This window comes from Paenibacillus sp. FSL R5-0517, from assembly GCF_037974355.1.
Taxonomy (GTDB): domain Bacteria; phylum Bacillota; class Bacilli; order Paenibacillales; family Paenibacillaceae; genus Paenibacillus.
Map to the genome: position 1 here is coordinate 6,113,036 of NZ_CP150235.1, position 230,686 is coordinate 6,343,721.

A 230,686-nucleotide genomic window follows, 5' to 3' on the forward strand; every position below is an offset into this window, starting at 1 on the left:
ACTATAGATGACGTCGCCCGCTTTGATTTTGGCTTTCTTTGCTCCAGGTGACAGTACACCCGTTATCGTCAAGGGATCATCTGTAGGCAGGCCCACAATCGCAGACCAGCTTTCTTCCAGCTGTAGACCCAGACTTGCACGTTTTATTTTGCCATATTTAAAAAACTGATCGATGATATATTGAACGGTATCCACCGGAATCGAAAATCCCAAACTTTCTACGCCGACCGCAGAAAATTTCATGGAATTGATACCAACGACTTCACCCTTCAGGTTGACCAGCGGTCCTCCGCTATTTCCCGGATTAATCGCCGTGTCGGTCTGAATCAAACGATAGGTTTCCTCAACACCACGATTCAAGCCGCTAATGACCCCTACCGTTGCCGAGTTGCGCAAGGAAAAGGAAATCGGCGTACCCAAGGCGATCACCGTTTCACCAACAGAGGTTTGTGAAGCTTTGGCGAAGCTCGCCGGTTGGAGTGATTTAGCATTGATTTTGATTAGCGCCAGATCACTGAGTGCATCACTGTATGTTTTCGTAATTTTGTATGTATTGCCATCCGTCGTTACGACCACAGGGTTTGTTAATCCATCCACCACATGGGCATTCGTTACGATCCATCCGTTGGATCGGATAATGACACCTGTACCATGCGCAAGATTATAGCGGTTGTCTGATGATGCACCTTCCTGCACTTCGGTAGATTTCCCAATAATGCCTACAACCGAAGGGGATACCTTTTCGATCACTTTGGGGATGGCTTCACTTCCCTTGTACGTGTACGTTCCTGATTTGGCATCATATTGTCCACTTCCACCAACTGCCTTAAGCAGATCCTTGGTGTTCACATAGACTTGACCGTCCACCACTTTCGCTTGCATTGCCGCTTTGGATTCAGCCGCACCGGCCGTTGCCGCTACACTAATCGAGAGTACAGCAGCCATCAGTATGGCTATTCCCTTTTTACCCAACACGCTCATATTCTCACCTGACCCTCTCTATACATCCTTCTTGCGCGACTCGACATCGGATTCATCGCTGAATCTATTTTCTCTTTCTCTCATCTGCAATTCCGGTATCCTTCAATGTATCATACAGAATCTGGATATACAATTGTTTTAAGTCCTATTTTAGTAGAGAAGATAGAATCTTGATCAATCGCTCGATATAAACGAAAAAAACACCCTCCATGTCTCCCGTGGAAAGTGTTCCTTCATACCTCTTTTAGAGGTTGTTCAATAAGTTCGCTTTTGATTACGAAGGAGGATGCCTAGTGGCATCATCAGCATCGAAGTTGAAATTCAGCCGAAATGTCCGTTGCTCACGTAGTTTGCCTACGCTCCGCTACTCCATTTCTAGCTTCATTCCATCTTCTCGGCACTGAAAACCGATCTTTTTGAACATGCACTAATCGCTTATATATCCTTCACTTCAGTGGCCTTTCTACTGAGCAAACCAACCGGTTATCATCGCATAATCCGTCATCAAAAATACAAGCAGACTGACTACTGCAAATCCGATCGCAAACAGATTCTTCTTCGGTGCCCGAAGAAGCCGAACGACTCCGATGAAAATCAGGATCGTAAATAAGATGACAAAAATATCAAATGCATTAAAATTCGATGTACTCGCCGTGGCAGCTTCTGCAAACAGCATGGATAGACAGACCTCCTTACCATAGTTGAACAGCTAACGCATACCCTAATATCTTCCTCTATGTTATCTGTACCCTGCTTGTAATGCAAGCCCTATCATCCATAAAAATGAAAAAAATCCAAATTGGCCGAATATTCCTGTAATGCTCGTCATAATGCATATGTAAACACTTTCACGCAATAACCTTAGAGCGAAGAAAAACTGTGCATCATTCCAATTTAAAAAGCCCTTCTTCCCGGAAGCAGAGCAAGTTAGATCGTAATCCAACGTCTCAACCATTTCGAAAAGAAGGGCCAATACTGTCATTCATATGGTTCTAACTACTGGTTAGAGAATCTTAGTCCACCAATTGCAGTGCTTTGCTCCGCTCGGTATCCCGTTCCAGAACTGGCTTCAAGTACTTGCCCGTATACGAAGCCTCCACTTTGATGATGTCCTCAGGGGTTCCCGTTGCAACAATGGTTCCTCCACCGCTACCGCCTTCCGGCCCCAGATCAACAACATAGTCTGCTGTTTTGATTACATCCAGGTTATGCTCAATCACCAAGACGGATTCACCTGAATCAACGAGACGGTGCAATACGTTGAGCAAACGGTCGATATCATCGACATGCAAACCGGTCGTCGGTTCATCGAGGATGTAGATGGTTTTCCCTGTACTGCGGCGATACAGCTCAGAAGCGAGCTTCACCCGCTGGGCTTCACCACCAGACAAGGTCGTTGCAGGTTGTCCCAGGTTGATATAACCGAGGCCAACATCCATCAGAGTCTGCATTTTACGATGGATCTTCGGAATGTTCTCGAAGAATTGGGTTGCATCTTCCACCGTCATTTCCAGCACATCGGAAATATTTCTGTTTTTGTATTTCACTTCAAGCGTTTCCCGATTGTATCGTTTGCCTTTGCAGACTTCACAAGGCACATAAACGTCCGGCAAGAAGTGCATCTCGATTTTGATAATACCGTCTCCACGGCAGGCTTCACAACGTCCACCTTTAATATTAAAGCTGAATCGGCCTTTCTTGTATCCACGTACCTTGGCTTCGTTCGTCTGGGCAAACAGATCCCGGATATCATCAAAGACGCCTGTATACGTAGCCGGGTTGGAACGTGGTGTCCGCCCGATTGGCGACTGGTCAATATCGATAACTTTATCAATATGTTCGAGACCACGAATTTCTTTATGCTGACCCGGACGTACCCGGGCACGGTTCAGATCACGGGCCAACGTTTTGTACAAAATCTCATTAATTAATGTGGATTTACCTGAGCCAGACACACCTGTTACCGCCGTAAATACACCTACCGGAATCTTCACGTTCAGATTCTTGAGGTTATTTTCTTTGGCTCCGCGCACTTCCAACCAACGGTCTCCTACACTACGGCGCTCTGTACGCACAGGAATGAACTTGCGACCACTCAGATATTGACCGGTTAAGGAGTTCTCATCGTTCATGATCTCCTCCGGTGTACCCTGTGACATAATGGTGCCTCCGTGGATACCTGCACCTGGCCCAATATCAATAATATAGTCCGCAGCCATCATCGTATCCTCATCATGTTCAACCACGATCAACGTGTTACCAATATCCCGCATATGCGCAAGCGTTGAGATCAGACGGTCATTATCCCGTTGATGCAAACCGATACTCGGCTCATCCAGAATATACAGTACACCCATCAGGCTGGAGCCAATCTGTGTAGCCAGTCTGATCCGCTGGGCTTCTCCACCAGACAAGGTTCCGGCAGCACGACTCAGTGTAAGGTAATCCAGACCAACATTCACCAGGAAGCCGAGACGGCTGTTGATTTCTTTTAAAATAAGCTTGGCAATCGTCCGCTCCTTCTCCGTCAAATCCAATGTTTCGAAGAATCGGCCAGCTTCACCAATGGACAAACTAGTCACATAGGCCATGTTGTGATCATTGATTGTAACTGCAAGGCTCTCGCGTTTAAGACGCTGACCTTTACACGTACCACAAGGCTTCGCACTCATGTAATTCTCAATAAATTCACGGATACCTTCCGATGCTGTATCACGGTAACGACGCTCCAGATTGTTCACGATACCTTCAAAGGTAACCAGTGCTTCCTTACGTTGTCCAAAATCGTTCTCATACCGGAAACGGATTTTCTCCGAACCCGTACCCTGCAGCAACTTGTTCATCTGCTCAGCGGGTAGATCTTCGACAGGTACATTTTGCGGAATGTTAAAGTGCTCACATACCGACTTCAGGAACTGCGGATAATAAGTGGATGTGCCACCTGTCCAGGCATCAAAAGCACCGTCTTCAATCGTCTTGCTGCGATCCGGTACGAGCAGATCAGGGTCAACGATCATTTTGACACCCAAACCATCACAATCCGGGCAAGCCCCGAAAGGACTGTTGAATGAGAACATCCGCGGCGCAAGTTCTTCAATACTGAACCCGCACACCGGGCAGGCAAAGTTGGAGCTAAAACGCAGCTCTTCTTCACCCATAATGTCCACCAGGAGTTGTCCACCGGACAAATTAAGTGCTGTTTCAATAGAGTCGGCCAGACGCGCCTGTACATCATCCTTAACAACGATCCGGTCAACAACAACTTCAATCGTATGCTTTTTATTTTTCTCCAATTGAATATCCTCTGACAGGTCACGCAATTCCCCGTTCACCCGCACACGGACAAAGCCCTGCTTGGACACATCGGCAAATACACTTTTGTGCTCACCCTTACGTCCCGAGATAATGGGTGCCAGTATTTGTAGCCGGGTACGCTCCGGGTATTGCATGATACGGTCAACCATTTGTTCTACGGTCTGGGAGCTGATTTCCACGCCATGGTCCGGACAGTGTGGATGGCCCACACGTGCAAATAACAGACGCAGGTAATCATAGATTTCCGTCACCGTTCCCACCGTGGAACGCGGGTTACGGCTTGTTGTTTTTTGATCTATTGAAATCGCAGGAGACAATCCTTCGATGGAATCCACATCCGGTTTCTCCATCTGTCCCAGAAACTGCCGTGCGTAAGCTGACAATGATTCGACATACCGTCGCTGTCCTTCTGCGTATATGGTGTCAAAAGCCAGCGAGGACTTGCCTGAGCCACTCAGGCCTGTCAATACAACAAAGCGGTCACGCGGGATGGTAATGTCGATATTTTTCAGGTTATGCGCTCGTGCGCCTTTAATGACAATGTTATCGCTCGCCAATAGTATTCATCCTCTCAAATTTACTATCCAAACCTTTTAAAAGGCTTTTCGATCCCTCCCAAACCCTCCCTTCCAAGGGAGGGCCCCAGAGGGCGCAGCCCTCTGGACACCCGAAACAAGCGGTGCAACGGTGAGGGGTCGGGTCTTGCTATGTGAAGGGTTGCCGTGTGCCCGCGGTTTCTGATAAGTTCCGGCCTATTGCCGGAACTTATCAGACCGCTCTACTGCGAGGGGACGCTCTCCGCTTCGCCTTGGTCGCGACAGGTCGCCATTGCCCTCGGCTCGGCTCCAAGGTCAAGACCGGGGCGCTCTCGGCTTCGCCACGTTCGCGGCAAGTCGCCATTGCCTTCGGCTCGGCTCCAAGGTCAAGAGCGGGACGCTCTCGGCTTCGCCTTGGTCGCGTCAGGTCGCCGTTGCCTTTGGCTCGGCTCCAAGGTCAAGAGCGAGACGCTCTCGGTTTCGCCTTGATCGCGTCAGGTCGCCGTTGCCTTTGGCTCGGCTCCAAGGTCAAGAGCGGGACCCTCTCGGCTTCGCCTTGGTCGCGGCATGGTCGCCATTGCCTCTGGCTCGGCTCCAAGGTCAATAACATGGTGCCTCTTGGCTATCAGGGGGACACGACTCCCAATTGCTTTCCTATAAACCTTTTAACCAATTTCAACATTTCTATCAGTATAGACCCGAATTCATGATTTCAACATCTCTTATTATCGGTAGATATCAACGATTTCCTTACTCAAGAAGAGAACGGCCAATTGGCCGTTCTCTTGTTACAGATCCATCTTTACTGGAGCATATGAATGAGCTATATCTTATTCAGCGCGAAGTTCCAGCAACGCATCACGAAGCTCGGCAGCACGCTCAAACTGCAGGTTTTTGGCTGCATCTTTCATCTCTACCTCTAGGCGCTGAATAAGCGCCTGGCGATCTTTCTTCGACATCTTCTCGGCAGCGCCTGTGAGATAGTCTTTCTTGGATTCGGCAACTTTGGTTGCCTCAATCACATCACGCACTTTTTTGCGAATCGTCTGTGGTGTAATTCCATGCTTCTCGTTGTACTCGATCTGGATTGCACGACGACGCTCGGTTTCCTTTATCGCCTTATCCATCGAATCGGTTACTTTATCACCGTATAGAATAACGCGACCCTCGCTGTTCCGCGCCGCACGACCAATCGTTTGAATCAGTGAGCGTTCGGAACGCAGGAATCCTTCCTTATCCGCATCCAAAATGGCTACCAGGGATACTTCGGGCAGATCGAGACCTTCCCGCAACAAGTTGATCCCGATCAGGACATGGAAAACGCCCAACCTTAAATCACGTAAAATGGCCATCCGTTCCAATGTTTTAATCTCAGAGTGCAGATAACGAACCTTGATTCCAACTTCCTTCAGATAATCTGTCAGGTCCTCGGACATCTTCTTCGTTAATGTTGTAATCAACACCCGTTCATCTTTGGCAATCCGGTCATTAATCTCACCAATCAAATCATCAATCTGTCCCTTGGTTGGACGCAGTTCAATAATTGGATCAAGCAATCCGGTTGGACGGATAATCTGTTGCACCATCGTATCGGTATGCTCAATCTCATACGGGCCCGGTGTTGCTGATACATAGATAATCTGATCCATTTTACCTTCAAACTCTTCGAATTTGAGCGGACGATTATCCAGCGCTGACGGCAGGCGGAAACCATGTTCAACCAATACTGTCTTCCGCGCTTGGTCACCATTATACATTGCACGGATCTGTGGCAGAGTCACGTGAGACTCATCGACCACGATCAACATGTCATCCGGGAAATAGTCCATCAATGTATATGGAGTATCGCCGCGTTCGCGGAAAGTCAGGGGACCGGAATAGTTCTCAATCCCCGAACAGAATCCGACTTCCTTCATCATCTCGATATCATACCGTGTGCGCTGCTCCAGTCGCTGAGCCTCCAGCAGTTTCCCCTGTTCACGCAACACTTCAAGCCGTTCCTCCAGTTCACGCTCAATGTTCACCAGCGCAACCTTCATCGTCTCTTCTTGCGTTACGAAGTGAGACGCCGGGAAGATGGCAATATGTTCACGTTCGCCAATCAGCTCTCCGGTCAACACATCAATCTCCGTAATTTTCTCGATCTCATCACCAAACAATTCAACACGAATTGCATGTTCACCCTTGGAAGCAGGGAAAATCTCAACAACATCCCCGCGAACACGGAACGTACCCCGTACAAAGTTAATATCGTTCCGCTGATACTGAATCTCTACCAGACGGGACAAAATCTGATTGCGCGGTTTCTCCATGCCTACCCGAAGTGACAGCAACATGCTTGAATACGAGTGCGGTGAACCCAAACCATAGATGCAAGAAACACTCGCTACAATGATGACGTCCCTACGCTCAAACAACGAACTTGTCGCTGCGTGCCGCAGTTTGTCGATCTCTTCATTAATACTTGAATCCTTCTCGATATAAGTATCGGAGGACGGGATATATGCTTCTGGCTGAAAATAATCGTAATAACTGACGAAATACTCAACCATATTATTCGGAAAGAAATCTTTAAACTCACTTGCAAGCTGCGCTGCCAACGTCTTGTTGTGTGCAATAATCAGCGTCGGACGTTGCAGTTGGGCTATCGTCTGGGCGATCGTAAACGTCTTACCTGTACCCGTTGCACCCAGCAGTGTCTGGTACCTCTTCCCCTCCTGAACCCCCTTCACCAATTCTTTAATGGCTGCAGGCTGATCACCTTGGGGAGAAAACTCTGACTCGATTTCGAACGTTTTGTCGCTCATTATAATATCGCTCATTGCCGTATCTCACCCTATCGTCTAAAATAATAGTCACTATATATTGTCGAAGTTCCCCGAATTTTCATATGGGAAAACTTATAGTAATAGGAATATTTGTTCCCTTTTAATTATACCTCGTTCGTTTTAGTGATGCAAACGTGAAATGAAGATAGGAGTGGGTTAATTTATGGATATTGCGACACTTATCGGTATTATTGCCGGAATTGCCGCAGTCATTAGCGGTTTTTTGTGGGAAGGTGGCCAGTTGTCCGGTCTTCTGCAAAAAACGGCTGCTTTAATTGTATTCGGTGGAACGATTGCTGCTGTGGTTGCCAGTTTCCCAGCGCATCGTCTTCGTACGATTCCAGCTGCCCTGCGTATGGCTTTTGGACGTCACAATAATGATTCAGGCTTGTGGGTTGAAGAATTGGTCGAGATGTCTTCGATCGCACGCCGCTCAGGTGTGCTTGCATTGGAACGCAAGGTTATGGATCATCCGCATCCATTTTTGCAAGACGGTATTCAGATGGTTGTCGATGGTACGGATCAGGATGTGGTTCGCCAGATCCTTGAGATGGAGATTGACTCTATTGAACAAAAACATGAGGGCTACGCCAAAATTTTCGAATCTGCTGGCGGTTATGCCCCAACCATGGGAATCATCGGAACCGTGATGGGACTTATTCAGGTCCTTGGCAGTTTGACCGATCCCACCGGACTCGGACCTGCTATTGCTGTTGCCTTTACCGCAACCCTGTATGGGGTCGCCAGTGCCAATCTTATCTTTTTGCCCATTGCCTCCAAAATCAAATCCAGAGGTGCTGACGAAGTGCAGACCATGGAAATGCTTCTTGAGGGTGTACTTGCCATTCAGAACGGTGAGAATCCCCAGCTTGTACGCAAAAGACTGGAGTCTTTCACCCTTACGCATCGTCAGCCTATACGCCCCCTAGCAAAGGAGGGATTGGATGAGTCGGCGCAGTAAACGGCGCGGAAAACGTGAAACAGTTGATCATCGGGATCGCTGGATGATAACTTATGCCGATCTCATAACCTTGCTTCTGATCTTTTTTGTCATCATGTACGCCATGAGCAATCTGGATTCCGGTAAATATGACGTCGTTACTCAGTCGTTACAAAATACATTCAATGCGTCCGACTCGATCCTTGAACTCGGTGAAGGACTCGGCGAGAAACCCGGAAAGACGATTACAGAGACTCCACCATCCGGAATTCAAGGGGAAGATTCTTCAAAAGGTGAAGGAAACCCTTCCGATTCCGGAACGGCAACTCCAGATGATGATGACAAGCCCCTCACAGAACGGGAAGAACAATTCAGATCACAGGAGCAGGAACTGCAAAATCTGTTCAATGTGATTACCCAATATATCGAGGATAATAAACTGGAAAATCAGATTTTTGTTGCGGACAAGCCACAGGGCCTATCCATTACACTTAGTGACCGCTTCCTGTTTGATCAGGGACAAGCCGCTCTGAAGGACGGTGCAGCACCAACGCTCAGTAAGCTTGCCAGCCTGTTCCGGGATCTAAATACCGTTGTCAGCATTGAAGGTCATACCGATAACGTTCCTGTCGGAGCAAACTCCGCTTATACCGATAACTGGCAGCTTTCCGGGGAACGCGCACTGTCTGTATTACGCTTTTTTCTGGATACAGAGAAACTTAACCCGGACGGATTCCAGTATGCCGGATATGCGGATACTCGCCCAACGGGTGACAACACCACAGCGGCCGGAAGACAAAAGAACCGTCGGGTCGAAATCACTGTCTTGCGTCAACTCCAACCCTAATCAGCAATATCTCACATAATGCATCACTTAACATTCTTATTTAAAACAAAAAGCACGTTCTTCTGAATCAAGTTCAGGCAGAACGTGCTTTTTTTATATCTTTTCCGGTTGACATTAGCTCTCCAAAACTCGTCTTGATCTTGATCTACACCTTATGCCTATGCCTCTACTCCTGGCTGGCTAGGGCGCAGAATCGCAGAGCCTACGGTCAGCAAAATAGCAGCCATGCCAAACAAAATTAATAGTGGCAGTGTGATATCCGACAGTGTACCACCAGCGGAGATCGTCTCCACTGCCTGAATCGCCCATTTCTGCGGAACAAAGTTGGCGAGCCTTTGCATATAGTCAGGCATGAACGAGATCGGCCAGAAACAACCGCCTATCATGCAGGTTGGCATAATGACAAGTGAATTCAGCATATTCGCATTTTTGGGATTACGGATTAATCCTGCCACGGTACTTGCGAGCCCCATCGAGACCAGCATGAATGCTGCCAAGATCAGGAAATGAATGCCAAAAGGAATACCGGCATCATAATGAATCAGCCACCTGCTGACTCCCAGTACGATCACAATCTGAATCATACCAATGACAAAGCTACCCAGGAAATTGCCAAGCGCAATCTCATATGCACGGACGGGTGCCGTATATACTCTGGCCATCGTACGTTTCCTGCGATCTTCCATGATCACAGCCACTGCACTGGTCAGCAGCCCCATCATAAACATGATTGTAAATCCAGTCACATTGTTCAGGCCTGGCTTGGGATAGATCTGCAGAGCGGTGACTTCACCAGCAACCTGATGCTTTCCTATTTCCTGTAAAAGTTGTTCAAATCGCTTCTGTACACTCGATAGTTTATCAGTCTCACTTGAGACAGGACCTGCCGCCACGATAACAGCTGAAGCAGACTGTTGCAATCCACTCGCCAAACCTTCAACTGCTGCTCGTAGCGTATAGGAACTTTCACTTATTCGCAGTTCCACCAGTTGAATTTCGGTTGCCTTGCCTTGTAACAGATCTTCCGTATACTGTGCCGGAATAATGATGCCAGAACTTCCATTTTGCTGAGCGATGGCTTCCTTCACTTCTGCTTCGTTAGTCATCGGCTTGAGCAGGTACTCCTCTTTGCCAGCAAGTTCTTGAATCATCCACGCACCTGCTGCCCCTCCATCCTCATTGACATAGGGAATAACAGCACGTGCACTCTGCTCGCTTCCAAAAAGAGCAACTGCTCCTGTTACCACCAGGCAAGGCAGAAGCAGAAACGTAATGAAGCCCATTTTACGGCCAAGTGTACGTCTAATCATCAACCAGGCGATGTGTAGACTATTCATACCGGTATCCTGCCCTTCTATAGATTAATCCTGAGATCAACAGTAATACAGCGCATACCACGCCTAACATCAGAATGCTATATACAATCTCGCCTACAGGTGCATCCAGCATCATTCTCAGAAAACTTTGGAGCGCCCAGTGGTTAACCGTAAGTTGGCTAAGCCGTTGTACAAAATCAATCGGAATGGGCATGAACCCACCGCTGATGAATGTCATGGCAACGATGATACCTTGGAGGGTTGCGCTGGCCGATGCCGTGGTTTTGCATATCAATGCCACGATCACGCCAAGGGTCATGGACGCCAATGTGATTCCTACACAAGTCAGCACAATATACCAAGGATGCGATCCCCAATCTACACCGTAGAACCAATACGTCATAAGGATAATCGTTGTTGCTTGCAAGAAAGCAAGCAGACTATTGCCTGCAATCTTGCCAGCGAAAATAACTCCATTACCTATCGGTGCAGCCTGAAGGCGGATCAATGTTCGGTTATCCCGCTCTCCAAATAGGCTACTACTGGTTGTCATACCCGAGTACAACATGAACATAGCCAGCATGGATGCGGCATAGTATTGAGAAGCGCTGTAGGCCGTGCCTGTTTTTCCGGGATTGATGACAGTTATGGAAGTGGAACTCTCCGCACCAGACTTCGAAGAAGAGGACATGGCAAGAATTACTTCCGGACCGAGCACCTTGGTCATCGCCATCTGTCGGTTCCATTCATCCGTAAAGCGTGTGAACAAGGTTTCACCCAATGTGTTAAGCGTGTTGTCCTTTCCTCGTATCCACTGTAACCTGGCCTCTTTCCCCATCATCACGTTTTCCTCAAAATCCGAAGGAATCATTACAGCAAAGTCGAGCTTATCGGTACGCAGCAAATGGACAGCCTCTTCTTCTGTCTTAAAGTTCTGCACCTTGATCATCCCTGCTACCGCCGGGGAATGAACGAATGTATCCAGCGCTTGATCAAGCGCATCTGATCCTCTGCCTGATTCCGAATTCAAATGGATGATTCCCACACGTACAGTATCTGGTATAACATCATCCGCTGTCCCCATTGTACTGGAAAGGGCCGTGCCCAATATAAAGATCAGTAACAATGGCAGTATGAAGAGGTTCAACACCACAGATCGAATCTTAAGAATACGTCTTAATTCAAAGATGCAAATATGCCATATATTCATCGCTTGTTCCCCCTAGTCTCGCAGCGTACGCCCGGTTAGATTGAGGAACAATGTTTCCAGATCAGGCTCTTCGACCTTGAGTGACTGAATGGTTATTTCATGTTTGCTGCAAATGAAGAGCATATCCTGAAGATCCTGCTGTGCCGAAGGCAGCGTAATGGTCAGTGTATTCTCTGAAACTTCTACCGATCGCACGCGAGGGTGAAGTTTCAATTCTTCCACGACATCGGTACCAATACCGGAAGTGGAGAGCACTACTTTTTCCTCCGATGCTACCCGTTCTCTCAGCTCTGCTTCCGTGCCACAGGCAATGATTCGCCCCTGATCCATAATCGCAACCCGGTGACTAATCGCCGCCACTTCCTCCATGTAATGACTTGTATATATAATCGTTGAACCCATCTTGTTGAGTGTGCGCACCGATTCAAGGATATGATTCCGAGATTGCGGATCAATGCCAACTGTCGGTTCATCCATGATAATTAGATCCGGGCGATGTGTGATCGCACATGCGATGTTTAACCTGCGTTTCATACCGCCAGAGAAGGTCGAGGGGGCATCCTTTGCTTTATCCTGCAACCCTACAAATTCAAGAGACTCCTGCACCCTTTCCTTAAGCAATTTTCCACGCAGTCCATACAGTCTGGCAAAAAAGGTCACATTCTCCGCAGCAGACATGGTTTCGTATAAAGCCAGATCCTGCGGAACCAGTCCGATCTTGCGCTTTACTTCAAGCGGTCGCTCCTTGACCGATATCCCATCTAATCTGATTTCACCCTGATCCATATTCAGGAGCCCGGCTATCATGCTGATGGTGGTACTTTTTCCTGCTCCATTGGGACCGAGCAATCCAAAAATTTCGCCTTTGCCAACACTAAGGTTCAAATGATCCACGGACAACCTGCTGCCGTATCGTTTCACAACATGATGCACTTCAAGTATCCCCATCAATTTTACGCTCCTCTTCCGTTTCGGCCTCTGCCGCTGGATTTCATATTTGTATTGTAACGGATCGCACTCTGTAGCGAAGGTACGAAAAGTCATGAATCGAAGGTGACTTAAGTCATCTCCTGCTTCGAATGCTGCTTATGGTATAATCAAGGGCGCATTACCGAGAGATTTTCTACTCCACTTTTTATATAAAGGATGTCACAACCCTATGCCGATGCGGTTTCTGCAATACGGATTAATTATCGTTCCAGCCGTACTGTACATGTTGATGTTCCCCTTGGACAACGAAGCTGTCTACACCCTGTATATCATCATCGCGCTTGGACTCTCCGTGTGGAAAGATTTCAACCGTTCAAGTACACAGCAGTGGCTGTTGCTTTTGGCCGAAATACTCTGGAGCTGTTGGCTGATTGCATCGTATGGACCCATCCTGCTATTCCTCTCTCTATCCGTGCTCTACGTGTATATATACAGACTCGAGGGAAACCGGAGATGGTTGATGTTTGCCATTCAGCTTGTCGCAAGCAATGTCGCTTTGGGATGGTATTATTCTGTGCCACAGGCACCGCAACCAGGGTTAACGACACTAAATACAATCACCACCACATTATTCTCCGCAGAGGCAACAACGATGGTCCTTGGCAACCTGCTTCTGCTCATCACAGCGGCTCTCTCCTGGCAGGGATCAAGAACAGCGAGCAGCCGCGGACAACTGGAACAAGTCTATGACGAGCTCCGCAGTAAACATTACGAGCTTCAAGAAGCACGTGCACAGCTCCTGTTATTTACAAAGCAACTTGAAGGAGTAGCTCAGGCAGAGGAACGCACACGTATCTCCAGACAGCTTCATGATGATATCGGACATCGACTGATTCGCACCAAAATGATGTCGGAAGCCGCTCTGATGACTCTCCCCCGAGATCGGGAAAAAGGAACGGAAATGGTGAGACAGATTCGTGATCAATTGGCCACCAGTATGGATGATATGCGAAGTACACTTCACAAACTGCGACCGGATTCCTATGGTTCCAATGCCTATGCACTGGATCGTCTTCTGGAGGAAGTGGGCAGAGATACCGGGGTGAAGACACATTTTGAAGTTCAAGGCGCATCCCATGTGCTGTACCCCAGCATACAAATCGTTTTATACAAAAATGCCAAAGAAGCCGTAACGAATGCACTACGACACGGAAATGCCTCTTCTATCACATTGGAGTTGGTATTCGCGGATCAGGAAATCTGTATGAGCGTAAGTAATGATGGCAAAATTAATCCGCACTCGTCTAAGACAAGTGGCATAGGACAGGAAAGCATGTGTCTACGTACACAAATGGTGGGAGGAACCTTGGAGATTCAATCTGCTTTTCCGTATACCGTGATTACACGCATTCCAATAACGAACCAGATGGATCTACTCTGAAAAAAGGAAGTGAATGTGCTCATGTCCGAACGGAATGATGTGAACAACAAAAAGGATTCAGCCCAGCACCCACTTATTCGGCTGCTTCTCGCCGATGATGACTACTTCATCCGCGAAAGCCTTAAAGTGTTGCTTGGACTCGACTCTGGCATTCGCGTTACAGGTACGGCCTCAAATGGCCAGGAAGCGTTAGAATTGCTTGAAGCAGGCACACCTGCGGATGTGGTGTTGATGGATATTCGGATGCCGGAATGTGACGGAGTTGAAGGTACTGGGCTGATCAAGGCACGCTTTCCTGAAATTCAGGTGCTCATGCTGACTACGTTTGACGACGATGAGTATATCATTCAGGCATTACAGAATGGAGCAAGCGGTTATTTGCTTAAAAATGTGCCGCCTGAACGGATTATTCAAGGCATCAAGACCGTACATAACGGCGATATGTTAATCCATCCGGATATTGCCCGCAAGCTAACAGGCCTTCTTCGTCCTTCTCCAACTTCCCAGACACATCACCCAATCGAAGCCTATGGACTGACCCGTATGGAGCTGGCGGTTGCCGAGGCCATATCGGAGGGGTTGTCCAATAAGGAAATTGCCGCCAAACTGTTCCTCAGTGAAGGCACGGTCAAGAACTACGTCACCGATATTCTGGGCAAGCTGAACTTGCGTGATCGGACCCAAATCGCTATCTTCATGTTAAAAAAATAACAAAAAGGTATTTCCCTTGCCTGCGACGGCGCTCGGAAATACCTTTTTCATTGCTTGATGTATGCAACATACTTCATCACATATGTTAGTTACATCTCCACGGACCCTTTATCACTGGCCACAGGAGCTGGCGGTAATGCCAAGGGAGCTTCGTCCCTGTGTGGTTTTTTCAGACGGGCAAGCAACTTGAGGTTGATGATATGGAACAGCGTCAATGGACGCAACCGAATCGCCCAGACCTCGTGATTGTCAGGTGCCATAATGACCCCAAGCTGATGATGTTCCCCTTCATAGATTGCTCGCTGCATGAACTTGCTTTCTCCCTGGTGATTTCGTACCTCCAGCTTGCAAAAAGCCGGATTCATCCGCAGGGCGCGATGCAACTCTTCCGGTGAATGAACCAACTTGCCATTCACCTTGTACAATGTCTCTCCAGCTTCAATCCCCAGATCCGCAGCAGGACTCTCCGGAATAACAGCCAATACCTTCAACCCATGCTGCGGATGGACAAATACCGGGCTGCGGTTTTGCTCTTCAAATGCGCTATACCATACCAGAAATTCATGTCCAATAAATGCAATCAGCGCAGCAACCACCATAAGTGGAGACCACCATGCAGCAAGCAAACTGAACACGAGCAAGGTTGTCCCATATAACATCAACCGTTGGGACGAGATCTGCACCTTCCGTCCAGGAAGCATACTTTGCGTTATTTCACCAAATCCGAGCATGATGGGCAACGCAAACAGCATATAGCTCTGGCCGGCATTCATGAGTGGATTCCAAGCCAGTTCCGCGCCATTACCTGTGACTGGTACAAGAATCAGTAGGGGAATAGCCCAGAACTGTTGCAGTTGATATCCACCAACCAGTTTCCCGCGTTTTCCCTCGAAGAGAAGCGGTGATGCCATGGATACTCCCTGCATGCGTACCAACAGGGCTTCACCCATATGTAGAAGGGCCGTCAGGACAAGCAGTGCAGGCATATCCAAGGTACGTAACGTTTCCGTTATACTCCCTACCCAACCTGAAGGTTGCCAGCCTGAAGCCAGATTCAAACCAAATTGTAGCACACCCAGTAACCCGGCCGCGTAGGCAAAACACAGATACCGGATACGAAACAAGGATAGAATTAACGTTGCAGCCCATATGCATATCAGGCTTCCCAGTGTGAGATGTGCACCGAGGAATAGGGATACAATCGAGACGATGGTACCAATGAGTATGCCTCCCAGTACGGCACGAATCGTCTGTGTAATTGAGCTTTGCAAACGAACATGAAACAATTTACGCTCCTGCAGTAATTGACGATGATAGATGAGCGCAATCAGGATCACCGCAATATAATAAAACGGCTGAATAAACAACTGCAACACTGCTTCGCCTAATGTAGTTAACCACGGCCATACCCATTCCATCGTGGTTCTTCACCCCTCTCTTTCAGCCGGTTCAGAAAAAAAGAAGGCTGAAAATCAGCCTTCTTTATGGCTTCGACACAGCGGACGAAATATCCTTTGAGACATTTTCGATCGCGCGTTTCAGCTGTGCATCATATTGAGGATTGGCAATACGTTCAATCAGAGCCGCTTCCAGTGATTCAGCGGTTTTCTCGTCAATCTGGCCTGTGGCCTGAATGCCTTTTTGCTTCTGGAATGCCTTGACCGCTTCTTCAGTCTTCTGGTCGTAGTATCCATCCACACGATCCGGTTTGAAATCGAGTCCTCTCAGCATCGTCTGCGCACTTTTCACATCCGTGCTATTGCTGTCATATTTCAGTGGTAACTTCTCTTTATTAATCGGTGCCACCGAGAAATAATCCGGCTGGTCTACCGCAATATCCGGTTTGATTCCTTTTTCATGAATCCAGTCCCCGTTCGGCGTGAGCCATTTGGCAATGGTAATCTTCAGCAAGCTGCCGTCCCCCATTTGCTTGTCATAACTCGTCTGCACGGTTCCTTTACCAAAGGAATTTTCACCAATCAACTTCGCACCTGCTGACTGTTGTAATGCACCGGCCAAAATCTCCGACGCACTGGCACTGCCTTTGTTCATCAGGACTGTGACTGGATAAGCTTTGGCTGATCCATTGGATTTGCTTTGTTCCTTTTTGCCGTTCTTGTCTTCGACTTGCACAATAACCTTGCCTTTAGGAACAAACTGTTCAGCAATATCAATCACGACTTGCAATACACCGCCTGGGTCATTCCGTACGTCGATGACCAGACCTTTCATGTTCTGCTTCTCAAGCTTCGCCAACTCTTCCTTGAAGCGATCGCCTGTATTCAAAGAGAATTGAGTAATGGCAATGACGCCAATTCCGCCATCCTCCATGTGAGCATATACGGTCTCCAGATCTATGTCATCCCGCACAATAACAAACTCAATCAGTTCGGTAGATCCGGCACGTTTGACCTGTACCTTCGCTTCACTACCCTTAGGACCTCTGATTTTGTTGACAGCCTTGTTCAGTTCCAACCCTTGCAGGGATTCGCCGTTGACTGACATAATCATGTCTTTCGCACGAATACCCGCTTTTTCGGCAGGTGATCCTTTGATTGGGGAAACAACAACGACATTTCCATCCTGTGAGGATACCTCTGCGCCAATACCGGTAAATGAACCTTCGATCGACTCTTCAAACTGAGCAGCCGTTTCCTGCCCCATATAGTTGGAGTACGGATCACCAAGGGATTCCATCATGCCGTTGATCGCACCGTCAATCAATTTGGTCTGATCCACGTCTTTATAATAGTTGCTTGAGATCAAATCCATCGCGGTTTCAATCTTCTTCAAATCGTTCTTCTGCTGCGTACTGCCGGTTACACTGGCTAGCAAACCCTCGCCAGCTGTGGTCTGGTTCGCTATTCCCGGGTAAGTCATTAGTACCAAGGTTAGCAAACTACCACCCAGAAGACCCAAAATGACAAGCAGTAGCGCCGATCTTTTTTTCATCATCCGTTTGTCACCGCCTTTCGTTTTAAAGCGTGTCCGATTCCAATGTTGCTTGAACCCATTCCCTGAACATGCCAGCTTAGTATATGTCTAGCTTGTACGGAATATGTTTTTTCCATTCGGTCAATGGAGCAATAATTACAAATAGTTCATCGGATTTACCGCGGTACCGTTATCTCTTACTTCAAAGTGCAAGTGAGGTCCCGTGGAGTTTCCTGTATTACCTGACTCAGCAATGGTATCACCTTTGCTTACAGTGTCTCCCTTGCTGACTTTAAATCCACCTTCGCGCAAGTGACCATATAACGTCCAAAGACCACCGCCATGGTCCACAATAACGGTATAACCATAACCGCTATACCATTCAGCCATGATCACGATTCCGCCAGAGGCCGCGTGAACTGAAGTTCCCTGAGGAACAGCAAAATCGACACCGGCATGCATTTTACCCACTACACCCGTAATTGGATGGGTACGGGGACCGAATCCAGAAGAAATACGTCCTCCAGATACCGGTTTTGAGAAGATACCATTACCGGATGAATAGGTAACCTCACTGCTGCTATCCGCGCTGACTCTGGTTGGTGCCTTGGCAGCAGCTTTCGCCCGGGCAGCAGCTGCTGCTTTGGCTTTGGCCGCTGCGGCTGCTTGCTGTTCACGCAATTTATTTTTCTCTTGAAGAAGGGCCGAACGTTTGCTGGCAATCTGCATCAATACGTCTTCCTGCTCTTGTGTCAACTCTTCTGACTCTTCGATTTTAGCATCATATGAAGCGAGAAGCACTTGCTTTTCCGCTTCTTTTTCATTCAATTGGGACTTGCGCTGTTTCTTCTGTGCATACAGGCTCTTGGCTTCCGCATATTGCACATCCAATTCTGCCTTTTTGTCCACGACAAGTTGCTTGTCCGCTTTGTGCTCATCCAGCAGGTGCTGATCCTGATCCACGATCGTTTTGAGTGAATCCGCACGGGTCAGAAAGTCAGTGAAGCTGGTGGAGGACAACAATACATCCAGATAGGATACAGCACCGTCTGTATACATCAGGCGTACACGTGACTCCAACAATTTCTCCCTTGCAACGATGCGTTCTTCTGCCGCTTGCAGATCTTTCTTCGTTGTACGGAGATCTTCCTCCGTGTTCTCGATTTGCAAGGATACACTAGCCAGTTCATCACTAACGACATTAATCTGTTCCATGACAACCTTCAGATAAGCGTTGGTTTTGTTTTTGTAATGCTGCGCTTCCTTTTTGTTGGAAGCCGCTTTTTTTTGCTCCTGCTTGGCAGAAGCTGCCTTGCTCTCCAGTTGCTGAATCTGTTGGTCAATATCGCTGATGCTGCTCTTGGCATATCCGTCAGAAGGTTGAAGCGTCAAACTGGCCAATAACGTAAAGGCCAGCAGCGAAGCAGTTTTTTTCAAAATGATGATCCCCCATCCTATGATTTCACAAGAAAGCAACCTGCACAGGTGGCGAACAGCATGTTCTTTGCTTTCTTCCATCTTAAAGACTCCGTCTTTCCTACATATCGTCAAACAGCGCCCATTAATGAACCTGCTTTACCATTCTTTTCGACATATTCTGCAATTTGATCGTTTCAAAACAAAATTTAAACGTTAAGTGATTTTCGAATGGACAGTGTACTTCCCAAAATACCTACCAGCACACCGAGTCCGATCAACAGGGTTCCAAACAGCAGCCAGATATCGCTGAGCGGAATCAAGTTAAGCATCTGCATGAAGACATCCTGACCAATCGTGGACATCAACTGGCTGTATCCGACGAACAGTACCGCAACCGTAATCACAGAGCCAATAAATCCAATGAGTGCACCTTCAATAAAGAAAGGCCAACGGATAAAGGTGTTGGTTGCACCAACCAGCTTCATAATACCAATCTCCCGGCGACGGGCCAGAATCGTTACGCGAATCGTATTCGAGATCAGGAACATGGACATGAGACCCAGTCCCCCAACAAAAATAAATCCGATGTTACGAACAAGCTTCGTAAATTTGAACAACACTTCCACCGTTTCCTTGCCGTAATTCACTTTCATGATTGGCTTCTCCGGGTGTTTTTCGTTCAAAGCTTCGATTTTTTGCGCCACAAAAGTGACGGTTTCCGGTTCAATGACCTCAACTTCAATGGTCTCCGGCAGTGGGTTGTTGTCCACATCGAAACCGCTAAGCACGTTATCTGCACTCTCTCCAAGACGATCACGGAACTCCTTGAGTCCTTCTTCCTTGGAAACAAAACGAATCTCACTTACTTCAGGCATCGCGCTGATTTCTTGTTCCAATGTGTTACGCAGGTTCTCGTCCACATTCAGTTCGAGAAACGTGCTGATCTCCACCTGACTATCCACTTGATTCGCCATGGAGTTCACATTAAGCACCAGCAGCATAAACACACCAAGAATCAATAGCGACACAATGATGGACATGATGGAGGCCACAGACATCCAGCCGTTGCGGAATACGTTTTTGAATCCCTCCCGCAGATGGCGCAAGAGAGTACTAAAATTCATAACCGTATTCCCCTCTCATCTGATCCCGTACAATCTGTCCACGTTCAATGGCGATAACCCGTTTACGCATCGTATTCACGATATCTTTGTTGTGGGTTGCCATAACAATGGTTGTTCCCCGGAAATTAATTTCATCCAGCAGCTGCATAATGCCCCATGACGTCTCCGGATCGAGGTTACCTGTAGGCTCATCCGCGATAATAACCGATGGGTTATTGACGATAGCCCGCGCAATGGCAATACGTTGCTGTTCCCCGCCTGAGAGCTGAGAAGGTTCACGATTCGCTTTGCTGCGCAGTCCCACCAAGTCGAGTACTTCCATGACCCGTTTCTTGATGTGCCGCTTGGGCGCCTCAATGACTTCCATGGCAAATGCCACATTCTCAAAAGCCGTCATTCTCGGCAATAGACGGAAGTCTTGGAACACAACGCCGATGTTACGGCGCACATAAGGAATCTTTCTTGGCTTCAACTTACCAATATTAAATCCGTTAATGGATATTTGTCCTTTTGTCGGAATTTCTTCTCTGTACATCAATTTCATAAATGTCGATTTGCCTGCGCCGGACGGACCGACGATATAGACAAATTCATTGCGGTCGATCTTCACCGACACCCCTTGTAATGCGTGGGTCCCATTGGCGTAGGTCTTCCACACGTCCTGCATTTCTATCACATCATCACTTCCTGCTCGCATAGTTAGCCATTATCATTTCGACACAATCCCGGCATTTCCTTTAAAAAGACCTGAATTTCATCAGGAAAAAATCCACTTCGTTCCTGTTTCGATGGTGAAGCATGGATTCATATGAAGTTTATTGTAACAAATTTGTTACCTATTGAGTACCCGAAAGTTTTCCTGCATTGGATCATATATATAGAAAGTGTTACAAAATCGGGAACAACAGAAGTATAAAGGAGCGTACGGTTATGAAAAAAATACATTTAACGGTCATTGTTCTATTCTCCATCCTCTTGATCGGCTCCGCGTCATATGGACTGCTGTATATGTATGTAAACCAGCCTGCGCTGCCCAAGAATGTGCATGTTGGCGGCATGCTGGTGGAAGGCAATCGTAAGAACGTATTGCATGAATTGAACGAACAGATTCAAAAGCTGGAGGACTGGCCTGTCACTTTTGAAGTGGCCGAACCCGATCCCCAGACGATGACGTATACCGCAGATCAGGTGGGGGTGAGCTACAACGTTAAAAGCGTGGAATCCGCCATACAGCAGCTGGAGGAAGGTAACCTGTGGGAACGCGCATATGCACGTTATCATTTCCCGAAAGAGTTCTCCCTTCATATGAGTTACAACTTAGAACCACTTAAAGAACATCTAAGCCCTGCTTGGGAAAAAGAAACCTTCGGCACACCCGCGAACGCTGTTCGGCGCATTACCGCAAGTGACAAAGTGCAGTATATCCCGGAAAAGGGTGTCCGCCGGATTGATTGGGAAACACTCGCAAGTCTCATTCAGACGAAGCTGCACAGGGATTTCAGTGTACTGAGCCCGGATGAGAAACCCACCCCATTGCTGATCCAGGTACCACTGTATACGCTGAAACCTGAAGTAACCCTTGATTCGCTACGTCAGGAAGGCATTGACCGAAAGATCATCCAGTTCTCCACAGGTCTGGGCAATAGTAGTGAAGGCCGGATACATAATGTCAGCGCAGCAGCGGAAGCGATTAACGGCATGATTCTGCCACCGAATGCCACATTCGATTATGAGAAGGTCATCCGTAAAGCGGAGAAGGATTATGGGTTTCGTGAGGCCCCGGTCATTGTCAATGGAAGACTGACCCCCGGGATTGGCGGGGGAATCTGCCAGGTATCAAGTACGGTGTATAACGCAGCGCTATTGACGGGTCTTGATATTATTGAGCGTCGCAACCACTCCCTGCCGGTCAAATATTTGCCGAAAGGACTGGATGCCACCTTTGCCTCCGGAGCCATTAACTTTCGCTTCAAGAACAATACTGGAAAATCCCTACTCATTCATGCAGAAGTGAAGAACCACCAATTGATAGTGAAATTTTTCGGCACATTCCCGGAGAATGTCAGCTATGCACTTGAATCTCGCACCATTGAAACATTAAGTGTTCCGGTGAAATATGTGTCCAGTGCGGTACTGCCTGATGGCGCTCAGCAGGTGCTGCAAGACGGACAGCCTGGTTATATTGTCGAGACGGTAAGAACCAAGAGGCTGGACGGCAAAGTGGTCGAATCCAAAACGATTACACGAGATACGTACAAAGCTCAGAATCGTCTGATTGCCCGCTCAGGTCATAGCAGCCTGCCCGATCCACAAGAACCTTCTGTGGTTGAAGATGGAATCAGCGATACGAAACGGCCATAACAGGATGTGTTTGAAACAAACCCAAACGAAAAGACACACTTCCCGTCCCTTTTTAGGATACGCCAGAAGTGTGTCTTTTCATTTGTTTAGGATATTGGAGTCTTAATAAACTAGGGTTACTTCTTTAATCAGAGGTTTACTGCATTACGGTTTAGTGACCGCCTGTGTATTCGCCTTGCTCTTCGCCTACGACCATCTTCTCTTTTCCCATGAAGAAAGAAGCAACCAACGCGAGTGCAGCTGGAATCACGGCCCAAGCAAACAACTGCACGATGGAAGAAGATAGAGCATGTGTGATGCTATCCAGCACCTGAGGCGGAATCGCCTGTCTGAGTTCTGGTGAGAGCAACGCATGTGGATCGGTCAGATCCATTCCCTGAGGCATACCACCCGCGGAAGCACCACCTGTCTCCGCAGCTGCTCCTGCGAGAGCATCATTCATTTTACGCGTAAATACCTGGCTCTGCACGATACCAAAGATCGTAATACCCATCGTCATGCCGAGGGACCGCAAAAAGTTAAGCGTGGAGCTTGCTGCTCCGCGTCTTCGCGGTTCAAATGCGTTCATGGCTGCATTGCTGAGTACCGAGAACGAGGCCCCGACACCCAGACCAACCATCACCATGTAAATACGTATCGTCCAGAGGGAAGAACTCTCATCCAATGTAGTCAGCAATCCAAGTCCAATGACAAGTAAGGCCAACGTAGGAATCATGATATTGCGATATTTGATTTTGGTCATGAGCACCCCGCCCAGGGATGCCGTCACAACGGACCCTAGCATCATCGGTAAAAGTACGAGACCGGAGTTGGTCGCTTTGCCACCGAGTACCCCCTGTATGAAGATCGGAATGTACACGGATGCTGTAATGAACGCCGCACCACTGAACATCCCAATAACATTACTGGACCAGTAGACCCGGTTGCGGAACATGCCGAAAGAGATGATCGGTTCCTTCGCTTTTGTTTCTGCAAACAGGAACAGCAGCGCTAGTGCTACAAATCCGGCAAACAGGCCAAGAATCTGCCATGAACCCCAGGCAAACGTCTTGCCGCCCAATTCCAGACCAAAGATCAGGCACACGACAGCGCCAATCAGTGTTACAGCACCCAGCCAGTCGATCTGTTGGGATTGATGCTGATGAGACTCCTTGTAGAAGAAGGCAATAAACACAAATGCAATCAAGCCGAGCGGCAGGTTGATATAGAATACCCATTCCCATGTCGCATACTGAGTAATGTAAGCACCCAGCAGTGGTCCAAAGACGCTGGACAGACCGAAGACCGCTCCAAACAATCCACCCAATTTACCACGAGATTCTGGTGCTACGACATCAAACATGATCGTAAAGGCAATCGGTACCAAAGCACCTGCACCAATACCTTGAATTGCTCTGTACATCGTCAATTCCACAATAGACGTTGCCGTTCCGCACAGTGCTGAGCCAAGCATAAATACAATAATACCAAAGACAAAAAACTTCTTCCGTCCATACATATCGGATAACTTACCGAAGATTGGCATCCCCGCCATCTCAGCCACCATGTACGCGGAGGTAACCCAGACGAACTTGTCGAGCCCACCCAGCTTCCCGACAATATCCCCCATAGCTGTTGCCACGATGGTATTATCCATCGAAGCCATTAGTATGCTGAGCAGTAACCCTGCCAGCACCAATCCAATACTGTTTTTACGTGCAACCATTGTACTCAATCTCTCCATTCACGCTCTATTCATATGACTGCATTAGTATATCCGAAAAGAAGTTTTCGTTAATCAGTCCAAGGACCGATTGCTTTGCAGTAAAACTTCCGATTGCGGATGAATTTGCAGAGATGAACGGTATTCCACTTTACCGATCCGGCAGCCAGGACCGATTTTTATTTTATCGCCACGCACAATCTCGGCCTCGGTATTTTCTAATTCAATATCGTCACCTTCGATAATCTGTGCCTTGAGAATTGACTTATTCCCCGTGAACAAGTCATTCAACCGGCCACTCTTCACCGAGATGATGGAACCGCCCATTTCCTTGACCTCGGATGGACCCATGATCTTGAGTGTCATGTGTTCAGCGCTGAGCATCCCCGCTATCGTCAACCGTCCGTTCAGCTTGATATTTTCTGCCTGACAATCCCCTGACAAATGAAGCTCACCAACCACTTTGATATGCTCAGCTTTGGCATGCAGGCCAGATGCCTGAATTCCATCCTCACCATCGTTGCTGACAGCTCGATCTGTCAAAGTAAGGGTTCCCGTAATTTTAATCTCTGTGGCTTCAAGCGATCCGTATATGACCGATGTACCCGTACATTTGAAAAGATCACAAGATAGATTGTCGTTAAAGGACGCATCCCCTATGACCTTAACCTTGCCATACACGCCCCCAGCAGAACTGCCATCACCAACGATGCTGATATCCATTTTGTTGTCCAATGAACGCCCAGGATTGTTATTCATGTCGATCTCATCCCTTTCTCTCCATATCCAAAATTTAAATTCGCTGACTGCTGCCCACCTTGGCATCCTGATCTACCTCAAGTTCACCTGAATATTCGACCAGCCGGATGTTACAGCCGCGACCGATGAAAATGTTACTCCCCCGAACAATATCAGCTTCGGTATCTTCCAGCACAATCTCATCGCCCTCAATCAAGGATGTCTTAAATGATGGAGTTCCGCCCAGGCCAATACTTTTCCAGAACCCGTTCTGTTGTTCCTTGCGACGAATATCAATACGCTCTCCGCCAATCTCTTTAGCCGAAGAAGAGGTGTGAAGCCTGATCTCCACTGTTCCCGCATTCAGGAAGCCGCTGATCTTGATATTTCCCTGTACGTTCAAGGACTCACATTGCACATCACCTTCAACATCGATCACGCCGCCAATATCAATTCGTTCCCCATCTACTCTTCCACGTACGGTACACTTCCCGTTCACTTCAATCTCAGGGCTATGAAGATCTCCGTTAATTGTCGTCATGCCATCCACACGAACACGCGAACTGGTCAAGGGGCCATTCAACGTACACATGCCGTTAATCGTTGCACTCTCGGAGCTTAAAGCGCCGTGCATCTTCAATGTTCCATTCACTTCCATAGAGGTACAGTCCAGATTACCATTCACCTTAGCCATACCATCAATCGATACACGGTGAAACTCCCCACCTGCCGTTTGACTCATACCCGATACATTCAGATCATTCCGCTTATTTCGTTCTTCCATAGATGATCCTCTCCTTATCCCAATTTGAGTTTTAATTCTTCCATAAATGTTCCCATCGGCTGCCTAACAACCACCTTCACACCATTGTCAAAATAAAACTCCATTCCTGCTGTTACCAGCATGAATGAAGGAACACCCATCTTACGAATAAGCACCAGTTCGCTGGGTTTGCCTGTAAAACGATAATAATGTTCGGACATCACATCGATTAGCAACACACCCTCTTGCCGAGTAATATCTCCGCTCATTAACAGCTTATCAAGGACGTAGAGCATCATGATCTGCTCCAAAGCATATAACGATTGTTCCCGACCTGCTTCTTTCATCAAATCCAGCGATATTTGCGAAACAATGTTTCGCTCTAACAACTGTTGTGCGGACATTTCCACTTCACCCAACGTAGGTGAGAACACGTCCGCCAGCTCATCCAGCGATAATCCGTCTTTCATATTGAGAATCTTGTCAATGCGCAGTAAAATCTGTTGTTTGGGAAAAAAGGTCTCTTGTCCGGTGTAGGACGACTTCCGAATAAACCATTCTTCCGGAATGAGATTTTTCCGCTTCCAGCGGTATAACTGGCCGTAGGAGATTCCTGTCAGGTCCAGCAGTTCTTTTTTGGAGATCAAATCATCCGTCATATATGGTCCCCCTTTATCGTGAAATCAGTGTAACATAACATTGTTACGTTGTAAATAACGTCGTAATAATGTTGATCTTCCCTCCACGCCACTCATCTGGCTTAGCCTGTTGAAACCTTACAATTTAGAGATACTTCTGCATAATTTTTTAATGTGCATCTTTGTTATTGCATTGCACCAGCAATGCGTATAACCTGTTAAATATGGACACTTAAAAGCTAATAGGGAGCAATCCCGGCTCATCCTCTCAAGTCAAAAACACGTGGTTAACGAACTTATGAAAGGGGTTTCTTATACTCATGGCACTTATTAAATGTGATTTTTACTCCGATACACTTGGGCTGAGTACCAGTATGCATGTCATTCTGCCGCAACAAACCCACAATCAGATCGGTATGGAGAACGTGACAGGCAAAGGACTTCATCCAACCCTGTACCTGTTACACGGTCTATCGGATGATGATTCCATCTGGCTGCGCCGCACATCGATTGAACGTTATGTAGCCAACCTAGGAATCGCCGTTGTTATGCCGCAAGTACATCGCAGTTTCTATACAGATATGGTCGAAGGCGGAAAATACTGGACGTTTATCAGCGAAGAACTGCCTAAACTTGCTCGTTCTTTCTTCCCTCTGTCACCAAAGCGTGAGGATAACTTCGTTGCTGGATTATCCATGGGTGGTTATGGCGCGTTCAAGCTGGCCCTTCGTAAACCAGAACAGTATGCGGCAGCTGCCAGTTTGTCTGGTGCTCTCGATATGTCTGCACATATGGATAGAAACGCATCCTCAGCCTTACAACAAACGGAGTTACAGCGGATTTTCGGACCCGATGTGACAGGTACAGAGAACGATCTGATCCATCTGTTAAAAGAAAATCAATCTGGCGAAAGCCCACGACCTTTGCTCTACCAATGTTGCGGAACGGAAGATTTCCTGTATGAGGATAATCAAACTTTCCGTCAAGCCTGCGAACAAACCAACTTCGAATTGACGTACGAGGAAGGGCCTGGTGAACATGAATGGGGCTACTGGGATGCCAAGATCCAGGATGTATTGAAATGGTTGCCTTTGCCCAAGCGCGATTAGTAGAGCATTAATAACCGCTGCAGACAATGAAGACTGGCATTCAGATGGCAACAACCTTCTATTGCTATGGAGCTGGAATGATCCACATCATATCGCTGTAAAACACAAAAAAGCAGGCCATGGAGAACAAAGTTCTCTGGCCTGCTTCTTTATTGTCCTGTCCTATCTGTACAAATACCTATAGTAACCGTGATATTAACCGCGGTTCGTAATCCATTGCTCGGTAATCTCCAGTACCTTCTCACTGCGTGTGATGGCTTCGGCAACTTGACCCGAAGCTGTTCCACCGTAAACGTTACGAGCGTTCACTACCGCTTCCGGTTGAAGTACATCATAGATCCGGTCATCGAACAGTGGTGAGAACTGCTTGAATTCATCGATCGTCAGATCCAGCAAATACTTGCTGTTCTGGATGCAGTACAGCACCGTTTTACCAATCACTTCATGCGCCTGACGGAAAGGCAAGCCTTCGCCTACGAGGAAATCGGCAATATCCGTGGCGTTCGAGAAATCCTGGTTGACCGCTTGACGCATCCGATCCTTGTTCACGGTCATTGTTGCGATCATTGGAGCAAACAGTTGAAGTGCACCTTCCAGCGTTGCTACCGTGTCGAACATGCCTTCTTTGTCTTCCTGCATATCTTTGTTGTATGCCAGTGGAAGAGATTTCAGTACGGTCAGCAAACCAATCAGGTTGCCGTACACACGTCCTGTTTTACCACGAACGAGTTCAGGAACGTCCGGGTTTTTCTTCTGAGGCATAATGCTGCTGCCTGTGCAGAACGCATCGTCCAGTTCAACGAATCCAAACTCTGTGCTGCTCCACAGCACCAGCTCTTCACTCAGACGGGACAAGTGAGTCATGATGAGGGAAGCTGCTGCCAGGAACTCAACGATGAAGTCGCGGTCGCTTACTGCGTCCAGACTGTTCTCGTACACACCATCAAAGCCCAGTTGTTCCGCCACAAAATGACGGTCAATCGGGAATGTTGTGCCAGCGAGCGCACCTGCACCCAGTGGCAGGATGTTAATGCGTTTGTAACTGTCCATCAGACGCTCCGCATCACGTTGGAACATGGAGACATACGCCATCAGGTGATGGGCGAACAGAATCGGCTGTGCCCGTTGAAGATGTGTATAACCCGGTACGATGGTATCGAGGTTATCTTTCGCTTGTCCAATCAGTGCTTCCTGCAAGGAATGCAGCATGCCTACAAAGCCAACCACGCGCTCACGCAAGTATAGGTGCATATCCGTTGCAACCTGGTCGTTCCGACTACGGCCTGTATGTAGTTTGCCGCCTACAGGGCCAATCGTATCAATCAGGTTTTTCTCAATATTCATGTGGATATCTTCATCCGAAACGGAGAATTCCACTTCGCCCGCACGGATTTTGTGCAGAACGGTGATTAGACCTTCTTTGATCGTTTCCACATCTTCCGCTGGAAGAATACCACATTTGCCCAGCATCGTTACATGGGCCAGACTGCCCTGTATATCTTCCTCAGCCAAAGCTTTGTCAAAATTGATTGATGCCGTATATTCCTCAACCAAATGATTGGTTTGTTTTGTAAAACGTCCTCCCCACAGCTTGCTCACAGTGAGTACTCCCCTTTCGCTCATGGACAAAGCCGCTCCTGCCAGATGTGCAAGAACGGCCTGCCTTGTTTGTCATTTATATTGATATAGCTCTATTGTGCAGGTTGAAATTAGTTTTTGTTCTGCTCCACGCCGGAGTTTACTTTCAGACGAAGTGCGTTCAGGCGGATAAAGCCTGTTGCATCCCCTTGATCGTAAGCTTGCGTTGGATCAGCTTCCATCGTTGCGATGTCCGGATTGTAGAGACTGACAGGACTTTTCACACCTGCGCCGATGATATTGCCTTTGTACAGCTTCACACGTACGGTACCTGTTACATTTTTTTGGCTTTCAGTCACCAGCGCTTGCAATGCAAGACGCTCTGGTGCGAACCAGAAACCGTTGTATACCAGGGTGCTATAACGTGTGATCAGGCTATCACGCAGGTTCATCACTTCACGGTCCATCGTGATGGATTCCATTTTGCGATGTGCGGTGAACAAGATCGTTCCACCTGGGGTTTCGTACACGCCACGGCTCTTCATACCCACAAAACGGTTCTCAACCATATCTACACGGCCAATACCATGTTTGCCACCCAGCTCGTTCAATTGCTCCATCACTTGCAGTGGGCTCAAGCGCTCACCGTTCAGTGCAACACAGTCACCTTGTTCGAATTCAAGCTCAACATATTCCGCTTGGTCTGGTGCATCTTCAGGTGCACTGCTCAGCAGGAACATGTCTTTGTTCTCGTCCGCGCTTGGATCGAACCAAGGATCTTCAAGCACACCGCTCTCATAGCTGATATGCAGCAAGTTACGGTCTGTAGAGTATGGTTTAGCCGCAGATGCGGTTACCGGAATGCCATGTTTCTCAGCGTAAGCAATCATCTCTGCACGTCCCGGGAACTGGTTGCGGAATTCTTCCAGACGCCAAGGTGCAATGACGTTAATGTCTGGTGTCAGCGCAGCCGCGTTCAACTCAAAGCGAACTTGGTCATTTCCTTTACCCGTAGCGCCGTGAGCGATGGCTGTAGCACCTTCTGCACGAGCGATATCCACCATGCGTTTAGCGATCAGTGGACGAGCGATACTTGTGCCGAGCAGGTATTGTCCTTCATAAAGGGCACCTGCCTGGAACATCGGATAGATGAAATCTTTCGCGAATTCATCGCGCAGATCGTCGATGTATACTTTGGAAGCGCCAGTAGCGAGTGCTTTTTCCTCCAAGCCATCCAGTTCGTCCTTTTGTCCGATATCCGCTGTGAAAGCGATAATCTCAGCATCATATGTTTCTTTCAACCATTTCAAAATTACAGATGTGTCCAACCCGCCCGAATACGCGAGTACAATTTTTTCCTTAGCCATGTTCAGTGGTCCTCCCCAAGATCAGTTAAGTTAAAACAGAGCCTTCATACACTGAATCCTACAAGCTTCTTTTTAATTAACTTTTTAAAGTACATTATAGATGAATCTATCATCGCGAAATCTGCGCCTAAAATCAACCCATAAAGGCAAACAACATCTATTCGCTCATTAACGCAGCCATTAATGCTTTCTGTGCATGCAAGCGATTCTCCGCCTGATCAAAGATCAGGGAGTTCGGTCCGTCAATTACACCGGCACTCACTTCTTCGCCGCGGTGTGCTGGCAGACAGTGCAAGAACATGTAGTCCGGCTTCGCGCTTTTCATCAGTTCCTCATCCACTTGGTATGCCGCAAACGCTTGCTCACGAATCTTCTGCTCTTCTTCAAAGCCCATGCTTGCCCACACATCCGTGTACACGATATCTGCATCTTTGGCGGCTTCTTGTGCACTGTACGTTACAGTCACTTCAGAACCGCTCTCCTGTGCGATAATACGTGCCTGCTCCACTACTGCGCTATCCGGCTCATAACCTTCTGGCGTTGCTACAGCAACATGCATCCCCATCTTCGCTGCACCGAGCATCAGGGAGTGTGCCATGTTGTTGCCATCTCCGATGTAAGCCATTTTCAGACCTGCGAGCTTGCCTTTGTGCTCCAGCACCGTTTGGAAGTCTGCCAGTACCTGGCAAGGATGCGCTGCATCGCTCAGGCCGTTAATGACTGGAACATCCGCATGCTCTGCCAGTTCAGTTACATTATGGTGTCCAAAGGTACGAATCATGATGCCGTCCAGGTAGCGGGACAATACTTTGGCTGTATCATGTGTTGTTTCCCCACGACCCAGCTGGATATCATTTTTGCTCAGGAAGAGCGCGTGTCCACCCAATTGGAACATGCCTACTTCAAAGGATACACGCGTACGTGTAGATGATTTTTCAAAAATAAGTCCGATCGTTTTGCCTTTCAACGGTTGAAACGGTACACCGCTTTTTTGCTTGCCTTTAATCTCGATCGCGAGATCAAGCAGATAACGAATCTCCTCTGCCGTGTAGTCCGTGAATTCGATAAAATCCCGGCCTCTCAGATCAATCTTCTGAATCTTTTCCGTCTGTTGTGCTGTCATCTATAATGTCCTCCTTATTTCCGGTTCCCTGCACCCGCATGGGCAGAAGAGAGAGCAACGTTGACAAGTTGTCTGGGTGCGCTCAAGTTGTGTAATCATTGCCGCCTTCCGCAAGTTCACCACGCGGCTACAGGGATTCATCATCTCATTCTGCTTCGAGGCCGGTAATGGCCCCGAGACAGAAAGGTTCTCATTTTTATATTAGGCTTTCGCCGCTACGTGCTCTTCGATCAATGTGCCTACCAGCGATACGGCCTCGTCGATCTCTTCTTTGCTCACATACAGGTTCGGAAGCAAACGAATCACATTTGGTCCTGCAGAGACAAACAAAATACCGCGTTTTTGCCCAGCAAGCACAATATCACCTACCGGCTCAGCACATTCAATACCAACGAGCAATCCCATGCCACGTACTTCCTTCACAAAGGAATTACCTGCCAAGCGATTCCGCAGGGAGCTCATCAGGTATTCACCCATCTCCGCTGCACGCTCTGGCAAACGATCTTCCAACATCGTTTCGATGGTCGCAATCACAACGGATGAAGCAAGTGGTGTTCCACCAAAGGTGGTCGCATGACTACCTGGCGTGAACGCATCCCGCAGGAAGCCTTTACCCAGCATCGCGCCTACAGGGAAACCACTGCCGATACCTTTGGCAACGGTGAACACGTCTGGCTCAATGCCATAATGTTCGTGTGCAAACAATTTACCAGTACGTCCCATTCCAGTCTGCACTTCATCCACAATGAGTAACAATCCGTGCTCGTCACACAGTTTCCGTACATGCTTGACGAATTCCGGCTCAACTGGATATACACCGCCCTCGGCCTGAACCATTTCCAGCATAATTGCTGCCGTCTTAGGTCCAATTGCCGCTTCAAGTGCAGGAATATCATGCAAAGGTACAGTTACAAATCCGGCTGGCAATGGCAAAAATCCTTCTTTCACCTTATCCTGTCCAGTTGCCGTCAATGTTGCAAGTGTCCGTCCGTGGAAGGACTGGGCAAAGGTGATCACTTCATAGCGATCTGTTCCTTTCACTTTCTGGTGATAACGACGTGCTACTTTGATTGCCGCTTCGTTCGCTTCGGCACCACTGTTACAGAAGAACACGGCATCAGCACATGTATTGGCTGTCAGCAGTGCTGCTGCTTTCTCCTGGCCCGGAATCTGGAACAGGTTGGACACATGCCACAGCTCATCAATCTGAGCTTTCAGCTTGGCACCGACTTTCTCTGGTGCATGGCCCAGGCTGGTTACAGCGAGTCCGCACATGAAATCTAGATAACGGTTGCCTTGGTCATCCCACAACCAACTTCCTTTACCTTTGACCAGACTGATTGGATAACGCGCATATGTTTGAAAAAGCGAGCTTTCCGTCTGTGCCGCTGCACCTGTTGCTGCTGCGCCCGCTACCGCTGTGCCAGAACCTGGCTGTTCGTTGCCTTTTGCCATCACCATATCACTCCTATTGGTTGGTGCAACGGCACTAATTATGAGAACACCTTAACTTTACACTTTTCACTTCGATGCCAGAACAACCTTCCGATCGCTGTTATCCCCGGATTTTTTGATTACCCCTTAAAGGGGAAAATCCGGGGATAGTGTATGCTTCCGAAGTAGCTTTCTTTCAGAAAGCTTTTAGGCGCACGCTTCGCTTCTTCAGGTTATTTCTGTCCTCTACGTTATTGTGTGATGTTCAATCTTCACATAAAAATGCCGTGCACATATTTTTTATTTAATATAAGACCATGAAGACCCTAGCGCACTGAGAATAATTATTGCATACGGATAATTTTTGTTCCGATAATTTCTCCGCCGAGCACTCGGCTCAGGATCTGGGGTTCGCTTCCGTCTACGATGATAACCTCACGTACTTGACCATGAATACATGCGATAGCTGCACGCACTTTGGGAATCATGCCACCATAGATTTCTCCGGTTTGGATCATATCCTCGATCTCCTGTACAGAGACGGATGGCAGTACTTTTTTCTCGCCGCCTACGTTCTTCATGATGCCAGGAACGTCGGTTACGACAATCATCCGGCTTACGCCAAGATGAGACGCCACAGCACCCGCAGCTGTATCTGCGTTGATGTTGTAGCGTTGTCCAGTGGCATCCACACCAACTGGCGCGATAACCGGCATGTAACCCATGTTCACGATGCCTTGGATAATCTCTGCATTCACACCCGTGACATCGCCTACCCAGCCGATCTCTGCGTGATTTGTAACAGGTTTAGCCTGGATCAAACCACCGTCCACGCCGGATAAACCTAGTGCACGACCGCCCACACGTTGGATCAGGCGCACGATCTGTTTGTTGATACTGCCCGCAAGCACCATCTCCACTACGTCCAGCACAGGTTCAGTTGTTTTGCGCAGGCCATTAACGAATTCGGTTTCGATACCAAGCTTCGCCAGGTTATCCGAAATTGCAGGGCCTCCACCATGCACGATTACCGGCTGTGTGCCCTGAGACTGCAAATCACGCAGATCCGCAAAGAAGGACTCTGGCAATGCCGCCAGTGTGCTGCCTCCACATTTCATGACAAACATCTGTTTCTCTGTGCTCGCTTCCGTTGCGGTACTTTTGTTTGGCATTGTTGAATTCATGAGGGCAAGCTCCTTTCGTTCAAATATTCTTAAAGGCTTAACACTTAATTGATGCGATATTCGTTGGCTGACCGTTCCGAATCCGGATCGTTCTTTTGATCGCTGTTGTCTCCAGGTTTTTTGATTCCCTTTATAAAGGGGAAACCCGGAGACAAAGGCGAACGCTTCGCTTCTACAGAATCGATTCCGTCTTCTCCACTGCCTTCGCCTCAAAGACCAAATAAAGTTCAATCCTTATAGATTTTCTATATATTTACGAAACAGCTTCTTTTAGGGAAGCTGTTAGCTTCAATAGAATAAATGCTAAGACGTATTACGTACGGTATGCTGCGTTAATTCGGACGTAGTCATACGTCAGGTCGCAGCCCCAGGCTGTTGCCATTCCTTCGCCGTGGTGCAGATCCACCACAATGCGTACTGTATCGGTCTGCAAATAGGCCAATGCTGCTTCTTCGTCGAAAACGACTGGACGAGATTGTTCAAGTACCGAGATCTCTCCCAAACGAATATTCACCGTATCCGGGTTCACTGGTTGCCCTGCACGTCCTACGGCTGCAATAATTCGTCCCCAGTTGGCGTCAGCGCCGAACATGGCGGATTTCACCAGACTGGACCCGATAACCGTTTTGGCAATCGCTTGTGCAGATTCATCACTTACCGCACCCGTAACTTCTACCTCAACCAGTTTGGTTGCTCCTTCACCATCGCGAGCAATGGCTTTGGCCAGTACTTGGCATACATAGGTGAAGCCAGCTGCAAAAGCGTCCCAATCCGGGTGCTTTGTTGTCAGCTCTTCATTGCCTGCATATCCACTGGACATGGCTACCAGCATGTCGTTTGTACTTGTATCCCCATCGACGGTAATCATGTTAAATGTGTGATTGGTTGCCTGGCGCAGCAGGCGCTGCAACGCTTCTGCACCAATGACCGCGTCAGAGGTCATAAAAGCGAGCATCGTCGCCATATTCGGATGAATCATTCCCGAGCCTTTGGCGGCACCCGCAATCGTAACCGTCTTGCCGTTAACCAGAACGGAGACGCAGGCTTCCTTTTTCACCAAATCCGTTGTCAGAATCGCTTGTGAAAATTGTTCCGCCTCATTCGACTCCTTGCCCATATGCGCCGGAAGGCCGGTGATGCCTGAATGTACAGCATCCATTTTGAGCAATTCCCCAATGACACCTGTGGAGGCCACAGCAACGTCCTCTTCAGCCACACCCAACTCACGCGCAGCAGCCGAGCGCATCGCATATGCATCTTCTTCCCCTTGTTGCCCTGTGCATGCATTAGCGTTACCGCTGTTAACGATAACAGCCTGAAGTCGTCCGTTGTTCAAGCTTTCGCGCGTTACTTTGAGTGGCGCGGCCTGAAACACATTCGTTGTATATACAGCAGCAGCTGTAGCCGGTACATCACATCGGATCGCTCCGATGTCATTACGAGAAGTTTTTTTCAATCCGCAGTGAAGTCCACCAGCAGTGAATCCCCCAGGAGTTACAATTGTTCCGTTCTCAATCACGGTAAAACTCTGTTGCTCCACATTCGTTCCCATATCATATCCCCCGTATGCGTTCAGCTAAATGCCGATGATCCGCCTGCTTAACCTGATCCGATCTCCCTAAGTTCACTCCAAGAATGCACTCTTACTTTAACTTTGAATATTCCAGTGCCTTCTGAATTCCAATCCTTATGGATATACAGGTGTCATGTTCAGCCCGAGGTTCTCCTCCCATCCCATCATCAGGTTCATATTTTGAATCGCTTGCCCGGATGCACCCTTCACCAGGTTGTCGATGACCGAAATAATCGTCAAACGCCCTGTGCGAGGATCTACCGCAAATCCGATATCACAATAGTTGGATCCGTACACTTCTTTGGTAGAAGGCCAGATGCCCGGTTCACGTACACGTACGAAAGGTCTGTTTTCATAATATTTGCGATACAAATCCACGATCTCCCGGTCGCTGTGTTCCCCAATGAGTTTTGCATACATCGTACTCATGATTCCACGTGTCATTGGCACCAGATGTGTGGTGAAGGTAACCGTAACAGGCGTTCCCGTTATGTTGCCAAGCACTTGCTCGATCTCGGGAATATGTTGGTGTTTGTTCAGTTTATAGGCTTTGAAATTCTCATTCATCTCTGCATAATGGTTCGTCAGACTTGTTCCGCGTCCTGCTCCGGATACGCCTGATTTGGCATCTATAATAATAGTGGAAGGATCAATCCAGCCTGCCTCTACTGCAGGAATCAGTCCAAGAAGTGTAGCCGTTGGATAACAGCCTGGGTTAGATATGAAATCCTGTCCCTTCACCTTATCACCGTACACCTCAGCCATGCCGTACACCGCTTGTTCTAGCAAATCAGATGAAGGCGCCGGATGTTTGTACCACTCTTCATACACCGTTCCATCCTTGAGTCTGAAATCACCAGACAGATCAATGACCTTAAGCCCTGCTGCCAGCAAACTTGGTACGAGCTTCGCACTTACGCCGGACGGGGTCGCTGTGAATACCAGATCCGCACGACTCGCAATCTCAGCCGGATCTACGCCGTCAAGTGGCCTGTGAATCACGTCCGTCAAATGCGGAAACCCATCTGCGATGGATTCACCACTGCTCGATGATGAGATCACCGATGTGATTTCAACCTGCGGATGGTTCTGGAAAAAACGAATCAGCTCCACCCCGCCGTAGCCGGTGGAACCGACGATTGCTACTTTTAATTTGTTATTCACTCTCGCTCCCCCAATCTCGATGTATGCGCTACTTGTGCTATGTCCTTGCATGAATGAAGCTCGAACACAGCAATTCCGTCGCTTATATGCATATTTGTGTATTATTATACGACTCTGGTTATATAAATACAACACTCTATCATCAATTTCACATGGATTTCCACCCAATCCGAACATATCTTTTTTAACATCCGGGACGAACAGGTATACTTCTGTTAAAATACGTATTAGTAGGAAACATTACAATCAGGGTCTCATTCATAACTAACCTGCTAATCAAGGATATATGAATAGATTCATGATGGTCATTATGAGACGTGGGGGACTATAGTGCATATCGAATCCATTTTACTTATTGTACTCCTGGGCCTGAATATTATTTTTGCGGCAGCCGTTGTTTTCTTCGAACGGAAGGATGCTAGTGCTTCATGGGCTTGGCTGCTTGTCTTGAACTTTATTCCGGTGTTTGGGTTTGTACTTTATCTTTTAACCGGTCAGAATCTGACCCGATACCGGCTTTTCCAATGGAAGGAACGCAAAAAACTCGGGCTGGAGGAACGTATCGAAGCTCAGCTCGCACAGTTGCATGATAACCGTACCCCTTTCCGCAACCAGGCAACCGAGAGTAGCCAAGACATGATCTATATGAACCTGAAGCAGAACGGTGCCCTGCTGACCGAGGATAATGCGGTTGAGATCATTACGGACGGAACAGACAAATTCCAGCGGCTCTTGGATGACATCGAAGCGGCCAAGGATCACGTGCACGTGCAATACTACATTTATAGAGGCGACCGTCTGGGCAAAAGAATTCGGGATGCACTCATCCGCAAAGCGCGGGAAGGCATCAAAGTTCGTTTGCTGTATGATGCGCTCGGCTCGCGGCGGGTATCCAAACGCTTTTTCAAAGAATTGCGCGAAGCAGGCGGATTGGTTGAAGTCTTTTTCCCGTCCAAATTCAGTCTGATCAACTTGCGTATGAACTATCGTAATCACCGTAAGATTGTCATCATTGATGGTAACCTGGGGTACACGGGCGGATTTAATGTTGGAGATGAGTATCTTGGCTTGAACTCAAAATTCGGTTACTGGCGTGACACTCATCTGCGTATTCAGGGGAATGCCGTTCATGCATTGCAGACCCGTTTCCTCCTGGATTGGAATGAAGCGTCCAAACAACACGACACACCATATGTTCCGGCACATTTCCCTCATATTGAGGGTACGGGCAACACGGCCATGCAGATTGTCTCCAGTGGACCGGATGCAGAGACTGAGCATATCAAGAACAGTTATCTCAAGATGATTAATGGTGCCAAACATTCGATTCTGATTCAAACGCCTTATTTTATCCCAGATGCCAGTGTATTCGAAGCGATTCGTCTCGCGTGTCTGTCCGGTATTGATGTTCGCATTATGATCCCGAATAAACCAGACCATGCCTTCGTCTATTGGGCTACGCTATCTTATATTGGCGAGTTGTTGAAGGTTGGCGCCAAGGTATTTATATATGACAATGGCTTCATTCATGCCAAAACACTTATCATTGACAGTTTGGTTGCATCCGTGGGAACCGCCAATATTGACTACCGCAGTTTCCGGTTGAACTTTGAGGTGAATGCCTTTATGTACGATGAAACGATTGCGACAGCACTTGTACAAACCTTTGAGCACGACCTGCATGTATCGCGCGAGATGACACTCGAGGAGTACCAGAAACGCAGTCTGATTATTCGTTTCAAAGAAGCGATTTCCCGTCTGTTATCTCCGATTCTGTAGTGGTGGCAGTCCGATGACAGGATATCCTTCTGAAGTAGCTTTCTTTAGAAAGCTTTCAGGCGAACGTTCCACTTCTTCAGGACATTTCTGTCCTCTCCGTTATGTGAAATGTTAAGTTGAACTTTTAATAGTAGAAAAGCAGGTACTCCCTCTCTGCCATTGCAGAGAAGGATGTACCTGCTTTTTTTGAATTTTTATTCCCAAACGTATGAGCACTACAACGGCTCACTCACCTAATGCTCACACCGTTCACACATGCTCTCCCCGCTTAAAACCTTCGCCGAGCACTTCGTGCGCGTTACTAATAATGACAAAAGCCCCCGGGTCTACGGACCGGATCAACGTTTTGAGCCTTGGCACCTCATTTTGCCCAACCACCACCATCAGTACGGTTCGCTGATCATCGGTGTAACCACCTTTAGCTTCAAGCTTCGTCAAACCGCGATCCAGATCATCCAAAATCACTTTGCTAATCGCTTCAGTCTGGTTGGAGATAATATAAGCCACCTTGGAGAAACCCAGCCCCATCTCAACGGCATCGATCACTTTCCCCGTAACATACAATCCAATCAGTGCATAGAGTGATTGCTCCAATGACAATACAAAAGCAGCCATAATAATAACGGTAGCATCCATAATCACCACACAGATCGAGTAACTCAGTCCACTGTATTTCTGAACGATTCTGGCCAGAATGCTCATGCCCCCCGTTGATCCTCGACCCCGATATACAATGCCGATCCCCAAACCAACGCCAATACCGCCATACAGTGAACCAAGCAACGGATTTGTTGTTGGAATGGCCCAATCCTTCGTCAGATAAACTAACAGCGGCAGGACGATACTGCCGAGGACTGAGCGAATTCCATACTGCTTACCAATGAGCAGAAATCCTGCAATCAGAAGTGGAATGTTAATCGCCCACTGGGTATATGCCGGTTCCCAATTAAGCCATTCCTTGCCCAGAATTGATAACCCGGACACCCCGCCTGAAGCGATCTGATTCGGTAATAAAAATAAATTAAAAGCCACTGCAATTAAAAACGAACCTACAATAATGGATAACGTATCCACGACGTTTCTCCATGGTCCGTTTAGGGGGATGAGGCTGGTTAACCTCTTTTTGCGATTATTATGAAATTGTGATCGTTGTTGCATGTTCTCGTGCTCTCCTTTGTTGTGACTGATCAGTTGTTCGTTCATGTTCTCTATATCTTATAAAATGATTCAAAAAAAAGCCCCTGTATACACCAGCATACGCCTAGACGTATGGGTCCATACAGGAACTTCTATTAATCGGTTTCTACTTTAATCTGGCTACGCAAATAACCATCGATGAATGCATCGAGGTCGCCGTCCATTACTGCTCCTGTGTTTCCTGTCTCTACACTTGTACGGTGATCCTTTACCATACTATAGGGATGGAACACATAGGAGCGAATCTGGCTACCCCATGAAATATCCGACTGATCTCCTCGGATTTCATCCAGTTGTTGTTTTTGCTCTTCAATTTTACGCTCATACAATTTCGAACGGAGCATCGTCATCGCTCGCTCACGGTTCTTGATCTGTGAACGTTCATTCTGACACGTTACAACTACACCTGTTGGAAGGTGAGTAATCCGTACGGCAGAGTCGGTGGTATTGATATGCTGTCCACCCGCGCCACTTGCCCGGTACGTATCGATCTTGAGATCCTCTGTACGGATATCGACTTCAATCGTGTCATCAATCTCCGGTACCACATCACAGGATACGAAGGACGTATGTCTACGGCCAGATGAGTCAAAAGGAGAGATCCGCACCAGTCGGTGTACACCTTTCTCGGCTTTTAGATAACCATAAGCGTTATGTCCTTTGATCGACAACGTAACACTCTTGATCCCAGCCTCATCACCTGGCAGATAATCCAGTACCTCCACCTTGAAACCTCGCTTCTCAGACCAGCGTGTGTACATGCGAAGAAGCATCTGGCCCCAATCCTGAGACTCGGTACCACCCGCACCCGGGTGAAGCTCCAGAATCGCATTCATCTTGTCATATGGCTGGTTCAGGAGAAGCTGAAGCTCGAACTCTGCAACCTTATTCACGATCGCTGTAATACTGTTACCAATCTCGGTAGCGAGATCTTCGTCGCCTTCTTCATCCGCCAGCTCTATCATCATCACTGCATCATCATAATCCTGCTGAAGTTTGGTGTATTGATCTACAGATCCCTTTACCGCATTCAGCTCAGCGATTACAGATTGCGCCTTGTCACTGTCGTCCCAAAAATCCGGGGCAGACATCTTCACTTCGAAGTTGCCAATCATCTCTTGCTTCAGATCTAAGTCAAAGAGACCCCCTAAGGTTTGTTAGTTTCTTGCCTATTTCACGCAGGTCATGCTTCACATTTGGATCGATCATGTGCAATTCCTCTTTTCATTAAGATAAGCTCCCCGCTTCCAGGGCATTCCTCCAGATCAGGTATCAGATGCACCACCCTGGTGTTGAGACTACTGTTGTATCAGTATATCTCTCCTCCGTGATCATGGTCATATTATTATAACTATGCACCATTCATCGGTTTTGCATCCTTCACTTCATCCTATGGAATACCCGGCTGCGAGGAGCCGTTCATGTCATCGTGTATATAAAAATCGTTGTACTACTCTTGACCGTGGCAGTGTTTGAACTTCTTGCCACTACCGCATGGGCATGGATCGTTACGTCCGATTTGGTCAGAAACCTTCACTGGACGTTTCTCAGCAGGTTCACCGCTTGTCGAGATCTGACTTTCCTCAACAACCGCTTGACGCTCCTGATTGCTCTCGATCTGTGCTCTCATCACATAAGTCGCTACTTCTTCTTGAATTGAAGCGATCATCTGATGGAACATCTCGAAGCCTTCGAACTGGTACTCACGCAGTGGATCTGTACCGCCGTAGGCGCGAAGGTGGATACCTTGACGCAATTGATCCATTGCATCAATATGATCCATCCACTTGCTGTCTACTGCACGCAGCACAACCACTTTCTCGAACTCACGAACCATCTCTTCGCCAATTCGCTCTTCACGTGCATTGTACTTGTTCTGAACTTTCGTAAACAGGTACTCGATGATCTCTTCTGCTTCCTTGCCCCACAGATCATCTTTCGTTACCGAACCATCATCCAGCAATTTGCTGTTCATGTAATCGGCAACTTCCTGCAACTCCCAGTTTTCCGGAATATCGTCACTACAATGTGCTTCAACGATACGTTCAATGGAAGGTTTGATCATATCCATGACGATCTGTTTGATATTTTCGGACTCCAGTACCTCGCGGCGCTGTTTATAGATAATTTCACGTTGTTGGTTCATGACATCATCATATTGGAGAACGACTTTACGCACGTCAAAGTTGTTACCTTCAACACGCTTCTGCGCCGATTCTACTGCACGGGTAATCATCCGGCTCTCGATCGGTTGGTCTTCTTCAAAACCAAGGCGCTCCATCATGTTCAATACATTGTCTGCACCGAAACGTCTCATCAATTCATCACCCAGTGACAGGTAGAATTGTGTTGAACCCGGGTCACCCTGACGTCCCGCACGACCACGCAGCTGATTATCAATCCGGCGTGATTCGTGACGCTCTGTACCGATGATATGAAGGCCGCCTACTTCAGCTACACCTTCACCCAAGATAATATCTGTACCCCGTCCTGCCATGTTGGTAGCAATCGTTACTGCACCCGCTTGGCCAGCACCTGAGATAATCTCTGCTTCTTCCGCGTGGTACTTGGCGTTCAGTACCTGGTGTTTTACACCACGGCGCTTAAGCATATCAGACAAGCGTTCAGAGTTCTCGATGGATACTGTACCTACCAGAACCGGTTGATTCTTGCTGTGGCGCTCCACAATTTCTTCTACAACCGCCTTGAACTTGCCATCGATGCTCTTGTACACGACATCTGCCATGTCATCCCGTTTGTTCGGACGGTTGGTTGGAATCTGCAGTACTTCGAGGCCGTAGATTTTTTTAAACTCTTCTTCCTCGGTTTTCGCTGTACCCGTCATACCCGCAAGTTTACGGTACATCCGGAAATAGTTCTGGAAGGTAATCGTAGCAAGCGTCATACTCTCGTTTTGTACTTCAATGCCTTCCTTGGCTTCAATCGCCTGGTGCAATCCATCACTGTAACGACGTCCAGACATCAGACGACCTGTGAATTCATCGACGATCATAACTTCTTCGTCACTGACTACATAATCCACGTCACGACGCATGATTACGTTCGCTTTCAAGCCCTGTACGATGTGATGGTTGAGCGTAACGTTGGCATGATCATACAAGTTCTCGATCCCAAATGCTTTCTCTGCTTTGGCCACACCCGCCTCAGTCAACGCTACGGATTTCACCTTGATGTCTACCGTAAAGTCTTCCTCCGGTACCAAACGCTTCACAAAACGGTCAGCTGCATAATACAGATCTGTCGATTTCTGAGCTTGTCCAGAGATAATGAGTGGCGTACGCGCCTCATCGACCAGGATGGAGTCCACCTCATCAATGATACAGAAGAACAATGGACGTTGTACCATTTGCTCTTTGTATAGCACCATGTTGTCACGCAGATAGTCAAAACCAAACTCATTGTTCGTTCCGTACGTAATATCACATGCATATGCATGCTGTTTCAACGCATGGTCCATACCGCTCAGGTTAACCCCTACCGTCATGCCCATGAATTCGTAGATTTGTCCCATTTCCTGGCTATCTCGCTGGGCCAAATAATCATTGACCGTGACCACGTGAACACCTTTGGACATCAACGCGTTCAGATATACCGGAAGTGTTCCTACCAGCGTTTTACCTTCACCCGTTTTCATCTCGGAAATACGGCCTTCATGCAGCGCGATACCGCCTAGCATCTGTACATCGTAGTGGCGCTTGCCCAGTACACGGCGTGATGCCTCACGTACAGTTGCAAATGCCTCTGGAAGAAGCTCATCTGTTGTTTCTCCCTTTTCGATACGAGCACGGTATTCCTCCGTTTTACCTTTCAGCTGTTCATCAGACAACGCCTGAAATTGTGGTTCCAGTTTATTGATCACATCGACCGTCTTCATCAGACGTTTAACATCACGTTCATTCATGTCGCCGAAGATCTTTTTGACAAGTCCTAGCATGGTATACCCCTTTCGTGCAAAACAGAATAGACCCCCTGTTGCCGCCACGCGACACCATCGGATGGATGTTGCATCCATTTCCCCTTGGGGGTGACAAACAATATAAAAAGTAATATGGATGAATCAACTCCAGGCTTGCCAAGGGTTCCTCATGAAGCTGATTCGGTGTTCAGACGGATTCGATTATTAAAAACTAGCCGAAGCCCCCGCCTTGCGAATCATGTTCATGGTGCTGTGCCTGTCATTGATTATGATTAGCGATCATTCGTTGACAATTCCTCATCAGGACAATGATTCTCTTTGCATAAATTGTAACAGTTTGTAAGGGTCGCCGCAACACGCCACGGCACACTTCTTTGAACTTCTGAGACATATCAGATGGAGTTTAAGTGCAAAAAATCATAGTCGTTAGCGGAAGCGTTCGATTGTCTTGTTTCATTTTACAAGGCAGACTGCCCTGTCAACGAATTTTGATGGTAAATTTGGATGATAATCTCAAAATTAAGTTCTCGATATTAGGTGTACGAATATTTTCGTAACCATCGGAATCTGGTGGTTAAATTGTAACGATTATTGTTTCTTCATACTATCTATTAGACGCAGCAGCATAGGGAATAGTTTCACCATTTTATTTCCAAAGGTCGTTTCCCCGTCCCTCTACGCACAAAAGAGCCCCACCCCCTAAGGGATGGAAGCTCTTGTTAACTCTAATCCAGGACTACAGTTCCTGAGTTCATTATTAAAAATTAGATATTCTTATTCAGTTCCGATGATCCTGTACGTTAAAATTAACCTTGTTCGATCAAACCGTACTTACCATCGTTCCGTTTATAAACCACGCTAACTTCTTCACTGTCAATGTTGGAGAATACGAAGAAATTGTGACCAACCATGTTCATTTGGAGGATGGCCTCTTCCACGTCCATTGGTTTCAACATAAAGCGTTTCGTACGTACAACTTCCAAATCATCTTCATCCGTGTCCGCATCCAGTTCAGCTGTAGCTACAGTACCTGTTGGATCTTCAACGAAGAGTGTTTTCAGGCTGCCTTCCTGGCGGAACTTACGGTTAATTTTAGTTTTGTGTTTGCGGATCTGACGTTCCAGCTTGTCCACCACGGAGTCAATGGATGCGTACATATCGTCGCTCTCATCCTCAGCGCGGAGCACAATGCCTTTCAAAGGGATCGTCACCTCTACCGTATGCAAACCTCTCGTCGTGCTCAATGTAACAGCACCGTCAGAGTTAAGGGGTGCATCGAAATACTTCTCGAGTCTACTCAACTTTTTGTCGACATAATCCTTCAAAGCATCAGTAACCTCGATTTGTTGACCTCGAATACTTAAATTCATAGGGCACTCCTCCTTTTTCCTTTGCCACTTCATTATAACACGAATGTAAGCGCCATGTAAAAACTCCCGGTGACCGAATAATGACATCTGTTGAAGCCACATCTGCCAACATAGGCATAACGCCATATTTCGCGATATTTCATCATATTCAGCCATAATCAAGAAATCACATTGGTTGTCTTCTCAGGCGCTTGAATGATGTAATTAACCATTTCTGAGCGGGTTCAATCTATGATGTGAAATTTAAAATAAATTCCCGAATCTTCCTTCACTATTAATAATCACTACTTATTTTAACTTGGACCTGACATACTGCAGGTACACCTGAGAACTTGAAAACTTCCCTACTTACTCATTCACATTAGAATCAAGTTTATAATTCAAAAACCCATAAAAGAGGATCTTCCCTATTCCTCTTTCATGGGTTTGAAGTTACTATTTTAACCGTCTTCTATAATTAAACTATATTCATTCAGTCACGTAAGCTACCACTGTTACTTCCTCCACGCTTCCTGCATTGTAACCTGTTTTAGCCGCATAACGCACTTCATACGTTCCTGACGCCAAACCTGTGATAGTCGTACTCTCTGCTGTTACCTTTGTCCAGTCACTCGCACCTTGCAAGCGGTATTCCATTTCATCGGTTACTCCTGTGATTGTACCGTCATTTCCTGTTGCTGTTACCGCTGTGGAATTCAATCCTTCTGGAGCTTTTTGATCTTGATTCGGTGCCTGCACTTCTACTGTATACTTCAAGGCTTCTCCCTGGGACTTAAATTCAGTGCCTTGTTGAGCCGTAAAGATTGTAATTGTATACGTCCCTACCACTGCGCTTTCTTTAGCCTTTACCGTCAAGTTGATTGTACGTTTTGCTCCTGCTTCAAATCCTACCGTATGAGCCACACCATTGGATTGTCTCAAGCCATAGAACAAACTATTTCCGCCTATCGGTTGAGCCAGTACAGTTTTATATTGCTCAAATCCTTCGATCCCGAAGTCAGCCTTTTCGCGGTTGCTATCCGGAATCGTATCCACAGTGCCATTGTTCGTTTGTAATGTAATCTCGCTTAATACATCATTGAACGGGAGTACATTCCCTTCAGCATCTGTCAGTTGCAACGCTATATACGCACCATCTGAATAGTAATTGTAGCTACTTCCATTCGTGTTTTCTAGCTTGTCTTTACTACCTATGCCGTTAATAGAACTCCAGTTGAAGCTTACCGCTCCAGTATTCAGATCACTGTTCTCCTGCATCTTAGTTACTGTAGTATCAGGTGCCACATAAGCCGCCACTGTTACTTCCTCCACGCTTCCTGCATTGTGACCTGTTTTAGCCGCATAACGTACTTCATAGGTTCCTGCAACCAATTCCGTGATTTCAGTTCCTGTCACTGCTGTCCAGGCATTATTAGAGTCTTTCAAGCGATATTCCATCGCGTCTGTAACGCCTGTAATTGTACCGTCATTTCCTGCTGCAGTTACCGCTGTGGAATCCAGGCCTGTTGGAGCGTCCTGATTTTCAAGTTCAGGTGCCACATATGCTTCTACTACTACTTCTACCGCCGCTCCAGCGTTGTATCCTGCTTTTGCCGCATAGCGCACTTCATATGTTCCTGCTGCCAGACCTGTGACTTCTGTTCCAGCCACGGTTGTCCAGTTAGCCGATCCTTTCAGGCGGTATTCCATCGCTGATGTAACCCCTGTAATTTTTCCATCATGCCCAACTTCAGTAACCTCTTTAGAGGACAGACCAGTCGGCTTTCCTTGATTAATCAAGCCACCAGTCGAGCCACCACTTGATCCTCCACTCGAAGATCCACCTGAAGAAGATTCTCCGCTTGAAGCAGTCGTCGTAGATGATGGCGTGTTAACAACAATGCTACCTTTTTGGTCACCTTGAACATTGCTTGGTCTTACATCGAATGCGGAATTCTGGGAACCGGAATTCAGTGTTACCGTTGTAATATTAGATGCACCTAATATTTTTGAAATTGCGTTTAATACAAGATTCACAACTTGCGCACCAGCACTAATTTGGATTGTGTTATTGGCAGCCGTAGCATCCACTTTCACGTCCTGAATTGATCCGCGCTGCAATTGTACAGTCACGGATGCGCTGAATACATCAACATCATCAAATTTACCATTTAACTGAATTCTCGCATTAGCTGGCAGTTCTTTTGCCAATTCAATATCAGTAAATCCTTCACCTTTTAGTTCATTCTCTTCCAATTTGGCAGAAGATTGTACAATCACTTTTTGAGCTGTTGTTGTGCCTTCTGCGACCAAACGAACGGTACCATACTTTTTATTTACCAGAACGTTGACGAGCACTGAATCTACAAAATGAATAGAGTTCTCACCGCCACCCTCTACATTGGTAGTACCGTGGACTTTTACATTTTTAATGGTTACGTCTCCGCTGCCAATACCTGAAGCAAGCAGTAAATCACCTTTAATTTCATAGTTTTCAAGAGTCACGCCAGCCACATTAATAATTACATCACCGTTCACAACTTTGGTTTCTTGTGCGCTTCCATATGTTCCTGGTGTATCAATGCTTAAAGTTTCTTTTGCTACCGTCCGGTTGTTTAGAGCAGAATCAATCAGGACAATCGCTTCAGCGCGAGTCAGCTGCTTTTGAGCCTGGAACGTGCCATCTGGGTATCCTTTCATGATCCCCTTCTCAATTACTGCTGCAATACTCCCCTGACTCCAAGCAGGAATTTTACCTGCATCTTTGAATTGTTTGATTCCTTCAGAGTTACTTGGGTCTAAACCAAGAACACTAGATATCATACTCGCTGCTTCCTGACGGCTAACATTGGAAGAAGGTTGGAAAGTATTGTCGGAATACCCTTTAACATAACCAGCTTTGAGCGCTTTAGCTACGTCATTATATGCCCAGTTGGATGGTGACAAATCTTTAAAATCAGCAGATGCTGTTTCAGAAAATTCAAACAACCGATTCACCAATACGATGAACTCGGCACGTGTAATTGCGCTATTCGGTTTAACCGAACCATCCTGGTAGCCGTTCAGACTTCCATTTGCAATCCAGCTATCAATTTGTTGTTCCGCCCAGTGTCCTTTAACATCATTTACAGACTGTGCAGATACAGCACCCATTGATGACAGTGCCATACTTAAGCTCAATGCGCTAACAAATGCTCCACGAAGTTTTTTCTTTTTGCTCATGTTGTCCTCCTAAAGTCTTATGTATTACTCTCAGATAATCGTTAATGCTTTGTTAGACGATTGTAATAAATCTAACAACTTAGATTTATAGGTCTAATTATCTAGCAAGGTAGTAATAATATACCATATACTGGACGAAGTATTCTACTATTTATTTACTCTTCAATGATAGTTCAGGAAGAAAATTGGAATCTCCCTACAGAAAACCTCGTTTTTTACACTATTAATATGTTGAATCAATCTCTTATCATCGTCGTTTATCCACATACTTTCGCTCTTGTGCATCATTAAAAATTTTACCGCTTAAATTATCAAACAGCTCTAAACTCGTATTGTTTAGAACATTCATTAATAAGAACGATGATAGCTTTATGTAAAATTGAAGCTAGACTTAATTAAAAAAATATAAGTAAACAAAAAAAGACCCCGGATCACCGGAGTCTGATGCTAGCGATAATTCAATTTGGTAACCATCTAACCATATATGTAGGTCGGATTGTCCGGATGATTATAATTTGATTACGTTAGCTGCTTGCGGTCCACGCGCGCCTTCGACGATGTCGAATTCTACGGATTGACCTTCTTCCAAAGTTTTGAATCCTTCGGATTGAATTGCGGAGAAATGTACGAATACGTCGCCGCCATCTTCAGTCTCAATGAAACCGTAACCTTTTTCTGCGTTGAACCATTTTACTTTACCTTGCATGCACTAACATTCCCTTCGTCATCAAATGAAGTGAAGCTTTCGGCCTTAACCTCTGCCCACAATTCAGATAATACCATCCAAAGTTATCCATTGTCAATTGGTAAAGTAAATGTTTTCTTGGAATTTTTTGTAGATTAATTGGGGATTGTGTTGAATGCTGGGATATCTTAAATATATCAGGTGTTAAAGAACAGATGTGACCAAATATACAAGTAAGATTAACAAACGCAACGCTAATAGGATAACATAAAAATAGTTATTAGATCGCGCAAAATAATCTACTGTAGCTATACAATAGTAATTGTAATTAAACTCATGTAGCAATTTATAGGAGTACCCTCTGAGCAGAGCATCTTTTTAGGATACTTTTTCTGTTACATAGCGAGCATCTCAACAATGGAAGTTGCGAGACTCATCGATGCAAAGAGTAGCTAAAGCGGTTATAAGCGCTGATTGAAATACAATGTAGTCGCCTCTCTACATTCGGAGAATCCGGAACACAACTGACGGCATGAATAGAGAAAAGGATGCATCTAAAGACAATCATAACGCGAAGGAGACCAGCAATATTCACATAATGTATCGCTATTAAATAGTCGTCTGATAGCTTATGAATACATATGATAACAGATACGATTTGTAACAATTTGTATTTATATCAATTATTTAATAAACTAATATTTATTTGTGATATATTTAGATAGAAGTAAATATATTCCAAGGAGATGTTCAAATTGTTTAATTCTAAAAAAGTACTACTTACTGCATCGGCTCTTCTGTTGCTCTCACTAAGCACTGGCATTGCATCCGCATCAGATTCAACAATTAAACCCGTAGCAAAAGCAGATGTCACGATTCAAATGCTTACTTATCAAGTAAAACTTAAAGTTGGTGAAACCTATCAACTGCCATACGGTCGTAATTACAAATACTATCCTAGCCAATATAGCGAAGGCGGGCCCTATTTCAGCGTTACAAATTCAGGTCTAGTAAGAGCTTTAAAATTACCACCCACAATCCCTGGTGAGGCTGTTGGTTCAGTTGGAGTCGTACAAGAAGGCGTAAGGGATATTGCTGAAGTTTTCATTGAAATAACATATTAATCTTTTTAAAAAAGTAGAGGCTTTAACTTATTTAGAATCCATTTCTAAGACGTTTGAAAAAGTGTAATGCTCATTTAATAAGCGGACAATAGATGATTCCTGTATTAAACAACTCTATTGAAAACTAACGCTTTGTGAAACATCAAAACTTTAGGATATCATACGATTTCCAGGACTCAAAACGAGCCTTAGAAGCGATTCTAAAGGCTCGTTTTTTGATGTTTCTATAAGAGATACTTTTTCAGTGACTGAGGAAGTGATTCTTGATGGCCTCCCCTTTAACATTTGTTCATGTCTTCTTCCGTAAATTACTCCTTTATTCTCCAGTGCTTACCCAGCACACAAAATAGTACCCAAAGACCGCACACCTTTTATCAAGTGTCCAGACTAATGGGTACCAGTGTAATGATGCAGTCATTCTCTAACATGAAGGTTTCTTATTAAGTTCCTATTTCTTTTTGTCCATTAAAAAACTATCTGGTGTATAACCTGACTCATAAGCATTTCGCTGTGTTTTGGCTTGTCCTCGTTTATGCAACCAGTCCCGAGCTTCTAATCGCAGAACATTCATACGTGCTACTATTTCGTTGTCGTTGCCCAAAAGCTGTTCGATTTCTATCTTCTCAGTTACACTTGCGGGCTGGAGAGAAAACTGCTCCACAAGTCCATTAATAATCACTTGGCGCTCTTCAACAAAAGCTTCGAGTTGCTCATACTCGGTTTCATATAACACGTCCATGATATTACTCGTCAGCTGCTGTAACTGAGTCAGATATGACGATTTATCCATGAGCACTTTCAGTAGTAACAGGTGGCGCTTCCTGACCTGAAGCAATCTTAGAAGCTTGTAGCCACGTTTCACGAAGATCCGTTAAATATCCTACTGCTTCTTCGGCTTTGGTTACATCTTTGCGAATGTTTGCCTCCACAAGCAGATAATTTGTATATTCATATAATGAATGCAGACTCTTGGAAATATCATAAGACCGATCCAAGGTACTCATCAATTCACTAATAATGGTCTGGGCTTTCCCCAAATTCAGACTTGTCTTCTCATTATCCTTCTGGGTCAACCCATCAATAGCTGTCTTAACAAAACGAATTGCTCCATCATACAACATAATGACCAATTGTGCCGGATTTGAAGTCTGGACTGAGGATTGACGGTATTTATCATAAGGAGATGTAATCAAGAGTCTCACCCTTTATATTAAGATTGTCCTAAACTGGAAAAGAGACTGGACGACTGTGTTTGCATCTTGTTCATTGCTGCTTCCATTGCAGCGAATTGCTTGTAATATCTGTCTTCTGTACGTTGCAAGTTCGTTTGCATCATCAGAATTCTACTGTTATAGTCTTTCATTTTACGACCCATAATGTTTTCATCTCTGAATGCACTAGTTACATCCGTTGTATATCTATTCGTTCCTGCACGCTGATAAATTTTTTCGATTGCATTTCCTACTTTATCAGCCAACTTATCAAACAAACCTTCATTGGGAGCGTTGGAGGGACCTTGAAACAGATCCAATGCCAGTTGTGGATTGGAACTGATCATATTTTTAAGTTTTGTCTCGTTCTCTATCACCAACTTACCATTCTCAGAATAGCTGCCGGTTGTAATCCCAAGAGCACTTAAAGGACCAAGTTTATCTGTAATGACTTGACGCATTTCTGACAACACGGATTTGATGATATCATCATTTTTTAGCAAGCCACTTTTTGCTTTCTCAGTCCAAGTATCAATTTCGGATTCTTTTAGTTCTTTTTTTTGCTCGTCTGTTAACGGTTTAAAATCACGATATTTTGTTTCTTCCACCTTAGAGTTAAGAGCTTTAATCAAGCTATTGTAATCTTCAATAAAACCTTTAATGGATTCCAGTGCTTTATCTGGATCACTTTGGTTCTTAATAATGGTCGGAGTATCCACTCCATTCTTTGTGGTAACATCCATCAAAGTTATTTGGACACCATTCAGAGAAAACGTATTACTCTTGATATCATTCAAAGGCTCATCATTCACGGTTACTTTTGCATCTTGACCTGCAGTAGTCGTGAGCTGACCTGCCACATCTTCATAAGGTTTAATTCCCTTAAACAAATTCAAAAATTCATGCGATCCACCGCTCATTTTCAATTCCTCACCGGACTGAGCAGTAATCGTTAATTTCCCATCTGCAAAATTCGCTGTTGCCTTGGCATCACCAGATTTTATCTTGTCTACTACATCTGATATTTTATCCGTCTCATTGAAACTAAACGTCTTTCCATTCAATACAAAACTGTACGTCTTCGCAGGGGAACCTGGTTCTGGATCCTTACCACCACTCAGTTTATATAGATCAGCCAGTGTCTTATCATCGGTCACTCCCGTACCTGCGCCATTCGTTTCAATCACCGTTTTTTTAGAAAAGAGGGCTAACAAGGAATTGCCACCAGTAGGGGTTTCTACTGTCACTTTACTATCCAGACCTCCTGTTTTGGAGGCTATTGATAACTTACCTGTAATCTCATCATAACTTGCAATTGCATTTGCCTGAGTATTGGAGTTAATGGTAGATACCAATGTAGAGATGGAGGTCATACCGTTGAATAAGGACTTACCATCTTTATCGGTAAAGCTTACACCATTAATCTTGATATCAAAACCTTTTTGAAGATACTTAGCCATGTCCGCAGAACCCATTTTGGACAAGTCTACACCTTCCAATGAAGCTAGCGATGTAGATCCACTTATTCCTTGTCCCAAACCTGAAGTAGCTACTGTTGCGCTCTTAGCTAACTGAGTAACACTTACCTTCATTTCAACTCCGTTAGCGGATGCGGATGCTTCAGCTTTAACAGCATCAGTATTACCTGTAACAGTTGCTTTATTTGCATTCAGTGCTGTAGAATTACCGTATTTTGTTATTAACTTATTGGATCTAAAGTCATATAATTTACTGCTTAATTCACGATAACTTTCCCGCTGCCACTGCAACAGCTGCTTTTCCTGATTTAGTTTGTCCAAAGGTACGCGCTTCGTTGCCATCATGCTTTTGACCATGCTCTCAATGTCCATACCAGAGAATCCATTAACACGTGTTACCATTTAGCCACCCCCGTAATCTATATTTTCTCGTCAATTAAGATACCCGCAATTTCCATCATCTTGGCTACTAAATCTAATGTTTTCTCCGGTGGAATCTCACGGAGCAATTCCCCAGTTTCCTTATTTAAAACTTTGACCATAATATCATGTGTCTTCTCATGAATACTGATATCTAATGTCGTTTCCGGACCTTGCAATGCTTTCACCGCTCGATCAATATTACGAATTAGCTGTTCTTCACCAATTGATAAGTGTACACCTTGTTTTTCTTTGGCATAAGCTTCCTTCGCTGTCCTGATGTTTGCTGTGTCGGTTACCGCTTGAGAAGCGCCTCCGGGGTGATTCACCTCTGTAGCAGTGTTTGTTACGGATGAGGCAGATAAAGAAAATTGAATATTCACCCTTCAACGACCTCCAACTTGTTCGCATTTATAATATATATCGGTCAAGCAAGTCCCCAGCTTTAGGAAATATGTAAAATCTAATAAAAAAACCTTGGATCAAAGATCCAAGGTTTAGTGTAGAGCCTGTTAAAATTAACGAAGCAATTGCAGAACGCCTTGTGGCTGTTGGTTTGCTTGAGCCAACATAGCTTGAGCTGCTTGAGCCAAGATGTTGTTTTTCGTTTGGCTCATCATTTCTTTAGCCATGTCAACGTCACGGATACGGGATTCAGCAGCTGTCAGGTTCTCAGAAGCTGTTCCCAAGTTGTTGATTGTGTGCTCCAGACGGTTTTGAACAGCACCCAGTTTAGAACGCTCGCTGGATACAGTTGCAGTTGCTTTATCCAGAACCGCGATTGCAGCAGCCGCGCCCTCTTTAGTGGAGATGTTCAGGGCAGCCTCGCCTTTAACATCGTTAGTTCCATCAGTTACTGTGTTTTCTTTAGTGAAACCAGCATCGCCAGCTTTACCAGTGATACCCAGAGCAGAAGAACGCATGTCGCCAATTGCTAAGCTCATGGATTGTCCAGTGTTAGCACCAATTTGGAATGAAGTCTCGAAATCTTTTTGAACTCCACCGTTTGATACTTTAATTCCGTTACCCGCTTCACCTTTAGCATCAGTTGCAGTAACTGTCAATGTACCTGCTGTCGCATTAGTGAGCTTAACGCCATCCAGTTTATCACCAACAGTGTCTACAATTGCTTGAACAACACTAGCCGCATCAGTTGCGTTACCGATATTAACACCAATTGCTTTACCAGTATATGAACCTTTAGTTGCATCGTAGAATTCAATTTGCTGATCGTTAATTGTCATACCTGTACCAACCAATTTATCTACTGCTGCTTTATTTGCTGCTGTAAATGCAATATCTTGTGTAGCTTGCGTATAAGATGTCACACCCACACTTTGGTTACCAGCTGCAACTGCACCACCCAGGGAACCTTTTGATGCAGCAATATTACCAGCGGAACCGTAAAGACTTCCACCATTCGCTTTTGATACAGCAGTTACAGTTACTGCAGCACCTGCACCTGTAACAATATAATTACCTTTTAAATTTTCATTTTCATCAATCATTTTTGTAAGAGCGCTTCTTACATCAGCTGCGGCACTCGCTGCAGTGTTATTAGCAGGTGTAGTACCATCTAAAGTAACACTTGCAGAGTTAGATGTAACGTCATAAATAGCACGGTCTCCATCAGCACCTGTTTTCCCATTTGCTCCAGCAGCAGCAAAGCTCACTTTAAGTTCTTGTCCATTTAAAGTAAAGGTAACATCGTTACCTGCAGTTGCCGCAGCACCTACTGTTACAGTTTGAGTAGCTTGTGTATAACCAGTCGCACCTGAAGCCAACAAATTATCAGTGAACGCACCGTTAGTTCCAGCCAATGTTGCTTTGCCGTCACCTTTAAGCAATTTTTGAGTATTGAACTCAGTAGTGTTACCGATACGGTTGATTTCGGAAGTCAATTGGTTCATTTCGTCTTGCAGAGCTTGACGATCTGAATCCGTGTTGGTTCCGTTAGCGGATTGGTTAGCAATCTCGCGTTGACGTTGCAGGATGGAGTGAGTTTCGTTCAAAGCACCCTCAGCTGTTTGGATCAAAGAGATACCATCTTGAGCGTTACGGGAAGCTTGGTCCAAACCACGGATTTGACCGCGCATTTTTTCGGAAATTGCCAGACCAGCAGCATCGTCACCAGCACGGTTGATACGAAGACCGGAAGACAATTTTTCGATATTTTTGTTAGTGTTAGCAGTGTTTGCAGACAATTGACGGTGTGTGTTCAATGCCGCGATATTATGGTTGATAATCATTAGAGTATTTCCTCCCTGAAAATAAATTAGTTCCACATCCATGTGGTAAACGCCGCGACATTAAGGTCGGCCGCCCTGCCGAAGCAGCGTCTAAATTATATATCGACGGAAGGTGAGCAACTGTTTATAGCAAATTGGAATATTTTTAATCTTTTTTATTTTCTGTTTTTCTTAAACGTTCCATGAACGCTTCAATATTGGCTGCGAGAGGTGTAGCAGACTCCCGATTCGCTTCCTGAATGGACGCGTAGATCTCCTGCCGAAAGATATCAATATGCTTAGGAGCAGAAATACCAATTCGTACAGTATCCCCTTCTACAGCAAGTACAGTGACTTCAATATGATCTTGAATCACAATCGATTCGCCTTTTTTTCGCGAGAGTACCAGCATGCTAGACTCCACCCTTCACTGAGTTTACTTCATCTTCTGCCCAAATGAGATGACGTGTCTCATAACTGGAATGATGGAGTACCACTTGTTTTCCCAGATGTTGCTCTGGATTAAGTACAACGGGAGCCAGTAAATTCATGGTAGATCTATTTATGTTGGAATGAATAGTTACCAGAGAGAAAACCGACACCTGCTCTTCAATCCCTAACTCTTCCTTATCCACCTCACCCAATTCAAAACTATAATCAGGTACAAACATAAATGGACTAACCAACAAGAATGATAAGCCAGGTTCTTTTACTGATTGTAAATAACTGAATGGCGTATCTTCCCATGGAATTAATGCGTACTCCGTCTCTTCCTCAAATCCTGGTAACCCTTTGGGAAATTGATACAGATCTTCCTCTTTGACCTCTAGTTCTCCCCACATGCTTGTCTGTATATGAATGGTAAACGCCTCCTTGGCAAAGAATTTATACAAAAAGAGCCATAGATGGCTGCATATCGAGACCGTCTATAGCTCTACATTATAACTCACAACCCGATATCTATGTCAGGTGGAGTATATTGAACTGACGCATATTGTTTCACATAAATATCTAGCTTACCCCGTTGATATTCAATCTCGGGTTTGTTAACAATAACGTTCATTTCAGAAACGGCGGGTTGAAAGTTAATATCCGGTGGCCTTGTATCAACACGTGTGTCAACATTATCAAATGAAGCCGGAGTGCGCGTTTCAGGGAATGGCTGTGGTTTCCAGTCCATGCCCACTATATTGGCAATCGTATTACCTGACTTATGGATGGCTGCCAATTGATTCCCCTGTTGAACGCGTTCAGCCATGTTTTGCAGAAATTGTTGCTGTATTCCAGAATATATTCGTGCGTTCATATCGATCATATTCCCGCCATTGTAAGCAGAGAAAGCCTTACTTTGATCTACACGAAGAGTGATAGGATGACTCTCTACCGTTAGCTTGGCAGGTCTGGTGTTTAGCTGTACTTCTGCCTTAGGCTGACGAATAGAGTACTGACCAGGATCAGCATCCATATTGAGAATGGACGGAGTTGTTCGAATCTGGACAACCGGAAGAGTCTTCACAGATTAAGCCCTCCTTCTTATCTCAGGAAGTCTACCAGAGAGGGCGAAATAATCTTAGCACCCGCAGATAAGGAAGCATTGTAGATGTTTTCCTGTATTTTGGATTGCATCGCCAATTCTGCATAATCTGCATCCTCAACTTTGGCTTGCAGATCTGTCAAATTGATATTAAGGTCATCGAGACGTCCCATCATCAGATCAACACGGTTGGTTTTTGCTCCAAGCTCAGAACGAATGGCCAGCATCTTGTTCATTCGGGTATCTATATTATCCAGTTGCTTGGATAACGCCTCTGTATCCCCTTCTGTTAGAGCCTTCATAATGTTATTAACCGTTACGAATAGATTATCCTCTTCCGTTCCAGTACCAAATACCTCATTGCCATTCACATTGATGGGTAACTGAACACTCTCACCAACAATAAAGTTAATTTTACCCTTGTCCGTTACAATAGATGCAGCATTCGAGGTATCAAAGGACCCATCTGGATTGGTAGGAAACTCGTAAGGTTTTACATCATAGGTTTCACCGTTGAAGATATACTTGCCGTTCAGCTTACTATTAGATACATCAATTAGTTGTTCATTCAACTGTTTTACTTCCTCATTAATGCTGTCTAGTGCAGATTGAGGATTAGTGCCTGTCGATCCCTGAACTACCAGTTCACGTAAGCGTTGAACAACGTTCCCAGCTTGATTCATAACGGTATCATTGAATTCCAACCAAGAAATAGCACTGTCTACGTTTTTCTGATACTGTTCATTGGAGGATAGCTCTGCACGATAACGAAGGGAGTACGTTATCCCTACCGGATCATCTGAAGGTTTGTTAATCTTCCGACCTGTAGCTAATTGGGTCTGCGTATTATTCATCTGTTGTGCGTTCCGGTTCAGGTTTAACAGTAGCTGTGAACTGAGCATATTATTTGTTATTCTCATGGTCTGTTATGTCACTCCCTTCTATTATCTGCCTACTGTCCCAGTAGAGTTAATTAATTTATCAAGTAATTCATCATAAGTGGTCATAAATCGAGCGGATGCGTTATATGCATGTTGAAACTTAATCATATTGGACATCTCTTCATCCAAAGATACTCCGCTAACCGATTGGCGACGTGTCTCCACCTGCTCCACCAAAAATTCCGAGTTGGATGTCTGACGTGCGGCTTCCTGAGACTGCACACCCAGCTGTCCAACAATAGCGCTAAACTGTGCGCCAATAGCTGCATTACGCATGCCGTCGGCAGACTTCATTGGTGTATCTTTCAGATTGGCGAGCAAAATGGCAAGTGTATTATTACCTTTGATTACAGTCTCTGTGCCGGACGCATCTGTAGTACGCAAAGAAGTAGCAATTTTATTCGGATCAGCCAAAATTTCTGCGTTCAATGAGATATTGCCAGCTGTAATGGCTGTTCCCCCACCTGCTGCTGTGAAGAAAGGTAATCCTGGTGCATTGGTCCCGTCCATACTATATCCAAGCTGATGCAGACCGTTCAGTCCTTTGACTGTAACCTTCAAGTCTGTAGCAAGTGTACGCGCTGCACCCGTGTATGTAACCCCATCCAGTACAGTATTGTCTGGTAATACCGAACCTGCTGGAAGAGTAATCTCAATATCTCCGTTAGCAAGGGTATTAGCCAAGTCGTCCATTTGTTTCCGGTAATCACTTACCAAGGTATCTCTGGACTTAATCATGCCATGAACTTCACCATTGGTGAGTGTACCAGCAGTATATGCATCATTCAGAAAAGCAGGATCTACCGCGACTTGTACTGCCCCGCCTGTAACGAGTGCCTGTCCATTCATCTGAATCTGATATCCTTGCGGGGAATCCGTAACGGTAACATTCATGATTTTGGACAGCTTGTCCGTCATTAGATCGCGTTGGTCACGCAAATCGTTGGCATTGTCGCCAAGTGACTCAATTTTCACAATGGCACTATTGAGGTTCGCAATATTACCCAGGTAACCCTGGATCTCATTACTTTTCACAGCGATGTTACTATCCAAATCCTGACTAAGCGCATCCAATTGACGGCTAATCTGATTCATCGCATCCGTAAGAGCAAGTGTGGTTTCCTTGACAATTCGACGTGCCGTAACGTCCTCAGGGTTTTTACTCAGATCTGACCATGATTTGTAGAAGTTATCCATAACCGTCCGGAATCCAGTGTCCGATGGCTCGTTCACAATCGCTTCCAGTTTCTCAAGTGTATCTCGTTGAATGGACCAACTCCCGAAGTTGGTGTTTTCATTACGATATTGGTCATCTAGGAATTTCTCGCGTACACGTGTGATAGAGTCAAACTCTACCCCAGTACCGAGCTGTCCTGGTGTTGTGCTATGCAGAAATGCAAATGGCTCCATTGGAATGGAGGCCTGCATATTTACCTTTTGGCGTGAGTACCCTTCCGTGTTGGCATTGGCTACGTTATGGCCTGTTGTGCTAAGAGCTGTCGTCTGTGTGAACAAACTGCGTTTAGCCGTTTCGATTGAATGAAATGTAGATGTCACCTGGTTTCCCCCTAATTAATCAGGCACGCGTGTCAAACAGACCGATTCGCCCTGGATTGCCGTTCTTATCAGCAGGATGCTGATATGTGGCATCCTGTTCTGGCCGAGAAGCAAAGATGTCCATTGAAAGATCAATAAACATCAACGATTGCTCGATCAGCTTTTGATTCAGTTGATTGATTTCCTTTAACTCCTGCAGTGTTCCCGCCAGCTTCTTCTGGACTTCGAGCAATCGCTGTTTGTCAGCCGGATCAAAAATCAGTTTGGAGATCTCTGTAATGTTCAGGTTCAGCATGGACTTGATTCCACGCTCCTGAAGCAATTCGTGAACCGCACTCTGTCGTTCAATCTCCAATGGCTCCTGTTGTTTCATGAAACGGGACTCTTTGTTCAGAACGGCAATGAGTTCATCCACATCGTTTTTGACAATGACCTGTCTCTTGACCTCGCTGAGTGCCAGCATATCGCGGTGACTTTGTTCCATTTGCTGCAAAACTGCAATTAATCTGTCCAGTGCTGCCATTACGTGATCACCTATTCCTTATCAAAAGACTTAAAATACGGTAGCAATTTGTCAGCAAGCTTGCTGCTGTCTACCTGATACGTTCCTGAACTGACCTGTTCTTTCAGTTCCTGTATCCGCTGAATGCGTCCTGCATCTTGTGTACGCCCTTGTTCCTCAAGCATCTTCATCGCCTCCGGAGAAATGGATACTTCGTCCTTACGGCGGCTCTTCTTGGCATCAGCCTGCTGATTGGATTCAACGTTCCTCTGATATGAATTGATGGCGCCAATTCTACTCGGTTCATTGATTTTCATTTAAAATGCACTTCCTTCCACGTTAGAATTTTACATTGATATACGTTTTTCTTACTTTATCTTTATGTTATCGAAATGATTAGGATAATAAAAAAAACCGATAATCTTTAATAAGTTTATCGGTACGTTTCAAAACATTTGTTATAGCAAAACATGTATTTGAGCCCTCGCTCCTATTAATCGCGTAGTTTGTCGACAGCATTGTAGGTTCGTCCGCCTACATTGTTGTTATCCTTCTGACCTACTTCACGAGCTGCCCCTGCTAAGTCTTTCGTCAATCGAATACGACAAGAGTCACACATATGACCTTCACGAATCAATGTTCCGCACACTTCACAAGGATACATCATATTCGGGGCGTTCTCGATGGAAATTCGTCCCTCTCGGATGAACTTGGTAATGGTTTTGATTGAAACTTCTGTTGCATCAGATAGTTCCTGTATGTTGGTGCCTTTGTTTTCGCGCAAATAATCTACACAGATCTGATATTCCGCTTCCATCTCCTTAATACAATTCGAGCATACATCTCGAAAATTCAAAGCATATAATTTACCACAGCGAGGACAATTACCTAGATTCATCGCTAAAACGCCCCTCTCAAACTTCCATTTCCGAATAGATAATAACTATACATTACCTTATTTTCTCTGATGAATCCATAGTCTATTTGCAAAACAAAAGAGGGGCGCAGGATGCACATATACGCAACCCTGCTCCCCAATTTTATATTCCTAATTCAATGTTCTAATACTTATTACAGAAGACCATATGCTTGTGTTCTGATCGTTGAATGCGCGAATGCGATATTTATGCAAACTGGACGGTAACAAGTCAGAATGAATAAATGTTGCATCACTGACCGTCGCCACAATTTGCCCATCGGCTTCAATTTCGTAAAACGAAGCCCCCATAACCGCACCCCATGTCAGAATAACGTTTGTTCTGTCGGAAGTCCCCTTCAGCACAGGTGTAGTTAATTGAGTCATTCCCGTTATCATCTCACTCCAAACTCCTGCACCAGAAGCATTTTTAGCACGAATTCGGAAGGTATGTTCCGTATTTGGTGCAAGTCCGCTCTTCGTATAAGCGACTCCACTCACGGCAACCACTGTACCATCAATCTCCAGATCATATCCTGTAGCTCCAGTTGCAGCAGTCCATCTCAGCGCGATAGCCGCTGTGGTTGCAGAGTTAATACTTAAACCTGAGACACTGGCAGGCAACGTAGTTTGGGACAGTATTGCTGTCCAGGCACTCACATTAGTATCGGTCAGGGAACGTATACGGTACTTATGCGCCGTACCACCAAGTAATCCATTATGGACATATAAGAGATCACTCACAGTTGCAACCACTATGCCATCTGCTTCAATCTCATATTTTGTTGCACCAGCAACTTCATTCCATGTCAGCGTAACTGCCGTTTCTTCAGGTACAGCTTTCAGCGTTGTTGGTACATTTAATTGGGTCGAAGCGGTTACGACCTCACTCCAGCTACCAATGCCAGCAGCATTTTTGGCACGAATGCGGAAGGTATGATCTGTATTGGCCAGAAGTGCTGTTTTGGTATAAGCCAGAGCCGACACAGCAACGATTTTACCATCGATCTCAAGATCGTATCCTGTTGCTCCCGTAACCGCATTCCACTTCATAGCAATGGTTACTGTTGTTGCAGAATTCATACTCAATCCGGTCACACTGCCTGGTATAGTGCTTTGAGTCAAGACTGTAGACCAAGCACTACTGTTCTTATCCGTTAATGCACGCACACGATAGGTGTGCGATGTTCCTGCAAGCAAATCACTATGAACATATGAGGGATCAGTTACTGCAGAGACAATTGCTCCATCTGCCTCAATCTCATAATTGGTTGCATCTTTGATATCAAGCCAATTCAAAGTAATAGCGGTTTCCTCTGATGTTGCTTTCAGAGCAGGTGTGTTTAACTGAGTTGTAACATTTGTTACATCTCCCCAAGCTCCAGCCCCAGCAGTATTTTTGGAACGAACACGGAATGTATGATCCGTATTGGCGATAAGTCCCGTTTTGGTGTAAACCACTCCACTAACAGGTACCACCGTGCCATCAATTTCAAGGTCATATCCCGTCGCTCCTGAGACTGCGTTCCACTTCAGAGCAGCAGCTGTGTTCGTTATGCTTGTTACCGTTAACCCGGTAACAGAACCAGGCAACGTATTTTGTGTCAAGACTGCAGTCCAGGCTCCAACATTGGTTCCGGTTAGAGCGCGTACGCGGTATTTATGCGCCGTTCCAGCTATGAGATTATTGTGAGTATAAGTAGGCTCCGTAACAATACCCACTACGACTCCATCCGCTTCAATCTCATATTTGGTTGCATCTTTAACTTCAGGCCATGTCAAGGTAACCGCTTGTTCCTCAGAAGAAGCCTTCAGAACAGGTGTGTTCAGTAAAGTTGTGCCATCTACAATCTCACTCCATATACCTGCACCTGCTGTATTTTTAGAACGAATACGGAACGTGTGATCCGTATTTGTCACAAGACCACTCTTCGTATAAGCTACTCCTGTTACTGGTACAACTGTACCATCGATCTCAAGATCATATCCTGTTGCTCCCGTTACTGCCGTCCATTTTAAGGAAATGGCTACATTGGTAACAGAACTAATACTTAAACCAGTAACTGATGCAGGTATCGTACTTTGCGTCAGCACCGCAGTCCAGGCACCTGTATTAGAGTCCGTCAGTGCACGTACACGATATTTATGCGCCGTTCCTGGAAGCAAGCTAGTGTGCACATATTTCGGTTCGCTAATTGTTCCAGTAACGACTCCATCTGCTTCAATCTCATACTTGGTTGCATCTGTTACATCTGCCCATGTCAATGTAATCGCTGTTTCTTCCGAGGAAGCTTTTAGAACAGGGGTATTCAATAACGTTGTGCCACTTACCCCGTCACTCCAAGTCCCAGCACCTGCCGCATTTTTGGAGCGAACGCGGAACGTATGATCCGTATTAGCCGCAAGTCCGGTCTTGTTGTATGTTAATCCAGTAGCGGCTACTACCGTGCCATCAATTTCAAGATCATAACCTGCTGCTCCGGTTACAGCATTCCATTTCAAACCCATTGTTGTGTTCGTTACAGAGGTAATGCCCAACCCTGTTACTGAACCTGGTAGTGTATTTTGATTTAAAACAGCAGTCCATGCGCCATTGTTTGTATCTGTCAGTGCTCTTACACGATACTTATGCGCTGTTCCTGGCTGGAGACCTGAATGCACATATTTTGGCTCATCAACTGTTGCGATAGTTGATCCATCTGCTTCAATCTCATACTTGATCGCATCTGATACATCTGCCCATGTTACTGTAACAGCAGTCTCTTCCGAGGAAGCTTTTAAAACAGGGGTATTCAACAATGTTGTACCATCAATGATATCACTCCACGCTCCGGCACCTGCCGTATTTTTAGAGCGAACGCGGAACGTATGATTCGTATTGGCTGCAAGACCTGTCTTGTTGTAGGTTAATCCACTTACAGCTATTACCGTGCCATCAATCTCCAAGTCGTAACCCGTTGCTCCAGTTACAGCATTCCATTTAAGAGCGATAGCGACATTGGTTGCAGAGGTTACACTCAACCCTGTGACTGAACCCGGTAAAGTATTCTGAGTGAGAAGTACAGTCCACGGGCTAACGTTCATCTCCGTCAGGGCTCTTACACGATACTTATGCGTTGTTCCTGGGATCAAATTCTCGTGCGTGTAGACTGGCGCCGTAACCGTAGCTACAACAATACCATCAGCCTCCACTTCATATTTGGTTGCATCAGTAACATCTGCCCAAGTTACAGTAATTGCATCTTCTTGGGAAGATGCTTTCAGAACAGGCGTATTAAGTTGAGTCGTGCCACTTACCACGTCACTCCACACACCCACACCTGCCGTATTTTTGGAACGTATACGGAATGTATGGTCTGTATTCGCTGCAAGACCACTCTTCGTATATGTTAAACCAGTAACTGGAACTACCACTCCATCAATCTCCAAGTCATATCCAGAGCTACCGGTTACTGCACTCCATTTCAAGGAAATTGCGGCGTTCGTTGTGGATGTTATACTGAGACCTGATACCGCTGCGGGCAATGTACTCTGTGTCAGAACAGTTGTCCAAGCACTTATGTTAGTGTCAGTAGCCACACGAACACGATATTTATGAGAAGTACCTGGTAATATATTTCCATGTGTGTAGTTTGATTCACTTACATTTGCAACAATCACACCATCTGCTTCAACTTCATATGCAGTAGCATCTGGTATGGATGTCCACGTCAATGTGATTGCTGTTTCCTCAGAGGATGCCTTCAATATAGGCAAATTAAATTGTGTACGACCTGTTACTATTTCGCTCCAGGCTCCTGCACCTGCAACGTTCTTCGAACGAATACGGAAAGTGTGCTCCGTGTTTCCGACGAGTCCACTCTTCGTATAACTTGTAGCTGTCAAAGAAATCGGGGTGCCGTCAATTTCCAAATCGTAGCCTGTAGCACCGGTAACCGCATTCCATTTTACTGTAATGGCTGTATTGGTGACTGCACTCACATTCAACCCACTGACAGAGTCAGGCAAGGTATTTTGCGTTACTACTGATGTCCAAGCACTTGTATTCGTCTCATTGATTGCCCGCACACGATATTTATGCGCTGTGCCCGGTGTCAGATTGGTGTGGTTAAAGATTGGAGCTTCTAAACCTGAAGAAACAACTCCATCTGCTTCAATCTCATACGAAGTTGCGCCTTCAATGGGAGCCCATACAAGTACAACTTCCTCTGCTGTGACATTAGACTGAACTACGGGTGTACTCAGTTGAGTGGTGCCCGATACTGGATCACTCCAACTTCCTGTCCCACCAGCATTTTTGGATCTGATTCTGAAGGTATATTCTGTATTGGCTGCAAGTCCAGTCTTGTTGTATGTTGTTCCTGTCACCGCAACAACTGAACCATTGATCTCCAGATCATATCCAGTGGCTCCCTTAACAGCAGTCCAGGATACAGACAATTTATTCAATGTAGCATCTGTGATTTTCAAACCATCTGCACGATTAGGTACTGTCAATTGACTTAGTGGTTTACTCCATGAACTCTCATTGTCAGTTGAGAATGCTCTCAGCACATAGGTATGTGTTGAATTGGCCTCCAAATCGTCATGCTCATATGAGTTCACATTGCCCAATTCAATAGGTTCTCCTCCGTCAATTCGCAATTGATATCGATCTGCAAATTCAACGGATTTCCAATTCAATGTATTCTTCCCCTCTTCACCTTTTACGGATAAGATCGGTTTTTCTAGCAAAGTTCTCAGCGAGTATGTATCACTCCACTCACCTGCACCTCTTGGATTAACACCACGTACTCTGTAAGTATAGTTCGTATTATTTCTATAAGGACTACTTGTATAGTCCAGACCATAGAATGGACCTTTAGTTACACCATTTTCTTCAATCTCATACTGAACCGCTTGTTGTGCAGCTGACCAGTTAAGGTTGATTGTCGCATCATTTGCAGTAGCTACCAGTCCAGTAGGTATAGCAGGAACTGTAGTAATTGGCTCCTTTGTTCCCGGCTCTTTTTCAAAACTGAATGATTCTGCCTTACGTGTGTAATATGGATTAAGGTTAGATACAAAATCTACCACAGCACCTGTATCCGCACTGATCACCAAACTAAGTTGAGAGGCTTCATAACTTTGTACATATCTAGGGGTTTCCATTCCAAATTCATCTACTCTGGAACTGTTCCAAACACCTACATTCATACCTGATTGTCTATATTCCATGGTACTGTAATATTCCCAAACCTCGGAAAAGTCAACGATAAATGCGTTAGTCACTTGCCCAGTATAGGTAGAAGTATATTTACCAAATGTTACATTGGTCATATCTTCGAGAGTTCCCCTGATAGACTGGCTTCTTGAGAATGAATATCCTGTTGATGAAATGCTGTATGATCTCGTCCAGCCCAGATCAACCTGTTTCTGATTCACCATCAGATTCCCATTCTGTTCTGATAATACAAAGCGATAATCATTACTCGATGCGATAATTCTATTACTCGTTGCGGCATCTGCCCGGTTTCCCCCATACACACCAAACTGTCCGAATACCAGCATGAATACTAGTAGACGGACAGTCCATAAGTAAAATCCGTTTTTTCTTTTTCCTGCGACCACTTTTGTTCTCCCCTTCAAAAGATATGTTGTGCCACACCCTTGCTGTCACCTGTGGTGAACGGCAAAACTATCTATTCTGCACGAGAAAACGAAATCCTCTTTTTTACATGTAAAAAATTTCTTATTACACTTTCATTTATGATTTCACTAAACAACTATATTTCAAACGGTTAAATATGAAAAGAGGAATTCATATTTGTGAAGTTATTAATAAGAGAACACATTTTCCTATCTATTAGAAAATAAAGCGTAAGTTGTGTATCCAGGGAGACTTAAAAAATATTTAAACAGTAGCTCAATAGACTGATTTTGCCTATTAGGATCTTGCCAGTGTTAGTGTGTAAATCTCAACCGGAATTCCCATGGTAAAACCAGCATTTAAGATAACCCGCCCACAAGCATCCAAGGTACTGCCTGTTGTGTATATATCATCGATCAGCAGGATCTGTATGGGTTCGTCATGTGACATGCCCGTATGTGTTGACAGATAAGATTCCCTGTATAGCTCTTCAATTAACTTCATGCCATCGGGGTTGATGGAAAAAGCGTTCTTCATCGTTTCGATACGCTCACCGCGTGATTTGAAGCTTTGTTTGGTGGTGTTGATCTGGCGCTGCAACAGATCAACGATAGGCAGGCGGCAGGCGGTGGCAAGCCCAGCAGCCAGTCGCTCCGCCTGATTGAAGCCGCGCTCAACCAGGCGCTCGCTGCTCACGGGAACATAGGTGACCACGGCAGGCCGCCATTGCGGCTTCGTTTGTTGAGCAGGCGTGGCGAGATGAGCCACGGGGGCTGGGGGTTCTTTTCCCAAAGCAGAATTCTGTTCCTCGCTCATCGCTTGAAAGGCTTGAATCAACAGCGCGGTTAAGAGCGGCGCGTATCGTTCATGGCCTCTGAATTTGTACATGCCAATCCACTCCTTCATAAGATGGGTGTACTGTACGGCGCTGCGGTTGAGGATAAAAGAACGATTTTGCATATGTGGACGAGCACAGTCCGGGCACCCAACGCCCCGACCACAACGCAGGCAGCGGATGGAACGAATCCATGGAATCTGATGCACACAACGTGGGCATATACCCGGATAGAGCGAGGATAGGATCGCCCGAGTGCCACATGTCAGACAAGTCGCTCCAGGTGGGGCGAGCAGATGATGGAGGCGTTCGGTAAGGTACTGAGCGTGATCGGTAATGTTGCTGAGCCAGTTAAACATAATCGTGTAAACCTCCAATCTGGTCTGGAGAATCTAATGGTATGTACGGAAATATACGCTGTGTGTACTTTGAAATATGGATGCTAATTCATATATTTAATATTTAGGCAGATCACAATTAACAATTATGTCTGGGATGGTGGATGCAGGTAGCCTTTGCGACGAGCGATGGTGTTCATTTTCCGAATTTGTGCAATAGCCTTCACCTGTGAACGTGTCCGACGAGATGATGCAAAAACCACTCTACCCGCCGGGTCATCCATGGAACGCCCTGCTCTGCCCGCCATCTGAACCAGTGAAGCTTCATCAAAGAGACCATTGTCTGCATCCAAGATAAATACATCGCTCCGTGGAATGGTCACTCCACGCTCCAGAATTGTGGTGGTTACGAGCAGACGAATGGTGCGTTCACGAAAGGCTATAACTTTGCTAGCGCGATCAGGGTCCTGAGATGAAGTTCCTTCGATATGGATTCCGGGAAAAGTATGACGCATCAGATTCACAAATGCCTCTATCTGGGCAATGCGTGTCACAAACACAAATACCTGGGCGTCACGCTCCAATGAAATTTGGATGTTAGATTTCAAAGCAGACGGAAGATTTCGTTTCCTAATACATTCAGCAACGGTAGCCATCTTAATCAATTTTGGCACGGGCAAAGGATGACGGTGGAAACGTACTGGAACTTTGGCATGAGTGAGTTTCCCCTGTGTTGCTTCTCTCTGTAGCCGAGTTGGTGGTGTAGCAGACAGATATATAAAATTCCCATCCGGTTTACAGGAAGATGCCGCCGCGTGAGCGAGCATGGGATCGTTATGGTAAGGGAAGGCATCCAGTTCATCGATTATGACGAGATCGAACCCCTGATAAAAACGCATCAGTTGATGTGTGGTCGCGAGCGTCAGTTGAGCATCTTTCCAACGTTCGTCACTGCCGCCGTAAAGAGTAGCGAGCGAGGTGTCCGGAAAGGCTTTGGCCAGACGCGGAGCCAGTTCCAGTACCACATCCCTGCGCGGGGTAGCGACCAGTGCTCGTCCACCGCGATCCAATGTATGTTGGAGCAGTGGAAAAATCATCTCGGTCTTGCCAGCTCCGGTCACGGCCCACAGCAAGAACCGCCCCGGCCCATCCCCTGCGGGCGGCCGGGCCAAAAACGCAAGCGCCGCGGCTGCTGCCGCGCTCTGCGCTGCGCTAAGCCCCCACCGGGCGAGCCCGCCGCCGGTGGGGGCCATGGCCGTGCCACGCGGTGCTTCGCCGCGTACTGGCACGGCCCCTTGCGCTGCACTGCGTAGCAGCAGCGCACAAGCACGGCTGCGCCCCAGCGCGAGGCAAGCCTCGCAGTAGGCGCACGCCGCCAGGCCGCAGGCAGCGCAGGGCACGCGCTGCCTGGCTTCGCTGCCACAGCGGTGGCAGCGGGGCGCGCTCCGCGCGCGTCCAAGCCACGCGTGCCGACGGCGCGTGGTAGGCCCTTGGAGGGCGGCTGTGATACTCAGCCGCCCGTGCAAGCGCGCGAGCTGCGCAGCCGCGCGCCACTCCCTTGGCGGCTGGGCGGTATCCGCCAGCAACGCCTCCGCCTCGGCCGCCAGTAATTGGCGGCCGCTGATCCGCTCAGCCAGCAGGGCCGCGTCCCGCTCCAGCTGAGCCCACTGCCCGGCGGGATACGACGGCGGCATCCCGCCTACCTGAATGCGACGCGCAGCGACATTCCCCGCTGTGCCCGCTACACCTTTTCTCGCCTCAACTTCCCCCGAGGCCAGTTCATATACATCCAGCTTCCTCGCAAGATAACTCTGCCATTCGCGCTGGCCCCACTGATCCATGCTTCGCTCCATCTCAAAATGTTCAACCAACCAGGATGCCTGACTTAACGGCAACGCCTGATCTAACAGCAACCAGCGCAGCACATGTCGCCCACTTCCTCCCTCTAGCCACCAGGCCACATCCACACGAATATCGAGTGACAACATCATGCTCCACCCTTCCCCTGTACGGCACACATATAAGGCAACCTTCATTTACTCTCCTCCCCCATCGTTATTTTTCCGAACGCAAAAAAGCACATGCCAACCCGGCTATTCGCCGGCGCATGTGCTTCATGTCCATATCCAATCTTCTTATGATCAATCTACTTATGACTATACCAATTGAATCTTCACAGCACAAGGTTATTCACGCATCATACAATTCTTCTAATAACCAGAATCTTTCTATAAAATTGCGAAACTTTTTCCAATCTCTATCGTCTATACTTTTAAATTAAGAGTTCTGACTTCGAAAAACTTATTTTAATGATCACTACGTCGTCAGGACCCAGGCAATAACCATAGATTGCATAAAAACCCATTTTTAATTTAAAAGCAGACTTGGCTACAATTACAAAAAAAGACTACAGCTTCTGCTGTAATCTTTTCACTGTAGATCTACGAAATGTTAATCCCATTTCCCGTTCAGATGATGATTTATTGCTCAGACTCACGCAAATCGATCAGTCGAAAAGTGTGATCGGTCTGTGCTATCCGTTCAATATCAGCAGGGACAGCAGGCAGATAAGATGTCTCCATTCCTTGCCTTTGCATAAGCTTTTCAATAATCGTAATCGTTTCCGCTTCTGTACGATCAGCAACAACGGTTAATCTGAAGCTCTTTCCACGGTATAACAATTCCCGGCAAAGTGCTCTTACAATGCCTTCGATCCGCCCTGCCTGATTGGAAGGGATGAGCAAGATCTGCTCGAATCCTTCAGATTCCGGACGAGAAAGATGGCGCTGGTGCATGGCATGAACGGCCATTGCCGCCAGGAAGTATATGAGCAGAATCATAGTCAGATGAGCAACCATGGCAACTGCACCTCCTCGGAAGGTCATGCTCACCCATGGCGAACATCCCTGTATACAACAAGTATATGCTGTACTTCCTGAAGGGTTACACTTGCATTTCCTATCACTCATATTCCACGCTGATCGACACCGGACGAAGAAAGACAGGCCAGGTCATTCATTCACGCCTAAGCTTGAACACATGTTCCGCACAACCTTACGCTTTGCTCATTTGCAGTGATAAAGTCCATTAACCCGCAGACCAATCCAGCATTCTGGAAAGGGCGCGAGTGAACACCAATCTATACTTCGTCAAGGTTGAATCAACCAATGGACTGACTTACCATAAGAATACTGCTTCTACGATAAACATAAGGTATTAGAGCGTAACCCAACCATATTTGATCGAATTGATAACCGCTTGTGTACGGTCGTCCACTTCCATCTTCTGCAGAATACTGCTGACATGGTTTTTTACTGTTTTTTCACTGATGAACAGGAATTCACCAATCATTTTGTTGCTCTTACCTTCTGCCATTAAGCGAAGCACTTCAGCCTCACGACGTGTGAGCGGGTTATTGTCACCAGCGACAAATTTAACGCCCGCTTCCTTCGAAGCTCCTTCACTCATCGCCCCTGTTTCATTAAGATACGTCATACGTCGCAGCTGCATGATCAGTTTGCCTGTTACTTTTGGATGGATGAACGCATGTCCTTCATGCACGGAACGAATCGCATTGATCAGAGACTCGGCCTCCATATCCTTCAGCAAGTATCCGTTAGCCCCTTTACGAAGCGTCTCAAACACATAACTTTCATCATCATGAATGGACAAGATAATGACTTTGACATCAGGGAACAGCTCACGCAATTTCTCCGTTGCTTCAACCCCATTTTCAATCGGCATGTTGATATCCATCAATACGATATCCGGTTTATCCTGATTGCAGAATTCGAGCACTTGAATTCCATCGCCGCATTCGCCGATGACCTCAATGTCGTCCTCCATATTTAAAATGCGTTTCAGTCCCTCACGGAACAGCTGATGATCATCAGCCAAAAGAACTTTAATCGATGCTTTACCAGTATCACGGTTTTCCATCATCCTGCTACTCCTTTCCCTTATCCACGTTTGTCGGGATATGAATCACTATTTTGGTTCCTTGATTTTCTCCGGACTCAATCTCTATTCTTCCTTCTAACAGTTCAACCCGTTCTCTCATCCCAATCAGACCGAAGTGGGTATGATCCTTGCTTTTCTTTGCAAGAAGCTCCGGTTTGAACCCAAGCCCATTGTCCTGAACGACAATTTTGACGAGCTGAGCCTGGTATGTAATTTCCACTACAACATAAGTGGGATAAGCATGCTTTGCAGCATTCGACAGACCTTCCTGCACGAGGCGGTAGATCGCTGCCTCCATCGCGGAAGATAAACGGTGTTCCTTACCTCTTGTTTCAAAAAGCGACCGGATTTTTGTTTTTACCTCAAAATCCTGCACATACTTCCGAAGCGTTGGAATCAGTCCCAGATCATCCAGTGCCATAGGACGCAGATTGAAAATAACTTTTCTCATTTCTTCAAGACTGGAACGAACCTGGCCTTTCAAATCTACTATTTCGGCCTGGACCATCTTAAAATCCTGCTTAATGAGCATTCTTTCTACAATTTCCGTCCTAAGCACTAGATTTGCGAGCATCTGTGCAGGCCCGTCATGAATCTCACGAGCAATACGTTTCCGCTCTTCTTCCTGGGCCAAAATTATTTTCAAACCAATCATTTGTCGATTCTTGGCAGATTCGATGATCCGGGTCACTTGACCCAGTTCACCTGACAGGTATTCGAGTACAACACCCATCTGCGAACCGATGGTCTCGGCACGCTCTACAGAAGCTTCCACATTTTTGGCACGCTTCTGCAGATCATCCCGACGGGCTTTCAGATACATTTCCTTCTCACGATAAATCATCAGATCCAGCTGCAGCTGTGTTGCTTTCTCGTACGCCTGCTTGATATCATGCTCGGAATAACGGACAAAGTCGCGGCTAACCTCAGTCAGCCGGATCCGGGAACGGCGGTAGTTCAACTCCAATTGATCTACTTTCTCGATCGTTTCCGCCGTTTCCTTCAGTACCGACTTCAACTCCTCGTTGAGTGTCTTCAGCTCATCGCGAGTTGCGTCCATAATTTCGAACATTTGATATTTGCTGTTTTCCATGACTTGTATGGCGTTTTTAATGACGCGGTCTATGGCATCGGCTTGTAAATCCACGTTTGTTCGACTCCATTTCTATCGTTTCCGGTATATATCATACCATATCACGATGAGATGGTAACGGTCTTCGTTTTCTGTTCCCATTTTACAGTGAGTCCAAGCTGCTCGGAAACGAGTCTGAGTGGGACTAAAGTCCTACCACCCGTTACGTATGGTGCAACAGTTGCGCTTTGTCTTTTACCATTTAGAATGAATTCTTTCTGCCCTACAACCAGATCAATCAGCTTGCTACCACGTAATACTGTGATCCGCTGATTTTTGCTATCCCAGCTTGCCTGACCACCAAAAGCGTCCAAAACATGTTTGATTGGCACATACGTCGTACCATTTTTCAGGACTGGTGCTGCATCAATTGCTTTTTTCGTTCCATTCACCGTCATCGATTTCTGTCCAAGCACAAGCGAAGCTGTTCCCGTAGGCAATCCAACTTCACTGGACTTGGAAGGCATCGTGAATGCGATATTGTCAAAAGCAACCGTACCTGTCTTCGCGCGCTCATCCTGACCCTCTTCCACATTCACCACATAAACTCGCTTCAGCTTCGCCGGATAGGCGATATTCAGTCCGTTCAGGTCCACGCTCAGCTTCTTCCATCCGCTCCAGTCAATCGCTTTAGCAAGATCGGCATATACCGTTTTGCCATTGGCATCCGTGAATTCAGCGCGCAACCAGTTCAGGCTCTTATCTCCCATAACATCCATCGACATTGATGTCGCTGCAGCAGATACCTCTCTGCCGGTAGAACCATTCAGTTGTGCATAAGCATACATTTTACCTGTTCCAGCAGTCATGTCATAACCAAGTTGCAATACATTGGAGCCGGCTTTTTCACCCGTTCCTGCTGTAACAGTTGCCGATCCGGTCACACCCGCTGCGTTTGTCGTGAAGTTGATCGGATAGCTCACATTTTCGAAGTTCTCCCAGATCGTTTCGCTTGCAGAAGCCGAGAGTACAACGACTGTGCTGTAACCATCATAACGTCCAATCGCATATCCCACTTGTGCACCAGAGTTGACCGAAGATACGGTTAATTGGTCCGCCGTAACTTTACCTTTGAACCCGATAAATTCCCATGTCAGCGAATCGGCCGGAACTGTCACACTTTGTCCGCTCTTCGTTGTTGCCGTTACAGGAATGGACATCGTTGTGCCCGCTTTGAGCGAACCGAGACCTGATCCTGCTGTCAGAGAAGCCAATTCACTTCCACCCAGTACCGATACTTTAATGGAAGATGAAGCTCCATTGCTCGTTGCCGTCAGCGTTGCTGTGCCTGGTTTTACGCCTTTGATCGTGCCGTTGCTGACACTCACAATGCCGTTGTTGCTAGATTTCCAAGACATGCTGATATCACCTGTTGCGATCGGGTTGTAGTAGGTGTCATATCCTTTGGCTGTGTACTTGCCCTCTTGCCCCACCAGCAACGTTTGGCTGCCACTCACGGCAAAGCCCTTCAGTTTACCTGCTGGAGCCGTAGAGAACACACCCAGCGTGTTTACAACCTGACGTTGCTCGGTGCCATACTCTGTGTTGAACGTCAGACCTGCGGTCTGCTCACCTAACGGACGTGTTACCATCGTTGTGGAGCCGCCACCGTCCAGGTTCATACCTTTCCAGACACCCACGCTGGTCATAAAGGATTGCAGTTCTGTCAGCGACATCCCGCTGCTGTTACTGTTTTTCTCCGCTGCAATGATGTAGACATACCGACCATCCTGAGAGTAGCCTACTGCCGTTCTTGCACGAATTCCACCAATACCGGACGCAGCGATATCCCGGGAGAAGGAAGCCGCCTTGCCACCGTTCACCAAAATGGTATGACCACCAATCATCATCTCCAGATTACTTGGATCAACCGATTGCCCGGTTGTTTTGGCTTTCAGCTTGTAATCCGCATCCAAGGTTTGCCCAACAGAGAGATGGCTCATGATCCATGTCGCTGCTGTTCCATGCGCACGCAAAATGTACCCATCCTGCGGCACCGTCATGTTTAACGCTTTTTTATCCGAGATTTGGGTAATGACTCCGTTCTGCACAAGAACCTCTGTTGGCGTTGTGGAAGGGTCATTCGGACGTTTAGTGGAGGTCCATGCCGGTGTATAAATATACATAGAGTTGGCATGACTATATTTCACCGCGCCCGACTCTACCGTATAATCCTCTTTATTTATCCCACGCAAAGCAAAGGTTGAACCATCCTGGGCCTTCACCGTTCCATCAAAAGAATACTCGTCGATCATCGGTTTACCGTCCTTGGTCACCGTGAGTGCATACATGCCCGACAGTTCGGAAGGTGTGGAGACCAGTACGCCATCAGAGACCTGTCCACCAATCGGCGCGAGTTCACCGGATACGTTGAAGTAATCACCATTCACAGCAGCCACTGCACCATTTTCCTTGGCCATGGCACCTGTGCTCTGTTTGCTGTTCAGATTACCGCCCTTGCCTGTCATCACATCCAGCTTCACATACGGGTTCTGCAGATCCACCTGGACCACATCCGCCAGTACGTTGACCTTGGAACCGGAACGTGTTGTCGTATATCTGTATTTCATGAGCTTCGCACCGGAAGTCAAAATTTCTTCACTCAACTTACTTGTATTCGTAGATGCCGCTGCGGCCACCGATTGCCACGAAGTGCCAGACCACATCTGTTCACCTGCGCTCATCACCGGTGCAATCCAGATTACACCCGCCAGCGTCACAATTGCCCATTTCTTCACCTTACTGCTCTTAACGTCTTCCAGCTGTTTCCCATGTTTCCCCAGCATGTCTGAAACGTCTCTCCCATCTTGTATATCAATCTTAGACATCACGAACACTGCCAAGTAGGCAGCCGATAGCGAGATCCCTAGTATACTCTTCTATTAATAGACTGCTTTTAGTGGAAAAAGTTACGCCACTAGCTAACTTTGAGGATATTCTTGGCAAAAAAGAACCCAGGCGCAGCATTATCTGCACACCTGAGTTCTACCTGAACAATGATTTATGTTGAATCCTATTCTAATTCTGGAAAAAAAATTTCGGGAAGCTCTCTATTGGTTTCCTCGTAGTTAGCATCAATGTTAAATTCATCACTATAATTCCAGTGCCCATTGGCATAATCAAGATAGAGGAGTGCATTATACTCAGGACTATGCTGCTCTCCATTCTCTGAAATGCTACTCCATTGCAACGTAGCATGGACAACGGCTTGCTTCTCCCCAAGAAACACGACACGTTCGTTGGACATACGGTGCGTAGCATCTTCATATTCAAAAGAAGCCTTTTTGCTTTTCTCCCAAGTCATCCAGTCAGCAAGAGCATCTGCATTTCTTTGCTCAATCTTATATGGCGAAGTATATTTATATGTTAAATCATAATCTTCCTGATTCAGGGCTTCATAATATATCCTCAGATCTGACAATACGCTTTGTTGCTTTTCTTTAAAATCTCCTTTATATTATCAGCAGATGTATCAATATCTTCTGGGAGACTGGTATAACTGGACAGATATTCCGACTGAAGAATTTTCCACAAATTATTTTCCTTCTTAATTCGGAACACGATCTCATGTTGGTCGTCCATTACCTGATTATTATGGATATATGTAACATACAATAATGCCTGGTTCGCTGATTCATATGTAATGCTTGTTATATCGATACTGTAAATTCGATCCGAAATTTCACTCTCTGGGAGTGTAATCTTACTATCCGTCAGATAGGATCTTTGCATATGATCTGAAGCAAGTAGTTTTACAGTGAAAGCTCTATCATATGTTGTTATCAAATCAAGTATCTCTTTCTCTTGACCATACCCATACTGCACCATCCACGCCGTATTCGACTTTTGATCATACTTAACCGAGTGCTTGGTTAACCAGGCGGCATAACGGATAGGTAAAAAGAATTTTCCATCAATCTGAATACCTGGCCTTTGTAATTCGTAGTAATCTCCCGATCCACTAATATAACCATCGTCCGGTAGAAAGATAAATTTTGATTTCCCGATCTTAACTGAGATCTCTTGATCTACCACGGAGTAATTCGCTTGGTACCCCATTAGTTGAATAAACTCTCGAAATGGAACATACACCGTCCCTGATTTTGTCATCAGTTTAATGTCAGTAGGTTTTTCATTAACGTACAGTTGTATGGATTCTTTATTATTTTGAGCATAAGCCAGTGATGGTAGGGATATTAACCCCAGAACAAGGAAAATTACTAGCATTTTTTTAAACAAATTCACACCCTCTATCCATGAAATTTATATTTTATAATATAAAAAAGCGAAACCAACCAGTTGAACATATTCCCCTGATCGATTTCGCTTCAATAAGATAAAAGAACTACTTACTACTATAGATATCCTAACTTGTCCAAAACTCGTTTTAACATGACTGCTGCCTGTGCACGAGTTGCATTTCCCTGAGGTTCGAATGTTCTGGCTGTCATGCCTTGAATGATTCCCTCCTGAACCGCTTTGGCAACAGAATCCTTGGACTGGATTTTGTTACTGTCCTTGAACTTGGATAGAGTGGAAGCAGCCGAAGATTGCAGCGAAACAGTCTTGCCTCCGTACTTCATAGCCCGCACCATCATAAGTGCCATCTGCTCACGCGTGATGGGGCGATCCGGCTTAAACGTACCATCGGTATTTCCAGTAATGATGCCCGCTTCAGCTGCAGCACCGATATAGGCACTTGTCACACTACCGCTACGTACATCCTGGAAACGACTTGCTGCGGTCGGTTCTCCATTCAGTCCAAGACCTCTAGCGACCAATTCAGCAAATTCTGCACGTGTAATGTTCTCATTCGGTCGGTAGAAGCTACCCGTAGGTGTGTTAATAATCCATTTGGCAGAGAGCTCCTTAATGACCTCACTAGCCCAGTGTGACGCTGTATCCGGATAACTAACGATGTTGTTAACAGGGACTACCGACTGATTGCCATTCAGTTGTCCTCGGACAACTACACCACCTGTCGTATTTTTAAAGGAACTAGGTACATTCGATAACCTAAATGTAACTGGATCGATATACGTAAATCCGGATGTTACACTTGGGGTATTGGCAGCCAATTGCATGGCCAGTTGGCTTTTGACATTCTGATCTACACGTTGATCGCTCGTTCCATTACCGGCATACAAATATACATCCGTATAATTGCCAAGCTTCTGCGCTCCTGCACCTGCAATCAAGCCTTCCATCGTCCCCGATGAAGATACTGGTACCGTCTCTAACTGAACGTATAAGGATGGAACTGCTGCTCCTGTCGTTGTACTTGTGTTTGACGTTCCTACACTCCGACTCATAGCCGCCATATCTAGATTAGACAGTGGCACCGTCCAGAGGAGATCGCCATATTTCACACCTATAGTGCCTGTGCGATAACTTGCAGCAATCTGAGTCAGTGCATTTAATGGGAACCCAACATACGCAGCCGATTCACTATCCGGAATCTCGAATACCACCGGCTGAGTCAATTTCCCGTTTGCTCCAGCGTATTCAAAGGACTGAATCAACTTGGTTGCATCCACGTTGAATTGACGAGTCGGGCGATTAAAGTGGGACATCGCAGATACAGCAGAAGCCGTAGTATTATTCATCACAAGTAAAGACTGACCATAGCTTGATGCATCCAATTCGGCCAACCAGGAAGGACGGTTTCCCGACTGATTATTGTTCGAACTATTATTCGTCTGTTGCAACGTAAGTGGACCAAATGCTGTTATCGTGACATTCGACGCATCCCGCAACGGCACTGCCCCAGGTACATAACTCACCGTTCCCGTCTGAGTAGCTGTCGATGTTACTGCTGAAGTATCCACTTTCAACGTCACCACAGAGCCAGAAGCTAAAGCAGACAATACAGTTGTGGTTGAATTACCAATCACTACACTGAACTGAGATGCTGTTAGTGCAGTCTGGGACTGGATTGAATCACGGAAATTAATCTGAACCGTGTCTCCCTGAAGCGTAGCCGACAGGATTTTGCCATTCCCATATGTGTACGTTACTGGAGTCAGATTGAGATATCCTGCTGGATTATTGTTCAGGTCCGTTAATCGCAAGGCTCCAGGTACATAGGATAACGATATATTTTGTGTATCCTTCACCGCTGAAGCCAGCGTTAACGTGACCAGATCATTTTCGATCTCAGAATCATTAACGAAGACTGGCTTGCCATCAACCAGAACAGAATATTGGCTGTTGAGCGGTTTATTTGTCGTGTTCAGTGGTTCATTGTAACGCACCCATAACTTGTTACCACTCACCTCAGCACTCTTGAACTCAGGTGGTTTGGTATCGATGGAATTGCGGACATAGAAGCCGCTAAATCCAGCAAGAGCCTGTCCACGTGTATCTTTTACAGGCCAAGAACCTGGCGTGTAAGCAACACGAACGACTTCACCATCCATAATGGACCGACTGAGGTTCAATGTCACGACTGAGCTGCCATTGATCGATATGTTATTGATACCTACAGCCGACTGATCCGCAGTTACGCTGAACTGTCTCGCAGCATCACTTGAAGTGATATATACCGTCTCAGGGTAGTACAACGTAATTGTACTGTAATATACGTTTCCTTCTCGCGGCTTGGACATAACAGAATCTAAACCGTTCTCCACATCTCGTGCGCCAAAAGCAGCCGCAGCATTGGAAGATTGATCTGTAAGACGATTACCTGTTGTACCGGGTGTATATGAAATTCGCACAACTTGTCCTACCGCTACACCCGTATCCAAGACCACATATACACTGTCACCTGAAATATAAGTGGAGCTGACATTCCTCTTTTCACCATTTACAGTGACAGCATACGTACTACTCAGCGAATTAGTGCTGTACAGCCACTCATCATATGTTAGGCGAATGGTGTTATTGCTATGCATCTTAGCATTCTTCAACACAGGTGCAGTTGTATCTGCACTTAATGTTTTAAAGGCCCATGATGTAGACCCATTAAGACCTGTAAATGTATTTCCTGCTTTATCACGAAACGCATTGGCTGGGATGTCTACCACGTAATTTGTGTTGCTATCCAATGCGTTGGTAGGTGTAATCAGCAATTGTCTATTGTTTGAACTATTTATGACTGTCTTAGATGAAACAGTTGCTCCATTTGATTTTTTGAGCGTTACATTCTGAATGTAATTCGTATCAAGTTCCTTGTTGAATGTAACTGTTAAATTTCCCGTTAATGGTGCATTGGTAGTACCGTTTGCGGGAGATACAGTAGATACCATAAGAGACGTCGGATCGGATATGACATTGAATCCCCAAACATTCCCATTAATTGCACTGATATCATTCTCATTGCTATCTCGCAAATAACCTTCTGGCATTACGATGTAATATGTAGTGTTGTTGTTCCAGTTATTCGTGGGAACGATCGTAATCGTATTGGTTCCAAAACCTGTAATTCGAGGTGCTCCTGCGTTTACTGGAATCTGCTCAAATACTGTACCACCAACTCTTCCCTGATAAATAATGAGATTGCCTCTACCTGCGGTTACCGGCTTATCGAACGTCATTACTACCTTGGTTGAAAGGGATACCATTGCTGCGTTATCAGGAACTCTACTCACAAGGGAAGTTGAGCCTAGTCCCAGCGTACTGAAGGTCCACTCTTTGTTAGTCAGTCCCGGAAATGCAGTATTGTCTGCGTAAACAAATGATTTATTATCTATCTCTACATAGTATGTTGCTCCCGGTAGAGTCTTTCCCAGTGTAATCGTCACTCGTAGGCCAGTAGCTGGTACAGGTGTATTGTCTCCCGCATCGGGTGTCGTAGGGTCTGTAATCGGTGGTGTGGGATCAATCACAACTTGGTCACTGGATACCAGCACCGAACCCATCGTTGTATTGTCATCCAAACGTTTAATCACGATTGAACTTTGTGTACCAGTTGCCTTCTGAACAGGTTTATCAAAATCAATAACGAATGGAACTGAACTATCCACATTCGTTCCTTTCACAGCAGGAACAGTATTCGTTATTCCATTTGCACTTAATGCGTGTGCCGCATATGCTTCCCGCTCAACTCCACTCCAACCCGTAAGCCAGCCTTGAGCAGTTAGCATGACGATCAAGAGTCCAAGTATGCCTTTTCTTGCGATTCTCTTCGATTTCACTGATCTTCCCCCTTATCTAAATTTCTTCTCTTGTCTGATGTACAGACCTCATTATGTATTTCGGTTAGAGAAGGGATTTCATTTAGTTATTTGGGTATATATTCCATATTTTTTCCTTTGTCCATGCAAGCAGTAAAATCGATGGAAGCACAAAAAAGCCCTTAATTCCTGAACGGAATCAAGGGCCTCATTGAATGATCCACATAATGTTAGCTAATTACAGACCTGCTTGAGCTTTCAAATGGTCTACTTTGTCCACTTGCTCCCAAGGTACATCCAGATCTGTACGACCGAAGTGACCGTAAGCAGCAGTTTGTTTGTAGATTGGGCGACGCAGATCCAGCATACGAATGATGCCAGCCGGACGAAGATCGAAGTTGTTGCGCACAAGCTCAACCAATTTCTCTTCGCTGACTTTGCCAGTACCGTATGTATCCACGTTGATGGATACAGGGTTGGCTACACCAATCGCATAAGCGAGCTGGATTTCCACTTTGTCTGCAAGTCCCGCAGCTACAAGGTTTTTCGCTACGTAACGAGCCGCATAGGCTGCGGAACGGTCTACTTTTGTCGGATCTTTACCAGAGAACGCACCACCGCCGTGACGTGCATAACCGCCGTAAGTATCTACGATGATTTTACGTCCAGTGAGGCCTGCATCTCCCTGAGGTCCGCCAATAACGAAACGTCCTGTTGGGTTGATAAAATATTTAGTCTGCTCATCCAGCAATTCCGCTGGAACGACAGGCAAGATGACATGTTCTTTAATGTCTTTTTGGATCTGTTCCAGTGTAGTCTCTTCAGCGTGCTGAGTAGACACAACGATGGTATCCACACGTACCGGCTTGTCACCGTCGTATTCAATCGTTACTTGCGTTTTACCATCCGGACGAAGATATTCCAACGTACCATTCTTACGCACTTCCGCCAGACGGCGTGCGATACGGTGGGATAATGCGATTGGCAAAGGCATAAGTTCTGGTGTCTCGTTCGTTGCAAAACCGAACATCAGACCTTGGTCACCTGCACCAATGTTTTCTGTTTCACGAGCGACTTGTTCTGGGTCACGATTCTCAAGCGCTGCGTTAACGCCTTGGGCAATATCAGCAGACTGCTCATTCAGAGAAGTCAGAACTGCACAAGTGTTATAATCAAAACCGAACTTGGCACGTGTGTAGCCAATATCCTTAATTGTATTACGAACGATGGACGGAATGTCCACGTATTCAGAAGCTGAACTGATTTCACCGATGACAAGCACTAAGCCTGTGGCTACGGAAACTTCGCAAGCTACACGAGCATTGGGGTCGTTTGCAAGAAACGCGTCCAATACGGCGTCTGAGATCTGATCGCAGATTTTATCCGGATGTCCTTCAGTTACAGACTCCGATGTAAATAGATGCCGGCCTTTAACAGACATGAAGTTTCAACCTCCCATAACTAGTAGTATGGCGATTGCCCGAACAAAACATGACAGCGATTCGTTCACTGTACCCTCGAAGCTTTCCAACATGGAATAAGGACCCTGGGTCCGCAGTTACGAAGATAAGGATTTTTCAGGTAATTGCCTCAAACGAAAATCAACCTTTCCCTAGTGGAAAAGGTTGCATACCTCAAATGCCATCTTAACGTATTTGTCAAGACGTGTCAAACGAATTGGGGTAAGGAAAAAGCCTTATAAGTGCTGCTCTGCCTGACGAATTAGCCTTTTGGTGATCTCTCCACCAACCGATCCATTCTCGCGGGAAGTCAGATGTCCCCACCCTTTGTATTGCCCATAAGAGTGATCACTTACTTCACCCAGTTCAGATCCAAATTCTGTATCCGCACCAGCCAAACCTCTGCCACCATACCCCACTTTGAGACCAAATTCTGCAGCAATCTCATACTTCATCTGATCCAGCATTTGACGACTTTCGGGTACCACTTTGCGGTTGCTTCTAGCCATGTTCCTGCACCTCCAGTAATTAATTATCAACAGTTATAGAGTGAGCAGGAACAAGGCTTGCTAGCCGTATTAATGTTTGTTAGAACTGGGTAATCTGAGCAAATGAAATGTATGAATAATGAATAATTCCTTTAACAGAAGCAAAACCTATTTCAAAGTATATCCACCACGAACCATTACGGTTAGGCTGTATTTGTTGCCTTCCAATACCGTGATCCCCCGTCCATCCCTTGGAAAAGAGAGCAGGTGATTGGTCGGCGCTGCCTGTCCATTCGTCAGGTCAATCCCGTCCGTCAGATCCGCTACACCATTCGTACCTTCACTGACGATCACAGCTTTGCCACTACGTACAATGAACTCCGCGCCAGACTTGCCGATCAGCTGTTGACCCGGCTTCACGGTAACAATCTCAACGGCATCAGAAGCGCCTGAGACCAGTGGAGGAAGGGAAGTGTCACCACCTGAGCTACCGGAGTTCCCAGTTCCTGTAGAGCCTGTATTGTTACCATTTCCTGCATTGCTGTCTGTTCCCGTACTGGTACCACCGCCTCCAGTCGGGATCTTACCGCCCAAAGCTTGTTGGATCTGCTGATCTACGTAACTCTTCGTTACAACTGGATCATCCGCTGTACCTGGTTGGCTGGTCCCTGCTCCAATGGCTGTATTGCTGTATACCGACCCAACCCACACGCCAACACCAATGGCCAGCGCAGCGAGAGATACTTTCATATAAGGTTTCATGTGAATCATTTTCCTCCTCTGGTAATCTATTAACTTTAACTATAGAGAATAAATAGACATGCGACAAGCAAAACCTCGCTTCCGCAGATGGGGAAGCGAGGTCTTAGCTTTAAAATATCTTAATTTTCGTACAAGTTACCGATTATTATTGGGATTATTAGAACCCTCTTCCGGGAACTCAGGTATGATAGGTTCTTCTTTAGGCAGTTTGGACACATCGTAACTATAACCTTGTTCTGCAAGGCGTAGGCGTTGTCCCTCGAACACATCATACAAGGCTACGCGATATGAGCCACCACGTATTTTGTCAAATACGGTGTCATCAATACTCCAGTTGAGCGTCTGGTTGATGCCTGTCTTCAGATCGGTTCCTGGTGTGATCTCTTTATCAAACACTTTTCCTGACCCATCGGTTAGAGATAGAACAAGCTTGTGTCCATACTCTCCACTATCCACGGCTTCCTCCTGTGTTAAGGAGTAGATCATCTCAATCTGTACTGCCGTTCCACCTGTAAGGTAAGCTTTGATATTGCTGCCCGAGAATTTGAACGGATACAAGTCTATGTCATTCAGAGATGATAGAACAGATAATGATTTCGGTTGCACCTCGAATGACATGGCATTAACATAAGCCGTCGCCTCGCCTTCACCCGTGACAAACTTGTTGTCAGCAACGCCTTCACCTACAATCAGACGCATATCAGATAATGTTTTTACACTTTTCGGTACTTTAGCCCAGAACGTCACAATACTCTTCTGACCTGGTCCCGGTACACGGTTTGCCTGCTTGGCTGTTGCTTTGTAATATTGACCATCTGCTGTTTTGTAGTATCCTACCAACTTCGCAAGGCCACTCTGACGCAGAGACTTATTCGTCATCTCGAATTCGGTATATACAATATCGGACGAAGATCCCGGATACACATACGTTCTGCGTATGCCCAGCTCTGTTTCTTTATCAGAAGTTCCTTGGGTATAAGTCTTCCCTTCGCCTACATAAGAGAGGGGCTGAATTAACCCAGACGTGCTAAGAGTAATCCAATCATTCTTTTCTTCCTCACTTACTTTCTCCAGCAACGTCAATTCCAGACGACTCATGTTAAGTTCAGATGGAATCTTCGTAAGGAGATAAGCTTCCATGACCATCCCCGAACCGAGCAACTTGCCGCCTTGCGCGCTAATCAGCTTCGTATCTCCATCAATTCTAGCGGAATCAATGGTGAACATCGCTTCCAGCTCAGGCAATTGGACCGTTTTGGCTGAAGCATTACGAATGGTGACCTTGGCAGCAATAATATCACTGTCTGTCCAAGGAAGCCGTTGCAAGGAGCCTACAGATACACCGAATGTACCTTTACTATTCTTAATTACCGTTTCTGTCGTAAGCCCATCTCCACTTGTTACGGACTCAGGAATAGCATAGATGCCAACCGGATAGGAGAACTCAAAGCCACTCGTGCCTCCACCAGACGTTTCCCCTTCTTTGCTCTCATCTTTGGTTGTAGGCGTCATGGCATATAGCTTGATCTTGCTAGTATCCCCATCTCCTTGAATCGTAGTGATCAGCTTGATCGTTTTAGTCGCACCTGGTTTCAGCTTCAGATCATCTAGCGCCTTCGTCTCGATCGGATAGGAAGTACCATCTTCTGTACGGATCTCTAATGCGTATTTGGGAACCTTAACTTCTTTTTTCCCTTGGTTCTTAATGACCCACTGCATCGTTAGATCGAACTCCTCATCCTCACCACGGACACGAGCAGATTCCAGAAGAGTCGATACAGATTGTCCATCAATCGAGATAATATTCGGTTGGTTCGCTGCTACATTTACATTGGTTTGACTGGCTTGAGGAAGCTGTAGCGCAGCTACCGGTAGAGCAGTCTTCTCTTCACCTTGTTCTTCCACTAGCAGTAATTCTGACTTCTCCAGTTTCAACGCTGTAGGCAATGAAGCCATTAAATTTAACGTTATGTTGGCCTGTGCCTGAATGCTGACACCTGTACTATCCTTATCCGGGGTCAACGGATAATTAGTACCACCGGGTGTACGTAGAATCCACTTGATGTTTGGATTATCCAACAGCTTGTAACTGATATTATTCAGGTTTACGCCAACTTTGACGTATTGCTTCTTATTCTCACCCGGATACACTTTAATACCAGAGACTTTAACCTTGACGGCTGAATCACTCAGACGAACCGTCTTTGTTTTACCTACAGGTGTAGTGATGCTATATGATGCGGGAACATTGAATTTCCCCAGTGTGCTTTCATAATTCGGTTTACTGAAATCCCATTTTACAATCAGGAAATTCAGATCACTTAATTTCACTTCACGTCCAACCTTCATAACGTATGTGAGATCCACCGTGGAACCCGGTGATACCGTCTTCTTCTCTTGATCCTTGGCGATCAGCTTTGGAGAGAAGCTTGTTCCACCTTTTGTTTTCACTTTGCTCCAATAATCAAGCATCATCATCGGTGTGCTGTCATTATTTTTATACGTCAGTGTATACGTCACCGTATTCCCGTCGTCTTGGGACAAGATATTAACGTCGGTTAGCTTCACGGTACTCCGCGCAGTTACTTTGACCGCAGGTACCTTAGCCAGTGTATGTACGACTTTGTTCGTGGTTGTTGTCTGTTGCTTCGTTGTTGTCGCGCCGTTATTGGTAGCAGGTTTACCTGAGTTAGCTGGTGTACTTGCGGCAGCTATTAAGCCTCCACTTGAACTGATGAATAACATACTAGTTATCAAAGTCGTTATGACCTTTTTATGATTCACTTCCAAACCTCCCATAAGTTGCTTGTTGCTTTATAGTATAAACGTTTGAGAGAAAGAGAAAGTTACGATGTTGTTGTATAAAAGAAAAAAAGCTTACCCAGATGGGTAAGCTTTTTTACAACTCACTGCTATTAGTTAGCAGAAGTTTTGATGGAGATTGTTTTGCTTGGTGCAGCAATATCTGCTGTAAATGTTACTACTGAAGCAGTGTTAGTTACTGTGTAACCAGTCAGTTCAGCAGCAAATGCATCTTTGATCTTAGCAGCAATAGCATCTGTAGAATCAGCAACCAAAACATCAATTTTCACTTCTTTTGTAATTGTTCCATCTGTGAATGTCACAGTGTTGCTTCCATTTCTGTCGGCTTTATGATTCACAGTGATGCTAACTTGTTGTGTAGCAGCAACCACTGGCGCTTTACCTTCAGTCGTTGTTCGTGCAGAACCAGACAATGCAGCACCAGTCACAGTAGCACCAATTGGTTTGCTTGCAGCTTCAGTTCTAGCTGTGAATACAACTTTTGCACCGTTGCTAGTTACAACGTAATTAGTTGTCAATGCAGTAGCAAATTCACCAGCAACATCGGTAGCAATATCAGCCAGTGTCTCACCAGTAGCTACGGTATGAGTTACACTTTTAGCAGCACCGTCATTGAATACTACAACCACATCATCACCAACAGTTGGTGTTCCTGTCAGAGTCAATTCTGCTACTTGTTTTGCACCATTGTCTTGAACAGCGCCTTCTCTAACAGTTGAAACTGCACTAGTAGTAACACCTGTTGGTGAAGTTACATTAGCGGATGTTCTGAATGCATCCGATTTAGCAGCAAACTTACCATCAGTAGTGCGAATAAATGTTGCATTGTCTTTCACACTAACAATATATTCAATATTGCTAGGGTTGGAATAAGTGTCTTTAATAGTGATTTCAACTGTACTACCTACAACTTCCGCTGTGTAATCAGTTACAGGCACCAATGCATCGCTATCAGACGCTTTGTCAGCACGTTTAACCAAAAGGTTTGCTGCCACACCAGCAGGATCTACTGTGTCATCAAGAGCTACAGTAAATGGAAGTACAATTACTCTGTCATTTTGTGAAAGAGTATCACCGGAATTAAGTTTAACTCGTGGAGCTACTGTTCCAGTAGTAGTCAACTGAACTCCAGCAATTTTATGACCAGCATAAGTTTGAATGCTGTTATTGTTCAAAATGTTAACATTAGTGCTGTTAGCAAGATCTGCTGATGTTTTCAGCGTCACCTTGTTATTGTCAATTGATACAGAGTTCACAGTGTTATTGCCAGATACAGTGAAATCATTCACAGAAGCTTGAGCAATCGCTTTGTTGAAAGTCAACTCGATTGTTCTTGCATCTTTTTGTTCTGCTGTAGGTGTAGAAATAATTGACTCATCCAAAGTACCGGACTCAATCCAAGATGTTGCTTGACCTGTTTTAGATTTCAAACCAGCGATGCTAACTTCTTGAACAGATCCTGGGAACGAAACAAGTGTTCCTTCGATGTATTGTGGGAATACCAGAACAACAGATTTACCATTGTTAGCTACATTCACTTGTACATCAGTTGGAAGAGAAATGTTTTGTGCTACAGAAGATCCGGATTTCACAAATTTCACATAATAGTTAGCACGATTGTTCAACGTAGCGAGATCAATTTCTCTGTCGAATGTAAGTGCAACTTTACGCTCCGAACGATTAACATCTACGCCGCCAAAGTCTGCCAGTTTAGGAGCAGCACTATCACTTGCCAAGAAAGTACCTTCATATGTTACCAAAGTATTGTTCAAAGCTGTGAAGTCTTTAACGTCAGCTACTTTCAAGCTGTAAGAACCGGAAAGTTTGGAATAGAATGTAACGTTGAATACTTTGTTATCGTAACCTGGTTTTGCATAAACACTCTTAACCGGGATTACATCGTTACCTTTTTTAACAGTGAAGAATTTGATATTTGCAGCGTCAACAGCTTTGTCGAAACGAACTGTCAATTCATCAGTCACGTCACTACCATAAGTTGCGTCTACTACTTTAGGTTGAACAAGGTCAACTGTAGCAGTAACTTTATGTTCTTTAGTAGCATTTGCATTACCGGAGTAGTCTTTCACATCAACAAACAAGTTTGTTTCGTAACCTGGAAGACGGTTAGCAGTGAAGTCTACTTCGTATACATTACCAGAGATTTGTGTAGCTTTACCAGTTTTCTTAGTTGTACCAGACAACCAGTAGAAGCTTTCATTAGTTACAGAGTTTGGATCTACTTCTTCATCGAAAGTAACAGTTACTTTTTCCAAAGTAGCAGAAATTTCAGTCACTTTAGGACCTTCAGTGTCAACTGCTGCTGTGAAGTCAGATGTTGCCGCCAAAGATTTCAGGCCAGCATAATCTTCAACCAAAGAAGTCGTCAACTTGTGATCTCCAGCAGCGATTGTTCCTGTGTAGTCACGCAGGATTACTTCACGCTCATTAGCACCCAAAGTTACAGATCCAACAAATGCTTTATCATCCAATTGGAAGTTGCTGCTTGTCGGTGTTTTGATTGGCTCAGAGAAAGTAACTTTAATTGCTTTTGTTCCCAGAGCTTTAACTTCTGATACTGTAGGAAGAACGTTGTCTGCAGATGTGAAGGAAACTTCACCTTGTGGTACTACAGTACCAGTAGAAGATTTCACGCTTTTCACAGATACTTTATAAGTTGTTCCTTGTGTGAATGCACCAGCAGAAGTTGTATCCAACAAGATGCGAGCTGTTTTACCATCTTCCAACAAAGTTACAGATTTAACTTTACGGGAGTTGTTATCAACAGTGTAGTTGTTTTTGTCAGTTGCAGTAGCTTTGTCTACTTTACCGTCAAAAGCAACGTCAACTTCTTTCAAGTTAACAGAAGAAGCGGATTGTACTTTAGTTGCAGCTTCTACAACATAAGTAACTTTTTCAGTGAAGTTCTTATCTTTGTAAGTAAATTTCACTTCAGTTTCTTTGTTAGCTTCAAGTGCTTTATCCAAAGTAACTTTTACAGTTTCGCCGTCGCTGATTTTGAATTCAACAACTTTTCCACCTTCAGTTACTGTGTAAGAAGATACTTTCAAGCTTTGCGCTTGGTCAATTGAGTAAGCAGCGCCTACAAGCAATTCACGGGAAGCGTTAGCTGTGAAGTTAGTGTTCGCATCAACCAAACCAGCGTTGATTGCTGCTTGAACATAACCTTTAGCCCAAGCTGGAGCAGTGTTGTTTGTTTCAGCTGGGATTTCAAGATCCAATGCACGAGTCAGGATTGTAGCCATCTCGGACACAGTCACTTTACCGTTGAAGTCGAAGATTTTCTTCTCAACGTTTTTACCTTCCATGATACCAGCAGCAGTTACTGCTTCGATGTAAGGTACAGCCCAGTTTTTAGCTGTGTAGTTTTTGTCAGTGTAAGAAAGAGTTCCAGTGATCTCTTTCAGACCCAGCAATTTAGTGATAACTTTTGCAAACTCAGCGCGAGTCATGTCTTTGTCAAGACCTGCTGTACCATCCGGATAACCGTTGAAGATACCTTTTGCTTTCAATGCATCAAACTGTTGTTGCGGGGAAACTGCTGTGTCACCGAATGCTACAGATGCAAACATTGAGAATGCCATTGCTGTAGACAATGCTACGGATAAAATTTTCTTCATAACCTTTTTTTCTCCTCCTTGGGCGTTCATAACATTTGAATTTTCTTTTTTAATAGGGTCGCTCGTATTCCTCATATATTGTTGCACCCCCTTTCCAGAGTTGTGAGCAAGTTAATATAAATGATGTCTGTGAGCATATCACAGAAACTTGTAAACTAGGTTAGTAAAGCAGAATCACACGTAAATAGAGTAGTTTCCTAATCCTACCTTACGTATTATACAATGGGTCTCTCGTTGCGTAAAGCAATTTTTTCTAAAAAATAGACAAGATTCTTCACGAGGTCATTCTTGGTAACAGGCCCAATGTTTTCGACTCTACACTTTAAACGCAGTAGATTTCAAAAAGTTGCGGATTGCACAAAAAAAGTTTTGATTTTTTTTATGTATAGGTACAGTGCGGGTATTGAAGCTATTCAAAACCTTTTCAAACCGTTGATACAGCAGTGAATCTGAAAATGTGATCTCTGGTTTGTCTGTGCTACCAACGTTTATTTATACCCGCAACTTCAGCCCATGAAGCGACAAAATTCACAAAAAATAAAATAAAAAAGCACCCCTACTGGGATGCTCTCGGTGCAGTTCTGGAAATATAAGTTATTTAATCTTCATCGCGAGTTCGATAATTTGAGCACGCATATTGGGATCACTGTTCAATCTCAGATACATATCGTCAATTGGTTGTCTGTTCTCACGGTACGTTTTCTCATGCTTCATCGTCGTGTGAGACCATTCAATCAATTCATTCTCAGCCAGAACCAGATTGTTATACGCATCATGGAAGCCAGTGGACTGTACAAGCCCTTCCATAACTTCCTGAGAGATCTCCTGAGTCTTGCGTGTATCTTCCAACTTTTTCTCCAGAATGACTGCCTGCTTCTCAAACTGTGTCTTTGCCTTCATGTAGCCCAGCTGGGCTTTCGAATAAATCGGTTTCATTAGCTAACTTCACCCTCTAGATCATTGTGTATTTACCGTTATTGTATCTTAAACTCTAGCAAATTACAAAAATAGTTATTGGTAATAATTCTGTTTCTTCTATTATAAAAGTGTCCTATGTCCATTCATTGACAGCCATGAAAAGGACCTGCCCCTTTAGTGTAAGGGACAGGTCCTTCCTAAATAGATTCGATATTAAATAGAAATCAACTCAATGTTTTAGGGAATAGACCTGTGCTCTTTTTGAGCAATTCCACAGCAATCTTCGCTGCTTCTGCGCGAGTCATGTTCCCTTTTGGATTGAATTGGAATTGTGCTTTCTTAGATCCAGCCACTGTAACCGGACTTCCATCCATTATTTTGGCTTTGGTTACGGCTTGTATAGCTGGTCGTGCATAATATTCGATTGAACCAGAATCCAAAAATGACTTACCTAATGCTTGCGACAGTTTGTCGTCATTAGCAGCCAGTTTAGCATTCATGGCGCGGGCAATCATTACCGCGGCATCTTCTCTTGATATTGGTAACTGTGGCTGGAAGAAGCCGTCACTGCGTCCCGTAATGATACCTACACGTGCTGCAGTTTCAATAGCTTCATAGTTCCAAATCTCCGCTCCCGTACCTTTTCCTACATCACTGAAGGTCTGCTGTGTTGGCGTTGTAATTGGAATATTCATGCCTTTTACCAGCAACGTTGCGAACTCACCACGAGTTATACGATCATCTGCACCAAACGAGTTACTCTTCAATGGCTTCATCAGACCTTTGGCATACATGGCATTAAGGTAGTTTCTTGCCCAAGGATGGTTCGTAATATCCGCATAACTTCTACTTTGTTTCATTACTTTATAATAGCCAAACTCATCAAACGGAACAGTAATTGTATGCTTTTTCGTGTCTACTTTACCGCCAATAGGTACCCATGTACCTGCCTGTGTTTTGTCAGAAAGACGGAATACCGTAATTGTAGCACCAACATCATCCACAATAGACGGATCATAGTTCAAAATTAATGATCCTCGACTAGACGGTGTGAGAATACGCTCAGAAGCAAATGTAGAGAAGATCCCTTCCATACTGTAAGGAGTGAGACCATCCGTACCTGGTTTATAGCTACTATCACTTTTGCTACCCTGTTCACCGACTCCACCATTAATCCAGTAAATATCTGAGATTAAGGTAAAGTCACCTGTGTCCAGTGAAGATGCGAAATTCCCTGAGACAGCAAGCGGTATTTCAATTTTCGGTTTATTCTCTCCACCAATCTCGGTGTCATAACCATAATCATTGATCTTCTCTACAATCCCTTTTTTCGGTTCCGCAATACCAAACAACAGTTTGTTATTTGGATAAAACTTTGTTACACCGATTGAGTTTTGAGATTGTAACACAGTTCCTTTCGGGAAAGACAACTGCAAGTTTTTATTAAACGCCGTATATTTATTGGCAACCTTCGGAGCCATATACTCCGAATTTGTCGTTACTGCACTTGTATAGTAAATAGAGATCGTATCATTAATTTTCCCGCCTGGACGGGTAATTTCAATCTTCACTTTATTCTCTTTATCCGCCTTAAGATCTACATAATCAAGCACAAAACGATTGTTTAAGTCTGTACGTTTCTCAGCGATGTCTTTACCAATCTTCACTTGAGTTGCGCCTTCTGCTTCTATATCGAAGCGGACAAAGTTTTTATTAACAACGATCTGATCACCTACTGTAGGTTGTGGAGCTAAAATCCGATAAGATGCTGGCTCACGTACAATCTCGATTCTTTGAGTAGAACGAGCCCCTGTGCTGTTAATTAACTCAAGTGTATACACTTGTGTTCCAGGCGCATCAAATTTCAAGCCGCGAATCCGGCCAATAAATGCATCTTGATTACCCGCAAAGTCTGATCCGGTATAATCAGCCGTTCCGCCAGTATCTTTACTCTGAAGCACATTATCATTATTCAATGTTTGGCTGAAAATGACTTTTGATCCAAAGCTCAGATTTACATTTTGGGCCCCAGCACCTCTGAATACCAAGTCAAACTCTTTTTCACTCGTAACATATTTTTCATCTTTAAAGATAAAATCAGGAGTCACCGCAAAAATTCTGCTTAGCTTCTCTTGTGTGTAATTGCTAATTATTGAATTATCAAAAGACTCTCTGCTTGTTGGAATACGCGTTGGCATAAACGTAGATATGGTTGAATGATAAGTATCGATCACATTGATTTTCAGCAAGGTTGTAATTGTTTTGGGCCTTCCGCCCCCATCATCAACTACGGCACGAAGTTCAATCGTATTTTCTCCATAGTATATCGGACCATTCCGCTTGATCGGTAAGCTGAATTTGAATTTTTGAGTTTTTGGAAACTCGATTACAGGAATAGGTGTTGGAGGCTCAACATCTAAAGTAGGCCCCGTCACCAGTCCTGTGGCAGTCGTTGCAGTCAATTGACCATTCACAATCATCTCTGCTTTCAATGCAGTCAGATCTTTGAAGCCAAGCAATTCTCCCTCTACATTCACGTATTGCTTCCCTGCAGAGGAGTCAAACTCATAGGTTTCTCCTGTTTGCAAGCTTCCAACATAGATCGAACTGATCGTTGCATAGGTAACTTCAACGATTTTAGACAGCTCAGGCTCTGGCGCATCACTGAAGGAGAAGCGAAGTTGCTGCTTACCACTTGCAAGACCATTAATTTCATACACTTGTTGTTTATCAGTTAATCCTGAGACATTCGTAACTTTTGTCATATCCACCGTCTTAAGCCCTGATGGCAGATATGCTCCTTTAAGAACAGGCTCTGGCGTCTTATTAAGTGAGCTACTCGATTCTACGAGAATATACAGTTTATCCTCTTGTAATGTCGCGCCGTTAAGCGGTACTTTGGACGTAATTGCAGTTCCTGGTTTGAAGTTAGGCAGGTAGTACAGATTCGTGATGTCTTGTGAACCAGGCGAGTATAAATAACTGGTTGTATATTCTGCACTGAATTCACCCTGAGCTACCTTTACAGTAAGCGATTGATTCTTGCCTGCAGTCAAATCGTATACATCATTAGACGTAAATGATACTATTCGATATTTTACAGTTCTTCCGTCAGGCCCTGTAATCAACTTTTCATCATTAGCATTAATAATAACGTTGTAGGTCTGTCCTTGAACGGTCACTACACCTTCATCAGCGAATTTACCACTGCCTTCGGCATAAGGAATTAACACTTGTCCAGACAACTTTGCTGTGGTTTGGTTCGCTTCCGTAAATGTCGCCTTTTCGTTTCTACTCAGTACTGATTTTTTTTCAGTACCAATCTCTACCTGAAGATCTATAAATGGTTTAGTTTTATCAAAGTAATACACGATCCGTTCTGTTTCAATGCCGTTAGGCTGACCTTCAATTTTAAACTTCAGGATATTTTTGCCTGGCAGCAACTTAATCTGTGATGCAAAAAAACTGCCATCTGAAGTAACTGGTGGATCAACAGGCTCTGCACCATTCACTGAAAGCGAAACCTGTGTTGCATTTTTAACCGTTCCTTGGAAATCGACACGTTCGGTATCAACTACCGTCTCAGTTCCCTCATTCAAGTTGTAGCTTACACCACCACCTGGAACAGTTCGATCTGTATAAAGCACAAAATTCTCAATATAAGGAGCTGGATCATACATCACATAGAAGCTATCGGAGCTTTCTACAGAACTGTTACCCTGTGTTCCAATAAACGTAATCTTGTTAAAACCTGAAAATAGCGCAACATTATCTGCAGTAAAGCGATTACTTCCACTATCAGTAATAGCCGTTATGACAGAACGTGTCTCGTCTGGAATCCACTTTTTAAGAGTTCCTACTTCCACTAATTTCAGCTGTTCGACCTTTACCTTGAGACTAGAGCCACTGACCATTGCAAATGTACCTGTAATTGTCAACGATGAGGTAGGACTCTTGTACACCAAATCTCGGGATAGGAAATTGGAATTATCCTTCGATGGATCAAAAGTTAGCGAGAGTCTGGAGCTCTCCCGAATGGTTTGATCCGAAGGTGTGAAGTATGTGGAAAATGCGTCAGCTGCCGAAGCAACGGAACCACCGAATAGACCTTGTGGGAACAATGAGAACACCATGGTGACCAACATGATCCAGACCAACGGCCGTTTCTTTTGTTGCATTAAATATCATCTCTCCTCTTTTTAAGTCAGTTACCTTTATATATCGGCAAAAGGTTCCAATTATTTAGTAAAAATCTCAAAATAAACAAAAAACCTTATCCACGAGGGATAAGGTTGGGTCTGGAATAATATTCAAGAATAGCTATAGGCATTACATTTATCTATTTATGATTTCGAACGAGTCTCTGGGCTCATCTTGACGCGCATGCGCATCAGGAAGTTGATAACCGGTCTTCTCGTTTTGCTAACAAGCCCGATGACTTCTGCTCCTACCTGGAGGAAGAACATCATGATGCAGATGACCACAAATGTTACCCAGTTGGCTTCAAACATGGCAGCGGAAGATTGGATAATCGCCAAAACTCCGAAGAATGCGGCAATTCCGTATATGATCAGCACCGTCTGACGGTGACTGAATCCAAGTTCACGCAAGCAGTGATGCAGGTGACCCTTATCCGGTGAGAAAATCGGTTTCCGTTGTACCGCACGACGAATGATCGCAAAGAAAGTATCCGAGAGCGGCACGCCGATGATGATCAACGGTGTAATGAAGGACACGACAGCAATTTGTTTGAATCCGAGCATGGATAACATCGCCAGAGAGAAACCTAGGAATAGTGATCCCGTATCCCCCATGAAGATCTTGGCCGGGTGGAAGTTGAAGAACAGGAATCCGATAATACTACCCAACAGTACAAGACACATCAAGGCGATCATCATGTTACCCATCAGGAAGGACATCACGGCAATGGTACCAATCGCAATACCGGATACACCGGCAGCCAGACCATCCAGACCATCAATCAAGTTAATCGCATTGGTTACACCAACGATCCATAAGATCGTCAGCGGAATGGATACCCAAGCTTCGAGTGAAGAATAGGAATCCTGAAAAGGAATGTTAACGAAATCTACCCGGATATTAAATCCGAATACAACGACAGAAGCAGCAACGATCTGACCAAGCAACTTCACTTTGGCTGAGAGCTCAAACCGATCATCAAGTGCTCCAATCAATACGATAATGGTTCCACCAATCAGAAACGCACTGACAAAACTCATATCCCGAGTCGTGAACCATGCCGATACAAACGGAAGCAATGCAGCAACTGTAATAATAAAGGCCAGGAATATCCCCAGACCGCCAAGACGCGGCATGATCCGTGTGTGTACTTTACGTGCATTCGGCGTATCCATCGCGCCAATGCGGACTGCGAACTTTTTGACAAGCGGTGTCAGGGCAAGAGCCAGTCCCATTGACACGATAAATCCAATGATAAAGATCGCTACCATTTGAACATTCGACCCCCAATTATAATACCTGTACGAAATTATAAATCCCCTGATCTCTTTTTATATATAAAAATTATTGTTAGTCACTTTTGATGAAAAATGCCATTTGCACCAGAACGGAGAGGGCAAAAATAACCTGTAGAAGCGAAGCGTTCGCCTTTATCACGGGATTTCAACCTTGTAAAGGTTAGAAAAAGAAATCCAGGGATAACAGCGATCAAAAGGTTATTCTGACATCGAAGTGGCAACGTGCAACTTAAAGTTTCATTTGAGTGGCACACATGTAATCCGGAATGAATTATACGCCGATCCCACCCGAAAAGCTATCCTCAATTTCTAGCATAAACAAGCATTTATCTCTTAATTACCTGTTTTTAACGGGCTTTTGTCACGTTTTCTTTGTCACGCATCACCTTAACAGCGAATTTCGGAAGCGCAAGCATCCGGCCAGCCCGGCTTGGTTCACGCAATAAGCGATAGAACCACTCCAGTCTTAACTTTTGGAACAGCATAGGCGCACGTTTGGTTTTACCCGAAATCACATCAAAGCTGCCGCCAACGCCCATGGTTACGGGAACCTGCAGTGCATCTTTGTGTTTGTGAATCCAAGGTTCCTGTGTATCGGCCCCACGTGCTACAAACAACAGATCAGGTGAAGCTTCCCTAATAGAAGCAATAACCTGTTCATCCTCAGCCGGACCAAAATAACCGTCGCGATAACCCACAATACGAATCGCCGGATATTGCTGTTGTAACCGAACTGCCGTTTCTTGAATCACCTCAGGGGTGGAACCGAGTAAATATACACCCCATCGATAGTTTTCTCCAACACGCAGCAATTCATGTAAAAGCTCGAATCCCGGCACTCGCTCAGCTACTGGATCTCCACAATAGTTCGCCGCCCATACAACCCCTGTTCCATCAGGAACAATTAATTCCGCAGATTGCATGACTTCCATGATTGCGGGATTTTCCAGTGCAGCCATAACCATAATCGGGTTGGCTGTAATGACTTGATGTGGTTGCTTGGACAGCACAGCTTCCTGGAGAACCTTTACCGTTTCTTTCATCGTCAGTTTGGAAAAAGGAATGCCGTAGATCGAAACGGTAGGTATGGATCCGGTCTGACTCATCTTTATCTCATCCTTTGCGGCCTAAATAGTTAATAATCTGCTGTGCAGGCACTTTGGCTTCCTGCTTCAATTCGGTGATGCCATCTTCATGTTCCTTCAGCCACTGTGATCGTTGATCCAGCAATCCGACGACAGTCTTGGCGAGTTTGTCGCCATCGAGTGAGCTCGTATCCCCTGCTGGTTCACTATCCAGTCGAAGCAAGAATTGATCGATTTTCGGATCATACGAGATACCCACCGGTGGCACATATTGCGAAGCTGCATAGATCAGACTGTGCAGACGCATACCGATGACAAGATCACACTTGCTGACTTCCTCCAGCATAAGCTGAGGGTCGGTCAGATCCTGTGCGATGCTGATCTCACTGCCTTTACTGGTCACATCACCGAGCATTTCCATAAGGAATCGTGATGCCTGTTCATCTACTGGCAAATGGAATGGCAGAAAACGCAAGTGCACGGCTCTTTTGGAACACAGCTTTTTTAACCCAGCGGCAATAGCCGTTAGCTCTTTACGATCCGACTCCCAGAACCGAACCGATATGCCGATCACAGGAAGCTTGGTGTGTGCTCCAGATGCAGTTTCCACTCGATTCGCTTGAGGAGTATCATTTGCTGAAACTGCACCTGCTCCACTCTTAACTTTTGCTTCAGGTAATGGCAAGCCCATTACGGGGTCGGGTACAACATGGATCTGATTCCACTGTAGCCCGAGCCCACGTAGGTAATCTGCAGATTGTTCATCCCGAACGGATACATAGGTGCAGGCCTTAAAGACCGATTTGATCATCGGATTAAAAAATTTACGATTCACAGGACCAATTCCCTGTGCATAGATAAAGGTCGGCTTTTTCAACATCTGAGCCAGCTTAATCACACCCAGATAATAAGGAATGGATTTCAGTCCAGTTGCATCCTGCAATAGACTTCCTCCGCCACTGATTAACCCGTCGCTCTCCTTGAGTGCTTCACGGACTTCCTTCAATTTCATACGATTCACGGAGCGCACACCGTACATGGAGGTTGTCCACTCGGGGTCACCCGAGAGAACAATAGGTTCAATGGTGATGTTCGACCTTTGGCTTTCCTCTTCCAGTGCTGTCAAAATTGACTTTAGCACCGCTTCGTCTCCGCTATTGCGGAATCCGTAATACCCCGAGATGACTAACTTTTGAGAAGTGGTGACCATTTTTTCCAACATCCTTCCGCTACTTGCCACACACCCACAGCAATGATACCGAAGATTAAGCCAAGTCCCAATCCCATCACTCCACGAATGAGTGACAATACAGCCGGCGTATGGATATGCGCGAACGTATCCACCATGGACAATTGTCCAATCGCTGCAATAATGAGCACAAAGATGACTTTACGATATTTTAAAGCGGCGAACACGCCAACGATAAACAGCGGGTGTCCCAGCATAAATTCTTTGAATCTCGGACGTACACCGAACGTATCTTCCAGCGTAGTACGCAGGAACATCTCGAATGGTGTTACTGATCCCGAGTTGCCTGTACGGCTCAAGTAATAGTATCCAACAACGGCAGCAACGAGTGCCAATACAACCATTAACACATTAATTGGCATACGAAGCATTTCTTTAATTTTCTTAATAGAGAACGATCCAGAACCACGATAAAACACAATGTAGATCGCTACCAGTGCCATAGGTGCAAAGTGCAACAGACTTACGCCGCGGAACTGGTTAATCACCAGACTGTACGTAATGCTGTTAAGCAACGCAATGACAAATGGTACGGCCAGGAACGAAATAATTGACGTTCTTACATATAAAACTACAGTCTGTTTCAAACGACGACCCGCAGATGCGTCGGGTTGACGCTGTTGCTGATAGTTCACGGTACGAACGGCCAGCACCATCGCTATGGTCGGCGCCGCTATGGCCACAAGCAAGGCTATTCCTTGCTCCAGCAGCGTTGGTTTCAAGAGGAACAATCCTGCACTGCCCACCAAAGCAACCACAAATGCGATCAAGGTCAGTAGTGGGATAAAATAAGAAACCATAAGTGCAATCATCGCAATCGCACCAACGAGAGCAACCAGCTTGGCATAACGTTGAATCGACGAATCCTTCACTGTGAATGCTTCAGCTTGTCCGAGTTCGAAGCCATGCTTCGCCATACGTTCTATCGCATGACCCGGCTCACCCAGGCTGTTGATCAGATTCTCAATTGGATCTGTAATCATGGCCTTGGCTGTATTCCGACTTGGCGATGCATTCATATAAAGCATACGAATGTTGCGGTCTTTGGTTGCCAGTACAAAACGGTCAGCGATCGTGTCTACGTCCAGATTGGCATCGCCATCACTAAGCGAGTACAGACGCGTAACGTTGTAATCCGTTTTATAAGCAAGGGTCTGGAATCCAGACTGCGGTTTCTTCAAGTTCTCAATGGCTGCAAGACCAATATTGTGCTTGTTCAGCAACTGTGCGAATTGATCGAGACTTCTCATCTCTGCATTATCATTGTACCCTTTCACAGCATCACCATCAAACAAGATGCGCTTTACGCCATTCTCTTCGAAGAAGGTAAGCAAGCGCTCCATCGATTCCTGGCTGTATGGCACACTGTCTGAGATCCGCGGCAAAATGTAAAAACCTTTATCACGCAGCATCTTCACGGCAACCGGATCGGGCTGCAAAGGCTGCATGTTGGCATTCTCTGGAGGAGTCTGCAATATTAAGCCGCTACGACCTTCATATTCCCATGGTTGTACCGGAATCTGCCGATCAGCGAACGTTTGTTCAATAATAGGGGTATACGTCCGTGCGTTTTCCTCTGATGTAAATAACACATACGTGTAATTTGCGTTAGAAGGGATCACATCTTTGGTCAGGTTGGCGAGATCCTGGCCGTTGTATACCATCAGTCGGCGTGTCTTTCTCAGCTCGTCCAATGTACTTTCGAACACTGCCATCGTTGTTACGCCTGCGTCTTTTAGACGAGTCAATTGTTCATTCATGAAATCTTGCGGATGTGCCTGATACGCAGAGATATCCAGCAGACCCCGATAGTTGAAAACAAGCTCTACCTTTTTGGCAGAAGATTCTGTCTGCACCCGATCACTGATTACAGGGATGGACGCAACCAGACCGATAATAACGACGAGCCACAACCACTTCCGAGAAGCGTTATTCCAATAAAGCCATTTTTGACGCACTACATGTACCTCCTCAAGTGTTGGAACCAAATGCACGTTCAGCTCAAGTAATTCGTTCATTTAACATTCATACAATAGGTTACAAACAGCTTGTGTCAACAAGCCCTGATATATGCCAGTCTATCTACACTTTTATTTCAAAGAAAAACCCCTCCGCCAACCAACCTTACGGTGCGGAGAGGCCTTCTCATGTTCTTGCTCATTGTTGCATTCGTATTATTGTGCGTCTACACGCGACATTACGTTGGTCACCAGACGCTCGATCCGGCTTTCCGCATCTTCCAAACTCTCTCCACGAACGGCGAAGTATACTTTGATCTTCGGTTCTGTTCCTGAAGGACGCAAGCAGAACCATGAACCGTCTGCCAAAATGAACTTCAGTACGTTTTCCTTCGGAAGACCGTCCAGACCAAGGGAGTAGTCCAATACATCTTGTACAGCAATTCCCGCTACTTCTTGTGGCGGATTGGAACGCCAGTCCGTCATTTTGGCCTGAATCTGAGCTACGCCGTCTTTGCCTTTCAGCGTACGGGACTCCAGCTTCTCCAGGAAGTATCCGAATTGGTTGTACAGCTCTTGCAAGACATCATAGAGTGTCTTGCCTTGACTCTTATAATAAGCAGCAGCTTCAGCAATCAGCATCGAGGCAAGAACAGCATCCTTGTCGCGGGCATAGTTGCCTGAAAGGTAGCCATAACTCTCTTCATATCCGAACAAGAAGGTATGACTGCCTGTTGCTTCGAACTGGTTCATTTTTTCACCAATATATTTGAAGCCTGTCAGTGTGTTCATCACTTCTGCACCGTAATGTTCAGCAATAACAGCACCCATCTCACTAGTTACGATCGTTTTGACAACTGCGCCATTGCTTGGCAGTGTTCCTGTCTCTTGTAGGCGACTCAGCAGATAATGTACCATAATGGCACCAGACTGGTTACCAGACAAGACGAAATATTTGCCATCGTTGTCTTTCACGACAGCACCCATACGGTCTGCATCTGGATCTGTTCCGATCAAAATGTCAGCGCCCACGGATTCTCCCAGCTTCATTGCAAGCGTAAACGCTTCGCGTTCTTCCGGGTTGGGGGATTTCACAGTAGAGAACTCAGCATCTGGCTGTTCTTGTTCGGCTACAATGTGCACCTGCTCGAATCCGATCTGCTCCAATACACGACGTACAGGGATGTTGCCTGTTCCGTGCAGCGGTGTGTATACAATTTTGAAATCACGACCAATGCCCGATTGGATCAGTTCGCGGCTCAGACTGCGGCTTGCTACGGTATCCACGAATGCCTGGTCTTGGTCTTCACCCAACCAGATCAGGAGCCCCTGCGCTTCTGCTTCTTCTTGCGTCAGCTTCTTCACGTCAGCAAGGGAAGGCACTTCCTGGATGTACTGAATGACTTTTTCCGCTTCAGCTGGTACCAATTGACCACCCTCATGATTGTAGACCTTGTATCCGTTGTATTCCGGTGGGTTATGGCTCGCTGTTACAACGATTCCGCCAGTAGCCTTCTGATTACGCACTGCAAATGACAACTCTGGAGTTGAACGCAGGGATGGGAACAGCTTGGCTACAATGCCGTTTCCAGCCAGTACAAGCGCAGCATCCAGTGTGAATTCAGGTGAGAAATGACGGGAATCATGAGCAATGACCACAGAAGGTTTGCCTTCTTGGTCACCATGCTGCTCAAGCAAATAACGCGCAAATCCTTGCGTCGCCCGACCTACGGTGTAACGGTTCATCCGGTTGCTTCCTGCACCAATGACCCCGCGTAATCCCCCTGTACCAAACTCCAGGTTTCTGTAAAAACGTTCTTCTAGCTCTTTCGGCTGATCCTGCAAGTCACGAAGCTCCTGTTTCGTTGCTTCATCAATCGAAGCATCCTCCAACCATTGCTGCAACGTCTCTGCTGCTGCTGTGCTTAACTGTTCCATTCCGATAAACCCCTTCCGTCTATATAAATTCAGGTGTGCTGAGTTACTTCAGCATCTTGCATCATTCGGCCCGTCTATGTTCCGAAATGATGTCAATGCTCACGTATGTAATCAGCTTGGGTCAGACAGTGCAAACATAATCTCGCCTTCAGCGACTACTTTATCGTCCACTCGGGCAGTTGCTTTACCTTTACCAATGGAACCCTTCAAACGTGTAATCTCCACTTCCAGGATCAACGTATCTCCGGGCACGACTTGTCCACGGAATCGGAAGTTATCCAGTCCCGCCAAAAAGCCAATTTTGCCTTTGTTGCCTTCCATATTCAGAATGGCTACTGCACCAACTTGAGCCAGCGCTTCAGTAATCAGTACACCCGGCATTACCGGATACTCCGGAAAATGACCAATGAAGAATGGTTCGTTAATGGTTACGTTCTTCAGACCAACGGCACGTTTGCCATCCTCAATCTCTAGAATCTTGTCCACCAGCAAAAACGGGGGACGGTGCGGGATGATTTCTTGAATCTGTTTAATATCGAGCACAGTGTAATCTCCTCTCGGGATGTTTATATGAGCGTTCTTCATCATGGATTGACTCTTAGGGCTAAGGTGGTCGTTACGGTTACGGATCGTCCCTCTGATCGCTGTTGTCTCCGAATTTTTTGATCAACCTCCGAGAGGTCAAAATTCGGTGACAAAGGCGAGCGCTTCGCTTCTTCTGAACGATTCCGTTCCCTCCACTTACTTCGGTGCTGCAAGGTCAACCCCCACATGACAAAGGCGAAGCTCATATAAAATGTTTTAATTTAAATTTTGTATGGAAAGCATATTTTCGGTTAACACTAGTTATATCCTTCATGACTGCAGTAGTGAAGGTTAAGATAAGGGGTCTCTCTTCGCGATGACGAATGTCTTTCGCAGGGGAGGCCTCTTTTGACGTCAAACGTCATCCATCATTATACTGTTTTCAACGTCAAAAAGAAAACTCCTGCCTGCGCAGGAGTTTTCGCTTAACTCGTTACATTATGGAGCGAACACTAGATTATATACATGTTCCCATGTACTCCATTGCCATACGGAACCGATATCCTGTTTGCCCAGTACCACATATCCAGCTACCATTCCGCCAGCGAGGGCAAGAACAAGCAGGGCCGGGACCAGGAACCATCTAGCGATGCGCCATCCACTCTTCTTCTTCTTGACTTCCTTTTTCTCTGGCTTACTGTTCTGCTGCTGTGTTTCTGTCATCACATTCACCTTTTATGCTCTCATATTGTTGGCGAGACCCAACATGGAATCACTTGAAGTTAGTGCCTTGGCCGCCAGTTGATATGTCCGCTGTCCTTGCATAAGCAGAGTCATCTCCTGTGTCATATCCACATTGGATTGCTCCAGAAATCCTGGACGGATTAAGGCAGCTGCTTGACGTGTAGCTGCATTCGCGCCAAATACATCATCCTCGGTTAATCCCGCATCCAGGCCGAACAGGTTATCCGCATATTGTACCAGACCTTCAGGGCGTTCAATGTCTACCACTTGCAGTTGTGCCCCAATGATTGCGTTCGCCTCATTACCGCGTCGGATTAACAGGTTGCCATTTTCATCAAAAGCAACTTTGCTATTATTCGGTGCCGTAATGCGATTACCTTGACGATCCAGAGCAAAGTGGCCTTCACCATTGACCATCACCATCATATCTGGTGCATTTGGATTGGCTTTTGGTCTTGTATCCGGTACAAAATGAAATGCACCCTGACGTGTCCACATTTTCTCCCCGTTCGCTTCAACTGCAAACATGGCATTTCCTTCAATGGCCAGATCAGTCGGAAGACCGGTCTCGTTCAAGGGGCCTTGAGACATATCCTTCGTCACATCCGCCAAACGAGCACCAAAACCGAGGTTATATCCCATCGGTGTGGAGCGTCCATCCAGTTTGTACTTGTCCGGTTGTTGTTGCACCCGGGTCAGCACATCCTCGAAGGCCGCTTGCTTGCTCTTATAGCCTGCCGTATTCACGTTGGCAATATTATCGGCAATGACATCCAATCGTTGCTGTATGGCAGTCATGGAAACCTTGGCACTAATCATCGAATTATTCATCGGTGGTTTACCCTCCCCTTGTGTCCTGTCCACCCTCCCAAACCCTCCCTAGTAGGGGGGGCCCCAGATGGCGCTGCCCTCTGGACTCCCGAAACAGGCGGATTAGGTAAGTGGGGTACGATCTTGCTAAGTGACGGTGGTGTGTGTTCGCCGCGACTGCCGGGTTATGATTCTCGCCATAGTTTCACATGGCTGAATCATAGCCCGGCACGCTCTTTATGCGGCGTGGTAGCTCCGCGTGGTCTCTTCCCTGCTTTGCTTCGCAAAGGGCTGTCGAGACCGTCGCTTCGCTCAGGTACTTCTACGCATTCCTCGCATAAGCTCAGCTGCGTCTTGGCTCTCGCGCTACGCGTGGTCTCTTCCCTGCTTTGCTCCGCAAAGGGCTGTCGAGACCGTCGCTTCGCTCAAGTAATGCCACGCATTCCTCGCATAGGCTCGGCTGCGTTTTGGCTCTTCGCTTCGCGTGAGCCTCTCTGCTTTGCTGCGCAAAGAGCGTTTGCCTCTCCGCTGCGCGGTTATATTTAAACGTCGGCGTTATACACGCCCGACTTCATTGACGGCTTTATCCAAACTGCGGTCGTAGAACTGTACGACCTTCTGATTCGCTTCATACGCCCGGAATGCGGCGTTCATATCGACTGTTGCCTGTGAAGCATCAACATTGGAGCCTTCCAGATAACCCTGACGGATCTGCACATTATCACCAGCAGCCATCATCCGGGCAGTTGCCCCATTTTCATCACTGAGACTGAAATTGCCATCACCTTGACGAACCAGTTGATTCGGCTGGTCAATGACACTAATGCCGAGAGTAACCCCTGTCGGTGCACCGGTTGCTGCATCCACCAAACGACCTTGCTCATCCACTTTAAATTGCTCTACGGAACCTGTCAACACTACAGGTTGTCCATTATTATCCAACACTTGTGAACCTGTTGAGCTCAGCAGTTGTCCCGTTCCTGTAATCTCGAAGTGACCATCACGTGTATAACCGGTGTTACCTTCTGCATCCTGAACTGTAAAATACGCCTGAGGCTGATAAGTTACCGTGCCATCGGCCCGTACAAATTTGCCTGATGCATCAAAAGGGACAGGTTGTCCAGTCTGCGGATCATTGACCGTTATATTGGATGAAATGGAAAAATCATTTTTCTGCCCCGTCTCCATAATGGTCCCCTGCAAATTCATGGACAAACTCTCTTCCGCGAACACCCCCGTGTTCAGCTTGCCCAGCCGCTTTGTCGGGAGATTTGCATCTCCGCCTACCAAGGTAATGAGCATTTCCGGGAAGGAACGGCTTACGCTGTTGACCTGTTTATATCCCGTGGTGTTCATATTTACGATATTCTGTGTTGCTGTGTCATGGCGGCGTTGTTGCGTAATCATCCCCGCAGTAGCGGTGTACAGACCTCTTAACATGTATTAACCCCTCTCCTCAAGCGCTTGCACTGCATCGCAGGTTGGCTGCTTGTCCGTTCTGCTTTCCGAGCATGGCGAACCTTTGCTTTTTATATCGGCAGATTAGAACTTTTTCTTAACCACCTGATCCAAATTATTAAGCATAATGCCTGTCCCCTTGACGACACAGTGCATTGGATCTTCCGCAACCCACACCGGTACATGCAATTCATTGGACAAAAGCTCGTCCAGTCCGTTCAGCAATGCACCTCCACCTGTCAATACAACACCACGATCGATAATGTCCGCTGACAATTCAGGCGGTGTACGTTCCAATACCGACTTCGCTGCTACGATGATGGATTGCACAGAATCCCAGAGAGCTTCCTGTACTTCATTTCCCGATACCGTTACGGTAACAGGCAGACCGGATACCATATCGCGTCCGCGAATATCCATCTCGGTTTGACGTCCACCCGGATGTACTGAACCAATCGCAATTTTGATATCTTCCGCGGTCCGTTCACCGATCATAAGCTTGTACTTGGCTTTGATAAACTTGATAATAGCTTCGTCGAACTTGTCCCCTGCGACTTTAATAGAAGAGGCGGTGACCACGTCGCCCATAGACAGGACTGCAACGTCAGTCGTACCGCCGCCGATATCCACGACCATATTGCCGCTCGGCTGAAAAATATCCATTCCCGCACCGATCGCTGCAGCTTTCGGCTCTTCTTCCAGAAACACTTCTTTGGCACCGCTGCGTTCTGCCGCCTCGCGGATGGCCTTCTGTTCCACGGAAGTAATGTTCGTTGGTGCACAGATCAAAATTCGAGGGTGGCTGTACCAGCTTCTTGCACCCACACGATTAATGAAATGTCTGAGCATCGCTTCCGTAATCTCGAAGTCCGCAATAACGCCGTCACGCAGCGGTCTAATGGCAACAATGTTACCTGGAGTACGCCCCACCATACGACGCGCTTCTTCCCCAACAGCAAGGACACGCTTCGTATCTCTTTCAATGGTCACGACGGAAGGTTCATCGAGGACAACCCCACTTCCTTTCACGTGAATAAGCACGTTTGCCGTGCCAAGATCAATACCGATATCCTTGCTAAACATAAAAGAGCCCCCAAAGTGATATTATTTGGTCAGCGTATCCTGTGAAAAAGAGTCCCTTATCACGTCACCGCTCGTTCGACAAAGTGCAACATATATATGTAAAAATCGGGCTGATAAGATGTCATAATTCGATCCTGTACCAGCTTTTAACATATCATACTTCAGGGGAGGGATTCAATGCATGTGTGAGCTTTTTGACCTACGTCTTTGTGCAGATGCTTACGATTTGGCGGAAGCCAACACCTCACGTTTCTTGCCACTCGTTTTTTTGTATTTAATTTTGGTCGCTTCACCGCCCCGCAAATGGCGGATTGATTTGTGATACTCCAAAATGTGTTTCACCTGGTCAGCAAGATCAGGGTTGATTTCCGGCAGACGCTCCGTCAGATCCTTATGCACAGTACTCTTTGACACGCCGAATTCTTTGGCTATGGTACGGACCGTATTCCTCGTCTCAACAATGCAGCGACCAATTTTGATGGTCCGTTCCTTGATGTAATCGTGCACGCTCCCGCCTCCCTACTGTGTGGATAGTTTGGTACATTATATGAGGAGCATGCCTATATATTCGCGGTTTAGAGGTGTGACAAGCTTCGAAGGTCCCATTATTTTCTGAAAAGCACAAAAAGAGCAGAGGTTGAACCCTCTGCCCATCATGTTGCTGCGGTAAAAATCATTTATTTTTCCGGAAGATATCCTTGCGGGTTAACCGGCTGTCCATCTTCGTACACTTCAAAGTGAAGGTGGTTGCCAAGCGTTTTACCCAATTCATTGACACCAGCAGATGCAATCGCATCTCCCTGTTTCACTTCGTCGTCCTGTTTCACTTTGACGTCTGCCAAGCTTTGGTATACCGTTTTCAGGTTATCACTGTGTGTGATTTCCACAACTTGACCTGTGAGCGGATTTTGTTCAACCCGGGTAACTTTACCGGCAAGCGCTGCTTTGACTTCAAACGTTTTGTTATCCCCACGTGCCAGATCCACACCCGTGTTCGGGATGAATGTATCATTGTACTGCACCATTGCCGCTTCATGTTCCTCGGTTGAAGCTTCGCTATCATAGAAAGGTTTTACTACCGAAATTTCGGACGGTACCGCTACCGGCCATACAAAATTCTCCGACTTGGCAACAACTTCCACACTTTCTTCTTCTCCGCCTGCTGCTGTTCCTTCTGTACCCGCCGATGCACCTGTTTCTACTACCCCGCTAGCAGAGTCCGGGTTCATAGCTTTGTCGCCTGTTCCCTGATAGACCCACACTAAGGTTAGTATAATGCCTGCTGCTGCGATGTAGGCTGCCGGGAAGACCCAGCGTTTGGACATTGCTCTTTTCCATGAAGAGGGCTGGCTAGCCGGTACTCCTTGAGTTGTTTTAGGAGTTTCTTCTTGGACTGTTTTTTTGTTTTGTTCATTCATCTTGATCACCTCAGTAACAAGTGTTACCGGGTGCAACTCTTTTATACACGCGCGACTCTAATTATTTTCACGGAGGTTTCAGAGAGTGCTATATATATTAGAGATGAGTGTTAGTTCGTGCACCGCTTCGGGGCCAGAAAGCCTTTCGACCGCTGGTTACTACCGGATTTCTTCTATCACCTTCCTTCAAAAGTGAAATCCAGTAGTAAAGGCGGACACTTCGTTTCTTCAGGTCTTTTCTGTCCCCTGCGCTCTCCATACGTTAGCACTCTCCGCATATATAGCCAAGTCTTAAAACCTCCGGAAAGGGCGGTTGGTAGACTGGTCTGGATTGGCTGTAGAGACCAATCCTTCTATGAAGTGCATTTATCGGCTAAAGGCGAAGTGATATAGGATGTGACTGGATAATATAGTTTAAAGCGCCTGGGTTCTCCTACTTCGATGCAAGCATCTTGGATGCCTGTCCGAATGAGATGCCAGTATAGTAGTGCTTGAGAATCTGGGTGGCCGTGTGTCCCTCCTGCGCCATGCCGTTTGCTCCCCATTGGCTCATGCCAACACCATGCCCGTATCCATACGTTGTAATCTGGACCTCATCACCTGTGGTCTTCCAACTGAACTGGCTAGATCTTAATCCAAGTAGCTTGCGCACCTCTGGACCACTGAAGGTTTCACCTGCAATCTGCATTTCCTTAATCCGATGTCCTTTGGTTGTAGACAATACCTCCATCCACGACCCACTCTTCTGGGTGGTAACCGGAATGGCATCCAGGTTCAGCTTCTGCAAAATCTCGTTACGTTTCATGGTAACGGTCTGTTTGTAGCCTGGGGCAAGGGTTTTGTCCCATGGACTGTCCACACTTTGCAGATACGGTACAGCGTTACCCCACACATCCTCCGCATTCTCGGTATACCCATTACTTGTGGAAAAAAAGGATGCGGTGATCGCCTTGCCCTGATATGTCATCACCGTATCTCGACTTTCGCGCACAGCCTGTTGCAGCTTCTCCCATTCCTTCGCCTTCCCTAGGCGAGTCCAATCTGCTTTTACCTGATCTGGCGGAATAAACACCTGATGGCTGACCGTATCCGTCACATCCGCCGCACCCGATGGAACACCGCTTGTATCACTAGCAGCAAGCCTTCGCACGATAAACGTGCGAGCCGCTATCGCCTGCGCCTTTAACGCCTCCAGCCTGAATTCCGCCGGCATCTCAGCAGCCACAACCCCCGTAACATAGTCTTCCAGCAGCAGATTCATCGTTGTGCCCGTTGCAGACAGGTATACGCGTACCTGGGGTTCTGGATAGGTAACAGGAACTGCTGGCACAGGAGCTGGAGTTTTTGTACTGCTGGCATCTGTTGGAGCAGGGATCGGCTTGGGTGATTCGGTTGTCCGTGGCCATACCAGAATGACCGGAATCAGCAAAGCCATTGCCAATAAGGCAGATACAGCGGCAGCAGGTTGCCATCGTGTAGCGTTGCGTCCCCATCGGGGTTTTCGTCCGAATGTCCGCATTCGGCGACGCTTCACACGGCGGAATTGATCCAGCTCAATTACAGGTATATGAATATGCTCGGTTGCCTGCTGGTTCAGCTCATCTGTCGACACCCGTCCTGGGTTTGATAATCTTGCAGGCTGTGATGGAACAGTCCTCAGATTTAATGGGGCAGGCTTGTCTCTTTCCACTCCAGAAACGATATTCTCCTCCGGCTCTTGCATACCTGGACGAGGGATAAGGGGTACCTTTACCTGTACACGAGCTTCTTTCATTCGACTATAACCCTCCGTTGTCTATGGCCGGTCATGTGCCGGTCGTGTTGTTCAAATCCATAGTTTAGGTTATGACCTAGCTCGATCTGATAGAACCTGATTTAAGAGAAACGAGGTCCTTTTCCTTCCATTCACTCACCTGCTTTATTTTGCCGTGTATCTCTTACAAATGCTGATCTGTCGCCATAAATAGGTGTTTATCCGTAAACCAAATTCTTAAAAAAGGCGCTCTTTCATTTTGTTCAGACTGGGTACAGAATACGATGTTATGTTATATAAATTAGGACCAGCTATTAATAGAATCAGGTATCAAATTCCTCATCATCTTGTTAAAAGTAAACACAAAAAAAGCCAAGCCAGATGGCTTAGCTTTATCATTTTTTTTACAATATACGTTCCAACGCATTCATAAACCACACAAGCGTGTCGTTCATCATAGAGGGACCATATTTTCACTATACAACCCAGTGTTAAGCCAAAGTTGGTTGCACCTTAAACATCGGTACTTCTTTCTCCACTTTTTCACTAGGAGCTTTGGTTGCTTCCAGCTTAGGCTCATCAACCGAGATCCGATAGATGTCAGCGCCAAGTCCGTTAAGCTTCTCAGCCAGATGTACATAACCACGGTCGATGTGATGAACACCGCCCACTTCCGTTGTACCTTCAGCAACAAGACCTGCAATAATGAGTGCGGCACCCGCACGCAAATCGGTAGCCGTTACTTTGGCACCCTTCAGTTTGGCATTACCTGTGATGATGGACGAACGTCCTTCAACTTTGATCTCCGCATTCATCAATTGGAACTCATCCACATGCATGAATCGGTTTTCAAAAACAGTCTCTGTCACAACACTTGTTCCTTCAGATGCGAGCAAGAGTGCCATCATCTGGGATTGCATATCTGTCGGGAATCCTGGGTATGGTAATGTTTTCACATCCACAGCCTTAAGAGGACGATCTGCGATTACACGCACGCCATTCTCATCCGGTTGGATGGTTACACCCATCTCTTCAAGCTTCGCGATAACGGAGCCTAGGTGATCAGAGATTGCACCTTCAATGTACACGTCACCACCAGAAATTGCAGCAGCAGCCATGTACGTACCCGCTTCTACCCGATCCGGAATGACCGTGTGTGTAACGCCTGACAGTTTTTCCACACCTTCAATGCGGATGACTCCAGTACCAGCACCACGTACGATGGCACCCATTCCGTTCAGGAAATTGGCAAGATCCACAATCTCAGGTTCTTTGGCAGCATTCTCCAGAACAGTTACGCCTTCGGCCAATGTTGCAGCCATCATAATATTTTGAGTGGCACCTACAGAAGCCACATCCAGATAAATTTTCGCGCCACGTAACCGTCCTTGGCTACGAGCTTCGATATAACCTTGGCCCAAGCTGATCTCTGCGCCCATGGCTTCAAAACCTTTCAAATGCTGATCAATAGGCCGTGTACCGATGGCACATCCACCAGGAAGTGAGATTCTTGTATGACCCATTCGAGTCAACAGAGGCCCCATGACCAGGAAAGACGCCCGCATTTTACTTACCCATTCGTACGGGGCTTCACAGGAAGTAAGCTTCTCCGCATTTACGGTAATCACTTCGTCCCGGTATGTAACTCCCGCTCCCAGCGATTCCAACACCTTGTTAATCGTCATCACATCGTCTAGAGGAGGCGCGTCAATAATAACGCTTTGTCCTTCTTCCCCTAAGAGAGAGGCAGCGATGATCGGAAGAACAGAATTTTTAGCGCCGCTAACTTTGACACTTCCGGTCAACCTTTTGCCACCGCGGACGATAAATTTGCTCATCATGGTTCCCTCCGCGCTTTTATTCCCTTTTCTTCATTCCGGAATACGTAAGCCCCACTGTGTGTAGAAAGGACTGTTGCTGTGTGTGGAATTTCGACATATTCTGGCATATTGCCACAGATGTCTGTTCAGAAAAGAATTGGTTTTTATAATCCATATCAATGATACCATGTGCCGTGCTTCTTGCTATTCAGCATGTAAAATTAGTGTCTTACAAGCCAGCAGAGCATCAGAACAGACAGAGTGGGATGGTTATTAGCCGGCATGAACCGGATATCCCGTTTATAACTACAAAATAAGTGAACAATTGTGAATTCCCTAACTTCCATCATAACATTGTTGAATTGTACGATACAAGCATTTTTACATAAAACATCTCAAATTCATCCAATTTTACGTCACATTTTTTTCTTAATTTCTTTACCGACAACTCATACTCTAATTGTTAACACAATTAATCGATGTTATTCGACAATGAGCTCCTTCAAGGGCCTAACAGATGATTAACCAACCATCTCAACATTAAAACAAATTACGCAACATTTGAGTCCATGACAAGTAGTCAATGACAAAGCCAGCAACGGCATGCCCCAGAATGATGGCGAGCAACAAATGTAACAGTCTTCCCTGAGCACCTCGTGGTTGTCTGATGATTAAATCCAGTTTGAGATTCTGCAAAGCCCACCAAGACAACGCAATACATAAAAGGGAGACGATGATTGAGACCAAGCCATTGGTGCTTAACGCCTGGTTCACCTGATTCGTCAGATCAGTATCCATATATTCTTTACCTCCACATTTGTTGCAGCGATCAGCATATCATATGCCCGGCACCCATAACTTGTTAGTATACTGGAATGTCTTGAGCACAACATACTGAGCGCACTGTCAGATTTACTCCTGCCAGGCAGGAATCTCCTGATACCCAAAGAACGAGCAGCAACAATCGGGCTGTGCAAGACTATGGAATCTACTACGCAGCTTCCTGCTTCTGCTGACTCTATGGAATATAGGCTCTTTCATCATACATTGTCAATTACATTGATTTCCACTTCTCAAATATTTTAATTTTAAATTGCCGGGATTTTGTGACTAAAACGACATAAAAGAGCGCTATTTCGATATCGATTCTGTCATTTCCTCGGAAATAATTTTAATTTTCTCATGAAAAAAATGGTTCTCTTTGTGGTAAATACGCCCACTACTTTAGTCCTATATTCTATGCAATTCCTCATCATTGGTGAATATTTTGCTTAAAATACTTCTGTTTATTGAAGGGATATGATGAGATTTTGTGGTCAGCCATTTTGATATATTCGATAAAACAATTCTATCAGACAAACTCAAAAAAGCCCGGCAGACTAAGCCGCCGGGCTTCCAAGAATCGTTTATTTGCCAAAAACGTTAATCCGGTTAACCGCTTTTTGCAGCGCAATCTCTGCACGACGGTGATCAAAGTGGTCCTGATTGCTTTGGCTTGCAAGCCGACGTTCTGCCCGCTCTTTCGCCGCACGCGCACGGTCCACATCAATGTTTTCCGGGAATTCAGCACTCTCTGCGAGTACAACAACCTTATCTTTACGTACTTCGATAAACCCGCCACCGATAGCAACTTGTTTATTTTCTTTTCCGTTACGAATATAGATTGGTGCAATCTGCAAAGGTGTAACCATAGGAATATGACCAGGCAGTATGCCCAGTTCCCCTTCAATACCACGAGCCGTGATGCTATCCACTTGTTCTGAATACACCAGACGCTCAGGTGTTACAATCTCCAACAAAAAGGTGCTCAATTCCATCCCTCCTGAAACTATCCGAAGGATAGCCCACATAAGGACAATCCTGGATTCAGACTAAACCAGTGTTTTGGCTTTCTCCACTGCCTCTTCAATTGTACCAACAAAGAGGAAAGCTGCTTCCGGAAGATCATCATACTTACCTTCGAGAATCTCTTTAAAGCTGCGCACCGTTTCTTTAACCGGAACGTATTTACCCGGAATACCGTTAAATGCTTCAGCAACGTGGAAAGGCTGGGACAAGAAACGTTGGATTTTACGAGCACGGTATACAAGCGCTCTGTCTTCCTCACTCAACTCGTCCATACCCAAGATCGCAATGATATCTTGCAATTCATTGTAACGCGCCAAGATACGTTTAACGCCTTGAGCTACGCTGTAGTGTTCTTCACCTACAACTTCAGGGGACAAGATCCGGGAGCTGGAAGCCAGTGGATCTACCGCAGGGTAGATACCCATCTCGGAAATTTTACGCTCCAGGTTCGTCGTTGCATCCAAGTGAGCAAACGTCGTTGCAGGAGCCGGGTCAGTGTAGTCATCCGCAGGCACGTAGATGGCCTGGATGGATGTTACAGAACCTTTTTTCGTTGATGTGATACGTTCTTGCAGTTGACCCATTTCTGTTGCCAACGTAGGTTGGTAACCTACTGCGGAAGGCATACGTCCAAGCAAGGCAGATACTTCTGAACCCGCTTGGGTGAAACGGAAGATATTATCGATAAAGAGCAACACGTCACGGCCTTCTTCATCACGGAAGTATTCCGCCATGGTCAGACCTGTGAGGGCTACACGAAGACGTGCGCCTGGAGGCTCGTTCATTTGTCCGAAGACCATTGCTGTTTTGTTGATAACGCCAGAATCACTCATCTCGTGATACAAGTCATTACCTTCACGTGTACGCTCACCAACACCCGCGAATACGGAGATACCACCGTGTTCTTGTGCGATGTTGTTGATCAATTCCTGAATGGTTACCGTCTTACCTACACCGGCACCGCCGAAGAGACCGATCTTACCACCTTTAGCGTAAGGAGCAAGCAAGTCGATAACTTTGATTCCTGTCTCCAGCATCTCTGCTTGGGTAGTCAGTTCATCAAATGCAGGTGCTGAACGGTGAATCGGGTTCTTGTGCTCAGCAGCTACGGCACCGCCAGTATCAATTGCTTCGCCGAGTACGTTAAATACACGACCCAGTGTTGCTTCACCGACAGGTACAGAGATTGGTGCTCCTGTATCTAAAGCTTCCATACCACGAACAAGTCCATCCGTGGAGGACATCGCAATACAACGTACTCGGTTGTCACCCAGATGTTTCGAAGCTTCGAGTGTAAGGTTTACACTAACGCCGCTCTCACTTACTGTAGTGATCGTAATGGCATTGAGGATTTCCGGCAGACCGCCGCGATCAAACTCGACGTCAACAACCGGACCCATGATGCTCACAACGCGTCCTTTGTTCATCTTAACGTTCCCCTCCTACAAGCCTGCTACTTTTGCAAAAATAATGTACCGTTCGTTTATCTTTGCTCTGCAAGCCTTCATTAATAAAAAAACGGTTAGCCTTGTGCTGCGTTGGCACCTGCCACAATTTCCGTAATCTCCTGCGTAATCGCCGCTTGGCGGGCACGGTTGTATGTCAATGACAAGTCATTAATGAGTTTAGATGCATTTTTGGTTGCATTACCCATTGCCGTCATTTTCGCACCCAGCTCACTCGCCTTACCGTTCAGAAGTGCACCATAGATCAGCGTTTCCGCATAACGCGGAAGCAAAACTTCAAGTACAGCTTCAGCAGACGGCTCGTATTCGTAGCTTGCCGTTGGTCCTTCCGCAGCAGTTACCTCAGGTGTTTCCATTGGAAGAAGTTTTTCTACCGTAGGAATCTGGGTCAACGCATTCACAAAGCGGTTATAACAAATGTACAATTCATCAAATTCAGCCAGTTCAAACCCATGAACAGCTTCGTGTGCGATGGATTTGATATCTGCAAATGAAGGCGAATCCGACAGATCCGTTGTTGTGGATGCCATCGCCATTTCACGACGTCTGAAGTAGTCGCGTCCCTTACGTCCAATGACGAACAATTCGTAGTCATCCTGGGAGTTGTGGCGCTCTTTGAGCGTCTGATTAACCTGACGCAAAACGTTCGCATTGTATCCACCCGCAAGACCACGGTCCGATGTAATGATCAGATAAGCTGTCTTTTTGACCGGACGGCTCTCCAACATCGGATGCTGTATGCCTTGCGTGCTAGATGCAATACTCGCTACAACTTCTTTCAGTTTCTCCGAATAAGGACGGGCTGCTTCCGCTTTTTCCTGCGCTTTACGCAGTTTTGCAGCAGCTACCATCTCCATTGCTTTGGTGATCTGCTTGGTGCTTTGTACGCTTTTAATTTGCCGCTTAATTTCGCGCATGCCTTTTGCCATGATTTCACCACCTTAAAGTTTTGACAAAGTCAAAACTACATCGTAAGCACAACCCTGTTTTGACAGAGTCAACGTATTACATGCAGACATGCGGAATCGGTTAGACAACTCCGCACCTGCAATCATTTATTTAGACAGAGACAGCAAAGCTCTTTCTGAACTTCTCGATTGCACCTTTCAGTGCATTTTCGTTGTCTGCAGTCAATTCTTTAGTATCACGGATGGATGCAAGAATCTCCGGATGGCTGCTCTCCATGAACGCAAGGAACTCACGCTCGAAACGAGTAACATCACCTGTTGGAATCTCATCCAGGAATCCTTTAACCGCAGTGTACAAGCTGACAACCTGTTGTTCTACAGGCAGAGGCTGGTTAACACCTTGCTTCAGGATTTCCATCATACGAGCACCACGATTCAGGCGGGCCTGAGTCGCTTTATCCAGATCGGAACCGAACTGGGAGAACGCTTGAAGCTCACGATATTGAGCGAGGTCGAGACGCAGGGAACCTGCAACCTTTTTCATCGCTTTGATCTGAGCAGAACCACCGACACGGGATACGGAAATACCTACGTTGATCGCCGGGCGTTGTCCAGCATTGAACAAGTCAGCTTCCAGGAAGATTTGTCCGTCCGTGATGGAGATTACGTTCGTTGGGATGTATGCAGATACGTCGGAAGCTTGTGTTTCAATGAACGGCAGTGCGGTTAAAGAACCACCACCAAGTTCATCATTCAGCTTCGCAGCACGCTCCAGCAAACGGGAGTGCAGGTAGAAGACGTCACCCGGATAAGCCTCACGGCCCGGTGGACGACGAAGCAACAAGGAAAGCTCACGGTATGCAGAGGCTTGTTTGGTCAAGTCATCATAGATGACCAGAACGTGCTCGCCTTTGTACATGAAGTACTCACCCATCGAACAACCGGAATACGGTGCGATGTACAACAGTGGTGATGGATCGGAAGCTGCTGCAGTTACAACAATCGTGTACTCCATTGCGCCTTTACGACGAAGGGTTTCCACAACTTGAGCAACCGTAGACTGTTTCTGACCAATAGCCACATAGATACACTTCATGCCGCTACCTTTTTGGTTCAGGATCGCATCAATTGCGATAGATGTTTTACCTGTTTGACGGTCACCGATGATCAACTCACGTTGTCCACGGCCGATTGGAACCATGGCATCAATGGCTTTGATCCCTGTTTGCATCGGCTCATGAACCGATTTACGATCCATTACGCCTGGTGCTTTACCTTCAACCGGACGGAATTCCGTTGTAGCGATTGGCCCTTTGCCATCCACTGGAATACCGAGCGGGTTCACAACGCGTCCAATCAATGCTTCGCCTACAGGCACTTGCATGATTTGGCCCGTACGTTTCACTTGGTCACCTTCACGAATATCGTAGTAAGGTCCCAGGATAACGACACCGACATTGCTTTCTTCCACGTTCATGGCGAGTCCCATAACACCGCTTGGGAATTCAACCAACTCGTTGGACATGACGTTCTCAAGTCCGTAAACACGAGCGATACCATCACCAACCTCGATTACCGTTCCGACTTCGACTACATCGATATCGGTCTTGTATTGTTCGATTTGGCTCTTAATTAATGTACTGATTTCTTCTGGTTTGATACTCAAGTGTCCTCACCCCAATCTACTGTACTCGTCTGTTAAAAGACTGCTCAAGACGTTCGAGCTTGCCAGCCAAGCTGCCGTCATAGATCGTATCGCCAATGGCGACTTTCAATCCGCCCAGCAGAGTCGGATCAACAATATTCTCGATACGAATCTTTTTATTCACACGGCCACCGAATTCACGGGCTACCGCTTCTTTTTCTTCATCATTCAACGCATAAGTCGAGTAGACACGTGCATCAGCGATGCCCAGCGACTCACCTTGGATCTTCCGATAATCATTCAGTAAGTCTCCCAGCAATTCAACGCGTCCGCGTTCAATCAACAACAAGACTGTACGAAGGACTGAATCGGATACCTTGCCATCAAGACTTGAGTGAATCACGTTCTGCTTGGCTTCATCAGAGATATTAGGGGATACGATAAATTTCTCGATATCTGCATCTCCGGTCAATGCACTGACTACTGCAACCAGTTCCTGTTCAACCTCAAGCACCTGCTGTTGCTGAAGAGCAACTTCGAACAATGCTTTCGCATAACGCTTGGCAACAATCGTATCGCGGCTCATTGTCGGCCTCCTACCTCATTGAGGTATTGGTTCACAAGCTCTTCTTGTGCAGGACCGTTCTCAACTTCTTTTTTGATCAACTTGGATGCAATCTGAACGGAAGCTGTACCCAGTTCGCTGCGAAGTGCTGCGACTGCTTTGTTCTTCTCGCTCTCGATTTCGCGTACTGCATCGTCTTTCAGACGATTAGCTTCAGCTTTCGCATCAGCCAAAATCGATTCAGCTTGTTTGCCACCCGTTTGTTTGGACTGTTCAATGATGTCGTAAGCATCTTTACGTGCTTGCTCAAGAGCTTGTTTTTGTTCCTCCACATAGGCAATGGCCTGTTCCCGAGTCTGTGCAGCCTCATTCATCTGCGTCATCACGAGTTCACGACGTTTTTCCATAATGGAGAACAAAGGCCCGAAGGCATAACGGCTAAGCAGCCAGTATAAAATTGCAAATGCAACAATCGCAAGAAGCGTATTTTCCCATATGAAACTCAATCTGTTCACTCCTTCCTGGAGGTATCCTTGAAACGTCATCCGTTAGAACGGACATTACCTAAAAAGAAGGCGCGGATGGCTATGGCCTTCCCCGCCAAACCTTTAAAATTTAATTAAGCCATACCGTAGAACATGAACGCGAGTACCACACCGATGATCGGCAATACCTCGATCAAACCTACACCGATAAACATTGTTGTTTGAAGAGTGGATTTTGCTTCCGGTTGACGGGCAATACCTTCCACCGTTTTGCTGATTACCATACCGTTACCAATACCTGCGCCAAACGCGCCCAGTCCTGCAACAATTGCTGCTGCGATTAATGCCATTGCTCCCATTTGTATATCCTCCTTAAAATGATAAATCGAATTTTTTATTGTTCAGCCTGGTGAAGAATTCTTCGTAGGGCTTGAAACTTAATGCTCGTCGTGCGTCTCGATGCTCTGTGAAATGTACACCATCATCAAGATAACAAACACAAATGCCTGGATCGCGCCGATAAAGATACTGAAGCCTTGCCACACCATTAATAGCGGAATTGCTGCGATAGCACCAAACACTTTGAATGTGGTCAGTTTCAGGATCGTTGCGATCAGTACCTCACCCGCGAAGATATTCGCGAATAGACGCATACCGTGTGTCAACAGCTTGGATGCCGTCTCAATCAAGTTGATTGGCAAGAACAAGGCGAATGGCTTAAGGTAATGCTGGAGATATCCTTTGGTGTTGCGGAACAATCCCAGTCCATGAGATACAAGGAACGCTACGAGAGCGAGTCCCATCGTTACAGACAAGTCGGCTGTCGGTGATTTCCACCAAGCCAGTTCAACGTGTGGGTGTGCTTCAGGGTCCTTGGCATGCGCTTCTTCAAACGCTTCCACCGCTGTAACAATCGGTTTACCGAACACTTGCGCATGTTCTGCGCTGTCCACTGCAGTTACCGCTTGGAACGGAAGTCCGAGCATGTTTCCTACAAAAATGAACATAATCATGGAAAGAGCGAGAGAGATAAAATGTTTACCTTTCTTCATATCCATTGTACTGGAAATCAGATTGCGGACGAATTCTACTGCCCACTCCATAAAATTTTGCAGCTTGCCGGGGTTTTCAACGGATAGTCTTCGTGTCGCCAGTACAGCAAAAATAAAAACAAGGGCACCTGTAACTACCAGCATCAACACAACCGATAGATCCAGTCGAAATCCGCCAAGCATAATAATTGGAGCTTCATGCATATTTTTCTCACCCCTTTCTCGACTTGAAAGCTGCAGCCCTTAACTTCATTCTGCTCTGCGGGAATGGACAATCCCTATAATCAGTAAGGAAAATTGTGCAATGACGAGACCGCCTGCAACCGCATATGTATTGAAGTACTGCGGAAAGCGCATCGATATGAATATACCGAGCACAGCGAGTGCCGCTCTTGTCAAAAATCCCAGGTTCACACGCTTCAAGTTACCTTCTGCCGCATCATCAGACATTTTCCTTACTTTGTAGCCCAAGTAAAATGCATTGATCCAGCTAATTCCTGTACCCAGGGCTAGTCCCAAAGCAATTGTCTCCACACGTGGCATAAAGGCCGCTGCGAGAAAACAAATCATAAGAAAGTACATGATGAAAACAGTCATCGATCTGCGGTATCTGGTTAGTTCACTCATCACTTTCCCCCATGAATTTTTTCGCGATAAAGTAGATGCTTACACCGCCAGCCGCAAGAAAAAAGAGAACGCTTACGGCGATCCATATTCCGTTACCTCCGATGGTCTTGTCCAACCAGGAGCCAGCGTAATATCCGGCAACAGCGAGAATGGCAATCTCGATCCCAAAAGCTGTCACGAGCCCCATCGCTTTCCATACATTATCGTCATGGTTACGGGATGAATTTGGTTTGTTCGAATCGGCCATTTTCCACGCCACCCTTGCAATCCCAGTTAATTTTACTGAATGATGAGAGCCTTTGTCAATTGAATGATTTTAGCGTTTTAAAGGGGAAAACGACGGGAATACAGACCCTCAAAGCCCATAAACCCGCGTAAACCGTACAGTTTAACTGTATGCTATGCCCTTTATAAATCCGTCAGAAAAATTGTATTATTTTTTGAATTTTCTGTGAAATGATTCCGGACGCTCACTATTTACACCAAAATGGTGCAGAATCGCATTGACAATTCTTTCCGAAGCATGTCCATCACCGTATGGATTGGCAGCCTGGCTCATGCTTTCATACAGGGTTTTGTCTGTAAGCAGAGCTTTGGTCCGTTCATACACACGTTCCTCTTCGGTACCTACCAGTTCCAGCGTTCCAGCTTCAATACCTTCCGGGCGCTCTGTCGTATCGCGCAATACGAGCACAGGCACACCAAACGAAGGTGCTTCTTCCTGCAAACCGCCTGAATCGGTCAAAATCAAGTGAGTATGCGGGTAAAAGTTATGCAAATCCACCACGTCTAGTGGATCAATTAATTGAATACGGGGATGATTCCCCAAAATCGCGTGAGCCGGCTCCTTCACAGCAGGACTTGGATGCACCGGGTACACGATGGCAATATCTTCAAATTCGTCGGCAATCCGTTTGACGGCCTGGAAAATGTTGCGGTGAGGCTCGCCTTGAGATTCACGGCGATGAGCTGTCATCAGCACAAGGCGTTTGCCTTGGGCCCAATCAAGTACCGGGTGTGTGTAGTCCTCCCGTACTGTATATTGAAACACATCTGTTACCGTGTTGCCTGTGACGTACGTACTAGACTCTGATTTATTTTCTTTGGCAAGATTGGAAGAAGACCAATCCGTAGGCGCAAAGTGCAGATCTGCCAGTACGCCCGTCAGCTGACGGTTCATCTCTTCCGGATATGGAGAAAGCTTGTTCCACGTCCGAAGTCCTGCTTCCACATGTCCTACCTGGATCTGCTGCAAGAATGCTGCATAGCTTGCTACAAAGGTAGTTAATGTATCCCCGTGAACCAGCACAATATCCGGCTTCGCTTCAGCCAATACCGGCTCCAGACCGCCTAATACACGAATCGTAATTTCATTCAATGTCTGACGGTCTTTCATCACATCCAGATCATAATCGGGATGAATGTCGAAAACTTCAAGAACCTGATCCAACATCTGACGATGCTGCGCAGTTACGCAAACAATAGATTCAATAGACTCGGGGTGTTTTTGCAATTCCAAAATAAGCGGAGCCATCTTGATGGCTTCCGGACGCACCCCGAAGATCGTCATGACTTTAATTTTCTTGGACATTCGAGCAAAGCCCCTTTTCTATAAGTTCCGATTACAAGCATGAGATATGCTTATTTAGTGCCGTATAGACGGTCTCCTGCATCGCCAAGTCCTGGAACGATATAACCATGATCATCCAGACGGTCGTCCAGTGCTGCGACATAGATATCCACATCAGGATGTGCATCCTGTACAGCTTTAACGCCTTCCGGTGCTGCTACCAGGTTCATCATCTTGATTTGGGTACAGCCACGTTTTTTGAGCACGTCAATAGCTGCAATCGCCGAACCGCCAGTTGCAAGCATCGGATCAATTACGATCAATTGACGCTCTGTCACGTCTGTAGGCAGTTTGGTGTAGTATTCTACCGGTTGCAGTGTTTCCGGATCACGGAACAGACCAACATGTCCAACTTTTGCGGCTGGCAACAATTTTACAACGCCATCCAGCATTCCGAGTCCTGCACGCAGAATCGGCACCAGTCCGAGCATGCGTCCAGAGATGACTTTACCTTGTGTTGCAGCTACAGGTGTCTGTACATCAATCGTTTCCAGTTCAACATCTCTTGTAATCTCATAAGCCATCAACGTTGCCACTTCATCCACCAATTCACGAAAATCTTTCGTATTCGTACGCATGTCGCGTATAAACGTCAGTTTGTGTTGAATCAAAGGGTGATCACATATTACTAATTTTCCCATCTAATTTGTCCCTCCGGTAAGTTCTTCATGTTCAGCATTTCCAAATATACCTAGCCACCATTCATGGGCTCGATAAATCCTGTATATTATATCATCACCAACAACGAATTACACCATCAAAGGGCACCTAATCATTACAGAATACCGAATCCTATAAAAAACAGGACCGGAAAATGATCCATCCGGTCCTGTTTTGCTCCTGCTGTTATGTCATTGAGTGGGAAAAATATGAATACAAGTGATGCTCCGCAAACAGATTGCACCTTCGATCGCTGTTATCCCCTGATTTTTTTGATCTCCTATAAAAGGAGAAAATCAGGGGATAAAGGCGAGCGCTTCGCTTCTCCGGTTGCATTCTGTCAGCTTCGTCTTTTGTATTCCAATTTAAACAAACTCAAAAGAAAGCAGCATGAGCAAAGTTTTTTAGTATTTAAGGTCGGTATAGAGCGGGAATTGATCTGTCAGTGCAGTCACTTCTGCACGCGCTTCATCCAGCTTCGCCGTATCTTTTGGATTTTTCAACGTTTTGGCAATGATCTTACCAATGGCAACCATCGCTTCTTCGTTCATACCACGGGAAGTTGCAGCAGGTGTACCAATTCGAATACCACTCGTTACAAACGGGCTTGTAGGGTCGAATGGAATTGCATTTTTGTTCACGGTAATACCGATGGAATCAAGTACATGCTCAGCTTCTTTACCTGTGATGTTCACACTGCGTGTGTCGATCAGCATCAAGTGGTTATCTGTACCACCGGATACGATGTTCAAGCCTTCAGCGATCAGTGTTTCAGCCAGAACCTGTGCGTTTTTCACAACGTTCTGTGCATATGTTTTGAACTCTGGTTGCAAAGCTTCTCCGAATGCTACCGCTTTGGAAGCAATTACGTGCATCAAAGGACCACCTTGGGAACCCGGGAATACCGCTTTATCAATCGCTGCTGCCCATGCTTTACGGCACAGAATCATACCACCACGAGGTCCACGCAACGTTTTGTGTGTTGTTGTTGTTACGAAATGCGCATGTGGAACCGGGTTTGGATGCAAACCAGCAGCAACCAATCCTGCAATATGAGCCATATCCACCATGAACAAAGCACCTACATCATTGGCGATGGAAGCCAGCTTTTCAAAATCAATGGTACGCGGATATGCACTTGCACCTGCAACGATCAGACGAGGGCGGTGTTTGAAAGCCGCTTTGCGCACTTCATCATAATCAATCAGGAATGTATCTTCCTGCACGCCGTATGCCACAAAGTTGTACAGCAAACCGGAAGCGTTAACCGGGCTACCGTGCGTGAGGTGTCCACCATGGGCAAGGTTCATACCAAGTACAGTATCACCAGGTTTCAACGCTGCAAGATATACTGCCATGTTCGCTTGTGCGCCGGAGTGAGGTTGAACATTCACGTGTTCTGCTCCGAACAATTCTTTGGCACGATCACGCGCAATGTCTTCAACAACGTCCACATGCTCACAACCGCCATAGTAACGTTTACCTGGATAGCCTTCAGCGTACTTGTTGGTCAGTACAGATCCCAATGCTTCGATTACTGCTTCACTCACGATGTTCTCGGATGCAATCAGTTCGATGTTGTTCTGTTGACGTTTCAGTTCAAGATTCATCGCTTCCAGTACTGCCGGGTCATTCTTGCGCAATTGTTCCATGATTAAATTCCTCCCAGTTATAAGTGAAGTTATAAAGCGAAACTACAGTGGTTACACTCCTCACTTCGATTGCATCACCATCTTCCGATCGCTGTTATCCCCTGATTTTTCTGAACTCCCTTATAATAAAGGGAAAATCCGGTGATAAAGGCGAACGCTTTGCTTCTTCAGATTGGTGTTGCACTCTCCGTTTTTGTGTAAAGTCTAATTTAGCTTTATATTGGTTGAAGATATCAGTCACAAAATGTTGAATCTGGTTGTTCTTCCATACGATACACCGCGCGTTCGCCGCCAATTAACTTCGGACGAGTCAACGCTGTGGTCACACGCGCATCTCCAACATAGCGGAGCGCTGTACGAAAAGGTACGGCTACATGCCGGAGATGCATGCCAATCATCGTCTCCCCAATGTCCAGTCCCGCATGGGCCTGCACATGTTCAGCCAGGCATGGATCGGTCAGCGAACGATATGCTGCGGATGCCATTGAACCTCCGGCCTTGGGCACGGGTACTGCACCAACCTCAGTCAATCCAAGACGAGTAAGCACAGAACGTTCCATGACCAGCGCACGGTTCAGATGCTCACAACACTGGAATACGGTATCAAAACCGAATTCCTCCTGCACTTCGCGTATACCCGCAAGAAGCTGTTGCGCCACTTCAATAGCACCACTCGTACCAATCCGTGCCCCTGCAACTTCACTTGTGCTTGTACCGATCACAACGATCTGTCCAGGCCCAAGCTGTCCGGCAAGCGCCAGTTCATGCAGAATGGATGCGGTCTGTTCCTGCAATCCGGGTTGTTCTGAATCTAACTCTATAGTCATCCTATCATCGCCTCCTGATAAAATCATGCCCGCTGTCTCTTGGCTGTCCTTCGTATTCTTGCACGGCATCTCAGGATCTATTATAGCGAATAATCAGATGAAAGACGAAAAAAAGAGCAGTCTGCGGGTAACGCAGAATTGCTCTTTTGCCCAGGCGACCGGCCGTTTGTTCCGGTGCTCCATCGTGGTTATGCCCACTTCGTCGCCAGTTACACCGGATCCCTGTTTTCCCCTTCATCATAAAACAACCCGCGTTTAAAATCAACGGTTAATTTACATCACGTGTCCTGTTTCTCTAACCTGCCCCGCAGGATCAGAATTATCCCAACTTATCCAAAAGCCGGTCCAATGCCGTCCGAATCTCGGCCGCAGCGATATTATAATCATCACGACTCCCACCAAATGGATCGGAGATGTCGAAACTAGGAATGCGTTGTCTGATCTCAATGGCTCGCTCACGTTCCGATGCCAGGATCTCTTGCCCAAGGGCACGTTTCATCTCCAGCGTTGCAAACAGGCTGTCCAATTCCTGAACATCTCTTAATACCTGCTCGTCGTCCTCCACATACTCTTTCAATGTATAGGTTTTGTGGACAGAGTCGGGAAATACCTGCATGACATGCTGCTTATGACTCCGTGTTAATGTAAGAACCAGATCCGCCCAACCTACCAGGTTGGCGCTAAGTTGTGTGGAATGAGGTGGACCTTCAACGTTATGATCTCTCAGAACCGCTTCCGCATGACGGGAAATCGGCATACCCGACGTAGCTGCCACACCTGCGGAACGAACCTCTACCTGAATGCCGCGCTCCGATGCCAACTTTCGCAAAAGCCCCTCTGCCATGGGGCTGCGGCACGTATTGCCTGTACATACGAATAAAATATGTTTCATTGTGTTAGCCTCCCCATTTTACATATGATGCGAATGATAGGATATCTCAAGTTTTATTCTAAAATATAAACAAAAGTCCAAACGCAAGCAAGATTGCGCCACCAATGGCCTCACCATAATCCCCAAGATTCTGACTCACCCGACGGCCTAATAGCAGCCCCATCACCGACATCACCCCGCCACAAAAGCCAAAAGCCAGTACGGTTAAGATCAGATCACTGCTAAACATCCCTAAGGAAACGCCAACGGAGAACGAATCCACACTTACGCTGAGGGAGAACAGTATAACGCCGAGCAGGGAACGGTGGTCCACCAGCTTGGTATCGCCTTCACGGAATGCATTCAGAATCATATGACCACCCAGCAGAACAAGTAATCCACCTGCTGCATACGTCGTAATGTCACCGAGCAGCGAGCTGACGTATTTGCCCATATACATACCGATGAGCGGCATGATGATATGAAATAGCGCCGTAACTGTACTGATTCGCAATACATCCCTCAGCCGAATGCCCTTCATGCCAATTCCGATCCCGAGTGAAAACGCATCGAGGCCAAGCGCAACTGCCATGATCAAAATGGTTACCAACTGCCCTACATGGGCAGACACATCCCACATCCCCATACCCCCAAGTCACGTAAAGGTTCTTGTACACGATATGCGGACAAGGACCTAAACATGACCGATGAAAGGTAAACGACGACGGATCTACTCCATCTCCATGATGCATAAGGCTAGATTGTAGGCAGGTGGATGCGATGTTTTAATTGATTTGTTTTGGAAAAGAGTGCGTAGCTCTCCTGACTGTATGATCAGGAGAGCTTAGGAGGGCTGTGGGTCGCCAACTTGAATGAGTTGGTTACCCGCCGCCTTGAGCAGCCGATTCATGACGGCTGCTCCCAGCCCTTCGCGTGAGCAGGCTTCAGCCACAATATATGTGGCGCCTTGCTCATCGCAGCTGCGCAGCGCGGCGTATAGCCTGCGCGCTGCTTCCTCCAGCTCGCTGGCGTCGCCCAGCGAGAACACGGCATCAGCGCGGTACTGCTCCGCGTGCTCGGCGAACGCCAGCACGGCGGTGCGCTCTCCGCGCTGCGCCGCCTCTGCGAGGGCGGCGCTGGTCCAGGCCGCCACCGCTGCGGGCGGCCCCTCCACCACGCACAGCGCCCCTGCGGGTGCGTAGTGCGTGTACTTCATGCCCGGCGAGCGCGGCGCCGGGCTTCCCACACCAACGGCCCCCTCCGCGAGTAGCGCGGGGTCCGTGGCGACACGGGCGGCAACGGCGGACAACTGTTCCGCCGTAATGCCGCCAGGGCGCAGGATGGTGACGGTACCGTCGTCACCGACCTGCACCACCGTGGACTCGACGCCCACCCCGGTGGGGCCGCCGTCCACGATGCCGCCGATGCGGCCATCCAGATCCTCGCGCACATGAGACGCGAGTGTTGGGCTTGGCCGCCCGGAGCGGTTGGCGCTTGGCGCAGCCACAGGGCATGCCGCCGCCGCGATCAACTGCAAGGCCACCGGGTGGTCCGGCATGCGCACGGCCACCGTATCCAGACCGGCGGTGACACGCGGGGACACCGCCCCCGGCCTAACCGGCAGCACCAGCGTCAGCGGTCCCGGCCAGAAGGCCGCCATCAGCGCTTCCGCTGTCTCGTTCACTTCCGTGACCAGAGTGTCCAACTGGTCCCGGTGCGCGATATGCACAATCAGTGGATTGTCGGAAGGTCGGCCTTTGGCGACAAATACAGCCTCCACGGCTGCCGTGCTACGAGCATCCGCACCCAGGCCGTAGACCGTTTCGGTCGGAAAGGCCACCGTCTGACCTTGACGAAGACAGGCTGCGGCAGCCTGCAAGTCGGCGAGCGCCCTTTGATGGGCGCTCCCCTTTTTCACATCCGCTAATTCAATATTACCCAATCCATGATCATTCTCATTGCTTAATAAAACGCGCACATCCCAATTGACTGTGACCATCTCTGCTGGAGTTCCCTTGTCATGAACCTCCATGTCATTTCCCATTTCTGAGGTGGATTGCACTTGCTCATTCTCTCTATTCATATATCCATCATTCCTAAACATCATAATAGGTTACTTGTGCACGTGAGAAATACACTTTAAACTCCATACACATCCTTGTTCACTTCGCTTCATACTCCATGTTCAATATAAGTAATTATAACATACCTGTCCCACCTCGGATGCCCTTCATACTTCGCTCCACGCATGAGTCTCACTGTAGCTTCAACGCCAATTCATATCAAAAGGGCAGCTCCCTGAATTGAAGCCACCCTCTTTTATAGTATAATTTCGTTGTTATGCGAACAATCCAGTTACCCAACTCCATAGTTTCACAGCCATATCCCACAGAAAGAATCTCGCCTCCGGTGTCTCTCCCTGCACAGACGCCTCTGCATCTCCAGGTTCAGCCGCTGCGGCCGATACGTTTGAAGGTTTCGCCAGTGCATCCCCGGTCCCTGCATCAATGAAACACAGCGGCGGGAACAACACACACCACCAGTTCTGACCTTTGCCTTCGCCTAATGTAATCCGAACCGCTTCATAATCTCCAGCAGGATACACGGTGCCTCCATATAGCTTGGTTGGGAACGGAACCGAACCCAATTCCACCTGATACTCATACTTCAAACCGCGGCTGGCCAACTCTTCTCCTACTCTATTTTCAATCTCGGACAAATGCTCACGAATGACATGGCGTGCTTCATCCAGACTTTGCGGATTCTCCAGTTCGGCTACCCACTCACCCATCTGAGCAACGACAGCATCCCGAATCTCACGTTTTACCAATTGATCTCCCGGTGCATCCGAGTTTGCTAGAATACGCAAACGAATCGATTGTTCAGGAATCGCTGTGGCCGCCACAGCTGCATCCGTTTTCTGACCTTCCCACATCATGATCATCATCATAAGACATACAATAATAAGTCCAATTTGCTTAACAATTCGTCTGTTCATTCCGTTCTCCCCCTCAGCTCTCTGATCACGCGACCTGCAACTCTCTCATGTCTATCAGTATGCCCGGGAGAGACGGAAGTAAACCTAGCATATACAATAAATCTACTAAATCGATTCTATGATATACATACACTCACCAGTCATGTTAAAAAGGCTGATCCGCACCTGGTTACAGGGCAAATCAACCTCGTTATCCTTATGAATCATGAACAATCACGTTAGTCGCTCCACCACTGTGCTTTTCATTAAACTATTTCAGCAGTTACACAGCACTTTTCTCTTTCTTGAGCATATTCCATAAACGTTCCGACAACCGCGGTTGCTGCTCCCCCATGAGAAGTTCATCCTCCTCTTCCTGTCCATATAACTTAATGCTCATGACCACCCCAATACAAGCCATGTTAATGAGCAGGGAGGTGCCCCCGTAACTGATGAATGGCAACGTAATCCCTGTGAGCGGCATCAGGCCGAGGAACGCCCCCACATTCTCAAACACCTGATACAACAACATTCCGATAATACCTACAATGATGACGGGTCCCGCGCGATCTCTGCAACTCAGAGCAATCCACACCATACGTTGAATCAGAATAAAGTACAACAGAATCAGTACGGATGCACCGACAAAGCCAAACTCCTCTGCGATCACGACAAAAATGGAATCCGAATACGTGTAAGGGACTCGACCGCTCTGAACGGATGTTCCTTGCAAATAACCTTTGCCGATGATGCCCCCTGAACCAATGGCTAATCCTGCATTTTTCGTATGCCAGGACGCTTTGGAGGTAGCCTTTTCCGGCACAAGCCAGGGATCAATTCGCTCCGCCCAATGCTCCCTTTTTATCTTTTCAAGAAAGGTGAATACTTCATCATGGTAGAACGTATAGGCTTTAACAAAACCAAAGAAGGTCACTCCCACAATCGTCAGTACAATTAATACGTGCTTCAGTCTCATATTTCCGATCCAGAATACCGCAGCCAGAATCACCACATACCCCAATGCATTGCCTAGATCATTCTGAGCCATAACCAGAGCAAATGGAATAAACGCCCAGCAGCCAATCGGCACAATATCTCTCCAAAATTGCAGCGTGCCTCGTTGTCTCTTCACAATTAAATGAGCAAGGAACAGAATCAGAATCATCTTGAACAGCTCTGCCGGTTGAAAAGAAAATTCCCCAAGCTTCAGCCAACCGTTGGCATTATTGATCGAACTGCCCAGGACATTAGCGAGGATCAGCAGTATAATTCCAAACCCATACAAATAAAACGCATATTTCACGTATATCTTGTAATTCACAAGCCCGATGACAAGCACCGCAATGAATCCAGCCACATAGAAATAAATCGTTTTGACATGGTGACTCGCCAGGTGAGCATCTGTTTGCGTTCCGCTGTAAATTGCAAATACACTAATAATCATGAGCAACAGCATGATGAAGAGAATCACACCATCCATCTTTTTCAACATTCTCAACATGACTCCGTCCATCCCCCTGAATCTAGCATTCTATGATTTCCAATTAAACTCAATATTTCCATTGTATATAATTGGATGATAAAATGGAAATCAGATTGCTTCAGGATGAATATCAAACAACTCAGTCGCCTGTCCCCCACTGTAAAAAATAAAAACCCGGAAACATTCATCCCTAAGTGAATAGGGCTGATCTGTTCCAGGGTTCTGTAGTTATATAAGTTAAACTAAGGATTATTTCCACTGACACTACGATAACAGAATAAACTTCCAATCGCTGTTATCCCAGATTTTTCAATTCCGAGAACGTTATTGTTCCTGCTGGGATGGCTTGCGTCTCAGCAATTTCATCACCAGATCGGTAATACTCGGTTGTTCCGCCGAGCCGAGAATATCCTCGTTTTCTTCCGTGTGAACCTTGATACTCATCACAATCCCCATACTGATCATGTTGAGCATAATGGAGGTACCGCCCGAACTGATAAATGGCAGCGTAATCCCTGTCAGTGGCATCAGACCAATGAATGGACCAATATTAACAAAGATCTGGTAGAGCAGCATCGCTATAATACCTACAATAAGATAAGGTCCGGCGCGATCCTTACACTCCAGTGCAATCAGCACCAGCCTGTGAATCAGGATAAAGTATAGGAGAAGCAATACCGAGGCACCGATGAAGCCAAACTCCTCCCCGATCTGTACAAAGATCGAGTCTGCATAGGCCAGCGGCACCCGATTCGACTGAATCGTTGTGCCCTCCAGATATCCTTTGCCCGTAATACCGCCAGAACCAATCGCAAGCTTCGCATTATACGTCTGCCAGAGTACATCCCTTGAGGTCAGTTCTGGTACAAGCCAGGGGTCAAAACGATCCGCCCAGTGCGAACGTCCAATGTCATTCAGAAATTTAACAATCTCATCATGATAATGAATATACGCCTGTGTACCGCCGATAAAAGTCGCCACAGCAATAATAAAACCAATGAGGGCATGCGTAAATTTAATGTTGCCGATCCACAATAGGCCCACAAGAATGACAACATAACTTAACGCATTTCCCAAGTCATTTTGAAGCAATACCAGTAGTAACGGCGGCAGAACACAGAGTGAGATCGGAATAACATCACGTCCGAAATAGAGCGGACGATTCTTCTTTCGGGCCAAAAAGGCTGATAAAAACACAATTAGACATAACTTGAACAACTCAGCAGGTTGCAAACTGACCCCGAAGATGGACAGCCAACCTTTTGCACCGTAATACTCTTTACCAAAAAACATTACGAAAATGAGCAGCAGCATACCCACGCCATAGATATATAAATAATTTTTGATTATAAATTTATAATTGATCATCGACATTCCAAAAAAGACGATGAATCCAAAAATATAAAAAATCACTGCACTTTTCGGGAGTCCCTCCAGCTTCGGACGACCAAACGTTGTACTGTAAATCGACAAAATACTGATAACCATCAGAATAACCAGTATAAACACGATAGAATAATCTATCTTTTTAAATTTGTGCAGCATGTAATTATGTTCCCCCAAGCATTCAGAAATCTTCGGTATATCTCATTGTAGAGGATTTCACGGCAAAAAGAAAACCCGCGGAACCTTACATTTTCGTCACCTGTTCCGAAGTACGAACACCCAGGACATGCCGCTCGATTCCGGCAAGGTCCGGTACAATGATAATTTCCGGCCAATGTCCCGCCGTTTCAAGTAGAGCCGCGATGTCGCGAGCCTGCCCCTGGCCCAGCTCAAAACCAATGATCTGAGGCGGTGCAGGCAGCAGCGCCAATTGCTCCAGCATGATCCGGTACGGTGCAAGCCCGTCCGGACCACCGTCCAGTGCCATGCGCGGCTCATGATCGCGCACCTCTTGCTGTAACCCGGCGATATCTGCCGCCGGGATGTATGGCGGGTTGGACACCAGGATGTCCACCCGCGCCCCGGCGAACGGGGCCAGCAGATCGCCTTCACGGAAGTCGATCTGTACCCCGTTCGCGGCCGCGTTCCGCGCGGCCACTTGCAGGGCAGCCGCCGAGAGATCCCCGGCGCCGACCTGCCAGCGCGGGCGCAGTGAAGCCATCGTCACCGCGATGGCACCACTGCCCGTGCCAATATCGACGGCGAGCGGAGCGCCGTCAGGAAACACGCGGTCGGCTTCGCGCAGCACAGCCTCGACCAACAGCTCGGTCTCCGGCCGCGGAATCAGCACGGCCGGCGTGACCTCGAACGGCAGCCCATAGAATTCCTGGCTGCCGATAATGTATTGCGCCGGCTCACCCGCAGCCTTGCGCGTGACGGCGTCCTCCCAGCGGCTGCGATGCTCGCTGGGAAAAGGCTCCGGCTGCATCATGTAGTACGCGGCGCCATAGACGCCGAGTACATGTTCCAGCAGCAGCCGGGCATTGTTTTGCGGCTCGTACACGCCGCACTTCTCCAAAAAAGAGGAAGCCTCCACGAAGGCTTCCCGACAGCTCTGTTCCGGCGTCATGACAAACTGCGCGCGGGTCACAGATTATTCTCCTCTATCCATCATTTCAGTCTGCTGAGCAATGGTCAGTGCAGACAGAATATCTTCAATCTCTCCGTTCATCACCTGATCCAGCTTGTGCATGGTCAGGCCGATCCGGTGATCCGTCACACGGCTTTGCGGGAAGTTGTACGTACGAATCCGCTCACTGCGGTCACCCGTTCCCACTTTGCTCTTCCGCTCAACAGAGATCTTTGCTTCCTCTTCCATACGTTTCATATCGAAGATACGTGTACGCAGAACCTGCAACGCTTTTTCCTTGTTGGAGTTCTGTGATTTTCCATCCTGACATGTCGCTACAATTCCCGTTGGAACGTGTGTTACCCGTACTGCGGATTTCGTGGTATTAACCGATTGTCCACCGGCACCACTGGAACAGAACGTATCCACACGGATGTCTTTATCATGAATTTCGATATCAAAATCTTCGGCTTCTGGCATAACCGCAACCGTTGAAGTTGACGTATGAATACGTCCGCCCGATTCAGTTGTAGGGATACGCTGCACACGGTGTGCGCCGCTTTCGTATTTCATTTTGCTGTAAGCACCACGTCCGTTGATCAGGAAAACAACCTCTTTGAATCCACCGAGATCATTCGTGTTAACGTCCATCAGCTCTACACGCCAGCCTTGTGCATCTGCATAACGTGTGTACATCCGATACAGATCTGCTGCAAACAACGCTGCTTCATCTCCACCAGCTGCCCCGCGAATCTCAACAATAACGTTCTTGTCGTCATTCGGATCTTTTGGCAGCATGAGTACACGAATTAATTCGTCCAGTTCCTTCTGGCGAGTACTCAGTTCTTCAATTTCCATTTTGACCATTTCACGCATCTCATCATCCAGTTTCTCACCCTGCATTTCCTTTGCAGCTTCGAGATCCTGACTTACCTGTTTGTATTCCGTGTACGCTTCATAAGTCGGTTGCAGATCGGATTGCTCTTTCGAGTATTCCCGCAGCTTTTTGTTGTCACTTGCCACATCCGGGTCACACAAAAGCTCGCTCAACTTGTCATAACGGTCGGCTAACGCCTGTAATTTATCCAACATGTATAGTCACCTCACGCATTATTTTGTCCAAGCACATTACATTTTCAATAATGATTTCAATTCAACATTAATTACATTTATAATCTATATTCCACAACGCACAGGATTCTCAATGAATCCCCTGACCGCAGCATGTATTCACATTCATGTATGATCGACGTATAACATCGCTACAACGTCATCAAATCCTTTACTTTTAAAGTGATATCAAGAAATCGTGTACCCTGTATGAAACTCGCTTCGACTCATCGGTTACAGTGCGAATTTTAACGTGGTATACGACTCTTAATTATAGCATATTCTTATGGTTCTGAATAGTAACTGTTCCGCAAGCGGATGAACTATTTTTTGGTGCTGCAAGATACAAAATGAAATTGTTGTTCGATGTGGTTCCGAAATGATCCTACTGTGGTATAATACAAGTATAGCAAGTGTAAAATAAACAAAAGCCACGATGCGCTAACATCGTGACTTCTCCAACAAAGGCCGGTGGGCGACCACGGCGAATTTCAATCAAACGAATGAAAAACCACCGGATTGCAAGGCGACCAACCTAATCCCGGTGGTTTTTCTTGTTCCGCGCTGCTTTCCACGCACTGCATACGGCTATTAACCCCACTGCAATACTAATTAGCTTGTCGCTAATTTCTAGGAAATGCTGCACTACTGCAAGAAATGACACGGCGTCACCCCCTTTCGGGTAAGCATCACCGTATCGATTATCCACCGGTTACTTTGTCTCCTCTATTATACCATAATATGCCTATTCACATCTCTATCTCAGCAGTTGATTTTGATTATGAAAACAAAGAACCCGTTTCTCTTGGAAGACTATTCTCCGTTGCATCCTCATCTTCAGAGCTCTAAGTTAAAGACCCCACGAACTTCACGAAGAAGGTCGTAGGGTCATAATTTTAAGTCTACATATAAATGTGTAACAACTTAAACGTTGAAACGGAAGTGCATAACGTCGCCGTCATTTACAACGTATTCTTTACCTTCTAGACGAAGTTGTCCACGCTCTTTGGCACCGTTCATGGAACCCGCTGCCACCAGATCGTCATAAGAAACTACCTCGGCACGGATGAATCCGCGCTCGAAGTCCGTGTGAATGACACCCGCTGCGCCTGGCGCTTTGGTGCCTTTACGGATCGTCCACGCACGAACTTCCTGTACACCTGCTGTGAAGTATGTGTACAGACCGAGCAATTTGTAAGCCGCTTTGATCAACAGGTTCAGACCGGAATCCTCGATACCGAGTTCTTCCAGGAACATTTGTTTATCTTCGCCTTCCAGCTCGGAGATCTCTTCTTCAACCTTCGCACTGATTGGCACCACTTCTGCGTTTTCAGCAGCTGCGAATTCTCTTACTTTTTGCACGTAAGCATTGTTCGCCACGTCGCCAATTTCATCCTCAGCTACATTGGCTGCGTACAAAACAGGCTTTAGAGTGAGCAAGTGCAGATCACGGATGATCAGAAGCTCGTCATCTGTAAGTTCCATGCTGCGTGCCGGCTTGTCATCGTACAGAACAGCCTTCACTCTCTCCAACACTTCTACTTCTTGAGAGGCAGTCTTGTTGCCACCCTTCATGTTTTTCTTGGAGCGATCGATTTTCTTCTCAACACTCTCGATATCAGCCAGGATCAGCTCCAGATTGATGGTCTGGATGTCGCTTACCGGGTCAATTTTGCCATCGACGTGTGTAATGTTCTCATCTACAAAGCAACGTACCACGTGTACAATTGCATCTACTTCACGAATATGGGCAAGGAACTTGTTACCCAGACCTTCGCCTTTGCTCGCACCGCGAACCAGACCCGCGATATCTACAAACTCAAACGCCGTTGGTACTGTTTTCTTAGGCACAACGAGTTCTGTCAGTTTGTCCAAACGCTCATCGGGTACTTCAACGATCCCCACGTTAGGGTCAATCGTACAGAACGGATAGTTTGCCGATTCGGCACCTGCTTGTGTAATTGCATTAAACAATGTAGATTTACCAACGTTAGGCAAACCCACGATTCCTGCTTTCAAAGCCATGTATATGACAACTCCTCATTGATTACTTGTTCGGTATGGATAATCCTATACATTATATATGACAAACCTCAAGGCATCAAGGAACTTCGCCAATTCGACCAGCGTCCCATCCGCTATTGGTTTACCCTTTGATTTCCTTGTACATGGTCAGATCCGTTACCTCATATCCCATCTTGCGATAAAGGCTACTCGCTCGCACATTATGTCCAAACACATGCAAACCGATGCGATCCACGCCAAGACCCAAGGCCGTCTGTTCAAGCGCCTCCATCGTCTCTGTTCCATACCCTTTACCGCGGTGTGCTTCTTCAACCACAATGTCCAGTAAAAATGCATCTTTACCACGACGATTATCCGTGATATTAAACCAGATATACCCCACATTTCCGTCCACAGGATGCACTAGATTGTAGAGATATGCTCCAGGTGTATTTAAACCTTCAGGCAGATAACGTTCATAAGATTCCTCGGCCAGTTGCTGCGCCTCTTCCTCCGCCCAAGTGCCTGCTTCTACTTTTTCCTGTGCAAAATCCTTAATCGATCGAATGCAAAAACTCGCATAATCTTCCTGATTCATTGGAGAAAGTTCCATTTATTGCCCTCCTTATTTTGAGTGATCTTCATTATGTAGGATCCCTGTGCAGTCCTTATTGCACTGCTAGTATCTTATTGTATCCTGTTCTCCCGCTTGGCGCATGAAGTAATTCTGACGATTTGAACTCCAATTTCATATGTATCCATTTTATCTATAACTTTTGATCTCCTCCCATCGTTTATACCTCATAGGAAAGGAGTGCATTATCTTGTACACACATCGCCGATTCTCCAAAAAGAAAATCATTATCTTGTCCGCCATCGTACTCGTCATAGGTATCGTCGCCTTTAAGAGCTTGCTGAATGCAGTCGATCCCTATCGCCACTTGAGAATCACAATCCACAATTAGTCTGACTGTAACCTCACCAATATTCAGACTAACTTAGCCCAAGGCGACTCATATAATACCAACGAGAGTGGCTCCACCTACGTATTCAAAAAGGATATTCCCAGCGGAGCAAAAGTGAAATTCGCCCCACAGCTGAAACTTTCCGGAGAGGGTACTGTCTCTTTAGAGTTTACAGACAGCCGCGGTAAAACCTATAACAAAATGGTTTGCGGTTATACAGAATACTTGTCCGGCAATTCATACGTTACTGTAACCAATGAGAATGTCACTGTGAAAGAGGAATGTATGTAATCTTTCGGCAACACAATTATATAAGTAATTGGTACATCCTCATTACATACTAAAAGCATAGAGGAGGAAATTACATTGTCCTTAAACATAATTTTAGGCGCAGGCTTAGTCTTCTCTTTATTACTTTCTTCACATCAAGCTAGTGCTGTTGGATTAGAGGATAGAGTCAAAGATGCTTTTACTAACCCTCCAATCACTGTGGAGAACTCTAATGATCCGATTGTTACTCCATTGGACATACAACTTATAAGACCATTCAATTACAGTAGTTACAATGCATATGAAAAATCATTCACATTGGATTCTGACAATGGAGAGACTTCTAATCTTTGGATTAACAACACTAGTACGGATACTATTTATGTCAAGATCACTGTGGGCAATCTTTCTCCAATTGATATTTCAATCAAAAAAGGAACTCAAAAAACAACAAGAATAGGTGTTATAGGCACAACAAACGTCAAAGTTTATATCTATAGTTCAACAGGTCATAAAATGGATATGAATATAAGTGCCAGACAATTTTAATAAAATAAATAGTGTAGAGGATATTTCTTAATGAAGTATCTTCTACACTATTTTTGTTGCAGATTATAGTAGGAAGCAATATGAGTAGATTCAAAATATATAATTAAATAACTCCAATGAAGTTTATATCATTTTCATTTTAACCCTGCGCTTACCGCCGTTCCACCAGCCGCTCCGTCTGTTTCAAATCCTCAATCCGCCCTGCGCCAATGCCAAACATCACGGTACGCAGCTCGAATTCGACCTGTTCCAACCGATCATTCAGCGCATCATCGGAAGCGACTGCCGATTCGAGTAGAGATCGGCCAAAACCAGCCAAGTCCGCACCGAGCGCGAGGGCTTTGGCTGCATCCACGCCTGTGTAAAGTCCACCACTGCCAATCAAAGCACCCGCCGGATTCAGCGCTCGTACTTCCTGAATACACTCCGCTGTTGGAATGCCCCAGTCGGCAAAAGCTTCAGCTGCTGCCCGGCGTACCGGGTTATTGTTGCGGTACTTCTCTACCTGCACCCAGCTTGTGCCCCCTGCTCCAGCTACATCAATGAACGCGACACCCGCTTCATATAGGCGTTGAGCCGTCACACCATCGATGCCAAAGCCTACTTCTTTTACCCCTACAGGCACGTCTAACTCACGACACAAGTTCTCAATTCGCTGAAATAAGCCGCTGAAGTTGGTATTACCTTCCGGCTGGAAGACTTCCTGCAACGTGTTCAGATGAAGCACGAGCATGTCCGCACCCGCAATGTCTACAGCACGCTGGAAGTCAGCCGTGGTGAAGCCATAGTTCAGCTGCACCGCGCCCAGGTTGGCAATGACCGGAATGTCCGGTGCCCAGCGACGGACATCGAAGGTACTTGCCAGTTCCGGCTGTTCCACGGCAGCCCGGATTGAACCTACGCCGAGCGCCCAGCCTCTGGCGTTCGCTACTCGGGCGAGGCGCTCATTGATGGCGCCCGTTGTTTTGCTTCCACCCGTCATCGAACTGATGAGCAAGGGTGTACGTACTTTTTTGCCAATAAACAAAGTCTCCAGATGCACCTCTTCAAAATCCAGCTCCGGCAGTGGGTGATGACGAAAAGCATACCGCTCCATACCGCTGGTTACCCCTTCTCCTGCCACATTCTCCTCAAGACAGAGGCGCACGTGTTCCAGCTTCCGTTCTCCCGTAGCCACTTCGGGAAGCAGCCGTTCGCCGGCTCGCTCTTGTTCATTCATGATGAGACCTCCTATGTGAGAATCGTGCGGATCGACAGGATAACCTGCCCGTTCCTTGCTTCTATGTATAGATGTCTTATGCAAAAGACAAAAACATTCATCTAAATAAGCATTGCAGCATAACTCTATCCAGTATAACGTTCCAATCCAGCTATGGAAAGGATGCTCCGAAACCAAATGTCTCACTTAAATCTCGGAGCACCACTATCTTTTATGCCTTCTTATCTCAAGATTTCCGATGCCAACTGCTCACCAACAAGCTGCCCGGATAAGGTCACAATCGGGGTTCCGCCGCCTGGATGTGTTGTACCGCCGACGTACCAGAGTCCTTGGACATCTTTGCTTCGGTTGCCTGGTCGCATGAAGGTCTGCTTCACCGAGTTGGACGAAATGCCATAGATCGAGCCTTGATGTGCCAACGTATCCCGTTCGATATCTCGCGGCGTGTATCGAATCAACACATCGGATTGGTTCAACCCGGTAATTCCCCGCGCTGCTAATTGTTCCAGTACAAACGCTCCGTAACGTTCCGTCTGCTGCTCCCAATTCCACGAATCCGACAAGTATGGGGCATTGACAAGAATGAACAGATTGCTGGCTCCCGCCGGAGCCATGCCTGCTTCCGAATAACCTGAGTAACAGATATAGATCGTAGGATCTTCGGGCATTTTACGGTCACGGAATATATGGTCGAACTCCGGTTCATACCTCTCCGGGAAAAAGACGGTATGGTGCAGCAGTTCATCATATTGTCTTCGCACACCTGCCAGCGTTACAAATCCTGAAATGGATGGTTCATACTTCCGTATGCGGGCATCACTCATCTCTTTTCGGTGTTCCGGTGCGAGCAGTAGTCGATTCACGCTAAGCACATCTCCATTGGCAACCACCTGATCGGCTTCACGGAAGCCTTGATTCGTATCCACGCCTGCCACTGCGCCATTCCGAACAACAATCTGCCGCACCTCTATGCCCGTAATGATCTGTACACCTTTTTCCTGTGCCAGCCGAGTCATGCCCTCGATCAGTTGATAGGTTCCTCCTTTGACCCCGTAGATGCCCACCTCTGCTTCCACATGACCCATCATGGCAAAGATCGAAGGAGACTGATACGGCGATGATCCCACATAGGTTGCGTACCGCCCGAACATAGCGAGTGTATGCGGATGCCGGAAATACGAACGCAGCAATTTATCCAACTTCACCGTTGGCCTCACGCGGAGCAGACTGCGCAGCATCTGAAGATTGTATTTGTCAGAAGGAGACAGCAACAACTTACCCAGAAAATGACGATTGGCTTCCGCATACAGTGCGGCAGACTCATCCATAAACGCATCATAACGAGCCGCATCCTCCGGACTGTACGCCGCGATCTGCTCCTTCATCCACCCGCGATTACCTGACAAATCGACCACTGTACCATCTGCAAATATATTACGCGTACGCGGCTCCATCTCATATAGCTGTACGTAATCTTCCATTGTTACACCTGCATGATCGAAGACGGAACGAAAGGTGGATGGCATCGTGATCGTGCTCGGTCCCCGGTCAAAATGATATCCGTCTCGCTCAATCTGCTGCAGCTTGCCACCTACATGATCCTGCCGTTCTAGAATGGTCACCTGCACACCTTGTGAAGCAAGGCGGATCGCACACGACAGACCTCCGAATCCCGCACCTACAATAATGACGTTACCTCTCAACTGTACCGCCTACCTTTCCATACATACCCCTTGCCGGAGCGACCCGCCTGCCAGGAAGCAAATCCAATGGCAATGACACATGCCATGCTAACTGGTTGCAAAAGTGCAAGCCACCAAGGTTGTCCGCCAGCACGATCCGCTACTCTTTTCACAGCCATCCCCAGTAATGTTCCTAACAATCCATACAGAATGGACATCGAACTACCTGTCATGAGTCCAAAAATCAATCCTAGCGGAGGCACAATATACATCAGCGTATACATCAACATCGTGCCAAGCAGCAGCACGTCTTTACGGCCCATACCTTCGTACATGTTTTTCTTGTATCCATTCCATACTTCTGCACCGTTCTGATACATGCGGGTATTCGTTACGTCATGCACGTCGGTCAGCATCACCGGATGACCTGCACGCTTGACTGCTTTGGCAAGACTCATGTCATCCACCAGATGCGCCTGAATGGCAGCATGACCACCGGATGCTTCGTAACTGGAGCGATGAATCAGCAAAAAAGCCCCCGTAGCGGCTACAAACATCGGACTGGATGATCTGCGTATCATGAAAATGGGCAGATGACTGATGATGGTAAAGACCATCATCGGTACGACAAGCTTCTCCATCCACGTCTTGGTTACCTGATAAGGAAAACCGGTTACCAGCCCGCCCCCTTGCTCACAACCGGCAGCAACGGTCTGTCGAATCGCACTTGGCTCCAGACGCACATCCGCATCCACGAACATGTACCATTCTCCCTCGGCCTCCTGAACCAGTCTGTGACACGCATGGGATTTGCCCATCCAGCCCTCGGGTAGATCGACACCATGCAGCAGACGCACACGGTCATCACGATCGGCAATCGCCTGAACCATGGCCGCTGTCTCATCTTCGGAGCGATCATCCAGCACCAGCACTTCCATCCGGAATCCCGACGTATCACTCGCGAGCACACTTTGCAGACATCCTTCGATATGTAGTTTTTCATTTCTGGCAGGAATCAGCACCGAGACCAGCAGGTCCGGTGGTTGTATCTTGTCTGACCGGAATGAACGTACTTTGGGCAGACAGGAGACGTTCCATAGAGCGAACAACAATTGTATTCCCATTATGCTTGTCAGCACAATCCAGAAGGTTTCAGATGCACTCATTCTAACGGTTCACCCGCTTTCGCGCAGCGTCGTATTTTTCACTGGTCGAACGTACATGACGAATCAGCGGAAGCGCATCTGGCAAGCTCCCCTGTCCCATTCGTACAAGCGCTGATCTGTGATCGTCTAACTGCTGTTCCAACACAAGACCGAGTCTGGAGGCAATCTCTTCACTCTTGAGCGTCTTCCAGTCTTCCATCACAGGAGGGCCCGCCTGCATCGATATCTCCGGTAAATCGTGCTGGACCATCCCGTGGCACAAGGTTACCGGTACTGCGATGGCATTCGGAGAGCGACGAAGCAGCAATCCGATGCCTGGACGAAACTGAATCGGTCTGGCCTCCTGATGCAGAATTTCTCCTTGGGGGAAAATCCAGACCCTTTTGCCCGAATCCAATAGTTCACTGGTGTACTGTAGAGAGGTCCGAATACCGGACGCACTCTCTTTATTGATTGAATATGCACCCAGTTTACGAAAAAAGGCATATTGCTGAAGTTGCTGTTCCTCCATCATCACATAATGATCTCCCCGTGATGTCTGCCTGGCCGCATGATAGAGCAGCAGACCATCCCACCAGGAGCTGTGGTTCATGAAATAGATCACCGGTCGAGTCGGATCAATCGGGGAGTTGTCCCTTGTATCCACCTGCGGGTCCAGTGACCCCGATAGCGTAAATGAACGGAAGCGCCGACGCAGCAGATAATAATGATTATATAAGGCAAAAATCCGATTAAACGGTTTTGATTTTACGGCGCGAATCATACAGCCAGCTCCCTTCGGCAAGAAGCACTCCTGCAATGGCGATGATAAAGCTGCCTGTAATTCCTTCCTTCAGGGCGAGTAGGCCGAATAGAAGAATAAAGAGCTGATACAGCCATTTTGCACGCAGCAATGAGCTACGGTCACCAGGCATGGCCGGAAGGAACAGGGACAGGAATGCGCCCATGACAAACCAGCTTATGTAATTGGTCCACGGGACCCCGTAGAATCCACCTGGAGCCTGCCACTCCCAGAATCCTCTTGCATGCGCGACAGGATCGAGTACCAGATCAAGAACCACCGCCCAGAACCCGGTCTTCACTGCTCGAAGCAGTTTTCCAGTCCAGGTTGAACCCCCGCCACTTAACAGCGCCGAGTTACCCACCACTGCGATCCAGGCGAAACCCAGCGTAACAGGCACACTGAACAGATGAATCCCGAAAAAGTCAGAGTAAGCATACTCACCAAAGGGCCAATGCGTATGCACCCCTACCCACTCCACGCCCATACCACCCAACCAGATGATCACGGAAGCGATCCACAGCCCGGGTTTCAACCAGATGACTGACTGGTCGGACAGACCTGTCCGATTGCGCCCCTGGTAGATCAGATCCAGCACATACAACGCATAGAAGATTAAGAATAAACCATTGGAAAAGGACAACACGTCCGGTACGCCGATCGTCAGCATCAAGGTTGCTCCAATGACATACCAAGCCCAGTAAAGCCACTGGATCATTAGGATACCGCCGTTCGGGAGGCTTGATAGGCCAGCATCGGGTAACGTTTCACAATCGCACCCAGCATCTCCAGTTTCAATTCATCACTAACATATGCCCGTTTGGTATATACGTCATAGTCGTTACGCTCAACCGCATGTAGAATGGTGGAGTAAAAGGCTGCTGCCAGCTCAATCGAAAACGCACTTTCCGTCGGATAAGTATCCAATCGATCCATGCCAATACGGAACCAGTTCAATGCTGCCGCTTTTAACTCATGAATAATGGCAATAAAGCGTTCGTCCACGATCCCGTCTTCGAAGTCCTGCTCCGAGTAACCATGCTTCTCCATGATCTCCAGTGGAACATACCGGCGCACTCTGGCCCGATCTTCACCCACATCACGAATAATGTTAACAATCTGCATTCCTTTACCCAAAGCAATCCCGTTTACGGCTACTTCCGCGCCATTATCATCCCGCAATACAGGCAACAACATCTCGCCTACGGTTCCAGCCACCAGATAACAATAATGCTCCAGTTCCTGCATCGTTGCATAATGCGTTACTTTAAGATCGGTGAGTTGCCCTTCCATCTGGCGGAAGAATGGCCCCTTATCCAGATGAGGGAAACTGCTAAACAACCATCTCAGTGCTGGCCAGATAAAGTGTCCTTCCGCTTCGTCCAGTCGATCAAATAAATCATGGATCTCATGAATCGTATAGGCCGATTGTTCCGGTTCATCCACACTGTCATCGATCATGCGGCAGAAGGCATAAATGACATATACCGCTTCCCGACGCGGACTTGGCAGCCCTCTAAATGCCTGATAAAAAGAGGAAGAACCCTTTTGCATCAACTCTTCACACCTGCTCAAAATCGCTTCATTCATGTTCCCATCTCCTTCGTGAGTTGATTGACGGCCATACGTGCACTCTGCATCACAATCGGCACTCCGCCTCCAGGATGTACAGATGCCCCTGCGGCATATAATCCCTTGATATTCGGGAATGGTTTGGGTTGCGGTCGGTATACACCGGACTGGAATAACACTGGCGCAATACCGAAGCTTCCGCCCCCATAGAGCCCGTCTCGCTCTGCGTCAGCGGGTGTGCGCACCTTTTTCCACTTGATCGCTGCACGAAGTCCCGGGAATCCACGTTGCTCCGCTTCTTCCAGTACACGTTCTGCCAACGGCTCGCTCTCCTGCTCCCAGTCGACACCTTCGGCATCGGGTACGGGAATGAGGAAATACAATACACTCTGTCCTGAAGGCGCTGCCGTCTCATCCAATGCGACCGGATTAAATACGTAAAATGAGGACTTTGCCGGAATGCGTCGCTGATTGAACACTTCCTGTAAACTGCCTTCAAGACTTGGTGGCAGGAAGAACTGGTGTGTCGTTGCATCTTCCCAGGTTTTGTCCACGCCCACATAGAGCAATACACATCCGGAAGAGGGACGATATGGCTTTCTTTTACGCGCTACCTCTGATGATTGACCAAGCAAACCCGAAAGATGGGGGAAATCGCCATTGTAGATAACTGCATCCACATTTTCTGCGCCTGCTGCCGTTTCTATACCTTCACATACACCATTTTTAATCGTGAGCCCTGTAACTTCCGCATTCAGTACAACACGTCCACCACGTGAGATCAGTTCCTGTTCCAGAATAGCCGGTAATGCTGCATACCCGCCCTTCACCATCCAGATCCCATATTCATGTTCTGCATAGGGAAGCAGGGAGTAGATGCCTGGCGTCCCGAACGGCGATCCACCGATATATAGACTTTGTAGCGAGTAAGCATCTAGCAATTCCTCATGCTGAAAATAATCGCCCACCGCTTTCCGGACACTTTTGTGTGCACGCAATCTGCCCATAAGTGACATGAGAGATGGTGTGAAGAAATCCCTTTTGCGCGGAAAAGCCCGTTCCAGAAACGCTGCCCGGCCTGCCGGAAACAACGTGTCCATGTCTTTCATGAACCGCGTGAACCCTCGACTCTCTCCCGGGAACAAACGCTCAATCTCCGCCGTCTGCTCCTCACGTGACGTCATCTTGGTCATGACACGACCACTGTGATAATGCACTCTATATAGGGGATCACAGCGAAGCAGTTCAATCTTCGAACGATCTACGCCGGCTTCTTCCAAGATGCCAAGTAACATTTCGGGCAGAAGCACGATGGTCGGCCCCTGATCGATCCGGTACTCTCCTTCCTGCTCATAACCAATGCGTCCACCGACGCGCGAACCCCGTTCATACACGGTGACATCCCATCCCTGACGGTTCAACAACAGTGCCGAAGTAAGTCCGCCAATCCCTGCCCCTACAATGGCGGCCCGTTTCATGAATGCCCTCCGGCTTCTGCCGTCTTCACATAAGAGGATGGCTTGGAGCGCGTGCGCGCGTCCTCTTCCTGGATCAGCCTCACGCTGATTCGAGCCGATTCAAAGATCGTTGGTAAACCGCTGCCCGGATGTGTTCCTCCTCCAACCAGCCATACGCTTTTCAACTCTTCAAACTGGTTATGGGGACGCAGGTACATCATCTGACCCAGATTATGCGCCATGTTGAATGTTGCTCCGCGGTATACATCCAGTTCAGTCTCCCAGTCGAGTGGAGTGAACAGCATACATTCTTCAATCCTGCTGCGAATGTCTGCCAGCTCAGGAATGCTTTCCATCCGCTTCATCATGGCCTCCTGCACATTCTCACGTTCTGCTTCCCAATCGATGTCTGCGGTAAGGTTAGGCGTAGGCATCAGAACATATAAAGCAGATTTTCCTTCCGGTGCCAGTGTCGAATCGAGTCTGGAAGGGTTATGAATATATAGAGATGGATCGGCTGACAACATTTTGTGCTTCGTAATCTCATCAACGTTCAACCGGTAGTCCTCTGGAAAATAGATCGAGTGATGCGGCAGGTCCACTTCACCATCCACACCCAGATACAGCATCGCTGTAGAGCAGGAGTATTTTTTGCGTTTCATTTTCTCCGGGGTATATTTCTTAAGTACGCCCGGTTCGAACAAATGGTTCACCGCATGTGCAAAGTCGGCGTTCACGACCACATGGTCCGCTTCAATGCGTTCACCGTTCTCAAGCAACACACCTTCGGCACGACCCTTGCGAACGATGACCTGTTTCACCGGGGTGGAAGTATGTATCCTTCCTCCGTATTCTTCCACGACATCAGCCATGGCCTGGAAGATCCGATTCACACCGCCAATGGGATGGAACAATCCATAGTGATGCTCGATGAACGATAGTATGGTAAAGGTACCCGGACAATCCCAGGCAGACATGCCAAGGTATTTGGATTGGAATGTGAATGCCCAGCGTAGACGCTCGTCTGTAAAATAGCGGGACAAGATTCCATAGACCGTGTTGTGGACATCAAGCTTAGGTAGAGCTGTTACCGCGTCTTTGCGTAGATAGTCCGTCAGTTTGCCAAAAGGACGGCGGAGCAAAGGCATGACTTTGCCAAACTTCACTTCTTCTTCTTGCATGAACCGAAGGTAATTGTCTTCATTGCCTGGAAACAATTCCTTAATCTGTGCAGCTGTATCTTCCCGATTACGAGAAGGTGTGAACACCTTGTCACCAAAGTTCAGTGCGTACAGTGGGGTTAACTCTTTCATATGCACATAATCGGATAACTTGCGACCTACCACGTCGAACATCTCTTCAATCAACTGAGGCATCATCAAAAATGTTGCGCCCCGGTCGAATCGATATTCACCCAGTTCCAATCTGGCAGAACGCCCCCCGATGACTGGCTGTTTCTCATATACATCTACTTCGTACCCCTGACCGGACAATAACATCGCTGCTGCAAGTCCACCCGGACCCGCTCCAATCACAGCTGCACGTTTGCGTTGTTGATTCGGTATCATGCCACTCACCTCTCTATGTAGGGAATTCCTATAGTTCTCTAGCCCCTAACCTATTATTAAACCGCCCAAGTACACTTTAAGCGGTAACCAGCAAAAACATTATACAAATATAATACAAATATTATACGACCTTGTAAACCAAAAAATGACCCATCGGTCAAATTACGAGGATACTCCATTCAAAAATGAAAAAAACATCCCTTGATCATTTTCGTCAAAGGATGTCCTGTATACACTAGCTTATTCATTGTCATTTAAGATCATACTTAATTATTCGCCTGTCCAAACCTCGCACCAGGCGGTTGCTCTGCGAGATACTCACGTTCTATCCATGACTGCCAATCTGCTGAATCCTCTGGCATGATCCATTGCGGGTAACGAGCATGTTCTGCACGCTCATAACCCTTCCCACCAAGTACGAAGCGAATATGCGGGAACTCATTTTTAATTCTCTCGATAAGCTGATCGCACCGTTCAAGCAGCCCCGGACTTGTGATCGAAAGGCAGACCAACTTGATCTTTTGGTCCCGGATAATCGGGAAAATGCCTTCTTCAGGCGTGTTCGCACCGAGATACAGTACTTCTGCTCCATTTTTACGCATAAAGAGAGAGAACAGCAGCAACCCGACCTGATGGTGCTCCCCTTCCGGACACAACGCCAGAACTTTTGGCAGATGCGGATAGATCGGGAACAGATGGAAAAACTGATAAAACCGCTGTGAAATCAGCTGAGTCATGAAGTGTTCCTGAGCGACCGAAGCCCTGCCTTGCTCCCATGCATCTCCAACCCGAACCAGTATGGGAACCAGCACATGATAGAACATCGAATCGTACCCGTACATGGTGAAACCAAAATCAATCAAACCATTGGCACGTTCACCCTGAAAGTTGTAGAGCGAGTCATAGATCTGATCTGCCATCCGTTCGTATGCTTCTTCCATTGAAGGCACCGGAGCCATGATCGGAATAGGCGCAGCTGCCTCGGGTGGGTTTAATTTGTTTACTTTCAACATCCGTACCGCTTCCGAGATATTAGTCTGATGCAGCTCTACCTGTTCTTTCAACCAGCGCAGATCCTCAACATTCTCTTCGGTATACATTCGATAACCCGATTCCGTCCGCTCAGGGGTGACCGCATTATACCGATTCTCCCAAGCCCGGATTGTTACCGCCCTGATATCGAGCATGGCTGCGACTTGTTTGATGGAATACACCTTATTACCCACTTTCTTTCCTAATTGTCCAGATTTCACAGGTTATATCCTTGGTTCCCCGTCCTTGTCAGGCATATGAAAACCCTAACATTCTACAAAAATAATACACTCATTATACACAACGCTCAGACACCTGTCGATTGCATCCTGCCAATTTGCTATATGTACTATACGCCTACATTCGTTATTCTACAGGGTTATCCTGCGTCAACGTTATCATCCGTGTGGTAATAGAACTCAGCACGTACAGAAAGGGGAGTCCACCGTTGGTCTCATTGCGCCGCCATACATCAGACCGCAAGTCTTCACGCGGCAAATTTCCATACATACGAACAGGGATCGCCCTATTGGTCCTATGGCTCATCGCCGTCATGCTCTATCAGACCTATAAACCATTGCCACCGGGCATTTCCTACGAAAGTCCGGAGTATCGTGTGGATCAAGTCGAATTCCTGCATGACCTGACCTATCCTTCCTCCGACGGACAGATGCAGCATGAACAGCAGATCTTCCAGCGCATGATGCAGATTGTGGAGGAAGCAGAGCAGTTTGTCCTGGTCGATATGTTCCTGTTCAATAATTATCAACACAAGGGACAGAACTTTCCTCCCGTAAGTACTGAATTTACCGAAGCTCTGGTCGCCAAAAAAAATCAGCATCCTGATATGGACATTTGGTTTATTACAGATGAAGTAAATACCAACTATAACTCAGCACCGAATCCGTTGCTGGAACAAATGAAACAAGCAGGCATTCATGTAGTCATTACGGATGTGGACCCTTTGCGTGATTCAACTCCGGTATACTCTGCGGTCTGGCGAACCTTCTTCCAGTGGTTTGGCCAATCCGGGGATGGCTGGATCAAGAACCTGATGGCCACAGATGGTCCGGATGTCACTGTGCGTTCCTATCTCAAGCTGCTCAATGTGAAGGCGAATCACCGCAAAGTTGTTGTTAGTGAAAAGACGGCGATTGTCTCTTCCGGCAATATCCATGATGCGAGTGCTTACCACTCGAACATTGCATTTGAAGTAACAGGTCCAGTCATAGGGGATATTCTGCAATCAGAGCAAGCTGTACTTGATATCTCGGGCGGAGGCCAGGTTCCTGCCTACACAGCTCCTTCGAAGGATTCAAACACGGGAGATTTGCGAATACGCTATTTAACTGAAGGCAAAGTGAATGACGCTGTTCTCTATGAAATCAATCAGGCTGGCAAAGGTGATACCATATGGATGGGCATGTTCTATGTGGCCTCTCCAAAAGTATTGGAAGCCCTGTTGGAAGCCGAAAAACGAGGAACCGACATCCGGCTTGTACTTGATCCTAATGAGAATGCCTTTGGTCAGGAAAAAATCGGCATTCCGAATCGCCCTGTCGCCGCCGAATTGCATGATAAATCCAACGGTAAAATACAGATCCGCTGGTATAACACCACCAAGGAGCAGTACCACACCAAGATGATTTATATTGCCAAGGCAAGCGGAGATCATATCGTGCTCGGCGGTTCAACCAACTTCACACCCCGAAACATGAATGACTACAATCTGGAGAATGATCTATGGGTTGCTGCACCTCCAGACAATAAGTTCACGCGCGATATCGCGAATTATTTTGAGCGTATTTGGAATAATGATGATGCCGAGTTCACGTTGGACCTGGATGAGTTTCAGGAGAAGACCACGTTCTTGAAAGGTATCCTTTATAAGTTACAGCTGATTTTGGGTCTTACGACCTTTTAGACAAGCACCATATTCATACCTGTATCCGCCTGTACTCTCGTGTGCAGGCGGATATTTTCATCTTGACAGGTGATGTGAAGTGTGAAAACATAATTACCTAACGACCGTTAGGAAGGTGATCTAATGACTGCACAATCCATTCGGGATGCAGCCCTGTTCCATTTTGCCAGAGATGGCTATGAGGGGGCTTCACTACGAGCTATAGCTGATGAAGTCGGGATTAAAAAACCGTCCATATATGCACATTTCAGCTGCAAGGATGACTTGTTTTTGCACACCCTGGCGTTTGCTTTTCACGAAGTAACACGGCACACACTCGAATATTTCCGTGATCATGAGGATCTGCCATTGGAGCAGAGGCTGAAGGGTTTGCTGATCTGGTTCGAACAAGAATACAATGCACACGCCTCTGCTCGCTTGATGCTGCGCAATTGTTTCTACCCACCACTTTCCCTGTATAGCGAAGTGATGGATCTGGTGTATCCGTTTATCGATGGTATGGAACGTGCGCTAACTCGTTTGCTTCAACGGGCAATACGTCATGGGGATATTTCACCCATTCCCGCGGAGCAGGCCGCCATTGCATTCATGACGTTTCTCGACGGGATTACCGTTGAGATCATCTATGGAAGTTCCCGTCGGTACAAGAGACGGTTGGAAGCATCCTGGCCTGTCTTCTGGCATGGCATTCATCATCTGAACGAAGAGGCACGAAGTGTTGTGCCGGAAGGAGATTCAACATCATGAACCGCAACTGGTTATATGTATTTGTCGGTGGCATTATTGAGATTGTCTGGGTAAGCGGGCTGAAACATGCCTCGAATGCCTGGGAGTGGACTTTGACGGGGATTGCCATCGTGATCAGCTTTGGACTGATTATTGCTGCTTCCAAAAGACTGCCTGTCGGTACGGTGTATGCCGTCTTTACGGGAATTGGTACGGCAGGTACCGTCCTTACGGAAATGGTCTTATTCGGCGAACCGTTCCGCTTGGCCAAAGTATTGCTCATTGGATTGTTGCTCTGCGGCGTAATCGGACTGAAACTGGTTACGGATCAGCAAGAAGCCAAAGGAGGTGCAGTATAATGGCTTGGATGGCAATTGTAGGTGCAGGCATATGTGAAATTTTCGGAGTAATCGGTATTAATGGTGCTTCTACTCGCAAAGGCTGGCCTTATATCGTACTGATGCTGGTATCGTTTGTGTTTAGCTTCTCGCTGTTATCTTACGCCATGACGTCCATTCCCATGGGCACAGCGTATGCGGTGTGGACCGGAATCGGGACGGTAGGCAGCACGTTAACAGGCATGTTCCTGTTCGGTGAACGGAAAGAAGCGAAGCGTATCCTGTTTATCGCGATGATTTTGGTTGCAGCGGTTGGTTTGAAACTGATCACGTAACGGAACAACTGAATTACACTTTATAACTCCGATTGCAATACCACTTTCCGACCGCTGTTATCCCCAGATTTCTTTGATTTCCTTTGAAGAGTGATAAATCCGGTGATAGCATATGCTTCCGAAGAAGCTTTCTTACAGAAAGCTTAAGGCGAACACTCCGTTTCTTCAAGTTGGTTCTGTAATCTCCGTTATCGTGTACTTCTTAGCTTCCATTAGGATATCTATTAAATTCTGTAAAATAAAAAAGACGACTTCGATCAGGAAGTCGTCTTTTTTCGGATATGATAGAAATAGGGAACCTCCCTATACACTGCTACGTAAGAAAGGAGGGTGTAATGTTGAAAAAATTATTGGCACGCTTTGGCTCTTATACTGGGTATGCCCTGCTGATCGGCATGGCTATCTTCTATCTCATCGCGCTAGTCGCCATTATTATACTCGCCTTGTACGCCTTCACTGGAGGAGCCTAACTTAAACGTTCTTGATAGCAACACCCCATCGTACATACAGGTTACACCTTGTTACATGTTGTTCTTTTTCCCTTTGATCATCCTCTTTCCTCCATATTAATTTTCCAATTTACTCCCATTTGAATTCCTTTAACCAGATCGTTTATACTTGGTTTGACCTTAAAGTCAATTCAAGAACTCACAAGTTCCCTGATGAGGTGAATGTATCGTTAATGAACCCTATACATGAGATGAATGAGAAGAAAAAACTCATCATTACTACAGCACTCAAGCTATTCTCATCCAAAGGCAGTGCTGCAACATCCATGCAAGAGATTGCTGAACTATGCGGGATGTCCAAAGGCAGCCTTTATATCATGTTCAAATCCAAAGAGGAACTGGAAGCCAGTACGCTGGAGTACTGCATGTACACGCTGATGGACGAGATGACGCAGATTGAGCATGAAACCAGCCTCTCCCCGCGAGAACGCCTGCACAAGCAGATTGAAACTCTGCTCATTCATGTAGCCGAATTCAAGGAATTTTTGCGGGTACAATTGCGAAGCATGATGATGGATGATGAACAGCAACGCAAGGAACAGTGCCATCCACAGCAAAGAGATCTGGAGATCCGTACCTTACATTGGTTCAAGGATAAGCTGGAAGAGCAGTATGGACCGGAGATTGAACCATATACGATTGATCTTATTTTGTTGACACACGGACTGTTCCTCTCCTACGTCAAAATCTGGTTTACAGAGATGCCTTCTCTCACCGTTACCAAAATGGCAACAAACTTGCTGCAAATGATGGATTATGCCGCACATGGATTCCTTAACCAAAGACCTGAGCCTTTGATTCCGTTGGAGGAATGGCCTGCCTGGATTACCGAGGCCCAACCAGATTCCACGGTGATGCGACATCCAATCCATATCATCAAACAAATGCAAGATATTGCCGCCTCCGATTTGCCCGCAGGGCAACCGAAGAATGATGCACTTGAAACCATTGCCATTCTCAGGCAGGAGATGATGGAATTCACGCCGCGGCGTGCCATTATTCTGGGCATGATGCACAATCTGGAGAACGTAACTGCCATTCAACCCTTGCATTCCGAGCTTCAGCATATTTTGGATGCCATGTATAGCCGGTTCATCCCTGCTGACTCGTCACACACATAAACAGGAGAAACAGAGAGGAGAAGAAACCATCGTATGAAAGGTATTATTAATTTTTCACTGAACAACAAGTTTGCGATCTGGATTCTGACAATCATCATCTCATTCGCAGGTTTGTACAGCGGATTGACGATGAAGCAAGAGACCATTCCGAACATCAACGTACCGTTTCTGAATGTCACTGCCATTGATCCGGGGGCTGCACCGGAGGGAATTGTTGAAGATGTCACGAAGCCGCTGGAAGTAAAACTGCGGAATGTTGATGGCGTTAAGACGGTTACCTCCACGTCCATGGAGAATGCAGCATCCATCACACTCGAATTCGATTATGGAACAGATCTGACCAACGCAACGGCAACCGTTCGTGAGGCACTGAATGAAGTACAACTGCCTGACAGCGTACAGAAGCCGACCATTTCCAAGTTCAGCATTAACTCGTTCCCGGTTGTATCTCTAAGCCTGTCCGACAAGGACGGTGGTGACCTGGAACAATTGACCCGACTGGTTGAATCGGATATTCAGCCTGCACTCGAAGACATTGAAGGTGTAGCTCAGGTTCAGGTGTCAGGTCAATATGTAAAAGAAGTTCAATTGAAGTTTGATCAAGCCAAAATGGCCGAGCTGGGCCTAACGGAAGACACGGTAAACGGCATTGTTCAAGGTTCATCCATTCGTGTGCCCCTGGGACTGTTCGAACTGGATAAATCCCAGAAAGCCGTTGTCGTAGATGGCAACATCGTCGACATCGATGATCTGAAAAACCTTGCCATTCCAGTCGTACCCGGCGGTGCCGGCGCTTCTGCAGGCAATGGCTCAAGCGCAGCTCCACAAGGCTCTGGAGCACCAACAGGTGAAGGCTCCGCGGCTGGTGATGCAGCTCAAGGTACAGCTCCTGGCTCTGCACAAGGAACAGACCCTACCGCAGGCCAAGCTGCTGGCGGTAACGCCAGTGTAGGTAGTCCTTCTGGTGCTGCCAATGCGCCGGGCATTCCAACTGTAAAACTAAGTGAAATTGCCAAGATCGAAGTCATCGGTCAAGCGGAATCCATTTCCCGGACAGACGGCAAGGAATCCATCGGTATTTCCGTTGTAAAATCCAACGATGCCAACACGGTTGATGTCGTGAATGCAGTCAAAGACAAAGCGGAAGAATTGCAGAAGCAGTTCAAAAACGCAGACCTGACTGTGCTTCTCGACCAAGGTAAACCGATCCAAGACTCGGTGAACACGATGCTGGGCAAAGCTGTTTTCGGTGCTTTGTTTGCCATCCTGATCATCTTGCTGTTCCTACGTAATATTCGTTCAACCATTATCTCCATTATCTCGATCCCGCTCTCCTTGCTCATGGCATTGACTGCGCTCAATATCATGGATATTACCTTGAACATGATGACACTGGGTGCCATGACGGTTGCCATCGGACGGGTTGTCGATGACTCCATCGTTGTTATCGAGAACATCTACCGCAGATTAACACTCAAAGGAGAGAGACTGAAAGGCCGTGAACTGGTCCGCGAAGCAACGCGTGAGATGTTCATTCCCATTCTTTCTTCCACGATCGTAACGATTGCGGTATTCCTGCCACTGGCATTGGTAAGCGGTATGGTGGGCGAGCTGTTCCTGCCATTTGCACTGACCATGGTATTTGCCTTGCTGGCATCCCTGATCGTTGCCATTACCATCGTGCCGATGCTTGCGCATTCCCTGTTCCGTAAAGGAATCAAAAACAAGCAGAATCACGAAGAAAAACCAGGCAAGATGGCGGAAGGTTACAAACGCCTGCTGAACTGGACCCTGTCACACAAACTCATTACGGTCAGTATTGCAGTGATCCTGCTGGTCGGCAGTTTGTTCCTGTACCCATTCATCGGTGCAAGCTTCTTGCCGGAACAACAGGATAAATATGTGACAATTACGTACAACCCGCAAACCGGAGCTTTGCGTGAAGATGTAGAAAAAGAAGCACTTGTTGCCGAGAAGTGGTTGCTGAAACAACCGGGTCTGGAGAAAATGCAATATTCCATCGGTGGAAGCAATCCACTGAGCAGTATGGGTGGCGGCAGCTCCAACTCGGCTCTCTTCTATATCGAATATAACAAAGATACAAAAGACTTCACCAACGTGAAGGAACAGCTTGTCGAAGGATTGAAAAAAGAAGTTACCGTAGGAACCTGGAATGAGCTCGACATGTCCGGCGGTCTGGGTGGCAGTGGCTTGAGCCTATCCATCTATGGCGATAATGTAGAGCAGCTCAAACCTGTATCGGACGAAATTCTGAAACTGGTTGAAGCGGATACGGATAATTTTGAAAAAGCAGACACCACACTCGCTGACACTTACGGGCAATATACGCTCGTGGCAGATCAGGAGAAACTAAGTTCCTTGGGCCTGACTGCTGGCCAACTGGCCATGGCATTGAGCCCGGTACGGGAACGCCCTGTGCTCACGGAAGTTGATATTGATAACAAAACGTATAAAGTGTATGTAGAGACAGACGATAAAACATTTAGCAGCATTCAAGAGATTGAGGATGAAACCGTCACTTCACCGCTTGGCATCCAAGTACCAATCAAAGATGTTGCCAAAGTGGAAGAAGGCACCTCCCCGAACTCCATCATGCAAATTGATGGTAAGGTAGTTGTACAAGTGACAGCCAACATCCTGGCTTCGGATGTAACGAAGGCTTCAAGTAGCTTACAGGCTGAGATCGACAAGTTGGATCTGCCTGACGGCGTTGAAGTGAAGTTCGGCGGTACAACCGAACAGATTAATGATACCTTTACTCAGCTTGGTCTCGCCATGCTGGCAGCCATCGCCATTGTATACTTCGTGCTTGTTGTAACGTTCGGCGGCGGTTTGGCACCATTCGCCATCCTGTTCTCCCTGCCATTTACGGTGATTGGTATTATGGTAGGTCTGTTCATCGCTGGGGGTACACTTGACGTCTCCGCCATGATGGGTGGACTGATGCTTATCGGGATCGTAGTCACCAACGCCATCGTGTTGATCGACCGAGTTATTCACAAGGAAAAAGAGGGTATGCCTACCCGTGAAGCCTTGCTGGAAGCCGGTGCAACACGTCTGCGTCCAATTCTGATGACCGCTCTCGCAACCATCGGCGCCCTGTTGCCATTGGTTACAGGTCTCGAAGAAAGTGCGGGGATCATCTCCAAAGGACTCGGAATTACCGTAATCGGCGGTCTGATCAGCTCCACGCTGCTTACGCTGGTTATCGTACCGATTGTGTATGAGTTCCTGATGAAATTCAAAAAGAAAAGAATTGAAGATTAAGAAGTAGAGAGTTGTTCTCATATAACGGTTCGAGTACAACTTCGATACAGACTATACGTTCTAACCTCTTGCCCCTTAGCGCATATTGGAATGATTGAATTCCGATGTAATGCTAAGGGGCTTTTTTATGTAAATTCAAACGAGATATTGACGACAGAAATAGTCTAAGGAAGCGGAGCTAAAAGCTTTATATAAGAGAAGATTACTTCAGGAACATAGACCTCGCTCTCATTGGAGTAGAGAACGCGTCACATTGAATGACATAGAAACACATCTTTTTAATCAAAATTACAAAAAGAAGAGACCTATTTGTCATTTAAAACAAATGAACGTGAGATTTCAGCCCATCTGCTGTAAATCGACTTATAATATGGATTAATTATGCAAGTCAACGGATTCCAGCTCCAGATAGATTACATGTATTGGGGAAGGAAGGTGGTTGTGTGGGGGAGACTACGCTTCATATTCAAGTCAGAGACATGTTAAAACGTCCCGTGTTTCGCAAGGCAGAGGTTCTGGCCAGTGATCGTGCGCTGGAGCGGTATGTTCGCTGGGTTCATATTATGGAAGTGCCTGAGGTAGGGGACTTGCTCAATGGCGGGGAATTGGTGCTGACGACAGGCATTGGCTGGCAGGAAGGTGAGCAGCAAGGTCTGTCTTTCCTGCGTCAGTTAATTGCACGCGGGGCTGCCGGACTCTGCATGGAACTGGGGGATCACACCAAGTCACAGCTCGGTGCCATGAAAGAAATTGCAGTGGCAGCGGATTTCCCGTTGATCTGGTTCCACGAACAAGTCCGTTATATTGATATTACACAAGACCTGCATTTCACCCTGATTCGCAGTCATCAGCGGATGATCGCCGAACTCGATAATCTCACCACCTCGTTTAACCAACTTCTTCTGAATGGAGATGGCGTACAACCCTTACTTCGATTGCTATCACGAACAACCGGATGTGCCGTGGCGTTATACCCACTTGAAGGGGAAGCAAGTAGCGTTCCCTATTGCTCGCCAGAGCAGCTGGAGACTCGGCGGCAGGATTGGTTTTTGCAGCGAGGACGATCGGATCAAGTAGATATTTCGAAGGAAGCCCCACTAACCAGGAACGCTTGCCATCTATTCTATCTGCCTGTTCAGGCGTTGGACTACACCTTTGCCGACCTTGTGCTGATGCACCAAAAACTGCCGGAGCATGATTCAAATATACCCATCAATCCCTCGGATGAATTCGTCATTCAGGCACTGGAACGTTGCGCGGCAGCGATTGCCCAAGACTGGATGCGAACCAAATACATGGAAGAGAAACGTCGCTACAAAGAAGATATGTGGGTCATTGACTGGCTTAACGGACATCACTCCACGAAGGAAATCCATGAATATGTCTCCACGGTCAATCCCCTTCTTGCAACGAGCAAAGCGAACATCATCCTATTCGACAGCAACCCCGCATACACAGACAGTCTCAGACTCCAGAAGATATTAATCCAACGCAACATCGTCGCCCGTTCCGTGTTCGCCCGGGAGAACTTCACCCTCTACAGCACCGTTCTGAACCACCAGATCATTCTTATCATTCTCGACCCACTACCTGGATCTCAGCGCAAAAGCAGTCTCTGGCGCTGCATCGAACAATTGCAGCAGCACGAGCAGGAACAGACCCATCGTCTCTTCTCAGGTCTGTTCGCTATCGGTCATAGCTGCGCGAATCTCTCCCGTCTAAAGGAAAGCCTGGAATCCGCAAAAGAGACACTGCGGATTCAGAAGGATATCGGCGAGATGCAGCAGCCCTTTTACAGTAATCTTCATTGTTATCGCATCATTGCCAACATGAAGCAGAGCGGTAATCTGGAAGATTTTATTGAAGAATATCTGGGCCCTCTTATCCGTTACGATATGGAGAAAGGAGGCCAATTACTGCGCACACTCAAGCAATATTTCGTATTGTGCTGTTCCAAGCAAGAGACGGCTACCGCTCTTTATATTGTCAGACAGACACTCTATCACCGTTTGGACAAAATCGAAGCGCTTCTGGGAGAAGATTATATCCTCCCCGAAAAGCGAGTTGCGATTGAGCTCGCGATCTATGCTTATGAGTATGTTCATGGCCCGATCGCATGAAGGATTAGCACAGTCCTATGGTCTATGGTCTAAGCTCCCCGCTGCTCCTGAAGCTGGCGAATCAGGATATGACTGAACCACTTCCGTCCAGATGCTGTACCCACGTATTGCTCTTGTTTCTCCTCGGGAAGATCCGGGTGCTCCCATATGACATGAGCACCCTCCAGATGTTCCCGTACCGCATAGATCCGATACCCCTGCGCAACCATTCGCTCGATGGCGATCCTCTCGGCCTCAAACACATCATGATCCGACATCAGTTTATCCCTCCATTCACTGCCGCCACAGGCTGTTTCAATGGCATGGGTACACCTGCATCATATTTGTTGCGCTTCACATATCGCCCTGCTCCCGCTGTCCCGGCATACTGCCGATCTCGAATGACATACTCCCCACGGCACAACACCGTCACCGGACACCCCTGTACCTGCATGCCTTCAAATGCACTGTAATCAACATTCATATGATGCGTATCTGCCGAGATCACCCTGTTTACAGAGGGGTCAAAAATAACGATATCCGCATCAGTCCCTACAGCCAGAGTCCCTTTCTGCGGAAACAATCCAAATAACTTACTTGCTCTTGTCGAACATAGATCAACCCATTGATTGAGCGTAATCCGCCCTTTGACTACACCTTCTGAATACAGAATGCTGAGTCGATCTTCGATGACCGGCCCCCCGTTCGGAATTTTGCTGAAATCATCCTTGCCCAGGTCCTTCTGCCCTTTGAAATTAAACGAACAATGATCAGAGCCAATCGTCTGTAACTGACCGCTTTTCAATGCGTTCCATAGTACTTCCTGATGCGCTGCTTCCCGCAGCGGCGGTGACCAGACATACTTTGCACCCTCAAAGTCCGGCTGATCCATGATCGACTGATCCAACGTCAAATACTGAGGACAGGTCTCCCCCCAGATTCGGTAACCCATTTCACGCATACGCGCGATCTGCTCCACAGCCTCCGCACAGGTCACATGCACCACATACAACTGTGAATCCGCAAGTGCAGCCAGTCGTGCCGCTCGGCCTGTCGCTTCTCCCTCCAGCATGGATGGACGAGTCAGCGCATGATGAATTGGCTCCGTGCGCCCTTCGGCGAGTGCTTGTCGAACCAGCAGGTCAATAACATCACCGTTCTCGGCATGTACCATGACGAGTGCGCCATACTCTTTTGCCTTTTGCAACGTCTGGAAGAGAATCCCGTCATCGGCTTGAAACTGGTTTTTATACGCCATGAACACCTTAAAGGATGACACACCCTCTTCTTCAATGATCTGCGGTAACTCCCCCAACACCTGATCATTCATCTCCCCGATCATCAGATGGAAACCATAGTCGATAACGGCTTTACCCTCGGCTTTGGCATGCCACTCCTGGAGGGATTCGATCAATGGACGGCCTTTTTGTGTCAGGCAGAAATCAATAATCGTCGTTGTACCGCCAAAGGCTGCCGCTGTCGTTCCCGTTGCAAAATCGTCCGCCGTTACTGTTCCACCGAATGGCATATCCAGATGTGTATGCGGGTCGATCCCGCCCGGAATAACGTAACAGCCGGCTGCATCCACCATTTCCGTTCGTTCGTCAGGCACCAGTCCGATGCCAATCTGTGTGATTTTACCCTTTTCGATCAAAATATCTGCTTCAAAGGTATCTGACGCTGTGACCAACACACCATTACGAATCAATTTGCGGGTACTCATGATATCGCCTCCTTGGTTGATTGATCTCTAACGGATTGCAGCATAGCAATCGCAGACTGACGTTCATTCCAGGTTACTGATTCCTGCTCTGGCACAAGCTCAACCATCTCAATCGCCCCATCCACCGGGCAAACGATCGAACACAGATTGCAGCCAACACAATCCTCCTCCACCACTTCCAGATAGGAACCGGACGGGTCGGTCAACATGTCAATACACTGGTGCGAAGTGTCTTCACACGCAATATGGCATTTGTTGCAATTAATGCAGACATCGCGGTTAATGCGAGCGACCACTTTGTAGTTCAGATCAAGATTGCCCCAATCCGAATATCGCGGAACCGTCTGGCCTACCAACTCTGCTACGCTGCTCAGACCCTTCTCATCGAGATAGTCATTCAGCCCATCAATCATGTCCTCCACAATGCGGAAGCCATGATGCATCGCTGCAGTACATACCTGAACCCCTGTAGCGCCCATGAGCAGAAACTCTGCGGTATCCCGCCAGTCGGATATACCACCAATCCCCGAGATTGGCACACCCACCTCCGGATTACGTGCACACTCGGCAACCATGTTCAGTGCGATGGGCTTCACGGCTGGGCCACAATACCCGCCATGCGCTCCTTTGCCGCCCACATGTGGTACGGTATTCCACGAATCCAGATCCACACCTGCCAGGGAGTTAATCGTATTGATCAGGGATATTGCATCTGCGCCGCCGCGGACAGCTGCCCGGGCGGTTGCCGTAATATCCGTGATATTCGGCGTGAGCTTCACAATCACTGGTGTGGTCGCCACTTCCTTCACCCACATCGTCTGTAGTTCGACCAAGTCAGGTTGCTGACCAGAGGCGGCTCCCATACCACGTTCAGCCATGCCATGCGGGCAGCCGAAGTTCAGTTCCAGACCGTCGACGCCGACGGCTTCCACCTTTTTCACAATCTCATGCCACTTCTCCCGCGTAGGTTCCACCATCAGTGAAGCGACAACCGTGCGATCCGGGAAGCGTTTCTTGGTCTCGGCAATCTCCCGCAGATTCACTTCCAGCGGACGATCGGATATCAATTCAATATTGTTAAACCCCGCCACCCGCTGTCCGCCAAAATGGATCGCCGCGAAACGCGAGGATGTATTGATAATCGGCTCACCCAGTGTCTTCCACACCGCGCCGCCCCAGCCCGCTTCGAACGCACGCTGAACCTGATACCCCGTATTGGTCGGTGGTGCAGAAGCCAACCAGAATGGATTGGGTGATCGAATACCTGCCAGATTAATGGATAAGTCAGCCATAACGATCCCTCCTTGGTGTTTGACCTTATTAGTTACACTGAACAATCCGATGACAGAACAACCTTCCGATCGCTGTTATTCCCAGATTTTTTTGATTCCTTTTCTAAAGGGAAAATCCGGGAATAAAGGCGAGCACTTCGTTTCTTCAGGTCCTTTCTGTCCTCTCCGTTTCGTGTAAATGTTTAGTTCAATGTATAGCGTTGTATTGGATATTTGGTCGTGCTCAGGATCTCTGCGTAGTAACGGTGTTGCTGGATAGCACTTTTAATCTAACGAACCGTACACCTCTTATTCGACTCATTTGCGGCGCTTTCAAAATCTAACGAATCGTAGAAAGCTTATTGGGCTGTAATCGCTCATTTAGGCTTTATTTCGACGGTTTTTTGTCAACATAAGACGTGTGAGATTCGTTAGATTTTTCAATCCTCCATAATTGCCACAATAAGGTGTGTAAGATTCGTTAGCGCGTCAGGGACACGAGGATGCGGGGGTTCGATGCACCACTTACGCCGTCTCTTCCACCTGCCCAGGCAATGCCTTCATGACTGCGGCGGCGGCCAACTTACCCTGCTGGGCAGCCGAGACAACCATCGCCTCACCCTGGCCCTGACCAAAAATAACATCTCCTGCCGCATAGATCTGAGGATGCGAGGTACGGTACGTGTGCGGCTCAATCTCGACAACGCCCCAGTGATGACGCAGTCCAAACGCTTCGATTAATGGTAATAAACGATGCTGTCCAATCGCCCGAATGACCGTATCACATTCAATCATGAACTCCGATCTCTCCACGGGCACAGGCAATGCACGCCCACCTCCAGGCGGAGTAATCAGTTCCATTTTCACACATTCTACAGCCTGAACCCGACCGTTCTCGTCTCCGATAATACGCTGCGGCATCGTAAACCAGCGGAACTCCACACCCTCCTGCTTGGCAAACGTATATTCAAACGCATACGCCGTCATCTGGCTTTCCCCGCGCCGATATAACATCTGCACCCGCTCGGCACCCAGACGCACCGAACAGGTCGCTGCATCTACCGCCGTATTGCCCGCGCCAATCACGGCGACCTTCAGACCATTCAGTGCCGGCGGAACACCCTGCTTCGTAGACTCCACCAGTTCAATCGCATCATAGACACCTTCCAGTGTCTCTCCTTCAATGCCCAGCATGGGCACCGATCCCATGCCGCAAGCCAGAATGACCGCTTCATGCTGCTCCAGCAACTGCGTAGCAGGAATATCTACACCAATGCGCACCCCGTAACGGATTTGCACACCCAGCGTTTCCACCTGCTCCACTTCCCATAACGCAACCGATTCGGGCAGACGGAAGGATACGATGCCGTACGTGTTTAGCCCACCGCCTTTGGGTTTGGCTTCATAGATCGTCACCTCATACCCTGCACGCCCCAGTTCACGTGCCGCCGACAATCCCGCTGGCCCCGCTCCCACAACAGCGACGGTTCTCCCATTGGCAGGTGCCGCCTGGAATAACGGCTCATTCTTCGCCCGCGCCCAGTCGGTGGCGTAACGCTGCAAGTCACCAATGCGAATCGGCTTCGACGATTCATTTAGCACACATGCGCCTTCACACAGTTCCTCTGTGGGACAGACACGTGCGCAACTGGCTCCAACCGGATTCGCATCCATGATGGTGCGGGCCGATCCTTTCAGGTGCCCTGTTGATATTTTGCTAATAAAAGACGGGATATTAATGTCGGTTGGACAGGCCTTGATACAAGGTGCATCGTAACAGTACAGACAGCGGTTCGATTCCTCCATCGCTTCCTTACCTGTCATGGCGGGTTTCATCTCGGCAAAACGACTCTCCCACCCATAATCGGATAACGTTGTTCCTGAGCTGTTCATCAATGTCATGCACCTCCTGGAGAATGATCTACGCTATCTCAAACTCGAACAAACTTGCGTGCATTATACGTTCCACCCCGCTGACAGAATCACTTACCGATCGCTTGTTGCCGCTTCCTACAGGCTAACCAGATGTTCGTACGTTTCCGGCCTGCGATCACGGTAGAACTGCCATACATTACGTACCTCACGAATCATCTCCGTATCCATCTCGCCAATGACGACCTCATCCTGATCCCTGCTGCCGATGGCAACCATTCTGCCTCGTGGATCGACCAAGTACGACTGCCCATAAAATTCACCCATATTCCACGGAGCTTCCACGCCGACCCGGTTGATGGCCGCCACATAATAACCATTAGCTACTGCGTGAGCGGGTTGTTCCAGTTTCCACAGATATTCCGATGTACCTGCAACCGTAGCAGATGGATTGAACACAATCTCCGCCCCTGCCAGCCCGAGCAATCGTGCCCCTTCCGGAAAATGACGATCATAACAGATGTACACACCCACTCTGGCGTAGGCCGTATCAAATACCGGAAACCCGAGGTTGCCTGGTTTGAAATAATACTTTTCCCAGAACCCATTCGTACCCTCACCTGCTTCCACATGCGGGATATGATGTTTGCGGTATTTGCCCAGATACGTACCATCTGCATCAATAACGGCTGCCGTATTGTAATACGAAGCAATGCCCTCCACCTCGTACACCGGCAAAATAATCACCACCGCAAGCTCCTTCGCCAACTCCTGAAACAGCTTGGTCGTGGGCCCTTCCGGCACGGGTTCAGCGGATGCATACCATTTTGGATTTTGCTCTGTACAAAAGTACGGTCCATAAAATACTTCCTGCAATCCAATGATCTTGGCCCCTCTTGCAGCCGCTTCACGGACCAACCTAATGTGCTTCTGGATTGCAGCCTCTTTGTGAACTTCAACGGGAGCCGAACCTTCAATCTCATGTGATGCCTGGATTAATCCGATGCTGATTTTTCCCATATCGTCACAACGCCTCCTCAGGTAAAATGGTTGGTTGGTTCACTCCACCACACATCCTTCGAATGGTTCGATACAGCACTTCCGTGCCGAGTCCAATATCCTCCGGAGAGGAATATTCGTTGGGATGATGACTGATGCCGTCCTTGCTGCGGACAAAGATCATGCCATAATCACACACACGTGAAAGGGCCAACGCATCATGGAACGGACCACTCATCAGTTCTGGCAAAGTAACCCCGACCTCTTCCGCAGATGAACGAATCACCGATTGGATTGACTCTGCACAATACCTAGGCTCACTGTTCGTATCCTCGGTCAGCGAATACTTTAGACCATATCGGGAACTCACGTCATCCAAAATGTTCATCAATCGGGCTTCCAGCCGGTTCCTGCGTTCCATCTCCATGTCTCGTAAATCAACCGTGAAGCTGACTTCCTCCGGGATGATATTACGCGAATCCGGAAACACTCTCAGACTTCCTACCGTACCTACAGTTGGAGCTGCCGGGTCTTCTCGCACCATATCGTCAAAAGCGGAAATGACTTTGGCGCTGCCTGCCAAAGCATCATGCCGCATGCCCATCGGAACGGAGCCGGCATGACCCGCCATACCTTTCATCGTAACCGTAAGCCACAGCGGGCCCGAGATGCCCGTCACCAGACCCACAGGAGCATTCAATGCTTCCAGTACCGGTCCCTGCTCAATGTGCAGCTCCAGATAACTGCCTATGGAACCTGGCGGATAGATCGCTTTTTCAAAATCCGAAGGAGAACAGCCAAAGGCTTCCAGCGCCTCCCGGCGGGTCACACCGTTTTTATCCTGCCGCTCCAGTTCGCCTTCTTCCAACTGACCGGTTATACCACGTGAGCCGAACAGGCCTTTGTTAAAACGGGAACCTTCTTCATCGCAAAAGGCAATCACCTCAATCGGCATACGGGGCTGAATGCCATTTTCGATCAGGCATTGCACCGCTTCGAGTGCACCGAGCACACCAATCGCTCCATCATATCGACCGCCGTAAGGCTGAGAGTCGATATGCGAACCAATCATGAGGATCGGCAGCGCCTGATCCGCACCTTCCAGACGACCAATCAGATTGCCGAAAGGGTCAAGTCGCGTCGTCAAACCCGCCTTTTCCATCCACAGACGAACCTGTATGATGCCGTCCATATCCTCCGGGGTCAGGGCAAGTCGACAGACGCCCGTCTCTGCGATTCGGCCAATCTGTGACAACTGCTCAATTCGCTCATTCAGCCGAAGCTGATTGATGAGTTTGCCTGTTGTGGTCTGCATCGTCCCTCACCTCCTTGCGAATAGTTATCACATCATGTGTTGAAACACTTTATTTTGCTTAATTTTGCTTGCCAACACTTCTGTCGTACTTGTCGTACATGTGTGTTCTCATCCATATCCAGTTACTAACTCGCATCCAGACTTCGCAACGCAGCGAGCAAACTTCCTGCGATTAGGTCGAGTTCTTCCTCCGTGGTGACAAACGGCGGGGAAATCGTCAAAATATTCGCAAACCCTGGCACGGTATCTCCGTTCTTGCCGATCAGAATGCCATCCCGCTTACAACTGGCGAGCACCTTCATTACTTTATCCGCTTCCGCAGGAGACCCGTCTGCTTCAATCAATTCCACCCCACAGGCGAATCCGAATGAACGGATATCCCCCACAATGGACAGCTCCAGCAATGGTTCCAGTTTCTCACGAAGCAGGTATCCCATTTCCTCCGCACGGCTGACCAGATTCTCTCGTTCCAGAATTTCCAGATTCGCCAGCGCTACCCGACAGGACACCGGATTCCCACCAAATGTATTCACATGACGAAAATGCGCATCTGTTCCGGTTTCCCGGAACGTGTCATACAGATCGGCTCGCACCGCCGTTGCGGATAGCGGTGAATACGCACTGGTCATACCTTTTGCCATCGTCACCATATCTGGCTGTACACCATAGTTCTGATGACCAAACTTCTGCCCCGAGCGGCCAAAACCACAGATGACCTCATCGACAATGAGCAGCACGCCATAGCGCTGACAGATCTCTTGCACGGTGCGCATATAATCCGGCGGAGGGACAATCATGCCACCTCCAGTGATCACCGGCTCCATAATCACTGCGGCAACCGTTTCAGGACCTTCCCAACGAATCACCTCTTCATAGATGGTTGCACACTCGAGTCCGCATCCATCCTTGTTTCGCCCAAACGGGCAGCGGTAACAATACGGTGGTGGAACATGAGAGAAACCTACGCCGAGCGGTTCATATTTGATCTTGCGGGCGGCTTGCCCGGTGGCGCCCAGTGCCCCCATGGAGTTACCGTGATAGGCACGGTGACGGGAGATGAATTTGTGCCGAGTAGGCTCACCATTCTGATGGTGATACTGACGGGCTATTTTGAAAGCCACCTCGTTCGCATCTGAACCCGAGTTGGAGAAGAAGATTCGATACTCCCCCTCCAGCCATTCATTCAGCTTCTCTGCCAGCAAAATCGCCGGTTCATGACTCTGCGTCATCGGTACATAAGCGAGTGCTTTCATCTGTTCGTAGGCACTTCTGGCAATTTCCTCACGGCCATGCCCTACATTCACACACCATAGTCCAGACATCGCATCCAGATAACGTGTACCATCCTGATCGGTGATCCAGCTGCCCTCCCCACTTACCGCAATCATCGGATGATCGTTATGAGGTGAGATGTGATGCCATACGTATTTGCGATCCTTCTCCAGCCATTCTTCCTTCGTACCGCCAAGCGGCTGAGGCTGCTGATCCACAGAACTCATTCGTCATCCTCCTCCACACGTTTATTTCACCGCTTCTTCATAGATGCTTTTCTCCAGTGCTTCATCCAGGTTGGCGGCTTTTTTGATCAGGCCATAATTCAGCGCAATATCCGCAGTTCGGGTAAATGATTCGTCTACAAAACTGCCGACTTGCTGCTCCGTAAATCCTTCCGGCCGAATCAGCTTTGCAATCTCTTCCAGCATCGTGACCTGATGCTCACGAGTGGTACTGCCCTCCGTCACATTACTCATCACAATATCCACTGTCTCATTCTGATTGTCGATGGCATAATTCCAGCCTTTCAGAATGGCACGGGTCACTTTGACCGCAAGCTCACGATTGCTGTCTACCCAATCTTTCTTGGCAATCAGCGTATCCTCCAGCATGCCAACACCGGCATCTTCAATGTTAAACACATCCAGATCGGATTCTTTTGTTCCACTTTCCAACACCACGTGGTATTCGTTATAGATCGTTGCTGTCGCCACATCTACCTGGTCATTAAAAAACTGATCCATCGTGAAGCCCTGCTTCACCAGTTCAATGTCTTTCTTCGGGTCCAGACCATTCTTCTCCATGAATGCGAGCACCTGAAACTGCTGACTGCCGAACCACGTACTAACCTTCTTGCCTTTCATCTGAGCGGGATCGGTAATACCTAGCGACTTCTTGGCAATCAAGCGATAACTGCTCTTCTGTGAGATCTGGGCGAGTGAGACGAGTGGCAGACCGTTATCCCGGCTGACCAGCAGACTGTCCACTCCGGTGATCCCTACATCGGCGGCGCCATTGACCACCTGCTGCTCAATCACGATATCCGGCCCACCCGGAATAATCTCGGCATCAATGCCTTCATCTGCAAAAAAACCTTTTTCCTTCGCTGCATAGATCCCGGCAAATTGTGCCTGCGGCACCCACTTCAGTTGAATTTTCACTTTGGTTAAGGGTTGGTCTGCTTCGCCCGCCCCTCCTGAACTTGCAGCAACAGGCTCAGCGGCCGGCTCGGACTTCGTAGAACATGCACTCAGCATCGTAACAACCAACAGGACCAATACCAGCAAACCCGGCTTCAACGTTTTGTACATGGACAGAACAACCCCCTGTGTATATACGATTTATCAATCATCAGTCCGTGTTCAAAAAAGTCTGGTTTTCAGTACCGTGGACTTATTGAACAACCTCAATCACGTATTACGATCTATGGTTGATACCCTGATGTACGTTAGTGATCTGTGCGTGCACAATTCCACGGAATGAGTCGCTTTTCTGCCAGGACAACCGCTTCATACAACACAATACCGAGCGCGGCGGCGATGACAATGCAGGACCAGGCCAAGGGCATGTTCGCCAATCGAATCTGATCGGAGAGTAAGTACCCCAGCCCCTGGGAGGCGATGAAAAACTCACCCACAATGGCCCCGATAATACTGGTCGACATGTTGATCTTCAGACCTGCAAAGAGGGAAGGTATAGCATGAGGCAGTCTCAGCTTCCAAAAAAACTGCATCCTGCTTGCGGCGAGGCCACTCAGCAGATCACTGTACTGCGGCTGAATGGAGGTCAGCCCCTTAAACAGGCTGACCGCCATAGCCGCCATCGTAATGACGGTGATGACTGCAATACGCGACCAGATCCCGTCACCCAACCAATTGTTCATAATCGGGGCAAGAGCCACGATCGGAACAGCGTTCAGTGCCGACAGAACCGTAACCGCCGCCCTGCCGCTTGTGGGAAAGAACGATGCACCCGCTGCTGCCAGAGCGCCCAACAGGGAACCGAGCAGGAATCCCCCCAGCATTTCGGTTCCGCTGTACATCGCATATCGAAAGAGCATATTGGCATTCTCCTGTATCGATGCCGCAATCGCGGAAGGCACAGGCAATTGGTAACTTTCCAGCGAGAATATCCAATGAAACAACCTGAGCTGCCAGAGGGAGAGAAACAATACACCCGCACCCCAAGGAAGCATGCTCAGTGCAATCGATCGCCTGCGAACGCCGGTGCCCAATCTGGCCTTTTCGGCTTGTCCCGGTTGTCCATGGATTTCCGATCCGGGAGCAGATGTCATCTGTGAACCAGGGAGGGGCGTAGCAGTTCCCGTTACAGCAGCAATTGCCACACCTTCATCACGTTTCCGCTGCATTACCCTACCTTCACTCATGTGGCATCGCCTCCTTTGGCCCTGAATTCAGGCTGCCAGGGGGTTAGCCAACGTTCGGCCAGACTGATGACCAGATACGAGATCAACCCAATGCCAATGCTAAGCATGATGGTGGCCCAGAACATGCCCACTTGGGCATGGCCGTAATATAACGAACTAACCATCAGGACACCGAGTCCGTCAGGGGCACCCATCAATTCCACAACGATAGAGGAGGTCACCGCTAGCGGAGCAGCTATTTTCATACCTGAAAATAATCCCGGCAGTGCTGAGGGCAACAGACATTTGATATATCGTGCAGTCAATGAAGCTCCACAGGAACGCATCAGTTCCAGATGCTCTGGCGCTGCACTTTTTAATCCTTTCAACGTATGGATGATGATCGGGAAGAAAGTTACGTACGCCGCCATAACCATTCGGGCCCATTCCGCGTTGTGAATGATGCCGTACACAATTGGTGCGAGACCAATAACCGGAACCATCTGTGAGGAGACTATATATGGCGATAACGTGCGCTCCAGCCATACAGCTCCGCTCATGAGCAGAGCCAGACCCAGGCCCAGCAGCGTTCCCCCTGCAAAACCAATGGCCGCATTGCCAAACGTGACCGCCCCCTGCTCTGCTAGCGTACCCGAGTAACGAAACAAGGCTGCAAGCACATCATGCAGATAAGGAAGGCGAGACGCCGCCTGCTGGGGTGACAGGAATAGTTGGAGCATCCAGGCGATTCCCTCCCACAGCACCAATACGGCCATAATCCAGATGACGACCCAGGATCGATATCCCGGTTTAAAGAACCGCAGGGACATGAGATTCATCACGCTCCTCGTAGAAGCAATTGCGAATGGTTGTGATCATGTGGTAGAAAGCATCCGTTTCTCTCAGTTCACTATGGCGTTCAGAAGGCAGGTCGACGGAATGAATGGAATGTACTTGCCCCGGATGCGCCGAGAGTACGATGATCCGGTCGGACAGAAATACCGCTTCGGGGATACTGTGTGTGACAAAGAGGAAGGTCTTGCCCGTTGAGCGCTTGATCTCAAGCAGCTCCAATTGAAGCTTTTCTTTGGTGAATTCGTCCAATGCGGAGAAGGGTTCATCCATGAGCAGCAGTGGCGGATCAAGCGCAAGGGCACGTGCAATGGATACACGTTGCTGCATGCCTCCACTGAGCTGCCACGGATAATGGTCGGCGAAGCGGGTTAGTCCTACCATTTCAAGCAGTTCACTGCTAATGCGGCGGCACTCCTTCCGGCGGGTACCGAGCAGCTCCAGTGGCAATTCCACATTGTGACGAACGGTGCGCCAATCGAACAAGGCGGGTGTCTGGAAGACAATACCGAACTGTCGCTGTAGTCGAGCCCGCTCTGGCTCCTGACCGGCAATTCGAACGGTGCCTGAGGTGGGCTGAAGCAGATCACCCACTAACCGGAGCAAGGTCGACTTGCCACAGCCGGAAGGGCCCAGCAGAGAGACAAACTCATTGGACTCGATCTGGAATGTAACATCCGACAAAGCAGTGACTTGTTGTGTACCTGTGCCAAAGACAACGGACACATGATCTACATCAATATGGCAGGCTTCAGGGACTGTAGCTGAGGGTGCGGAGGACATGGGCATTCTCCTTTGTGGAAGTTATTTTCATGGCACACAAGGCTGAATGGGAGGTTTATATACACGAACGTAACAGGTTTTCTTGTTAGATAATACTATATCGCTTTGGGCGGGGATTACATTATACAGTGTGTTTTGAGTATGGGCCTGTTCATGTTACACAATGTAAAATGAGATGTATTCTCAGATATATCCATGTGAGTTTTCCTCGTATTTAGCTAACATACATTTCACTTAACAACAAACGCACGATCATTTGTATTTATTGAATAAATATTCGGAAAATATGACATATGCCCTCGTATTCTTGTCCATTTTCTTGTATAAAGATTGAATAGACGTACAAGGGCTGCACCTCCACGTGTCACGGCTCCTGAATGATGAAGGCGGTATCACTATTCCGGATCAATCACCACGCAGGCTGGCTTCCTTTGTCATATATCACTTTGAAAACCACATATGTAGGTCTATCCAAAGATCAGTAGAACGAAGCTTTCAAATCCAGAAATCGGGGTGGTCATGATGTTTGATTGGCTGGGATGGAGAAAAGGATTGCCGCTGTGGCGATCGTATCGGTTGAACGCACATATGAAGGAAGATGTGGAACAGATTTTTGAGGGAATTGCCGAAACGAGACGGCAGATTATGATGGACTGGGCAGATGAACAGTGGAACCACCTGGACCGTTTGCTTCAACAGATACAGTCGCTTCAATTACAGGATGTATTACAAGGTACACAGCAAGGGAGCAAACTAGATGCATGGTTTCAAGCCAGTTATATTCGAGCTGTTGATAGTACGGAGCTATTCATGCTGAACGAACAGAATCAGGTGGTATTCTCTACATATAAGAAACATATTGGACAGATCTATGAGGATCACGAAGCTTTGATAGGACCAGGATTGAAGTACTCCAGAGCAGGTCAGCAGGAAAAAAAATGCTTGTTTGGTCCTTACTCTGATCCCCTGACGCTGGATATTGGTCCACGCTCGTCCGCTTTTCACGATGATGTCACCTTGCTGTTTATCTCCCCAATTCTGCAGGAAGGTCGCTATGTCGGTTCATTATGCAGCCGTGTCCCCGGGGATGTACTGGGTGACCTGATTCAACGAGAGTCCGGTCATATCTATCCCGATTCCGGTGACAATTACCTCTTTATGGCCGAGTCGATATTACGGCCTCATCTGCAACCCGGCACTGCCTTATCCCGAAGCCGCTTCGAAGACCGTACCTTTACGCATGGGGAAAACCTCAAAGATGGCGTCACCACCGAATGGGGCATCGTTTCCGTTAAAGAGCATACCGAGCTGGAACTGATGTTCACCGATCCATCGACCGGAGAACTGCACCCCGGAGTAGCAAACACCATTCAGAATGGTTCCAATCTGTTCGTAGCCTTTCCCGGCTACTCGGATTACCGACATATTTCTGTAATCGGCAAAGGCATCACCTTCCAGCTGCCACACTGTCCTGATCGCTGGGGCATGATGTGTGAAGGGGATTTAGAGGAAGTGTATCGGATACGAAATATCGGCTGGCGCCAGTTCAAGCAGCATAGTCTCTTCACGCTTTTGTCAGGCGTTGCAGGAGCTGCCCTTGTCTATGCCTTCACCGGAAGTGGATGGAGCGCTGCAGCAATAGCAGCATTTAACGTGTTATTCGGATTCTTCACTGCATTGCAGCTGCATCGTAGCCAATATCGGCGGGTTCATGAAGACTTGCGGCGCATCAGCCGTTTTATTCGAATTAATGCGGAAGGCAGGGGGGATCTGACCCAGCGCCTGGACACGTCTTCTTTTGCCCAAGACGAATCGGGTGAACTGGCGAAATGGATCAACAACATGATTGACTCTCTGGAGGGCATTATGCTGAAGGTACAACTTGCCACCGTAGACGTTATGGACAATCAGGTTCAGATGCGAACTTCAACAGAGACAACCCAGGGCACGACTGAGCGTGTGAACCACAAGCTTGGTTCGATGATTCAGGCCATTCGCACCCAACTGGAAGATCTCGATCAGGCCAGAATTGCTGCCGATCACATGCGCATAACGCTGCAACAACTGGAGACTTCTGCAACCGAACAGATCGGCGTGGCCCAGCAGGAAGTGGAACGAATCGGCGATAAAATGACCCAAATCTCGGGAGCGGTATCCGATACCAACCGTACGATCCTGTCCTTTATGGATACGATGAAAGAGATTTACCGCGCACTGGCTGTCATTGACGAAATTTCAGCTCAGACCAATCTGCTGGCTCTGAATGCTACCATTGAAGCTGCACGCGTGGGCGAACATGGCCAGGGCTTCTCGGTCGTGGCAGGGGAAATTCGTAAGCTGGCTGATTTATCCCGTTCTTCTACTGAAAATATTCATCAGATTCTGGACCGAATCTCAACAGCAGCAGGAGCTGCTTCCCAATTAATCACAGAGGGTGATCAGGTACTTGCTGAAGGAACGACACTGGTTCAGGCCGCTTCGCAACTTCTGAAAAATGCTACCGCTGAAGAACCTGAGCGCACACAAGTCGTAGATCAAGTGGTCATGCTGATGGAAAATATCGCTGCAATCAGCCATCAAAATCGGGCGACTTCCGCTGAGGTAGAAGCCGAGATGATGGAGCTGATTCGTGATATGTTACAGGTTCAGCATTCTTCGCATAATGTGGAAGCCATTACAGTCTTTCTGCAACAACTCGTGGGACAATTCCACCTGAACCACCCCGCCAAAAATGCTGTCATCTGACGTTATCGTTGACGCGGATTGGAGAAATAGCTAAAATTTGATGCAACTGTTCCTTTTGAAATTGTCGTATCATTTATAATAGAAGATTTCCAATCTGAACCGATGAAAGGGTGGTCTGCATGGAATTGCTTCAGGATTCATTTGGCCGAATACATGACTACATCCGTATTTCTGTTACGGACCGCTGTAATTTACGCTGTGTGTATTGCATGCCTGCAGAGGGCATGGAGTTTGCTCCACATGATGAGATTATGAGCTACGAAGAGATCGCACAGGTACTGAAGGTGCTGGCTCCGATGGGCATGCGTAAAGTTCGGCTCACCGGGGGCGAACCACTGGTGCGCAAGGATCTGCATAAGCTCGTCGGCATGATCTCAGCGATTGAAGGTATTGACGATATTGCACTAACGACCAACGCTCTTCTACTGGATAAGCAAGCTCAAGCATTGAAGGACGCTGGATTGAACCGGATTAACATCAGTCTGGATTCCCTGCGCGCTGATCGCTTCTCCATGATTACCCGGGGCGGAGATGTGAACAAGGTACTGAAAGGCATTGAAGCTGCAACAGCCGCTGGCCTTGCTCCGATTAAGCTGAATGTCGTGCTAATGAAGGGTATCAACGATGATGAGATCAAGGATTTCATTGCCATGACGATGGATCAACCTCTTCATGTGCGTTTTATTGAATATATGCCGATTGGACACGCTTCGGATTCATGGCGCAAATCTTATTTGCCGCTGGAAGCCGTGACAGATGTATGCGCTGAAGCAGGCTGGACGGTAGAAAATACAACAGGCCCTGCGGGCAATGGCCCATCACGCAATATGAAAATTGTGGGCTCCGAAGGCACATTCGGATTGATTCATCCCGTGAGCGATCACTTCTGTGATAATTGCAACCGACTTCGGTTGACCGCTGACGGACATATCAAAGCCTGTCTGTACTGGTCGGATGAGTATAATGTTCGCCGTTTCGTGGATGATCCGGATGCCATGGCGGCACTCTTCCTCAAAGCGCTGGGTACGAAACCGAAGAATCATGAGATGGCCCTCGCCCTGGAACAAAAAATGCAATCTCATACGCCGACTGTACGGCGCATGTCCCAGATTGGCGGATAATAAAGCAGACGAGAACTTGATTGTTCTCGCCTGCTTTTTTGTCATGTTTTCATAAATTTCTGAAAATAATCCATTCTCCTGTTTCATTTATTAAAATTTTAATTAATATATGTTATTGCCCTTGTTGGGTCTTCAAGATTCCGCTAATTCTGACGATGTATATACAATACATCTAGATGATATGCACACATACACTATAGGAGCTGAACCTTATTGAACATTGTTGAAGCACTCGTTGCAGCGAGTCCGTATTTTAAAATTATGCTCAAAGAACACGATATCATGATTGCAGTAACCGATACGGAGAAGTTCTGGTATTATGTTCCCAGCAACGAGCTCGATCTGGGGATCAAGGCCGGAGATCCCGTTTCCCTCGATGACCCTACACTCCGCCGGGCACTTATACACGGAGAGACTTCAGCAAACCGAATTGATGCAAAATTCTATGGCACATCAATCAATTCGGCGGCCACCCCACTTCGGGATGAGCAAGGAAATATTGTGGGCACACTTGCCATTGGTTTCTCTCTTCAGAATGAGGAGAAACTGGAGTATTTCACTGAATTAATCGGCGGGATCAGCGGCAGATTGACGGATATGGTACAGACGGTAGCCGCTCAATCCGAACAATTGACAGCCTCATCTACACAGATTTTGGACAATACGCGTATGGCAGTGCAGAACTCAGGCGAGGTTAACAAAGTCGCCGCATTCATCCGTGAAATCTCAGAACAGACCAATCTACTCGGTCTGAACGCGGCTATCGAAGCAGCCCGGGCTGGCGAAGCCGGTGCCGGATTCAGCGTCGTTGCATCTGAAGTGCGCAAACTTTCTACAGGTACCAAAGAAGCCACGGTAAATATCGAACGTTCCTTGAAGGATGTCCAGCATTCCATCCAGCAGATGGAACAGGAGATCACTTCCATCTCACAGTCTAGCAACCAACAGGCTGTGATGGTAACCGAGTTCAGCGAGGTCATTGATCAGTTGAATAGCGTAAGCCGTGACCTGAAAGTGTTTATTGAATCCATGCTGCTGAAGGCAGAATAAATTCGAAACGATGACCCTTACTTAAATGATTAACCATATATAAAAGACGCAACACCGAAGCGGTATCGAGCACTACATGTTTCATATCAATAACCAGATCAGCAGGCATCTATTGATAACCAAATTCAGCACCTACATAAAACTCCCCATGTGATTAACGTCACGGGGAGTTTTCTAATTCCAAACAAAATAAGCCACATCACGTCCTTCTATGCATAGATGAGTTTCCACAGCATCATAACGGCCAGCCCGACCATGACCACAGCGGACAATCGATTAAACACCAGACTGATGCGTCCAGTTCGATCCGTTCTCCCAATCACCCTACCCGCACCTGCAAGTCCCAGAAACCATATCCAAGATACAACTGCGGCTGTCAGGGCAAAATACATACGCTCCACGCCCACATACTGAAGTGAACTGGTGCCAATCACGGCAACCGTATCCAGTAGCGCATGGGGATTGAGTAGAGATACGGATGTAGCGAACGCAATCTGTCGTCCCGCTGACATTACCGTCTGCGAACCTTGCTCAGATTCGGACGACCTCCAGATACTCCATGCCATATACAGCAAAAACAAACTTCCTGCTGCATATAACACATTCGCCAGCACTGGCCATTGCAGCAGAATAAGCGATACTCCTCCAACGGCTGCCCCGATCAACAACGTATCACTGACACCTGCGGTTATTACAGCAGGCAGCGCATGTATATAACGTCTCTGGCTCATGCCCTGGTTAAAAATAAATACATTCTGCACACCCAGTGGCAAAATCAGCCCAAACGCCAGAATCACTGCGTGAATAACAACCTCCATCGTTCTTCCCCCTTATCTCTGTATTCCATCGTAGGACAGATAATGGCTGACGTAACCAACCACTTGGATGGCATCAGACCCAACCAAATGTTATAGTGTTCGTTACACAGACAAACGGAGGTGATTCTGCCTGTTATGGAACGTTTTGATTCCCGACTACACATGAGTTGGAAGCCAAATCCTTCTCTCGACCTGCCTTTATATCGCCAGATTGAAGCCTATATCCGCCACAAAATCACAACAGGTGAATGGTCGGCAGGCTACCGTCTTCCCTCACAGCGACTATGGGCTGAGTCCATGGGGGTAAACCGCAGTACATTGGTCACTGCCCTTGATAATCTGGCTGCCGCGGGTCTGCTTGAAGGCAGACATGGCGGGGGAACCTATATCTCCGGCTCCGGTTGGCATGGCATGGCTCACAGAGCGATGCCCAACTGGAATGAAGCCATTGAGGAGGGTTGGTACTATCCCAATCTGCCTGAGATCCAGCAGATTAATCAGGCAGAATTTCGGCCTGGCATCATACGTCTTGGTACAGGGGAGCTTGCCCCGGAGTTGATGCCTCAGGATGCTTTTAACGACATCCTGTATGACCTGTCCCAACGTTCTCGCACACTGAACTACCTGGAACCTCAGGGAAGTCTGGAGCTTCGTGAGGCTTTATCCGTTCATTTGCAGACAGCTGGCATTCAAGCCTCTCCAGATTCCATACTGATTGTATCCGGGTCTCTTCAGGCACTGCACTTGATCTCGGTTGGACTGCTCCCTCGCGGATCAGCGGTTCTGCTGGAAAAACCGTCGTACCTTTATTCCATTCACGCCTTTCAATCGGCAGGATTGAAAATGAGCGGAATTCCGATGGATGACGATGGATTGCACATTGCACGTCTGGAGGACGCAGCGCAGCATGTAAAAGATCAAGACCACATCTCGCTTCTCTATACGATCCCGAGCTTTCACAATCCCACTGGCTCTGTGATGAGTGATCAGCGCCGGGAAGAACTGATGACCACCGCTCAAACAATGGGCATCTCCATACTGGAGGATGCCGCCTATAGTGATCTGTGGCTGGATCAACCTCCTCCGTCATCGCTAAAAGCGCGTGACCAGGAAGGACGGGTGCTGCATATGGGCACCCTGTCGAAGGCAGTCAGTCCCGGCTTACGCCTCGGATGGCTGGTTGGGCCAGAGCCGGTCATACGCCGGCTCGCAGACATCAAGATGCAGACCGATTATGGTACCAGCTCACTCGCGCAAGAAGCCGCTGCCTTGTGGTTCGCAGAAGGACATCATGCAGAACATATGGAACGCCTTCGCCCTGAGTTACGCAGACGCAGAGACTTCATGCTGGATCTGTTGCAACGTCACTTTCATGGAATTGCGGAATGGAAAATACCTGCTGGCGGCTTTTATATCTGGCTGCAATTCACTGTGTCCCCTCTCTCTATCCGCCAATTGTTCCATACCTGTCTGGAGCAGGATGTGCTTATCCACCCGGGCTACCTATATGACCGGCTGGATGCGAGTCACATTCGGCTGTCTTACGCTTATGCTTCCCCTGATGAGATGGAGCGCGGGTTACAATGCCTTGCAGAAGCTGTACACAGGCTCATGGATTCTGGCTCATGACTTCCATTGCTGGGTTCTGATTTCACAACAAAAAAACCTTGACCGAAAAGGACAATGTCCTTCAGATCAAGGCTTTTTGCGTTAGTTTTGTACATTTGGACGAATACCAAAAGCGCTCCGGGATTTCATCGTTTCATCCTGCTATTCGCTATCCTTTTACAGCACCCTCTGCAATCCCCTCCATGATGAACTTCTGGAAGAAAGCATAGATCAGGATAACCGGGATCGCAGTCAGAACCAAGGATGACAGAATCAAAGGCCATTCCTTGTTATATTCGCCAAACAACATGTTCGTGGACAGAATCAGCGTATATCGATTCACATCGGTTAACATGATCAGTGGCAACAAGAAGTCATTCCAGATCCACAGGAAGTCCAGAATCGCGATGGTGACTGTGATTGGAAGCAAGAGCGGGAAGATAATCTGGAAGAACGTCTGGAACTCGTTACATCCATCAATCTGAGCCGATTCCTCCAATTCACGCGGAATGGACTTGACAAACCCGTGATAGAGGAAGATGGCCATGTTCACACCAAGCCCGATATAGATTAAGGCCAATCCGTACGTGCTTCCCTGTACACCCATGCCTTTGGCTACCCGTGTCAGCGGAATCATGATCGAATGGAACGGCACTAGCATGGATGCCACAAACAGGAAGAAGATCAGATTGCTCAGTCGACCAGAGGTACGTGACAGCTTGTATCCAGCCAATGAGGCACAGAAGACGATACCACCAATCCCCAGAAAGGATACAATCGCCGAGTTCATCGAACTGCCCAACAGATTGATTTTGTTAAATGCGTCCGAATAATTCTCCCAGTGCAGCGTGGTCGGCAGTGCGATAAAGGATTGGAACATCTCTCCTTGTGTTTTAAAAGAGTTCACTACCGCCATGTAGATCGGCAGCATGGCCACGAGAGAACCCAGAATCAGCAGTAGTCGAATCAGATAACTGTTCAGTCGTTGCATCCTCATGCTTCCACCTCTTTCTTCTTCATGACGGTGATCTGGATGAGTGTGAAGATGAGAACGATGATGAACAGCACAACCGATTTGGCACTCGCATAACCGTATCTGAAGTTGTTGGAGAACGCTTCTTCATAGATATTCATCGTGATAACCTGTGTAGCACGGCCCGGTCCACCACCAGTCAGTCCATACACCACTTCAAACACTTTAAATGCTCCATTCAGCGTCAGGAAGAAACAGATGGTCACAGCATGAGTAATCATTGGAAGCACCACATTGCGCAGCACTTGGAACGCGTTGGCGCCATCAATGACAGCCGCTTCCTTGAGACTTTTTGGCACACCTTGGAGAGCGGCCAGATAGATGATCATCATATACCCCACACCGTTCCAGAGCGATACGATCAGAATGGAGTAAAATGAAAACTTCGGATCTCCCAGCCATTGTTGGTCCAAGAATGAAATGGCCAGTTTCTGTGCGAGCTGTGGCAGCACCTGAGAGAAGATGAATGTCCACATGAAGGCACTAATGATTGTACTGATCATGTTAGGCATGAAGAACAAGGTCCGGAATAGCCCTTTGCTGCGCGTCCGTGATTCGATCAACACGGCGAGCAGCAAGGCAATTCCATTTTGCAGAATGAGCATAAATATTACATATTTCATCGTGAACCACAGGGAGTTCAGAAAGTCCGGATCTTCTTTGAACAATTCCACGAAGTTGCCCAGACCGATAAAGCTGTAATCCCGATTAAGTCCGTTCCAATCCGTCAGACTATAGAACATGCCACTAAACGTAGGGTACAGCAGGAAAATCGCATAGATGACAAAGGCAGGCGCAGTGAACGCGAGCAATGACAGATACTTCTTGAACACATTCGTAGCCATAGGTTCTCCCCCTTTTCACTCGAAGCGGATAATCGATTGTAAACGGGGGAACGAAGAACGTTCTGCCAGCCGTTTCATCTGCTTGGGCCTCGCAGCTCCTTACTTGTTGACTTTGTTGTAGGATTTCCACGCTTTGTCGAGCGCATCGATAACCTGCTGTTGATTTAATTGCCCGGAGTAGTAGCCTTGTAGCGCTTTGCCTGATTCATCTTTAACTGCTTGAGGGATAGAAGGGTCCTGATAGGCTTTGCCTTCGTTCACATATTTCAGGGCATCGTCTACCCATGGGAAGCTCTTGAAGTCATGGATCTTGGCAACCGGATTGAATTTGAGTGCTTCATAGAAGGCACTTGAATCCTTGTCATCGAGAATGTAGTTCACGAAATCGAGTGCCACTTCTTTATTCTTGCTGGATGACGATACTGCCAGTGAAGTGGACGTACTCAGATTGATTTTAGTATCATCCGGGTTATCATTGATCGGCATCGGTGCCACACCAAAGTTCAGGTCCGGGTTAGATTTCAGAATCGTCTCGGCAAACCATGGTCCCTGAATCCACATCGCTGCGCTTCCTGAAGCGAAGGCTGCTGAACCATCATCTCCGCCGACTTCCAGCGCTTTCTCTGTACCATTCGCATTGACCAGATCGAAGACATCGAACAACGCTTTCATATCCGAGAAGGAGCCTTGATCCTGATTCATCTTGTCGATGAAGTCTTTGTGCTCCGACTGTGTTAAAGCCCCCACAGTGAGCGGCAGGAATAATTGCGGAATCCAGGATTCTTTGTAGGACAGTTCAAACGGTGTGATGTTGGCTGCTTTCAGTTTCTCCACGACCGCCTTCATTTCTGTTAACGTTGTTGGTACTTCCAGCCCTTGCTCTTCGAAGATATCCTTGTTGTACAGATAGCCCCATGATAACGTTTCCAATGGAACAGCTACGACTTTGCCCTCCGCATTGGTTACGGAAGGTTTCACCGAATCCAGTAATTTGTCGACAAAAGGTTGATCCGACAGATCTTCCAGATAACCAGCTTTGCTGAACGGTGGAATCTCATTGACTGCATGCAGGGCGAACACATCCGGTGCATCATTGGAGGCGAGACGTGTCTTCAGAATCTGAGGTGCATTGTCTGCTGGCGGCATCTCCAGTTGTACGTTCACCTCAATGTTTTTCTCTGCTTTCTCCTTGGCTTTGAACTGTTCTATATATTTATCGTAGTGTTCTTTCAGCCGAGGTTGTGCAACGAATACTTTGAGGGACACCGTGCTGCCTGATGCCGATTCTTCCTGCCCATTGTCCGTTCCTGCATTGGAACCGCAACCTGCGAGCAGAACACTGACCAGTACCGCACTTGCTACGCTTTTCCATACTTTCATCTCTTATGACCTCCCGGTGTGTGACTGGTTTGTCTTTCATAGGCTCATTATATATCAGAAAATGAAAGCGCTTCATTGGACAAAATTAGACTTGTGTATTGGATTATTTTAAACCTTAATCCAGCCCAAAGGGCTTTCTTGAACGGCTCATTGCGTGCCAATGCTTGAATTGCCTGGCATACGCGATAGTCCCTTGCGCATCTCCCCCGGTGAAACTCCGAAATGTTTCTTGAATACCCGATAGAAGTAGGACACATCCTCATACCCCGCCATCTCGGCAATATGTTTGAACGGAATCTGATCATCCATCACCCATTCCTTCGCTCGTGTCATGCGTAACTGGACGACATAATCGGTCACATTCACCTCATACTCTTTCTTGAATACCTTGCTGAGATATTCCTTGCTGACAAAAAAGATCTGGGCGAGCTGCTCCAGCGTAATCATCTCCATACAGTGCTGCTCCATGTATTGCTTCACTTCCTCCAGGTTCAGCTTGTTCTTGAATTTGCGCTGCGCAATGAGTTGCTCGAGAGCCTGGTAATATGGGGCGGATATCCAGGCAATTGTGGATTCTATGGAAGCCAGCGCTGTTGAAGGGGGTAACACCGTTGCTTCGCCCCGCTCGTACAATCCATTGGAGACACAGAGTTCATCCAGCAAAGCCTGTAGTTCATAGGCCACTCGTCCAAGCTGCCGGGGTCTGTTAATCTCGCTGCGTTCCAGCTTCTGCTGCAGTTGCTGGAACCATTCCCGCAGACTTTGAATGTTCAGGTCATTAAACCGCAAACGAGCCTGCTGTTGAAACAAAGAAAAATCACCAGCAAAGGAAGGCGGATACGCTTCCCATGATTCCGGCGCAGATTGAACCTTTTCCAATTCTTTGGCACATTTGGCTAGTACACCATTCAGTTCATCCGGATTCACCGGTTTAAGCAGATAATCCGCAGCCCGATGGCGGATCGCATGTTTGGCATAATTGAAGTCATCATATCCGCTCACCACGATCACCTTGATCTGTGGGTACTGTCCGCTCAGCGTCTGTAGCAGCTCCACACCGTCTGTGCCGGGCATGCGCATGTCCGTAATGATAATGTGAGGCTGATGCTGCTTGACCAGTTGTATGGCCTGCTCACCATCCTCTGCTTCACCTGCAACCGTCATTCCGAGTTCACTCCAATTCCCCAGGTTGCGCAAAATATCCCGGTTCCACGGTTCATCATCCACCAGCAGTACTCTGTACAGTTCCTTGTTCACAAGGCTTCGCCTCCTGTATTGCAGGGAATTCGTACTGTAACACTCGTCCCCTGTCCGTATTCACTTTCCATGCTCATCCCGTATTCAGGTCCAAAATGCATTACCATTCGTGAGGCTGCATTAACCAGTCCAATACTCGTCCCTGAACTCCATACCCGATCAGCCTCCCAGGTAAGTCGCTCCAGCCTGGACTGCATCTCCGCTAGTTTCTCAGCATCCATACCCACACCGTTATCACGAATTCGAATCGTTACCTCTTTAGGTTCACAGACGACCTCAATGCCCAGCTTCCACTCCCCCGGTTTCTTCTCCAGACCATGCAAAAATGCATTCTCCACAATGGGTTGCAAAGACAACTTGGGAATATAACACGCCCGAAGTTCTCCGGTAATCTCCAGTGTATATTCAAGCTTGCCCCCAAAACGCTGCTTCTGAATGAGCATATAATGTTCCAACTGATCGAGTTCAGACTGTAAAGGGACAAGTCCATCCGGCGCTCGCACAATATAACGAAACATCTCGCTCAAGGCTCGAATGACTTTATAACTGTCTGCCGGTTTTTGCGAGTAGACCATGCCGCCAATCATCTGCAACGTATTTTGCAGGAAATGCGGATGGATCTGGGATTGCAGAGCTTTGAGCTCCGCCGTCTGCTTCTCCAGATTCATCAGGTAGTTGTCCCGAATGTGTTCCCGTATACGGCTTGACATGCCATGCAGATTTTTCTCCAACAGACCAATTTCATCCACCCGGCCGCTTCGTACCACTTCTCTGTCCTTAATCAACTGAATACCCTTCATGGAATTGGCCAGTCTGACAATGGGCTTCGATGTACGCCAGGCCACGAGCGCAGCTATTCCCACAGAAATGACGGTTGCCAGGCCACCTACAACCAGTCCGTATTTCATCGTTTCCAAGGCACTCTCGTTAATCACATGCGCAGGTACAATCTTGATCACACGCAGTCCTGACGGGTCGATGGAATGATAGAATACGTATTCCTTGGCTGTACGGATGAAACCGGAACTTTCTTTGGCGCCTGCCAATTGTTCCAATGCTTCAGCGGACGGCTGGATGTTTTGATTCGGCTGATAGACCGGGTTGCCCGCACTGTCGGCGATGTATACTGCATAATCCCCCCTGCTATCCAGCAGCTCAAGGGTCTGATTGAACTCAGCCCACTTGACCTCCAGACTAATGGCGCCGATCTGTGCCTGATCCTCGAAGCGATTCATGCTGCGAGTCATGTGAAACTTTTGCGGATCGTCCGGATCATTGATAATTGTAAAATCTTTATGTTGTGCAAAAAGCTCATGATACCCTTCCGGTATTTCCGATACCGTTTTTATGCGAGAATCCATGGAGTTGAAGGTGAACAGGGTGTCCAGTTCCTTCAGATACAGCTCAACGCCAAATACATAATTGCCGGCAGAATAGTATACACTGTTCAGCATATTGAACATGGCCTTCTGTTCGTCGAATCGGCTGGCTGCCGGTGCTTCCTGGTTCAACGCCAGATACTGATGCAGTTCGTCACTGATCTGAATCGAATAGATAATATTGTTCATGCGAGCGAACTGTTCACCCAGATAGATGGAGGCCCAGTTCATATTGGCACGGTTGGTCTCCATAATCTCCTCTTCCATGGAAGAGCGGGTATTCTCAGCTGCCATAGCGGTCATGGCAATGACGGGTAGAACAGCCAGCAGCGTCATGGTAAGAATCAATTTATTACGAATGCTGCGTTTGAAAGGATCTGTCAGCTTCCGATAACATTCAGTAAACACAGCGCATCCACTCCTGAGCTAAAATAGACAAACGCCCCAGCATGGAAGCCGAGGGCGCTTTGGTCTTGATATTCATTTTGGTAATTATTATTTCCTATTATTGTTCGATAATCCGTACGCCCCATGGTTCCAGTCCGATCTTCTCTCCCGCAGCAATCGGAATTCCTTCCAGAAGTTCGGTCCCTTCCCCATAGGCATTCACGAAGGATGTCGCCTCATCCGCATAATTGAAATAGTAGCGAATCGTATTTCCCTGATCGTTCACACCTGTCTTCACAATGATTGGAAAAGCCAGTTCCTGCTCAGCTCCCCATACACCCACTTCCTTCATGACACGTTCCAGTACCTTACGGATCACCTCAGAACTGGTGTAACAGCCTACATAGGTTGCTTTGCCTTTTCCATAGGCATTCTGGGTAATTGCCGCATATTCACCCCAATGTGGATGATCATACCAAGCAAGTACTTCAGCCGTTGTCGGTGTAATTAATTCCATCCAGGTGTGGATCTGATTCTGCTCTTCACCAACCCCAAATGGATCATCCCGCAGCGAAACATGTTTTGGCTCTACAAAAAGGTTATAGCTGATTCCGCATGCCTCACTGATTAGGCCAGGCTGGCGGCTAGAGCGTACCTTGATATGCTCATTTGCAAAGCCGCTCTTGAACGAGTAGACGATATGTCCGCCATCCTGTACGAATTGATTCAATTTTTCCAGCAACGCATCCGATGCAGCATACAGAGCAGGTACAACGAGCACGTCATACGCCGCATAATTCTCAACAGACGGGTCGATCAGGTCACAGCCAATATTCATTTTATATAATTCATCGTACATCCAGCGAACCACATCATTATAATTCTTGTCACTGGTGAAGTTAAAACCAAACCACTTGATTGATGTCAGGGCCTCATTGCTGAACAGCACAGCCACCCGATTTTTTTTCTTCAGATTAACGAGCTTTGGACTGAGACGGGCAAAATCCCTGCCAATAGTCTTCGCTTCGTTGTACACCGGATTCGGTTCAAAGTCATGACTGAGCAATCCTTTCCAATACGTCTCGAACGAATTATGCAACGAATGCCAGTGCCAGTAGGCGACCATGTTCGCTCCGGATGCCAGATGACTGAATGCCTGCAACCGAAGTTGTCCCGGATAGGGAACCCAATGCCAGAATGCCTGCGCTTCGGTCTCCAGTACCAGATAATTGGATTGTTTGGTGGAACGAGCCACATCCCCGCCGAATGAAATCTCAATGCCTGTCAGATCATCCTGGGAAGGATGGTAGATATCCACACTGGTGATGTCAAAAGGTTTCGATGCGGCAAAATGATCCACATCCCCTTGAATGCCGTAGGAATATCCACGCCAATCGAAATCAAAGTTCTGGGTAACAAACTGTCCTTCCTGTTTGTATTCATTCACGATCCCCACTTGCCAAGCCAAAAAGTTGGTTACCAGCTGCCGCTGGAACTTGGCAAACTCAGCACCCAGACTACCGTTGATCGTTCCTACAACAGACGGGAAGTCTTCCCAGCTATTGATCCGATTACTCCAGTAATCGAGGCCAAATTCCTTGTTAAGCTCATCCAGAGAGCTGAACTTGTTCCGCATATATTTGACGAATTGCAATTGTACATTATCTCCGGCCGTATTGTAATGTTTCGTCTCGTTATCCGTCTGATAACCGATGACCGCTGGATGTGTGCTTACCCGAGAGATCAGCTTGCGGATGATCCGCTCGGCATAGAATAGATAGGTTGGATGTGTAATATCCATGATCTGTCTTGCACCATATTTACCAGGTCCCTGTGAGGTAGTAGCCAGCACGTCTGGATGTTCCTTGACCATCCACGTTGGAACAGCATACGTTGGTGTTCCAACGATGACCTGAATCCCCGCTTCATGCATGGCGTCCAGCACACGGTCTACGGAAGAGAAGTCAAATACGCCATTCTGCGGTTCATGAGTACTCCAGGTTGATTCTGCAATGCGGACCACATTGATCCCGGCATCCTTCATCATCTGAATGTCCTTGTCCAATCTTTCATAAGGCATATATTCATCATAGTAGGCCACACCATATAATAATTTGTCCATGATTTAATCTCCTTTTTAAGTGGAAAATATAATGATCTTGACGTGTGCAAGAGTTGACATATTCCAAGTTGGAATGGTAGCGTTTACATTATTATCGGTTGAAGAACTTGGATTGTTCAGTAACCTCTTCAAACGCTGATATGTTCCATGGATTATCCATGCTCGCGTTAAACTGATTATAATGAAGTATACTAAGGGTGCCGATTGTATAAGGCGAGTTGTTTTTACCCTTTTCCGAGGTGAATGTTATGGATATCCGATCACAGCTCCGAGAAATGCCTCACCATACGCTGGCCCACTGGCTGCCTATTATCGACTCCAACATCAAATTCTATGGTGCGCACAGCCAACAAGTACCCCATGGATGGGCGATGCCGGAGGAATCACATCCGGGTTTTGAGGTTATGTTGATCATCCAAGGTACTCAGGAGAGTGTGATTCACGGTTATACCTATACCGTGGAGGAAGGTTCCATTCTTCTCATTCCTCCCGGGTTCAAACATACGAATCAATGTGTATCGACGGAAGGCATGACTTATTTTAGCGCTCACTTTAATGTGGATGATCCGGTCTTTACCCTGAAGCTAATGTCACAGCATAGCCAAATCTACGCAGCAGGTACGGCCGTTAATCGGAAGATGCGCGTTGTGCTGGAGAGTTGGATGAGCATGATTAATGTATCCGAAGCCTACACATCCACGGACAAAATGATCATGCAGGCACGCATGTTTGAACTGTTCGCCCTGTTGTCCCAGGCCGCTGACAATGAACCGGAATCCACAACTTCCGTTGCTGCTTCACATGCACCAGCTCCAACAGCCATGCATTATGCGGGAGCTATAGCGGAGGCAATCAAGCAGGCATTCCATGCCCAGCTTCGAACCAAGGAAAGCAGTGTATCCACGGTCAAAGTAGAGCAGATTATATCCTCGTTTGGCATCAGCCCGGGATATGGTCTACAGGTCTTTCGCAAGGTGTACGGGCGATCACCCAGGGCTTACCTGTCCAGCTTGAAATTGCAGGAGGCCAAGGTACTGATCGAACAGCCTGAGCTGTCGCTCGGGGAAATTGCGTGGAAGCTCGGCTACACCCATCTGTCCCATTTCAGCAGACAATTCAAACGTTGGACAGGCCAGAGCCCGCTGCAATACCGCAACCATCATGCAGATGAATCAGGTGATCCTGTATCCTATAGATCTGAATCAAGTCCGGAATCTTGATTGCGTATACGCTCATACTCTTCCGGCGTGTTCATATTACTCATTTGCATCGCTACTTGATGGACACCTGCGCTCTCAAGCTCTTCCACTTCCACATAGCGGCAACCGATCTCTTCAAGCCATCGCATGACTCGAAGATGATCCTGGTTCAGACGCTGCTCCAGATCAGGGAGCACTCGCTTGTGGTAGGCCCCTGCAAGAGGGTGGACATGTCCATCCATGCGTGGAACGATAGCAGAATATGAGTTATGCGATTCGACCAGCTTTTTTATTCCATCGAAAAAAGACGTTTGCAGGAGCGGCATGTCGCAAGCGCATACCAGATTCCAGTCTGTATCGGAAGCTTCCAGCGCCGCGTGAAGACCGGCGAGTGGCCCCTTCCCCGGATAGTGATCCTGAACGCAGTCGTAGTCCATTGCACTGTAGGTTGTCACATGAGGTCCGGCAGCCACGATGATACGCGATACTGCGGGTCTCAAGGCCTTTGTGACATGTTGCAGTACAGCAGAACCGTTTAGTTCCAGCATGGCCTTGTTGGTCCCCATGCGGCTGGATAAACCTCCTGCCAATATGATGCCTGTCCATTCCCTTGAGTTCATGATGGCTTGTTCCCTCCTGGTGACGATATGAGCTTGTTATATCAATGGATCAACATTTGCTATAGATTGAATCCCCTTTCAACAAATGATACATTGAACAATATGCATTTGAAAGGAATGGCTTAATTGGACAGACCTATACCTTCAAAAGGTAATCCCTCATTGGGATCTCTGAAACTATATAACTTTTTCATATATGGCGCCATCTCCATCTTTGCCGGATTCCTGCAGTTATATCTGCAAGAGATTGGCATGACCAAACTAGAGATTGGCAGTCTGATGGCGATTGGACCTTTTGTCTCCTTGTTCGCCAACCCGTTCTGGGGTTTCTGGAGCGATAAATCCCGCAATATTCGCATCATTCTGATGATTATGATGGGAGGCACTTTTGTGCTCGCCCAAGGTGTATTCTATGCGCCCAGTTATACATGGATCTATGTAGCCATGATCTTTTTTTATTTTTTTCAAAGCCCATTATTCGCTCAAACCAATAGCCTGATTCTCGGATATATCGATGGCACAACCCAGAAGTTTGGATCATTCCGGCTCTGGGGTTCACTCGGTTGGGCACTGACTGCCGTTGCAGCTGGCCCGCTCATTGACCGTTTTGGTATCGGCAGTGTATCGATTATCTTTGCGTGCATGATTACTGTCGCCTTCGTGTTATCCGTGTTCCTGCCCAGACAGCCTATTGCTTCCGATACACCCGTGGTGACTTTTCGGCGGTTTGGCAAAGTCATGTTCAATCCGTATTTTATGACATTTATCGGTCTTGGTGTACTGGTCTCGGTACCCAATGCCATGAACAGTACATTTATGTCCTTATATATTGTAGAGATGGGTGGCGACAAACAGATGGTCGGCTGGGCCATCTTCACCTCATCCATTCTCGAAGTCGGTGTATTCCTGCTGCTCGACCGCTTGCTCAAACGCAAAATGAGCATGCTTCTGGCCTCTCTCATCCTGATCAGTCTGCTGTTTGCACTGCGCTGGCAGCTTATGGCACTGGCCAGCAACCCGATGGAGATTGTATTCATTCAGCTGATGCATTCCATCACGTTCGGTGGGTACTTCTATGTAGGCACACAACTGACCATGCTGTTCATTCCAAGACCCTATCGTTCCTCCGGTCAAGCGGTCTATACGATGGCCTGGGGCGGTCTCTCAGGGGTTATTGCGGGTCTGTTCGGCGGCTGGCTGTTCCAGAACTTCGGGGCGGAAGTCATGTACAGTATTGGCGTATTCTTCTCGCTCATCGGTGCTGTTGGATTCAGCATCATGTGGTTGTCGAACCGCCGTAACGGCTATCAGCCGGTTGTGTTGACGGAGATGGGCAATATGGATGAGGAGAGATAATCTTTTGTTAGAAAAATTGAAAGATTGATTTACACAAGAGCACTACGATGACAGAAGAATCTTTCGATCGCCGTTATCCCCGGATTTTTTTGATTCCCTTTTTTCAAGGTTAAAATCCAGGGATAAATGCGACCGCTCCGCTTCTTCAGGTTATTTCTGTCCTCTCCGTTATCGTGTAAATTAACGTTCAAACATTCAAACAAAAGATTATGGATAGTAGTAGTAAAGAGAAAGGAGTCTAAGGTTTGTGCTCCTAACGAACCTTAGACGCCTTATTTGCAGCAATTTCACGATATGCTAAAGCTAAGGAATCTCAGCCACGTTATATCGTATAAAAGACACTAAAAATCTCGAAAAGACAGGATAAACGAGGAAATAAGGTGTCTATGACTCGTTACGTTGCTGGAATGCCGAAATAAGCTTTAATAACATGTCCTCGGTTCGTTAGATTCTTGCTTCACACGCACATCCACCACTTCTGTTCATGTTCATGTTCATGTTCATGCCATATTATATGCTCGGTCTAAAACTAACCTAACTATATGTTGAAAAACAAAAGGGCATCCTTCGCCATGATCATGACAAAGGATGCCCTTGCTTTAACATATCATTTGTCTGCTTGCCAGCACTCCGATGAACAGAGCTTAAGCTGATTCATCGAGCTTATGCCTTCGGCAGTTGGAATGAGCTTTTCAGAGATACGACCCGGTTAAATACCGGACGTCCTGGCTCGGAATGTTTCGGATCTACGCTGAAATAACCGTGACGGAAGAATTGGAACTTGTCCTGGGCGTTCGCTTCCTTCATCTCTTGTTCCACATACCCGTGAACAACCTCAAGGGAGTTCGGGTTCAGTTGATCCAGGAACGTTTTCTCCGGTTGCTCTTCCACAACCTCCGTTTCAGCCCCAGCTACAGCCACTTCAACCTCAGCTTCTGGTGCTTCATCCAGGATCAAAGGCTCATACAGACGGAATTCAGCAGGTACCGCTTGAGTCGCTTCTACCCAGTGGATTGTACCTTTAACTTTACGGCCAGTGAAGCCACTACCGCTCTTCGTCTCCACATCATAGGTACAATGAATCTCAGTCACATTGCCTTCTGCATCCTTGATTACATCGTTACATTTGATAAAGTATGCATGTTTCAGACGAACTTCGTTGCCAGGGAACAAACGGAAGTATTTATTCGGCGGATTTTCCATGAAATCGTCTTGTTCGATATAAATCTCACGAGAGAACGGAATTTGGCGATTCCCCATCTCCGGGTTCTCCACATTGTTCTCTGCTTCGAGCCATTCCACTTGCCCTTCCGGGTAGTTGGTAATAACCACTTTGAGCGGGTGCAGGACAGCCATCGTGCGTGGAGCTTTCAGTTTCAGGTCTTCACGTACAAAGTGCTCCAGCGTTTGCAGGTCGATGACCCCTTGGCTCTTGGAAATGCCTGTCTCGAATACAAAATCACGAATGGCTTCCGGCGTATATCCCCGGCGGCGCAGACCCGAAATGGTCGGCATACGAGGATCATCCCAACCATCCACATGGCCTTCGTCCACGAGCAGCTTCAGCTTCCGCTTGCTGGTCACCATCTGGGACAGGTTCAGGCGGCCAAATTCGTATTGACGCGGTTGGCTCTCCATCTCACATTCCGCAATAACCCAATCGTAGAATGGACGTTGGTCCTCGAACTCCAGGGAGCAGAGGGAGTGTGTTACACCTTCAATGGCATCTTCGAGCGGGTGAGCGAAAGCGTACATCGGATAGATGCACCATTTGTCGCCCGTGTTATGATGATGTGCATGTGAAATCCGGTAAATTACCGGATCGCGCAGGTTGATATTCGGTGCAGACATATCGATCTTGGCACGCAGCACTTTCTCCCCGTTCTTGAATTCGCCTGCACGCATACGAGTGAACAGGTCGAGATTCTCTTCCACCGAACGATCACGGTACGGGCTGTTCTTGCCCGGCTCCGTCAGCGTTCCGCGCATTTGACGAATTTCGTCGGCGCTTTGGTCGTCGATATAGGCTTTACCTTTTTTAATTAACAAGACCGCACGGTTGTACATCTCATCAAAATAATCCGAGGCAAAACGTTTCTCGTTCCACTCGTATCCGAGCCATTTCACATCTTCCTGAATCGATTGAACGTACTCTACATCTTCCTTGACCGGGTTCGTGTCATCAAAGCGCAAGTTCGTTTTGCCGCCAAATTCGCCGCCTAGCGTAAAGTTAATCCAGATCGCCTTGGCATGGCCGATATGCAGATAACCGTTCGGTTCCGGAGGAAAACGGGTAATAACTTCCTGGACTTTCCCTGACCGGAGATCTTCGGTAATAATATTTTTGATAAAGTTAGGTGGGGTTGTACGATTGTCCACAGGTATCAAACCTTTCATGAATTGATTGGAACTTTCAGTAATTGCAACGCGTTTCATTTAAATATACCTTTAACGGGGGAGGAGTTCAATAAAGAAGGCACCAAAGTCAGGTACAGCCGTGCATAAATAGGCCCAAAACCATTTTGACGGGTTCGCTCGAATCATGTAGCATGATAGTAAAATAAAATTAAAGGGAGGGTTTCCCATCACATCAAATTCGCTTAAACTGACCAAAGAACAGCAGGATGAAGCCATTCGTACCATCCAGTCGTATTTCGAAGAGGAACGTGGCGAAGAACTGGGTGATCTGGCCGCTTGGGGTGTCCTCGACCTGTTCATGACACAGCTGGCTCCCTACATATATAATCAGGCACTCCGTGACGCGCGCACAACGGTCAATCAACGCATGGCATCGATGGAAGAAGACCTGTTTGCACTGGAACAAAAGTTACCCAAGACTTCCCGTTAATTCACTACAAACACGTGTTCAAAAAAAATCTGGTTTTCAGTACCGAGAAGATGGAATGAAGCTAGAAATGGAGTAGCGGAGCGTAGATAGAGCTACGTGAGCAACGGACATTTCGGCTGAATTTCATATTCGATGCTGATAATGCCGCTAGGCATAATTCGTAATCAAAAGTGGATTTTTTTGAACAACACTATATAAAGAAAGAAGGTTGCATTCATGTTTACCTATTCATTGGATGAATATACCGAACTCCGGCCGCTGGCCATGGAACACACCAAACCGCTGTTCGAACTCACGGATCGTTCACGGGATCAACTGAGACATTGGTTACCGTGGGTTGATCATGTGACAGAAGTGGAACACACCTCGAACTTCATTACTAATGCATTAAAACAAGGTGCTGAAAATGGCGGCTTCACCGCCGGTGTGTGGTTAAAAGGTGATCTTGCCGGCATCATCGGATTCCACGAGATTAACTGGACCAACCGCTCGGTGAGCATCGGATATTGGCTTGGGAAAGGTTTTGAGGGTCAGGGCTTGATGACAAGCGCTTGTCGCGTTCTGGTTGATTACGCACTGGTCACACTGGATCTGAATCGCGTCGAGATTCGCTCGGCAACGAACAACAAACGCAGCCGCGCCATCCCGGAAAGACTCGGATTCGTTCTCGAAGGTGTCATTCGTCAGGCAGAGAAGCTGCCTAAAGGTTACGTGAACCATGCGGTATACGGCATGCTTCAGCATGAATGGGAACTTTTACGCTAATTTGTTTACATAATTGAGTTAAAATCTAACTAAGACCAACCGTATGCCCCTTTCCTGTGTACATTTTAAACACGGGTGAGGGGCATTCTTGGTTATTGATCCATTTTTTACTGACAATTAAGGTTCCTCTCAGCCTCCCTTCATTCTTGCTCTCTAATATAACGTTGTGGGTGAACACCCATACACCCATACCAACCTACAGAAGAAAGAAGGATGATCCAGGATGAAGAGAGCCAAAACATCAAGAACAGTAGTGGTTACCAGCGCAATGGCTATGACGATTGCACTCGGTGGAGGCATGTTTGCACATTCAGTAGCTAATGCAGATCCGGCAGCAAACCCTTCAGGCCAGACGGACAACGCTCCTACAATAAATTCACATAAAATAAAACCAGAAGACGGGGTTAGAGGTTTGGGGCCCGGGCTGGAGCGCTATTCGGACGAACTTACCTCCGTGCTTGGCGTGTCTGCCGATGAGCTGAAAGAAGCGCGCAGGTCAGGCAGCACCATTGCCCAGATTGCAGCAACCCAAAATGTAGATGTACAGACCGTCATTGATCAACTGGTCGCAGCGGAGAAAACAGAACTCCAGCAGCAGTTGACCGATGGCAAAATCACACAAACCCAATACGATGAGCGTGCAGCTACAATTACACAACGTGTGACTGACCTGGTAAAGGGTAATAAGAAGGACGTTGGAGCAGGTGGGCGTGGTCGGGGTGGATTTGGTGGACCAGGAGCAGAACGTTATACCAAGGAACTGACCTCCATCCTCGGGGTTACAACGGAAGAACTGAAGGAAGCCCGTGAAGCAGGCAGCACTATTGCCGAGATTGCCGTCACCAAGAACGTGGACGTGCAGACGGTTATTGATACACTCGTTACTGCCCAGAAAGCAGAACTGCAACAACAGTTAACCGACGGCAAGATCACACAAAGCCAATTCGATGAGCGCGAGGCAGACATTACTCAACGAGTTACTGACCTCGTCAATGGTAAACAGCCAGAAGGTCCAGCAGGTCACATCCATGATCATGGAGCAAAACCAGACGGCAAACCAAAGACAGTGCCGATTCCGGATTCCAGCAAAGTCGACAAGTCAACTAACGACAGCAGCAAAGACTTATCTTAACAAAGGATTAGGCCCAGAACGCTAGGCAAGCACAGGCTTGTTTATACACGGTTTAATGCATGAATCAAGATAAAGCCCCTCCTACTCCACAACAAGTGGACATCAAGGAAGGGCTTTGTTTTGATATCGCAATCCGTTTCCATATCACTTTAAATCTGTCGATCAAACTTCTCCCTTAGAGGGCTCGGACCATACCACCATCCACGATCAATGAGGTTCCGGTGATGTACGTATTGGCCCCGGATAACAGGAACACCACCGCTTTGGCAAACTCCTCTGGTTGACCATAACGGCCGAGTGGAATCTCCTTGCGGAACTGTTCCGATACTTCATCCTCACTGACTCCGTTCTGCTCTGCCCGTGCAGCGTCCAGCTCACGAATGCGGTCTGTGGCAATACGCCCTGGCGCCACCGTGTTGATTAAAATTCCGTATGGAGCCAGCTCTTGGGATAACGTCTTCGCCAATCCAAAAACGCCGGTACGGAACGTGTTGGACAGCACCAGACCCGGAATGGGCTGCTTTACGGAAGTTGAAGCGATATTCACAATGTGTCCTCCGTGTTCTTTCATATAAGGAAGAGCACCGCGAATCAGCCTTACATAACTGAGCACATTTAATTCAAATGCACGTTCCCAATCCTCATCCGTCAGTGACTCAAATGAACCTGAGGGTGGCCCACCCGAATTGTTCACCAGAATATCAATCTGCCCGAACAGCTCTGCTGTCTTGTGAATCAGCGCCTCAATATCTTCCTTACGTGTCACATCGGTTGCATGATATTCCACACGCCCACCACCACCAAGCGCCAGAAGCTCCTGCTTCACGGCTGCGAGCTTTTCTTCGCTCCGGCTGGCGAGCATGACGTCAGCACCTTCTGCTGCCAATTGAGCGGCTACCGCTTTGCCCAGCCCGCGGCTGGAAGCCAGCACCAGTGCTTTTTTACCTTGAAGTCCCATGTCCATCGTTGTTCCTCCTCCTCAGCTACGTTTCTATTTGGTTTGGATAAAATAACCCATAAGAATGTCGTCCACATCCTTGCCCCCGATATAAAACTCGGACACCAACCTGCCTTCCGTCACAAATCCACACTGGGTATAAAACGTAATCGCTCCCGGATTGCTAGAGAGCACGCGCAGCCTGAGCTTACGAACGCCTTGTTGGGCCGCATGCTGCTTGATAGCATCCATCAAAGCAGTAGCGATACCACAACGCCGATCATGAGGATGAACTGCAATATGAATCTCGTAAACGTGACGGTTGACGGGCATACCTGTCGCTGGCTGAAAGCCCACATAACCACATACCCGCTCTCCCTGCACCGCAATCAATTGGTTGCCTGGCGGACAATACTGCAGGTATTGCTGTCTGGAGCGCCATTGCATCGGTGCAGGAGAGGTGTATTTGTCCCATACCAGGGTGTCCAATTCCATTAGCTGGGCTGCATCTTTAATCTCGGATGGACGAATCGTAAATGTATGGCTGGTAAGCATAATGATTCAACCTTTCGTGCTATAGTCGACAACGCTGTACGTTACAACGTCGGGGGAAGTTAATAAAGGTAAGAAACGTAGGAATACGTTGTTCGTTGGCTTCACTGTCTACCTATATTCGCTCTATATATTGTAGCATAGCCTCAGCTTTGACTAAAATTCCACTCCTTGATGAACGAAATTCGATCTTTACCATTCAAAAAATGAAATAAACACTTAACCTTGCCGTAACGTCATGGTTTATACTGATTCGATAAGGAGGGGATGCATGATGAACATCAAAGAAGCAGCAAGCAGGCTTGGTATATCGGCGAGAGCTATTCGCTTTTATGAAGAAAAAGGATTAATTCGACCCGCCAAACAGTCCAGTAACAGGTATCGCACATACACTGAGAATGATATCTGGCGGCTTCAGACCATTGCTGCGCTGCGTGAGATTGGCATGTCGTTACAGGATATTACACACGCGCTCGGAGAGATCGATCAAGGGAACCAGCAGCGGCTGGAAGAATATTTGGAGCTGCAACAGGCTGTCATGTATGCCCAGTGGATTGAGCTCAAACGTATGATGGATACCACCCAGCGTATGATTGACCTGAATCGTCAGGAAGGACCGCTGGATGTCAGCCATCTGCACGACCTAGCGGACAGTGCCCGACGTCTGCGCGAAGCACGGCAGAACTGGCATGATCGGTGGAATTATGACACCCAGGCAGCCATCCATGATCAGCGAGTGCAGGCAGAAAGCAGAGTCACTGCTGAACAAGGACCAACAAGCTCAAAGGCCAAGCATCATTCGGACAACGCCTCGCCTATAAGCGATGAGCATGGAGTTCCACATCCACACCATCATGCAGATCATTCCACGCCGAGCGATTCCAATGACAAGGTACAGTCTTCCTTTTATCTGTATCACAACTATGACGAAGCGCTAGAACAGACAGCTCATTGGATCTCTCCCGCCCTTGGTGAGAAAGGACTCGATATTGGTACAGGTACGGGTAATTTGGCTGGGATACTGCTACAAAACGGCGCTGACATGACTGCAATCGACCAGTCCCGGGAGATGCTTCGCAGATGTCGTACCAAATATCCGGAGATGCATGTGAAACTTGGTAATTTCCTGGCCTTGCCGTTTGTGGATCAATCTTTTGACTTTGTCGTATCCAGCTTTGCCTTCCATCATCTGAGTCCAGATCAGCAACTACTGGCCTTACAGGAGATGCAGCGAGTTCTAACCTCGCGCGGACGCATCGGTCTAACGGATCTGATGTTTGTCGATGCTGCTCACCGCGAGGCGTATGTCCGTGAAGCTGAGTTGTCAGGAAACGAGGAACAGTTGCGTGCCTTGCGCGAGCGTCACTTCCCTCTGCTGGATGAGCTATGCGGATGGCTGGAACAACAGGGCTACGTCACAAAACATGTGCGGCATAATGAGCTGTTACATACGTTGCTGGCGGTTCCGCTGCGGTGAGCAATACATTATGAGCATATGCCAAAAAGGCCATCCCCCCTTGAATAAAGGAGGATGACCTTGGTGTACATCATGCTACGAAATTACATATAAATATCAACGATTGTGCGCTCAGTCGCACTGCGTGCCTGTCTGAACTCATCAAGCGAGATGCAAACCCCGCCCTGACGGTAACGGTTCGCTGTACGCTCGGTACGAATGTCCTTGCCATTCACCGCTACACGACTCACAGCACCTTCGTTCAAGTGATAGATAAACGTCACTGGCTCACCTGCATACTCGAATTCGAATTGCATGCCGTTCAGCTCAGCTGGCAATACCGGGTCAATGACCAGATCGCCGCCCTCTTGACGAATGCCAAGCGCATTGGAGATCAGCTGGTTCATGTAGATTCCAGGGCCGCTGGAGTAGATTCTCCATCCGCCTTTCACTTGTACAGTCCCTTTACGAAGCTGGTCGAAATGCTCCTGTGCCTCGTAACGCGTATTGAACTTGCCGTCGGAACTACTGAAGTACGAGTTCGCTTGACGAATCTCCGCGTTAGGCACAACCTCTCCGATGCCAACCGGGTTGATCATCGCAAGACCATTCCACACCTGATCTGTCTTGCCGAGCTTCGCCATCGCTTCCACGTAACGGATATGGGCGTGTACATATTGCAAACCAATCTCACGTCCGAAGTTGGATGCTTGCTCTGCACGTTTGAAGTGTGTGCTTACACCGCCAGCATATTGAGCCGGACGATTCATCAGACGCACGCCATCCGGGCACAGGAACTGTCCACGGATCAATGCGTAATGCGATTCTGCTTGCTCCGCATTCAGCAATTCACCGATCATGCTGCGCGTCATTGGCAACAGGCGATATTGAATGCCTGTCTCTGTGTCCGTTGGATGAAGCATCAGCTTCGCTTGGTCGGCTTCTTCCATGTACACAAAGCCCGGAATCACATCTGTGCCCAGCATGTAACGGTTAAAGTCCTCACGAATGCCTTGTGCGAGTACGTCAAGCTCCTTCGCAAAGTCTGCATCCTTGAATTTCAGCGCTTGCGAGAGCACATTCACGGACTGATACGTCAATGCCACAGTCCAACTGCTCACCATGTATTGCTTCAGCTGTGCATTGGCTGGTTGGAGCGTATCATCCCAGTCTCCATCTCCGTAGGAAGACAGGAACGTATCGTGCAGGAAGTGCGAACGGATATATTCGATCTCTTTTTTCGCGTGATCCAGTACCGTTGCCGTCTCTTCCGTGAAGCCGAAGCTATGTTTAACGGTATATGGTACTTTCTCATCCAGGATTGCATAATCGCGAGTTGCTGTCAGATAATCCGCCAGCACTTTCAGCGGCCATACGATGATATCGCCATGGCTTTCTTCCTGTTGAATTGCAAAGTATTTATCAAACATGAACCATTGCGGCCAGTTGCCATCATCTTCGTATTGGTGAGTATAGACCATTTTAATGATATCGCGAACTTGCTCATATTTTTGCGTTGCCATAAAGTACTCCACCGGACCTTGGCATACATCACGTGTACCCCAAGCCGCGCCGCCATACTGCTCCAAACCGTGAGGCACGGAGTAGTGAACCAGCATGTTGTGGGTGTACCACCAAGCCAGCGCATTTACTTTGAACAGATCCTCTGCACTCTGACCTTCTCCACGGGACAAACGGAACCCGTTCATCACACCTGCGAAGAACTCGCGATATGCCTGCACTTCCTCTTCAAAAGTCAGACTTGAGCTTGCTGCCGCGCCGCTATCCGCTTGACCTTCCAACACCCCTTGTACCTTCAGCGTCCATTCAGTACTCGCTTCCAGACTAAGTGTAACCAGCGATGCGGAACCACTGCGGATACCACTTGCCAGCAACGTCTCGTCACCTACATTGACAGCTGCGCCATCCACCGACATACGGTATTGCAGATCCGGATACGTTCCGGCACTAATCGCTTGTGGGTCAGCTTTGAAGATCAACGTATCGCCATCCTGCGTCATATGCAGCGGATACTCGTATTCATTCACATTCATCGTAATCTGGTTCGTTACCAGGTAACGGTATGCCTTACCACTTGTGGAGCATACGTTCATGCTTACTTCCGTCGAATGTGCACCTGTGTAATTGGTCACGATGATCGTGTCGGATTCGGTTTTGTAGATCCAGCGTGCATAGTTGAAGCCAATCTCGAACAGGGATGGCATTGTCAGCAGGCGATATTGTCCGTCCATTTCCACATAAATGCGTTGTCCTGCCGTCTTCGGCACGTTCAAGGCATTGCGGGCATTACTGATCATTTTATTAAAATTGGTGTTCCCAATAACGAGCTGTGAGTTGAAAATACCGTACATATACGATGTCGTTGTAATAACCTGAGCCCCAAGTTGCACGTTGCCACCACTCATCAGAATGTGACCGTGCGGACGCTCCACAAGTAATTCTTTTGCTTTCAGTACGATATGCTCATAGCTGCCTGTGAAGAAGGATAACAATTCCTCACCGTTGTGCTCTTCCTGATGACGATCAGGGAACAGATCATGAATCTCATCTTGCGTCAGATCAAGCGTTACCAGAGGTTCACCCAGGAAGGAGGACAGTTTCACCTGTTCCAACACGTCGCCATTTTCCACAGTGAGAGCCTGTACTTCATTCCAAGCTGCTGTAACTTCATCCCCGAATTCCAGTGCAGAGATTCCTTCGGCATGATTAGGCTTCGCCAGTCCATAGAAGACCACCTGAGCCTCTCCGTTTAGATTCAGCAGTTCCGATTGCAATGCGGTATAGGCAAATTCATACTGATACGTCTCATTCGCAAGTGTTGGGCGATTCAAGCTCTCTGGTTGATTCGTTTCCTTGTACGACAGACCGAAGAATTGGAATCCATCTGTGGAATAACCGATTGCTTTCGTCAGGGAACCTTGTTGCATATACGGAAATGCACCGCCCTGAGGCTGGTTTTGACGGGAACATACCACATACCCTTTCGCTTCATCTTGGAACACCGTATGGTCAATGTATTGTGACAGATAAGCTTCATTGCTGCGTACCGCCCCTGGATCAGCAAGACCCACATCCTGTCCATATACCACGTCTACGTTCTGTTGTTGTCCTGTGAGCTTCACATCCCAGAACCAAACACCTTGTGGTGTAGCCGTAAATACGACCTGATAGCCGATACCCTGTTCACTGCCTTTCGGCTGGACTGTGCCCTTCCAGATCAACTGGTTGTTGGACTGTGCTTTGCTTGTAATTACTTTGCTATTCGAACGTACACCGAGCAACGGGAACGAGCTGATGTTCTCTCCCTCGTGTACACGCAGGTACAGGTTGTTCAGAGATCCATCAATCTGGTTGCTGAGCAACTGGTTCAACATTGTTGTACCAGATGTCGCCTGGTATAGGTCGCCACTGTTCAAAAAGGTAAAGGATAACTCCCCGGCATTCAACCGGATCGGTTCATTAATCATCGTTGTCATAGGGTTCACTCCTTGAATTAGTATAAAATCGAAACGTTTCGATTAATCTGAAAAAGAATAGGGGCCTCTTCAAACCGGCCTTTTACAGCCCGTCCGGACGATAACCCCATCATTGAACTTTCACTTCAGCATGCAGGCATTTCCTTGGTTGTCAGACTCGGCCTAAACCGAACGTACAGAGCTGCGCTCGATCAGATTAATCGTTAACGTATATGAAGGGTCAACCGCTTCGCCATTGAGCATCTGGAATAACAGATGTCCGGCGAGCGACCCGGCTTCATGCTTCGGCTGGCGTATCGTTGTCAGCGGTGGACGAACATATTCCGACAACTGAATATCATCAAAACCGATTACGGAGATGTCATCCGGCACTGATATGCCACGCTCTTCCAATGCTTTCAGGCCGCCAATGGCCATCTCATCGTTACCGTAAAATACCGCTGAGGGAAGATCACCCTGCATCATCATCATCTTGGTAGCACTGTATCCACCCTCACGCACAAAGTTGCCGTTCAGACGCCATTTGGACTTTTCTTCAAGTCCCGCTTCCCTCATCGCTCGCAGATACCCTTGGTAACGGAGTGCATTGTCATACGAGTTGGATGGGCCACTGATATAAGCAATCTTCTGATGTCCAGACTGGATCAGATGGTTCGTGGCAAGATAACCGCCTTGCTCTCCATCCACTAGCACGTTGACCAAATGGTCACTCGACAGTTGACGATCCATCACAATGATCGGAAAGCGCTGTCCCGCAGATTCCACCAGAATATCATCATGGATGTTATGCGCCAGGATGATGGCTCCGTCTACTCTTTTTTCACGCAAAAATCTCACTGCCGTTGAATCCCGTCCACCCATGGAGCTGCACGCAATCAGGTCATACCCGTTCGTGAGGGCTACATCCTGTACACTACGGATCAACTCCGAGTAATACGGGCCTGACAGATCGGTCAGGATCAAAGCGATCGTGTTCGTCCGGCTGCGCTTTAGGTCCATGGCAAAGCCGTTCTTGCGGTAATTCAGTTCTCGTGCTGCCTCAAGCACCTTAGCCTTGGTCTTGGCACTAACCTTGCTATCCCCGCTCAGCGCATAGGAAGCAGTCGAGAGTGCTACACCTGCCAGCTTTGCCACATCCTTAATCGTTGCCATTCCACGTTCGCTCCTTCTAAACTAGAACAAATTCTAAGGTTATCTACATTTTATACGATACATGGTTGGAACAACCACTTCATCCTGTATTATCGTTTATTAATCTTTATACATATCATAGCTATGGATGTCAATCGAAACGTTTCGAGGTGTTCTCAAAAAAAATCCTTGTCTCCATCCTTACGGCACCATGGTTGAATGTGTCCCGTTCCAGTCCGTACCATTGTCCACACCATTCGTGATGGTTATGACACGTCTTTCAATCTGACGCGCTCTGGACAGTTTATGCCTAACGCAATGAAACTGGCAGTAAACGCCAGATTGAAACGTTTCGACATTTTCATTATAGTCGGTGTTGATAGCGATTTCAACCACTTTGTCCATTTTTCACAGAAAAAGTTGAATTGTCCAATCTGTCCATCCACGTCACTTCATTTATAGTATATACTGCATAATAGTCGAGATCCGAGAATTACGCCAGTATACAAAGGGCATGAATCGAATTATGCCCCTGCTGACATATGTAAGGAGACAGTTATCTAATGAATATTTCCAAGCCCACGTATCATCAAAAATCGCTGTCCCGCTCCATTTCCTTGCAGAAGATTCAGTCTGTACCGGTTGCCCTGTTCAAGCTGTGTCATCTGGTGCAGCTTCACGACCGCGAGGCATTCTCCCGCATAGATGAAATGTGGAACACACTTCATGTACTATACGTTGTTACCGCTGGTCAGGCCAGGATAATTAGTGCAGAGGGAAAACTCACATTAAATGCAGGATCCGCAGTCGTTCGGCAAGCCGGAAACCTGCTTCAGCACGAGAACAAGCGCGGCTCTCTGTCGCCCATACAGGGCATTGCGATTGCATTTGATTCCACTGAAAATGATCATCTGTCCTGGCCTTTCGGGTTACCAGCCCCCATTGTGAGCCGCAATCTCGCTGACAAGGCAGTAGAACTGGTCCAAGCCTGTTCGAAAGGTCAGGATTCCAGTCCTTTCAGGCCACATATGTTGTTCTATGAGTTACTGGACATCTTGCAAGATCATGTCACCCACTCTGCTCCTGAAGATCACTCCTGGCTCGATAACGTGCTCAGACATATCCATCAGATGTATACACATTCGCTGACCCGCGAACAATTGGCACGAGATGCCAATGTGAGTCCCGAGCATTTCTCGAGGGAGTTCAAGAAACATACTGGTCTTACTTTTGTTGAATATGTGACTCGTCTCAGAATCAGGATGGCCCAAGAGCATCTGTTGATCGCGAATCCTACGCTACAGGAAATTGCACAATTGACAGGCTACAGGGACACGTTCTATCTAAGCCGAAAATTCAAACAGATGGTTGGCTCAGCACCAACTCACTATCGGAAAATGCCCAAGAAGATTGTATCGTTGACTTACAACTATACAGCCTCACTTCTGGCACTGGGCCACACTCCTCACATGGGAGCGGTAGCAAGCTGGATGGAAGATAAATGTGGTGAACCTGGTCATGAGGGTCATGAAACATTTGAGCAGCATTCCGAATATGAGCTGGTTAAACATCCAGAGCTGATTGCAAATGCTCATCCTGATGTCATTATCGGATATGCACCACATCCCGGTTCAGATGAACTACGTGTAATCGCCCCAACCATTCTGATGCCCTTTGAGGAACTCGATTGGCAGGAGCAGCTTCTTCATCTGGGACGAGTTACCGGGCTTGAATCCAATGCACGGGGGTTATTAGATCGTTATCATCAACTTGAGCAAGAAGCCAATCATACGTTGGATCAATGGATGGAAGGAACACGCGGGTCCGCCGTTTGCATATTTATGATCGGAGAGGACGGCGCTTATATCTATGGTCATGGCTGGGGCAGAGCTTCCCATGTGCTGTATCAATCCCTTGGTTTCACCCCACCCTCACAGATGGTGCAGGATGGGCAGTTACTGACAGGGTACGTTCATGTTCCGTTATCCGAGATTCACTTGTATGCAGCAGATCACATGTTTGTTGCCTACCCTGAGGAACCCTCCGAGCGAGAAAAGCTGGATAACCTGCTGAATCAGGAATTCTGGGGTACCCTCTCCGCCGTTCGGGAAGGACGTGTATACGAGATCGATGCCGACACGTTCTACGGATTTGATCCTTTGTCCGTTATGAAGCAATTGCAGCATATCATGCATCACCTAACATCATAATTGTCCATGCGATAGTGATCATAGTTGTCCATGTACAAAACTCACGTCTTCCTCTATGTTATTAATGAGAATAATAATCATTATTGATTATACATAGGGGGAACAAGGATATGTTTGCTGCAAAAAAACGATTTTCCGGCTTGCTGCTTATGCTCGCCATCATTATGATTCTGGCTGCCTGTAGCAGCGGAACGGGCTCCACTGCCACCGAACAGACATCGGCAACGGGAGCTGAAACGACAACGGCCTCTTCGGAGACGAACACAGACACGTCGTCCGGTTCGGACAATTCGAATGCTACGCGAATCTACAAGTCATTAAGCGGGGATGTTGAAATTCCGGCTGAACCCAAACGGATCGTGACCGATATGTACGTAAGTGATCTGCTTGCACTGGGTGTGAAACCTGTTGGTGCTGTTCAATATTATTTGGAAAACCCGTTCTATGCAGATCAGGTGGAGGGCATTGAAAGCATCGGTGATCGGGCAGCGGTATCGATGGAGAAGGTCATTGCCATGAACCCGGATCTGATCATTACCTACTCTGACCAAGCAAGTGAAATTGAGAGTTATCAAAAGATCGCACCTACCGTAGTAATTCCTTATGGTACATTCACCAATGTACATGACGAAATTCGGGGATTCGGAGAGCTGATGAACAAATCCGAAGCAGCCGAAGCTTGGCTGAAAACGTACGACGAACGGATTGAAGCCGCTCGTGCCAAGGTGAAAACTGTCATCAAACCGGAGGAAACCTTCTCCATCCTTGAAGTATCCGACAAGAGTTATTATGGATATGGAGATAATTTTGGTCGAGGCGGACAAGCGGTCTATAGTGCTTTGCAACTTGCCCCACTCGAAATCACCAAAAAAGAACTGATGGGTGACACCCAATGGAAAGAGATTTCGCGTGAAGTTGTTGGTGATTATGCAGGGGATCATATCTTCTTGACCGTCGGAGAGAACAATAAAAATTACCAAGGCGACTCCATCTGGCAATCCCTGCCGGCTGTGAAAAACAATCAGGTGTACGAATTGCTGGAAGACCGTTACTGGTACTTCGACCCGATTGCAATTCAAGGTCAGGCTGAAGAATTCGCCGATATGATCGTAGAACGTGCGGAGCAAAATCGCAAATAACATAAGCATGAATACAGGTGTCCGGACAGGCTGATTTAGCCTGCTCGGGCATTTGTGTCATATTGAGAATGAGGAGGACTTACATATGCTTCGCCGTTTCATGTCTTATTATCGTCCTTACAAAAGGCTCTTTATATTAGACTTCTCCTGTGCCATCGCCGCCGCGCTGCTCGAGCTGGCCTTTCCACTTGCCGTTAACCGGGTAGTCGATCAACTGCTTCCGGCTGGCAATTGGTCCATGATCTTGGCGGCATGTGCCTTTTTGCTCGGCATCTACCTGCTCAGTTCCTTTTTCCATTATGCCGTCACCTATTGGGGCCATAAGCTCGGTATTAACATCGAATCCGATATGCGTAGAGAACTGTTCACACGTGTACAGAAGCAGTCCTTCCGCTTCTTCGACAACAATAAGACCGGGCATCTGGTCTCCCGTATGACCAACGATCTGATGGATATTGGTGAGATCGCGCATCACGGACCTGAGGACTTATTCATTGCCTTCATGACACTCGCAGGGGCTTTCGGTATTATGCTGGGGATCAACTGGCAGCTCGCTGTGATGACGTTTATCATTGTGCCGCTGATGATCTACCTGTCACTGTATTTCAGTCGCAAAATGTCCAAAGCATTCAAGCGCATGTTTGCAGATATCGCCGATTATAATGCACGGGTAGAGAACAATGTGAGCGGCATCCGTGTGGTTCAGGCTTTTGCCAATGAAAAGCATGAAGTAGGCCGTTTCGTTGAGAACAACGAACGTTTCCGACTGACAAAACTAATCACCTACCGCATTATGGCCTGGAACTCTTCACTTAGCTTCATTCTGATGAAATTTGTATCCCTGTTTGTACTGGTATGTGGAACCTGGTTTGTCATCCAAGGAAGTATGACTTACGGGGAGTTCATCGCTTTTGTAATGTTATCCAATGTATTCCTTGGACCAATCGAGAAGATTAACTCCGTCATTGAGACGTATCCCAAAGGCATCGCCGGTTTCAGACGTTATCTGGAGCTGCTTGAAGCTGTACCGGATGTAGAAGATACACCTCAGGCAAAACCAATTTCGGATGTGAAAGGCGATATTGCCTTCTATAACGTCACCTTTTCTTATGGAGAACATAAACCCACGTTGTCTGAGGTCAACCTTAATGTTCAGGCAGGCCAGACGGTTGCTCTGGTTGGACCCTCAGGAGGAGGCAAAACGACGCTATGCAGTCTGATCCCACGTTTCTACGATGTGGATGCGGGACATATCTCCATTGATGGCATTCCCGTGAAGGACATGACGCTGGAATCACTGCGCTCCCATATCGGGATTGTGCAGCAGGATATTTTCCTGTTTGACGGAACGATTCGTGAAAATATTGCATACGGCAAGCTGAATGCTTCCGATGACGAAATCTGGCAAGCCATTCGCCGGGCCCAACTGGAAGAACTGGTACAATCCCAGCCAGACGGACTAGACACCATGATTGGTGAACGTGGCGTAAAACTCTCCGGCGGACAGAAGCAACGTCTATCCATCGCAAGAATGATCCTGAAGAACCCGCCTATCCTCATTCTGGATGAAGCCACCTCCGCACTCGACACCGAGACGGAAGCTGCCATTCAACTGGCCTTGTCCGAGCTGGCTCAGGGACGTACAACTTTGGTGATTGCTCATCGACTAGCAACTATTAGACATGCGGATCGCATCGTGGTAGTGGAGAACGGCAGCGTTGCTGAACAAGGAAGTCATGAAGAGCTGCTCGCACGTAAAGGCTCGTACAGCCGACTGCATCAAGCCCAGTTTGGTTAAGTAGCATGCCCTAACAATAGCAACCATCGAAAAAACCAAATAAAGAGTAAAACAACCTTCCCTCTGCAAACGAGGTGAAGGTTGTTTTATTCATTTCAGATATCCTTTGGATTTCCAGAATCGCTTCGCAAATGATTCAGCAGCGTACGGTGGCTCCCCATTCAGTAGATCCTCATTCGCTTGAATGAGCACTTTGCGTCCACGTTCCAGCAATTGAACGGCATGCAGTAACTGAGAGCCGCCAATATAATGAATTTCAAGCAACAACGGTTCTTCTTCCTCATCCTCGTTATTCTGAGCCGAGTATTCGATCAACACACTTTCCGAGCCGTCCGCATGTTGGTGCAGGGTATAATAGTATTTCTCCACCTGCGTCTCCCCTTGAGCATCCACATACTCTCTTCCAATACGTAGCAAGGCTGGCTGGGGAACACCATTAGACATCTGACCTGCTTGTCGAAATGCAAAATATAACTCTCCAATCCACAGTCCGTGCCGATCATCATCATAATAATCGTCATATGGCTCCACGACAGGCAGTGCTAATAAATCATGGATCAGTTGGTGCGAAATTAAGGAACGGGCATACTGAACATTCGATACAGACTGCAACAAGGTATTCCATCCTTGCTCGTTTAACTGCTGAATATCAGCAGGTGAGTTCTCCGAGAATACATTCCATTCCGAATTCTCATTGTGCAGATAACGATATGCCCCTGAGATCATCCAGACAGGTTTACCCTGCTGTACGATATGTTTATCAGGAGAGTTGGAACCTTGATCTGATGGCTCCATCTTAAGCAACAATGCACAATTGTGGTCATCCTGAAAATACAGACTGCGGAAATACCCCTCCGTATGCTCATCTCCATAGACGGATGCTCGGCAAAATTGCTCGTCCAACCAAAATTCATAGCTGTTCAGTAACTCATCCTCCTCTCTTACAGGCAACAAAGATGGATGAGTAAGACGCTCTATGTTCTCAGCGGTAACCCGATGATCTTCGAACCAATCCGGCACATCTGGCTCTGATTGTTCAGCATGAATGTACTTTCGGTTGATTACAGGTTGTCCTTGCTGCAGCCTCCTTAACATTTCTTCTCGCCAAGGAAACGGCTCTGTATCTTCATCAATCACACATTCAGGAACCAATAACGTCAACATGTCAGAGCCCCGCCATGGTCCGAGATCCTCCCATTCTTCTAGCTGACGCTTCACATTACGCTGTCCTTGAACCTGAATCTTATATTGCTCGGTACTTACCAGCAATCCACCTTCTACATTCCCTCTCACTGTCAATTCTCCATGATTATAATCCCCCCAGAACATATCCTCCACATAGAGATTACCTGTAATATATATTTCCTGCCCACCCACGATCATATAGGGCGTTATGAGATTCCCAAGTACAACCAGATTGGAACTGGCCGCGTCGGAACTTGTATTTCCAATATAACGATCCACTGTCAGATTTCCGTCAACCAAGATCAAGAAAGGTCCTTCATCCAACAACAGTTCACTGATATGAAGATCGCCAGAATGTAACCATACTTCCTCGGCTTCAAATTCACCGTTGTGCGCTTCATTCTGAGTGTACATCCAACTTTTCTGAGGCAATTTCGTATGTATATCTGCAAAAGACACCTTGTGACCTATCTGATGTATGGACATATCCTGACACTCCTCATCCATTAATATATGGATAGAATCTATCTAATCTACAGATAGGACCACTACCCATTTTTATTATACTAGAGGAAATATACACCATACCATAACAAAAACCCTCATCCGAGTAGAATGAAGGTTGAGCTTGTGAACGACAACAGCTCCAAGCCTATTAAATACATATATGATCTAGTCCATTTTTATCACTTTCCACCCAGAATTGCGTTTGCCTGCTCACGGAAAATTTTCGCCGCCTGCTCAGGTGTAATTTTGCCAAACAACAGCAGATCATACAACTCCCGCAGCACCGCAGTGACCTCGGGTGCACCTACAGGATCAGGCGGGTCCATCTGACTGCTGTGATCGGCAACCCAATCAATATAATCAAACACCTGCGCCAGCTCCGGTTCAACCACCAGCTTCATCCGCTCTTTGACACGGGATGAGACAGGCACACCCCGCTCTCCTTTCAGCAGCAGATTGGCATCCAAATCATTTACAAAAAAGCTGATGAACTTGGCCGCCTCCTCCTTATGTCTGGAATTGCCCGCGATGGAGAAAAACATGCCAGGCTTCAAAAACAACCCATCCTGGCTGTTTGGCCCAGGCATCGGGGATATCGTTAAGGGTTTGCCATAACGCTGAGTGGTGCTGATAAATTGGTTGGAATACCCCCAGCTAAACAAAGCCTCTCCCAGATAAAACGGGTCGTTGTCGGGTTGGCCAATGTCGGATGTCCAGATATCCGGTGCAAAAATAAGTTTCTTCTCCGCGAGCTGCTGCATCCTGCCAAAGTAATCAATAAACAATCCATCATCCTCATAACCCAAACTCTTGCCATCCTCGGCGTATAGCTTGGAACCATACTGTCTCAAGTAATACGCAAAAAACTGTTCCGGCGTGAAATAAGTTCCCAGATAAATGCCTTTCCCCAGCAATTGCTCGCCCATACGGTCAAAATCCGCCCATGTCCACGTATCCGTTGGCAATTCAATATCATTGGCCTTCAACACTTCCGGATCATAGATGCTAAGCATGGCGTTAACCCCCAAACTGAGACCATAGGTTTTGCCATTCAGGCTACCACTCTCCAGCTGTTCCTTCTCAATATCTGTCGTGTCAATCAGTCCGTTCTGCATGTACGGCGTCATATCCTCCAACAGTTGCAACGAGCTGTACTGGGACAGATAGGAGATGTCCATCTGGATAATGTCGGGCAACGCATTTCCTGCTGCATGTGGGGCAAGTTTTCTCCAGTACTCGTTGAAGCTGCTATATTCGTATTCAATGTTTACATGTGGGTTCAACTTTTCATACAGATCGATAACGGCGATTGTTGCATTGTTGCGAAACTCCCCACCCCACCAAGCGATTCGCAGCGTTATCGGCTCTTCGTCAACGATCATGCCTGGCCTTTGATCCAGTTGGCTCACGCAGCCAGGAAGAGTCAGCAGAAGACAGATCATGCCTATGGATCGCAATAATCTTCTCATGGCCTATCCTCCTTACCTGGTGATGGGGGTGGCAGCAGCACCGTTACTCTCGTTCCAAGCCCCGGCCTGCTCTCCAGCAGAACATCATATTCTTCGCCAAAAGCCAGACGTACCCGCTCCCTGATATTCAGCAAACCAATACCTGTTCCTCTGGTCTTCACTTCACCACGCAGCACTTGTTCCACATATTCGGGTTCCATACCGGGACCGTGATCCTCCACGATCAGGGCCAGCTTGCCACCTGAAATCTCGGCACACACTCGAATCAGACATGATCCAACCTGTGGTTCCAATCCGTATTGAATGGCATTCTCCAGTAATGGCTGTAGGGTTAACTTGGGAATGGCACATTCCAGATAAGGAGCGGGCACATCCAAGCGAAAATCCAGCCGCTGCCGGAAACGGTAGGTCTGAATGGTGATATAATGGCTGACGATCTCCAGCTCTTCGGCAAGGGTGATGATATTTTGCCTGAAGCTGATGGAGGAGCGCAGTAAATACCCAAGTGACAGCACCATACTGGAGATTTGCTCCTGCCTGTTCTTTTTGGCGAGCCAATGGATTGAATCCAGTGCATTATACAGGAAGTGTGGATTGATCTGCGCCTGAAGCGCCTTAAACTCCGTTTCTTTAATGACCAGCTGGCTTGCATAATTTTCTTTGATCAATGTATTGATATGTGTAATCATCATTCGATACGTGCGCTGTAATAACCCCAGTTCATCCATGTGCTGGTGTGTTGGAATGGACAGATTGGCATCCATATTCTCCAGATCCCCATACTGAACCTCCTTCATCTGACTGATGAGCTGCCTGATCGGCCTTGTCAGACTGCGTGCGAACACCATACCAAGCGCGAGGACAACCAGAATGGCGATAAGATATACGACAATCAAACTATTCTTCAACCATATGATACGTTCAAAAATCTCATCATAAGAGGCCATATTATAATAAACCCAGCCGGTATAGGCGGATTTTTTCTGGGAAAGGAATATCTCCCTCCCATCCAGATTTTTGACCTCATATCCTCCACTGCCTGGAAGAGGATTCAGTCCTGCGGACACCGCATCTGGAAGCTCGCGATAAGGATAGACCACCTCACTGCCTGCTTTTAAAATAATGTCACTGTCCCGGCTGTCCATGCCCGCATACTCCTCAACGAGTCGCTCAATATTAATACGCAGAAACAGTATGCCTACCGGTTCCAGGGTCATCGGTTCGTAGGCTCGCACCTGACGCACCATAACCAGCATCGGGTCATCGTCATCCGGGTACAGCCAGCGTACTGCACCATTGGCCTGCTCCGCAGCCTCAATCATCCGATCATATTTTTCAGGGGATACGGTTAGTGTTTCGCCATATTTATTCACTCTTCCTCTGGAATCAATCAGATGAACGGACTGCACATATCGTGCAGCCCCACTAATATGCTCCCATAGCCGATCTGTGATCTTCTTCCGTTCAATAAAGCTTGAATATGCGCTATCATCATCCAGCAAAGACTTCAAGGCCCTCTGAATCTGTGTATCAGAGATCATGTTTAGTGATAACGCTTCCAACTTCTGAAGTTCAACATCCACTGTAGACGAGGAAAGGTTCAGAAGACGAGACGACTTATCAAACAGCTGTTTGTCATACACCGAATACGTATAGTACAAGGAACCAAATGCCAGGATGATGATAAACGCCATCATGACCATGATCATCAGAAACATTTTCATTTTGATGCTGAGCTTACGGTAGGCTGTCATGACCAAAGCGCTCCTTTGAACCACGTGATACTACTAGGTATATCACATACAGGAAGGTTTTCCCAAAGTTTTAGCGCTCGATGTCTCACTGTTTATTTGGACTGATATCGGTCATAGGCCGCCTGATGAACCTCAATCGCCCGCTCAATGTCCATGCTCTTGATGGTTTCGGTCATCTTGTCAAATTCAGTGATCGGCTTCTGTCCGCTAATGATGGCTGTCATCGTCTCATTCAAATACGTATTCACCTGGCTCATGATGGACGTACTTGTGGTTACCTCTTCTGTAGACAAGCGAATTGGTGGGAGTGTTAAAGCCGAGCTTGCTTTCATCCATTCCGCATTCGCTGCACGCTGTCCATCGTCAAATAATAAGGCATCCAGGTAACGGCTATCCTGATTGATTGGACCGTCCATAATGGACAAGGCATAGGAAGCCAATGCCTGATCATACGTCAGACCGTTTGCATTATCAATGATGGTATCGGTGAATTTCACACCGTCTCCGTCCCGAACATAACTGTCATTCTCGATACCAAAGTTGAACAGATCGCTACCCTCTTCGCTATAGTTGTAGTCCATCCATTGCACAATATATTTCAGTTTGTCTTCGTCTGCAGAAGCCGTAATAGCCTCACCATAACTTAGGACCTTATTCTCCAGATTGAAGGTAGCATACGAAGTTCCATCCGGAGATACGGGCCACGGTACACCGGTTACGTTAAAGTTCGGATCGGTATCTCTCATCAGATTGAAGTATTTTCCCATACCACTGAACACACCGCCCTGATATGCGCCTGCCAGATTGCTGGTGACTTTATAGTCGAACGCTTTGCCGTCATTCGTCATGATCTCGGGATCAATCAGCCCTTCCTTGTACCACTTGGCCATGGTCTCCAGGAAATCACGATAACCCGGCTGAATCGGTCCGAACTCCACCTTGTCTCCATTCAACTGGAAGCCACCGATGACACCAAAGGCCGCCGCAAAATCATGGAGCTTGGTCAGGTTGCCCGGTCCCCAGTTTCCGGTGAATGGCAGCTCATCTGGCTTGCCATTGCCGTTAGGGTCCTGTTCCTTGAATGCCTTGAGTACCGTATACCACTCATCGATATTGGTAGGTACCTTGAGATTCAGTTTATCAAGCCAATCCTGGCGCATAATCAAACCGGAAGTGGCATTCAGCTTCAATGCATCCAGCTTCAGCAGTGGGAACATATAGATCGTTCCATCGTCGAGTGCAATCTGTTTCTTCACATCCGGATCGGATTCTATGATCCGCTTCAAATTCGGTGCATAACTGTCGATCAATTCATTTAACCGGATGATTCGTCCGTCCTTGATCATTTTTTCCGGTCCGCCAACCGCATCTGCCCAGTTATAATAAATGACGTCCGGCAGCTCCTTTGTGGAGATCAACAGATTGAATTGGTCACGCTGTTGTCCAAGCGGAGGATGTGTGAACTTCACCTGGATGCCCGTCAACTTCTCCTTCTCCTTGTAAGCCGCCATATCGCCAAAGTTGTTCAAGGAAGCCGTCAGTTTGGCGTCATTGGCGCGCCAGTAGTCAATGGTAAATGGCTCATTTGTAATCGGTAGCGGTATCTCCGTCAAGGCCTGAACCGCAGGTTCTGTTCCTTCTGCTGGCTCTGCGTTACCTGGTTCATTATCCCCCGTACAGCCTGCCAGCAAAGACATGGTAAGTAGCGATGACAACAGAATAGACCCCATTCTTTTTTTCACACAATTCGCCTCCATAGGATACATTTTTTATTGTTTCACAGCACCGATTAGAGCGCCCTGAACAAAATAACGTTGGATGAACGGATACACCAGCATAATCGGCAGCGTGGAGATAATAATGGTCGCATATTTGATGTTCTCCCCAATGGCGAAGCCCGTATCAGCTCCAGCGCCCATGGCCTCTGTACTGCTGCTGATCAGAATATCCCGCATAATAATCTGGATCGGATATAACTCCTGACTGCGCAGGTAGAGCATCGGTCCGACATAATCATTCCAATGGTCAACCGCATAATACAGCATCATGACCGCCAGGATTGGTTTTGACAAAGGCAGTACGATTCGGAACAAAATCAGAAAGTCATTGGCGCCATCAAGCTTCGCCGATTCGATCAGACTGATCGGAATGCCTTCGAAGTTTGTTTTCATAATGAGGAAATAGAACGTACTGATGGCACCCGGAATAATAAGCGCGAAACGGGTATCCACCATGCCCAGATTCTGAATTAGCAGAAACGTCGGGATCATACCACCGCCAAAAAACATCGTGAACGTAATTAATTTCATCAACGTTTTTCTGCCCATCAGATCACTGCGTGATAACCCGTAGGCTGCCAGCGAAGTCATGAGCAGATTGATGGCTGTACCCACCACAACATAGAACAAGGTGTTCATATATCCCGTATAGATGCGAGTATCCTGAAATACCGACTTGTACGCTCCCAGCTGGAAACCTTCAGGAATGAGCATCAATGACCGGGAACGCAGCATCTGATCCGGATCACTGATGGAAGAATTGAACACGTACAGCATCGGGTAAAAGCATAAAATCATGATGACCAAGAGCAGCAGTGTATTGAATACATCAAAAACTCGTTCCCCTATAGACTGTTTCATCGCTTCACCTTCCAATTACCAGAGACTGGTTGAGTTAAGCTTTCTGCTGATCGCATTTGCGATGATGAGCAGCGCGAAATTAATGACACCGTTGAATAGCCCGATGGCGGTTGAATACGTATAGTTCCCCTCCAAAATTCCGGATCGATAAACAAAGGTGGAGATGACATCGGATGTCTCATAGGTCGGTGCCGTTTGCATCAGCAATATTTTCTGAAAATCAGCATTCATGACCGCCCCCATGCGCAGAATTAACATGATCACAATCGTTGGCATGATGCCCGGCAGTGTAATATGTAACAGCTGTCTCCAGCGGCCTGCACCGTCAATTTTGGAAGCCTCATACAACTGTGGATCAATGCCACTAAGTGCTGCCAAAAAGATAATTGAGGCCCATCCTGCCCCCTGCCATATGTTGGACAGAATGTACATCGGACGGAACATATCCTTCTCCGCCAAGAACATGATTGGCTGCAGATCGAAAAAGTCACGAATGACATTGAACAGTCCGCCATCCAGAGATGAGAACGTTTTCAACATTCCAACCACAACGACAACCGAGATGAAGTGCGGCATGTAACTGATCGTCTGCACCGTGCTTCTGAACCACTTTTTACGAACTTCGTTCAGTAACAGGGCCAGGATAATCGGAGCTGGAAAACCAAACACAATGCTGTAAAAACTCAAAATCAGCGTGTTCTTAATCAGTCGCCAGAAATAATAACTTTCGAAAAACATCGTGAAATTGTCAAATCCGACCCATTCGCCTGCCAAGATTCCTTTGATCGGGCTGTAGGATTCCTGAAATGCCATCAGCAGCCCGTACATCGGTCCATAGCTGAAAATCAGATAATAGGCTACAACAGGAACGAGCATCAGATATACGTATCTGTTGCGTACAAGCTCCTTTTTCACCGAACTCCATTTGCCAGCTGGCTTCAAACGCCCAGGTTCAATCCCCCGGCTTCGATTCAGCTCCATCCACTCAACCTCCACTCTCGATGTTCATTCATTCACTTGACACTTCTAATGATAGAATCGAGCGGCTTTTCTTCCCATGCTCATTTCCGTTAAATGCATGTTCAAAACCGAGTTCCGTCCGACAAAAAAAGACCCTGCTGCCGTTGACTGGCACACAGGGCGTGATCATAAATCAGATGTGAGTCGTATGTGGGTTCGGATATACAGGACGCTATGTAGAAGCGACAACAGCGCTGTCTAGGGTACTTTTTTATACTCGGAAGGGGAGAATCCCGTGTATTTCTTGAACATTTTGCTAAAATAAGGCCAGTTGGCACCAAAGCCCGTCTGTTCGGCAAGCGAGGATACCGTGCAGGTCCCGTCCTGCTCCAGAAGCTCCAACGCTTTGCGAATGCGGTAGCCTAACACATAGTTCGTAAATTTCTCACCGGTTTCTTTTTTGAACATTTTGCCAATGTAGTCTGGATTCATGTATATTTCTCCGGCGATGGATTGGAGCGTCAGAGTTTCGTCCCTGTAACGCTTCTCCACGATCTGCTTCACACTGCCCACCATCTGTGATTGTCTGGAGCGGTGTTGTTCGTAGCGGCGCAGCGTGATTTCCTTGGCAACGGCAAGCAGAAACTGTTGAAAAGAGTGCAGGGTGCTGGATTCAATCATGCCCGGCAGCTGATCCATATACCTTTTCATCTCGGCAGAGCCGCTGAGTCGAATCATTTCCATAAATATTTGAATAAGATAGGACTTCGTTTGAGAAATATCGTATCGCAAGCTGGCAAGCATCTGAAACATCCGGTTCAGCTCTGTTCCGACTTCCTGCCAGTGTCCAGCCTTCATCGCAGTAGCCATCCGCTCTGGATCATATTCGAATTCGGGAAGAGTACGCTCCCCGGGGGAGTAGACATCCCGCTCCATAATAAGACTGCCCTCACCAAGGTAGAAACGGTAATTGAGGTAAACCAGCGTCTGCATGTACAATTGCCGCGCCTGTGGAAGATCTCCTGGTTCGCTCAGGGCAATCGTAAGATCATCATGATAATATCGGGTAAATGTGGTGCGAATCTCATCGATATTACGGAACAACTGTGTTTCAGACAACTTGTCCTCCATCATCAATAACACATGACCTCCAACCGTGGTACTTAAGATCGGATTGTGAAAAATATCCTCGGCAATGTTCTTGACCGCGAACAAGTGCAAGTACTCATGATCCCCCTCAATCTCTACCAGCAGCAACCGCACACGCTGATCCTGAAACTGTACATCGAATAATTCCTCGAAATACTTCCATTCCTTGACCCCATAAGTTCTGTTGGTCACCAGTTCTTTCAGAAAATATTCCTTGGCATGCGGCAGTACACGCTCCAGATTATATTGGATCGATTGTACAAAACGCTCCTGATCAGTTAACTCCCGCTTCTCACTGACCAATTCACTGATAGCCTCGACGAGATGTTCTTCACTACAGGGCTTGAGCAAATAATGCTTCACCCCATACTGCATGGCGGTCTTCGCATATTCAAACTCCGTAAAACCCGTGAGCATGATAAATGAAATATGCTGATACTTCTCTGCCACAGCTTCAACCAGCTGTAACCCATCCATTCCCGGCATGCGAATGTCCGAGATGATGATATCCGGGCGCTGCCGATCGATTATAGCAAGCGCTTCCAATCCATCTTGAGCAATGCCGATCAGCTCTGTTCCTAATCGCGACCAGTTCACAACACTAGCGATCCCGTCCGAGATCATAAATTCATCATCGACCAACAAAACCTTGTACATCGTATGCAGCCTCCTGCCTTTAACCAGATCCATTCTATTATATGAGCATTATGCACAAATAGAGGGGAGCGCATGGAATGACATGGAATTGAACGATAACAAGTCTGATTTCTGAACAGTCCTGTCTCATCTCATCGTGAAAATCATTCACTAGCCGGCTATTGAAGCTGGTCTTTCTAAAGACAAAACAACCCTCACCCCGCTATAGGGTGAAGGTTAGCATCTACTATGCAAATACGGGCTATATTGGTGACCATACTTGGGATCGATTTATTTTTTTACTGCGTGAATGAAATGTATCGTTTCAAATGCACTTAGATGATCAATTCGATCTTGGAAAAACTGTTCCTGAATCGCCTCCGGAGTGAGATGCTCATAAATAAGCAACCCTGCTTCATCAAGCATGGCCTCCATCTCCACATATGCGTAGCCGGATTGCATAGGCTCACCGCCCTTTGCAGCCAATTTAACCATATTTTCAACCCGATTAAATCTCCCTTTTTCCTCAAAAAGGTGTTCATCTGCATAATCCAGAACTATAGAGCTTCCAGATGGCAGGTTCGCAAACACATGACGAATCACGTTAAATAGATCATTTTTGGGCAAATAATACGAAACCCCCAAGAGACTGGCCAACGTCTTACGTTTCTCCAAACCTTCAAGAGTCAAGCTGTCATTTGAAAGCTCTCGCGTAAAATCCATGGGTACAAAGTGAAGATTGTTCGGAACAGTCAGCTTCGCCTGCTTCAGCCGCTCCTTCTTGAATTGTTGTGTAGCCGGATAGTCCACCTCAATGATATCCAGCGTGTCCTCCAATTCCGGATGCCTCCAAGCAAACGTATCCATTCCGGCGCCAAGAATGACTACCTGCTTCAATCCCAACGTCACTTCATGCAAAAGTACATGCTCACAGTAAGCGGCTCGAGCCAGAGTTATTGGAGATAATTGTATCTGGGTTATCCATTTTAGAACCTTTTCCGGGTCGTCTTTGAGCTGGTGAGCCATATCCGTGTTGAAAAAATGAATGCCTTTAACCATGTTATTGCTGATATCTGAAAACTCTTGAGGAGTGATAAGGGCACTAGCGATAAAATCATTGAAAATAAGAGGTGTATCATGTTGGCAATGATAGGCTCGGCCAAAGGTCGAAATCAATGATGTGATACTGGATTCATTTTGCTTCATACTTATTCCTCCCGTACAAACAAAAATAAGATTCTCCCTGGCCAGGAGAATCTTATTATATACGGAATAATTTTATATGTAAATTATAGCATAAAAACATTTTTTTGTCAACCATAGTTTACGGATGAGCAGACAGATTAAAGTGGATTTACCGTCCACTTCAACCCGTTCTTCCGCATCCTGTTCAACCCGATTGGATCTGTTACGTATCCATCCCATACTCCTTCACTTCACGATTACGGTTCAACACCGCATGCAGCACAAAACCCATTACCGCAATTGCCGCTGTGCCCGTTGCCAGCCACGCGACAGGTATAAGTCCTTGCTTATCATACATGACCCCCATCGCATATGGGCCGATAACCCGTCCAACCGCACCGATTCCACCCGATATCCCGATGTAAAAAGGGGCCGCCCTGCCCGCGTGCTCCGAGATAAATGCAGGGGTTGCAGGGGAGATCAGCATCTCCCCAAACGTGGCGAGTACCATGGCAAGCACCATGCCTGGATAGCTGTACATGGTAATCATGACAATGTAGGCCATGCCATAGAACACCGCACTTGCGGTCATCTGGGCCGTTGAGGTACGGGCCATGGTCCGTTTCACCCAACTGGTGAAAGGTTGGCCTACAAAGATCAGCACCCCGTTCAGGGTCCAGAGCAGACCGTACATTCTTTTTTCCATCCCCTCAGAGATGATGTACGGTGACACACCTGTGTTCCAGATGGAATTGCCGAATAACAGGAACAGCACGCCCAAGCTCATAAACAGATATAATCGGGTATTGCCCAGCAATGCCCAGACGCCCGGCCCATCGGGGACGGTTTTGCGTTTCGTCAGATGTACTTCCCCCTGATCCGGTTCAACCCGCAACAGATAATACCAGAAGAACAGCGCAAATCCGGCTGAAGTCACTCCGTTCAGTACAAAGCTGAGGTGATAGGAAAAGTCAGCGAGAAAACCACTCAGTGCCGTACCAATCGCCACCCCGATATTGTTCGCTACATAGATAATATTGAATAATTCACCGCGTCGCTCCGCAAACCGGAAGCCGATAAAAGCCTGAATCGCTGGCAGCGACAATGAACTGAACAGACCGATCCAGCCCATGGCACATATAAATATAACCCAGTACGCGCTAATCCAGGGCAACGCAAACAAACCTAACGCATTCAGCGCCAGTGAGCCAATAATCAGCTTCTTCACGCCCACCCGATGGTACAGTGATCCTCCAAGCAATTGTCCGAAGATGCCACCCAGGGATTGAATAAGGATTACAAAACCCGCGTTAGCCATCGTTCGTCCTAGCTCATCAAACACATACATGGTGGTGAGCGGCCACATCAAGGCACTACCGGTTGCGTTAACCAGACTTGCCAGCAAAAAAACTTTCACTTCTTTTGGATAGTTATCCAGCCATCTCATCATCTCTAGTTCATTCTCCTTAATACGCTACAAAACGTGTCCCCATACCAAAAAAACCTTTGCCCTGACGGCATAACCAGCCAGAGCGAAGGCCTTTGGAAGTGTTGCCTGTATTGCTCTTTATATCCTGCTACATTCTGTTCTTTGTTCATCTTACCTCAAAAAAATCGCGCTGCAAGCACACTCATTGACGCTTCACTTCGACAGTGGCCGAGAAGAAGGTAGCCCCGTTGCCCATGTCCGACAAGCGATTGGACGTCAGTGAATTCGCTCGCTGCTTCTTGCCGTCACCATCCCACCATAAGCCTTGGCTGATGACGGTTCCCGGCAGCATGGCTTCACTCACCTTGGCGGTAAGTTCGATACGCCCACGATCATTCCATACGACTACTGCATCTCCATCCTCCACGTTTCTGCGGCTAGCGTCCTCAGGATGCATTTGCAAAAGAGGCATCTTTTCCAAACGCTGGTGTTTGGCTGAATTGCCAAAGGTGGAGTTCAGGAAATTATGGTTCGGCGGTGATAGGAACATCAGCGGATACGTATCGGCAGGTCCAGCCGGATTCTCCCCATCATATCCTTCAATCAGAGCGCTATAGGTAGGGAGCGGCGGAAGCCCTCGCTGTTCCATCGTCTCCGAATACAATTCAATTTTCCCTGAAGGCGTAGGCAGCTGATCCAGAAATGCAGCATGTGACGACATATCCAGCTTCACGAATCGGTGTTCCTTCAGTTCTTCCAACGTGACTCCATTCATGTAGGGGTTGCCTGTGCCCTGAAGTGCGTCCTCAATCATCTGTTCCGGCGTTTCTCCGAAGATTGCGGGATCGTACCCCATGGCCTGCCCAAGCAGAGAAAACAGTTCCACATTGCTCTTGCTCTCTCCAATCGGTGCAATCACCGGCTCTTGCAGATGAACATACTGATGCCAATAGGAGGCATACAGGTCCGTCGCTTCAAATGAAGAGGTGGCCGGCAACAAGATATCTGCATATTTTGCCGTATCCGTCATGAACAGATCATGCACAACCGTGAACAGATCTTCCCTTGCAAAACCTCGCTCCACTCGTTCGGTATCCGGTGCCACCACCAGTGGGTTGCTGCAGTAGACCATCATGGCCCGGATCGGCTGCTCCGCTTCCAGCATCGCTTCACCAATCCGGTTCATGTTCACCACTCGCGGCTCCGGATTCTGCCGCAGTTCCGGACGTTCCAGCGCATCGCTATTCGTGCTCGCGTAGCTGTTGGTACGCACGGCACCGCCGCCTTGCTTCAGCCATTGCCCTGTAATGGCAGGCAGACAAGCTACGCTACGCACATTCATGCCCCCATTATCATGGTGCTGGAGGCCATTGCCGATGTGAATATGGGCTGCCTGTGCGTTACCATACATTTCGGCCAGCTTCACAATGGTCTCCTCCGGCACACCAGTAATGCGCGCAACGCGTTCAGGGGTGTAACTGCGGACATGATCACGTAGTGCCTCGTGTCCTACCGTATACTCTTGCATAAATGCTTCATCCGTCAGTCCCCGTTCAAACAGCACATGCATCAATCCGAGCGCCAGTGCGCTGTCTGTGCCCGGGTACAGCGGAATAAACCAGTCTCCCCATTGAGCGGTACGATTGCGATGAACGTCGATTACGACGATCTGGGCGCCCTTCTTGCGTGCTTTCTCCGCCAAAACGACCTGGTGCATATTCGTACTGACGATATTGCCGCCCCATACCAGAATAAGATCTGCATGCTCCGTATCTTCTGGCACCGTTCCATGGTTGGCGCCCATCGTATATTTCCAGCCCGTATTTCCGGCGGCATTACAGATCGTCTGCTCCAGCACACTTGCACCTAGTGCATTGAAGAACCGTCGATCCATGCCGTCTACGCCGAGAATGCCCATGTTACCGTAGAAGCTGTAGGGCAGGATGCTCTCCGATCCGTAGGTCTCGGACAATGCAGTGAACTTGGTCGTAATCTCCCTGATTGCTTCATCCCAACTGATTCGTTCGAACTTGCCTTCACCCTTGGCTCCAACACGTCTCATCGGATATTGCAGACGCTCGGGGTGATATACCCGCTCCGTCATATTTCTAACTTTATTACAAATGGCACCCTTGGTTATCGGATGGTCCGGATTGCCTGCCACCTTCACAATTTTACCGTTCTCTTTATGTAGTAACAGACCACAAGTGTCTGGACAATCGAGCGGGCATACCGCTGCAAATACCCCATTCTCCTGATCGATCATCGTATGGCTCCCCCTCTTCAAAAGCTATCCCTATATCATATCTTCTTCGAGGTTATCACGTAAAGAGAGCAGTATTTTTTTGCTTCATATTCACCGCTATAGCGGCTTCAAAATATTTTTAAAAAAATGTTATGCCAATTGATTCAACTTCAGAATTCAGGGGTAAATTAAAAACAAGGCATTAGGCTAGTGTTTCCCCACTTCCTCCTCATGCCATATCATGGACCACTCCCGAAATTCGCCATGAACAGGTTTCGTTCCCCCGAACCTTTTCATGGCGAATTTATTTTGCGTTAAAATCGAACAAAGACACCACAAAAAAGACTCCGACCTGCTCCTTCACAGCATCTTCGCCATGAAACGGAGCAAGATCAGAATCCTCTTCACTTCTAAGTGATATGAAGCACAAGTTTCGGGTCGTGCATTGTAATGTTATTCCGCTACGCCTGCTTGCTCAACATCACTCTAGCCTCCGTCTCCACAGGTTCAATTGACGTCGCTACCTCTGGTTTCACTTTAGGCTCAGCTTGGCGCAGGTACACCACCCAATAGGCTGCAGCTACAAACAGAGCACCTCCAGTCAGATTCCCAAGCCATACCGGAATGAAATTCATTACATATTGGCCCCACGAATAATGCCCTTCAAAGATTGCCGCAGGGATAAGGAACATATTAGCCACAACGTGCTGGAATCCAATGGCCACAAACGCCATCGTTGGAAACCAAATGCCCAGTACCTTGCCACTCATCGTATCCGATGCATAAGATAGCCACACGGCCAACGCGACCAACCAGTTACAGCCGATACCGGAGATAAAAGCCTGCAGGAATCCGTCATGCAACTTGTGACCAGCCATATCCACCACTTTAGCCAGATATACCCCCTCTCCAGTCAGACCAAGCACATGTCCAAACGCGTACGCGACAAACAAAGCTCCAACAAAGTTACCAATCGTCACTAATGTTAGATTTTTCAACATGCTACCTACGGATAACTTTCGAGCAATCGTCGCGAGCGGAACAGCCATCATGTTACCTGTCAGCAGCTCTCCACCACCTATGAGTACTAGCATCAATCCAACCGGGAACACCGCCGCACCGATCAGATTAACCAAGCTTCCCCACTCTGCCGGCGCAGATGCAATCACCCGAATATCCAGTAGAAAACCCAGCGCAATAAAAGCACCTGCCAGAAAACTAAGCACCAGTACAGAAGACACCGGATTTTGAGCCTTCTTCATGCCTGTTTGCGCCGTATATTGAGCAACCTCAAGAGGTGTTTTTGCTGCCATATCATTCATCCTCTCCTTCATTGTTCTTCGTGGAATAAAACACCTGAACTTCTTTGTTGATACGTTGAATGCCATATCTCAATTGTATATGGGTCTAGCACGAAACTTTGTGCAAATTATCACAATGTAATTTAAAAATATGCTTTTAAGATCGTCTTCGAAGTTATGACAGCAAGAGTATATTAAGGTCTATTTTTTAAAAAAAATCACAAAAAGACTGACGATATACTCGCCAGTCTTCCTTTTCCTTTATGATCGTCTGCCTTGCTTCGTAAGCTCGGCAGTTATTGTACATGTCGCATTTTCGGACAACCCTGACTTATCTTCGTATGTCGTCTGTCATGCTCACTGCTTAGCATGGATTCTGCTTGCTTACACCATTGCTGGTGCTTTTACTTCTATTGGAGGCAGTGCTTGCAGACCCGCCGTGTTCAGGAAGTTCCACGGTTTGTTGTAGTGTGGCTGGAAGAAGAAGTCGATGAAGGCCAGCTCATCTACGGTCATATTGTTTTGGATGCAGACCGAGATCGTATTAATCGATTGGGTCAGATCAACCTGAGACATCACCTGTGCTCCAACGATCCGACGAGTAGCCTGCTCATATACCACTTTGAGCAACAGTTTCTCCGCCGTTGGCATGAACTCCGGACGATAGCTGTCTTCCAGTACTACCGACTCCACAATCAGACCTTCGTCAGCAGCAGACGTTTCCGTCATCCCCGTACCAGCAATATTTTGCTCATATATTTTGATACCCGATGTTCCTTGTGTACCCATATACGGTGTCGTAGGACGAACCAGGTTACGGGCTACAAGTGTACCCATCCGCACGGCGTTGGTTGCCAGTGGAATGTAAGATGCTTTGCCTGTCGGGTTGTAATGAATAGCACAGCTGTCACCCGCAGCGAAGACGTCTTTTTGACTCGTTTGCATATATTTATCCACGATGATTGCGCCGTTTGGCAGCATATCCACTTGGCCTTTGAGCAGCTCGGTATTTGGACGGAAACCAATGCATAGAATCACCAGATCGGTTTCGAACTCTCCTTTGGACGTGATCACCTTGGTCACTTTGCCATTCTCTCCAGTAAACTTCTGTACCGTTTGACCAAGAGCCAGCTTGATGCCGCGTCCAGTCAGCGTATCTTCAATTGCATCTGTGAACTCAGGATCCAGGTATTTGTTCAAAATCCGGTCCACACTGTCGATCAGGGTAACTTCCTTGCCATTCATCTGGAAAGCTTCCACCAATTCAACGCCGATATATCCGGCACCTACAACGGTAACACGTTTGGCATCTTTGGCTTTTTCAATAATTGTGTTGGAATGATTGTAGTTTTTGCAAAGTAAAATGTTGTCCATCTCAATGCCTTCAAGCTTCGGAACGACAGGCCATGAACCAGTGGTCACGATCAGTTTGTCAAACGTATCTTCAAATTCTTCCCCGGTTTGCAGGTTTTTAGCCTGAAGGGTATGGCCTTTGGCATCAACTGCTGTAACTTCATGAAGCATCTTGGTCTCAACACCAAGCTCTGCCAACTGATTAGGCGAAGAATAGAACAAGCCGTCAGGATCTTTCACAACCCCACCTACGTAGAGCGCAATGCCACAAGATAGGAAGGAGATGTTGTCATTGCGCTCATACACGGTGATGGTAGCATCCGGGTACAATTTAGCGGTATTTACGATGGCTGCGGTCCCTGCATGTGTACATCCGATAACTGCGATTTTCATTAAAAGTTCCTCCTCGAAATATATAAATGAGTTTGAATATAACGTTATTATAGTTGTGAAATATTTCACTTCCTGTTCGAGACTGTGTATGTGATTTATTTCACTTTATACACTTATTATAATGTGATCTTTTTCACATTGCAATAGGTTGAGCAAAAAAAAATTGTCGAAGGAGGTCACTCGCTTTATTTTAAGCCTTTCTTCCCTTCATTGTATTGATTTCATTGTCCCCGAATTTAGGTCTATTTATGCTATGCGAATGGCTTCCGCAACTCCTTGTCGTTCAATGTTTGTCGTACTCTGCGTGGTTCCTGTCTCGCTTGACGTCCCCCTGATGAGAGCTGCAGGAAATATCCCCTATGCTGCTCTGCTGCTCCTGCCCATTCTCCACACCCGATATGATTAAAACGGATGTTCTCCCTCAACAAGCCACGTATATAAAATAATCAAAGAAGCCTGTCCTTGCACATGCAAGGACAGGCTTCTCAAACAATCATGGTTTAACCGAGCAATTTCTCAATATCTGCGATCATTGTCTCCGGAGATTCTTTCGGTTCAACACGACCGACCACTTCACCTTCACGGTTAACAAGGAACTTGGTAAAGTTCCATTGGATGTCGCTCGTTTCACCTGCGCCAGGTTGTTGCTCCTTGAGGTATTGGAACAGGGGATGTGTATCCTCACCATTCACATCTACCTTGGCAAACACCGGGAAATTCACACCATAGTTAATTTGGCAAAATGACTCGGCTTCCTCGCTTGTACCTGGCTCCTGCCCTCCAAACTGGTTACAAGGGAAACCCAGTACAACGAGACCCTGATCGCGATAACGATCATAGAGTTTTTGCAATTCACCGTATTGCGGAGTAAGTCCACACTTGCTAGCTGTATTGGCAATGATCAATACCTTACCTTGATACAGATCCAGTGAGACTTCCTGGTTCGCGGTGGTTACCGCTTGATATGAATATACGGACATGACTGATTCCTCCCATGACAAGTGTTGGTTTGGGCTGCTCCGAGCACGTTAATATAACCAATGAACATACAGCCTATCTTATTATTATAAACCTGATCCGATGTGATTACCAAATTCCGGGTCTGGACGTTCCCCTTCGCTCCCATGCGTTGCAAATTCCCCATGAACGCAAAAGAGCCGCCTGCGATAGCGCATAGCGGCTTCATTCTATAATGTAAGGACCACATATGGCCCATTTGTTAACTTCCTAACGCTTGAACGCGCTGTTCTGTCCGTCCTCCAGCATGAACCATTGCACTGTTCATAACCATCTGCTCCGGTTGTTTCGGTTGCTGGCGTTCGCCTGCAAGTGCGTAGGGCAAGCAGAGTGGTACACCGGAACGCGGATCAATCACGATATCTGCTTCAATGTTGAATACTTCACGAAGCACATCCGAGTTCATGACTTCCACAGGTGAACCCTGAGCAATGGCTTTACCTTTTTTGATACCAATCATGTGATGTGCATAACGGGAAGCATGATTCAAGTCATGTACAACCATAACAATGGTACGGTTAGCTGTGGCATTCAGCTGCTCAAGCAGTTGCAGTACTTCAAGCTGGTGAGCCATATCCAGGAACGTTGTTGGCTCGTCCAGGAACAGGATATCCGTCTCTTGAGCAAGTGCCATGGCAATCCAGGCACGCTGACGCTGTCCACCGGACAGTTGATCAATCGGACGATCGTGGAACTCTGTCATACCTGTCACTTCAATCGCCCATTCAATCATGCGTTTGTCTTCCGCCCGCATGGAGCCAAATCCTTTTTGATAAGGAAATCGACCATACGATACCAGTTCAGTAACGGTAAGTCCTTCAGGAGCGGTTGGATTCTGTGGCAAAATCGCAAGTTGCTTGGCAACTTCACGCGTGGATTGTTTATGGATGGACTTCCCGTCGAGTAATACATTACCTGCTTTTGGTGACATAATACGTGCCATCGTTTTCAGGATGGTTGACTTCCCTGATCCATTGGCTCCAACAAGTGCTGTAATTTTTCCTTGGGGAATCTGAATATTCAGATCCTCTACAATTAGTCTTTCCTCATAAGCGATATCCAGCTTGGTCGTCTCCAGACGAAACATGCGATCATCCCTCTCTCATTTATCCCGATTATGTAATCCGGCTATGACAACGAAAACGAAATTATAATTCTGTGTATTTCCGACGCAAATATCTTCTACACTAAAGATACTGATAATCATTATCATTTGTCAACATGAAAATGCAAATCTTCTGCTTGTTCCAAGCTTAATTTGGACCTTTTTAAGCAAATTGGAGTGGTTCTTTACGTTTACATATGAGAGCTTTTCTCATTCATCACGCGCTTTTCATCACTTCTGCTTATCTCCCAGGCACTTGAATCATTGATTTTGTGTCCGAATTGTGAATGTATCAATTTTTTGTCGTGCGATTGCTGCATCTGGGGTGTGGATCAAAAAAAGATGACCTTGAAATCTAAAGTTCAAGGTCATCCCACATACACGTTTAATAAGATATGAAGTCAGCATATTTCAATATTTGATCAAAAGGTACTCAATGAATCTATGCAACAGGGCCAAATAAAATAACTTACAGCTTCGGCTGCGGCATCAATTGGATGACGGTCATCCCGCCCAGCGTACTCTGCACACTGGCAATACTCTCAGCATCAAGATCTGCTGGAAGATCAATCTGCAATCCATACGGATAGAGACGATCTGCATCTCCAATAGACATCTGTGCAGGATTGGTCGCATTCTCTTCATTGGATACGGATGTGTCAGGTGATGTGGAACCTGTAGTAGCTTGATCTACATCGGTGCCTTGATCCGTGCCTCCACTCGCAGCATTAGACGATGCATTCGTCCCTGTATCCGTTGTTGTATCATTAGCAGGATCTGAAGTGTTATCACCCAATGTTGATGGGTCCGCCTGCTGATCGCCATCCTCCGCCTGCTCGTTGTTCCCAGCGGTTCCCGCTGACGACCCATCCGTGCTTCCTTCGGAAGTACTTCCTGAACTACCATCAGAAGGCTCTTGGTTATCCGGCTCTTCATTCCGATTAAAGCTCTCCCACTTGCCTGTGGTATCCAGCTCCTGGGTACTGCCATCTTTCATTGTCAATTGGAGTTTGCCTTGCTCAAACTCAGTGCTTCCCGTATCGTTTCTGAAACGGATCACCAGTTGAGCAGGTGATTGGGTACCCTCCTGTTCACTGGGAGGAATTATATAAGCAATCTGCTCCGCGAGCTGTACCTCGGGTTCAGCCGGTATGGCAGGCTCCTGGGTAGATGGAGGAGATGCCGCTGGCGGCTCTACAGAATCTTTCATCCATGCATATGTACCGCCAGCAATACCCAGAACCAGGATCAAGAGAAGCAATCCAAACAGATTCTTCCTTTTGCCTGTTAGCATCCTCATCAATGTGGATGACAATTCTGTCTTGGCACGGTCATAGACCGGCTTCATTGCCTTGTTCGCTCTCGCATAATACGGTTTGAAAGCCGACTTCGACTTGAAAGCTTCACGGTCATGGGCCTTGAAATAGGCCACAAGGGCATCCGCATATCCTTTATGCGTATTGGAACCCCGAACAAACATACGTTGATCTCCTGACCATTCGAAAAATGGATACAGCCCTTCAACACGACTTGCATTGGTGCGGACGAACTCAATCAGGCCAGGATAATCCAGTCGGTTGCTACCGCTTCCGCCCCGATAAAAAGCCATCGGCAACGCTTCATAGGCCGCGATCCCCGGATGCGCCTGAAGCTCCACAGCAAGCCAGCGACGTGTCCAGCGTTGAAGATCATTGCGTTCCGGGAGAGAAAGTGCCTCCAATGCCTCATCTTCATTTCCCTCGCCACTAAGCCACGCTCTCGCAGCCAGCATCATGTTCGTTCGAGCAGATACATCAGCGCCCTGACGT

At 47.2% G+C, this 230,686-nt stretch carries 179 protein-coding genes and 1 riboswitch (2 of these 180 cut by a window edge); of the genes, 32 read left to right on the forward strand and 147 right to left on the reverse strand.

What is annotated here, in order from left to right; translation table 11 throughout:
* From MKX40_RS27455 to uvrB, 4 genes are all read right to left on the reverse strand, one after another.
* Positions 1-981 carry the 5' portion of a trypsin-like peptidase domain-containing protein gene (locus tag MKX40_RS27455; RefSeq protein WP_339238061.1) on the reverse strand. Its footprint begins 189 nt before the window's first position, so 981 of the gene's 1,170 nt are visible here — the first part of the coding sequence; its start codon is at positions 979-981; the stop codon falls past the left edge of the window.
* Positions 982-1,444: 463 nt separating this feature from the next.
* Positions 1,445-1,657, reverse strand: a complete 213-nt coding sequence (locus MKX40_RS27460; protein ID WP_017692026.1) for a hypothetical protein — start codon at positions 1,655-1,657, stop codon at positions 1,445-1,447.
* 337 nt (positions 1,658-1,994) lie between these two features.
* A complete protein-coding gene (gene uvrA / locus MKX40_RS27465) occupies positions 1,995-4,853 on the reverse strand; it encodes an excinuclease ABC subunit UvrA (protein ID WP_339238063.1) in 2,859 nt (952 codons plus the stop codon).
* A gap of 809 nt (positions 4,854-5,662) precedes the next feature.
* Positions 5,663-7,654, reverse strand: coding sequence for an excinuclease ABC subunit UvrB (gene uvrB / locus MKX40_RS27470; protein WP_091013102.1), 1,992 nt, complete (start codon positions 7,652-7,654; stop codon positions 5,663-5,665).
* 169 nt (positions 7,655-7,823) lie between these two features.
* Between uvrB and MKX40_RS27475 the strand changes: the two genes are divergently transcribed.
* Together MKX40_RS27475 and MKX40_RS27480 are read left to right on the forward strand one after the other, a co-directional pair.
* Positions 7,824-8,621: a flagellar motor protein gene (locus MKX40_RS27475; protein ID WP_339238065.1), complete on the forward strand. Its 798-nt coding sequence runs from the start codon at positions 7,824-7,826 to the stop codon at positions 8,619-8,621.
* Complete coding sequence (locus MKX40_RS27480; RefSeq protein ID WP_339238066.1) at positions 8,605-9,447, forward strand: flagellar motor protein MotB; 843 nt, start codon at positions 8,605-8,607, stop codon at positions 9,445-9,447. The genes MKX40_RS27475 and MKX40_RS27480 overlap by 17 nt, the downstream gene beginning before the upstream one ends.
* Before the next feature lie 158 nt (positions 9,448-9,605).
* Here the strand turns inward: MKX40_RS27480 and MKX40_RS27485 are convergent, their stop codons facing one another.
* From MKX40_RS27485 to MKX40_RS27495, 3 genes are read right to left on the reverse strand one after another with little or no spacing between them, the layout of a single operon-like run.
* Positions 9,606-10,784, reverse strand: coding sequence for an ABC transporter permease (locus MKX40_RS27485; RefSeq protein WP_339238068.1), 1,179 nt, complete (start codon positions 10,782-10,784; stop codon positions 9,606-9,608).
* Positions 10,777-11,973 (reverse strand): ABC transporter permease, encoded by a 1,197-nt coding sequence (locus tag MKX40_RS27490; RefSeq protein ID WP_339238070.1) that lies wholly within the window; start codon positions 11,971-11,973, stop codon positions 10,777-10,779. The genes MKX40_RS27485 and MKX40_RS27490 overlap by 8 nt, the downstream gene beginning before the upstream one ends.
* 12 nt (positions 11,974-11,985) lie before the next feature.
* Positions 11,986-12,921 (reverse strand): ABC transporter ATP-binding protein, encoded by a 936-nt coding sequence (locus tag MKX40_RS27495; protein WP_339238072.1) that lies wholly within the window; start codon positions 12,919-12,921, stop codon positions 11,986-11,988.
* Positions 12,922-13,132: 211 nt separating this feature from the next.
* On the opposite strand from MKX40_RS27495, the gene MKX40_RS27500 reads away from it, so the two are divergent.
* A complete protein-coding gene (locus MKX40_RS27500) occupies positions 13,133-14,344 on the forward strand; it encodes a sensor histidine kinase (protein WP_339238074.1) in 1,212 nt (403 codons plus the stop codon).
* Between the two features lie 21 nt (positions 14,345-14,365).
* On the forward strand, positions 14,366-15,055 hold the full coding sequence (locus tag MKX40_RS27505; protein ID WP_339238076.1) for a response regulator transcription factor: 690 nt from the start codon (positions 14,366-14,368) through the stop codon (positions 15,053-15,055).
* 89 nt (positions 15,056-15,144) lie between these two features.
* Here MKX40_RS27505 and MKX40_RS27510 read toward each other — a convergent pair whose 3' ends face one another.
* The 5 genes from MKX40_RS27510 to ftsE form a co-directional block, all read right to left on the reverse strand.
* Positions 15,145-16,473: a PDZ domain-containing protein gene (locus tag MKX40_RS27510; RefSeq protein ID WP_339238078.1), complete on the reverse strand. Its 1,329-nt coding sequence runs from the start codon at positions 16,471-16,473 to the stop codon at positions 15,145-15,147.
* Positions 16,474-16,537: 64 nt separating this feature from the next.
* On the reverse strand, positions 16,538-18,010 hold the full coding sequence (locus MKX40_RS27515; protein ID WP_339238080.1) for a S41 family peptidase: 1,473 nt from the start codon (positions 18,008-18,010) through the stop codon (positions 16,538-16,540).
* A gap of 135 nt (positions 18,011-18,145) precedes the next feature.
* A complete protein-coding gene (locus tag MKX40_RS27520; RefSeq protein ID WP_339238082.1) occupies positions 18,146-19,426 on the reverse strand; it encodes a peptidoglycan DD-metalloendopeptidase family protein in 1,281 nt (426 codons plus the stop codon).
* Positions 19,427-19,614: 188 nt separating this feature from the next.
* Positions 19,615-20,532, reverse strand: coding sequence for a permease-like cell division protein FtsX (gene ftsX, locus MKX40_RS27525; protein ID WP_339238084.1), 918 nt, complete (start codon positions 20,530-20,532; stop codon positions 19,615-19,617).
* Entirely contained in the window at positions 20,522-21,208 is a 687-nt protein-coding gene (gene ftsE, locus MKX40_RS27530) for a cell division ATP-binding protein FtsE (protein ID WP_339238086.1), read from the reverse strand. The genes ftsX and ftsE overlap by 11 nt, the downstream gene beginning before the upstream one ends.
* 254 nt (positions 21,209-21,462) lie before the next feature.
* Between ftsE and MKX40_RS27535 the strand changes: the two genes are divergently transcribed.
* Complete coding sequence (locus MKX40_RS27535; protein ID WP_339238088.1) at positions 21,463-22,893, forward strand: VanW family protein; 1,431 nt, start codon at positions 21,463-21,465, stop codon at positions 22,891-22,893.
* Between the two features lie 151 nt (positions 22,894-23,044).
* Here MKX40_RS27535 and MKX40_RS27540 read toward each other — a convergent pair whose 3' ends face one another.
* The 4 genes from MKX40_RS27540 to MKX40_RS27555 form a co-directional block, all read right to left on the reverse strand.
* Positions 23,045-24,598 (reverse strand): MDR family MFS transporter, encoded by a 1,554-nt coding sequence (locus MKX40_RS27540; RefSeq protein WP_339238090.1) that lies wholly within the window; start codon positions 24,596-24,598, stop codon positions 23,045-23,047.
* A gap of 72 nt (positions 24,599-24,670) precedes the next feature.
* A complete protein-coding gene (locus MKX40_RS27545; RefSeq protein WP_339238092.1) occupies positions 24,671-25,354 on the reverse strand; it encodes a hypothetical protein in 684 nt (227 codons plus the stop codon).
* A gap of 34 nt (positions 25,355-25,388) precedes the next feature.
* Positions 25,389-26,117, reverse strand: coding sequence for a polymer-forming cytoskeletal protein (locus MKX40_RS27550; RefSeq protein ID WP_339238094.1), 729 nt, complete (start codon positions 26,115-26,117; stop codon positions 25,389-25,391).
* Between the two features lie 14 nt (positions 26,118-26,131).
* On the reverse strand, positions 26,132-26,755 hold the full coding sequence (locus MKX40_RS27555; protein WP_339238096.1) for a YhbD family protein: 624 nt from the start codon (positions 26,753-26,755) through the stop codon (positions 26,132-26,134).
* A 299-nt stretch (positions 26,756-27,054) separates the two neighbouring features.
* Between MKX40_RS27555 and MKX40_RS27560 the strand changes: the two genes are divergently transcribed.
* Positions 27,055-27,843, forward strand: a complete 789-nt coding sequence (locus tag MKX40_RS27560) for an alpha/beta hydrolase family protein (RefSeq protein WP_339238098.1) — start codon at positions 27,055-27,057, stop codon at positions 27,841-27,843.
* 195 nt (positions 27,844-28,038) lie between these two features.
* Here the strand turns inward: MKX40_RS27560 and argH are convergent, their stop codons facing one another.
* The 7 genes from argH to argC form a co-directional block, all read right to left on the reverse strand.
* Complete coding sequence (argH, locus tag MKX40_RS27565; protein ID WP_339243217.1) at positions 28,039-29,442, reverse strand: argininosuccinate lyase; 1,404 nt, start codon at positions 29,440-29,442, stop codon at positions 28,039-28,041.
* Between the two features lie 110 nt (positions 29,443-29,552).
* Entirely contained in the window at positions 29,553-30,788 is a 1,236-nt protein-coding gene (locus tag MKX40_RS27570) for an argininosuccinate synthase (protein ID WP_017692004.1), read from the reverse strand.
* Positions 30,789-30,945: 157 nt separating this feature from the next.
* A complete protein-coding gene (argF, locus tag MKX40_RS27575; protein ID WP_339238100.1) occupies positions 30,946-31,911 on the reverse strand; it encodes an ornithine carbamoyltransferase in 966 nt (321 codons plus the stop codon).
* Between the two features lie 201 nt (positions 31,912-32,112).
* Complete coding sequence (locus tag MKX40_RS27580) at positions 32,113-33,366, reverse strand: aspartate aminotransferase family protein (protein ID WP_339238102.1); 1,254 nt, start codon at positions 33,364-33,366, stop codon at positions 32,113-32,115.
* A 323-nt stretch (positions 33,367-33,689) separates the two neighbouring features.
* On the reverse strand, positions 33,690-34,529 hold the full coding sequence (gene argB / locus MKX40_RS27585; protein WP_091013051.1) for an acetylglutamate kinase: 840 nt from the start codon (positions 34,527-34,529) through the stop codon (positions 33,690-33,692).
* A 313-nt stretch (positions 34,530-34,842) separates the two neighbouring features.
* Positions 34,843-36,081, reverse strand: a complete 1,239-nt coding sequence (gene argJ / locus MKX40_RS27590; protein ID WP_339238105.1) for a bifunctional glutamate N-acetyltransferase/amino-acid acetyltransferase ArgJ — start codon at positions 36,079-36,081, stop codon at positions 34,843-34,845.
* Positions 36,082-36,216: 135 nt separating this feature from the next.
* Positions 36,217-37,266, reverse strand: a complete 1,050-nt coding sequence (gene argC / locus MKX40_RS27595; RefSeq protein WP_339238107.1) for an N-acetyl-gamma-glutamyl-phosphate reductase — start codon at positions 37,264-37,266, stop codon at positions 36,217-36,219.
* A gap of 330 nt (positions 37,267-37,596) precedes the next feature.
* On the opposite strand from argC, the gene cls reads away from it, so the two are divergent.
* Entirely contained in the window at positions 37,597-39,045 is a 1,449-nt protein-coding gene (gene cls, locus MKX40_RS27600; protein WP_339238109.1) for a cardiolipin synthase, read from the forward strand.
* Between the two features lie 249 nt (positions 39,046-39,294).
* Here cls and MKX40_RS27605 read toward each other — a convergent pair whose 3' ends face one another.
* The 6 genes from MKX40_RS27605 to MKX40_RS27630 all read right to left on the reverse strand — a co-directional run bounded on the left by MKX40_RS27605 (position 39,295) and on the right by MKX40_RS27630 (position 49,456).
* Entirely contained in the window at positions 39,295-40,203 is a 909-nt protein-coding gene (locus MKX40_RS27605) for a YitT family protein (RefSeq protein WP_339238111.1), read from the reverse strand.
* Positions 40,204-40,337: 134 nt separating this feature from the next.
* A protein-coding gene (prfB, locus tag MKX40_RS27610) for a peptide chain release factor 2 (RefSeq protein ID WP_339238113.1) occupies positions 40,338-41,451 on the reverse strand; the annotation gives its coding sequence in 2 pieces (ribosomal slippage) (positions 40,338-41,378 and positions 41,380-41,451; 1,113 coding nt in all).
* A 241-nt stretch (positions 41,452-41,692) separates the two neighbouring features.
* Complete coding sequence (gene secA, locus MKX40_RS27615; protein ID WP_339238115.1) at positions 41,693-44,197, reverse strand: preprotein translocase subunit SecA; 2,505 nt, start codon at positions 44,195-44,197, stop codon at positions 41,693-41,695.
* A gap of 788 nt (positions 44,198-44,985) precedes the next feature.
* Positions 44,986-45,549, reverse strand: a complete 564-nt coding sequence (gene raiA / locus MKX40_RS27620) for a ribosome-associated translation inhibitor RaiA (protein WP_124116500.1) — start codon at positions 45,547-45,549, stop codon at positions 44,986-44,988.
* Positions 45,550-46,017: 468 nt separating this feature from the next.
* Positions 46,018-48,750 (reverse strand): S-layer homology domain-containing protein, encoded by a 2,733-nt coding sequence (locus MKX40_RS27625; RefSeq protein ID WP_339238117.1) that lies wholly within the window; start codon positions 48,748-48,750, stop codon positions 46,018-46,020.
* A gap of 508 nt (positions 48,751-49,258) precedes the next feature.
* Positions 49,259-49,456: a cold shock domain-containing protein gene (locus tag MKX40_RS27630; RefSeq protein ID WP_024631599.1), complete on the reverse strand. Its 198-nt coding sequence runs from the start codon at positions 49,454-49,456 to the stop codon at positions 49,259-49,261.
* Positions 49,457-50,190: 734 nt separating this feature from the next.
* Here MKX40_RS27630 and MKX40_RS27635 point away from each other — a divergent pair.
* The gene (locus MKX40_RS27635; RefSeq protein WP_339238119.1) at positions 50,191-50,559 is read left to right on the forward strand and encodes a hypothetical protein; all 369 of its coding nucleotides are present in this window, start codon (positions 50,191-50,193) and stop codon (positions 50,557-50,559) included.
* A 448-nt stretch (positions 50,560-51,007) separates the two neighbouring features.
* Here MKX40_RS27635 and MKX40_RS27640 read toward each other — a convergent pair whose 3' ends face one another.
* From MKX40_RS27640 to MKX40_RS27710, 15 genes are all read right to left on the reverse strand, one after another.
* The gene (locus MKX40_RS27640; RefSeq protein ID WP_339238121.1) at positions 51,008-51,298 is read right to left on the reverse strand and encodes a flagellar protein FliT; all 291 of its coding nucleotides are present in this window, start codon (positions 51,296-51,298) and stop codon (positions 51,008-51,010) included.
* A gap of 43 nt (positions 51,299-51,341) precedes the next feature.
* Positions 51,342-51,752 (reverse strand): flagellar export chaperone FliS, encoded by a 411-nt coding sequence (gene fliS, locus MKX40_RS27645; RefSeq protein WP_339238123.1) that lies wholly within the window; start codon positions 51,750-51,752, stop codon positions 51,342-51,344.
* Between the two features lie 17 nt (positions 51,753-51,769).
* Positions 51,770-53,650, reverse strand: coding sequence for a flagellar filament capping protein FliD (fliD, locus tag MKX40_RS27650; protein WP_339238125.1), 1,881 nt, complete (start codon positions 53,648-53,650; stop codon positions 51,770-51,772).
* Between the two features lie 17 nt (positions 53,651-53,667).
* Positions 53,668-54,051: a flagellar protein FlaG gene (locus MKX40_RS27655; RefSeq protein ID WP_339238127.1), complete on the reverse strand. Its 384-nt coding sequence runs from the start codon at positions 54,049-54,051 to the stop codon at positions 53,668-53,670.
* Positions 54,052-54,186: 135 nt separating this feature from the next.
* On the reverse strand, positions 54,187-55,917 hold the full coding sequence (locus MKX40_RS27660) for a flagellin (protein WP_339238129.1): 1,731 nt from the start codon (positions 55,915-55,917) through the stop codon (positions 54,187-54,189).
* 145 nt (positions 55,918-56,062) lie between these two features.
* Positions 56,063-56,308: a carbon storage regulator CsrA gene (gene csrA, locus MKX40_RS27665; protein WP_074096614.1), complete on the reverse strand. Its 246-nt coding sequence runs from the start codon at positions 56,306-56,308 to the stop codon at positions 56,063-56,065.
* 1 nt (position 56,309) lies between these two features.
* Complete coding sequence (gene fliW / locus MKX40_RS27670; protein WP_339238132.1) at positions 56,310-56,738, reverse strand: flagellar assembly protein FliW; 429 nt, start codon at positions 56,736-56,738, stop codon at positions 56,310-56,312.
* Between the two features lie 104 nt (positions 56,739-56,842).
* On the reverse strand, positions 56,843-57,412 hold the full coding sequence (locus tag MKX40_RS27675) for a DUF6470 family protein (protein ID WP_339238134.1): 570 nt from the start codon (positions 57,410-57,412) through the stop codon (positions 56,843-56,845).
* A gap of 17 nt (positions 57,413-57,429) precedes the next feature.
* Positions 57,430-58,350, reverse strand: a complete 921-nt coding sequence (gene flgL, locus MKX40_RS27680; protein WP_339238136.1) for a flagellar hook-associated protein FlgL — start codon at positions 58,348-58,350, stop codon at positions 57,430-57,432.
* Between the two features lie 24 nt (positions 58,351-58,374).
* A complete protein-coding gene (gene flgK, locus MKX40_RS27685; protein ID WP_339238138.1) occupies positions 58,375-59,928 on the reverse strand; it encodes a flagellar hook-associated protein FlgK in 1,554 nt (517 codons plus the stop codon).
* Between the two features lie 19 nt (positions 59,929-59,947).
* Positions 59,948-60,451 carry a flagellar protein FlgN gene (locus MKX40_RS27690; protein WP_076333996.1) on the reverse strand — a complete coding sequence of 168 codons (504 nt, stop codon included), beginning with the start codon at positions 60,449-60,451 and terminating at the stop codon, positions 59,948-59,950.
* Between the two features lie 11 nt (positions 60,452-60,462).
* A complete protein-coding gene (gene flgM / locus MKX40_RS27695) occupies positions 60,463-60,747 on the reverse strand; it encodes a flagellar biosynthesis anti-sigma factor FlgM (protein ID WP_053779526.1) in 285 nt (94 codons plus the stop codon).
* Positions 60,748-60,923: 176 nt separating this feature from the next.
* Positions 60,924-61,328: a TIGR03826 family flagellar region protein gene (locus tag MKX40_RS27700; RefSeq protein ID WP_339238140.1), complete on the reverse strand. Its 405-nt coding sequence runs from the start codon at positions 61,326-61,328 to the stop codon at positions 60,924-60,926.
* 150 nt (positions 61,329-61,478) lie between these two features.
* A complete protein-coding gene (locus MKX40_RS27705; protein ID WP_339238142.1) occupies positions 61,479-66,956 on the reverse strand; it encodes a fibronectin type III domain-containing protein in 5,478 nt (1,825 codons plus the stop codon).
* A 316-nt stretch (positions 66,957-67,272) separates the two neighbouring features.
* A complete protein-coding gene (locus tag MKX40_RS27710; protein ID WP_339238144.1) occupies positions 67,273-67,863 on the reverse strand; it encodes a ComF family protein in 591 nt (196 codons plus the stop codon).
* Between MKX40_RS27710 and MKX40_RS27715 the strand changes: the two genes are divergently transcribed.
* Positions 67,843-68,055: a hypothetical protein gene (locus tag MKX40_RS27715; protein ID WP_339238146.1), complete on the forward strand. Its 213-nt coding sequence runs from the start codon at positions 67,843-67,845 to the stop codon at positions 68,053-68,055. The genes MKX40_RS27710 and MKX40_RS27715 overlap by 21 nt on opposite strands.
* A 239-nt stretch (positions 68,056-68,294) precedes the next feature.
* Here MKX40_RS27715 and MKX40_RS27720 read toward each other — a convergent pair whose 3' ends face one another.
* From MKX40_RS27720 to MKX40_RS27990, 55 genes are all read right to left on the reverse strand, one after another.
* Positions 68,295-69,548 (reverse strand): helicase-related protein, encoded by a 1,254-nt coding sequence (locus MKX40_RS27720; protein WP_339238148.1) that lies wholly within the window; start codon positions 69,546-69,548, stop codon positions 68,295-68,297.
* A gap of 1,080 nt (positions 69,549-70,628) precedes the next feature.
* Positions 70,629-71,006 carry a hypothetical protein gene (locus MKX40_RS27725; RefSeq protein WP_339238150.1) on the reverse strand — a complete coding sequence of 126 codons (378 nt, stop codon included), beginning with the start codon at positions 71,004-71,006 and terminating at the stop codon, positions 70,629-70,631.
* Positions 71,007-71,364: 358 nt separating this feature from the next.
* Positions 71,365-72,087: a response regulator transcription factor gene (locus MKX40_RS27730; protein WP_026081439.1), complete on the reverse strand. Its 723-nt coding sequence runs from the start codon at positions 72,085-72,087 to the stop codon at positions 71,365-71,367.
* A gap of 7 nt (positions 72,088-72,094) precedes the next feature.
* Positions 72,095-73,255: a sensor histidine kinase gene (locus MKX40_RS27735; protein ID WP_074092506.1), complete on the reverse strand. Its 1,161-nt coding sequence runs from the start codon at positions 73,253-73,255 to the stop codon at positions 72,095-72,097.
* Positions 73,256-73,302: 47 nt separating this feature from the next.
* Entirely contained in the window at positions 73,303-76,026 is a 2,724-nt protein-coding gene (locus MKX40_RS27740) for a stalk domain-containing protein (RefSeq protein WP_339238152.1), read from the reverse strand.
* 227 nt (positions 76,027-76,253) lie between these two features.
* The gene (locus MKX40_RS27745) at positions 76,254-76,661 is read right to left on the reverse strand and encodes a hypothetical protein (RefSeq protein WP_339238154.1); all 408 of its coding nucleotides are present in this window, start codon (positions 76,659-76,661) and stop codon (positions 76,254-76,256) included.
* Positions 76,649-77,479, reverse strand: a complete 831-nt coding sequence (locus tag MKX40_RS27750) for a stalk domain-containing protein (protein ID WP_339238156.1) — start codon at positions 77,477-77,479, stop codon at positions 76,649-76,651. Before MKX40_RS27750 ends, MKX40_RS27745 begins: the two co-directional genes overlap by 13 nt.
* 116 nt (positions 77,480-77,595) lie before the next feature.
* Positions 77,596-81,378, reverse strand: a complete 3,783-nt coding sequence (locus MKX40_RS27755) for an S-layer homology domain-containing protein (protein WP_339238158.1) — start codon at positions 81,376-81,378, stop codon at positions 77,596-77,598.
* Between the two features lie 217 nt (positions 81,379-81,595).
* Positions 81,596-82,798, reverse strand: a complete 1,203-nt coding sequence (metK, locus tag MKX40_RS27760; protein WP_339238160.1) for a methionine adenosyltransferase — start codon at positions 82,796-82,798, stop codon at positions 81,596-81,598.
* Positions 82,799-83,053: 255 nt separating this feature from the next.
* On the reverse strand, positions 83,054-83,326 hold the full coding sequence (locus tag MKX40_RS27765) for an alpha/beta-type small acid-soluble spore protein (protein WP_339238161.1): 273 nt from the start codon (positions 83,324-83,326) through the stop codon (positions 83,054-83,056).
* 147 nt (positions 83,327-83,473) lie between these two features.
* On the reverse strand, positions 83,474-84,067 hold the full coding sequence (locus MKX40_RS27770) for a hypothetical protein (RefSeq protein ID WP_339238163.1): 594 nt from the start codon (positions 84,065-84,067) through the stop codon (positions 83,474-83,476).
* Between the two features lie 135 nt (positions 84,068-84,202).
* Complete coding sequence (locus MKX40_RS27775) at positions 84,203-86,851, reverse strand: hypothetical protein (protein WP_339238165.1); 2,649 nt, start codon at positions 86,849-86,851, stop codon at positions 84,203-84,205.
* A gap of 131 nt (positions 86,852-86,982) precedes the next feature.
* Positions 86,983-90,603 carry an S-layer homology domain-containing protein gene (locus MKX40_RS27780; RefSeq protein WP_339238167.1) on the reverse strand — a complete coding sequence of 1,207 codons (3,621 nt, stop codon included), beginning with the start codon at positions 90,601-90,603 and terminating at the stop codon, positions 86,983-86,985.
* A gap of 519 nt (positions 90,604-91,122) precedes the next feature.
* Complete coding sequence (locus MKX40_RS27785; protein ID WP_036612519.1) at positions 91,123-91,464, reverse strand: hypothetical protein; 342 nt, start codon at positions 91,462-91,464, stop codon at positions 91,123-91,125.
* Between the two features lie 206 nt (positions 91,465-91,670).
* Entirely contained in the window at positions 91,671-95,624 is a 3,954-nt protein-coding gene (locus MKX40_RS27790) for an S-layer homology domain-containing protein (protein WP_339238169.1), read from the reverse strand.
* A 165-nt stretch (positions 95,625-95,789) separates the two neighbouring features.
* Positions 95,790-96,917, reverse strand: coding sequence for an MraY family glycosyltransferase (locus MKX40_RS27795; protein WP_339238171.1), 1,128 nt, complete (start codon positions 96,915-96,917; stop codon positions 95,790-95,792).
* Between the two features lie 374 nt (positions 96,918-97,291).
* Complete coding sequence (locus tag MKX40_RS27800; protein ID WP_339238173.1) at positions 97,292-98,050, reverse strand: WecB/TagA/CpsF family glycosyltransferase; 759 nt, start codon at positions 98,048-98,050, stop codon at positions 97,292-97,294.
* A gap of 7 nt (positions 98,051-98,057) precedes the next feature.
* Entirely contained in the window at positions 98,058-99,239 is a 1,182-nt protein-coding gene (csaB, locus tag MKX40_RS27805) for a polysaccharide pyruvyl transferase CsaB (protein ID WP_339238175.1), read from the reverse strand.
* Positions 99,215-101,236 carry a DUF5693 family protein gene (locus MKX40_RS27810; protein ID WP_339238177.1) on the reverse strand — a complete coding sequence of 674 codons (2,022 nt, stop codon included), beginning with the start codon at positions 101,234-101,236 and terminating at the stop codon, positions 99,215-99,217. The genes csaB and MKX40_RS27810 overlap by 25 nt, the downstream gene beginning before the upstream one ends.
* Before the next feature lie 216 nt (positions 101,237-101,452).
* Positions 101,453-103,174, reverse strand: a complete 1,722-nt coding sequence (locus MKX40_RS27815; protein ID WP_339238179.1) for a phospho-sugar mutase — start codon at positions 103,172-103,174, stop codon at positions 101,453-101,455.
* Positions 103,175-103,285: 111 nt separating this feature from the next.
* A complete protein-coding gene (gene fabZ / locus MKX40_RS27820; RefSeq protein ID WP_145324406.1) occupies positions 103,286-103,717 on the reverse strand; it encodes a 3-hydroxyacyl-ACP dehydratase FabZ in 432 nt (143 codons plus the stop codon).
* A 480-nt stretch (positions 103,718-104,197) separates the two neighbouring features.
* A complete protein-coding gene (locus MKX40_RS27825; protein WP_210109216.1) occupies positions 104,198-104,422 on the reverse strand; it encodes a DNA-directed RNA polymerase subunit beta in 225 nt (74 codons plus the stop codon).
* Positions 104,423-104,434: 12 nt separating this feature from the next.
* Positions 104,435-105,274 carry a flagellar hook-basal body protein gene (locus MKX40_RS27830; protein WP_339238184.1) on the reverse strand — a complete coding sequence of 280 codons (840 nt, stop codon included), beginning with the start codon at positions 105,272-105,274 and terminating at the stop codon, positions 104,435-104,437.
* 534 nt (positions 105,275-105,808) lie between these two features.
* Complete coding sequence (locus MKX40_RS27835; protein WP_339238186.1) at positions 105,809-106,693, reverse strand: flagellar hook-basal body protein; 885 nt, start codon at positions 106,691-106,693, stop codon at positions 105,809-105,811.
* 102 nt (positions 106,694-106,795) lie between these two features.
* Entirely contained in the window at positions 106,796-107,794 is a 999-nt protein-coding gene (locus MKX40_RS27840) for a rod shape-determining protein (RefSeq protein WP_253441322.1), read from the reverse strand.
* A 219-nt stretch (positions 107,795-108,013) separates the two neighbouring features.
* Complete coding sequence (spoIIID, locus tag MKX40_RS27845) at positions 108,014-108,301, reverse strand: sporulation transcriptional regulator SpoIIID (protein ID WP_024632710.1); 288 nt, start codon at positions 108,299-108,301, stop codon at positions 108,014-108,016.
* 170 nt (positions 108,302-108,471) lie between these two features.
* Positions 108,472-109,212, reverse strand: coding sequence for a M23 family metallopeptidase (locus MKX40_RS27850; protein ID WP_253441323.1), 741 nt, complete (start codon positions 109,210-109,212; stop codon positions 108,472-108,474).
* 433 nt (positions 109,213-109,645) lie between these two features.
* Positions 109,646-110,986, reverse strand: a complete 1,341-nt coding sequence (spoIID, locus tag MKX40_RS27855) for a stage II sporulation protein D (protein WP_339238191.1) — start codon at positions 110,984-110,986, stop codon at positions 109,646-109,648.
* Positions 110,987-111,456: 470 nt separating this feature from the next.
* Complete coding sequence (gene murA, locus MKX40_RS27860; protein WP_278299125.1) at positions 111,457-112,803, reverse strand: UDP-N-acetylglucosamine 1-carboxyvinyltransferase; 1,347 nt, start codon at positions 112,801-112,803, stop codon at positions 111,457-111,459.
* Positions 112,804-113,325: 522 nt separating this feature from the next.
* Complete coding sequence (locus MKX40_RS27865) at positions 113,326-113,583, reverse strand: DUF1146 family protein (protein ID WP_124116534.1); 258 nt, start codon at positions 113,581-113,583, stop codon at positions 113,326-113,328.
* A 608-nt stretch (positions 113,584-114,191) separates the two neighbouring features.
* Entirely contained in the window at positions 114,192-114,596 is a 405-nt protein-coding gene (locus MKX40_RS27870) for a F0F1 ATP synthase subunit epsilon (RefSeq protein ID WP_062836965.1), read from the reverse strand.
* A 60-nt stretch (positions 114,597-114,656) separates the two neighbouring features.
* Positions 114,657-116,060: a F0F1 ATP synthase subunit beta gene (gene atpD / locus MKX40_RS27875; RefSeq protein WP_047840699.1), complete on the reverse strand. Its 1,404-nt coding sequence runs from the start codon at positions 116,058-116,060 to the stop codon at positions 114,657-114,659.
* A gap of 95 nt (positions 116,061-116,155) precedes the next feature.
* Positions 116,156-117,028 carry an ATP synthase F1 subunit gamma gene (atpG, locus tag MKX40_RS27880; RefSeq protein WP_076209796.1) on the reverse strand — a complete coding sequence of 291 codons (873 nt, stop codon included), beginning with the start codon at positions 117,026-117,028 and terminating at the stop codon, positions 116,156-116,158.
* Positions 117,029-117,158: 130 nt separating this feature from the next.
* A complete protein-coding gene (atpA, locus tag MKX40_RS27885; RefSeq protein WP_047840700.1) occupies positions 117,159-118,673 on the reverse strand; it encodes a F0F1 ATP synthase subunit alpha in 1,515 nt (504 codons plus the stop codon).
* Between the two features lie 16 nt (positions 118,674-118,689).
* Positions 118,690-119,238 (reverse strand): F0F1 ATP synthase subunit delta, encoded by a 549-nt coding sequence (locus tag MKX40_RS27890; protein ID WP_036612565.1) that lies wholly within the window; start codon positions 119,236-119,238, stop codon positions 118,690-118,692.
* Positions 119,235-119,723: a F0F1 ATP synthase subunit B gene (gene atpF, locus MKX40_RS27895; protein WP_339238194.1), complete on the reverse strand. Its 489-nt coding sequence runs from the start codon at positions 119,721-119,723 to the stop codon at positions 119,235-119,237. Before atpF ends, MKX40_RS27890 begins: the two co-directional genes overlap by 4 nt.
* 113 nt (positions 119,724-119,836) lie before the next feature.
* Positions 119,837-120,061: a F0F1 ATP synthase subunit C gene (gene atpE / locus MKX40_RS27900; protein ID WP_017691934.1), complete on the reverse strand. Its 225-nt coding sequence runs from the start codon at positions 120,059-120,061 to the stop codon at positions 119,837-119,839.
* Between the two features lie 78 nt (positions 120,062-120,139).
* A complete protein-coding gene (atpB, locus tag MKX40_RS27905; protein WP_339238196.1) occupies positions 120,140-120,958 on the reverse strand; it encodes a F0F1 ATP synthase subunit A in 819 nt (272 codons plus the stop codon).
* 45 nt (positions 120,959-121,003) lie between these two features.
* Positions 121,004-121,381 (reverse strand): ATP synthase subunit I, encoded by a 378-nt coding sequence (locus MKX40_RS27910; RefSeq protein ID WP_062836961.1) that lies wholly within the window; start codon positions 121,379-121,381, stop codon positions 121,004-121,006.
* Positions 121,374-121,628 (reverse strand): AtpZ/AtpI family protein, encoded by a 255-nt coding sequence (locus MKX40_RS27915; RefSeq protein WP_024632723.1) that lies wholly within the window; start codon positions 121,626-121,628, stop codon positions 121,374-121,376. Before MKX40_RS27915 ends, MKX40_RS27910 begins: the two co-directional genes overlap by 8 nt.
* 186 nt (positions 121,629-121,814) lie before the next feature.
* Positions 121,815-122,972 carry a UDP-N-acetylglucosamine 2-epimerase (non-hydrolyzing) gene (wecB, locus tag MKX40_RS27920; RefSeq protein ID WP_339238198.1) on the reverse strand — a complete coding sequence of 386 codons (1,158 nt, stop codon included), beginning with the start codon at positions 122,970-122,972 and terminating at the stop codon, positions 121,815-121,817.
* A 50-nt stretch (positions 122,973-123,022) separates the two neighbouring features.
* Positions 123,023-123,652: a uracil phosphoribosyltransferase gene (gene upp / locus MKX40_RS27925; RefSeq protein ID WP_017691929.1), complete on the reverse strand. Its 630-nt coding sequence runs from the start codon at positions 123,650-123,652 to the stop codon at positions 123,023-123,025.
* A gap of 423 nt (positions 123,653-124,075) precedes the next feature.
* Complete coding sequence (gene glyA / locus MKX40_RS27930) at positions 124,076-125,323, reverse strand: serine hydroxymethyltransferase (RefSeq protein ID WP_253441329.1); 1,248 nt, start codon at positions 125,321-125,323, stop codon at positions 124,076-124,078.
* A gap of 233 nt (positions 125,324-125,556) precedes the next feature.
* On the reverse strand, positions 125,557-126,150 hold the full coding sequence (locus MKX40_RS27935) for a TIGR01440 family protein (protein ID WP_169479777.1): 594 nt from the start codon (positions 126,148-126,150) through the stop codon (positions 125,557-125,559).
* A 141-nt stretch (positions 126,151-126,291) separates the two neighbouring features.
* Positions 126,292-126,373, reverse strand: a riboswitch (ZMP/ZTP riboswitch).
* 96 nt (positions 126,374-126,469) lie between these two features.
* Positions 126,470-127,042, reverse strand: coding sequence for a low molecular weight protein arginine phosphatase (locus tag MKX40_RS27940; RefSeq protein WP_339238201.1), 573 nt, complete (start codon positions 127,040-127,042; stop codon positions 126,470-126,472).
* Positions 127,043-127,100: 58 nt separating this feature from the next.
* The gene (locus tag MKX40_RS27945) at positions 127,101-127,661 is read right to left on the reverse strand and encodes a manganese efflux pump MntP family protein (RefSeq protein WP_339238203.1); all 561 of its coding nucleotides are present in this window, start codon (positions 127,659-127,661) and stop codon (positions 127,101-127,103) included.
* Positions 127,662-127,865: 204 nt separating this feature from the next.
* Complete coding sequence (locus MKX40_RS27950; RefSeq protein ID WP_339238205.1) at positions 127,866-129,104, reverse strand: L-threonylcarbamoyladenylate synthase; 1,239 nt, start codon at positions 129,102-129,104, stop codon at positions 127,866-127,868.
* A 255-nt stretch (positions 129,105-129,359) separates the two neighbouring features.
* Positions 129,360-130,019 (reverse strand): stage II sporulation protein R, encoded by a 660-nt coding sequence (spoIIR, locus tag MKX40_RS27955; RefSeq protein ID WP_339238207.1) that lies wholly within the window; start codon positions 130,017-130,019, stop codon positions 129,360-129,362.
* Between the two features lie 262 nt (positions 130,020-130,281).
* Positions 130,282-131,499, reverse strand: a complete 1,218-nt coding sequence (locus tag MKX40_RS27960; RefSeq protein ID WP_339238209.1) for an FtsW/RodA/SpoVE family cell cycle protein — start codon at positions 131,497-131,499, stop codon at positions 130,282-130,284.
* A 306-nt stretch (positions 131,500-131,805) separates the two neighbouring features.
* Positions 131,806-133,026, reverse strand: coding sequence for an FtsW/RodA/SpoVE family cell cycle protein (locus tag MKX40_RS27965; RefSeq protein ID WP_339238211.1), 1,221 nt, complete (start codon positions 133,024-133,026; stop codon positions 131,806-131,808).
* An 85-nt stretch (positions 133,027-133,111) separates the two neighbouring features.
* Complete coding sequence (gene prmC / locus MKX40_RS27970; RefSeq protein ID WP_127549115.1) at positions 133,112-133,996, reverse strand: peptide chain release factor N(5)-glutamine methyltransferase; 885 nt, start codon at positions 133,994-133,996, stop codon at positions 133,112-133,114.
* 24 nt (positions 133,997-134,020) lie between these two features.
* Complete coding sequence (prfA, locus tag MKX40_RS27975) at positions 134,021-135,088, reverse strand: peptide chain release factor 1 (RefSeq protein ID WP_339238213.1); 1,068 nt, start codon at positions 135,086-135,088, stop codon at positions 134,021-134,023.
* 553 nt (positions 135,089-135,641) lie between these two features.
* Positions 135,642-135,815 (reverse strand): hypothetical protein, encoded by a 174-nt coding sequence (locus MKX40_RS27980; RefSeq protein ID WP_339238215.1) that lies wholly within the window; start codon positions 135,813-135,815, stop codon positions 135,642-135,644.
* A 215-nt stretch (positions 135,816-136,030) separates the two neighbouring features.
* On the reverse strand, positions 136,031-137,131 hold the full coding sequence (gene ychF, locus MKX40_RS27985) for a redox-regulated ATPase YchF (protein ID WP_062836948.1): 1,101 nt from the start codon (positions 137,129-137,131) through the stop codon (positions 136,031-136,033).
* A gap of 121 nt (positions 137,132-137,252) precedes the next feature.
* Positions 137,253-137,723, reverse strand: a complete 471-nt coding sequence (locus MKX40_RS27990) for a GNAT family N-acetyltransferase (protein ID WP_339238217.1) — start codon at positions 137,721-137,723, stop codon at positions 137,253-137,255.
* Positions 137,724-137,934: 211 nt separating this feature from the next.
* Between MKX40_RS27990 and MKX40_RS27995 the strand changes: the two genes are divergently transcribed.
* The gene (locus MKX40_RS27995; protein ID WP_339238219.1) at positions 137,935-138,075 is read left to right on the forward strand and encodes a hypothetical protein; all 141 of its coding nucleotides are present in this window, start codon (positions 137,935-137,937) and stop codon (positions 138,073-138,075) included.
* 366 nt (positions 138,076-138,441) lie between these two features.
* Positions 138,442-138,894: a hypothetical protein gene (locus tag MKX40_RS28000; protein ID WP_339238221.1), complete on the forward strand. Its 453-nt coding sequence runs from the start codon at positions 138,442-138,444 to the stop codon at positions 138,892-138,894.
* A gap of 151 nt (positions 138,895-139,045) precedes the next feature.
* On the opposite strand, the gene fni is transcribed toward MKX40_RS28000, so the two are convergent.
* From fni to MKX40_RS28045, 9 genes are all read right to left on the reverse strand, one after another.
* The gene (fni, locus tag MKX40_RS28005; RefSeq protein WP_339238223.1) at positions 139,046-140,113 is read right to left on the reverse strand and encodes a type 2 isopentenyl-diphosphate Delta-isomerase; all 1,068 of its coding nucleotides are present in this window, start codon (positions 140,111-140,113) and stop codon (positions 139,046-139,048) included.
* Positions 140,114-140,334: 221 nt separating this feature from the next.
* Positions 140,335-141,816, reverse strand: coding sequence for a phytoene desaturase family protein (crtI, locus tag MKX40_RS28010; RefSeq protein ID WP_339238225.1), 1,482 nt, complete (start codon positions 141,814-141,816; stop codon positions 140,335-140,337).
* Positions 141,813-142,961 carry a glycosyltransferase family 2 protein gene (locus MKX40_RS28015; RefSeq protein ID WP_339238227.1) on the reverse strand — a complete coding sequence of 383 codons (1,149 nt, stop codon included), beginning with the start codon at positions 142,959-142,961 and terminating at the stop codon, positions 141,813-141,815. Before MKX40_RS28015 ends, crtI (MKX40_RS28010) begins: the two co-directional genes overlap by 4 nt.
* 1 nt (position 142,962) lies before the next feature.
* Positions 142,963-143,724, reverse strand: coding sequence for a lysophospholipid acyltransferase family protein (locus MKX40_RS28020; protein WP_339238228.1), 762 nt, complete (start codon positions 143,722-143,724; stop codon positions 142,963-142,965).
* Positions 143,693-144,460, reverse strand: coding sequence for a carotenoid biosynthesis protein (locus MKX40_RS28025; protein ID WP_339238230.1), 768 nt, complete (start codon positions 144,458-144,460; stop codon positions 143,693-143,695). Before MKX40_RS28025 ends, MKX40_RS28020 begins: the two co-directional genes overlap by 32 nt.
* The gene (locus MKX40_RS28030) at positions 144,460-145,332 is read right to left on the reverse strand and encodes a phytoene/squalene synthase family protein (RefSeq protein WP_339238232.1); all 873 of its coding nucleotides are present in this window, start codon (positions 145,330-145,332) and stop codon (positions 144,460-144,462) included. The genes MKX40_RS28025 and MKX40_RS28030 overlap by 1 nt, the downstream gene beginning before the upstream one ends.
* Positions 145,329-146,792, reverse strand: a complete 1,464-nt coding sequence (gene crtI, locus MKX40_RS28035) for a phytoene desaturase family protein (protein ID WP_339238234.1) — start codon at positions 146,790-146,792, stop codon at positions 145,329-145,331. The genes MKX40_RS28030 and crtI (MKX40_RS28035) overlap by 4 nt, the downstream gene beginning before the upstream one ends.
* Positions 146,789-148,339 carry a phytoene desaturase family protein gene (crtI, locus tag MKX40_RS28040; protein ID WP_339238236.1) on the reverse strand — a complete coding sequence of 517 codons (1,551 nt, stop codon included), beginning with the start codon at positions 148,337-148,339 and terminating at the stop codon, positions 146,789-146,791. Before crtI (MKX40_RS28040) ends, crtI (MKX40_RS28035) begins: the two co-directional genes overlap by 4 nt.
* Positions 148,340-148,605: 266 nt before the next feature.
* The gene (locus MKX40_RS28045; RefSeq protein ID WP_339238238.1) at positions 148,606-149,592 is read right to left on the reverse strand and encodes a MerR family transcriptional regulator; all 987 of its coding nucleotides are present in this window, start codon (positions 149,590-149,592) and stop codon (positions 148,606-148,608) included.
* A 227-nt stretch (positions 149,593-149,819) separates the two neighbouring features.
* On the opposite strand from MKX40_RS28045, the gene MKX40_RS28050 reads away from it, so the two are divergent.
* From MKX40_RS28050 to MKX40_RS28085, 8 genes are all read left to right on the forward strand, one after another.
* A complete protein-coding gene (locus MKX40_RS28050) occupies positions 149,820-151,295 on the forward strand; it encodes a phospholipase D family protein (RefSeq protein ID WP_339238240.1) in 1,476 nt (491 codons plus the stop codon).
* A 123-nt stretch (positions 151,296-151,418) separates the two neighbouring features.
* On the forward strand, positions 151,419-152,042 hold the full coding sequence (locus tag MKX40_RS28055; RefSeq protein ID WP_339238242.1) for a TetR/AcrR family transcriptional regulator: 624 nt from the start codon (positions 151,419-151,421) through the stop codon (positions 152,040-152,042).
* Positions 152,039-152,380 (forward strand): multidrug efflux SMR transporter, encoded by a 342-nt coding sequence (locus MKX40_RS28060; RefSeq protein WP_339238244.1) that lies wholly within the window; start codon positions 152,039-152,041, stop codon positions 152,378-152,380. Before MKX40_RS28055 ends, MKX40_RS28060 begins: the two co-directional genes overlap by 4 nt.
* Positions 152,380-152,694, forward strand: a complete 315-nt coding sequence (locus tag MKX40_RS28065; protein WP_062836933.1) for a multidrug efflux SMR transporter — start codon at positions 152,380-152,382, stop codon at positions 152,692-152,694. Before MKX40_RS28060 ends, MKX40_RS28065 begins: the two co-directional genes overlap by 1 nt.
* Before the next feature lie 335 nt (positions 152,695-153,029).
* Positions 153,030-153,164 (forward strand): hypothetical protein, encoded by a 135-nt coding sequence (locus tag MKX40_RS28070; RefSeq protein ID WP_339238245.1) that lies wholly within the window; start codon positions 153,030-153,032, stop codon positions 153,162-153,164.
* A 212-nt stretch (positions 153,165-153,376) separates the two neighbouring features.
* A complete protein-coding gene (locus MKX40_RS28075; RefSeq protein ID WP_339238246.1) occupies positions 153,377-154,324 on the forward strand; it encodes a TetR/AcrR family transcriptional regulator in 948 nt (315 codons plus the stop codon).
* A 33-nt stretch (positions 154,325-154,357) separates the two neighbouring features.
* Positions 154,358-157,612: an efflux RND transporter permease subunit gene (locus MKX40_RS28080; RefSeq protein ID WP_339238248.1), complete on the forward strand. Its 3,255-nt coding sequence runs from the start codon at positions 154,358-154,360 to the stop codon at positions 157,610-157,612.
* Between the two features lie 443 nt (positions 157,613-158,055).
* Entirely contained in the window at positions 158,056-159,732 is a 1,677-nt protein-coding gene (locus tag MKX40_RS28085; protein WP_339238250.1) for a PucR family transcriptional regulator ligand-binding domain-containing protein, read from the forward strand.
* A gap of 29 nt (positions 159,733-159,761) precedes the next feature.
* Here MKX40_RS28085 and MKX40_RS28090 read toward each other — a convergent pair whose 3' ends face one another.
* The 11 genes from MKX40_RS28090 to MKX40_RS28140 all read right to left on the reverse strand — a co-directional run bounded on the left by MKX40_RS28090 (position 159,762) and on the right by MKX40_RS28140 (position 172,166).
* Positions 159,762-159,989 (reverse strand): hypothetical protein, encoded by a 228-nt coding sequence (locus MKX40_RS28090; RefSeq protein ID WP_253441366.1) that lies wholly within the window; start codon positions 159,987-159,989, stop codon positions 159,762-159,764.
* A complete protein-coding gene (hydA, locus tag MKX40_RS28095; protein WP_339238254.1) occupies positions 159,989-161,434 on the reverse strand; it encodes a dihydropyrimidinase in 1,446 nt (481 codons plus the stop codon). Before hydA ends, MKX40_RS28090 begins: the two co-directional genes overlap by 1 nt.
* Entirely contained in the window at positions 161,431-162,726 is a 1,296-nt protein-coding gene (preA, locus tag MKX40_RS28100) for an NAD-dependent dihydropyrimidine dehydrogenase subunit PreA (protein WP_339238256.1), read from the reverse strand. The genes hydA and preA overlap by 4 nt, the downstream gene beginning before the upstream one ends.
* Before the next feature lie 504 nt (positions 162,727-163,230).
* Complete coding sequence (locus MKX40_RS28105) at positions 163,231-164,598, reverse strand: NAD(P)-dependent oxidoreductase (RefSeq protein ID WP_339243220.1); 1,368 nt, start codon at positions 164,596-164,598, stop codon at positions 163,231-163,233.
* A 117-nt stretch (positions 164,599-164,715) separates the two neighbouring features.
* The gene (locus MKX40_RS28110) at positions 164,716-165,597 is read right to left on the reverse strand and encodes a nitrilase-related carbon-nitrogen hydrolase (protein WP_339238258.1); all 882 of its coding nucleotides are present in this window, start codon (positions 165,595-165,597) and stop codon (positions 164,716-164,718) included.
* A gap of 4 nt (positions 165,598-165,601) precedes the next feature.
* Positions 165,602-166,891, reverse strand: a complete 1,290-nt coding sequence (locus tag MKX40_RS28115; RefSeq protein WP_339238260.1) for a M20 family metallo-hydrolase — start codon at positions 166,889-166,891, stop codon at positions 165,602-165,604.
* A 125-nt stretch (positions 166,892-167,016) separates the two neighbouring features.
* Positions 167,017-168,390, reverse strand: a complete 1,374-nt coding sequence (locus tag MKX40_RS28120) for an aspartate aminotransferase family protein (RefSeq protein WP_339238262.1) — start codon at positions 168,388-168,390, stop codon at positions 167,017-167,019.
* Between the two features lie 21 nt (positions 168,391-168,411).
* A complete protein-coding gene (locus tag MKX40_RS28125) occupies positions 168,412-169,476 on the reverse strand; it encodes an ABC transporter substrate-binding protein (protein ID WP_339238264.1) in 1,065 nt (354 codons plus the stop codon).
* 137 nt (positions 169,477-169,613) lie between these two features.
* On the reverse strand, positions 169,614-170,552 hold the full coding sequence (locus tag MKX40_RS28130) for an ABC transporter permease (protein WP_339238266.1): 939 nt from the start codon (positions 170,550-170,552) through the stop codon (positions 169,614-169,616).
* The gene (locus MKX40_RS28135; protein WP_339238268.1) at positions 170,549-171,370 is read right to left on the reverse strand and encodes an ABC transporter permease subunit; all 822 of its coding nucleotides are present in this window, start codon (positions 171,368-171,370) and stop codon (positions 170,549-170,551) included. Before MKX40_RS28135 ends, MKX40_RS28130 begins: the two co-directional genes overlap by 4 nt.
* Positions 171,342-172,166: an ABC transporter ATP-binding protein gene (locus MKX40_RS28140; protein ID WP_339238269.1), complete on the reverse strand. Its 825-nt coding sequence runs from the start codon at positions 172,164-172,166 to the stop codon at positions 171,342-171,344. Before MKX40_RS28140 ends, MKX40_RS28135 begins: the two co-directional genes overlap by 29 nt.
* A 519-nt stretch (positions 172,167-172,685) precedes the next feature.
* Between MKX40_RS28140 and MKX40_RS28145 the strand changes: the two genes are divergently transcribed.
* From MKX40_RS28145 to MKX40_RS28155, 3 genes are all read left to right on the forward strand, one after another.
* Positions 172,686-174,911, forward strand: coding sequence for a methyl-accepting chemotaxis protein (locus MKX40_RS28145; protein WP_339238271.1), 2,226 nt, complete (start codon positions 172,686-172,688; stop codon positions 174,909-174,911).
* Between the two features lie 119 nt (positions 174,912-175,030).
* Positions 175,031-176,032, forward strand: coding sequence for a GTP 3',8-cyclase MoaA (gene moaA, locus MKX40_RS28150; RefSeq protein ID WP_339238273.1), 1,002 nt, complete (start codon positions 175,031-175,033; stop codon positions 176,030-176,032).
* Positions 176,033-176,245: 213 nt separating this feature from the next.
* Entirely contained in the window at positions 176,246-177,082 is an 837-nt protein-coding gene (locus MKX40_RS28155) for a methyl-accepting chemotaxis protein (protein WP_301290204.1), read from the forward strand.
* Positions 177,083-177,291: 209 nt separating this feature from the next.
* Here MKX40_RS28155 and MKX40_RS28160 read toward each other — a convergent pair whose 3' ends face one another.
* On the reverse strand, positions 177,292-177,900 hold the full coding sequence (locus tag MKX40_RS28160) for a LysE/ArgO family amino acid transporter (protein WP_339238278.1): 609 nt from the start codon (positions 177,898-177,900) through the stop codon (positions 177,292-177,294).
* Positions 177,901-178,035: 135 nt separating this feature from the next.
* On the opposite strand from MKX40_RS28160, the gene MKX40_RS28165 reads away from it, so the two are divergent.
* Positions 178,036-179,529: a PLP-dependent aminotransferase family protein gene (locus tag MKX40_RS28165; RefSeq protein ID WP_339238280.1), complete on the forward strand. Its 1,494-nt coding sequence runs from the start codon at positions 178,036-178,038 to the stop codon at positions 179,527-179,529.
* Between the two features lie 148 nt (positions 179,530-179,677).
* Here MKX40_RS28165 and MKX40_RS28170 read toward each other — a convergent pair whose 3' ends face one another.
* From MKX40_RS28170 to MKX40_RS28195, 6 genes are all read right to left on the reverse strand, one after another.
* On the reverse strand, positions 179,678-180,505 hold the full coding sequence (locus MKX40_RS28170; RefSeq protein WP_339238282.1) for a carbohydrate ABC transporter permease: 828 nt from the start codon (positions 180,503-180,505) through the stop codon (positions 179,678-179,680).
* Complete coding sequence (locus MKX40_RS28175; protein WP_124116573.1) at positions 180,502-181,386, reverse strand: sugar ABC transporter permease; 885 nt, start codon at positions 181,384-181,386, stop codon at positions 180,502-180,504. The genes MKX40_RS28170 and MKX40_RS28175 overlap by 4 nt, the downstream gene beginning before the upstream one ends.
* Before the next feature lie 99 nt (positions 181,387-181,485).
* Entirely contained in the window at positions 181,486-182,766 is a 1,281-nt protein-coding gene (locus MKX40_RS28180) for an extracellular solute-binding protein (RefSeq protein ID WP_339238285.1), read from the reverse strand.
* A 147-nt stretch (positions 182,767-182,913) separates the two neighbouring features.
* Positions 182,914-184,023 (reverse strand): response regulator, encoded by a 1,110-nt coding sequence (locus MKX40_RS28185; protein ID WP_339238287.1) that lies wholly within the window; start codon positions 184,021-184,023, stop codon positions 182,914-182,916.
* Positions 184,020-185,810 (reverse strand): sensor histidine kinase, encoded by a 1,791-nt coding sequence (locus MKX40_RS28190; RefSeq protein ID WP_339238289.1) that lies wholly within the window; start codon positions 185,808-185,810, stop codon positions 184,020-184,022. The genes MKX40_RS28185 and MKX40_RS28190 overlap by 4 nt, the downstream gene beginning before the upstream one ends.
* 97 nt (positions 185,811-185,907) lie before the next feature.
* On the reverse strand, positions 185,908-187,911 hold the full coding sequence (locus MKX40_RS28195; protein WP_339238291.1) for a beta-galactosidase: 2,004 nt from the start codon (positions 187,909-187,911) through the stop codon (positions 185,908-185,910).
* 248 nt (positions 187,912-188,159) lie between these two features.
* On the opposite strand from MKX40_RS28195, the gene MKX40_RS28200 reads away from it, so the two are divergent.
* A complete protein-coding gene (locus tag MKX40_RS28200; RefSeq protein WP_339238293.1) occupies positions 188,160-189,131 on the forward strand; it encodes an AraC family transcriptional regulator in 972 nt (323 codons plus the stop codon).
* Here MKX40_RS28200 and MKX40_RS28205 read toward each other — a convergent pair.
* Positions 189,101-189,730 carry a molybdenum cofactor guanylyltransferase gene (locus MKX40_RS28205; protein WP_339238295.1) on the reverse strand — a complete coding sequence of 210 codons (630 nt, stop codon included), beginning with the start codon at positions 189,728-189,730 and terminating at the stop codon, positions 189,101-189,103. The two genes, MKX40_RS28200 and MKX40_RS28205, sit on opposite strands and share 31 nt — an antisense overlap.
* Positions 189,731-189,856: 126 nt before the next feature.
* Between MKX40_RS28205 and MKX40_RS28210 the strand changes: the two genes are divergently transcribed.
* Positions 189,857-191,086 carry an MFS transporter gene (locus MKX40_RS28210; RefSeq protein ID WP_339238297.1) on the forward strand — a complete coding sequence of 410 codons (1,230 nt, stop codon included), beginning with the start codon at positions 189,857-189,859 and terminating at the stop codon, positions 191,084-191,086.
* Positions 191,087-191,749: 663 nt separating this feature from the next.
* Here MKX40_RS28210 and MKX40_RS28215 read toward each other — a convergent pair.
* Positions 191,750-193,483 carry a glutamine--tRNA ligase/YqeY domain fusion protein gene (locus MKX40_RS28215; RefSeq protein WP_339243222.1) on the reverse strand — a complete coding sequence of 578 codons (1,734 nt, stop codon included), beginning with the start codon at positions 193,481-193,483 and terminating at the stop codon, positions 191,750-191,752.
* A gap of 208 nt (positions 193,484-193,691) precedes the next feature.
* Here MKX40_RS28215 and MKX40_RS28220 point away from each other — a divergent pair, with 208 nt between their 5' ends.
* The 3 genes from MKX40_RS28220 (at position 193,692) to MKX40_RS28230 (ending at position 195,831) form a co-directional block, all read left to right on the forward strand.
* Positions 193,692-193,934, forward strand: a complete 243-nt coding sequence (locus MKX40_RS28220) for a DUF2164 domain-containing protein (protein ID WP_244988428.1) — start codon at positions 193,692-193,694, stop codon at positions 193,932-193,934.
* Between the two features lie 216 nt (positions 193,935-194,150).
* Positions 194,151-194,699 carry a GNAT family protein gene (locus tag MKX40_RS28225; RefSeq protein WP_253441402.1) on the forward strand — a complete coding sequence of 183 codons (549 nt, stop codon included), beginning with the start codon at positions 194,151-194,153 and terminating at the stop codon, positions 194,697-194,699.
* A 223-nt stretch (positions 194,700-194,922) separates the two neighbouring features.
* Complete coding sequence (locus MKX40_RS28230; protein WP_339238300.1) at positions 194,923-195,831, forward strand: hypothetical protein; 909 nt, start codon at positions 194,923-194,925, stop codon at positions 195,829-195,831.
* A gap of 175 nt (positions 195,832-196,006) precedes the next feature.
* Here MKX40_RS28230 and MKX40_RS28235 read toward each other — a convergent pair whose 3' ends face one another.
* Positions 196,007-196,795, reverse strand: coding sequence for an SDR family oxidoreductase (locus tag MKX40_RS28235; RefSeq protein ID WP_339238302.1), 789 nt, complete (start codon positions 196,793-196,795; stop codon positions 196,007-196,009).
* A 27-nt stretch (positions 196,796-196,822) separates the two neighbouring features.
* The gene (locus MKX40_RS28240) at positions 196,823-197,323 is read right to left on the reverse strand and encodes a GNAT family N-acetyltransferase (protein WP_339238304.1); all 501 of its coding nucleotides are present in this window, start codon (positions 197,321-197,323) and stop codon (positions 196,823-196,825) included.
* 268 nt (positions 197,324-197,591) lie between these two features.
* Between MKX40_RS28240 and MKX40_RS28245 the strand changes: the two genes are divergently transcribed.
* Positions 197,592-198,797, forward strand: coding sequence for a methyltransferase domain-containing protein (locus tag MKX40_RS28245; RefSeq protein WP_339238306.1), 1,206 nt, complete (start codon positions 197,592-197,594; stop codon positions 198,795-198,797).
* An 83-nt stretch (positions 198,798-198,880) separates the two neighbouring features.
* Here the strand turns inward: MKX40_RS28245 and MKX40_RS28250 are convergent, their stop codons facing one another.
* Positions 198,881-202,273: a cellobiose phosphorylase gene (locus MKX40_RS28250; RefSeq protein WP_339238308.1), complete on the reverse strand. Its 3,393-nt coding sequence runs from the start codon at positions 202,271-202,273 to the stop codon at positions 198,881-198,883.
* A gap of 162 nt (positions 202,274-202,435) precedes the next feature.
* Positions 202,436-203,425, reverse strand: coding sequence for a LacI family DNA-binding transcriptional regulator (locus MKX40_RS28255; protein ID WP_339238310.1), 990 nt, complete (start codon positions 203,423-203,425; stop codon positions 202,436-202,438).
* 542 nt (positions 203,426-203,967) lie between these two features.
* Here MKX40_RS28255 and MKX40_RS28260 point away from each other — a divergent pair.
* The 3 genes from MKX40_RS28260 to MKX40_RS28270 all read left to right on the forward strand — a co-directional run bounded on the left by MKX40_RS28260 (position 203,968) and on the right by MKX40_RS28270 (position 208,551).
* Positions 203,968-205,614, forward strand: a complete 1,647-nt coding sequence (locus MKX40_RS28260) for an ABC transporter substrate-binding protein (RefSeq protein ID WP_339238312.1) — start codon at positions 203,968-203,970, stop codon at positions 205,612-205,614.
* Between the two features lie 110 nt (positions 205,615-205,724).
* Positions 205,725-206,753 carry an ABC transporter substrate-binding protein gene (locus MKX40_RS28265; RefSeq protein WP_339238314.1) on the forward strand — a complete coding sequence of 343 codons (1,029 nt, stop codon included), beginning with the start codon at positions 205,725-205,727 and terminating at the stop codon, positions 206,751-206,753.
* Between the two features lie 85 nt (positions 206,754-206,838).
* On the forward strand, positions 206,839-208,551 hold the full coding sequence (locus tag MKX40_RS28270) for an ABC transporter ATP-binding protein (RefSeq protein ID WP_339238316.1): 1,713 nt from the start codon (positions 206,839-206,841) through the stop codon (positions 208,549-208,551).
* Between the two features lie 90 nt (positions 208,552-208,641).
* On the opposite strand, the gene MKX40_RS28275 is transcribed toward MKX40_RS28270, so the two are convergent.
* From MKX40_RS28275 to MKX40_RS28345, 15 genes are all read right to left on the reverse strand, one after another.
* Entirely contained in the window at positions 208,642-210,222 is a 1,581-nt protein-coding gene (locus MKX40_RS28275) for a hypothetical protein (protein ID WP_339238318.1), read from the reverse strand.
* A 200-nt stretch (positions 210,223-210,422) separates the two neighbouring features.
* Complete coding sequence (locus tag MKX40_RS28280; RefSeq protein ID WP_339238320.1) at positions 210,423-211,712, reverse strand: ABC transporter substrate-binding protein; 1,290 nt, start codon at positions 211,710-211,712, stop codon at positions 210,423-210,425.
* The gene (locus tag MKX40_RS28285; RefSeq protein ID WP_339238322.1) at positions 211,709-213,466 is read right to left on the reverse strand and encodes a sensor histidine kinase; all 1,758 of its coding nucleotides are present in this window, start codon (positions 213,464-213,466) and stop codon (positions 211,709-211,711) included. The genes MKX40_RS28280 and MKX40_RS28285 overlap by 4 nt, the downstream gene beginning before the upstream one ends.
* A gap of 92 nt (positions 213,467-213,558) precedes the next feature.
* Complete coding sequence (locus tag MKX40_RS28290) at positions 213,559-215,208, reverse strand: ABC transporter substrate-binding protein (RefSeq protein WP_339238324.1); 1,650 nt, start codon at positions 215,206-215,208, stop codon at positions 213,559-213,561.
* A 27-nt stretch (positions 215,209-215,235) separates the two neighbouring features.
* Complete coding sequence (locus tag MKX40_RS28295; RefSeq protein WP_105600198.1) at positions 215,236-216,105, reverse strand: carbohydrate ABC transporter permease; 870 nt, start codon at positions 216,103-216,105, stop codon at positions 215,236-215,238.
* 15 nt (positions 216,106-216,120) lie between these two features.
* On the reverse strand, positions 216,121-217,086 hold the full coding sequence (locus MKX40_RS28300; protein ID WP_339238325.1) for an ABC transporter permease subunit: 966 nt from the start codon (positions 217,084-217,086) through the stop codon (positions 216,121-216,123).
* A 237-nt stretch (positions 217,087-217,323) separates the two neighbouring features.
* Complete coding sequence (locus MKX40_RS28305) at positions 217,324-218,871, reverse strand: response regulator (protein ID WP_339238327.1); 1,548 nt, start codon at positions 218,869-218,871, stop codon at positions 217,324-217,326.
* 270 nt (positions 218,872-219,141) lie between these two features.
* Positions 219,142-220,056, reverse strand: coding sequence for a class I SAM-dependent methyltransferase (locus tag MKX40_RS28310; protein ID WP_339238329.1), 915 nt, complete (start codon positions 220,054-220,056; stop codon positions 219,142-219,144).
* Between the two features lie 202 nt (positions 220,057-220,258).
* Positions 220,259-221,482: an MFS transporter gene (locus tag MKX40_RS28315; RefSeq protein ID WP_339243223.1), complete on the reverse strand. Its 1,224-nt coding sequence runs from the start codon at positions 221,480-221,482 to the stop codon at positions 220,259-220,261.
* Positions 221,483-221,666: 184 nt separating this feature from the next.
* Entirely contained in the window at positions 221,667-223,730 is a 2,064-nt protein-coding gene (locus MKX40_RS28320) for a molybdopterin oxidoreductase family protein (protein ID WP_339238331.1), read from the reverse strand.
* Positions 223,731-224,170: 440 nt separating this feature from the next.
* On the reverse strand, positions 224,171-225,022 hold the full coding sequence (locus MKX40_RS28325) for a formate/nitrite transporter family protein (protein ID WP_339238333.1): 852 nt from the start codon (positions 225,020-225,022) through the stop codon (positions 224,171-224,173).
* Positions 225,023-225,394: 372 nt separating this feature from the next.
* Positions 225,395-226,756, reverse strand: a complete 1,362-nt coding sequence (locus MKX40_RS28330) for an FAD-dependent oxidoreductase (protein ID WP_091012820.1) — start codon at positions 226,754-226,756, stop codon at positions 225,395-225,397.
* A 500-nt stretch (positions 226,757-227,256) separates the two neighbouring features.
* Complete coding sequence (locus MKX40_RS28335) at positions 227,257-227,736, reverse strand: glutathione peroxidase (protein ID WP_339238335.1); 480 nt, start codon at positions 227,734-227,736, stop codon at positions 227,257-227,259.
* A gap of 239 nt (positions 227,737-227,975) precedes the next feature.
* Positions 227,976-228,860 (reverse strand): ABC transporter ATP-binding protein, encoded by an 885-nt coding sequence (locus tag MKX40_RS28340; RefSeq protein ID WP_339238337.1) that lies wholly within the window; start codon positions 228,858-228,860, stop codon positions 227,976-227,978.
* A 487-nt stretch (positions 228,861-229,347) separates the two neighbouring features.
* On the reverse strand, positions 229,348-230,686 hold the final stretch of the coding sequence (locus MKX40_RS28345) for a hypothetical protein (RefSeq protein WP_339238339.1). It continues 1,925 nt past the right edge of the window; the window shows 1,339 of its 3,264 coding nt (coding positions 1,926-3,264); the start codon falls outside the window, past its right edge; its stop codon occupies positions 229,348-229,350.

Coding starts and splice junctions, on each gene's coding strand:
- MKX40_RS27570 (WP_017692004.1), bottom strand. CDS start 30,788: ATGGCTAAGGAAAAAATTGTACTCGCGTATTCGGGCGGGTTGGACACA.
- MKX40_RS28260 (WP_339238312.1), top strand. CDS start 203,968: ATGAATATTTCCAAGCCCACGTATCATCAAAAATCGCTGTCCCGCTCC.
- atpG (WP_076209796.1), bottom strand. CDS start 117,028: ATGGCAAAAGGCATGCGCGAAATTAAGCGGCAAATTAAAAGCGTACAA.
- ychF (WP_062836948.1), bottom strand. CDS start 137,131: ATGGCTTTGAAAGCAGGAATCGTGGGTTTGCCTAACGTTGGTAAATCT.
- MKX40_RS27640 (WP_339238121.1), bottom strand. CDS start 51,298: ATGGACGTGTTATATGAAACCGAGTATGAGCAACTCGAAGCTTTTGTT.
- MKX40_RS27505 (WP_339238076.1), top strand. CDS start 14,366: ATGTCCGAACGGAATGATGTGAACAACAAAAAGGATTCAGCCCAGCAC.
- MKX40_RS27825 (WP_210109216.1), bottom strand. CDS start 104,422: ATGACAGAAACACAGCAGCAGAACAGTAAGCCAGAGAAAAAGGAAGTC.
- MKX40_RS27500 (WP_339238074.1), top strand. CDS start 13,133: ATGCCGATGCGGTTTCTGCAATACGGATTAATTATCGTTCCAGCCGTA.
- csaB (WP_339238175.1), bottom strand. CDS start 99,239: ATGGTCACCACTTCTCAAAAGTTAGTCATCTCGGGGTATTACGGATTC.
- MKX40_RS28065 (WP_062836933.1), top strand. CDS start 152,380: ATGGCTTGGATGGCAATTGTAGGTGCAGGCATATGTGAAATTTTCGGA.
- MKX40_RS27605 (WP_339238111.1), bottom strand. CDS start 40,203: ATGCAACAACGATCACAATTTCATAATAATCGCAAAAAGAGGTTAACC.
- raiA (WP_124116500.1), bottom strand. CDS start 45,549: ATGAATTTAAGTATTCGAGGTCAACAAATCGAGGTTACTGATGCTTTG.
- MKX40_RS27555 (WP_339238096.1), bottom strand. CDS start 26,755: ATGACGGATGATTTGATCTCCAAAAAAGAACTGCTGGACCTGACAGGA.
- MKX40_RS28330 (WP_091012820.1), bottom strand. CDS start 226,756: ATGAAAATCGCAGTTATCGGATGTACACATGCAGGGACCGCAGCCATC.
- crtI (WP_339238236.1), bottom strand. CDS start 148,339: ATGATACCGAATCAACAACGCAAACGTGCAGCTGTGATTGGAGCGGGT.
- MKX40_RS27935 (WP_169479777.1), bottom strand. CDS start 126,150: ATGACTATAGAGTTAGATTCAGAACAACCCGGATTGCAGGAACAGACC.
- MKX40_RS28115 (WP_339238260.1), bottom strand. CDS start 166,891: ATGCAGACCACAACAGGCAAACTCATCAATCAGCTTCGGCTGAATGAG.
- MKX40_RS28080 (WP_339238248.1), top strand. CDS start 154,358: ATGAAAGGTATTATTAATTTTTCACTGAACAACAAGTTTGCGATCTGG.
- MKX40_RS27890 (WP_036612565.1), bottom strand. CDS start 119,238: ATGAGCCGCGATACGATTGTTGCCAAGCGTTATGCGAAAGCATTGTTC.
- spoIIR (WP_339238207.1), bottom strand. CDS start 130,019: ATGAACAGACGAATTGTTAAGCAAATTGGACTTATTATTGTATGTCTT.
- MKX40_RS27540 (WP_339238090.1), bottom strand. CDS start 24,598: ATGGTTGCACGTAAAAACAGTATTGGATTGGTGCTGGCAGGGTTACTG.
- MKX40_RS28265 (WP_339238314.1), top strand. CDS start 205,725: ATGTTTGCTGCAAAAAAACGATTTTCCGGCTTGCTGCTTATGCTCGCC.
- MKX40_RS28310 (WP_339238329.1), bottom strand. CDS start 220,056: ATGAAGCAAAATGAATCCAGTATCACATCATTGATTTCGACCTTTGGC.
- fni (WP_339238223.1), bottom strand. CDS start 140,113: ATGAATGAACAAGAGCGAGCCGGCGAACGGCTGCTTCCCGAAGTGGCT.
- MKX40_RS28320 (WP_339238331.1), bottom strand. CDS start 223,730: ATGATCGATCAGGAGAATGGGGTATTTGCAGCGGTATGCCCGCTCGAT.
- MKX40_RS28340 (WP_339238337.1), bottom strand. CDS start 228,860: ATGTTTCGTCTGGAGACGACCAAGCTGGATATCGCTTATGAGGAAAGA.
- MKX40_RS27580 (WP_339238102.1), bottom strand. CDS start 33,366: ATGGCAAAAGGCAACGAACAGCCAGGTTCTGGCACAGCGGTAGCGGGC.
- metK (WP_339238160.1), bottom strand. CDS start 82,798: ATGTCTGTTAAAGGCCGGCATCTATTTACATCGGAGTCTGTAACTGAA.
- spoIID (WP_339238191.1), bottom strand. CDS start 110,986: ATGAAAGAAGCTCGTGTACAGGTAAAGGTACCCCTTATCCCTCGTCCA.
- crtI (WP_339238234.1), bottom strand. CDS start 146,792: ATGAAACGGGCCGCCATTGTAGGGGCAGGGATTGGCGGACTTACTTCG.
- ftsX (WP_339238084.1), bottom strand. CDS start 20,532: ATGAATTTTAGTACTCTCTTGCGCCATCTGCGGGAGGGATTCAAAAAC.
- MKX40_RS27475 (WP_339238065.1), top strand. CDS start 7,824: ATGGATATTGCGACACTTATCGGTATTATTGCCGGAATTGCCGCAGTC.
- argJ (WP_339238105.1), bottom strand. CDS start 36,081: ATGGGAACGAATGTGGAGCAACAGAGTTTTACCGTGATTGAGAACGGA.
- murA (WP_278299125.1), bottom strand. CDS start 112,803: ATGAGCAAATTTATCGTCCGCGGTGGCAAAAGGTTGACCGGAAGTGTC.
- MKX40_RS28110 (WP_339238258.1), bottom strand. CDS start 165,597: ATGGGAAAAATCAGCATCGGATTAATCCAGGCATCACATGAGATTGAA.
- MKX40_RS27990 (WP_339238217.1), bottom strand. CDS start 137,723: ATGGAACTTTCTCCAATGAATCAGGAAGATTATGCGAGTTTTTGCATT.
- MKX40_RS27780 (WP_339238167.1), bottom strand. CDS start 90,603: ATGAGGAATACGAGCGACCCTATTAAAAAAGAAAATTCAAATGTTATG.
- MKX40_RS28030 (WP_339238232.1), bottom strand. CDS start 145,332: ATGAATGAAGCGATTTTGAGCAGGTGTGAAGAGTTGATGCAAAAGGGT.
- MKX40_RS27790 (WP_339238169.1), bottom strand. CDS start 95,624: ATGCAACAAAAGAAACGGCCGTTGGTCTGGATCATGTTGGTCACCATG.
- MKX40_RS27965 (WP_339238211.1), bottom strand. CDS start 133,026: ATGCTGCACAAATTTAAAAAGATAGATTATTCTATCGTGTTTATACTG.
- MKX40_RS28240 (WP_339238304.1), bottom strand. CDS start 197,323: ATGCTTACCAGCCATACATTTACGATTCGTCCATCCGAGATTAAAGAT.
- MKX40_RS27660 (WP_339238129.1), bottom strand. CDS start 55,917: ATGATTATCAACCATAATATCGCGGCATTGAACACACACCGTCAATTG.
- MKX40_RS27850 (WP_253441323.1), bottom strand. CDS start 109,212: ATGAATGAACAAAACAAAAAAACAGTCCAAGAAGAAACTCCTAAAACA.
- MKX40_RS28125 (WP_339238264.1), bottom strand. CDS start 169,476: ATGTACAAAACGTTGAAGCCGGGTTTGCTGGTATTGGTCCTGTTGGTT.
- MKX40_RS27485 (WP_339238068.1), bottom strand. CDS start 10,784: ATGAATAGTCTACACATCGCCTGGTTGATGATTAGACGTACACTTGGC.
- MKX40_RS27785 (WP_036612519.1), bottom strand. CDS start 91,464: ATGAAACCGATTTATTCGAAAGCCCAGCTGGGCTACATGAAGGCAAAG.
- MKX40_RS28215 (WP_339243222.1), bottom strand. CDS start 193,483: ATGAAAGGTTTGATACCTGTGGACAATCGTACAACCCCACCTAACTTT.
- wecB (WP_339238198.1), bottom strand. CDS start 122,972: ATGTCCAAGAAAATTAAAGTCATGACGATCTTCGGGGTGCGTCCGGAA.
- hydA (WP_339238254.1), bottom strand. CDS start 161,434: ATGAGTACCCGCAAATTGATTCGTAATGGTGTGTTGGTCACAGCGTCA.
- prfA (WP_339238213.1), bottom strand. CDS start 135,088: ATGTTGGATAAATTACAGGCGTTAGCCGACCGTTATGACAAGTTGAGC.
- MKX40_RS28055 (WP_339238242.1), top strand. CDS start 151,419: ATGACTGCACAATCCATTCGGGATGCAGCCCTGTTCCATTTTGCCAGA.
- MKX40_RS28105 (WP_339243220.1), bottom strand. CDS start 164,598: ATGAACAGCTCAGGAACAACGTTATCCGATTATGGGTGGGAGAGTCGT.
- MKX40_RS28295 (WP_105600198.1), bottom strand. CDS start 216,105: ATGAAACAGTCTATAGGGGAACGAGTTTTTGATGTATTCAATACACTG.
- MKX40_RS27795 (WP_339238171.1), bottom strand. CDS start 96,917: ATGGTAGCGATCTTTATCATTGGATTTATCGTGTCAATGGGACTGGCT.
- flgM (WP_053779526.1), bottom strand. CDS start 60,747: ATGAAAATCAATGAACCGAGTAGAATTGGCGCCATCAATTCATATCAG.
- MKX40_RS28275 (WP_339238318.1), bottom strand. CDS start 210,222: ATGTCCATACATCAGATAGGTCACAAGGTGTCTTTTGCAGATATACAT.
- MKX40_RS27770 (WP_339238163.1), bottom strand. CDS start 84,067: ATGAAACCTTATATGAAAGTATCTCTCGCTGCGCTGGCCATTGGTGTT.
- glyA (WP_253441329.1), bottom strand. CDS start 125,323: ATGGAACAATTGCGCAAGAATGACCCGGCAGTACTGGAAGCGATGAAT.
- MKX40_RS28250 (WP_339238308.1), bottom strand. CDS start 202,273: ATGACAACGATGATTAATGAACCGATCCGGTTGAATGCCGGGGAGTTA.
- MKX40_RS27730 (WP_026081439.1), bottom strand. CDS start 72,087: ATGGAAAACCGTGATACTGGTAAAGCATCGATTAAAGTTCTTTTGGCT.
- upp (WP_017691929.1), bottom strand. CDS start 123,652: ATGGGAAAATTAGTAATATGTGATCACCCTTTGATTCAACACAAACTG.
- prmC (WP_127549115.1), bottom strand. CDS start 133,996: ATGACGCCGGAACAGAGCTGTCGGGAAGCCTTCGTGGAGGCTTCCTCT.
- atpE (WP_017691934.1), bottom strand. CDS start 120,061: ATGGGAGCAATGGCATTAATCGCAGCAGCAATTGTTGCAGGACTGGGC.
- MKX40_RS28180 (WP_339238285.1), bottom strand. CDS start 182,766: ATGAAAGTATGGAAAAGCGTAGCAAGTGCGGTACTGGTCAGTGTTCTG.
- MKX40_RS28170 (WP_339238282.1), bottom strand. CDS start 180,505: ATGAGGATGCAACGACTGAACAGTTATCTGATTCGACTACTGCTGATT.
- MKX40_RS27510 (WP_339238078.1), bottom strand. CDS start 16,473: ATGGAATGGGTATGGCCGTGGTTAACTACATTAGGCGAAGCAGTGTTG.
- MKX40_RS27835 (WP_339238186.1), bottom strand. CDS start 106,693: ATGTTAAGAGGTCTGTACACCGCTACTGCGGGGATGATTACGCAACAA.
- MKX40_RS28075 (WP_339238246.1), top strand. CDS start 153,377: ATGAACCCTATACATGAGATGAATGAGAAGAAAAAACTCATCATTACT.
- MKX40_RS27960 (WP_339238209.1), bottom strand. CDS start 131,499: ATGTTGAGAATGTTGAAAAAGATGGATGGTGTGATTCTCTTCATCATG.
- MKX40_RS27830 (WP_339238184.1), bottom strand. CDS start 105,274: ATGAATAATTCGATGATTAGTGCCAAGGTTTCCATGACTGCCATACAG.
- MKX40_RS27690 (WP_076333996.1), bottom strand. CDS start 60,451: ATGGCAGCACTGGACAGATTAATTGCAGTTTTGCAGCAAATGGAACAA.
- MKX40_RS27480 (WP_339238066.1), top strand. CDS start 8,605: ATGAGTCGGCGCAGTAAACGGCGCGGAAAACGTGAAACAGTTGATCAT.
- MKX40_RS28255 (WP_339238310.1), bottom strand. CDS start 203,425: ATGGCAACGATTAAGGATGTGGCAAAGCTGGCAGGTGTAGCACTCTCG.
- MKX40_RS27715 (WP_339238146.1), top strand. CDS start 67,843: ATGGCCTCTGAATTTGTACATGCCAATCCACTCCTTCATAAGATGGGT.
- MKX40_RS27560 (WP_339238098.1), top strand. CDS start 27,055: ATGGCACTTATTAAATGTGATTTTTACTCCGATACACTTGGGCTGAGT.
- MKX40_RS27535 (WP_339238088.1), top strand. CDS start 21,463: ATGAAAAAAATACATTTAACGGTCATTGTTCTATTCTCCATCCTCTTG.
- preA (WP_339238256.1), bottom strand. CDS start 162,726: ATGGCTGACTTATCCATTAATCTGGCAGGTATTCGATCACCCAATCCA.
- MKX40_RS28015 (WP_339238227.1), bottom strand. CDS start 142,961: ATGAGTGCATCTGAAACCTTCTGGATTGTGCTGACAAGCATAATGGGA.
- MKX40_RS27915 (WP_024632723.1), bottom strand. CDS start 121,628: ATGGCCGATTCGAACAAACCAAATTCATCCCGTAACCATGACGATAAT.
- MKX40_RS27725 (WP_339238150.1), bottom strand. CDS start 71,006: ATGGTTGCTCATCTGACTATGATTCTGCTCATATACTTCCTGGCGGCA.
- secA (WP_339238115.1), bottom strand. CDS start 44,197: ATGCTAGGACTTGTCAAAAAGATCTTCGGCGACATGAATGAACGTGAT.
- MKX40_RS27460 (WP_017692026.1), bottom strand. CDS start 1,657: ATGCTGTTTGCAGAAGCTGCCACGGCGAGTACATCGAATTTTAATGCA.
- MKX40_RS28165 (WP_339238280.1), top strand. CDS start 178,036: ATGGAACGTTTTGATTCCCGACTACACATGAGTTGGAAGCCAAATCCT.
- MKX40_RS28300 (WP_339238325.1), bottom strand. CDS start 217,086: ATGGAGCTGAATCGAAGCCGGGGGATTGAACCTGGGCGTTTGAAGCCA.
- MKX40_RS28230 (WP_339238300.1), top strand. CDS start 194,923: ATGAAGAGAGCCAAAACATCAAGAACAGTAGTGGTTACCAGCGCAATG.
- MKX40_RS28305 (WP_339238327.1), bottom strand. CDS start 218,871: ATGTACAAGGTTTTGTTGGTCGATGATGAATTTATGATCTCGGACGGG.
- atpD (WP_047840699.1), bottom strand. CDS start 116,060: ATGAACAAAGGACGCGTTGTGAGCATCATGGGTCCGGTTGTTGACGTC.
- MKX40_RS27840 (WP_253441322.1), bottom strand. CDS start 107,794: ATGTTTAGCAAGGATATCGGTATTGATCTTGGCACGGCAAACGTGCTT.
- MKX40_RS28140 (WP_339238269.1), bottom strand. CDS start 172,166: ATGTCCTCCGCACCCTCAGCTACAGTCCCTGAAGCCTGCCATATTGAT.
- MKX40_RS28335 (WP_339238335.1), bottom strand. CDS start 227,736: ATGTCCGTATATTCATATCAAGCGGTAACCACCGCGAACCAGGAAGTC.
- MKX40_RS28205 (WP_339238295.1), bottom strand. CDS start 189,730: ATGAACTCAAGGGAATGGACAGGCATCATATTGGCAGGAGGTTTATCC.
- MKX40_RS28325 (WP_339238333.1), bottom strand. CDS start 225,022: ATGGCAGCAAAAACACCTCTTGAGGTTGCTCAATATACGGCGCAAACA.
- MKX40_RS27940 (WP_339238201.1), bottom strand. CDS start 127,042: ATGAAACATATTTTATTCGTATGTACAGGCAATACGTGCCGCAGCCCC.
- MKX40_RS28175 (WP_124116573.1), bottom strand. CDS start 181,386: ATGGCTACGAATGTGTTCAAGAAGTATCTGTCATTGCTCGCGTTCACT.
- MKX40_RS27740 (WP_339238152.1), bottom strand. CDS start 76,026: ATGCTGGGGAAACATGGGAAACAGCTGGAAGACGTTAAGAGCAGTAAG.
- MKX40_RS27800 (WP_339238173.1), bottom strand. CDS start 98,050: ATGAGTCAGACCGGATCCATACCTACCGTTTCGATCTACGGCATTCCT.
- flgL (WP_339238136.1), bottom strand. CDS start 58,350: ATGAGAATAACAAATAATATGCTCAGTTCACAGCTACTGTTAAACCTG.
- argB (WP_091013051.1), bottom strand. CDS start 34,529: ATGAATTCAACAATGCCAAACAAAAGTACCGCAACGGAAGCGAGCACA.
- MKX40_RS28090 (WP_253441366.1), bottom strand. CDS start 159,989: ATGTCGGATCATGATGTGTTTGAGGCCGAGAGGATCGCCATCGAGCGA.
- MKX40_RS28245 (WP_339238306.1), top strand. CDS start 197,592: ATGATGAACATCAAAGAAGCAGCAAGCAGGCTTGGTATATCGGCGAGA.
- MKX40_RS28135 (WP_339238268.1), bottom strand. CDS start 171,370: ATGAATCTCATGTCCCTGCGGTTCTTTAAACCGGGATATCGATCCTGG.
- atpB (WP_339238196.1), bottom strand. CDS start 120,958: ATGCATGAAGCTCCAATTATTATGCTTGGCGGATTTCGACTGGATCTA.
- MKX40_RS27815 (WP_339238179.1), bottom strand. CDS start 103,174: ATGGAACAGTTAAGCACAGCAGCAGCAGAGACGTTGCAGCAATGGTTG.
- MKX40_RS28120 (WP_339238262.1), bottom strand. CDS start 168,390: ATGAGTTCTGTGGATCAGCAGCCTCAGCCGCTTGGCGGTACGAAGGAA.
- MKX40_RS28145 (WP_339238271.1), top strand. CDS start 172,686: ATGATGTTTGATTGGCTGGGATGGAGAAAAGGATTGCCGCTGTGGCGA.
- MKX40_RS27550 (WP_339238094.1), bottom strand. CDS start 26,117: ATGGAAGAACGAAATAAGCGGAATGATCTGAATGTATCGGGTATGAGT.
- MKX40_RS28020 (WP_339238228.1), bottom strand. CDS start 143,724: ATGATTCGCGCCGTAAAATCAAAACCGTTTAATCGGATTTTTGCCTTA.
- MKX40_RS27945 (WP_339238203.1), bottom strand. CDS start 127,661: ATGTGGGATGTGTCTGCCCATGTAGGGCAGTTGGTAACCATTTTGATC.
- MKX40_RS27865 (WP_124116534.1), bottom strand. CDS start 113,583: ATGGATACTGATCTGACGAATCAGGTGAACCAGGCGTTAAGCACCAAT.
- uvrB (WP_091013102.1), bottom strand. CDS start 7,654: ATGAGCGATATTATAATGAGCGACAAAACGTTCGAAATCGAGTCAGAG.
- MKX40_RS28270 (WP_339238316.1), top strand. CDS start 206,839: ATGCTTCGCCGTTTCATGTCTTATTATCGTCCTTACAAAAGGCTCTTT.
- MKX40_RS28315 (WP_339243223.1), bottom strand. CDS start 221,482: ATGAGATGGCTGGATAACTATCCAAAAGAAGTGAAAGTTTTTTTGCTG.
- MKX40_RS27515 (WP_339238080.1), bottom strand. CDS start 18,010: ATGATGAAAAAAAGATCGGCGCTACTGCTTGTCATTTTGGGTCTTCTG.
- MKX40_RS28070 (WP_339238245.1), top strand. CDS start 153,030: ATGTTGAAAAAATTATTGGCACGCTTTGGCTCTTATACTGGGTATGCC.
- MKX40_RS28285 (WP_339238322.1), bottom strand. CDS start 213,466: ATGACAGCCTACCGTAAGCTCAGCATCAAAATGAAAATGTTTCTGATG.
- MKX40_RS27490 (WP_339238070.1), bottom strand. CDS start 11,973: ATGAATATATGGCATATTTGCATCTTTGAATTAAGACGTATTCTTAAG.
- MKX40_RS27710 (WP_339238144.1), bottom strand. CDS start 67,863: ATGTACAAATTCAGAGGCCATGAACGATACGCGCCGCTCTTAACCGCG.
- MKX40_RS27950 (WP_339238205.1), bottom strand. CDS start 129,104: ATGAATAGAGAGAATGAGCAAGTGCAATCCACCTCAGAAATGGGAAAT.
- MKX40_RS27765 (WP_339238161.1), bottom strand. CDS start 83,326: ATGGCTAGAAGCAACCGCAAAGTGGTACCCGAAAGTCGTCAAATGCTG.
- MKX40_RS28225 (WP_253441402.1), top strand. CDS start 194,151: ATGTTTACCTATTCATTGGATGAATATACCGAACTCCGGCCGCTGGCC.
- fliW (WP_339238132.1), bottom strand. CDS start 56,738: ATGTGGGGAGAACTAGAGGTCAAAGAGGAAGATCTGTATCAATTTCCC.
- MKX40_RS27700 (WP_339238140.1), bottom strand. CDS start 61,328: ATGAATCTAGGTAATTGTCCTCGCTGTGGTAAATTATATGCTTTGAAT.
- MKX40_RS28060 (WP_339238244.1), top strand. CDS start 152,039: ATGAACCGCAACTGGTTATATGTATTTGTCGGTGGCATTATTGAGATT.
- MKX40_RS28160 (WP_339238278.1), bottom strand. CDS start 177,900: ATGGAGGTTGTTATTCACGCAGTGATTCTGGCGTTTGGGCTGATTTTG.
- argF (WP_339238100.1), bottom strand. CDS start 31,911: ATGACAGCACAACAGACGGAAAAGATTCAGAAGATTGATCTGAGAGGC.
- MKX40_RS28025 (WP_339238230.1), bottom strand. CDS start 144,460: ATGATCCAGTGGCTTTACTGGGCTTGGTATGTCATTGGAGCAACCTTG.
- moaA (WP_339238273.1), top strand. CDS start 175,031: ATGGAATTGCTTCAGGATTCATTTGGCCGAATACATGACTACATCCGT.
- MKX40_RS27495 (WP_339238072.1), bottom strand. CDS start 12,921: ATGGGGATACTTGAAGTGCATCATGTTGTGAAACGATACGGCAGCAGG.
- MKX40_RS27545 (WP_339238092.1), bottom strand. CDS start 25,354: ATGAATAACAATCCTGGGCGTTCATTGGACAACAAAATGGATATCAGC.
- MKX40_RS28200 (WP_339238293.1), top strand. CDS start 188,160: ATGGATATCCGATCACAGCTCCGAGAAATGCCTCACCATACGCTGGCC.
- MKX40_RS28280 (WP_339238320.1), bottom strand. CDS start 211,712: ATGAGAAGATTATTGCGATCCATAGGCATGATCTGTCTTCTGCTGACT.
- fliD (WP_339238125.1), bottom strand. CDS start 53,650: ATGGTAACACGTGTTAATGGATTCTCTGGTATGGACATTGAGAGCATG.
- MKX40_RS27910 (WP_062836961.1), bottom strand. CDS start 121,381: ATGAGTGAACTAACCAGATACCGCAGATCGATGACTGTTTTCATCATG.
- csrA (WP_074096614.1), bottom strand. CDS start 56,308: ATGCTGGTACTCTCGCGAAAAAAAGGCGAATCGATTGTGATTCAAGAT.
- MKX40_RS28195 (WP_339238291.1), bottom strand. CDS start 187,911: ATGGACAAATTATTATATGGTGTGGCCTACTATGATGAATATATGCCT.
- MKX40_RS28235 (WP_339238302.1), bottom strand. CDS start 196,795: ATGGACATGGGACTTCAAGGTAAAAAAGCACTGGTGCTGGCTTCCAGC.
- MKX40_RS27625 (WP_339238117.1), bottom strand. CDS start 48,750: ATGAGCAAAAAGAAAAAACTTCGTGGAGCATTTGTTAGCGCATTGAGC.
- MKX40_RS27630 (WP_024631599.1), bottom strand. CDS start 49,456: ATGCAAGGTAAAGTAAAATGGTTCAACGCAGAAAAAGGTTACGGTTTC.
- MKX40_RS28130 (WP_339238266.1), bottom strand. CDS start 170,552: ATGAGTGAAGGTAGGGTAATGCAGCGGAAACGTGATGAAGGTGTGGCA.